General features: G+C 65.1%; 171 protein-coding genes, 2 tRNA genes, 3 pseudogenes and 3 riboswitches. Of the genes and pseudogenes, 81 read left to right on the top strand and 95 right to left on the bottom strand.

The window, feature by feature from the left end; translation table 11 throughout:
- A pseudogene (locus AC1DGP_RS19365) lies at nt 1-535 on the bottom strand (DNA translocase FtsK); the annotation flags it as partial.
- A gap of 1,330 nt (nt 536-1,865) precedes the next feature.
- Here AC1DGP_RS19365 and AC1DGP_RS19360 point away from each other — a divergent pair.
- Nucleotides 1,866-2,936, top strand: a complete 1,071-nt coding sequence (locus AC1DGP_RS19360) for a DUF2778 domain-containing protein (protein WP_476832428.1) — start codon at nt 1,866-1,868, stop codon at nt 2,934-2,936.
- Nucleotides 2,937-3,179: 243 nt separating this feature from the next.
- Here AC1DGP_RS19360 and topA read toward each other — a convergent pair whose 3' ends face one another.
- Nucleotides 3,180-5,864 carry a type I DNA topoisomerase gene (topA, locus tag AC1DGP_RS19355; protein WP_441507623.1) on the bottom strand — a complete coding sequence of 895 codons (2,685 nt, stop codon included), beginning with the start codon at nt 5,862-5,864 and terminating at the stop codon, nt 3,180-3,182.
- A gap of 294 nt (nt 5,865-6,158) precedes the next feature.
- On the opposite strand from topA, the gene AC1DGP_RS19350 reads away from it, so the two are divergent.
- The 4 genes from AC1DGP_RS19350 (at nt 6,159) to dprA (ending at nt 10,373) form a co-directional block, all read left to right on the top strand.
- A complete protein-coding gene (locus tag AC1DGP_RS19350; RefSeq protein ID WP_069880943.1) occupies nt 6,159-7,103 on the top strand; it encodes an aspartate carbamoyltransferase catalytic subunit in 945 nt (314 codons plus the stop codon).
- A gap of 72 nt (nt 7,104-7,175) precedes the next feature.
- The gene (pyrC, locus tag AC1DGP_RS19345; RefSeq protein ID WP_441507668.1) at nt 7,176-8,468 is read left to right on the top strand and encodes a dihydroorotase; all 1,293 of its coding nucleotides are present in this window, start codon (nt 7,176-7,178) and stop codon (nt 8,466-8,468) included.
- Nucleotides 8,469-8,516: 48 nt separating this feature from the next.
- Nucleotides 8,517-9,128: a glycerol-3-phosphate 1-O-acyltransferase PlsY gene (plsY, locus tag AC1DGP_RS19340; protein WP_441507669.1), complete on the top strand. Its 612-nt coding sequence runs from the start codon at nt 8,517-8,519 to the stop codon at nt 9,126-9,128.
- A gap of 15 nt (nt 9,129-9,143) precedes the next feature.
- Nucleotides 9,144-10,373, top strand: coding sequence for a DNA-processing protein DprA (dprA, locus tag AC1DGP_RS19335; protein WP_441507670.1), 1,230 nt, complete (start codon nt 9,144-9,146; stop codon nt 10,371-10,373).
- An 83-nt stretch (nt 10,374-10,456) separates the two neighbouring features.
- Here the strand turns inward: dprA and AC1DGP_RS19330 are convergent, their stop codons facing one another.
- Nucleotides 10,457-10,645 (bottom strand): hypothetical protein, encoded by a 189-nt coding sequence (locus tag AC1DGP_RS19330; protein ID WP_441507624.1) that lies wholly within the window; start codon nt 10,643-10,645, stop codon nt 10,457-10,459.
- Between the two features lie 218 nt (nt 10,646-10,863).
- Entirely contained in the window at nt 10,864-11,787 is a 924-nt protein-coding gene (locus AC1DGP_RS19325; RefSeq protein ID WP_441507625.1) for an AEC family transporter, read from the bottom strand.
- Nucleotides 11,788-12,058: 271 nt separating this feature from the next.
- On the opposite strand from AC1DGP_RS19325, the gene AC1DGP_RS19320 reads away from it, so the two are divergent.
- Both AC1DGP_RS19320 and AC1DGP_RS19315 read left to right on the top strand, forming a co-directional pair.
- Nucleotides 12,059-12,550: a hypothetical protein gene (locus AC1DGP_RS19320; RefSeq protein WP_441507626.1), complete on the top strand. Its 492-nt coding sequence runs from the start codon at nt 12,059-12,061 to the stop codon at nt 12,548-12,550.
- Nucleotides 12,551-12,613: 63 nt separating this feature from the next.
- Nucleotides 12,614-12,985, top strand: coding sequence for a hypothetical protein (locus AC1DGP_RS19315; RefSeq protein ID WP_441491574.1), 372 nt, complete (start codon nt 12,614-12,616; stop codon nt 12,983-12,985).
- A gap of 63 nt (nt 12,986-13,048) precedes the next feature.
- Here AC1DGP_RS19315 and ruvX read toward each other — a convergent pair whose 3' ends face one another.
- From ruvX to AC1DGP_RS19300, 3 genes are all read right to left on the bottom strand, one after another.
- Nucleotides 13,049-13,540, bottom strand: coding sequence for a Holliday junction resolvase RuvX (gene ruvX, locus AC1DGP_RS19310; RefSeq protein ID WP_441491575.1), 492 nt, complete (start codon nt 13,538-13,540; stop codon nt 13,049-13,051).
- A 56-nt stretch (nt 13,541-13,596) separates the two neighbouring features.
- The gene (locus AC1DGP_RS19305) at nt 13,597-14,586 is read right to left on the bottom strand and encodes a tripartite tricarboxylate transporter substrate-binding protein (RefSeq protein WP_476832427.1); all 990 of its coding nucleotides are present in this window, start codon (nt 14,584-14,586) and stop codon (nt 13,597-13,599) included.
- Nucleotides 14,587-14,654: 68 nt separating this feature from the next.
- The gene (locus AC1DGP_RS19300) at nt 14,655-15,419 is read right to left on the bottom strand and encodes a GntR family transcriptional regulator (protein ID WP_476769745.1); all 765 of its coding nucleotides are present in this window, start codon (nt 15,417-15,419) and stop codon (nt 14,655-14,657) included.
- Nucleotides 15,420-15,509: 90 nt separating this feature from the next.
- Between AC1DGP_RS19300 and AC1DGP_RS19295 the strand changes: the two genes are divergently transcribed.
- The 5 genes from AC1DGP_RS19295 (at nt 15,510) to AC1DGP_RS19275 (ending at nt 20,217) form a co-directional block, all read left to right on the top strand.
- Nucleotides 15,510-15,797: a UxaA family hydrolase gene (locus tag AC1DGP_RS19295; RefSeq protein ID WP_043234293.1), complete on the top strand. Its 288-nt coding sequence runs from the start codon at nt 15,510-15,512 to the stop codon at nt 15,795-15,797.
- A gap of 165 nt (nt 15,798-15,962) precedes the next feature.
- A complete protein-coding gene (locus AC1DGP_RS19290; protein WP_441507671.1) occupies nt 15,963-17,153 on the top strand; it encodes a UxaA family hydrolase in 1,191 nt (396 codons plus the stop codon).
- 83 nt (nt 17,154-17,236) lie between these two features.
- Nucleotides 17,237-18,286 (top strand): YeiH family protein, encoded by a 1,050-nt coding sequence (locus tag AC1DGP_RS19285; RefSeq protein ID WP_441491578.1) that lies wholly within the window; start codon nt 17,237-17,239, stop codon nt 18,284-18,286.
- Between the two features lie 24 nt (nt 18,287-18,310).
- Nucleotides 18,311-19,240: a hydroxyacid dehydrogenase gene (locus AC1DGP_RS19280; protein WP_441491579.1), complete on the top strand. Its 930-nt coding sequence runs from the start codon at nt 18,311-18,313 to the stop codon at nt 19,238-19,240.
- On the top strand, nt 19,237-20,217 hold the full coding sequence (locus AC1DGP_RS19275) for an Ldh family oxidoreductase (RefSeq protein ID WP_441507629.1): 981 nt from the start codon (nt 19,237-19,239) through the stop codon (nt 20,215-20,217). Before AC1DGP_RS19280 ends, AC1DGP_RS19275 begins: the two co-directional genes overlap by 4 nt.
- Before the next feature lie 166 nt (nt 20,218-20,383).
- On the opposite strand, the gene ade is transcribed toward AC1DGP_RS19275, so the two are convergent.
- Nucleotides 20,384-22,084 (bottom strand): adenine deaminase, encoded by a 1,701-nt coding sequence (gene ade / locus AC1DGP_RS19270; RefSeq protein ID WP_441507630.1) that lies wholly within the window; start codon nt 22,082-22,084, stop codon nt 20,384-20,386.
- Nucleotides 22,085-22,207: 123 nt separating this feature from the next.
- Between ade and AC1DGP_RS19265 the strand changes: the two genes are divergently transcribed.
- The 4 genes from AC1DGP_RS19265 (at nt 22,208) to AC1DGP_RS19250 (ending at nt 25,371) form a co-directional block, all read left to right on the top strand.
- The gene (locus AC1DGP_RS19265) at nt 22,208-22,906 is read left to right on the top strand and encodes a metal-dependent hydrolase (RefSeq protein ID WP_441507631.1); all 699 of its coding nucleotides are present in this window, start codon (nt 22,208-22,210) and stop codon (nt 22,904-22,906) included.
- A 200-nt stretch (nt 22,907-23,106) separates the two neighbouring features.
- Nucleotides 23,107-23,394, top strand: a complete 288-nt coding sequence (gene gatC, locus AC1DGP_RS19260; protein ID WP_113512524.1) for an Asp-tRNA(Asn)/Glu-tRNA(Gln) amidotransferase subunit GatC — start codon at nt 23,107-23,109, stop codon at nt 23,392-23,394.
- 86 nt (nt 23,395-23,480) lie between these two features.
- On the top strand, nt 23,481-24,995 hold the full coding sequence (gatA, locus tag AC1DGP_RS19255) for an Asp-tRNA(Asn)/Glu-tRNA(Gln) amidotransferase subunit GatA (protein WP_441507632.1): 1,515 nt from the start codon (nt 23,481-23,483) through the stop codon (nt 24,993-24,995).
- Between the two features lie 169 nt (nt 24,996-25,164).
- Nucleotides 25,165-25,371: a hypothetical protein gene (locus AC1DGP_RS19250; protein ID WP_441507633.1), complete on the top strand. Its 207-nt coding sequence runs from the start codon at nt 25,165-25,167 to the stop codon at nt 25,369-25,371.
- Nucleotides 25,372-25,427: 56 nt separating this feature from the next.
- On the opposite strand, the gene AC1DGP_RS19245 is transcribed toward AC1DGP_RS19250, so the two are convergent.
- Nucleotides 25,428-28,622, bottom strand: coding sequence for an efflux RND transporter permease subunit (locus AC1DGP_RS19245; RefSeq protein ID WP_441507634.1), 3,195 nt, complete (start codon nt 28,620-28,622; stop codon nt 25,428-25,430).
- A gap of 72 nt (nt 28,623-28,694) precedes the next feature.
- On the bottom strand, nt 28,695-29,852 hold the full coding sequence (locus AC1DGP_RS19240; RefSeq protein ID WP_441507635.1) for an efflux RND transporter periplasmic adaptor subunit: 1,158 nt from the start codon (nt 29,850-29,852) through the stop codon (nt 28,695-28,697).
- A 228-nt stretch (nt 29,853-30,080) separates the two neighbouring features.
- Here AC1DGP_RS19240 and gatB point away from each other — a divergent pair, with 228 nt between their 5' ends.
- The 4 genes from gatB (at nt 30,081) to AC1DGP_RS19220 (ending at nt 33,529) form a co-directional block, all read left to right on the top strand.
- A complete protein-coding gene (gatB, locus tag AC1DGP_RS19235) occupies nt 30,081-31,562 on the top strand; it encodes an Asp-tRNA(Asn)/Glu-tRNA(Gln) amidotransferase subunit GatB (RefSeq protein WP_441491731.1) in 1,482 nt (493 codons plus the stop codon).
- A complete protein-coding gene (locus AC1DGP_RS19230; RefSeq protein WP_441491730.1) occupies nt 31,559-32,065 on the top strand; it encodes a GNAT family N-acetyltransferase in 507 nt (168 codons plus the stop codon). The genes gatB and AC1DGP_RS19230 overlap by 4 nt, the downstream gene beginning before the upstream one ends.
- A gap of 120 nt (nt 32,066-32,185) precedes the next feature.
- Nucleotides 32,186-32,674 (top strand): GNAT family N-acetyltransferase, encoded by a 489-nt coding sequence (locus tag AC1DGP_RS19225; RefSeq protein WP_441491729.1) that lies wholly within the window; start codon nt 32,186-32,188, stop codon nt 32,672-32,674.
- A 147-nt stretch (nt 32,675-32,821) separates the two neighbouring features.
- Entirely contained in the window at nt 32,822-33,529 is a 708-nt protein-coding gene (locus AC1DGP_RS19220; RefSeq protein ID WP_441507636.1) for a glutathione S-transferase N-terminal domain-containing protein, read from the top strand.
- A gap of 133 nt (nt 33,530-33,662) precedes the next feature.
- Here the strand turns inward: AC1DGP_RS19220 and AC1DGP_RS19215 are convergent, their stop codons facing one another.
- Nucleotides 33,663-34,055, bottom strand: coding sequence for a DUF2147 domain-containing protein (locus AC1DGP_RS19215; RefSeq protein ID WP_441507637.1), 393 nt, complete (start codon nt 34,053-34,055; stop codon nt 33,663-33,665).
- A 224-nt stretch (nt 34,056-34,279) separates the two neighbouring features.
- Here AC1DGP_RS19215 and ndk point away from each other — a divergent pair, with 224 nt between their 5' ends.
- Nucleotides 34,280-34,702: a nucleoside-diphosphate kinase gene (ndk, locus tag AC1DGP_RS19210; RefSeq protein ID WP_441491726.1), complete on the top strand. Its 423-nt coding sequence runs from the start codon at nt 34,280-34,282 to the stop codon at nt 34,700-34,702.
- A gap of 66 nt (nt 34,703-34,768) precedes the next feature.
- Here the strand turns inward: ndk and AC1DGP_RS19205 are convergent, their stop codons facing one another.
- A complete protein-coding gene (locus AC1DGP_RS19205) occupies nt 34,769-35,587 on the bottom strand; it encodes a MipA/OmpV family protein (RefSeq protein ID WP_441507638.1) in 819 nt (272 codons plus the stop codon).
- Between the two features lie 139 nt (nt 35,588-35,726).
- Between AC1DGP_RS19205 and AC1DGP_RS19200 the strand changes: the two genes are divergently transcribed.
- Together AC1DGP_RS19200 and AC1DGP_RS19195 are read left to right on the top strand one after the other, a co-directional pair.
- Entirely contained in the window at nt 35,727-37,814 is a 2,088-nt protein-coding gene (locus AC1DGP_RS19200; RefSeq protein WP_476832426.1) for a molybdopterin-containing oxidoreductase family protein, read from the top strand.
- A gap of 111 nt (nt 37,815-37,925) precedes the next feature.
- Nucleotides 37,926-38,288 carry a hypothetical protein gene (locus tag AC1DGP_RS19195; RefSeq protein ID WP_441507640.1) on the top strand — a complete coding sequence of 121 codons (363 nt, stop codon included), beginning with the start codon at nt 37,926-37,928 and terminating at the stop codon, nt 38,286-38,288.
- On the opposite strand, the gene AC1DGP_RS19190 is transcribed toward AC1DGP_RS19195, so the two are convergent.
- Nucleotides 38,272-38,994: a glutathione S-transferase family protein gene (locus AC1DGP_RS19190; protein ID WP_441507641.1), complete on the bottom strand. Its 723-nt coding sequence runs from the start codon at nt 38,992-38,994 to the stop codon at nt 38,272-38,274. The genes AC1DGP_RS19195 and AC1DGP_RS19190 overlap by 17 nt on opposite strands.
- A gap of 120 nt (nt 38,995-39,114) precedes the next feature.
- Here AC1DGP_RS19190 and AC1DGP_RS19185 point away from each other — a divergent pair, with 120 nt between their 5' ends.
- Nucleotides 39,115-39,894, top strand: a complete 780-nt coding sequence (locus AC1DGP_RS19185) for a helix-turn-helix transcriptional regulator (RefSeq protein ID WP_476832425.1) — start codon at nt 39,115-39,117, stop codon at nt 39,892-39,894.
- Here the strand turns inward: AC1DGP_RS19185 and purN are convergent.
- Together purN and purM are read right to left on the bottom strand one after the other, a co-directional pair.
- Entirely contained in the window at nt 39,825-40,388 is a 564-nt protein-coding gene (gene purN / locus AC1DGP_RS19180; RefSeq protein ID WP_441507672.1) for a phosphoribosylglycinamide formyltransferase, read from the bottom strand. The two genes, AC1DGP_RS19185 and purN, sit on opposite strands and share 70 nt — an antisense overlap.
- A gap of 53 nt (nt 40,389-40,441) precedes the next feature.
- Nucleotides 40,442-41,515: a phosphoribosylformylglycinamidine cyclo-ligase gene (gene purM / locus AC1DGP_RS19175; RefSeq protein WP_441507643.1), complete on the bottom strand. Its 1,074-nt coding sequence runs from the start codon at nt 41,513-41,515 to the stop codon at nt 40,442-40,444.
- A 141-nt stretch (nt 41,516-41,656) separates the two neighbouring features.
- On the opposite strand from purM, the gene AC1DGP_RS19170 reads away from it, so the two are divergent.
- From AC1DGP_RS19170 to AC1DGP_RS19155, 4 genes are all read left to right on the top strand, one after another.
- A complete protein-coding gene (locus tag AC1DGP_RS19170) occupies nt 41,657-42,187 on the top strand; it encodes a CDP-alcohol phosphatidyltransferase family protein (protein ID WP_441507644.1) in 531 nt (176 codons plus the stop codon).
- A 127-nt stretch (nt 42,188-42,314) separates the two neighbouring features.
- Nucleotides 42,315-43,424: an AI-2E family transporter gene (locus AC1DGP_RS19165; RefSeq protein WP_441491719.1), complete on the top strand. Its 1,110-nt coding sequence runs from the start codon at nt 42,315-42,317 to the stop codon at nt 43,422-43,424.
- A complete protein-coding gene (locus tag AC1DGP_RS19160; protein WP_476832424.1) occupies nt 43,417-44,115 on the top strand; it encodes a P-loop NTPase family protein in 699 nt (232 codons plus the stop codon). Before AC1DGP_RS19165 ends, AC1DGP_RS19160 begins: the two co-directional genes overlap by 8 nt.
- A gap of 38 nt (nt 44,116-44,153) precedes the next feature.
- Nucleotides 44,154-44,441: a gamma-glutamylcyclotransferase family protein gene (locus tag AC1DGP_RS19155; RefSeq protein ID WP_476768665.1), complete on the top strand. Its 288-nt coding sequence runs from the start codon at nt 44,154-44,156 to the stop codon at nt 44,439-44,441.
- A gap of 81 nt (nt 44,442-44,522) precedes the next feature.
- Here the strand turns inward: AC1DGP_RS19155 and AC1DGP_RS19150 are convergent, their stop codons facing one another.
- Nucleotides 44,523-45,764: an acyl-CoA desaturase gene (locus AC1DGP_RS19150; RefSeq protein ID WP_476776609.1), complete on the bottom strand. Its 1,242-nt coding sequence runs from the start codon at nt 45,762-45,764 to the stop codon at nt 44,523-44,525.
- 264 nt (nt 45,765-46,028) lie between these two features.
- Here AC1DGP_RS19150 and AC1DGP_RS19145 point away from each other — a divergent pair, with 264 nt between their 5' ends.
- Entirely contained in the window at nt 46,029-48,224 is a 2,196-nt protein-coding gene (locus AC1DGP_RS19145; protein WP_441507649.1) for an RNA degradosome polyphosphate kinase, read from the top strand.
- Nucleotides 48,225-48,231: 7 nt separating this feature from the next.
- Nucleotides 48,232-49,734 carry an exopolyphosphatase gene (gene ppx, locus AC1DGP_RS19140; RefSeq protein WP_441491714.1) on the top strand — a complete coding sequence of 501 codons (1,503 nt, stop codon included), beginning with the start codon at nt 48,232-48,234 and terminating at the stop codon, nt 49,732-49,734.
- A gap of 59 nt (nt 49,735-49,793) precedes the next feature.
- Here ppx and AC1DGP_RS19135 read toward each other — a convergent pair whose 3' ends face one another.
- A complete protein-coding gene (locus AC1DGP_RS19135) occupies nt 49,794-50,810 on the bottom strand; it encodes an AMP-binding protein (protein ID WP_441507650.1) in 1,017 nt (338 codons plus the stop codon).
- A 10-nt stretch (nt 50,811-50,820) separates the two neighbouring features.
- The gene (locus AC1DGP_RS19130) at nt 50,821-52,674 is read right to left on the bottom strand and encodes an extracellular solute-binding protein (RefSeq protein WP_441507651.1); all 1,854 of its coding nucleotides are present in this window, start codon (nt 52,672-52,674) and stop codon (nt 50,821-50,823) included.
- Between the two features lie 243 nt (nt 52,675-52,917).
- Between AC1DGP_RS19130 and AC1DGP_RS19125 the strand changes: the two genes are divergently transcribed.
- Complete coding sequence (locus AC1DGP_RS19125) at nt 52,918-53,715, top strand: invasion associated locus B family protein (protein WP_441491711.1); 798 nt, start codon at nt 52,918-52,920, stop codon at nt 53,713-53,715.
- A gap of 141 nt (nt 53,716-53,856) precedes the next feature.
- On the opposite strand, the gene hspQ is transcribed toward AC1DGP_RS19125, so the two are convergent.
- Nucleotides 53,857-54,186: a heat shock protein HspQ gene (hspQ, locus tag AC1DGP_RS19120; RefSeq protein ID WP_043242591.1), complete on the bottom strand. Its 330-nt coding sequence runs from the start codon at nt 54,184-54,186 to the stop codon at nt 53,857-53,859.
- Nucleotides 54,187-54,303: 117 nt separating this feature from the next.
- Nucleotides 54,304-55,362, bottom strand: a complete 1,059-nt coding sequence (locus AC1DGP_RS19115) for an HpcH/HpaI aldolase/citrate lyase family protein (protein ID WP_476832423.1) — start codon at nt 55,360-55,362, stop codon at nt 54,304-54,306.
- Between the two features lie 276 nt (nt 55,363-55,638).
- Between AC1DGP_RS19115 and AC1DGP_RS19110 the strand changes: the two genes are divergently transcribed.
- Together AC1DGP_RS19110 and AC1DGP_RS19105 are read left to right on the top strand one after the other, a co-directional pair.
- The gene (locus AC1DGP_RS19110; RefSeq protein ID WP_441491709.1) at nt 55,639-56,610 is read left to right on the top strand and encodes an AEC family transporter; all 972 of its coding nucleotides are present in this window, start codon (nt 55,639-55,641) and stop codon (nt 56,608-56,610) included.
- 36 nt (nt 56,611-56,646) lie between these two features.
- Complete coding sequence (locus tag AC1DGP_RS19105) at nt 56,647-57,780, top strand: CaiB/BaiF CoA transferase family protein (RefSeq protein ID WP_441507653.1); 1,134 nt, start codon at nt 56,647-56,649, stop codon at nt 57,778-57,780.
- Nucleotides 57,781-57,791: 11 nt separating this feature from the next.
- Here the strand turns inward: AC1DGP_RS19105 and AC1DGP_RS19100 are convergent, their stop codons facing one another.
- Nucleotides 57,792-58,979: a UbiH/UbiF family hydroxylase gene (locus AC1DGP_RS19100; RefSeq protein ID WP_441507654.1), complete on the bottom strand. Its 1,188-nt coding sequence runs from the start codon at nt 58,977-58,979 to the stop codon at nt 57,792-57,794.
- A 235-nt stretch (nt 58,980-59,214) separates the two neighbouring features.
- On the opposite strand from AC1DGP_RS19100, the gene AC1DGP_RS19095 reads away from it, so the two are divergent.
- Complete coding sequence (locus tag AC1DGP_RS19095) at nt 59,215-60,189, top strand: quinone oxidoreductase family protein (protein WP_441491706.1); 975 nt, start codon at nt 59,215-59,217, stop codon at nt 60,187-60,189.
- An 87-nt stretch (nt 60,190-60,276) separates the two neighbouring features.
- A complete protein-coding gene (locus AC1DGP_RS19090) occupies nt 60,277-61,338 on the top strand; it encodes a hypothetical protein (protein WP_441507655.1) in 1,062 nt (353 codons plus the stop codon).
- A 474-nt stretch (nt 61,339-61,812) separates the two neighbouring features.
- On the opposite strand, the gene rimO is transcribed toward AC1DGP_RS19090, so the two are convergent.
- The 4 genes from rimO to AC1DGP_RS19070 all read right to left on the bottom strand — a co-directional run bounded on the left by rimO (nt 61,813) and on the right by AC1DGP_RS19070 (nt 65,754).
- Nucleotides 61,813-63,132, bottom strand: coding sequence for a 30S ribosomal protein S12 methylthiotransferase RimO (rimO, locus tag AC1DGP_RS19085; RefSeq protein ID WP_441491704.1), 1,320 nt, complete (start codon nt 63,130-63,132; stop codon nt 61,813-61,815).
- 148 nt (nt 63,133-63,280) lie between these two features.
- A complete protein-coding gene (locus AC1DGP_RS19080) occupies nt 63,281-63,610 on the bottom strand; it encodes a hypothetical protein (RefSeq protein ID WP_441507656.1) in 330 nt (109 codons plus the stop codon).
- Nucleotides 63,611-63,718: 108 nt separating this feature from the next.
- Entirely contained in the window at nt 63,719-65,077 is a 1,359-nt protein-coding gene (locus AC1DGP_RS19075; RefSeq protein ID WP_441491747.1) for a sensor histidine kinase, read from the bottom strand.
- A complete protein-coding gene (locus AC1DGP_RS19070; RefSeq protein ID WP_441491702.1) occupies nt 65,074-65,754 on the bottom strand; it encodes a response regulator transcription factor in 681 nt (226 codons plus the stop codon). The genes AC1DGP_RS19075 and AC1DGP_RS19070 overlap by 4 nt, the downstream gene beginning before the upstream one ends.
- A gap of 341 nt (nt 65,755-66,095) precedes the next feature.
- Here AC1DGP_RS19070 and AC1DGP_RS19065 point away from each other — a divergent pair, with 341 nt between their 5' ends.
- Complete coding sequence (locus AC1DGP_RS19065; protein WP_441507657.1) at nt 66,096-66,686, top strand: class I SAM-dependent methyltransferase; 591 nt, start codon at nt 66,096-66,098, stop codon at nt 66,684-66,686.
- Between the two features lie 76 nt (nt 66,687-66,762).
- On the opposite strand, the gene AC1DGP_RS19060 is transcribed toward AC1DGP_RS19065, so the two are convergent.
- The 18 genes from AC1DGP_RS19060 to kdpF form a co-directional block, all read right to left on the bottom strand.
- Nucleotides 66,763-67,635 (bottom strand): sulfurtransferase, encoded by an 873-nt coding sequence (locus AC1DGP_RS19060; protein WP_441507658.1) that lies wholly within the window; start codon nt 67,633-67,635, stop codon nt 66,763-66,765.
- Nucleotides 67,632-68,069, bottom strand: a complete 438-nt coding sequence (locus AC1DGP_RS19055; protein ID WP_441491699.1) for an OsmC family protein — start codon at nt 68,067-68,069, stop codon at nt 67,632-67,634. Before AC1DGP_RS19055 ends, AC1DGP_RS19060 begins: the two co-directional genes overlap by 4 nt.
- Nucleotides 68,070-68,139: 70 nt before the next feature.
- A complete protein-coding gene (locus AC1DGP_RS19050; protein ID WP_441491698.1) occupies nt 68,140-69,186 on the bottom strand; it encodes a sulfate/molybdate ABC transporter ATP-binding protein in 1,047 nt (348 codons plus the stop codon).
- A 12-nt stretch (nt 69,187-69,198) separates the two neighbouring features.
- Nucleotides 69,199-70,074 (bottom strand): sulfate ABC transporter permease subunit CysW, encoded by an 876-nt coding sequence (gene cysW, locus AC1DGP_RS19045; RefSeq protein WP_441507659.1) that lies wholly within the window; start codon nt 70,072-70,074, stop codon nt 69,199-69,201.
- The gene (gene cysT, locus AC1DGP_RS19040; protein WP_441507660.1) at nt 70,067-70,957 is read right to left on the bottom strand and encodes a sulfate ABC transporter permease subunit CysT; all 891 of its coding nucleotides are present in this window, start codon (nt 70,955-70,957) and stop codon (nt 70,067-70,069) included. Before cysT ends, cysW begins: the two co-directional genes overlap by 8 nt.
- Nucleotides 70,917-71,951 carry a sulfate ABC transporter substrate-binding protein gene (locus AC1DGP_RS19035; protein WP_476832422.1) on the bottom strand — a complete coding sequence of 345 codons (1,035 nt, stop codon included), beginning with the start codon at nt 71,949-71,951 and terminating at the stop codon, nt 70,917-70,919. Before AC1DGP_RS19035 ends, cysT begins: the two co-directional genes overlap by 41 nt.
- A gap of 251 nt (nt 71,952-72,202) precedes the next feature.
- Nucleotides 72,203-73,663: a siroheme synthase CysG gene (cysG, locus tag AC1DGP_RS19030; protein ID WP_476776607.1), complete on the bottom strand. Its 1,461-nt coding sequence runs from the start codon at nt 73,661-73,663 to the stop codon at nt 72,203-72,205.
- The gene (locus tag AC1DGP_RS19025; protein ID WP_176733396.1) at nt 73,660-73,827 is read right to left on the bottom strand and encodes a hypothetical protein; all 168 of its coding nucleotides are present in this window, start codon (nt 73,825-73,827) and stop codon (nt 73,660-73,662) included. The genes cysG and AC1DGP_RS19025 overlap by 4 nt, the downstream gene beginning before the upstream one ends.
- 75 nt (nt 73,828-73,902) lie before the next feature.
- A complete protein-coding gene (locus AC1DGP_RS19020) occupies nt 73,903-74,412 on the bottom strand; it encodes a DUF934 domain-containing protein (protein WP_476776606.1) in 510 nt (169 codons plus the stop codon).
- Nucleotides 74,399-76,069: a nitrite/sulfite reductase gene (locus AC1DGP_RS19015; RefSeq protein WP_476832421.1), complete on the bottom strand. Its 1,671-nt coding sequence runs from the start codon at nt 76,067-76,069 to the stop codon at nt 74,399-74,401. Before AC1DGP_RS19015 ends, AC1DGP_RS19020 begins: the two co-directional genes overlap by 14 nt.
- A 3-nt stretch (nt 76,070-76,072) precedes the next feature.
- Nucleotides 76,073-76,426 (bottom strand): DUF2849 domain-containing protein, encoded by a 354-nt coding sequence (locus tag AC1DGP_RS19010; protein WP_476832420.1) that lies wholly within the window; start codon nt 76,424-76,426, stop codon nt 76,073-76,075.
- A complete protein-coding gene (locus tag AC1DGP_RS19005; protein WP_441491690.1) occupies nt 76,426-76,740 on the bottom strand; it encodes a 2Fe-2S iron-sulfur cluster-binding protein in 315 nt (104 codons plus the stop codon). The genes AC1DGP_RS19010 and AC1DGP_RS19005 overlap by 1 nt, the downstream gene beginning before the upstream one ends.
- Nucleotides 76,741-76,918: 178 nt before the next feature.
- Nucleotides 76,919-77,614 (bottom strand): response regulator, encoded by a 696-nt coding sequence (locus AC1DGP_RS19000; protein ID WP_441491689.1) that lies wholly within the window; start codon nt 77,612-77,614, stop codon nt 76,919-76,921.
- On the bottom strand, nt 77,611-80,325 hold the full coding sequence (locus tag AC1DGP_RS18995) for a DUF4118 domain-containing protein (protein ID WP_476832419.1): 2,715 nt from the start codon (nt 80,323-80,325) through the stop codon (nt 77,611-77,613). The genes AC1DGP_RS19000 and AC1DGP_RS18995 overlap by 4 nt, the downstream gene beginning before the upstream one ends.
- 10 nt (nt 80,326-80,335) lie before the next feature.
- Complete coding sequence (kdpC, locus tag AC1DGP_RS18990; RefSeq protein WP_441507663.1) at nt 80,336-80,929, bottom strand: potassium-transporting ATPase subunit KdpC; 594 nt, start codon at nt 80,927-80,929, stop codon at nt 80,336-80,338.
- A gap of 24 nt (nt 80,930-80,953) precedes the next feature.
- Nucleotides 80,954-82,990, bottom strand: coding sequence for a potassium-transporting ATPase subunit KdpB (gene kdpB, locus AC1DGP_RS18985; protein ID WP_441507664.1), 2,037 nt, complete (start codon nt 82,988-82,990; stop codon nt 80,954-80,956).
- A 20-nt stretch (nt 82,991-83,010) separates the two neighbouring features.
- Nucleotides 83,011-84,720, bottom strand: a complete 1,710-nt coding sequence (gene kdpA, locus AC1DGP_RS18980; protein ID WP_476832418.1) for a potassium-transporting ATPase subunit KdpA — start codon at nt 84,718-84,720, stop codon at nt 83,011-83,013.
- 26 nt (nt 84,721-84,746) lie between these two features.
- Nucleotides 84,747-84,833 (bottom strand): K(+)-transporting ATPase subunit F, encoded by an 87-nt coding sequence (gene kdpF, locus AC1DGP_RS18975; protein ID WP_069880828.1) that lies wholly within the window; start codon nt 84,831-84,833, stop codon nt 84,747-84,749.
- 261 nt (nt 84,834-85,094) lie between these two features.
- Between kdpF and AC1DGP_RS18970 the strand changes: the two genes are divergently transcribed.
- The gene (locus AC1DGP_RS18970) at nt 85,095-85,646 is read left to right on the top strand and encodes a flavin reductase family protein (RefSeq protein ID WP_476832429.1); all 552 of its coding nucleotides are present in this window, start codon (nt 85,095-85,097) and stop codon (nt 85,644-85,646) included.
- Between the two features lie 46 nt (nt 85,647-85,692).
- Here AC1DGP_RS18970 and AC1DGP_RS18965 read toward each other — a convergent pair whose 3' ends face one another.
- From AC1DGP_RS18965 to AC1DGP_RS18910, 12 genes and pseudogenes are all read right to left on the bottom strand, one after another.
- A complete protein-coding gene (locus AC1DGP_RS18965) occupies nt 85,693-85,953 on the bottom strand; it encodes a hypothetical protein (RefSeq protein ID WP_441507666.1) in 261 nt (86 codons plus the stop codon).
- A gap of 115 nt (nt 85,954-86,068) precedes the next feature.
- A pseudogene (locus tag AC1DGP_RS18960) lies at nt 86,069-86,257 on the bottom strand (helix-turn-helix domain-containing protein); the annotation flags it as partial.
- A 304-nt stretch (nt 86,258-86,561) separates the two neighbouring features.
- A complete protein-coding gene (locus AC1DGP_RS18955) occupies nt 86,562-87,041 on the bottom strand; it encodes a hypothetical protein (RefSeq protein ID WP_476832417.1) in 480 nt (159 codons plus the stop codon).
- A 174-nt stretch (nt 87,042-87,215) separates the two neighbouring features.
- A complete protein-coding gene (locus AC1DGP_RS18950; protein ID WP_476832416.1) occupies nt 87,216-88,049 on the bottom strand; it encodes a GNAT family N-acetyltransferase in 834 nt (277 codons plus the stop codon).
- 110 nt (nt 88,050-88,159) lie between these two features.
- The gene (locus AC1DGP_RS18945; RefSeq protein ID WP_441508760.1) at nt 88,160-88,804 is read right to left on the bottom strand and encodes an amino acid ABC transporter permease; all 645 of its coding nucleotides are present in this window, start codon (nt 88,802-88,804) and stop codon (nt 88,160-88,162) included.
- Nucleotides 88,801-89,469 carry an amino acid ABC transporter permease gene (locus AC1DGP_RS18940; protein WP_441508756.1) on the bottom strand — a complete coding sequence of 223 codons (669 nt, stop codon included), beginning with the start codon at nt 89,467-89,469 and terminating at the stop codon, nt 88,801-88,803. Before AC1DGP_RS18940 ends, AC1DGP_RS18945 begins: the two co-directional genes overlap by 4 nt.
- A gap of 3 nt (nt 89,470-89,472) precedes the next feature.
- Nucleotides 89,473-90,270, bottom strand: coding sequence for a transporter substrate-binding domain-containing protein (locus tag AC1DGP_RS18935; protein WP_441508755.1), 798 nt, complete (start codon nt 90,268-90,270; stop codon nt 89,473-89,475).
- Between the two features lie 24 nt (nt 90,271-90,294).
- Entirely contained in the window at nt 90,295-91,398 is a 1,104-nt protein-coding gene (locus tag AC1DGP_RS18930; RefSeq protein ID WP_441479061.1) for an ABC transporter ATP-binding protein, read from the bottom strand.
- A 10-nt stretch (nt 91,399-91,408) separates the two neighbouring features.
- Nucleotides 91,409-92,242, bottom strand: a complete 834-nt coding sequence (locus tag AC1DGP_RS18925; RefSeq protein WP_441508754.1) for an ABC transporter permease — start codon at nt 92,240-92,242, stop codon at nt 91,409-91,411.
- The gene (locus AC1DGP_RS18920; protein ID WP_441508753.1) at nt 92,239-93,129 is read right to left on the bottom strand and encodes an ABC transporter permease; all 891 of its coding nucleotides are present in this window, start codon (nt 93,127-93,129) and stop codon (nt 92,239-92,241) included. The genes AC1DGP_RS18925 and AC1DGP_RS18920 overlap by 4 nt, the downstream gene beginning before the upstream one ends.
- A gap of 5 nt (nt 93,130-93,134) precedes the next feature.
- Nucleotides 93,135-94,202 carry an ABC transporter substrate-binding protein gene (locus AC1DGP_RS18915; RefSeq protein WP_441508752.1) on the bottom strand — a complete coding sequence of 356 codons (1,068 nt, stop codon included), beginning with the start codon at nt 94,200-94,202 and terminating at the stop codon, nt 93,135-93,137.
- 170 nt (nt 94,203-94,372) lie between these two features.
- The gene (locus AC1DGP_RS18910) at nt 94,373-95,230 is read right to left on the bottom strand and encodes a LysR substrate-binding domain-containing protein (RefSeq protein WP_441491675.1); all 858 of its coding nucleotides are present in this window, start codon (nt 95,228-95,230) and stop codon (nt 94,373-94,375) included.
- Nucleotides 95,231-95,442: 212 nt separating this feature from the next.
- Here AC1DGP_RS18910 and speB point away from each other — a divergent pair, with 212 nt between their 5' ends.
- The 4 genes from speB (at nt 95,443) to AC1DGP_RS18890 (ending at nt 101,484) form a co-directional block, all read left to right on the top strand.
- On the top strand, nt 95,443-96,483 hold the full coding sequence (gene speB, locus AC1DGP_RS18905; RefSeq protein ID WP_441491674.1) for an agmatinase: 1,041 nt from the start codon (nt 95,443-95,445) through the stop codon (nt 96,481-96,483).
- A 338-nt stretch (nt 96,484-96,821) separates the two neighbouring features.
- A complete protein-coding gene (gene acnA / locus AC1DGP_RS18900; protein ID WP_441508751.1) occupies nt 96,822-99,497 on the top strand; it encodes an aconitate hydratase AcnA in 2,676 nt (891 codons plus the stop codon).
- 44 nt (nt 99,498-99,541) lie between these two features.
- Nucleotides 99,542-100,510: a Bug family tripartite tricarboxylate transporter substrate binding protein gene (locus AC1DGP_RS18895; protein ID WP_476832415.1), complete on the top strand. Its 969-nt coding sequence runs from the start codon at nt 99,542-99,544 to the stop codon at nt 100,508-100,510.
- A 71-nt stretch (nt 100,511-100,581) separates the two neighbouring features.
- On the top strand, nt 100,582-101,484 hold the full coding sequence (locus tag AC1DGP_RS18890) for a GntR family transcriptional regulator (protein WP_476770146.1): 903 nt from the start codon (nt 100,582-100,584) through the stop codon (nt 101,482-101,484).
- A 50-nt stretch (nt 101,485-101,534) separates the two neighbouring features.
- Here the strand turns inward: AC1DGP_RS18890 and AC1DGP_RS18885 are convergent, their stop codons facing one another.
- From AC1DGP_RS18885 to AC1DGP_RS18845, 9 genes are all read right to left on the bottom strand, one after another.
- Entirely contained in the window at nt 101,535-102,548 is a 1,014-nt protein-coding gene (locus AC1DGP_RS18885) for a Gfo/Idh/MocA family protein (RefSeq protein WP_441508748.1), read from the bottom strand.
- On the bottom strand, nt 102,545-103,432 hold the full coding sequence (locus tag AC1DGP_RS18880; protein ID WP_441508747.1) for a sugar phosphate isomerase/epimerase family protein: 888 nt from the start codon (nt 103,430-103,432) through the stop codon (nt 102,545-102,547). The genes AC1DGP_RS18885 and AC1DGP_RS18880 overlap by 4 nt, the downstream gene beginning before the upstream one ends.
- Nucleotides 103,429-104,265 carry a carbohydrate ABC transporter permease gene (locus AC1DGP_RS18875; RefSeq protein WP_441508746.1) on the bottom strand — a complete coding sequence of 279 codons (837 nt, stop codon included), beginning with the start codon at nt 104,263-104,265 and terminating at the stop codon, nt 103,429-103,431. Before AC1DGP_RS18875 ends, AC1DGP_RS18880 begins: the two co-directional genes overlap by 4 nt.
- The gene (locus AC1DGP_RS18870) at nt 104,262-105,167 is read right to left on the bottom strand and encodes a carbohydrate ABC transporter permease (RefSeq protein ID WP_441508745.1); all 906 of its coding nucleotides are present in this window, start codon (nt 105,165-105,167) and stop codon (nt 104,262-104,264) included. Before AC1DGP_RS18870 ends, AC1DGP_RS18875 begins: the two co-directional genes overlap by 4 nt.
- A 64-nt stretch (nt 105,168-105,231) precedes the next feature.
- Entirely contained in the window at nt 105,232-106,452 is a 1,221-nt protein-coding gene (locus tag AC1DGP_RS18865) for an ABC transporter substrate-binding protein (protein ID WP_441508744.1), read from the bottom strand.
- Nucleotides 106,425-107,411, bottom strand: a complete 987-nt coding sequence (locus AC1DGP_RS18860) for an alpha/beta hydrolase (protein WP_441508743.1) — start codon at nt 107,409-107,411, stop codon at nt 106,425-106,427. The genes AC1DGP_RS18865 and AC1DGP_RS18860 overlap by 28 nt, the downstream gene beginning before the upstream one ends.
- Nucleotides 107,412-107,425: 14 nt before the next feature.
- A complete protein-coding gene (locus tag AC1DGP_RS18855) occupies nt 107,426-108,076 on the bottom strand; it encodes a GntR family transcriptional regulator (RefSeq protein WP_441508742.1) in 651 nt (216 codons plus the stop codon).
- A 268-nt stretch (nt 108,077-108,344) separates the two neighbouring features.
- The gene (locus tag AC1DGP_RS18850) at nt 108,345-109,001 is read right to left on the bottom strand and encodes an NUDIX hydrolase (protein ID WP_441508741.1); all 657 of its coding nucleotides are present in this window, start codon (nt 108,999-109,001) and stop codon (nt 108,345-108,347) included.
- 252 nt (nt 109,002-109,253) lie between these two features.
- Nucleotides 109,254-109,328 (bottom strand) — tRNA-Lys (locus AC1DGP_RS18845).
- A gap of 110 nt (nt 109,329-109,438) precedes the next feature.
- Here AC1DGP_RS18845 and AC1DGP_RS18840 point away from each other — a divergent pair.
- From AC1DGP_RS18840 to AC1DGP_RS18775, 14 genes are all read left to right on the top strand, one after another.
- Nucleotides 109,439-110,419: a threonine dehydratase gene (locus tag AC1DGP_RS18840; protein ID WP_441491643.1), complete on the top strand. Its 981-nt coding sequence runs from the start codon at nt 109,439-109,441 to the stop codon at nt 110,417-110,419.
- Complete coding sequence (locus tag AC1DGP_RS18835) at nt 110,412-111,494, top strand: hypothetical protein (RefSeq protein ID WP_441491642.1); 1,083 nt, start codon at nt 110,412-110,414, stop codon at nt 111,492-111,494. The genes AC1DGP_RS18840 and AC1DGP_RS18835 overlap by 8 nt, the downstream gene beginning before the upstream one ends.
- 41 nt (nt 111,495-111,535) lie before the next feature.
- Nucleotides 111,536-111,847, top strand: coding sequence for an FtsB family cell division protein (locus AC1DGP_RS18830; protein ID WP_113512615.1), 312 nt, complete (start codon nt 111,536-111,538; stop codon nt 111,845-111,847).
- A 298-nt stretch (nt 111,848-112,145) separates the two neighbouring features.
- A complete protein-coding gene (gene pdhA / locus AC1DGP_RS18825; protein ID WP_244523678.1) occupies nt 112,146-113,126 on the top strand; it encodes a pyruvate dehydrogenase (acetyl-transferring) E1 component subunit alpha in 981 nt (326 codons plus the stop codon).
- A 79-nt stretch (nt 113,127-113,205) separates the two neighbouring features.
- Complete coding sequence (locus tag AC1DGP_RS18820; RefSeq protein ID WP_441491641.1) at nt 113,206-114,615, top strand: pyruvate dehydrogenase complex E1 component subunit beta; 1,410 nt, start codon at nt 113,206-113,208, stop codon at nt 114,613-114,615.
- Nucleotides 114,616-114,619: 4 nt separating this feature from the next.
- Nucleotides 114,620-115,003 carry a hypothetical protein gene (locus AC1DGP_RS18815; RefSeq protein WP_113512609.1) on the top strand — a complete coding sequence of 128 codons (384 nt, stop codon included), beginning with the start codon at nt 114,620-114,622 and terminating at the stop codon, nt 115,001-115,003.
- The gene (locus tag AC1DGP_RS18810; protein WP_441491640.1) at nt 114,994-116,325 is read left to right on the top strand and encodes a pyruvate dehydrogenase complex dihydrolipoamide acetyltransferase; all 1,332 of its coding nucleotides are present in this window, start codon (nt 114,994-114,996) and stop codon (nt 116,323-116,325) included. The genes AC1DGP_RS18815 and AC1DGP_RS18810 overlap by 10 nt, the downstream gene beginning before the upstream one ends.
- Before the next feature lie 60 nt (nt 116,326-116,385).
- The gene (locus tag AC1DGP_RS18805) at nt 116,386-117,129 is read left to right on the top strand and encodes a YqhG/Tai3 family protein (RefSeq protein ID WP_476832414.1); all 744 of its coding nucleotides are present in this window, start codon (nt 116,386-116,388) and stop codon (nt 117,127-117,129) included.
- Nucleotides 117,130-117,198: 69 nt separating this feature from the next.
- A complete protein-coding gene (gene lpdA, locus AC1DGP_RS18800) occupies nt 117,199-118,638 on the top strand; it encodes a dihydrolipoyl dehydrogenase (protein ID WP_476825574.1) in 1,440 nt (479 codons plus the stop codon).
- A gap of 72 nt (nt 118,639-118,710) precedes the next feature.
- Complete coding sequence (locus AC1DGP_RS18795; RefSeq protein WP_441491637.1) at nt 118,711-118,959, top strand: GlsB/YeaQ/YmgE family stress response membrane protein; 249 nt, start codon at nt 118,711-118,713, stop codon at nt 118,957-118,959.
- Between the two features lie 47 nt (nt 118,960-119,006).
- Nucleotides 119,007-119,351, top strand: a complete 345-nt coding sequence (locus AC1DGP_RS18790) for a GlsB/YeaQ/YmgE family stress response membrane protein (RefSeq protein ID WP_476832413.1) — start codon at nt 119,007-119,009, stop codon at nt 119,349-119,351.
- Nucleotides 119,352-119,422: 71 nt separating this feature from the next.
- On the top strand, nt 119,423-119,707 hold the full coding sequence (locus tag AC1DGP_RS18785) for a GlsB/YeaQ/YmgE family stress response membrane protein (RefSeq protein ID WP_069880860.1): 285 nt from the start codon (nt 119,423-119,425) through the stop codon (nt 119,705-119,707).
- A gap of 91 nt (nt 119,708-119,798) precedes the next feature.
- A complete protein-coding gene (lipA, locus tag AC1DGP_RS18780) occupies nt 119,799-120,803 on the top strand; it encodes a lipoyl synthase (protein WP_441491635.1) in 1,005 nt (334 codons plus the stop codon).
- A gap of 14 nt (nt 120,804-120,817) precedes the next feature.
- Entirely contained in the window at nt 120,818-121,306 is a 489-nt protein-coding gene (locus AC1DGP_RS18775) for a type II toxin-antitoxin system RatA family toxin (RefSeq protein WP_441491634.1), read from the top strand.
- On the opposite strand, the gene AC1DGP_RS18770 is transcribed toward AC1DGP_RS18775, so the two are convergent.
- Nucleotides 121,278-121,775, bottom strand: a complete 498-nt coding sequence (locus tag AC1DGP_RS18770; protein WP_441491633.1) for a CinA family protein — start codon at nt 121,773-121,775, stop codon at nt 121,278-121,280. The two genes, AC1DGP_RS18775 and AC1DGP_RS18770, sit on opposite strands and share 29 nt — an antisense overlap.
- A gap of 11 nt (nt 121,776-121,786) precedes the next feature.
- Nucleotides 121,787-122,992 carry a bifunctional 2-C-methyl-D-erythritol 4-phosphate cytidylyltransferase/2-C-methyl-D-erythritol 2,4-cyclodiphosphate synthase gene (locus tag AC1DGP_RS18765; protein WP_476823481.1) on the bottom strand — a complete coding sequence of 402 codons (1,206 nt, stop codon included), beginning with the start codon at nt 122,990-122,992 and terminating at the stop codon, nt 121,787-121,789.
- 163 nt (nt 122,993-123,155) lie between these two features.
- Here AC1DGP_RS18765 and dusB point away from each other — a divergent pair, with 163 nt between their 5' ends.
- The 7 genes from dusB (at nt 123,156) to hflX (ending at nt 132,435) form a co-directional block, all read left to right on the top strand.
- The gene (gene dusB / locus AC1DGP_RS18760) at nt 123,156-124,178 is read left to right on the top strand and encodes a tRNA dihydrouridine synthase DusB (RefSeq protein WP_476832412.1); all 1,023 of its coding nucleotides are present in this window, start codon (nt 123,156-123,158) and stop codon (nt 124,176-124,178) included.
- Nucleotides 124,179-124,251: 73 nt separating this feature from the next.
- Nucleotides 124,252-125,337: a two-component system sensor histidine kinase NtrB gene (locus AC1DGP_RS18755; protein ID WP_069882745.1), complete on the top strand. Its 1,086-nt coding sequence runs from the start codon at nt 124,252-124,254 to the stop codon at nt 125,335-125,337.
- 18 nt (nt 125,338-125,355) lie between these two features.
- Complete coding sequence (gene ntrC, locus AC1DGP_RS18750) at nt 125,356-126,807, top strand: nitrogen regulation protein NR(I) (protein ID WP_441491630.1); 1,452 nt, start codon at nt 125,356-125,358, stop codon at nt 126,805-126,807.
- A 130-nt stretch (nt 126,808-126,937) separates the two neighbouring features.
- Nucleotides 126,938-129,220 (top strand): sensor histidine kinase NtrY-like, encoded by a 2,283-nt coding sequence (locus AC1DGP_RS18745; protein WP_441507822.1) that lies wholly within the window; start codon nt 126,938-126,940, stop codon nt 129,218-129,220.
- Nucleotides 129,217-130,584 (top strand): nitrogen assimilation response regulator NtrX, encoded by a 1,368-nt coding sequence (gene ntrX / locus AC1DGP_RS18740; protein ID WP_441491628.1) that lies wholly within the window; start codon nt 129,217-129,219, stop codon nt 130,582-130,584. Before AC1DGP_RS18745 ends, ntrX begins: the two co-directional genes overlap by 4 nt.
- A 212-nt stretch (nt 130,585-130,796) precedes the next feature.
- On the top strand, nt 130,797-131,045 hold the full coding sequence (hfq, locus tag AC1DGP_RS18735) for an RNA chaperone Hfq (RefSeq protein WP_069880868.1): 249 nt from the start codon (nt 130,797-130,799) through the stop codon (nt 131,043-131,045).
- A gap of 4 nt (nt 131,046-131,049) precedes the next feature.
- A complete protein-coding gene (hflX, locus tag AC1DGP_RS18730; RefSeq protein ID WP_476832411.1) occupies nt 131,050-132,435 on the top strand; it encodes a GTPase HflX in 1,386 nt (461 codons plus the stop codon).
- A gap of 97 nt (nt 132,436-132,532) precedes the next feature.
- Here hflX and mazG read toward each other — a convergent pair whose 3' ends face one another.
- A complete protein-coding gene (gene mazG / locus AC1DGP_RS18725) occupies nt 132,533-133,378 on the bottom strand; it encodes a nucleoside triphosphate pyrophosphohydrolase (protein WP_476776543.1) in 846 nt (281 codons plus the stop codon).
- Between the two features lie 37 nt (nt 133,379-133,415).
- On the opposite strand from mazG, the gene arfB reads away from it, so the two are divergent.
- On the top strand, nt 133,416-133,835 hold the full coding sequence (gene arfB, locus AC1DGP_RS18720) for an alternative ribosome rescue aminoacyl-tRNA hydrolase ArfB (RefSeq protein ID WP_043234302.1): 420 nt from the start codon (nt 133,416-133,418) through the stop codon (nt 133,833-133,835).
- 1 nt (nt 133,836) lies between these two features.
- On the top strand, nt 133,837-134,394 hold the full coding sequence (locus tag AC1DGP_RS18715) for a regulatory protein RecX (RefSeq protein WP_476776542.1): 558 nt from the start codon (nt 133,837-133,839) through the stop codon (nt 134,392-134,394).
- Between the two features lie 23 nt (nt 134,395-134,417).
- On the opposite strand, the gene AC1DGP_RS18710 is transcribed toward AC1DGP_RS18715, so the two are convergent.
- Nucleotides 134,418-135,404 (bottom strand): Bug family tripartite tricarboxylate transporter substrate binding protein, encoded by a 987-nt coding sequence (locus AC1DGP_RS18710; protein ID WP_476832410.1) that lies wholly within the window; start codon nt 135,402-135,404, stop codon nt 134,418-134,420.
- Between the two features lie 182 nt (nt 135,405-135,586).
- Here AC1DGP_RS18710 and AC1DGP_RS18705 point away from each other — a divergent pair, with 182 nt between their 5' ends.
- The 4 genes from AC1DGP_RS18705 to AC1DGP_RS18690 all read left to right on the top strand — a co-directional run bounded on the left by AC1DGP_RS18705 (nt 135,587) and on the right by AC1DGP_RS18690 (nt 141,400).
- The gene (locus AC1DGP_RS18705) at nt 135,587-136,081 is read left to right on the top strand and encodes a class I SAM-dependent methyltransferase (protein ID WP_476832409.1); all 495 of its coding nucleotides are present in this window, start codon (nt 135,587-135,589) and stop codon (nt 136,079-136,081) included.
- Between the two features lie 63 nt (nt 136,082-136,144).
- Complete coding sequence (locus AC1DGP_RS18700; RefSeq protein WP_476832408.1) at nt 136,145-137,689, top strand: VOC family protein; 1,545 nt, start codon at nt 136,145-136,147, stop codon at nt 137,687-137,689.
- Nucleotides 137,690-137,792: 103 nt separating this feature from the next.
- Nucleotides 137,793-139,415, top strand: coding sequence for an ABC-F family ATP-binding cassette domain-containing protein (locus AC1DGP_RS18695; RefSeq protein ID WP_441507815.1), 1,623 nt, complete (start codon nt 137,793-137,795; stop codon nt 139,413-139,415).
- Between the two features lie 179 nt (nt 139,416-139,594).
- A complete protein-coding gene (locus tag AC1DGP_RS18690; RefSeq protein WP_476768917.1) occupies nt 139,595-141,400 on the top strand; it encodes an aminodeoxychorismate synthase component I in 1,806 nt (601 codons plus the stop codon).
- An 11-nt stretch (nt 141,401-141,411) separates the two neighbouring features.
- Here the strand turns inward: AC1DGP_RS18690 and AC1DGP_RS18685 are convergent, their stop codons facing one another.
- The 6 genes from AC1DGP_RS18685 to AC1DGP_RS18660 all read right to left on the bottom strand — a co-directional run bounded on the left by AC1DGP_RS18685 (nt 141,412) and on the right by AC1DGP_RS18660 (nt 149,655).
- Complete coding sequence (locus tag AC1DGP_RS18685) at nt 141,412-142,077, bottom strand: class I SAM-dependent methyltransferase (protein ID WP_441507813.1); 666 nt, start codon at nt 142,075-142,077, stop codon at nt 141,412-141,414.
- Between the two features lie 12 nt (nt 142,078-142,089).
- A complete protein-coding gene (locus AC1DGP_RS18680) occupies nt 142,090-142,857 on the bottom strand; it encodes an ABC transporter ATP-binding protein (protein ID WP_441491620.1) in 768 nt (255 codons plus the stop codon).
- Nucleotides 142,854-143,879 carry a FecCD family ABC transporter permease gene (locus AC1DGP_RS18675; protein ID WP_476832407.1) on the bottom strand — a complete coding sequence of 342 codons (1,026 nt, stop codon included), beginning with the start codon at nt 143,877-143,879 and terminating at the stop codon, nt 142,854-142,856. The genes AC1DGP_RS18680 and AC1DGP_RS18675 overlap by 4 nt, the downstream gene beginning before the upstream one ends.
- Nucleotides 143,880-143,887: 8 nt before the next feature.
- A complete protein-coding gene (locus tag AC1DGP_RS18670; RefSeq protein WP_441491741.1) occupies nt 143,888-144,916 on the bottom strand; it encodes an ABC transporter substrate-binding protein in 1,029 nt (342 codons plus the stop codon).
- Between the two features lie 276 nt (nt 144,917-145,192).
- Nucleotides 145,193-145,402, bottom strand: a riboswitch (cobalamin riboswitch).
- Between the two features lie 90 nt (nt 145,403-145,492).
- On the bottom strand, nt 145,493-146,620 hold the full coding sequence (locus AC1DGP_RS18665; RefSeq protein WP_441491619.1) for a ribonucleotide-diphosphate reductase subunit beta: 1,128 nt from the start codon (nt 146,618-146,620) through the stop codon (nt 145,493-145,495).
- 125 nt (nt 146,621-146,745) lie between these two features.
- The gene (locus AC1DGP_RS18660) at nt 146,746-149,655 is read right to left on the bottom strand and encodes a ribonucleoside-diphosphate reductase subunit alpha (protein WP_476832406.1); all 2,910 of its coding nucleotides are present in this window, start codon (nt 149,653-149,655) and stop codon (nt 146,746-146,748) included.
- Between the two features lie 118 nt (nt 149,656-149,773).
- A riboswitch (cobalamin riboswitch) is annotated at nt 149,774-149,975 on the bottom strand.
- A 183-nt stretch (nt 149,976-150,158) separates the two neighbouring features.
- Here AC1DGP_RS18660 and cobF point away from each other — a divergent pair.
- From cobF to AC1DGP_RS18640, 4 genes are all read left to right on the top strand, one after another.
- Nucleotides 150,159-150,920 (top strand): precorrin-6A synthase (deacetylating), encoded by a 762-nt coding sequence (gene cobF, locus AC1DGP_RS18655; protein WP_476776536.1) that lies wholly within the window; start codon nt 150,159-150,161, stop codon nt 150,918-150,920.
- Between the two features lie 429 nt (nt 150,921-151,349).
- On the top strand, nt 151,350-152,849 hold the full coding sequence (locus tag AC1DGP_RS18650; RefSeq protein ID WP_476776535.1) for an efflux transporter outer membrane subunit: 1,500 nt from the start codon (nt 151,350-151,352) through the stop codon (nt 152,847-152,849).
- On the top strand, nt 152,846-154,042 hold the full coding sequence (locus tag AC1DGP_RS18645) for an efflux RND transporter periplasmic adaptor subunit (protein WP_476832405.1): 1,197 nt from the start codon (nt 152,846-152,848) through the stop codon (nt 154,040-154,042). The genes AC1DGP_RS18650 and AC1DGP_RS18645 overlap by 4 nt, the downstream gene beginning before the upstream one ends.
- A 4-nt stretch (nt 154,043-154,046) precedes the next feature.
- Nucleotides 154,047-156,002: a MacB family efflux pump subunit gene (locus AC1DGP_RS18640; protein WP_441507806.1), complete on the top strand. Its 1,956-nt coding sequence runs from the start codon at nt 154,047-154,049 to the stop codon at nt 156,000-156,002.
- A 5-nt stretch (nt 156,003-156,007) separates the two neighbouring features.
- Here AC1DGP_RS18640 and AC1DGP_RS18635 read toward each other — a convergent pair whose 3' ends face one another.
- The 5 genes from AC1DGP_RS18635 to AC1DGP_RS18615 all read right to left on the bottom strand — a co-directional run bounded on the left by AC1DGP_RS18635 (nt 156,008) and on the right by AC1DGP_RS18615 (nt 163,669).
- Entirely contained in the window at nt 156,008-157,864 is a 1,857-nt protein-coding gene (locus AC1DGP_RS18635; protein WP_476832404.1) for an ABC transporter ATP-binding protein, read from the bottom strand.
- A 66-nt stretch (nt 157,865-157,930) separates the two neighbouring features.
- Nucleotides 157,931-159,667, bottom strand: coding sequence for an ABC transporter ATP-binding protein/permease (locus AC1DGP_RS18630; protein WP_476832403.1), 1,737 nt, complete (start codon nt 159,665-159,667; stop codon nt 157,931-157,933).
- Nucleotides 159,664-160,557, bottom strand: a complete 894-nt coding sequence (locus AC1DGP_RS18625; protein ID WP_476832402.1) for a ChaN family lipoprotein — start codon at nt 160,555-160,557, stop codon at nt 159,664-159,666. Before AC1DGP_RS18625 ends, AC1DGP_RS18630 begins: the two co-directional genes overlap by 4 nt.
- Entirely contained in the window at nt 160,550-161,299 is a 750-nt protein-coding gene (locus AC1DGP_RS18620; protein ID WP_441507802.1) for a hypothetical protein, read from the bottom strand. The genes AC1DGP_RS18625 and AC1DGP_RS18620 overlap by 8 nt, the downstream gene beginning before the upstream one ends.
- 117 nt (nt 161,300-161,416) lie before the next feature.
- Complete coding sequence (locus tag AC1DGP_RS18615; RefSeq protein WP_476832401.1) at nt 161,417-163,669, bottom strand: TonB-dependent hemoglobin/transferrin/lactoferrin family receptor; 2,253 nt, start codon at nt 163,667-163,669, stop codon at nt 161,417-161,419.
- A gap of 295 nt (nt 163,670-163,964) precedes the next feature.
- Nucleotides 163,965-164,189: riboswitch (cobalamin riboswitch) on the top strand.
- Nucleotides 164,190-164,298: 109 nt separating this feature from the next.
- Here AC1DGP_RS18615 and metE point away from each other — a divergent pair.
- The 5 genes from metE (at nt 164,299) to AC1DGP_RS18590 (ending at nt 170,574) form a co-directional block, all read left to right on the top strand.
- Nucleotides 164,299-166,647: a 5-methyltetrahydropteroyltriglutamate--homocysteine S-methyltransferase gene (gene metE / locus AC1DGP_RS18610; protein WP_476832400.1), complete on the top strand. Its 2,349-nt coding sequence runs from the start codon at nt 164,299-164,301 to the stop codon at nt 166,645-166,647.
- A 123-nt stretch (nt 166,648-166,770) separates the two neighbouring features.
- Nucleotides 166,771-167,271 carry a hypothetical protein gene (locus AC1DGP_RS18605; protein ID WP_441507799.1) on the top strand — a complete coding sequence of 167 codons (501 nt, stop codon included), beginning with the start codon at nt 166,771-166,773 and terminating at the stop codon, nt 167,269-167,271.
- 352 nt (nt 167,272-167,623) lie between these two features.
- Nucleotides 167,624-168,142: a YcnI family copper-binding membrane protein gene (locus tag AC1DGP_RS18600; RefSeq protein WP_441507798.1), complete on the top strand. Its 519-nt coding sequence runs from the start codon at nt 167,624-167,626 to the stop codon at nt 168,140-168,142.
- Nucleotides 168,143-168,187: 45 nt separating this feature from the next.
- Complete coding sequence (locus AC1DGP_RS18595) at nt 168,188-169,777, top strand: copper resistance CopC/CopD family protein (protein WP_441507797.1); 1,590 nt, start codon at nt 168,188-168,190, stop codon at nt 169,775-169,777.
- Nucleotides 169,774-170,574, top strand: a complete 801-nt coding sequence (locus tag AC1DGP_RS18590) for a DJ-1/PfpI family protein (protein WP_441507796.1) — start codon at nt 169,774-169,776, stop codon at nt 170,572-170,574. Before AC1DGP_RS18595 ends, AC1DGP_RS18590 begins: the two co-directional genes overlap by 4 nt.
- Nucleotides 170,575-170,738: 164 nt before the next feature.
- On the opposite strand, the gene fdhD is transcribed toward AC1DGP_RS18590, so the two are convergent.
- On the bottom strand, nt 170,739-171,536 hold the full coding sequence (gene fdhD, locus AC1DGP_RS18585) for a formate dehydrogenase accessory sulfurtransferase FdhD (protein WP_476832399.1): 798 nt from the start codon (nt 171,534-171,536) through the stop codon (nt 170,739-170,741).
- 304 nt (nt 171,537-171,840) lie between these two features.
- Here fdhD and AC1DGP_RS18580 point away from each other — a divergent pair, with 304 nt between their 5' ends.
- From AC1DGP_RS18580 to selD, 3 genes are read left to right on the top strand one after another with little or no spacing between them, the layout of a single operon-like run.
- Nucleotides 171,841-172,461 carry a TlpA family protein disulfide reductase gene (locus AC1DGP_RS18580; RefSeq protein WP_476832398.1) on the top strand — a complete coding sequence of 207 codons (621 nt, stop codon included), beginning with the start codon at nt 171,841-171,843 and terminating at the stop codon, nt 172,459-172,461.
- On the top strand, nt 172,458-173,558 hold the full coding sequence (locus AC1DGP_RS18575; RefSeq protein WP_476832397.1) for a transglutaminase-like domain-containing protein: 1,101 nt from the start codon (nt 172,458-172,460) through the stop codon (nt 173,556-173,558). The genes AC1DGP_RS18580 and AC1DGP_RS18575 overlap by 4 nt, the downstream gene beginning before the upstream one ends.
- Before the next feature lie 42 nt (nt 173,559-173,600).
- A complete protein-coding gene (selD, locus tag AC1DGP_RS18570; protein WP_441491601.1) occupies nt 173,601-174,668 on the top strand; it encodes a selenide, water dikinase SelD in 1,068 nt (355 codons plus the stop codon).
- A 90-nt stretch (nt 174,669-174,758) separates the two neighbouring features.
- Here selD and AC1DGP_RS18565 read toward each other — a convergent pair whose 3' ends face one another.
- From AC1DGP_RS18565 to AC1DGP_RS18495, 15 genes and pseudogenes are all read right to left on the bottom strand, one after another.
- Entirely contained in the window at nt 174,759-175,139 is a 381-nt protein-coding gene (locus AC1DGP_RS18565) for a hypothetical protein (RefSeq protein WP_441491600.1), read from the bottom strand.
- Entirely contained in the window at nt 175,126-175,596 is a 471-nt protein-coding gene (locus AC1DGP_RS18560) for a hypothetical protein (RefSeq protein WP_476832396.1), read from the bottom strand. The genes AC1DGP_RS18565 and AC1DGP_RS18560 overlap by 14 nt, the downstream gene beginning before the upstream one ends.
- Nucleotides 175,597-175,611: 15 nt before the next feature.
- Nucleotides 175,612-175,707, bottom strand: a tRNA-Sec gene (locus AC1DGP_RS18555).
- A 111-nt stretch (nt 175,708-175,818) separates the two neighbouring features.
- A pseudogene (gene selB, locus AC1DGP_RS18550) lies at nt 175,819-177,633 on the bottom strand (selenocysteine-specific translation elongation factor); the annotation flags it as partial.
- Complete coding sequence (locus tag AC1DGP_RS18545; protein WP_441507790.1) at nt 177,630-178,379, bottom strand: tetratricopeptide repeat protein; 750 nt, start codon at nt 178,377-178,379, stop codon at nt 177,630-177,632. The pseudogene selB and the gene AC1DGP_RS18545, both read right to left, overlap by 4 nt.
- Nucleotides 178,366-179,772, bottom strand: coding sequence for an L-seryl-tRNA(Sec) selenium transferase (gene selA, locus AC1DGP_RS18540; RefSeq protein WP_441507789.1), 1,407 nt, complete (start codon nt 179,770-179,772; stop codon nt 178,366-178,368). The genes AC1DGP_RS18545 and selA overlap by 14 nt, the downstream gene beginning before the upstream one ends.
- Nucleotides 179,773-179,797: 25 nt before the next feature.
- On the bottom strand, nt 179,798-180,718 hold the full coding sequence (gene fdhE, locus AC1DGP_RS18535) for a formate dehydrogenase accessory protein FdhE (RefSeq protein ID WP_441507788.1): 921 nt from the start codon (nt 180,716-180,718) through the stop codon (nt 179,798-179,800).
- Nucleotides 180,719-180,786: 68 nt separating this feature from the next.
- A complete protein-coding gene (locus AC1DGP_RS18530) occupies nt 180,787-181,482 on the bottom strand; it encodes a formate dehydrogenase subunit gamma (RefSeq protein WP_476832395.1) in 696 nt (231 codons plus the stop codon).
- Nucleotides 181,466-182,386, bottom strand: a complete 921-nt coding sequence (gene fdxH / locus AC1DGP_RS18525) for a formate dehydrogenase subunit beta (RefSeq protein WP_441491594.1) — start codon at nt 182,384-182,386, stop codon at nt 181,466-181,468. Before fdxH ends, AC1DGP_RS18530 begins: the two co-directional genes overlap by 17 nt.
- Before the next feature lie 10 nt (nt 182,387-182,396).
- A complete protein-coding gene (fdnG, locus tag AC1DGP_RS18520) occupies nt 182,397-185,480 on the bottom strand; it encodes a formate dehydrogenase-N subunit alpha (protein WP_476832394.1) in 3,084 nt (1,027 codons plus the stop codon).
- Between the two features lie 611 nt (nt 185,481-186,091).
- A complete protein-coding gene (locus AC1DGP_RS18515; RefSeq protein WP_441507786.1) occupies nt 186,092-186,913 on the bottom strand; it encodes a hypothetical protein in 822 nt (273 codons plus the stop codon).
- A gap of 51 nt (nt 186,914-186,964) precedes the next feature.
- Nucleotides 186,965-187,810, bottom strand: a complete 846-nt coding sequence (locus AC1DGP_RS18510) for a hypothetical protein (RefSeq protein ID WP_441507785.1) — start codon at nt 187,808-187,810, stop codon at nt 186,965-186,967.
- 139 nt (nt 187,811-187,949) lie between these two features.
- Nucleotides 187,950-190,361, bottom strand: coding sequence for an endopeptidase La (lon, locus tag AC1DGP_RS18505; RefSeq protein ID WP_476832393.1), 2,412 nt, complete (start codon nt 190,359-190,361; stop codon nt 187,950-187,952).
- 40 nt (nt 190,362-190,401) lie between these two features.
- Nucleotides 190,402-190,806: an Hsp20/alpha crystallin family protein gene (locus AC1DGP_RS18500; RefSeq protein WP_441507783.1), complete on the bottom strand. Its 405-nt coding sequence runs from the start codon at nt 190,804-190,806 to the stop codon at nt 190,402-190,404.
- Between the two features lie 277 nt (nt 190,807-191,083).
- A complete protein-coding gene (locus tag AC1DGP_RS18495; RefSeq protein ID WP_441507782.1) occupies nt 191,084-191,518 on the bottom strand; it encodes a hypothetical protein in 435 nt (144 codons plus the stop codon).
- Nucleotides 191,519-191,942: 424 nt separating this feature from the next.
- On the opposite strand from AC1DGP_RS18495, the gene AC1DGP_RS18490 reads away from it, so the two are divergent.
- Entirely contained in the window at nt 191,943-193,289 is a 1,347-nt protein-coding gene (locus AC1DGP_RS18490; protein WP_441507781.1) for an amidase, read from the top strand.
- Nucleotides 193,290-193,493: the final 204 nt, after the last annotated feature.

Genomic DNA, 193,493 nt, shown 5'->3' with positions numbered 1-193,493 from the left:
GTGCGGGGGTCAGCCGGTAGAGGATCGACAGGATCATGGTGTTGATCGCGACCGACTTGCCCGAGCCGGTGGTGCCGGCGACGAGCAGATGCGGCATGCGGGCAAGATCGGCGATCACCGGCTCGCCGCCGATGGTCTTGCCGAGGCAAAGCGCCAGCTTGTGCTTGGTCGATTCGAAATCCTGGCTGGCGAGCAGCTCGCGCAGGAAGACGGTCTCGCGCTTGGCATTGGGCAGTTCGATGCCGATCGCGTTCTTGCCCTGGACGACGGCGACACGCGCCGAGATCGCGCTCATCGAGCGGGCGATGTCGTCGGCCAGCGAGATCACCCGCGACGACTTGATGCCCGGCGCCGGCTCAAGCTCGTACAGCGTCACGACCGGGCCGGGACAGGCCTGGACGATCTCGCCGCGTATGTTGAAATCCTCGAGCACCCCTTCGAGCAATCCCGCATTCTGCTGCAGGGTCTCGGTCGAGACCGCCGCCTCGGGCTGCGTCTTCGGCTCGGCAAGATAGCTCAGCGGCGGCAGCTCGAAGACGCCCGTCTGCATGAGGGGTGCGGGCGCAGGCAGCGCCTTGCGTCGTCTTGCCTGACGATCGACACCGGCAGGTTCGTCGGCCTCGCCATTCCGGGTTGGCTCAGGCTCGCTTTCCAGCTTGGCTGCAGGCAGAACGGCTTGCGCCACGCGGGGCTCGGCATGCGAGCGGCTTTCGCCGGACGCCTGCACACCGGGCGCGATGTCGCTCTTGGACCATGCAGCGCCTCCGAGTTGGAGGTTGACCGTATAGGTTTGCGACCAGCTCAAGGCCGGAGCGGAACTGGGAATGACGTTCAGTGCTAGGTCGCTAACCGGAAGAGCAAGGACCGCATCAGCGTCCCCGCTCTCGACTGAGGATGGAGCGTCTTCGGCATAGTCCCGGTGCAGAGGCGTCGCTGGCTCCTCCCACGGCGCCTCAGGCGCGGGGCTGGACATGCCTTCGGCAGAGATCGACCCAAGATCCCAGAACGCATGGTCCGAGATATTCGCGTAGAGCTCGAGTGCGCCATCCGCCTCGCTCTCAGCGGGAACGATCTCCATGACTTCCCGTGCGGCTACTTCCGGCGTGGCTTCTTCGAAACTCACATGGTCTTCGTCCGCAGGCGGGATCGCATCGCATGGATCGATCTCGACCTTGGCCTCAACGACCGCGTCGACGTCCACCATGGGTGTCGTCGTAGCCTCCAGCCCACCCCACACCTTCCGCAGGAGATGGTCCGGCGTCCTTGTGTAGCGCACACGACTGGGCGCCGCGTCAAGGTCCGGCGCTCGGTGCACGGGAGTGATGACCGCGGAAACGGGCAGCTGAGCGCGCAGACCGTGAGGGACCTGCCTCGCGGCCCTCTCGTCAGAGCTGCCGGGCATGGATGTCGGGCAATGATCGTCGTTTCCGTCGATACGTTGCGGATAGAGTTTCAACTTACGCATCGACAGTTACGGCTACTATTTTGGAAGGGACGGTGGTGCTGAATGCGTATCGGGGCAGGGTTAACGCCTCGTGAAACTCAAGCCGGACGGAGCGAGCCACGCAACGCCACAGCTTCCCTCACCGTCGTTAGATACGGGGCCTGCCGCAGTGCTTGCCGAGGGGGCTGAGCGTCGGACGCGCCAAAGGGTCGCACTTTGAAAAACATGATTCAGCTTCATTCATGATTAACCAAGCGCGCGCTTAATCAAGATCGAACACAGTTAGGGTTTCCCAGCACTGAAGATCGGGACAGCAAGCCGACCCGCTTGCGGCTCATCGTGATGAGTCTGCGTGAGCGGGGTGGGTGTTGGCGCGCGTCGGAGGCGGGAAGAGTACCAGAGTATCCCGAGAGTACGACGCATGAGTTTTTCGTCCGGTCCGACTGCTGGCCTCGCCCCTCGTGCGCGCAATCGCCGACACAGGATCCGTTTCTCCCGAATTGCCTTCGTCGTCGCGACCCTGGGTCTGAGCGCGGCAGCCGGCTTCTGGGCACAGAAGGACGGTCAGCCGATCGTCTCTGCCGTGCGTGAGCTTGCCCCCATGCTGGAACCGATCTTGGTCGCTTCCAGCCGACGCTACGATCCGCTCCTTGATCCCRACTATTCGCTGGGGCCGGCTCCTCTCACCCTTGGCGAAAGCTCTCCCCTGGCCGCCGGCTTCCAATCCGCCGCGGCGCCCCCTGCCGACCCCGTCGAGCTGCCGGCTCCGGCCGTCGAACCGGAGATCGTTGCGCCGGTGCCGCAGCCGCAGGACGCGCCCAAGCTCGCTCAGATTACGCCGCTTCCGGTGCCGCGCCCGTCCGAGCTTCGCCTTCCCGCCGATCCGGAGGCTCCGCGCGTAGTCGAGCGCCAGACCACCCGGCGGACACGGACCGCCGCCGTCCCGCCCGCGCCGACGGCAGCAGATAACCGCTCGTTCTTCGAGAAGATCTTTGGGGTGCAGCGCTCGTCGGGGCCGGCTCTCGCCTATGCAGCGCCGGAGGACGACGTCGTCGACAGGAGCCGCGGCAGAAAGCTCAGCCCGACCTTGCCGGCTTCGGCGGGCGTCTCGGCCCAGGCGACGGCCATCTACGATATCTCGGCGCGCATGGTGTACATGCCAAATGGCGACCGGCTCGAGGCGCATTCTGGGCTCGGCGACAAGATGGACGACCCACGCTTCGCGCATGTGAGGATGCAGGGTGTCACGCCGCCGCATGTCTACGATCTGAAGGAGCGCGAGGCTCTTTTCCACGGTGTGCGGGCCATACGGCTCCACCCGGTCGGCGGCAGCGGCGCCATCCACGGACGCGCCGGCCTGTTGGCGCATACCTACCTCCTCGGACCGCGAGGGGATTCGAACGGATGCGTTTCGTTCAGGGACTACGACAAGTTCCTGCAGGCCTATCTCAGGGGTGAGGTCAAACGCCTGGTCGTCGTAGCCAGCATGTAGGCCGGACTTCGCGGCCCGCGTCCGAGGCCGCTTTTCCTCCACTGCGCAACGAATCCAATCGGTCGCTGCATTGCGCCGACCCAGGCTGGCCGCTTTTCCTGGAGCAGGGGGAAGCCTATCGGCATCAAGAACAGCGCTGGCCCTATGGGAGCATGTCCATAGGGCGCGAAGATTGAGCCGGGCTGAAGCCTCGCCGCGATAAGCTTGGCCAGCCTCTTCCCTGAAGCGAGAGCACGCCGAGGGTCAGCCCTCGGCGTCGGCCTTGGTCTTGGCCTTCGACTTCGGCGCAGCCTTGGCGGCCGTCTTGCCGGCAGCCTTCTTTGCCGGCGCTTTGGCTGGCGCCTTCGCCGCGCTTGGACGCTTCGTCTTGGCGGCTGCCTTCGCTCCGCCCTTCGCGCCTCCGGCTTCGGCCTTGGCGTTGACGAGTTCGACCGCCTGTTCGAGCGTCAGGCTCTCCTGCGTCATCGCCTTGGGCAGGGTCGCGTTGACCTTGCCCCAGTTGACATAGGGGCCGTATTTGCCGGCGCGCACGACGAGCTTGCCGCCAGCAGGATGCTCGCCGACCTCCCGTCCTGGCACCGCCGCTCCACGACCGAACCGTCCTCCGCCCGCGCCGCTCTCCTTGGCGACGATAAGGTCGATGGCGCGGTTGCCGCCGAGCGCGAGGACATCGTCGTCCTTGTCGATATTGGCGTAGGTCTTGCCGTGCTGGACGTAGGGGCCGTAGCGACCGATGCCGACCAGGATCGGCTCGCCGCTCTCCGGATGCTTCGCGACCTCCTTGGGCAGCGCAAGCAATGCCAGCGCCTTGTCGAGATCGACGGCAGCCGCGCTCATGCCCTTGGGCAAGCTCTGGCGCTTCGGTTTCTCGCCCTCGCCGAGCTGGACATAGGGGCCGAAACGACCGTCACGCAGCGTCACATCCTGATCCGTGACCGGATCCTTGCCAAGGACCCGCACGCCGGGCGCGCCCTGGCCACCCTCGGCCGTGGCCTCGCCGTCATTGGCCGGAACGGTCAGCGGCCGGGTGTAGCGGCATTCCGGGTAGTTCGAGCAGCCGACGAAAGCGCCGAACTTGCCAAGCTTCAGCGAGAGCTGACCGGTGCCGCAGGTCGGGCAGGTGCGCGGATCGCCGCCATCGCCGCGCGCTGGGAAGATATGTTCTCCCAGCACACCGTTCAGCGCTTCCAGCACCTCGGTGACGCGCAGGTCCTTGGTGCCGGCGATGGCCTGGGTAAACTCTTCCCAGAACTCGCGCAGCAGCGCCTTCCAGTCGATCTCGGCATTTGAGACACGGTCGAGCTTCTCTTCCAGGCTCGCCGTGAAGTCGAACTCGACATAGCGTCCGAAGAAGCTCTCGAGGAAAGCGGTGACCAGCATGCCCTTGTCCTCGGGCACCAGCCGCTTCTTCTCGATGCGGACATATTCGCGGTCGCGCAGCGTGGCCAGCGTCGCGGCATAGGTCGAGGGCCGGCCGATGCCGAGCTCTTCCATGCGCTTGACCAGGCTCGCCTCGGAGAAGCGCGGCGGCGGCTCGGTGAAGTGCTGATCGGCGGCGATGGCGCGCTTTTCCAGCCCGTCACCCGCCTTCATCGGCGGCAGCTTCTTGCTGTCCTCATCCTCTTCGTCGTCGCGGCTCTCCTGATAGAGCGTCAGGAAGCCGTCGAAGAGCACGACCTGACCGGTGGCACGCAGCTCCAGATGACGCGAACCGACCTTGGCGGCGACGTCCACCGTCGTGCGCTCCAGCGAGGCCGATTCCATCTGGCTCGCGATGGTGCGCTTCCAGATCAACTCGTAGAGTTTGGCCTGTTCGGGCTCGAGATGGCGCACGACCATCGCTGGCAGCCGGCCGAGATCGGTCGGGCGGATGGCCTCGTGGGCTTCCTGCGCGTTCTTGGCCTTGACCGTGTATTTGCGGGGCGCGCTCGGCACATAGGCCGCACCGAACTCCTTGCCGATGACGCTGCGGGCAGCCGTGATGGCACTGCCGTCCATGTCGACGCCATCGGTTCGCATATAGGTGATGAGACCGACGGTCTCGCCGCCGATGTCGACGCCTTCATAGAGCCGCTGCGCAACCTGCATGGTGCGGGCGGGTGCCATGCCAAGCTTGCGCGAGGCTTCCTGCTGCAGCGTCGAAGTCTGGAAGGGCGGGTAGGGGTGGCGCTTGACCGGCTTGGCCTCGACCTGCGCCACGTTGAAGAGAGCTGTCTCCAGCGCCGCCTTGAATGCTTCGGCCTCCGCCCCGGTGCCGATGTCGAGCCGGGTGATCTTCTTGCCGTCGGCTCCGACCAGGCGAGCCTCGAAGGTCGCGCCGGTATCTGTCGCGAGCGTCGCAACCAGCGACCAGTATTCCCGGGCCCTGAAGGCTTCGATTTCGCGTTCGCGCTCGCAGACGAGGCGCAGGGCCACCGACTGGACGCGCCCGGCCGAGCGGGCACCGGGCAGCTTGCGCCAGAGCACCGGAGACAGGGTGAAGCCGACAAGATAGTCCAGCGCGCGGCGCGCCAGATAGGCGTCGACCAAGGCCTGATCGATCTGGCGCGGGTTGGCGAGGGCCTTCTGCACCGCATCCTTGGTCACGGCGTTGAAGGTGACGCGCTCGACCGGAATGCCCTTGATGGCGCGCTTCTGGTTCAGCGCTTCCAGCACGTGCCAGGAAATCGCCTCGCCCTCGCGATCCGGGTCGGTTGCGAGAATGATCTTCTCGGCACCCTTGGCCGCCTTGGCGATCTCCGCGACCTGCTTGGCGCCGCGCCCCTCGATTTCCCAGAGCATCTTGAAGTCGTCTTCGGGATCAACCGAGCCGTCCTTCGCGGGCAAGTCGCGAATATGCCCGAACGAGGCGATGACCTCGTAATCGGAGCCCAGGTACTTGTTGATCGTCTTGGCCTTGGCCGGCGACTCGACGACGAGGAGCTTCATGGCAGCTAAAGTCTCATGACAAAGGGGCAGGGCCAGCACGCATCGTGCCGGTCCGGCCTGGCTTGGCGCTGGGCGCCCGGGGTCAGGTTCGGAATTGCGCGCGAAAGTGGTTCAGCACGACAGCGCTGTCAAATAGGGATTGCTGCGCGAATGCAACAGTGGCGCGGCGATCAACTGTCGCTTTCCGGCCGTTCCCCGCGCGGTCGCTCCGGCCCGCCCTTGGACGAAGCGCTGGACAATGGCCATCTCGCCGCTTGCGCCGTCTTGAGTCTGTGCCTAAACAACCACCTTCAAATGACATCGCCAGCCCCGACCTATCCGCACCGCCACCTCCTCGGCATCGAGGGCCTGTCGCATCTGGATATCGAGGCTCTCCTCGATCGCGCCGAGGACTATGTCGCGCTTTCGCGACAGGTCGAGAAGAAGACGGCGACCCTGCGCGGCCGCACCCAGATCAATCTCTTCTTCGAGCCATCGACGCGCACGCAGGCCTCCTTCGAGCTTGCCGGCAAGCGCCTCGGCGCCGACGTGATGAACATGTCGGTAGCATCCTCTTCGGTGAAGAAGGGCGAGACGCTGATCGACACGGCCGCCACCCTGAACGCGATGCGCCCCGATATTCTGGTGGTGCGCCATCACGCCGCCGGTGCGGTCAACCTGCTCGCCCGCAAGGTCGACTGCTCTGTCGTCAATGCCGGCGACGGTGCGCATGAACACCCGACCCAGGCCCTGCTCGATGCGCTGACGATCCGCCGCAACAAGGGCCGGATCGCCGGGCTGACCGTCGCGATCTGCGGCGACATCGTGCATTCGCGGGTCGCCCGCTCCAACATCATCCTGCTCAATGCGCTTGGCGCAAAGGTCCGCCTGATCGCCCCCTCGACCCTGCTTCCGGTTGGCATCGAGCGTATGGGCGTCTCCGTCTTCACCGACATGAAGAAGGGACTGGAAGGGGCTGATATCGTGATGATGCTGCGTCTCCAGCTCGAGCGCATGCACGGCGCCTTCGTGCCGTCGCCGAAGGAGTATTTCCGCTATTTCGGCCTTGACCGCGACAAGCTCGCGCTGGCCAGCCCGGACGCGCTCGTAATGCATCCCGGCCCGATGAATCGCGGCGTCGAGATTTCCTCGGAAGTCGCTGACGGCGCTCAGTCCTTGATTCGCGAGCAGGTCGAGATGGGGGTCGCCGTCCGCATGGCGGTTCTGGATGCGCTGGCCCAGCATCTGCCCAATGGCTGAGCGCGGCCGAGCCATTCCCCGGCCGGTTGGAACACAACACTGAAGGCGAGACCGAGCGAGATCATGTCCGAAATGCGCGAGCTTGCGATCGTCAACGCCCAACTGGTCGATCCTGCATCGGGCCGGCAGGGGCCGGGTGCGCTTCTGCTGCGCGATGGTGCGATTGCGGAGATCGCCTGGGGCGCCGCTCCGGCGACGGGCGAGGGCGTGCAGCGGGTCGATGCGGGCGGCCTAATCCTCGCGCCAGGGCTGGTCGATCTGCGCGCCTTTCTCGGTGAACCGGGAGCGGAGTTCCGCGAAACGCTCGGCACGGGCTCGCAGGCCGCCGCGGCCGGCGGGGTCACCACGGTCGTCTGCAGGCCGGATACCGATCCGCCGATCGACGATCCCGCCATTATCGATTTCATCAAGCGCCGTGCCCGCGACAAGGCGGTCGTCAACGTGCTGCCGGCTGCTGCCCTGACCAAGGGGATCGAGGGCCGGGAGATCACCGAGTTCGGCCTGCTGCTCGAAGCAGGCGCAGTCGCCTTCACCGATGGCTCCCGGGCCGTGCGCAATCCGCAGGTCATGCGCCGCGCCATGATCTACGGCCGCGATTTCGATGCGCTGCTGATGAACCATCTCGAGGATCCGGACCTGCGCGGCGCCGGCGTGATGAACGAGGGTGAGTTCGCCAGCCGCAAGGGCCTGCCGGGCATTCCGATCGAAGCCGAGACCGTCATGCTGGAGCGGGATATCCGCCTGGCGCGGGCGACCGGCGCGCGCTACCACGCCGCGATGATCTCCTGCGCCGAATCCGTCGAACTCGTGCGCCGGGCCAAGGCCGATGGCGTGCGGATCACCTGCGGCGTCTCGATCAACAATCTGACGCTGAACGAGAACGACGTCGGCGACTACCGCACCTTCTGCAAGGTCTCGCCGCCACTGCGCCATGAGGACGAGCGGCTCGCCATGGTGGCCGCGCTGGCCGAGGGCGTGATCGATGTCGTCGTCTCCGACCATGACCCGCAGGATGTCGAGACCAAGCGCCAGCCCTTCGCCGAGGCCGCCAATGGCGCGCTCGGCATCGAGACGATGCTGTCGGCAGCGCTGCGCATGGTCCATGCAGGGCAGACCGATCTGCCGACACTGCTGGCGGCGCTTTCGACGCGCCCGGCCGCTCTGCTTGGATTGTCGTGCGGGCGCCTCTCGGTCGGAGCTCCGGCCGATCTGATCCTGCTCGATCCCGACGCGCCCTATGTCGTCGACAAGCGCAAGCTGAAATCGCGGGCCAAGAATTCGCCCTTCGACGAGGCGCGGCTCGATGGGTTGGTACGCACAACCTTCGTTGCCGGACGAGTGGTCTACGAGGCGGACGCAGTCTAAGCTCTTGCGGCGATGGCCTGGGGAAGCGGGGGCGGAATGCCTGAGATGATGAGTTTGGGCCTGCCCGGGTCTTCGGCACTGGCTGCCGTGGCCATCGGTTATCTGCTGGGCTCGATCCCTTTCGGTGTCGTTTTGACGCGCCTCAGCGGCGGACCTGATCTTCGCAGCATCGGCTCGGGCAATATCGGCGCCACCAATGTCCTGCGCACCGGCAACAAGAAGCTGGCGGCGCTGACCCTGGTGGGCGACATGCTCAAGGGCACGGCGGCCGTGCTCGTCGGGCTCTATCTGATCGGCGGCCGGGATGCTGCGCTCCTCGCCGGGCTCGGTGCCTTCCTCGGGCATCTCTTCCCGGTCTGGCTGCGCTTCAAGGGCGGCAAGGGCGTCGCCACCTATCTCGGCATTCTGATCGGGTTGAAATGGCCGATCGCGGTGACCTTCGCGGCAATCTGGCTTAGCGTCGCCTATCTCAGCCGCTATTCATCGCTTGCTGCGCTGCTCGCCAGCCTGCTGACGCCGCTGCTGCTCTGGTTCTGGGCGAACGAGCCGCGCATGGCCGTGCTGATGGCCGTTCTGACTGTGCTGCTCTGGTTCATGCATCGCGAGAACATTGCCAGGCTGCTGGACCGCAGCGAGGGCAAGATCGGCCAGAAGGGCTGATCAGGGATGGCTGGCATCGCACTCACCGATCGCCAGCGTCTCGACTGGCTCCGGCTCATCCGCAGCGAAAGCATCGGCCCACGCACCTTCCGCGCTCTGATGAATCGGTTTGGCGGTGCCGCGGCTGCGCTCGATGCGCTGCCAGAACTGGCACGGACCTCGGGCCGCAGCATCCGGATTTGCTCCGTTGCCGAGGCCGAACGCGAGATCGAAGCGCTGCGCCGGTGTGGCGGCCGACTGATCGCCCTCGGAGAGCCCGACTATCCGCGGCCGCTGCAGGCGATCGATTCCGCGCCGCCGCTCTTGCTCGTGCTTGGTCGCGGCGAGGTCCTGCTGCGCCCCTGCGTCGCGTTGGTCGGCTCGCGTAACGCCTCGGCGGCCGGCCTCAAATTCACCGCCAGGCTGGCGCAGGATCTCGGCGAGGCCGGTTTCGTCGTGGTGTCGGGGTTGGCGCGCGGCATCGATACCGCTGCCCATGGCGCGAGCCTGGGCACCGGCACGGTCGCCGTACTGGCAGGTGGGCTCGACGAAATCTATCCGCCCCAGAACGCTCAATTGTTCGAGCGACTGATCATGTCGGGAGCGGCGATCAGCGAAATGCCGATGGGGTGGGCCCCGCGCGGACGCGACTTTCCGCAGCGCAACCGCCTAGTTTCCGGGCTTGCGCTCGGCACTGTCGTCGTCGAGGCGGCACGCAAGTCTGGGTCGTTGATCACCGCCCGCTTCGCCAATGAACAGGGGCGCCAGGTCTTTGCCGTACCGGGCTCGCCGCTCGATCCGCGCGCCGAGGGCGGCAATCACCTGATCCGTGAAGGCGCGACGCTATGCGCAGAGGCCGCGCATGTCATCGAGGCGCTCGCACCGTTGCTGGGCCATGGCGGCGCCCTGCCGACAGGCCTCGCACAACCACGCGCGGGCTATGATCCGGAATCAGAATACCTCTGGGACGAACTCGATCTGCCGGAAATCTCCCCGGCGCCGAGGACGGTTCTGCCCCCTGCCATCGCCGGCTCCGATCTCGAACCACCGTCGGAAGCGGTAGGCGAAGCGGAAGGAGAAGGGGGAGGCGATGAGATCCGCGCGCGCGTCCTGGCCCTGCTTGGAGCAGCTCCCGTTTCCCTGGACGACCTGATCCGGGCCAGCGGCCGCTCCGCCCGCGATGTCGGCCGGCTGCTGATCGAGCTGGAACTCGACGGCACGATTCTGCGCCATCCCGGCGGCGCGCTTTCGCGCGTCATGCCCTGAGCGCGTCGGGACGGCCCGCCCGGCCATCAAACCTCGCGGAATCGGCMGTCAGTCGGAGGGCTTCCTTCCGTCGGAGAACGTCTTCAGTCGGATGGCTTGCCGAGCGTTCCGTGGCTCTCGATCTGGATCGTGGCCTCGATCCGGGCCATGTCGAGGAAGTAGACCAGCGTTTCGAGCTTGGCCGCCCGGGCCATCATGCGCAATTCCACACAAATGCTCTCGATGTACTCGGCAACTCCGAGTTGCTGGGTGGCGGAGCTCTCCAGGCTCACGGGAGTGGTCGAGAACGAAGCGGCCTCGAATGGCGTATGGGGAGGATTTCTGGTCTTGCGGCCTGGCCTCGGCCCTCGCGCAGTCATGGCAGCTTGCCCTTGAACGATGCGGCGCTGCGGTCGTGCAGCGACGCGATCTCAATGCGTAGAATGACCTAACGGAATAACGAATTCAATTTCTGCGTGCATCGGCAGGCGGGTCTGACGCGCGTCTGGAATCATCCCAGAAGCAGGACCGCCACCGGCAATGTCACGAGCGCCAGAAGGGTCTGCATCGTGGTGATCTCGGCCATCAACGGGGCGTCGCCACCCATGTCGCGCGCGAGGAAATAGGCCGCGGTAGCCGTCGGCACCGCAGCCGCGACCACCGTGATCGTCAGTGCGGTGCCGGTGACGCCGAACTGCCGCGCCAATATCCAGGCGACGAGCGGCATCACGACGAGCTTGAGCCCGATGGCAAGGCCATGGGCTAGTCGCGGTTGCTTCAAGCGATGGATCTCGAGCCCGGCGCCGACCACGAGCAGCCCGACACCCAGCGCCGCCCGGCCGAGGATATCGACATAGGTCGTGAGGGCCGCGGGCAGCATCCATTGCATCTGGTTGAGCAGAAGTCCGACGGCAGACGACCAGATGAAGGGATTCACTGCGATCGAGCGCGCCGTCTCTGCCGCGCTCATCGGGCGCCCGACGGCAAAGCGCGCCAAGACGAGGACGCAGAGCACGTTCAGCAGCGGGATCATCGAGGCCACCGCGATCGCCATCAACGTTGCCCCCTCACGGCCGTGCAGCCCGGCCGCCAGGGCCAGCGCGACGAAGGTGTTCCAGCGCACCGAGCCCTGCAGGACCGAGGTGAAGGCCGGGCCGTTGATTCCGACACGCGAAAGCAGGGGGCGAACGATCAGGAGGACGGTCGATACGCCGAGAATCGCGGTGACCAGGGTCAGCCCCATCGCCAGCACCGGCAACTGGCTCAGATCCGCGACGGCCAGGGTGTGAATGACGACTGCCGGGAACAGCACCTGATAGGTCAGCCGTTCGACCCCGGCCCAGTGGCTGGGGGAGACGAAACCGCGAGCCTTCAGGGCCCAGCCGGTCGCGAGCACCAGGAAGATCGCCACCAGGCTGTTGATGATCGGATTCATATCGGGACCTGGCTGCGACGGCCTTTGGCGCCGGCAGCGCGAATCCGAGCGCCGGAACAATCTGCCAAAGCTGACGTTGATGGAGGGGAAACTGTCATCGGAGGCGTTTCGTAACCCCTCTCACGACAGCCGGCCCCGAACAAGCGCGCGTCCCGCGCAGTCCGAGTTGCATCCGCCGCAATCCCGCCGTGATTGGTTCAGGCCGCATTCAAGCATGATGCCTGATCATGCGATCCAGGTTCAGGCGCGTGAATCGCAGGAGATATGACCCGTGTCTTCTCTCAGGAAATCCGCCATCGTGGCTTTGGCCACCGTCTCGGTCTCGGCCGCTGGATTCGTCCTGCCGGCGGCGGCCAGCGAGCCCCGCGCCGGCGTTGACGCAAGCCGCCTCGACAAGGCCGGCGCCGGATACAGCTACTATCGTGGACGGGGCTGGGGCTGTTGCAACCGTAACGTTGCCATCGCAGGCGCCGTTGGTGTTGGTCTTCTCGGCGCGGCTGCCATCGCAGCCAACCGGCCGGCCTATTCCGGGACCTACTACTACGATGATGGCTACGCCTACGGGGGATACGGCTACCAGCCGAGCTACTATCAGCCGAGTTACGGCTACCAGCCCGCCTATGTCTATGAGGAGCCCGTGGTTGTCTATCAGCGCCCGCGCTACCATGGCGGGTACTACGGCCCCGGTAACTATTATTCAGAGCGTGGCCCCTATGGTGGTTCCCGTAACGGAACCACCGATCCGGCGCGCGGCGGCAACTGATCGTCGGCCCGGGATTTGAGTTTTGAGGCGGACCGGCTTTGTGCGCGGTCATGGAGGACGAGAATGAGCGTTTACAGCAAGGCCCTGCTGGTCGGCCTTGGACTTGCGGCGTCGGCAGTGCTGTGGGCGGCTCCCGCCTCGGCGCAGTACTATGGCGGCAGTAACCGCGATCCTTATTACGAGCCCGGCCCGCGTTACGGGCGCGGCCCTGATCGCGGGTATGACCGCGGCTACGATCGCGGCCCACGCTATGACGACCGGCGCGGCCCACGCTACGACGACCGGCGCGGCTCCTATGATGGCGGCGGCTATGATCGCGGGCCGCGCAACAACAATCCGATGGCAGGCATGAGCCTCGAGGATCAGAAGCGCGCGATCAAGAACCACCGAGAGGCGCAAAAGAAGGCGATCAAGCGCGGCTACGTCATTCCGTAACCCGCCGCCCGGCAATGTCAGGATAGAGGCGCCGTCGCGGGAAACCGTGGCGGCGTTCGCATGTCAGGCCTCGTCGGTGTCCGGGGGCTCCATGCGCATCAGGCGATCGAGCGCACCCTGCAGGATGTAGGCCGCAGCCATCTTGTCGACCACCTCGGCGCGCTTGGCTCTCGAGGCGTCCGCCGAGAGCAAGGTGCGCGTCACGGCCAGCGTCGACATGCGCTCATCCCAGAATGCGATCGGCAAGGCGGTGAGGGGGGCGAGGTTGCGGACGAAGGCCCGTGTCGACTGGACGCGCGGCCCTTCCGTGCCATCCATGTTGAGCGGCAGGCCGATGACCAGCCCTGCGACGTCGAATTTCGCGGCGATCTTCAGCAGGGCTGCTGCGTCGAGCCCGAATTTGACCCGCTTGATCGTCTCCAGCGGCGTTGCGATCTGGCGCTCCACATCGGACAGCGCGAGGCCGATCGTCTTGGTGCCGAGGTCGAGGCCGAGCAGCCGCGCGTGATCGGGCAGATTCAGGAAGGTTTCGAGAGGAACCAGATTGGCTGACATCAGGGCCGGGTAGCACGCGCCGCCCGTACTGGCGAGCGGCGCGTGGGGGATGGCGTCTAGTTCACGTTCTGCGGGGTCACGCCGGCGGYCTTGAGTGAGGTCGCCCATTTGCTGATCTCGCTGCCAAAGCGCTTGGCATGGGCGTCGCGGCTCCATTCAGCTTCCGGAAAGGCGCTGGTGCCGACCGATTTGAAGCGCTCCAGGACGACGGGGTCCTTGAGAGCGGCCTTCAGCGCGCCGTTCAGCTTGTCGAGCGCCGCTGCCGGAGTTGCCTTCGGCGCGTAGAGCCCGTGCCAGATCGTCATCTCCAGATCGGTGCCGGCCTCGCGCGCGGTCGGCGTGTTCGGCAGCACGCCGAGGCGCTCGGTCGAGGTCACCGCATAGGCACGGACCTTGTCGCCCTGGACCTGCGGCACCGCGGTGGTCGACTGGTCGCAGAGCACGTCGACCTGCCCGGCGACGAGATCGTTCATCGCAGGACCTGTGCCGCGATAGGCAACCTGTGTGAACTTCGCGCCGAGCGCCTGCGAGAGCAGGACCGCGCAGAGATGGGCGTTCGAGCCGATCCCGGCATGGGCGATGGTCAGCTTGTCGGCCTGCAGCTTGGCGAAGGGGAAGAACGCCTTGGCGTCCACCGGCGGCAATGCGAGCTTGCCGGCCACGACCATGGGCCCGGTATTCACCAGCCCGACGGGCGCGAAAGCGGTCTGCGTGTCGTATCCGAGATTGTTGTAGAGCGAAGGCGCGGCCGCGAGCGCGAGATGGTGGATCAGCAGAGTGTGGCCGTCGGCGTCGGATGCGGCGAGGCGCTTGGCGCCGGCCGTGCCGCCGGCACCGGCGATGTTCTCGACCACCACCTGCTGGCCGAGCGTGCGACCCATATGGTCGGCAAGCAACCGCGCGATCACGTCGCTCGGTCCGCCCGCCGCAAAGGGCACGATCAATGTCAGTGGCTTGGTTGGAAATCCCTGCGCCGCCGCGGGCGAGGCAAGTCCTAGCGCCAGCAACCCCGCGAGTGCGAGGCGTCTCGTCGTCTTGGCAATCATTCATTTCCTCCGGTCGTGACGAACCGCTCTCCGGCGGCTTGGTATGGAACGGGTATGCCGCCCGCGCCTCAGCGCAGGTCGGAAAGGTAATGAGCCTCCTCGGTCAGACAGAGGCTGAGGCGTCGTTCGACGGGCATGCCGTCAAGCGCCAGAGCCACGCGGTCGATCTGCAAGGCGGGCCGGCCGGCTTCGACACCGAGCGCAGCTGCATCCACCGGGGACAGGGCGACGGCCTTCAGCTTCTCCCGCGCATGCGCGATCGTCACGCCGTAGCGCGCCGCGAACAGGCTGTAGAGATTGTTGGGCACCGGTCCATGCTCCAGCCCCGGGAACAGATGTTGCGGCAGGGTCAGCGTCTCGACGATCAGCGGCGCCGCATCGAGCGAGCGCATCCGGCGGATGCGAATGACCGGCGCCTTGTCGTCGAGATCCAGCGCAGCTTGCTCGGCTGCGTCAGCCAGTCCGGTCGCGATGCTCAGCACGGCGCTGTCGGGAAAGCGCCGCTCGCCATGGTCGGGCACCAGCTTGAAGAACTGGAACAGGATGCGGCGCTCGTCGTGCTCGGCCACGAAGGTGCCGCGCCCCTGTCGGCGAACGACGAGATTTTCGGAAGCCAGTTCGTCCAGCGCCTTGCGCACCGTGCCCTGGCTGACGCCGATCTCGGCAGCGAGTTGCCCTTCGCTCGGCAGACCTTCGCCCGGCGCCCAGACGCCATCGACGAGCCGGCGAACGAGGATCGCCTTCACCTGGCGATAGAGCGGCCGAAAGCCCAGCGGCTCAGCCGTGTCGACCGCGCCGCGCCGCTCTGCATTTTCGAGCTTGTGCACACTCATATGTCTTATATAAGACTTCACCGAGCGCAGGTCGAGCCCGATTTTCGCACGGGCCAGAGCGAACCTTCGCAAGCTTGAAGGAGGCGTTACATGAGCAAGCCCCATCTCCTGGTGCATGAGCAGAAGGACACCGTCGGTGTCGTCGTCGTCGAGGGCCTGAAGGCCGGGACGGACATGCTCTGCGTCGTCACCCACGACAATTCGGATTTTCGCCTGGCCGCGAAGATGGACATCCCGATCGGCCACAAGGTCGCGCTCAAGGACATCAAGAAGGGCGACACGATCTGGAAATACGGCCAGGACATCGGCAAGGCCGTCGCCGATATCGGCAAGGGCGAGCATCTCCACGTGCACAACGCCAAGACCAAGCGCTGGTGATCGGCACGTTCGCCGCCTGACCTGTTCCGGGGCTCCCGCCAGGGTCGAGCCCGTCAAGAAAACGAAGGAAACGCCATGTCGATCGTCGCCAATTTCGACCTCGTGAAGGGCAAGCTCGGACGCATCAAGGGCCGCAAGATCGAAGCGCCCGAGTTCAAGGCGCCGATGGTGAAGCGCCCGACCGGCCGCAGTCTCGATTCGTTCCATGGCTGGCGCCGGGAGAATGGCCGCGTCGGCGTGCGCAACCACGTCCTGCTGCTGCCGCTCGACGACCTCTCCAATGCCGCCTGCGAGGCGGTCGCCAATAATATCAAGGGCACGCTCGCGATTCCGCATGCCTATGGCCGCCTGCAGTTCGGCGAGGATCTCGAGGTCCATTTCCGCACCCTGATCGGCACGGGATCCAACCCCAATGTAGCCGCCGTCATCGTCATCGGCATCGAGGATGGCTGGACCAAGCGGGTCGTTGACGGCATCGCCAAGACCGGCAAGCCGGTCGTCGGCTTCGGCATCGAGGGCCATGGCGACATCGCCACGATCGCCAAGGCGTCCTATGTCGCCAAGGAGTTCGTGCAGTGGGCGACCGAGCTGCAGCGCGAGAAATGCGGCATCGAGGAGCTCTGGGTCTCGACCAAATGCGGTGAATCCGACACCACGACCGGGCTCTCCTCCTGCCCGACCGTCGGCAACATGTACGACAAATGGATTCCGCGCGGCGTCTATGGCGTCTTCGGCGAGACCTCCGAGATCACCGGTGCGGAGCATCTCTGCAAGGCCCGCGCCGCGACACCGGAGGTCGGCGAGCGCTGGTACAAGATGTGGAAGGCCTACCAGGACGACGTGATCGAGGCCCACAAGACCGACGACCTCTCCGACAGCCAGCCGACCAAGGGCAACATCGCCGGCGGCCTGACCACGATCGAGGAAAAGGCGCTCGGCAATCTCGAGAAGATCGGCCGGGAGTGCAAGTTCATCGACATCCTCGAGCCGGCGGAAGCGCCGGCCAAGGGCCCCGGCCTCTACTACATGGACACCTCCTCGGCCGCGGCGGAATGCGTGACCCTGATGGCGGCCGGCGGCTATGTCGTGCACACATTCCCGACGGGGCAGGGCAACGTCATCGGCAATCCGATCGTCCCGGTCATCAAGATCACCGGCAATCCCAAGACGATGCGCACCATGCCGGAGCATATCGATGTCGACGTCTCCGGCATCCTGCGCCGCGACCTGACGATTTCGCAGGCCGGCGATGCGCTCATCCAGAATATCGTGCGCACCGCCAATGGGCGTATGACCGCGGCCGAAGCACTGGGGCATCGCGAGTTTTCGATGACCAAGCTCTATCGCTCGGCCTGACCGGACACTAAACCGGCGGGCGGGCGCTATGCCGCCCGCCCTCCACCTGCCGAAGACCGGCAGAGCAAGCCGGAGCAGAGTTCTTGTCCGTCGCCTCATCCTCTCCGCTGAGCGCCTGGCGCCCCCTTCTCGACGGGATCGTGCTCTCGACCGCTGTTGCCATTGCGTCGGTCCTGGCTGAGCCGGTCCTGAAGACCTGGCTCGGCGGCAAGATCGGCATCCCTGCAGTTGTCATCGCCCTGCTGATCGGCATGGCCTTGCATCCGCTGGCGAATACCGTTCGGTTCCAGGCTGGCATGGTCTTCTGCGTCAAGAAGATGCTGCGCTGGGCTATAGCGCTGCTCGGCCTGCGCATCGCGCTCGGCGACATCATCGCGCTCGGCCTGTCGACCGCTTTGCTGGTCGTGTTCTCGATGATCGTGACAGTCATCTCCGGCTTCTGGCTGGCCCGCCTGCTCGGGCGCGAACACGGTTTTGGCGCGCTTGCCGGGGTTGCGACCGCGGTTTGCGGCGCCTCTGCGGCGCTGGCGACGGCGAGCGTGCTTCCGGATTATCGCGGCAAGGCCGCCGATGTCGCCTTCACGGTCATCGCCATGAATGCGCTCGCGACGATCGCGATGCTGGCCTACCCGCTGATCTGCGTCTGGCTCGGCCTGAGCCCGACCCAAACCGGCGTCATGCTGGGGGCCTCGATTCACGACGTCGCGCAGGTCGTCGGCGCCGGCCAGTCTGTTTCCGACGATGCGGCCAATGCTGCCGTCATCGTCAAGCTGTTCCGCGTCTTCCTGCTGCTGCCCGCGGTGCTGCTCGTCGGCTGGTGGATGGCGCGCGAAGGCGGCCATCCCAGTGATGCCAAGGTGCCGGTCCCGGTTTTCGCCTTCGTCTTCCTGGCGCTTTGCCTGGTCAACAGCGCGTTTGCGACGCAGCCCACGCTGGCCGGATTCTATGAGCCGGTGCGCGCGGCCTTGCTGGAGGCCTCGCGCTGGGGGCTTCTGATCGCGATCGCCGCGCTCGGGCTCGGCACCTCGATCGGCTCGATGGTGCGGCTGGGCTGGCGGCATCTTGTCGTCGTCACCGGGACCAGCCTCGTCATTCTCGGGCTCGTCCTCGGCGGCCTGACAGCATTGGGTTGAGCAGCCACGCAAGGCGGGAGAGCCATGACCGATATCGTCATCACCGAATTCATGGATGAGGCGGCGGTCGCAAGCCTCAGCGCCCGCTACGCGGTTCATCACGACCCTGAACTCTTCGGCAAGCCGGACGAACTCGCCCGGCTGGTCGCCGACATCCCGGCCCTCATCGTCCGCAACCAGACGCAGGTGAGAGGGGCGTTGCTGGCAGGCGCGAAGAATTTGACGGTCATCGGCCGGCTTGGCGTCGGCCTCGACAATATCGACATGGAAGCCTGCGCCGGCCGCGGCATCAAGGTTTTCCCGGCGACCGGGGCGAACAGCCTCTCGGTCGTCGAATATGTCATCGGCACGGCGATGACCCTGTTGCGCGGCGCCTATTTCGCCAATGCAGCCATGCTGGCTGGCGAATTTCCAAAGACAAAGCTGATCGGCCGCGAGATCGCCGGCAAGCGCATGGGGCTCGTCGGCTTTGGCGCCATCGCGCGTGACGCTGCGGCGCATGCCCGCTTGCTCGGGATGAGCATCGCCGCCTACGACCCCTATGTTCCAGCCGGTGATCCGGTCTGGAGCAATGTCGAGCGGCTGGAGCTCGATGCCCTGCTTGCGACCTCGGATGTAATCAGCCTGCATCTGCCGCTGACCTCGGAGACCAAGGGGCTAATCGGAAGCGCGTCCTTCGCGCGCATGAAGCCGGACGCGATCCTGATCAACGCCTCGCGTGGCGGAGTCATGGACGAGGCCGCGCTGGTCGAGGCCCTGAAGAGCGGCAGGCTCGCCGGTGCGGCGCTCGACGTCTTCGAGGAGGAGCCGCTGCGCGGCGGCGCCAAGCTCTTCGCCGGCACGCCGAACCTGATCCTGACGCCGCATATCGCCGGCAATACCGTCGAATCGAACGGGCGCGTTTCCGGCCTCGTCGCGGAGCGCGTCATCGCCGCGCTGGAGGGGCGGACATGACCCGCCTTTCTCTGGAGGAGGCCGAAGCCAGAATTGCGGCGCTGTTCGCCGCTGCGGGGACTTCAGCGGCCAATGCCGCCTCCGTTGCCTGGGCCTTGGTGATGGCCGAGGCCGACGGCTTGAAGGGCCACGGCCTTTCGCGTGTGCCGACCTATCTGGCCATGCTGAAATCGGGAAAGATCGATGGCCAGGCCGTGCCGATCGCCCGGCGACCGAAGCCCGGCGTGCTCGCCATCGACGCCGCCCATGGCTTTGCCTATCCCGCGATCGATCTTGCGGTCAGCGAGCTGCCCGAACTCGCACGCGCCCAGGGCGTCGTCGCGGCACCGATCAGGCGCTCGAACCATTGCGGCGCTGCGGGACTGCATGTCGAGCGCCTGGCCGAGCAGGGGCTCGTCGCCTTGCTCTTCGCCAATACGCCGGGCGCGATGGCGCCCTGGGGCGGCTCGAAGCCGGTCTTCGGCACCAATCCCATTGCCTTTGCCGCACCGCTCGCCGGGCGCGAGCCGGTCGTCATCGACATGGCGCTGAGCAAGGTCGCGCGCGGGCCGATCGTCGCCGCCAGACAGAAGGGCGAGCCCATCCCCGAAGGCTGGGCGCTCGATGCGGATGGCAAGCCGACAACCGACCCGGCCGCCGCGATTGCCGGCACCATGGTGCCGCTCGGCGACGCCAAGGGCGCGACCTTGGCGATGATGGTGGAGATCCTCGCCGCGGCACTGGTCGGCACGCATTTCGCCTTCCAGGCGTCCTCCTTCATCGACGACAAGGGCGGTCCACCCGATACCGGCCAGCTCATCCTCGCGATCGATCCCGCCAGCATGGGCGGCAATTGGTTCGCCGAACGCATGAAGCTGCTGGCCCACGCGATAGAGGACCAGCCAGGCACGCGCCTGCCGGGGACGAGGCGCTTGAATCTGCGTGCGAAGGCCCGCGCTGAAGGGATTCTGATCCCTGAGGAAATCCTCTCCGCCTAAAGCATCGGCCCGCAGAGTGGATTGCGGTTTTCGGGAAAGCCGATGCAAAGACAAAAGTCTATATCAACGAACCGGCTCGCATCCGGTCCGATGATCCGACTTTCTGTGTCGGCATCGGCCTGAAGTCCGCAATCCACTCTGCGGGCCGATGCCGTGAAGCTAGATCTCAGACGAAGTCGAACCGGTCGACATCGACCAGCCCCTTGTCGGTGATCTTCAGATGCGGGATCACCGGCAAGGTCAGGAAGGCGACCTGCAGGAACGGCTCGGCCAGCACGACGCCGAGCGCCCTCGCTTCCGTTCGCAAGCCCTCCAGGCCGTGCCGCACGACCTCGAAAGGCTGGTCGCTCATCAGGCCGGCAACCGGCAGCGCCAGCTCCGCCTTGACCACGCCACCATCCGCGACGGCGAACCCGCCGCCGATCTCGATCAGCCGGTTGGCGGCAGCCGCCATCGAGGCTTCGTCGACGCCGACGACGCAGAGATTATGGCTGTCATGGCCGACGGAAGAGGCGATGGCGCCGTGTTTCATGCCAAAGCCGTGGACGAAGCCGGTCGCGATGCCGTTCGTCTTGCCATGCCGTTCGATCACCGTGACCTTGACCGCGTCCTGCGTGAGATCGGGCAGGGCCTCTCCATCCCGGGCGGGCAGGGACATCGCCAGCCGCTCGGTGATGATGCGGCCCGGCACGACGCCGATGACGGGGGTGTCGCCGGACCGGGCCGCGACCTTGAAATCTCCCGGCTCCAGTCTGCGGCACCGGACACTGCCGAGGCCAACCGGCGGAATGGGCTTGCGATCCGCGAAGAGGGCCCCCTCGACGAGCCGGCCTCCCGCAAAGACAGACTTCACCTGGCAGGTCGCGAGATCATCCACGAGCACGATGTCGGCGCGCTTGCCGGGCCCGATGAAGCCGCGATCGAACAGGCCGAAATTCCGTGCAGCCGCGAGCGTCGCGACGCGATAGGTCGCAAGCACATCCGCCCCGGCGGCGATCGCAGTGCGGATCATGTAGTCGAGATGGCCTTCCTCGGCGATGTCGAGCGGGTTGCGATCATCAGTGCAGAACGCGAGGAAGGGCGAGGCGTCGCGGGTGATCAGCGGGATCAGGGCATGCAGGTCCTTCGACACCGAGCCCTCGCGGATCAGGATCGCCATGCCCTTGGCGAGTTTTTCGCGCGCCTCCTCGGCCGTGGTCGTTTCATGATCGGTGCGGATGCCGGCCGAGAGGTAGCCGTTCAGGTCCATTCCACGGACCAGCGGGGCGTGGCCATCGATATGCCGGTGAGAGAAGGCTTCGAGCTTGGCGAGGCAGCCGGGATCGCGGTGAAGCACGCCCGGGAAGTTCATGAACTCGGCGAGCCCGATCACCTTGGGATGGTCCATCAGCGGCGTCAGGTCGCCCGCCTCCAGTCGGGCCCCTGCTGTTTCCAGATGCGTCGCCGGCACACAGCTCGAGAGCTGCACGCGCAAATCCATGCGCATCGCCTCGGCGCAGCGCAGGAAATAGCTGATACCCTCGACGCCAAGGACATTGGCGATCTCGTGCGGGTCGCAGATCGCGGTCGTGACCCCGTGCGGCAGCACGCAGCGCTCGAACTCGAACGGCGTCACCAGCGACGATTCGACATGAAGATGCGTGTCGATGAAGCCGGGCACCGCGATCAGCCCCCGGGCATCAAAGCTCGCGATGCCCTCATAACGGCCATAGGTGCCGACGATCGTTCCACCGCAGAGCGCGATATCGGTCTCGACCAGGGCGCCGGTGACGAGATCGAACAGCCTGGCGCCGCGAATGACGAGATCGGCCGGCTCGTCGCCACGGCCCTGGGCAATGCGGCGGGAAAGGGTTGCGGCGTCGGTCATGGCGAGGGTTCCATTTGGTCCAGGCGTGGCAGCGTGCACGTCGCCCGATGCAAAGTCGACTTGGACGGCGCGCGTTGCCGGCCTAGATAGGCTGTCTTGCCCGTCAGCCTAAGGGGTTCCGCCATGAAGCTCACCTGGTTCGGCCATTCGGCCTTCCGCCTCGATCTCCCCGGCGCTTCGCTGTTGATCGATCCGTTCTTCACCGGCAATCCGGCCTTCGAGGGTAATGCCGCCGAGGCATCGAAGGGCGTCAGCCATATCGTGATCACCCATGGCCATGGCGACCATATCGGCGACACGCTTGCCATCGCCGAGGCCAATCACGCGACCGTCGTCACCAATTTCGACCTGTGCATGTACCTTGCCTCGAAGAGCCTGAAGAAGTTCGAGCCGATGAATACCGGCGGCACGGTCGATCTCGGCTCCTTCCAGACCACCCTGGTCAGGGCAGATCACTCGGCCGGCCTGGTCGAGGCCGGTGTCGCTTTCCCGCTCGGCAGCGCCAATGGCGTGGTCATCAAGGCCCCGGGCGAGAAGACGCTCTGGCATATGGGCGACACCGACATCTTCCCGGGCATGGCGCTGATCAGCGAACTGAATGCCGTCGACATCTGCATCTGTCCGATCGGCGACCGCTTCACCATGGGCGCGAAGACCGCGGCGCTGGCCATGACCCGCTTCGTCAAGCCGAAGGTCGCGATCCCCTGCCATTACGGCTCCTTCCCGATCATCGCCCAGAATGCCGACGAGTTCGTCGCGGCGTTGAAGGGCAGCGATGTTCGGGCCCTCGTGCCCGGGAAGGGCGAGGCGGTCGAGATCTGACGCAAGGCCGCGTCATCCGGGATCGGCAACGAAGCGCGCTATTCCCGTCTCCATCCAGCTTCGGTCCATGACGATGGATCCCGGCGTTCTGGCCGGGATTCCGACGACCCGTCAGTATTGACTTATCCTTTTGCCGCCGACGCGCTATAGCGCGGGCAAATCAGTTTCGGCTTGTTCAGCCACAGTTTCAGGAGCCTGCCATGTCGGTCGATCTCGCCACCGTGAAGCGCGTCGCGCATCTGGCGCGCATTGCCGTGCCCGAGGCCGATCTGCCCAAGCTGCAAGGCGAGCTCAACGCCATTCTCGGCTTCGTCGAGCAGTTGGACGAGGTCGATGTCAGCGGCGTCGAGCCGATGACATCGGTCACGCCGATGGCGATGACGCAGCGCCAGGATGTCGTCACGGATGGCGAGATCGCCGATCGGATCGTCGCCAATGCGCCGGTCTCCGAGGACAATTTCTTCATGGTGCCGAAGGTGGTCGAATAGGCGCTGATCCGCCCGTTCTATCTCCCCGGAAGCGCCAGGCGCGCTCCGCGGGCTCCTCCCAGTTCAATTTGCCGGAAACCACTGACGTGACCGACCTGACCCGCCTGACGCTGACCGAGGCCCGCGACGGCCTCAAGGCAAAGACCTTTTCCGCGACTGACCTCGCCAAGGCGCATATCGCCGCCATCGAGAAGGCCCGCGCGCTCAACGCCTTCGTGCTGGAGACGCCGGACCACGCGCTGAAGCAGGCCGCGGCCTCCGATGCCAGGCTGGCGAAGGGCGAGGGCGGCCCGCTCGAAGGCCTGCCGCTCGGCATCAAGGACCTCTTCGCCACCGAGGGCGTGCGCACCACCGCCTGCTCGAAGATCCTTGGCGAGTTCGTGCCAGCCTATGAATCGACCGTGACGAGCCAGCTCTGGCGCGACGGCGCGGTGATGCTCGGCAAGCTCAACAATGACGAGTTCGCCATGGGCTCGTCGAACGAGACCAGCGCCTTCGGCAATGTCGTCAATCCCTGGCGCCGCAGCGGCTCGAATGTCGGAGCAGGTGGCTCCGGCGCAATCGAGGGCAACCATCTGGTTCCGGGCGGCTCGTCGGGCGGCTCGGCCGCCGCCGTCGCCGCCGACCTCTGCCTGGCCGCCACCGCGACGGATACCGGCGGCTCGATCCGCCAGCCGGCGGCCTTCACCGGGACAGTCGGCATCAAGCCGACCTATGGCCGCTGCTCACGCTGGGGCACGGTCGCTTTCGCTTCCTCGCTCGACCAGGCCGGTCCGATCGGCAAGACGGTGCGCGACAGCGCCGTGATGCTGCGCTCGATGGCCGGGTACGATGCCAAGGACACGACCTCCGCGAACCTCGCCGTGCCGGACTACGAGGCCGCGGTCGGCCGCTCGGTGAAGGGCATGAAGATCGGCATTCCCAAGGAATACCGGCTCGACGGCATGTCGCCCGAGATCGAGGCTCTCTGGCAGCAGGGCATCGCCTGGCTGAAGGCAGCCGGTGCCGAGATCGTCAACATCTCGCTGCCCCACACGAAATACGCTCTGCCCGCCTATTACATCGTCGCGCCGGCGGAAGCCTCCTCCAACCTCGCCCGCTATGACGGCGTGCGCTACGGCCTGCGCGTGCCGGGCCGCGACATCGTCGAGATGTACGAGAAGACCCGCGCCGAAGGCTTTGGCGCCGAGGTCAAGCGCCGCATCATGATCGGCACCTATGTGCTCTCGGCCGGCTATTACGACGCCTATTATCTCAAGGCCCAGAAGGTCCGCACGCTGATCAAGCGCGATTTCGAGTTGGCCTATGCCGACGGAATCGACGCCGTGCTGACGCCGGCGACGCCCTCGGCGGCCTTCGGCATCGGCGAGAAGGGCTCGTCTGATCCGGTCGAGATGTATCTCAACGACGTCTTCACGGTCACGGTGAACATGGCCGGCCTGCCGGGCATCGCGGTGCCCGCCGGACAGGATGCGCAGGGCCTGCCGCTTGGCCTGCAGCTGATCGGCCGCCCCTTCGACGAGGAGACGCTGTTCTCGCTCGGCCAGGTCATCGAGGACGCGGCTGGCCGCTTCACGGTTGGCGAGAAGTGGTGGGCGTAAGCGCCTGAGCGCGGCGCCAATCCCGGGAGCCTCCAGGCAGGAGCCCGGGATTCGTCACCTGGATCTTCGAAGTTTCCGGATCGTTTCCGGCTCTGCATCACCTTGCGGTTTGTCCGGCATGGCGCGGACAGATTTCCGCTGGACCATGCTTTGGGTCTAGGCTGGCGGCATGATCTTCAGCCGCGCCATCGCCTGGGCCTGTCTCACTTTCCTGCAAGGGGCGCTGGCCTTCGTCGCCGCGCTCCTGCTTCTCCTGATCATCGTGCAGCAGGTGAGGGGCGATGCCGGTGCGCAGCCCCTCGCGAACCTGATCGCGGCTGCGGTGGCGGCTGGCGTCGCCTTCGCGTGCCGGCTCCTGGCTCGAAAGTTCGCCTAAAAGAGAAACCCCGCCTTGCCGGATCGGCAAGGCGGGGTTTCGTTGTTCAGCAGGCTTCAGTGGGCTGCCGGATGGGCATCCTTGCCGGCGGTCGGCTCGCCCTTCTTCTTCCGGCTCAGCACAGAAGCGAGCCAGCGCACCACCACATAGAAGACCGGGGTGAACAGCAGGCCGAACAGCGTCACGCCGATCATGCCGGAGAACACCGCGACGCCGAGAACCTGGCGCATTTCGGCACCGGCACCGACGGAGATCGTCAGGGGCAGCACGCCAAGGATGAAGGCGAGCGACGTCATCAGGATCGGTCGCAACCGGGTCCTGGCCGCTGCGATCGCAGCCTCGCGCCGGCTCATACCCTCGTCCTCGGCCTGCTTGGCGAATTCGACGATCAGGATCGCGTTCTTCGCAGCAAGGCCGACGAGCACGACGAGACCGATATCGACGAGCACGTTGCGATCGAAGTCCTTGTAACCGACGCCGACCATCGCCGCGAGAATACACATCGGCACGATCAGGATGACGGCGAGCGGCAAGGTCCAGCTCTCGTACAGTGCCGCCAGCAGCAGGAAGACGAAGACGACGGCGAGGCCGAAGGCGATGATCGCAGTGTTGCCGGCAAGCTTCTCCTGCAATGCGATCTCGGTCCATTCGAAACCGAACCCGGCCGGCAGAACCTGCTGCGCGATCTTCTCCACCTCCGCGATGCCCTGGCCGGTCGAATAACCGCGCGCCATCGAAAGCTGGACCTCGGCCGCCGGATAGAGGTTGTAGCGCGGCACGCGATAGGCGCCGGTCGTGTCGGAGAAGGTCGCGACCGAGCCGATCGGCACCATCTCGCCGTCGACATTGCGCGTCTTCAACGCCGCGACGTCGCGGATGTCGAGCCGGTAGGGATTGTCGGCCTGCGCCGTCACCCGGAAGGTGCGGCCCAGGATATTGAAATCGTTGACATAGGCCGACCCCATATAGACCGACAGGGTCTCGAACACCCGGGTCACGGGCACACCGAGCATTTCAGCCTTGGTCCGGTCGATATCGGCGTAGATCTGTGGCGTCCTGGTCGAGAACAGCGTGAACGGCTGCTGGATTCCCGGAGCCTGGCCCGCGGTTCCAGCCACTGCCCAGGTCGCGCCCTCAAGCGCCGGCAGGCCGCGCCCGCCGCGATCCTGGACATAGCCCTTGAGACCACCGCCGTTGCCGATTCCGGGAACGGCAGGAGGCTCGATCACCAGGGCGAAGGCCTCGCCGATCTGGCCCAGCTGGCTGCGCAGATCGTTGAGGATGCCCTGGGTCGTGAGGCCCGCCTTGGCCCTTTCCCTGAAGTCGGTGAGGGTGACGAAGGCGACGCCGGCATTGGGCGCCAGGGTGAAGGTTGCGCCATCAAGGCCGGCGAAGGCGACGATATGGGCGACGCCAGGCCGCGACAGCAGCATGTCGGTCGCCTTGCGGATGACCTCGTCGGTCCGCGGCAGCGACGAGCCCGGAGGCAGCTGCACGACGGCGATGAAGTAGCCGCGGTCGAGCTGCGGGACGAGGCCCGTCGGAATCGCCGCCAGGCGCTGGCCGGCGACCGCGATCAGGGCGGCATAGACCAGCAGCATCAGGACGCCGACGCGGATCAGGCGCGAGGTCGCCGCGCCGTATGCGCGCGAGAGCCAGTCGAAGGCCATGTTGAAATATTTGAAGAACCAACGCAGCGGCGCACCGATTGCCGCGAAGAAACCCTTCGGCTCCTCATGGCTGTGCGGCTTCAGCAGGATAGCCGACAGCGCCGGTGACAAGGTCAGCGAAACGAAGCACGAGATCGCCGTTGAGGCTGCGATCGTGACTGCGAACTGCTGGTAGAACGTGCCCTGCAGACCAGTGATGAAGGCGGTCGGGATGAACACGGCGCACAGCACGAGCGCAATCGCGAGCAGGGCGCCGCCGACCTCGTCCATGGTCTTGTGCGCTGCGTCCTTGGCGCTCATGCCTTGCGCCAGATAGCGCTCGACATTCTCGACCACGACGATCGCGTCGTCGACGACGATACCGATGGCCAGCACCAGCGCCAGCAGCGAGATCGTGTTGAAGGAGATACCGACCGCGCTCATCACCAGGAAGGTGCCGACCAGCGAAACCGGGATCGCGATGATCGGGATGATCGCCGCACGCCAGGTCTGCAGGAACAGGATCACGACGAAGACGACGAGCACGATCGCCTCGAGCAGCGTCGTCACCACGGCGGAGACGGATTCAGCGATGAACTCCGTCGGGTTGTAGACGATCTTGTACTCGACCCCGGCCGGGAAGTTCTTCGACAACCCGTCCATTGTCTTGATGAGCGCTTCGGATGCCGACAACGCATTCGAGCCCGGACGCTGGAACACGCCGATCGCGACGGCTTCCTTGTTGTCGAGATAGGAGTTCGACAGATAGTCCTGCGCGCCGAGCTCGACGCGGGCCACGTCGCGGACGCGGATCGTGCCGCCATCCGCGTCCGAGCGGACGACGATGTTGTAGAACTCGTCGATGCTGGTGAGGCGTCCCTGCGTATTGACCGAAAGCTGGAAGGCGCCATCCGACTTCGCCGGCGGCTGGTTGATTGCTCCGGCGGCGACCTGGATGTTGGCGGCGCGGATCGCGGCGATGACATCCCCGGCCGTCAGATTGCGCGCCGCGACCTTGGCGGGATCGAGCCAGACACGCATCGAGTAGTCGCGCGCGCCGAAGACCTGCACGTCGCCGACGCCTTCGACGCGGGTCAGCACGTCCTTCACGTTCAGCGTCGTGTAATTCGAGACGTATTGCTGGTCGCGCGAGCCGTCGGGCGACAGCATGTGGATGACCATCAGGAAGTCGGGCGAGGCCTTGCGGACCTGCAGGCCGAGCGTACGGACGTCCTGCGGCAGGCGCGGTTCGGCCGCCGAGACCCGGTTCTGCACCAGCACCTGCGCCTGGTCGACATCCGTGCCGGCCTTGAAGACGACGCTGATCGTAACACGCCCGTCACCGGTCGATTGCGACGAGATATAGAGCATATCGTCGACGCCGTTGACCTCCTGCTCGATCGGCGCTGCGACGGTCGAGGCGACGACCTCGGCCGATGCGCCCGGATAGGTCGCGGTGATCGTGACGGTCGGCGGCGCGATCTCGGGATATTCCGCGATCGGCAGGCTGCGCTGCGCGATGGCGCCGGCGATCGTCAGCAGGATCGAGAGAACGGTCGCGAAGATCGGCCGGTCGATGAAGAAATGCGCAAAGCGGAACATGCTGGGGTCCTGGCCGGGAGGGCAGGGCGGGCGGCCGATGCCGTCCGCTTCCGGTGATGGCGGCGTAAGCCGTCAGTTGGTTGCGGCGACCTTGATCTCGCCGGCCTGCGGTGTGACGGTCGCGCCCGGCCGCACCATCGGGCTGGCGAGCCCGTTGATGATGACCTTGTCGTCCTTCTCCAGGCCCTTGGTGATCACGCGCAACCCGTCCGCGATCTGACCGAGCACCACCGGCTTGGGCACGACCTTGTTGTCGGCGCCGACCGTCAGCACGATCTTGCTGGCCTGGTCCGAGACGATGACGGCGTCGGGAACGAGCAATGCGTCGACCTGGCCGGCATAGATGCGCACGCGCCCAAAGGTGCCGGGCGTCAGGAACTGATCCTTGTTCTCGAATACGGCGCGGCTGCGAATCGTACCTGAGCGGGCATTGAAGGCGTTGTCGACGAAGTCGATCTTGCCCTGGCGCTTCCAGCTCGTCTCGTCGGCGAGCCTGACCTGTGCGGTCGGAGCGCTTTCACGGTTCGTCAGCCCGCGCTGTTCGCCGGCGAGCCTGGAATAGCGGAGGTAGTCGGCTTCCGACGTATCGAACACGAAATTGATCGGATCGGTAGCGACGATCGTCGTCAGCAGCGTCGCACCCGACTGGCCGCCCGCGACGAGGTTGCCCGCATCGACGCGCTTGTTCGAGATCCGGCCGGACAGGGGGGCGCGAACCTGCGTCCATTCCAGATTGAGCTCGGCGGTCTTGAGATTGGCCTCGGCCGCCTGCTGGGACGCGACGGCACCGTTCAAGTTGGCGCGGCGCTGGTCAATGTCGCGAACCGTGATCGTCCGGTTCTGCGTCAGAGCCTCGGCGCGCTCGACCTCGTTCTGGGCGAGCTCGACCTGGGCCTTGGCGCGCGCGACTTCAGCGCGTGCCGCATCGACGGCAAGCTGATACGGGCGCTGGTCGATTGTGAAGAGCAGATCGCCCTTGTTCACCCGATCGCCGTCGCGGAAATGGATGCTGTCGAGGAACCCGGAGACGCGGGCCCTGATCTCGACCTGCTCGCGCGCTTCGAAGCGGCCTGTGTACTCGTCCCAGTTGGTCACGCGCTTGGCGAGCGGCGCTGCAGTCTGGACCGGCGGAGCCGGTGGGGCGCCCTGGGCGAGGGCCGTGGCGGCGGACGTCGCGAGCAGCACCGCGAAGGTGGCAAGAGTCCGACCCGTTGAGCGGCGGATTCGCATGGAAAAACTCCGGATAGCGGGGCCGGCGCAACCACTCTCGGTTTCCGGGCCGCGCGCAAGAAAGGTTGCGTGCTGACGATTGTCAAGTTCCGTCACTCGACAGCACCGTCGAATGACGACAGATTAGCAACATTCCGGCCAGGGGGTGACAGGATGGCAACAGACGCTTGCCGCCCGGGCGCCAAGGTTCTACCGAAGACGCGACCTGACCAGAGTTGGAAGACCGATATGAACGCGCATGCCCGCCCTGCCGACCCGAAGAAGCTGATCAAGGGTGCAACCGGCGATTGGGAAATCATCATCGGCATGGAAATCCATGCCCAGGTCACCTCCAACGCGAAACTTTTCTCAGGCGCCTCCACCGCCTTCGGGGGCGAGCCGAACGAGCATGTCAGCCTAGTCGACGCGGCCATGCCCGGCATGCTGCCGGTGATCAATGCCGAATGCGTGCGTCAGGCAGTTCGTACCGGCCTAGGGTTGAACGCGCGCATCAACAACCGGTCCGTGTTCGATCGCAAGAACTATTTTTATCCCGACCTGCCGCAGGGCTACCAGATCAGCCAGTACAAGAGCCCGATCGTCGGCGAAGGTGAGATCGTCGTCGATCTCTCGCCGACCGAGCAGATCAGCGTCGGCATCGAGCGCCTCCATCTGGAGCAGGATGCCGGCAAGTCGATCCATGATCAGCATCCGACGATGAGCTTCGTCGATCTCAACCGCTCCGGCGTCGCGCTGATGGAGATCGTCTCGCGCCCCGACCTGCGCTCGGCCGACGAGGCCAAGGCCTTTGTCACCAAGCTGCGCACCATCCTGCGCTATCTCGGCACCTGCGATGGTGACATGGAGAAGGGCAACCTGCGCGCTGACGTCAACGTCTCGGTGCGCCGCCCCGGCGAGCCCCTCGGCACGCGCTGCGAGATCAAGAACGTCAACTCGATCCGCTTCATCGGCCAGGCGGTCGATGTCGAGGCGCGCCGCCAGGTCGGCATCCTCGAGGATGGCGGCAAGATCGACCAGGAAACGCGGCTCTATGATCCCGGCAAGGGCGAGACCCGTTCGATGCGTTCCAAGGAGGAGGCGCATGATTATCGCTATTTCCCGGACCCGGACCTGCTGCCGCTCGAATTCGACGATGCCTTCGTCGAACATCTGAAGGCAGCGCTGCCGGAACTGCCCGACGCCAAGAAGGCGCGCTTCATCGCCGAATACGGCCTGACGCCCTATGATGCCTCCGTGCTCGTCGCCGAGCGCGAGCAGGCGGATTACTTCGAGGCTGTCGCCAAGGGCCGCGACGGCAAGGCCGCCGCCAACTGGGTGATCAACGAGTTGTTCGGCCGCCTGAACAAGGAAGGCAAGGATGTGACCGCCTCGCCGGTCTCTGCCGCCCAGCTCGGCGGCCTCGTCGATCTGCTTGGCGAGAGCGTCATTTCGGGCAAGATCGCCAAGGATCTGTTCGAGATACTCTGGTCCGAAGGGGGCGATCCGCGCGAGATCGTAGAGACGCGCGGCATGAAGCAGGTGACCGACACTGGAGCGATCGAGAAGGCGGTCGACGAGATCATCGCCGGCAATCCCGACAAGGTCGAGCAGGTCAAGCTGAAGCCGACCATGCTTGGCTGGTTCGTCGGCCAGGCCATGAAGGCGTCGGGCGGAAAGGCCAATCCGCAGGCGCTGAACGAGATCCTGAAGAAGAAGCTGGGTATCGAGTGACGCCAGACAGGCTCATCATCCGCGACGCGGTTGCGGCCGATCTCCCGGCCGTCCGCTCGCTGTTGGTCGAGACCTGGCATGCGACCTATGACGGCATTTATGGCTGGCAGCGTGTCGCCGAGATCACCAATGCCTGGCATTCGCTGGAGAATCTGAGCGCCCAGCTCGGTCGCGACGGCGAAGCCTTTCTCGTTGCTCTGGTCGATGACCAGATCGTTGCGACCTCGTCCGCCCGCCGCGAGCGCGACCGGGCGGCGCTGCTGACGCGGCTCTATGTCCTGCCGACCTATCAGGGCGTCGGGATCGGCCGCACCCTGCTGCACGTCACGCTCGCCCATTTCCCCCTGGCGCCGGTTGCGCGCCTGGAAGTCGAGCTGCAGAACGAGCCCGCGATCGCATTCTACGAGCGGATGGGCTTCTTCCTGCAGCGCTCGGCCCGCTTCGACGGCCGCGATGACACGCCCAACACCTTGCTGATGGCAAAGCGCCTGTTTGCCGAGTGACGGCAGCCGGCGGAGCCCGTCAGCGTGCCGCATGGGCCGGCATGCCGAGTTCCGTTTCAGAAAGGGCTTTGCTAACACCGCGCCAACCGCGGGGCTGTCCAGCGGTCCGGAGGCCTGGCCATGAGCAAGAGCAAGATCGATCCGTCCGAGATTTCCATTCGCCAGGCCCGGCGCGACGATGTCCAGCGTGTCGCCAGCCTGATTGTGCTTGGCTCCGCGACACAGGAAGTGACGGAACAGGACGCCGCAGCTGAAGCCGCGCACCCGGACTATGAGCGGGCCTTCGACGAGGTTCTGGCGAGTCCCGACACCACACTTTTCGTCGCCGAGCGCGCCGGAGAGGTCGTCGGCACCTTCCAGGTCACGCTCATTCCGGGTTTCGCCGCACGAGGGCGCAAGCGTGCGAAGTTCGAGAGTGTCCACGTTGCGCCGGAAACGCGGGGAATGGGGATCGGCGCAGTGATGATGACCCACGGGCTCGCCTTCGCAAAGGAGAAGGGAGCGGGGCTGGTCGAGCTGACCTCGCACAAGGCTCGCACCGACGCCCATCGCTTCTATCGCAATCTTGGCTTCGACCAGAGCCACGAAGGCTTCAAGAAGCCGGTCTGAAGGCCGCAGAGCCGTCCAGGCCGATCGCGGGCGGCTTACCATGCCCGGACATGACCAACCTGCTTGCCAAGCAGGTCGGCAACCCTACCGACGGCCTGCCGGGCAGCCTACATCAGATCCCGGCTCAATCGCGACAGGAAAGCTGTGATGCTCGCACGTTCGTCAAAGCCGATCGATCTCTACTACTGGCCGACGCCCAACGGCTGGAAAATCACCATCATGCTCGAGGAGTGCGGGCTCCCTTACAACCTCATCCCCGTGAATATCGGCAAGGGCGATCAGTTCAAGCCCGACTTCCTGGAGATCTCGCCGAATAATCGCATGCCGGCGATCGTCGATCATGATGGGCCCGGCGGAGAGCCGATCTCGGTCTTCGAGTCCGGTGCGATCCTGCAATATCTCGGCCGCAAGACCGGACAATACTACCCTGCCGATGAGCGTGGCCGCGTCGCGGTCGATGAATGGCTGTTCTGGCAGATGGGCGGCTTTGGGCCGATGCTCGGCCAGACCCATCATTTCCGCATCTACGCGCCCGAGAAGCTGCCTTACGCCATCGATCGCTACACCAACGAGGCCAACCGGCTCTATGGCGTGCTCAATCGCCGTCTCGAGGGCCGCGACTATATCTGCGGCGCTTACTCGATTGCCGACATGGCCTGCATCGGCTGGGCCAGAGGCTGGGAGAAGCAAGGGCAGGACATCAGGCAGTTCCCGAATGTCGGGCGCTGGCTGGAAACGATGCAGGCCCGCCCGGCCGTGCAGCGCGGCCTCGCGATCGGCGCTGAACTGCGCAATCCGGCCGGCATCAGCACGCCGGAAGAGAAGGCCGTTCTGTTCGGGCAGCGGGCCCGCTGAGCTGATCCATTGGCGATGGTCGACCTTGGGTTGACCGTCACCCTCCCGCCACGCTCGGCGCGCGCCGGGCTGGCGGCCCAGATGCCGGTTGCTGACGGCGCAGTTGACCGGACAGCGCCCTAAGCTCGTCGCGTCAGTTCGCCCGAGTCCATTTCACCGAGCGGCAGATGATACCGCCGAGCACGCAGCCCGAGGTGGTCAGCGCATCTCCGGACAAGGACATCGTGCCGGAATAGGTCTTGCCATCCTCCGGATTGAAGGCGCTGCCGCTCCATTTGCCGGCGCCGGTCGGCTTCATGTCGTAGAAGATGCGCTGGCCGACCTTGGCGGGGCCGTTCGTGTCCTTCAGCCAGGCCAGTGTGCCGCACATCGCCTCGCCGCATTTGGCAAAGCGCACCCGCGAGGCCCCGCTATCGCGCAGCCAGGTGCCGCTGACATCCTGTGCCAGGGCGGAGCCGGTGCCGGCGAGTGCCAGCGTCGCGAATCCGAGCAGAGCGGCCCTGGCCGAGGTCTTGTGAAAGCGCATGCGATCCTCCCGTTTCGACCAGCTATGGCTGCATGGTTCAGATATGAACTATATCCGAGCCGGCTTTCGCTTCAAGCTGGAGACGCGTCGGGCTTGATGGACGGCTCCCGCCGGACCGACACGGAGCAGGACAGGCAAACGAAGCCGGCCGGGCAGCCTTGTAGGGCGGGGAGGCGGCAGCTATAAGCCGCCGCATTCTCCAGATTGTCCCTAAGGAACCAACGATGGCTGTCCAGCGTACCTTTTCCATTCTCAAGCCCGACGCGACGCGGCGCAACCTGACCGGCGCGGTCAACGCGGTGATCGAGAAGGCTGGCCTGCGCATCGTCGCGCAGAAGCGCATTCAGATGACCAAGGGCCAGGCCGAGACCTTCTATGCCGTCCACAAGGAACGGCCCTTCTTCGGCGAGCTGGTCGAGTTCATGACGTCCGGCCCGGTCGTCGTTCAGGTCCTGGAAGGCGAGAACGCCATCGCCACCTATCGCGACGTGATGGGCGCCACCAACCCGGCGAATGCCGCCGAGGGCACGATCCGCAAGCTCTTCGCCGAGTCGGTTGGTGAGAACACCGCTCACGGTTCGGATGCGCCGGAGACCGCCGCCATCGAGATCGCGCAGTTCTTCGCCGGCAACGAGATCGTCGGCTGACGCGGCGCGACTGCTGATCGTCTTCGAACGGCGGAGCCAGTGGCTCCGCCGTTTTCGTTCGGGGAACTATTTGAAGCCGAGATCGAAGGCGTAGCTGGCGGAGACGCCGACAGTCAGCGAATCCCGTGAGCCGAACGGCTTGACGATCGGCGATCTGGTCGCATCGCCGACGAGGTGCTTGTATTCGAGATAGGCAGTCGTCTGCAGCTTCTCGGACCAGTTATAGGTCACCTGCGCGATCGCGCCGATCGAGTTGATCCCAGCATTGTAACGCTGCAGCAGGCCGCCTCTGCCCGCGTAATTGCCGCCGAAATAGGTCCGGACATAGTCGGCCCCGACGACGCTCATGCGCGGGCCGGCGCCGATCGTCCAGGCCCCGATCTTCTGGAAGGCGTCGATCTTGAATTCGGCGACAAGCGCGTCATGCGTGATCACGCCGCGGCGCAGGTCGACGCGGCCGCGCAGCCAGGAGGTCGGGTAGAATTCGACAAAACCGCCGAGCTCGGCGCCGAACTTGACGTCCGGCATGCCGATCAGCGCAGGGTTGGTGCTCGCCTTGCGCTCCCAGAGCAGGTTGCCGGAGAAGCCGACGCGCCAGGCCTTGCCGGAGAAGAATCCGATGCTGATCGCATCGTCTTCCGATGACCACCAGGTGCTCTTGGTGCCACGCGCCAGGTTCACGATCGCCCGCGGCCGGAAGACATAGTCGTTCGAACCGGAATAGTCCGGCGTGTAGCGCAGGCCGCCTCCCAGGGTCAGGTGCCAGTTCTGGACGGATTCGGGGGAGGTGAGGGTGGTGTAATCGCTGGACTGGGCTTGAGCTGAGCCGGCAGGCGACAGGCAGAGACTGGCCGCAAGGCCGGTCAGAAACGCAACGCAACGCATTATCGAACTCCGGCGCAACGGCGCCTTGGCAAGCGGAAGTTCCGACAATCTGAAGCGTTATCGTTAATCCCGGGTTGACGCCGCCGGCATTGACCGCAAAAGCCCGGCGCGTCACCAGTAGCGGGCTGAAGGATCATCCATGACCGAACTGCCCCGCATCACGCATCTGCCGTCAGTCTGCCCGCATGACTGCCCATCGGCCTGTTCGCTGGAAGTCGAGGTGATCGACGGGCGCAGCATCGGGCGGGTGCGCGGCAGCAAGCGCCAGAGCTACACCGACGGCGTGATCTGCGCGAAGGTGGCGCGGTATTCCGAGCGCATCCATCATCCGGACCGGCTGCTGCACCCCTTGCGCCGCACCGGACCGAAGGGCTCCGGGCAGTTCGAGCGTATCTCCTGGGATGAGGCGCTGGACGAAACCGCACGCCGCTTCCTCGCGATCGAGGCCGAGCACGGCGCCGACGCCGTCTGGCCCTATTACTATGCCGGCACGATGGGGCTGGTGATGCGTGACGGCATCAACCGGCTGCGCAACGTCAAGCGCTACTCCGGCCAGTATTCGACGATCTGCACCACGATGGCCTGGACCGGGTTCATCGCCGGCACGGGCCGGCTCGCCGGTCCCGATCCGCGCGAGATGGCGAAATCGGACTGCGTAGTGATCTGGGGCACGAACGCCGTGCACACCCAGGTCAATGTCATGCATCACGCGATCAAGGCGCGGAAGGAGCGCGGCGCCAAGATCGTCGCCATCGACATCTACCACAACCCGACGCTGGCCCAGGCCGATCTCGCGTTGGTGCTGCGCCCGGGTACCGATGGCGCGCTCGCCTGCGCCGTCATGCATGTCCTCTTCCGCGACGGCCATGCCGACCGCGACTATCTCGCGCGCTACACTGATGCGCCCGCCGAACTCGAGGAGCATCTCGCCAGCCGCACGCCGGAATGGGCGGCTGCGATCACCGGACTCGACGTCGCCGCGATCGAGGAATTCGCGACCCTGGTCGGCACCCGCAAACGCAGCTTCTTTCGCCTCGGCTATGGCTTCGCACGCCAGCGCAACGGTGCGGTGAACATGCATGCGGCGCTCTGCGTCCCGACGGTGACAGGCGCCTGGCAGTACGAAGGCGGCGGCGCCTTTCATTCGAACAGCGGCATCTACCAGTGGCGCAAGAGCCTGATCGAAGGGCTGGATGTCCGGGATCCCCGCATCCGCCAGCTCGACCAGTCGCAGATCGGCAGGGTTTTGACTGGCGACGCCGAGGCCTTGCGCCAGGGCGGGCCCGTGAAGGCGCTCTTCATCCAGAACACCAATCCCGTCTCGGTTGCGCCCGAGCAGGAACTGGTCAAGCAGGGCTTTGCCCGCGACGACCTGTTCACGGTCGTGCACGAGCAGTTCATGACCGAGACCGCAGCCATGGCCGACATCGTGCTGCCGGCGACGCAGTTCATGGAGCATGACGACCTCTACCAGGGCGGCGGGCATCAGCACATCATGTGGGGCGGCAAGCTCGTCGAGCCGCCTGGCGAGTGCCGCTCGAACCACGAGGTGATCTGTGCGCTTGCCGAGCGCCTGGGCGCCGAACATCGCGGGTTCGCGATGACGCCGCGCGAGATCGTCGACTGGACGCTGCGCGAGACCGGCCGCGGCACGCTGGACGAGCTGATCGCGGCTGATTTCCACGACATCCAGCCGGGGTTCGATCGCGCGCATTACGTCGACGGTTTCGGCTATCGCGACGGCAAGTTCCGCTTCAAGCCGRACTGGCCGAAGGTGCCCAACGCCAATGACGGCCCGGTCGGCCCCTACAGCCAGATGCCGGGTCTTCCCGATCATTGGGGCGTAATCGAGAACACGGACGAGACGCATCCCTTCCGCCTCGCGACCAGCCCCGCCCGCAGCTTCCTCAACTCGACCTTCACCGAGACACCAAGCTCGCAGAAGAAGGAGGGCGGACCGAGCTTGATGATGCATCCGCAGGACGCGGAAGGGCTCGGCATTTCCGATGGCGGCGAAGTCGTTATCGGCAACCGGCGCGGCAGCGTGCATCTGACGGCGAAGTTCTTCTCCGGCGTGGTGCGCGGCGTCGTCATTGCCGAATCGATCTGGCCGAATGCGGCGCACAAGCATGGGCGCGGCATCAACACCATCACCGGCGCCGATGCGGTCGCTCCCTTCGGCGGGGCCGCCTTCCACGACAACAAAGTGTGGATCAAGAAGGCGTGACTGATCGGCCACTTGACCTTTACGGAGGGCTGTGACCATTCCGCCGCGCGCGGGCGAGGCATGGATGATGCTTGCCCCGGCATGGGCATGTCTCGAAGGAACTGCGGAATCATGAAGATGCGGCGGATAGGTGCGGTCGTTCTGGCCGGTGGGTTCCTGATGATGGCTGCGGTTTCGGCCCAGGCCGCGAGCGGCACGAGCGCCTTGCCGCCGCCCGATCCGACCGCCAAGAACCTGACGCCCTACATGATCCAGCTTCGGGCCTTCGATGCCTGCCTGGTCACCCAGTCGCAGCTGATCGGCACGACGCGTGAAGCCGTCCACACGCCTTGCAGCTGCTATGCCAAGGGCACCGTCAACGCGATGACCAAGGACGAGATCCAGGCCTTCCGCGAAACCGGCTATTTCAACGACAGCGCCCGCGCCAAGGGCTACGATTTCATCGATCGCTGCAAGCTCAGGCGGCCGAGCTGATCAGCTTCCGGTCGGCGAAATAGCGCGCCCCGATCCGCGCCGCATAGGCGACGAGATTGGGGTGGCTTTCGATCAGGCCGCGTATCGGCGACTCGAAGAGCGTGCACAGCCCCGAGGCCAGGAAGGCGCCAAGCGTGGCGTCCGCGCCGCAAGGCTCGCTGCCCATCAGATAGGGCCGCTCGCCCAGAATCGCGGCGGCGGCTCCCAGCGCATGCCGGGCGAGTTCCGCCTGTTCAACCGGGCTGTGGCGCCCGGTGCCCTGGCCCTTGAGCGTGCGCTGCACCTGGCGTTTGACCATCGCGGCAACCAGCGGTCGCAACGGCGCCGGCACGACTCTGAAGAACTGAAGCGGCCCCCGGTTGAAATTGCTGTCATTGGCCCAGCGCTCGCTGACCACGAACCAGTAGAGATGATCCTCCAGCATCTTCTCGACGGCCCAGGCGATGCCGCGCTGTTCCGGCGTCAGGCCCTTGTCGAAGTCGATGCCGTATTTCCGCTCCAGATGCAGTCTGATGAAGGTGCTGTCGGCGACGATCTCGCCAGCGTCGATGATCAGCGGCAGCTTGCCCTTGGGCGCCCGCCTCATATTGCCGATCTTGCGCTCATGCGGGAGGCCGGACATCTGCAGGAGGATGTCCGCCTTCATGCAGAAAGGGCTCGGGTCCGGCAGGCCGAACCCGGGTCCGAAGACCTGTAGCGTGATCATGCGAAATCCTCCCATTGGCAGAGGCAAGGCGTTGGTTTTCTGCTGACAGACTGCTGACAACTCTTGTCAGCAGAGCTAGAGCATTCTCCTGCCCAACCTGATGCTTGGGAATTCCTCGTCATGCAACGTGCCGAACGTCTGCTCGATCTGATCCAGGGCCTGCGCCGACGTCGCAGGCCGGTGACGGCCGATACCCTCGCCGCCGAACTCGATGTCTCGGTGCGGACGATCTACCGCGATATCGGAGCATTGATGCGCCAGGGCGTGCCGGTGCGCGGCGAGGCCGGCATCGGCTATGTGCTTGACGCTGGCTTCGATCTGCCGCCGCTGATGCTCTCGCCGGACGAGATCGAGGCGGTTCTCGTCGGCATGCGCTGGCTTGGTGAGCGTGCCGACCCGGTGCTGGCACGCGCGGCGGAAGACGTCGTCAGCAAGGTCGCAGCCGTCCTGCCGCCGCATCTACKACCGATCCTGCTCGATGGCGCCCTGTTCGCGCCGGCCTATCGCTGCGACCAGCCGGTCGATCAGATCGATGCCGCCGGCATCAGGGCTGCGATCCGCCAGGGCCGCAAGCTCGCGATCCGGTATCGCGACGAGGCCGGTCAGGAGACCGACCGGATGATCTGGCCGATCGGCATGACATTCTACGAGCGGGTGCGGATCGTCATCGCCTGGTGCGAGCTGCGGCAGGCCTTCCGGCATTTTCGCACGGACCGCATCACCGATCTCGTCCCGCGCGAAGAGCGCTATCCGGCAAGACGGGCCGATCTGTTCCGTCGCTGGGAGAAGGAAGAGGAACAGGCGGCACAGGCCCGATCCTGCCCGATCGATCAGCCGCGCACGACCTCGCCCCCCGCCAGCGTGGCCCTGCCGGAGGCAACCTCCGCCAGCGCCCGCTGATAGAGCGCGTGTTCGACGCCGAGCACGCGGTGCGCCAGGGCATCCTCATCGTCGCCGGCGAGCACGGGAACCCGGGTCTGTGCGATCACCGGCCCGGCATCGAGCTCCGGCACGACGAAATGCACGCTGCAGCCATGCTCCCTGACCCCGGCTTCGAGAGCCTGGCGATGAGTATGCGTGCCCTTGAACAGGGGAAGCAGCGAGGGGTGGATATTGAGCAGCCGTCCTTCCCAGCGCCTGACGAACCAGGGCGTCAGGATGCGCATGAAGCCGGCGAGCGCGATGAGCTCGATCTGATTGACGCGCAGGACATCGTCCATGGCGCGCTCGAAAGCCTCACGATCCCGACCGAAGGAGCGGTGATCGACGGTTGCGACGGGCACCCCGGCAGCCGCAGCCCGGGCCAGGCCACCGGCCTCGGGCACGTTCGAGAGCACGAGAGCGATCTCGGCCGGATAGTCGCCGGCCTGCGCCGCCTCGATCAGCGCGGCCATGTTGGAACCGCGCCCCGAGATCAGGATCGCGGTGCGACGACGCGCCGGCTGAATCACAGGCTGAGCGTCCCGCGATAGCTCACCGGCTCTTCGCCGGCCGCGACCGGGACGATTTCGCCAAGCCGCACCGGCGCTTCGCCGGCGTCCCTCAGGGCGGCCTCGACCTCACCGGCCTTGCCGGCTTCAGCGGTGACGATCATGCCGATGCCGCAATTGAAGGTGCGAAGCATCTCGCGCTCGGCAACACCGCCGACCTTGGCAAGCCAGCCGAAGACCGGCGGAACCGGAATGGCCGCAAGATCGAGCGCAACGCCGAGCCCTTCGGGCAGCACGCGCGGAATATTGTCGGGGAAGCCGCCCCCGGTGATGTGGGCAAGCGCCTTGATGCCCGCCGTCGCCTTCAGCGCGGCCAGCAGCGGCTTTACATAGATGCGTGTCGGCACGAGCAGCGCTTCGGCGAGGCTGGTCTCAGGTGCGAAGGGGGCGGGAGCCTCCCAGCTCTGTCCCGACAGAGCGACAATGCGCCGGACCAGCGAGTAGCCGTTGGAATGGACGCCGGAGGAGGGCAGGCCGAAGACCACGTCGCCGGGCACGAGATCCGCACGCGGCAGCAGTGCCCCGCGCTCGGCGGCGCCGACCGCGAAGCCCGCGAGGTCATAATCCTTCTCGGCATACATGCCGGGCATCTCGGCAGTTTCGCCGCCGATCAGCGCGCAGCCGGCTTGCCGGCAGCCATCGGCGATGCCGCGCACGATCTCGACGCCGACCTGCGGATCGAGCTTGCCGGTAGCGTAATAGTCGAGGAAAAGCAGCGGCTCGGCGCCCTGCACGATCAGGTCGTTGACGCACATCGCGACGAGGTCGATGCCGATCGTCGAATGCCGCCCGCTTTCGATCGCGATCTTGACCTTCGTGCCGACGCCGTCATTGGCGGCGACCAGGATCGGGTCATTGAAGCCCGCAGCCTTCAGATCGAAGAGGCCGCCGAAGCCTCCGATCTCCGCATCGGCACCGGGGCGGCGCGTGGCACGCACCAGCGGCTTGATGGCATCGACCATCGCGTTGCCGGCATCGATGTCGACGCCCGCCTGCGCATAGGTCAGTCCGTTCGCTCCTGGCTTGCTCATGGTCCTCGGCTTCCATTCCGTTCGCGCGAGCGATAGGCAAGCCAGCCGCGCCTTGCAAGCCGCTATGACGGATTCGGCCTTGCCGGTGCACCGTTTCGGGCTCTAGCGTCGCACAGGACAGCGCTGCGAATCCGGAAGAGCATGACCCTTCCCAACCTCATCACCATCGGCCGGCTGTTTCTGGTGCCGCTCGTCGTGGTGATGATCACCAATGGACGCTGGGAGACGGCCTTCATCCTCTTCGTGGCGGCCGGCGTCTCGGACGCGGTCGATGGATTCATCGCCAAGCGCTTCGGCATGACCAGCGAGCTCGGCGCCTATCTCGACCCCGTCGCGGACAAGGCGTTGATCGTCTCGATCTACATCACGCTTGCGCTGGTCGGGGCTATCCCGGTCTGGCTGGTCGTCCTGGTGGTCTCGCGCGACCTGATGATCGTCTCCGCCGTGATCCTGTCCTGGGTGATGGAAAAACCCGTCGAGATCGCTCCTTTCGTGGTCAGCAAGCTCAACACGGCCGCACAGCTCATTTTCGCCGCGCTGATGCTCGGGAGCAAGGCCTTCGGGGTCGATCCCGGGCCGGCGATCGATGTCGGCCAGCTCCTGGTCGCCGTATTGACGCTGGGATCAATGGCGGCCTATCTCGCGTTCTGGCTGCGCCATATGGCGGCCTGACCTGCGGCGAGCGGGCGCGATTGCGTCCGTTTCAGTGCTGCGGCTTGGAACTTGCTTCGTGTTCACCCATCTTCGTGGACGCGGTCGATGATCTCGCATCGCGGAATCCGCCGGGGACTGCCTGTTCATGTCGTTGCAACGCCAAATCGGTTTCTGGCTGATCTCGCTCGCAGTCTTCGTGCTGTGCCTGGTCTTGCTGCGCGACGTGCTGCTGCCATTCATCGCGGCGCTGGCGCTGGCCTATCTGCTCGACCCCCTTGCGGATCGGCTCGAGCGGCTCGGAATGAGCCGTCTGGCCGCGACGATTGTCATCCTGATCGTCTTCCTTCTGATCTTCGTGCTGTCGCTCGTGCTGCTCATGCCCTTGCTCGGCCAGCAGCTCGCCGGCTTCGTTGCGCGGATGCCCGAGGTCGCTGCCAAGCTGCAAACGCTGATCCTGGAGCGGGGGGCGCCGCTCCTCGAGAAGCTGGGTGGTGGCAAGCTTGCCCAGGATGCCCAGAATTCACTCGGAAATCTCGTCGGCGAAGCAACCAAATGGGTCGGCAGTGTCCTGCAATCGCTCTGGTCCGGGGGGACCGCGATCATCGGCGTGTTCTCGCTGCTGGTTCTGACCCCCGTCATCGCCTTCTATCTGCTGGTCGACTGGGACCGCATGTGCGCGACCGTCGACAGCTGGTTGCCGCTCGACCATCGCGACACCATCCGCGGCCTGCTGAGCGAGATGGATAAGGCGATCGCCGGCTTCCTGCGCGGCCAGGCGCTGCTCTGCATCCTGCTCGGGACCTTCTATGCCGTCGGATTGAGCATCGTCGGCGTCAACTTCGGCGCGCTCATCGGCATCATCAGCGGCTTCCTCTCCTTCATCCCCTATGTCGGCTCGCTGACGGGCCTCGTGCTGTCGGTCGGCGTCGCGATCGTGCAGTTCTGGCCGGAGTGGACTTGGCCGTTGGTGACGCTCGGCGTCTTTGCCGCCGGTCAGTTCATCGAAGGCAACATCCTGCAGCCGAAGCTCGTCGGCGACTCGATCGGCGTGCATCCGGTCTGGCTGATGTTCGCGCTGCTTGCCTTCGGCTCTCTCTTCGGCTTCGTCGGGCTCCTGCTTGCGGTTCCCTTGGCGGCAGTCATCGGGGTCTTGAGCCGTTTCGCGCTTCGGCAGTATCTGGCGAGCAACATCTATCATGGCGGCGATGTTTCGAAGTCCGCCGAAGCCCGCAAGCGTCTCGGAGCCGATGTCTGACCATACAAGCCGCCCGCGTCAGCTCGCCTTCGACCTGCCCGTCGACAGCCGCCACGGCGTCGAGGATTTCCTGATCGGCCCGTCCAACGAAGCCGCCTATGGGATGATCGAGGCCTGGCCGCACTGGCCCGAGGCCTGGCTGCGCCTGGTTGGCCCGGAAGGGGCGGGAAAGACCCATCTCGCGGCGATCTGGGCCAAGGCGGCCCATGCCTGGGTCATGCCCGTCTCCGAGGTGACCGAGGAGAACGTGCCGCACCTGATCTCCGGAGGGGCGCTCGTCGTCGAGGATTGCGACAGAGGGCCTCGCGACGAAGCCGCCCTGTTCCACCTCTTGAACGCGATCAAGGCGAAGCGCGGCTCGCTGCTGCTGACCGCACGCGCAGCTCCCGATCAATGGGGCGTACGTATTCCCGACCTGTTGTCGCGCCTGCGGCTGGCGCCCCATGCGACGATCGCGCCGCCGGACGATGCGCTGCTGCGGGCGCTGCTGGTCAAGCTCTTCATCGACCGGCAGCTCATCGTCGATGCCGGCATCATCGAAGCGCTGACGCTGCGGATGGAGCGCTCGTTTGCCGCGGCGCGTGCACTGGTCGACGCGCTCGACAGGCTTTCGCTGGAACGCGGGCGGCGCGTCACGCGCGCCCTGGCCGGCGAGGTCCTGACGGACCTCTTTCCGGATGATGCGAACTGAACAGGCAGCGCAGCCAGGCAGGTTGGAAGGAGAGCGGTATGGCCGACGGACGTGAGATCCGGCTGTTTTCCTACGGCACATTGCGCCAGAGGAACGTCCAGCTCGCCACATTCGGCCGAGAGCTCGAAGGCCGTGACGACGCCCTTGTCGGCTTCGCCCGCACAATGGTCGAGATCACCGATCCGGAGGTGATCGCCACCAGCCGCGAGACGCATCATCCGATCGTGACCCGGTCCGGCAATCCTGCCGACGAAGTGGCCGGAACCGTCTTCAACATCACAGCCGCGGAGCTCGCCGCGGCCGATTCCTACGAGGTCTCGGATTAGCGCCGGATTGCGGTGTGGCTCAGATCCGGGACCGAGGCGTTCGTCTATGTCCGGGCTGCGGACGCGTCCTGAATCGAACGTTCAGGCCGCGCCTTCCGAAGCCGACTTGGCCGACGGCCCAACGAGGCGTGCATGCATGGCCTCGATCAGAAGTTCATGCGCACGGGCTGCGATCGCGTCGAGCGAGGGCGTCCGCACGAACATCGCGGCCGCCTTCTCGCTGAGCTCCTCGCGGCTCGGCAGGACCGGCAGATGCCATTGCGCAACGGCGTCCTGGGCCTGCTGCTGCATTTCGGCCAGCCGGTCACCCGCACGTTGCTGCAGTTCGGCGAGCGCTTCGCGCAAATCGGCGAGCGTCATCGTCGGCAGATGCAGCTCCGACAGGGCAGGGCTCGCCGCATAGGCTTCCCGGAAGGCGCTGACGACGCGGTCCAGCGGCACCGAAGCCGCAAGCCGCTCGGCAGAGCGTTCGATGACGCGCGGCGGCAGGGCCTGCGAACGATCGACGACGGCCTGCGGCGGCGCCTTCAGGTCCCAGACCGCGCCGATCTTCGAGAGACCGAGGATCACGTAATAGGTCGGGTCCCACTGCCACCAGCGGAAGCCCTGACGCACGCTGTACTGATAGGCGTGGTGGTTGTTGTGCCAGCCTTCGCCCATGGTGATGATCGCCAGCCACCAGTTGTTGCGGCTCTCGTCGCCGGTCACATAGTCCTTGTCGCCATGCACATGCGCGAGCGAGTTGATGCAGAATGTCGCGTGATAGACCGCAACCGTCGACCAGAAGAAGCCAACGATCAGGCCGGCCCAGCCGCCGATCGCGAAGCAGAGGCCGGCAAGCAGGATCGCGGGCGCCAGCTCGAAACGGTGCAAAAGGCGCAATTCGGGGAACTTCGTCAGGTCCTGAATCGTTGAATCGTCGAAGGTGCTGTGATCGCGGCTGAAGATCCAGCCGACATGCGAATAGGCGAAGGATGTCATGACCGGCGAATGCACGTCATGCTCGGTATCGGCATAGCGATGATGGTGACGGTGCTTGGAGGCCCACCAGAGCACGCTCTTCTGCGCCGTCGATTGGGCCAGCAGCGCGAGCAGGAACTGCCCGAAGCGGCTGGTCTTGTAGGAGCGATGTGAGAAATAGCGGTGATAGCCACCGGTGACCGCGAACATCCGCAACCAGTACAGCCCGATCGCGAGCCAGACCGAGGTCCAGGTCACACCGCTCCAGAGCGCCCCGAAACAGGCGAGATGCGCCAGCACGAAGGGAACGGCGGATGGGTAGACGATGTCGCCATCATCATGAGGGGCAGTGCTGTCGCTCAAGAATGCTCTCTGTGGGGTTCGCGCGGATTCGCCGCTTCGGTGCGACACGGGCCGCATGTCCAGCGGCACCAAACAGGACGAGCCGGCGCCGCGCAAGTAGGCCACTCGCCGCAGCATGGCAAGGAAACCACGTGGGAAGGCAATTGGTTCGAGGCAACGCAGGAATAGCACTCGCCCGTCATCGAAGCGTCACGCTAGGATGGCTTCAAGTTTGACAGGCGGGCGATCTCGGCCCGGCTTGCGTTCGAGACGAGGGCGAAACTCATGAATATCGAACCGACAAACGTGAAGGCCGCGGACATCGCGCCTCAGGTCGGTCCCATCGGTCTGCGCCATTCGCCGGCCCGCTTCGTCAATCGCGAGCTGTCCTGGCTGCAGTTCAACCGTCGGGTGATGGAGGAGGCGTCGAACCGCAACCATCCTCTGCTGGAGCAGCTCCGCTTCCTCTCGATCTCTGCCAATAATCTCGACGAGTTCTTCATGGTCCGCGTCTCGGGCCTGCGCGAGCAGCTCAAGGCGGGTGTCGTCACGCCCAGCCAGGATGGATTGACCCCGGCCGAGCAGCTGATCGAAATCGCCAAGGCGACGGCCGATCTTACCGCCGACCAGCAGGCGCGCTGGGTCGAACTCAAGCGCGAGCTGGACGATAATCGGATCGTGCTGCTGGGGCCGAAGGACATCGGTGCGCAGCACCGCACCTGGCTCGAGGACCACTTCCTCCATCTCGTCTTCCCCGTGCTGACGCCATTGGCGATCGACCCGGCGCATCCCTTTCCCTTCATCCCCAACCTTGGCTTCACGCTGGCGCTGGCGCTGGAGCGGATCAGCGATGGCCGGCAGCTCGACGCGCTGATCCGGGTTCCCGGGAAGATCGACCGCTTCATCGAGCTGCCCGATCTGGCACGCGACGGCGTGCACCGCTTCATCACGCTGGAAGACACCGTCTCGCTCTTCATCGGCAAGCTCTTCCCTGGCTACGACGTCAAGGGAACCGGCTCGTTTCGCGTCATTCGCGACTCCGACCTCGATATCGAGGAGGAGGCCGAGGATCTGGTCCGCGTCTTCGAGACGATGCTGAAGCAGCGCCGCCGTGGCGTCGTCATCCGTCTCGAGGTCAGCGACGGCATGCCGCCGCATCTGCACCGGCTGATCGTGCGCGAACTGAAGGTCGATCCCGACGAGATCGTCCAGGTCGATGGTATGATCGGGCTGAACGAGCTCTCGCAGCTGGTCGGCGTCGACCGGCCGGACCTCAAGTTCAAGCCGTACAACGCCCGCTTCCCCGAGCGCATTCGCGAGCATGGCGGCGATTGCTTCGCCGCGATCCGCCAGAAGGACCTGCTCGTCCACCACCCCTATGAAAGCTTCGACGTCGTCGTGCAGTTCCTGCAGCAGGCGGCGCATGACCCCAACGTCGTCGCCATCAAGCAGACGCTCTACCGCACCTCATCGAACTCGCCGATCGTCAGGGCGCTGGCCGAGGCTGCCGAGGCGGGCAAGTCGGTGACGGCCCTGGTCGAGCTCAAGGCGCGCTTCGACGAGGAGGCGAATATTCGCTGGGCCAAGGATCTGGAGCGCGCGGGCGTGCAGGTCGTCTATGGCTTCATCGAGCTGAAGACCCACGCCAAGCTCTCGATGGTGGTGCGGCGCGAGGCCGGCCAACTCGTCAGCTACTGCCATATCGCGACCGGCAATTATCACCCGATCACGGCGCGCATCTACACCGACGTCTCCTTCTTCACCGCCGATCCGGTGATGGGGCAGGACGTCGCGCGCGTCTTCAACTTCATCACCGGCTATGCGGAGCCGGCCGAGCTGGAGCAGATGTCCGTCTCACCGGTGGGGCTGAAACAGCGCCTGCTGTCCGACATCGCCGAGGAGATTGCCCATGTGAAGGCAGGCCGCAAGGGTGCGATCTGGGGCAAGTGCAACTCGCTGGTCGACCCCGAGATCATCGACGCGCTCTATGATGCGAGCCAGGCCGGTGTGGAGATCGACTTCGTCGTGCGCGGCATCTGCTGCCTGAGACCCGGAATTCCGGGGCTGTCGGAGAACATCCGGGTCAAGTCGATTGTCGGACGCTTCCTCGAGCACACCCGGATCTATGCCTTCGGCGCCGGCTTCGGCCTGCCCTCGGCCAAGGCCAAGCTCTATATTTCCTCGGCCGATCTGATGCCGCGGAATCTCGATCGGCGCGTCGAGGCATTAACCCCGATCCAGAATCCGACGGTGCACCAGCAATTGCTGGAGCAGATCATGCTGGCGAATTTCCTCGACAACGAGCAAAGCTGGACCATCTTGCCCGATGGTGGCTCAAGACGCATTGTCCCGCCGCCGAGCGACGAGTCGTTCAACGCCCACAAATATTTCATGACCAATCCGAGTTTGTCCGGACGTGGAAAATCGCTCTCCAATTCAAGCCCCCGCAGCCTTGCGCGCCGGACCGGCAGAAAGGCTTGACCCGGCGTTGATCCCGGGGCGGCTGAGCCTCGGCGAGACGCTCGCCATCGTCGATATCGGCTCGAACTCGGTGCGTCTCGTCGTCTACGAGATGCTGTCGCGTTCGCCGGCGCAGGTCTTCAACGAGAAGGAGATGGCCGGCCTCGGCCGTCAGGTCGCGACAACCGGGCGGCTTGCCGATGACGCCATCGAGAAGGCGCTTGGCGCGCTCGTGCGCTTCCGCATTCTCTGCGAGGCGATGCATGTCCGCGATATCCGGGTCATCGCGACGGCTGCGGCACGCGACGCCGCCAATGGACCTGCGTTCATTGCGCTTGCCGAGCGGGCGATCGGCCAGCCGATCGAGCTGATCTCCGGGGGGCGTGAAGCCTATTTGTCGGCTCTCGGCGTGATCTCGGGCTTTGACGCACCGCGTGGCGTCGTCGGCGACCTTGGCGGCGGCTCGCTTGAGCTTGCCGCCGTCGACAACGACCGGGTGGGCGAGGGGGCCAGCCTGCCGATTGGCGTGCTGGCGCTGCTCGACCGCTCGAAAGGCTCGGTCAAGCTCGCCGAGAAGATCGTCCGCGAGGCACTCGACAACCTGCCGCAGCTCGCCGCGATGCGCGGACGCGATTTCTACGCCGTCGGTGGCACCTGGCGTGCGCTCGCAACGTTGCATCAGCGCCAGTCGGTCTATCCGCTGAGCGTGATGCACGCCTACACCGTGCCGGCGCGGGACGTGACGGAATTCGCCAAGCTGGTCGAGCGGGCCGACAGCGCCGTGCTGGAATCGATCGAAGCAGTGTCCTCGGCGCGCCGGCCGCTCCTGGCCTATGGCGCACTGGTGCTCGACCAGTTGATCAAGCGCGGCCGTCCCAGGTCTGTTGTGATTTCGGCCAACGGTGTCCGCGAGGGACTGTTGCACGAACAGCTCCCCGACGAGGAGCGCAGGATCGATCCGCTGCTTCAGGGGGCACAGGACTACAACCAGCTCAGGGCCCGCGACCCGCGGCATGCGATCGACCTGATTGCCTGGGTCGCAAAGCTCTTCGCCAGCGCTGGCATGCATGAGGATGCGGCAAGCCGCCGCTTGCAGGACGTCGCCTGCCTGCTCTCGGATATCGGCTGGCGCGCCCATCCGGACTATCGCGGCGAGCAGAGCCTCAATGTCATTGCCCATGCCGCCTTCAACGGCGTGGATCACCCCGGCCGCGCCTTCCTGGCGCTCGCCGTGTTCCATCGCTATGCCGGCGCCAAGAGCGACACGCCGGTGGCATCCGAGCTGCGGCGCCTCCTGACACCCCGGCAGCTCGAACGCGCGCTGCTGCTCGCGGCGACGTTCCGCGTGGCCTATCTGCTTTCGGCGGGCATGCCCGATATCCTGACCCGCATTTCGCTGACCTGCGTCGACCGCCGGCTCGTGCTGCGCTTCCCGGCAGACCTTAAGGCGCTGTCGAGCGAACGGGTCACCGGGCGGCTGAAGCAGCTCGCCCGCCTGCTCGGCCGCGAGCACGAGGTCGCGGCGGGCTAAGGCATCGGCCGGAAAGAGGGTTCGATCATCGGGCCCGATGCGATACCGGGTCCGGGGACCTAACGCCTGCTGACATCGACCTCGGTCGCCGAGCGTACATCGACATCGACAATCGCGAGGTCGGGGCGATCGATGGCCGGATAGGCGCGCGTCTCGCCTGGCCGTTGCACGAAGACCAGGCTGGCGAGGGCAGGGTGGCTCGCCAGTTTCGAACGTGCCAAGGCTGGCTCCATGGCGCCGGGAAGCACCAGATGTGCCTTTCTGCCTCCTTCGAGGCAGGCATGCAGGTCGCCGAGGCTGAACAGGCCAAGCGGCAGCAGCTCGACACCTGTCAGGATCGCCATACCGGGCCCGGAGGCGAGCGCGGCGAGGTCCCCGCCGACCAGCGTGGTGATGATCCGTGACGAGGCCAGCGGTTTCAGCAGGCGCGAAATCTCCAGCGCCTTGCTCAGCAATGCGCGTTCCGAGATGGCCTGCGGTCCCGCAAAGCTCCTGCTGTCGACGACCTGGAGGGCCGGGCGTTCCGTCGATTCCGGCAGGGGGTGGCGCACGCCATTCGCAATCAGGGTATCGAGCGGAGCGACGCCGTCGGGAATGTCACGGCCGAAACCGCCGACGAAGCGCGTTCCGAAGGCACGCATGGCAAGTGTCCGCAGCATCAGCAATGGGCGAACGTGCCCGATGCGGCCGGCGCCGAGGGCCATCACCGCCCCCGATGCCTCGATCAACCGGAGCAGATCCAGCTCATTGGCGTGCAGCGGCAACATCAGCGGCGAGAGGCCGGAGCGCAAGGCGGCCAGAATGGAAACCAGTGCCTCGGGCCCCAGCGGTGCAAGGATCGCGACGCTCGCGCCGGGCTGGGCATGATTGGTGCTCAGAAGCCCGGCGAGGCGCGAAACCCGGTCGTCCAGGTCCACGAAACTGAGGGAGCGCGGCTGCTCGTCGCTCCAGCTGCGGCGTCCGGGGGGATCGCGCAGCGCCGCCTCGTAGCCGCGGCTGCGCACCAGGGCCTTCAGCAAAGTATCGAGATCGAGGCCGTCTAGCAGGGCAGCAGCGTCGTCGTAGTCAGCCCGCATCGACGATCCTTCAGTTCGCCGGAGCGGGCGGCGCCGGGACGCGGGCCAGAACTTCGGTGGACAGGAAATAGGCCGGCCTGCGGGCCGGCAGCACGACATCGCGTGAACGAGCGAGCCAGGTCTCGGGCAAATAATAGAGCGGCACGACATAGAACCCGGAGATCAGCAGCCGGTCGAGCGTGCGCACCGAGGCAACGAAATCGGCGCGTTCGCGGGCGGAGAGCAGCGTTTTCAATACCGCGTCGACGGCCGGCGATTTCACGCCTGCATAGTTCAACGAGCCCTTGCGCTCGGCATTGCTCGAATCCCAGCGCCCGACCTGCTCGTTGCCGGGAGAGGCCGAGGCCGGCCATGTCCACTGGATCATGTCGAAATCGAAGGTGGAAAGGCGGCGCCAATACTGCACGTCGTCGATCAACCTGACCGTGACGGCGATGCCGAGCCTGGTCAGCGACTTCGCATAGTTCAGCGCAAGCCGCTCCTGCGGCCGGCTGGTGACGGTGATCTCGAAGCTCAGCGCCTCGCCGTTCTTGCTCTGGCGCAGCACGCCGTCCTGAAGTGCGTAACCAGCGCTCTGCAGCAGATCGAGCGCCTTGCGCGCCTGATCGCGGTCACGGCCGGAACCGTCGGTCGCCGAGGGCATCCAGGTTCCCGCGAGAACGTCCTCCCGGACGGCCCCGGGGAAGCCTGCGAGCAGTGCCTTCTCGCGCGCATCCGCCGCCACTCCGAGCGCGGAGAGCTCCGAATCCGCGAAGAAGCTGCCGGCCCGTCGATAGACGCCATGGAACAGATTGCGGTTGGCCCATTCGAAGTCGAACAGGATGCCGAGCGCCTCGCGCACCCTGACATCGGCGAAGACCGTGCGGCGCGTGTTGAAGACGAAGCCCGTCATGCCCTTCGGCGCCTCGAAGCGCAGCGCCTCCCGGACGATGCGGCCATCGCGCACGGCGGGAACATCATAGCCCGTCATCCAGCGTGTCGGGTCCCCTTCGAGACGGATATCGTAGAGGCCGGCCTTGAACGCTTCGAAGAGCGTATTGGCGTCTCGATAGAAATCGTAGCGGATCTCGTCGGCATTGAAGAGACCGCGGGTCAGCGGATGATCCTCGGCCCAGAAGCCGCTGCGGCGCTTCAAGGTCAGTGCCTCGCCCGGCTTCACGTCACTCACGAGATAGGGACCGGAGCCGAGAGCGGGCTTGAAGCTGGTCTCTGCGAAGGTTTCCGCATTGGTCGCGTGCTTGGCGAAGATCGGCATGGCGCCGATCACCAGCGGCAATTCGCGATTGGAGCCGTCGCCGAGCTCGAACTCGATCCGGCGCAGCGTGGGCACTGCGACCTTGGTCACGCGCCCGAGACTGGAGCGGTGGAACGGCTTGCCCTTGGTCCTCAGCATGTCGAAGGTGAAGCGCACATCTTCGGCAGTGACTGGCTGGCCATCCGAAAAGGTGGCCCGCGGATCGATCTCGAAGGCGAGCCGCGTGCGGTCGTCATTGAGCTCGATCTTGCTCGCCAGCAGGCCATAGGACGTGAAGGGCTCGTCAGCCGAGCGGAAGAGCAAGCTCTGCTGCACATAGCGGGGCACGGCGTCCGGGGCGACGCCGAGCACCACGAGCGGATTCAGGCTGTCGAAGGTGCCCTGCAGGCCAAAAATGATTCGCCCCCCCTTGGGAGCGGCCGGATCGGCATAGGGCAAATGCGCAAAGCCCTTCGCCAGGGCGGGCTCGCCATGCATGGCGATGGCATGATCGACCGATGGCGATTCGGCGCGCGCAACCGCGCCCGCCGCCAGAACGGCGGCAAGAATTGCGAAGATATGCCGTACCGCAACGCCAATCGCTGCAGCCGGCGCAAGATATGAACCCATTGCCTGACCTGATTCCCAGCGGCAAGAATAACACGGCTTGCCGGCCGTCACGTAAGCTGTTCAGACTGGAAACCTGCAGCAGAACTCGCTAAACGCAGCGCGAGGTGTCATTCAAACGCCGCAATCGCAACCGATGTGCACGGCCTTCCAGGGGCTGGCGCGCGTAAGCGATTGAGCCCGTCGACAATGATGCGCGCGGCTTGCGAAGTCGTGTTTCGAGATTCGCCTGGTAAGGAAAACCATATGACCGCTTCGTTCAGCCCGTCTCAGCGCCTGTCCGCCCGAGCGTTCGGCCTGGCCATGAGCGCCGTGATCGGCCTCAGCCCGGTCGCCGCCTTCGCTCAGCAGCAGCGTCCCGCCCAGCGCCCGGCCCAGCCACCGGCTCAGCAGCAGCCCGCGCAGCCGCCGGCCGGACAAGCTCAGCAGGGTGGTCCCACCGTCGTTCAGGTCAAGCCGGAGCCGTCTCAGACCAGCTGGACCAAGGTTTGCGGCAAGGATCAGGCCGCCAACAAGGAAATCTGCTACACGACGCGCGATTTCGTCTCGGATCAGGGCCAGCCGGTGCTTGCGGTTGCCGTCTATGACGTCAAGGGCGACGCGACCCGGATTGTGCGCTTCCTGATGCCGCTCGGCCTGATGCTGCAGCCTGGTGTCCGCTTCGGCGTAGACGCGGCGCAGCCGGTGCCCGGCCGTTACGCCATCTGCTTCCCGAACGGCTGCTTCGCCGAGGCGCAGGTGAAGGACGATGTCATCAACGCGATGAAGAAGGGCAATACGCTCAATATCAGCGTGCAGAATCAGACCGGCCGCGAGGTGACCTTCTCGATTCCGCTTGCCGATTTCGGCAAGGGCTTCGATGGCGCCCCGATCGACCCGAAGGTGCTGGAAGAACAGCAGAAGCAACTGCAGGACGAATTGTCCAAGCGCCAGGAAGAGCTGCGCCAGCGTCTTGGCGGCGGCGGAGCCAATGCGGCTCCGGGCGCTCCGGCGGCTCCCGGCGCGGCTCCCGCTCCCGGCGCTCCGGCTGCTCCCAAGCCCTGATCGGGTTGCCGTTCGCACAAACAGAAAAGGCCGGCCCCTCGGGGCCGGCCTTTTTGATGGGCCTTCTGCGTTTGCATCAGCTTTCCCGAGAGCCGGAACCCACTTTTCGGGCGGGCACTCCAATGGCGTCGGGCGGCGGGATCAGTTCAGGTCGGCCTTGTCGATGAGATAGCGGCCCTTGCGGTCGCGCCTGAAGAACTCCTTGGCCTGCGGATGGCGGATCGGCCGGCCGGATTCGTCGATCACGAGATTTTGCTCGGAAACATAGGCGACATATTCCGTCTCCTCGTTCTCCGCGAAGAGATGGTAGAATGGTTGGTCCTTCGACGGGCGCAGGTTCTCCGGGATCGCCAGCCACCATTCCTCCGTATTGGAGAAGGTGGGGTCGACGTCGAAAATCACCCCTCGGAACGGATAGACACGGTGTTTCACCACCTGCCCGATCCGGAATTTCGCTGAACGCGCTTCCATGTCTCGCCTTGATCCGTCCTCAAGCCGGCAGGCTCTCATACTGCCGGCTAACGTCGCCATCTCGCGCATGCGGTAGGATTGCGTCGCAAATAGGTCAAGATCAACGGCTGAAAGTCGCTAGTTCGGCGGCAATCCATAGCGCTCGGCGAGAGCCGGATCGCGAGCGGCAACCTGGTGGGCCAGATCGACGACGACCTTGGCCTGTTTCCAGGTGGCGTCGTCCTGCATCTTGCCGTCGATCATGACCGCGCCCGAGCCGTCGGGCATGGCTTCCAGGATGCGTCGGGCGAACGCGACCTCTCCGGGATCCGGGCTGAAGACGCGCTTGGCGATCTCGATCTGCGAGGGATGCAAGGTCCAGGCGCCGGCGCAACCGAGCAGGAAGGCGTTGCGGAACTGGGCTTCGCAGGCGGCTGCATCCGAGAAGTCGCCGAAAGGGCCGTAAAAGGGCTTCAACCCGGCCGACGCGCAGGCGTCGACCATCTTCGCCAGCGTATAATGCCAGAGATCCTGCTGAGCGACGGCGCGAGCGCCGCCTTCGGGGGAGGGGTCGGCGATCACCTTGTACTCGGGGTGCCCGCCGCCGACGCGCGTCGTCTTCATGGCGCGCGAAGCGGCCAGATCGGCTGGGCCAAGGCTCATGCCGTGCATGCGGGGGGAGGCCGTGGCGATGGCCTCGACATTCTTCACGCCTTCGGCTGTTTCAAGAATGGCATGGATCAGGATCGGCTTGCGGAGCTGATGCCGCGCTTCGAACTGGGCGAGCAGCTGATCGACATAATGGATGTCCCAGGGCCCCTCGACCTTTGGCACCATTACGACATCGAGCTTGCCGCCGACCTCGGACATGATCGTGCTGATATCATCGAGAAACCAGGGCGAGTTCAGGGCGTTGACCCGCGTCCATAGGCCGGTCGCGCCGAAATCGACGGACTTGGCCATCATGATGAATCCGTCGCGCGCAGCCGTCTTGGCGTCGACCGGGATCGCATCCTCGAGATTGCCGAGCACGATATCGACCTGACCGGCGAGTTCCCCGACCTTGGCGCGGATCTTTTCAAGATGTGGCGGCACGAAATGGATCATGCGCTCCAGTTTCAGCGGCAGCTCCCGCAAGGGCTCCGGCGCGCCGATGGCGAGCGGGCGGAAGAACTGGCGCGGCGTCTTGGTTGGCATGGTGGGCTCCATGGTGCGTTGCAGCGAATGTGCCGGACCATGCAGCGCCCGTCCATTGGGCTTTCGCAGCGCGCCGGGCGTCGAACTGAGAATGATAGCCTAGGATGAAATTCCAGCGCGCGCGTCAGACAATATTCCTAGGCATTCATGCCTGTTGCATTGCCGGGCTGCGAGCGATGCGCTGCGCGGCTTTGCCGTTGGCCCTCGACCCGCTACACCGCCGCGATGCGCCTGCCTGTTACCCGGGAGGTGCACCCGCCCGAGGTTCCAGCGCGTATGGCCGAACTTGCCAGCCTGTTCAATCTGGTCGCGCCGTTCTTCGGCCTGATCGTCCTTGGCTTCGCTGTCGGGCGCTACAAGCGGCTCCCGGAAGAGGGGCTGGCGTGGATGCAGTACTTCCTGATCTACATCGCCCTCCCGGCGCTGTTCTACCGCCTGATTGCCGACAAGCCGCTGAGCGAGCTCTCGAACTGGGGCTTTGTCGGCGCCACGACGCTCGCCACCTTCTGCGTCTTCTCGCTCTCCTTCCTCATCGGCTTGAAATCCACGCACGGGCATATGCCCCAGGCGGTGATGCAGGCGGTCGCCGGCTCCTACTCGAATATCGGCTATATGGGCCCACCGTTGATCCTGGCCGCGCTCGGGCCGGTCGCGAGCGCGCCGGTGGCGCTGATCTTTGTCTTCGACAATATTCTGCTGTTCTCGCTGGTGCCCTTCCTGATGGCCCTGGCCGGCGTCGAGAAGAAGGGCTTTCTCGCGACAGCCGGCGAGGTGCTCTGGAAGGTGGTGACGCACCCCTTCAATCTCGCGACCCTGGCCGGCGTGATCGCGAGCTACACCAAGCTCGAATTGCCGACTGCGCTCGACAAGATGACGCTCTGGCTGTCGCAGGCGGCGGCTCCCTGCGCGCTGTTCCTGCTCGGCGTCACGGTGGCGCTGCGGCCGATGAGGTCGATGCCCGCGGAAGTGCCGGCCCTGGTCGCGGTCAAGCTCGTCCTCCACCCGCTGCTGGTCTGGGTGCTGCTCTCGGCGCTCGGAAATTTCGCCGACCCCTGGGTCTATGCGGCGGTGATCATGGCGGCGCTGCCGCCGGCCCTGAACATCTTCGTGATCTCGACGCAGTACAAGGTCGGCGTCGAGCGCGCCTCGGCCTGCATCCTCGTCGGCACCATCGTCTCGATGGTGACGCTGACGGGCTTCCTGTGGCTGGTGAAGACGGGCAGGATGGCGGCAGACCTGTTTCCCTGACGGCTGCCCTGCGCCCGTCCAATCCCCGGGATCGCGATGCTGCCGCTCGACGACCTTCTGGTTCTGGATTTCTCGACTTTGCTGCCGGGCCCGCTCGCGAGCCTGTTTCTGGCCGAGGCGGGTGCCGAGATCATCCGGATCGAGCGGCCGGGTGGTGAGGACCTCCGCCGCTTCCCACCGCGCTTCGGCGAGACCTCGGCTCCATTCGCTGCGCTCAACCGCGGCAAGAAGAGCATCGAGATCGACCTGAAATCCTCCGATTCCGCCGAATTGCTGCGCCCTCTGGTCGAGCGCGCCGACATCCTGATCGAACAGTTCCGCCCTGGCGTGATGGAGCGGCTCGGTCTCGGTTTCGAAGCCCTCCACATGATCAATCCCCGGCTGATCTATTGCTCGATCAGCGGCTATGGCCAGACCGGGCCGCGCTCCCAGGATGCCGGGCACGATATCAATTACCAGGCGATCGGCGGGCTGCTCGGGCAATCGCTGAAGCGTGGCGAGCCTCCGCCGCTGCCGCCGACGCTCGTTGCCGATATCGCAGGCGGGGCGATGCCGGCGGCGCTCAACATTCTGCTGGCGCTGCGCCAGCGCGAGCGCACCGGTCGAGGCTGCCATCTCGACATCGCGATGAGCGACGCTATGCCGACCTTCACCTGGTACAGCCTTGCCCAAGGGCAGGTGACGGGAAACTGGCCGGAAGGCGGCGAGGGGCTCCTGACCGGGGGAAGCCCGCGCTACGGGCTCTATGCCACCGGCGATGGCTGGTTTCTCGCGGTTGGAGCCCTGGAGCAGAAATTCTGGGAGGTCTTTTGCGAGGCGATCTCGCTCGATCCCGGCTTGAGCGATGATCGGATGAATCCGGAGGCGACGCGCTCCGCGATCGCCTCCATCATCGCATCGGAACCGGCGTCGTACTGGCGGAGCTATCTCGAGCCGCGCGATTGCTGCTGCACGGTCGTGCGCAGCCTCGAGGAGGCGCTGGCCGACCCGCACCTGACTGCGCGCGGCCAGCTCGACAACCAGGCGGAGGAGCCGGGAGGCAGGCGCCTTGTCTCGACCCCCTTGCCACTGGCCCCGGTTTTCCGGGAGCACGCGCCCGCACTGCTGCGCGTGCCGTCGAGCGGTGGTGATCAGGAGTTGCTGCAGACAGAACCCGACAGGGGCGACTGATCGCGGGCCGCTCAGTTGGCCATGCCGCCAGCCAGGCCCTGGCGCATGACGATCCGGCGCAACGGCCCGATCTGCGAGAGCGCGAGCAGGCCGGCGCCACGCATTAGGTCGGCGGGGAGCAGGTCGGTCAGCAAGGTCCGGTTCAGCGCATCGACCGCACCGGTACGCAGCCGTACATCCGTCTGCCGCGCCGAATCATAGGCGGCAATCACCGCGTCGCTGCCCGGGTCTTCGGCGTCATGCAGGACGCGACGCAGGGCTGCGACGTCGCGCAAACCGAGATTGAGCCCCTGAGCGCCGATCGGCGGGAAGACATGGGCCGCTTCCCCGATCAATGCCATCCGGTTCGCCCCGAAACGTGTTACCGAGAGGCCGCCCATGGGAACGCGCCCACGCGCCCCCTCGACGGTCATGGCCCCGAGCAGGGAATGCGTCTGCCTCTCGACGCTGCGGGCGAACGTGGCATCGTCCAGCGCGGCGATCCGCTCGGCCTCTCTCGGCTCGAGCATCCAGACCAGCGAAGAGCGGTGGCCGGGCAGGGGAACTAGCGTGCAGGGGCCGCTGCGCGTGTGGAATTCCGTCGAGGTCTCGCGATGGTCGCGGCGATGGCCGAGGATCGCCGTCAAGGCGATCTGCGGATAGCGCCAGTCCCTGGTGGTGATACCGGCAGCGTCCCGCACGCGGGATTGGCGACCATCGGCGCCGATCACCAGCCGGGCGCAGAAGGGCTCGAACTCGGCTCCGGAGATCCTGACCGCATCATCTTGGGCTTCGATCGCCGAAACCATATGGGGCACGCTCCGGATGTTCGGGTTGGCCTGGACATGCTCGGCCAGCGCCGCAACGAGATCGGCATTCTCGACATTCCAGCCGAAAGCGTCGAGCCCGAGTTCGGACGCGTAGAACTCGACCGGTGGCTGCCGGAACAGGCTGCCGGTGTCATCGACAAGGCGCATCACCGCGAGCGGAGCAGCCTTGCCGTCGAGGGCCGGGAGCAGGCCGAGCTCGGCGAGCATCCGCCAGGAGCCGTCGAGCAGCGCCACGGTGCGACCGTCTCGCGGGGCGACCGGGCGGCCGAATACGGTGACCTGCCAGCCATCTGCCGCACAAGCGAGCGCGGCGGCCAGCCCAACGGCGCCGGCGCCAATGATGGCGATCTCGGCCTGATCAGAATGCGGGAGCGTAGCACGCGAAGTCATGGCACTTGGCTAGCCGACCCGAAGGCGTCTGGCCAGTCCGCGCTGCGTCGCAGCCCCGCACAGAGACTGCGTGAAATGGGCCCTGACGAAGGACGGAAGCGTTCATGCCGCGCCCCGATCCCGCACCATCATCTGCCGACCCGGCGTTGGGCGCCGACCCGCCCAGCAGTCCGGCCGTTGCGTTGATGCGATGCAAGTCCCTATGGTCCGGCCTTCACGTGATGGAGCAATGTCAATGGTCAAGGCGATACGCGTTCACCAGACCGGCGGACCCGAGGTTCTGAAATACGAGGACGTTGCGTTGCCGGCGCCCGGGCCAGGCGAGCTGCTGGTGAGGAACCGCGCGATCGGCCTCAACTTCATCGATACCTATTTTCGATCGGGCCTTTACGCGGCCCCCAAGCTGCCCTTCGTGCTGGGCAACGAGTCGGCCGGTGACGTCCTTGCCGTCGGCCCCGATGTCACCGAGTTCAAGCCGGGCGACCGCGTCGCCTGCGTTGCGACGCTCGGAGCCTATGCCGAGGAGCGCATCGTGGCGGCGGCATCGACGGTGGCTCTGCCGGCTGCGATCTCCTTTGAGGCTGCGGCCAGCATGATGCTGAAGGGCCTGACCGCCGAATATCTGCTGCACCGGACCTACAAGGTGAAGCCGGGCGACACGATCCTTGTGCATGCTGCCGCTGGCGGCACCGGCCTGATTCTGTGCCAGTGGGGCAAGGCGCTCGGCGCGACCGTGATCGGCACCGCAGGCTCCAGGGACAAGGCCGAGCTCGCCAAGGCGCATGGTGCCGACGAGGTCATTCTCTACCGTGACGAGAATGTCGCGGCGCGGGTCAAGGACATCACCGGCGGAAAGCTCTGCGACGTGGTCTATGACGGCGTCGGCAAGGACACGTTCATGGCCTCGCTCGACTCGCTCAAGCCCTTTGGCGTGCTTGCGAGCTTCGGCAATGCGTCGGGCGCGGTCGAAGCGTTCAATCTCGGCATCCTGGCTGCAAAGGGCTCGCTCTACGTCACCCGTCCGACACTGAACTCCCACACCGCAAAGCGCGAAACGATGGTCGAGATGGCGAAGAACCTGTTCGGCGCCGTCACCTCGGGCAAGGTCACGATACCGGTGAACGCGACCTTCCCGATGAAGGATGCAGCCGAGGCACATCGCACGCTGGAGAGCCGCGGCACGACGGGCTCGACGGTCCTCATTCCGTAGCGTTCGCCGCCTCGTCGCAGCAATCTCGCCCAGATTGTTGCCTAGATCTCCTGCCGCCGGGGGCGGCAGGATGGGTGGCTGGGCAAGATGAAGAACGCGATTCGGGCACTATGTGTCGTGCCGGCGCTGATCGGCGCGGGCATATTGGTGCTGCCGCGCGGATGGAATGGCCTGCAGTTGCAGGTGGCGGCCAGTGACCCCGTCGCCCTGTCGGACCTGCGCCTGCAGGGCGTGCTTGCGTCCGGGCGCATCGCAGACGAGATCGATGCCGCGATTGCCGCTGGCGACACCGACCTTGCCGGCAGCTTTGTCGATCTGGCCGCCGAGCATCGCCTCGTTGTCACGGAGGATCAGCGCGAGCGCCTCGCGCGCTTGAAGGACGAGGCGTCGACGCGCGCACTCAGGGATTTCGGCTCCGGTTTCCTGTCGGGCGAACGCGCGAGCAATGCCGGCTTCGCCGGCGCGGTGGTCAGCGACGTTGTCGGCGTCGGCGACCTGCGGGACCTCGCCGGTGAAGGCCAGAAGCTGCTCCGCGGCGAGGCAACAGATCATGTCGTCCTGGTACTGGCCGCTGGCGGGCTCGCTCTGAGCGTTGCGACATGGGCGAGCCTCGGCAGCGGCCTGCCGGCACGCGGTGGTCTCAGCGTCGTCAAGGCAACGGCGAAGGCAGGCATGCTGTCGCCAAAGCTGACGGCCAATCTCACGCGCATGGCCGCGGGAGCCGTCGATCGTCCGGCTCTGACAGCCAGTCTCTCCGCTGCTGCGCGCTTCGACCTGGCAGCAGCCCGCGCATCCTCGGCTGCGATCGTGCGGCCGGCGGCAATGACGCGCCTGGCAACGCTTGGGCAGGATGCCGGCGCAGTCTATGCCCGGACCGGCCAGGCCGGTCTGCGCCAGGTTCTCGCGGTTGCAGACGAGGCCGGCGATATTGGGCGCGCGGCACGGCTGAGCGCCGCCAAGGGGTCCACCACCCGTGCGGTCCTGAAGGTGCTCGGACGTTCGGCGCTGGTGCTGGGCGCGCTCAGTCTCACGACCATGAGCTGGATCTTCGCCCTGATCGGCTATGCGGTGGCGCTGGCCATGCTCGCGCAGAGATTTGGCTGGTGGCTCGGGCGCCTCGGTTCAGCCCGGCGAAAGCCGGCTATCTGAGAGCAGGGCCGATCATCGTTCCGACGCCTGTGAACCTGCTGCGGAGACGACGCGACCAATGAGGGCCAGCGGACGCTGATCCTCATTCGGGAGCATGTCATGAACCGGACACTTCGTTTCACTGGTCTGTTCTTGGCCTCTCTCACCATCTCGACGGTCGCAATGTCGCAGCAGAACGGCAGCGGGCATGGCGGCGACGATGGCGGTCGGAGCGGCAAGGGCGCAGCAGGCGGAAGCGCTCGGTCCGTGTTTCAGCTGCTGCGCGAATTCCCTGGGGGGAAGGCACGCCTCACCCGCGCAGTCGCGCTCCGTGGCGGGGGCGCCAACCGGATCGATCATGTCTGCAGCGAGCCGCCTCCGTCACGGCGCCTGCCGTCGCGTTCCAACAGACCTGCCTTGGGGTAGCGAGGTCTTCCTCTATCGCGGGCGCGGCGACCAGATCATGCGCGCCCTTGCGAAAGTGGACAGGCCCGATCAGACCGCGATTCCGTGCAGATCGTAGGCGTCGGCCCGCTCGATCTTCACCGTCACGATCTCGCCGGCCCGGAGCGGCCGGCGGCTCGCAACATAGACATTGCCGTCGATCTCGGGCGCATCCCATTTGGAGCGGCCCTTGGCGACCGTCGGGCCCGCCTCGTCGATGATCACCTGAATGCGCTTGCCGACCCGGCTCTTGACGATCCGGGTACTGATTTCGGCCTGCGCCTTCATGAAACGATGCCAGCGCGCTTCCTTCTCGTCCTCCGGGATCAGCGGCAGGCCGAGATCATTGGCAGGCGCACCCTTGACCGGCTCGTATTTGAAGCAGCCGACGCGCTCGAGCTTTGCTTCCCTCAGCCAGTCGAGCAGGAACTGGACATCCTCTTCCGTCTCGCCGGGGAAGCCGACGATGAAGGTTGAGCGGATGGCGAGATCGGGACAGATCTCGCGCCATTTGCGCAGGCGGTCGAGCGTGCGGTCCTGATGAGCCGGGCGCTTCATCGCCTTGAGAACGCTGGGAGATGCGTGCTGAAAGGGAATATCGAGATAGGGCAGAATCAGCCCTTCCTGCATCAGCGGGATGACCTCGTCGACATGCGGATAGGGATAGACATAGTGCATCCGCACCCAGACCCCCATCTGGCCGAGTTCCCGCGCCAGCTCGAAGAAGCGCGTGCGGACCTCGCGATCCTTCCAGAGCGAGGGGGCGTATTTGACATCGAGGCCATAGGCACTGGTGTCCTGGGAGATGACCAGCAGTTCCTTGACGCCAGCCTTGACCAGTTTCTCGGCCTCGCGCAGCACATCGCCGATCGGTCGCGAGACCAGGTCCCCGCGCAGCTTCGGGATAATGCAGAAGCTGCAGCGATTGTTGCAACCCTCTGAAATCTTGAGATAGGCGTAGTGCCTCGGCGTGAGCTTGATGCCCTGGTCCGGCACCAGGTCGACAAAAGGATCGTGCCTGGGCGGCACCGCCTGATGCACGGCCGAGACGACGCTCTCATAGGCCTGGGGACCGGTGATCGCCAGCACGTTCGGGAAGGCGTCGCGGATCTGCTCGGGCTCGGCGCCCATGCAGCCGGTGACGATGACCTTGCCGTTCTCGGCCATGGCTGAGCCGATCGCCTCCAGCGACTCCGCCTTGGCGCTGTCGAGGAAGCCGCAGGTATTGACGATGACGAGGTCAGCGCCCGCATGGCTCTTGCTGAGCTCATAGCCTTCCGAGCGCAGCGAGGTGATGATGCGTTCGGAATCGACGAGGGCCTTGGGACAGCCCAGGGAGACGAAAGAAATCTTCGGCGCGACGGCGTTCATCGGCGACAAGCTCGGACACTGGATCAGGAAGGGGCGCGGCGGGGCCGGCGCATATGGCGCTTCCTTTGACGTGTTTTTAGAGGTTTTGCAAATTGCAGCCGAGATCGCAGGCAAAGCCGCCGGATTCCCTATCCCTTGCAATGTTCATTCAATCGAGCCCCGGGACGATGCCGGCGGGCGAGGCAGCCGTTGCGTCGTCGCGGATGGAGATCACGATGAACAGGGCCCGCACCAGCATCGCCAGGGGCGTCGCGACCATGCTGGCGCTTTCAGGTGCCGCCGCTTCGGCACAGGCGCATCCAAAGGCCGGCTTGGCGCCGCCATTGCCCGCCAGTGCGCCGCGCGTGCGGCCGGTCCAGGACGAAGGAGCGCCCCATTCGCCCTGCAGGGATGGGCGCTTCAGCTTCGGCCGACCGGTCGATTGCGAGGCGGAACTGCGACGCTGGCACGCAGGCCGCGCGCCCTCCGACCCCTGCACGGACGGGCGCTACAGTTCAGGCGAGGCGTATGACTGCCATGCGGAGTACCAGCCCTGGAGGTGGCGGGAACGGGCGAAGGACAACGGCTTCTGGAAATAGCTGCGTGCTCAGGCGGCCAGGCCTGGCTGGGGGAAGACCATCCTGAGACAGGCACCGCCCGATGCTGAATCGAGCGCGAGCACCTCGCCTCCGTGACGATGCATGATCTCGCGAACAAGGTTGAGACCGAGGCCCGAGCCGCGGCTTTGCGCATGAAGCCTTTGAAAGGGCTCGAAGACACGTTCGCGTTGCTCGCGCGGAATGCCGCATCCGTCGTCCTGGATGTCGATGATCGCGGAGTGACCGACGCGGACGGCAATCGTTCCAGCCCGGCCGCCATGCTCGATCGCGTTCTGGACCAGATTGGTCAGGGCCCGCTCGACCGATAGCGGATCTCCAATGACCGTGACCGGATCTCCCTCGGGCTTGAACTCCATCTGATAGCCGGCGGCGAAGGCCAGGGGCGCAAGGTCGACCACGACCCGCTTCGCAATCGCGTTGAGGTCCATGGGCGTGAACGTGTCCGTCTGCTGATCGAGCCGCTCAAGGTCAAGAAGCTGCTCCATCATGGTCGCCAGCCGCGCAACATCCTGGAGGAGGCGCGTCTTCTCTTCGCCCGCCGGCAGGGATGCCAGCCTCGTATTGAGAATGGCGACGGGCGTCCGCAGTTCATGCGCGGCGGCCGCCAGGAAGCGCTTGTGTTGCTCGTAGCCCCTGTCGAGACGTCCAAGGGCGGCATTCACCGCCGTGACTAGCGGCGTGATCTCGACCGGCACGTCATCGAGGGGCAAACGAACACCCCGCCGGTCGATCTCGATGCGCCCGGCCTGCGCCGCTGCCCGGCCCAATCCGGCCAAGGCTCCTCGGACCACCAGCGGAGTGACGAGCAGGGCCGCGACCGCCATCACGGCGAGAACGGGCAGAACCTCCTTGAGGAACACGAGGCTCATCCCCAGGGCCACAAGATAGAGCGATGCCCGGGTCTCGGTGCCCGTCACGACCTGGACCTCGCCAGCTGCGCTGTTCACCCATCTGACCCGTGCCGTGGCGCGGGGAGGATCGCCGATATTCCAGCCCAGCCGGGCCTGGCCGATATGGTCGAGGCTGTCGCCGAGCTGGCTGAAATCCGCAGGAACGGCTCCTTCGGACACGCGGTGGCCCGTGCGGTCCCGGATGACGAACCAGAGATTTGGATTAGAAGCCCGCATCCGGGTCAATTGGCGCGTTGGCCGCAGCACCAGCTTGCCAGTCGGCCCGCGCGCCACCGCGCCTCGCAGGGTCTCAATGGTGCTCTCGACCGATGAGAAGTCGAACAACGCCCCTGTGGCGAACAAGCCAGCGACGATCAGCATGATGGCGGCAGCCTGGAACGCCATGAGCCGCCCGATCAGCCGGCGCTTGAGGGAATACCCGCCATCCATCGTCAGGCGGTTTCGCGGATGAGGTAACCGACTCCGCGAATCCCATCGATCGTCGCGCCGGCATCAGCTTCCGCAAGCTTGCGGCGCAGGCGAGAGACATGGGTATCGAGCGCGTTGGACTGGATCTCGTCATCCAGACCGAACACGGCCTCCATCAGGAAGGTTCGCAAGACCATTCGCCCCATCCGGCGCATCAGGGCTTCCAGCACCAGCAATTCGCGCCGCGGCATGGCGAGCATCTGGCCTGCCACACGGGTCTCGCGGTGCACGAAATCGAAGGAAAGGCGACCGATCCGCACCGTATCGGAGCGCATGCCGGCAGGCCGGCGCAGGAGTGCGCGCAGGCGCGCCAGAAGTTCCTCGAAGGCGAAAGGCTTGCCGAGATAGTCATCGGCTCCATGGTCAAGACCCGCGACCCGGTCGTTCAAGTCCCCACGCGCCGTCAGCATGAGGACCGGCACCGTGTCGCCCTTTGCCCGCAGCCTTCGGACCAGGTCCAGGCCGTCGCCATCGGGCAACTGGCGGTCAAGCAGCACTGCATCATAGATGCCGCAGCTTTCGCTCAGCATTGCCTCTGCATCCGCTCTGGTTGGCAGATGGTCCACGACCATGTCCTGACGGGTCAGCGCAGTGCGCAGCGCTGAAGCCATTGCCGGCTCATCCTCGACCAACAAGATGCGCAAGGCGGAATCTCCCGCTCCTCGGGGGTAACCGCCTATCGAGTGCGGATTGCGCCAACCTTGCATGGAAGCTCGGTCCCGACCTCGCCGGCGAGAGCTCATTCCGGCCTCATCGAGTCCGGCACGCCCCTGCGCCTCCGCATGACAGGCTGGCTCAACCCCGTCGTGGCATCGATGCCGACGGCGCCGCGAAACAGAGCGGTGCACTCATGGAAGCTCCGGGCCCGCTCAACCATTGCGGTGGCCGCCACTGGGATGGACTGCACATGTCATCGAGAATGCTACCCGGCGCCGGGCGAAGCCTCCGCGTTGCGCCTGAAGACGCCTTGGGACGGAGGACCGGCATGCTGGCCTCCGACAACTGGTCTTTCTTCCGCGCCTGGATCGGTGCGCCGTTGCGTGTCGCTTCGGTGACGCCGTCGGGCACCGCCCTGGCGGATCTGATGACACAGGAGGTCACGCCGGAAACCGGGCCTGTCATTGAACTTGGACCTGGAACCGGCGCATTTACCCAGGCGCTCATCAGGCGAGGCGTGCCCGAGCACAACCTGACCCTCGTCGAGTTCGGGCCCGATTTTGCGCGGCTGCTCGAAATGCGCTTTCCCGAGGCCCGTGTGCGCTGGATGGACGCTTCACGCCTTCGCGAAGTCGCTCTTTACGAAGCAGGAGGGGTTGGCGCCGTGATCAGCGGCCTTCCCGTGCTTTCGATGCCGCCACGAAAGGTCATCGCCATTCTCAGGGGCGCGTTTGGCTATTTGCGGCCGGGCGGCGCCTTCTATCAGGTCACCTATACGACGCGCTGCCCCATCCCGAAGCCAATCCTGGATCGCCTCGGCCTTCGCGCAACACGGATCGGCTCGACATTGCGCAACATCCCGCCGGCGGCAGTTTACCGGATTGCCCGGCATCGCCCCTCGCGGTCGAGTCTGGTCTGAAAAGGTCGAACGACAGCTGGATTCAGGCAGGGCGCGAGCGGAGGCGCGCGTTAACGCGCGCCTCCGCTCTGCGTCATCAGGCCGCCTGACTATCCCTCGTTGCAACCGGGCGTTCGAGATCCTGCGTCCAGTCGGTCATCGAGCCGTCATAGAGCGACACCTCGTCGTTCCCCAGAAGTTCGGAAAGCACGAACCAGTTCAGCGCTGCAGTGTGGCCGGTGTTGCAATAGGAAATCGCAGGTCCGTTCGGCACGCTGGAAAACAGGGCCGACAGGTCGCCTGCAGGTTTCAGGCGACCGGTCGAGAGATCGAAGGCCTCTGCGTAGTCACGCGAAATCGCGCCTGGAATATGCCCGGCGCGCGTCGCTTCCGCAGCCTTCTCGCGGCCCTCGAAATAGCTCGCCGAACGGGCGTCGACCAGGGTCGCGAGCCTGCTCTTCGAGGCGACGAGGGCGGCATCGGCAGTGCTGCGCAGCCGCTGCTGCACGACGACGGGATAAGGCTCGGCCGGTTTTGGCGCGGATGGACCGGCTTCGATCGGTCGCGACGGGTCGGCGCTCCACGCCCGGAATCCGCCATCGAGAATGGCCTGCTGGCCATGGCCGATCAGCTTCAAGGTCCAGTAGACCCGCGCAGCTGCGGCGAAGTCGGTCGCGCTGACGCCTGCCGGTACGATGACGACATCGTCATGCGGCTTGATGCCGAGGCTGCCGACCAGCCCGGCCAGATGATCGAGCGGCGGCAGCATGCCCGGTGCATTGCCGACCTTGGCGCGCCAGCCGTCGGCGACGTAATTGGTGTGCACGGCGCCTGGGATATGTCCCGCCTCATAGGCCGCCTTTCCGCCACCATCGACCGATGAGCGGATGTCGAGAACGACGAGGTTGCTGTCGGCCAGGCGCCGGGCCAGGGCCTCAGGCGTGGTCAGTCCGGAGAAGGTATCGCTCATTCCGCCGCCACCTGCTGCAGTTCATCGACAACTTCGAGCGCGTAGCTCATCTCGGCCGTCGCCCCGAGCATGATCGAGGCGGAGCAGTATTTTTCCTTCGACAATGTGACGGCGCGCTCGACCTTGGCTTGCGCCAGCCCGCGGCCGGTCACGCGATAGGAGAGATGGATCTTGGTGAAGACCTTCGGGTCTTCAGTCGCGCGCTCGGCCTCGACTTCGACCTCGCACCCCGTGACGGCTTCGCGGCCCTTCTTGAGGATCGAGACGACATCGAAGCCGGTGCAGCCCGCGAGACCGATCAGCAGCATCTCCATCGGCCGGATGCCGATATTGCGCCCGCCATATTCCGGAGCGCCATCCATGATGATGGCGTGGCCGCTGCCGGCCTCACCCATGAAGGCCATGCCCTCGACCCAGCTTGCCCGTGCTTTCATCGTCGTGTCCTCTCAAAGCCTGACTCGGCGAAAGACTTAAACGGTCGGCGGCGATGAGGCGAGGGTGGTGTCACGCCGCGGCAAACAGGCTGCCATGGGTGATCCGCAAGCGCACCCGTTCGCCGATGGCCGGTGCGACCTGGCTTGCGAGATCGACATCGATCCGCCGGATCAAGCCTTCAACGGCAATCTCGGCGCGCCGCAGCGGCCCGTTGCGGCGCAAATCCTCGACCACGCCGGGGAGGGCGAGCGGGGTATCGTCAACGATGCGCATATGCTGCGGCCGGACATAGAGCGAGGCGGCCCCGCCCTGGTTCTGCTGCAGGCCGCCAAGGACCGGCCGATTGCCGAAGAAGGCCTGCCCGCCGACGACCTCGACAGGGAGCTTGTTCGCCTCGCCCAGGAATTCGCAGACGAAGGGCGTCGCTGGATGGTCATAGACGTCATCGGGCGAACCGACCTGCTCCAGCCGCCCGTCGTTCAGGATCGCGACGCGGTCGGCCAGCTCGAGGGCCTCTTCCTGGTCATGGGTGACGAAGAGGGTGGTGTGGCCGGTGCGCCTGTGAAGGTCGCGCAGCCAGCCGCGCAAATCCTTGCGGACCTTGGCATCGAGCGCTCCAAAGGGTTCGTCGAGCAGCAGCACGCGCGGCTCGATGGCGAGCGCGCGGGCAAGGGCGACGCGCTGGCGCTGGCCACCGGATAGTTGCGTCGGGAAGCGCCGCTCAAGCCCGCCGAGCTGGACGAGTTCGAGCAGTTCGCTGACGCGCCTGGAGATTTCGCTCGCGCTCGGCCTCTCGCTCCGCGGCCGGGCCTTGAGGCCGAAGGCAATGTTGGACGCGACATCCATATGCCTGAACAGCGCGTAGTGCTGGAAGACAAAGCCGATCCGCCGCTCGCGCAGGCTGAGTCGGCGCGTATCGGTTTCGTCGAACAGCACGCGGCCATCATCGGCCTGTTCGAGCCCTGCGATCAGCCGCAGCAGCGTGGTCTTGCCCGAGCCCGATGGGCCGAGCAGCGCGACGAGTTCGCCGGGCTGCACGTCGAGCGAAACGCCGCGGAGGGCGGCAAAATTCGAGAAGCTCTTCTGGACGCTCTCGATGGTTACGGCAACGGACATTGGTAGCCTCCGTCAATGGCGCGACTTGGCGGAGATCGCATCCGCGAAGTGCCATTCGAGATAGGTCTTGAGGGCGAGCGTCACCAGTGCAAGCCCGGCCAGCAACGAGGCGACGGCAAAGGCAGCGACGCTGTTGTATTCATTGTAGAGAATCTCGACATGCAGCGGCATCGTCGTGGTCAGCCCCCTGATCCGGCCGGACACGACCGTGACGGCGCCGAACTCGCCCATGGCGCGTGCGTTGCAGAGCAGCACGCCATAGAACAGGCTCCACTTCACATTCGGCAGCGTGATGGTGAGGAAGGTGCGCCAGGGCGAGGCGCCCAGCGTCAGGGCCGCCTCTTCGTCGCTCGAGCCGAGCGCCTGCATGTGCGGAATCAACTCGCGCGCAACGAAGGGGAACGTGACGAAGATCGTCGCCAGCACCAGCCCGGGCAGCGCGAAGATGATCTCGATATCATGGGCCTTGAGCCAGGGCCCGAGAAAGCCCTGCGCGCCGAAGAGCAGAACATAGACCAGGCCCGAGATCACCGGAGAGACCGAGAAGGGCAGGTCGATGAAGCTGATCAGCAGGCTCTTTCCCCGGAACTCGAACTTGGCGATGGCCCAGGCGGCGGCGACGCCGACGACTAGATTGAAGGGCACCGCGATGGCGGCGACCAGCAGGGTCAGGCGAACGGCGCTCAGGGCATCCGGCTCCGTAATGCTCTCCAGGAAGAGCCCATATCCCTTCGCAAAGGCTTCGATGAAGACCGCGATCAGCGGCAGGAAGAGGAACAGCAGCAGAAAGCCCAGTGCCAGGCTCAACAGCAGGGCGCGGATCCAGAAGCCGTCGCGCAGCGCGCGGTCGGTCTTGTAGATGGCGGCCGGCAGCGGCGTGTCAGACATGACCCAGTCTCCCGCGGCTCCAGGACTGGATTCCATTGATCGCCAGGATCAGCGCGAAGGAGACGATCAACATGATCGTCGCGACGACGGAAGCCCCCGCATAGTCGAACTGTTCCAGCCGGATCACGATCAGGAGCGGGGCGATCTCGGAGAACATCGGCACGTTGCCCGCGATGAAGATCACCGAGCCGTATTCGCCGACGGCACGGGCGAAGGCGAGGACGAAGCCGGTCAGCAACGCTGGCACGATACCGGGAAGGATGACCCTGAAAATGGTGCGCAACCGGCTGGCGCCAAGCAGTGCGGCGGCCTCCTCGATATCCGCATCGGCTTCCTCCAGCACTGGCTGCACGGTCCGCACCACGAAGGGCAGGCCGATGAAGACGAGCGCCACCATGACGCCGAGCGGGGTATAGGCGACCTTGATGTTGTAGGGAGCCAGCAGGGCACCGATCCAGCCGTTCGGCGCGTAGATCGAGGCGAGGGCGATGCCTGCGACAGCGGTCGGCAGCGCGAAGGGCAGGTCGACCGCGGCATCGAGCAGCCGCCGGCCGGGGAAGCGGTAGCGCACCAGAACCCAGGCGATGATCAGCCCGAAGATGGCGTTGAGGATCGCGGAAAACAGGGCAGCGCCAAAGGACAGCTTCAAGGCAGCCTGGGTGCGGGCCGAGGTGATGATCGCCCAGATATCAGCGGGGCCAGCGCTTGCCGCCTTGAGGAAGAGTGCCGCGAGCGGGATGAGCACGATCAGCGACAAGGCGCTGATCGTGATGCCGAGCGACAACCCGAAACCGGGAAGGATGCTAGGCTGCCGCCAGGAGCTGGCCGTTACCGCCACGCGGTCACCGCGCCGGCTTGTAAAGCTGATCGAAGGTCCCGCCATCGGCGAAATGATCCTTCTGTGCCTTGGTCCAGCCACCGAAAACGGTGTCGATGGTGATCAGCTCAAGCTTGGGGAAACGCGCGAGGTCCTCAGCTGCCGCGGCCTCCGTATTGCGCGGCCGGTAGAAGTTCTTCGCGATGATGGCCTGTGCAGCCGGCGTATAGAGGAATTCGAGATAGGCCTGGGCTGCGGCACGCGTTCCCTTGGCATCGACATTGCCGTCGACGATCGTCACCGGCGGCTCTGCCAGGATCGAAAGCGAGGGCACGACGATGTCGAACTTGTCGGCGCCGAATTCCTGCAGCACGAGGAAGGCCTCGTTTTCCCATGACAGGAAGACGTCACCCTGGCCGCGCTGGGCGAAGGTCGTGGTCGAGCCGCGCGCGCCCGTGTCGAGCACCGGCACGTTCTTCAGCACGGCGGCGATATAGTCCCGCACCTTCGCCTCGTCCTTGCCATAGGCCTTCTCGGCCCAGGCCCAGGCCGCGAGATAGTTCCAGCGTGCGCCACCCGAAGTCTTGGGATTCGGGGTGATGACGCTGATGCCAGGCTTGGCGAGGTCGCCCCAGTCCTTGACGGCCTTGGGGTTGCCCTTGCGGGTCAGGAACACGATCGTCGAGGTGTAGGGAGAGGAGTTCTGCGGCAAGCGCTTTTGCCAGTCGAACGGGATCTTCTTCGAGCGCTCGGCAACGGCGTCGATATCGCCCGCCAGCGCCAATGTCAGCACGTCGGCATTGAGCCCGTCGATCACGGTGCGGGCCTGGGCGCCCGAACCACCATGCGACTGGCGGATCGTCAGCTTCTGCCCCGTCTTCTTCTGCCACTCGGCGGTGAAGGCGGTGTTGATGGCGCGGTAGAGTTCGCGGGTCGGATCATAGGAGACGTTGAGCAACTCGCTCTGGGCGCGAGCGCCGCTGACGATACCGAAGCAGATGGAAAAGGCGCCGACGATCAGGGCTGCCTGGATTATCCGGCGAATGCGCTCTTGCGTCATGTCAGTGCTCCGTCGAAATCAATGCCGTCAGCTCATATGAGCGGGCAACCGTTCTGAATAACAAACAAAGCGTACTGAATTGGCGGTATTTCCTCAACCTACCGGTGCAGGTAGCCCCTTCCAAACTTTGCCCCGTCCGGAGAAAACGTCTCTCCTTTCAAGGCGTTCCAAGGCAGATGCGGCAATCGCGTCGTTCAGGCGGGGCCGGACACAAACCCGCATATCGGGCGTCCGCCGATTCGATCGGCCGGTCAGGCGCTGCGCAGAGTCTGCAGATCGAGCGCCTCGGCTGCAACACCTTCGAGCGCGCGTCCGATCAGCACAAGCAGCGGCCCTTTGGGCGGCAGCTCGCCAAGCCGCTCCGGCAGGGTGGCGATCGTTGCGCGCAAACGCGCTTCGCCGGGCTGCGTCGCGGCGACCACTGCGATCGCCGGCGTCTCGGGGGCGAGACCAGCGGCAATCGCCTGCTCGCGGAAGGCGGCCAGGGTGTTCCGCGCCATATAGATCACGGTCGTCGCATGAGGATCGGCAAGAGCTCGCCAGTCGAGATCCTCKGGCAGCGTCCCCGTGCGGGCATGGCCGGTCACGAACTGCAACCGCCTGGCATGGTCGCGATGGGTCAGGGAGAGGCCGAGTGATGCCGCCGCCCCCTGAGCCGCCGAGATGCCGGGCACCATGACGACGGGAATACCGGCCCGGGCGCAGGCTTCGATCTCCTCGCCGGCGCGGCCGAAAATGCCGGGATCGCCGCCCTTCAGCCGCACGACATGCTTGCCGTGGCTCGCGAGCGAAACGATCAGCGCGTTGATGTCGTCCTGCTTGACGGAGGGACCATAGCCGGTCTTGCCGACCAGCATGCGCTTGGCCTCGCGGCGGGCGAATTCCAGCACGCCCGCGGAGACGAGGTCGTCATAGAGGATGATGTCGGCGCTCTGCAGCGCGCGGATCGCCTTCAGGGTCAGCAATTCCGGATCGCCGGGGCCAGCGCCGACGAGCGTGACCCTGCCGATGCCCTGATGGCCGCTCTCGAGACGGTCGAGTGCGGCAAAGAGCTCCGCTTCGTCGTGGGATTGCGGCGCGCGTTCCGGTTCTGCCATGGCGCGGCGGGTGAATTTCTCCCAGAAGGCACGACGCAGCGCGAAGGGCAGGTCGCGGGCCTGAACTGCAGGCCGCCACTCCTTGGCGGCCTGCGCCCAGTCCTTGAGACCGGCGGGAAGGAGGGCTTCGATCTTGGTACGGATGGTCTGGCCAAAAACGGGCGAAGCGCCGTCGGTCGAGATCGCGACGACCAGCGGGGACCGATTCACGACCGACCCGAAGGCGAAGTCGCAGAATTCCGGCTTGTCGACGACGTTGACCGGCACGCCGGCCTGCCGTGCGGCGGACGCGAAGGCGTGTGCCTCCTCGTCCTCTTCGATCTCGCCGATGGCCAGCGCCGCGCCATCGAAGTCGCCCGGCTGCCAGTGGCGGCTGTACAGGGTGATCCCGGCGGCAGCCGGGTCAGCGACGAGACTGTCGAACAGCTCCGTCTCCACCCCGGCAAGAATGAGGAGATCGGCTCCAGACGCCGCGAGCAACTCGGCCTTCCAGAGCGCACCTTCGCCCGTACCCGCCAGCAAGACCTTGCGCCCGTCCAGCTTGTGGAACAGCGGCAACGTCGCCAGCCGCTCGATGCGGCGCGCAGTCGTCGGTTCGGGCGCTCTTTGCGTCATCGCGTGGTTTCTGCCGCCTTCAGGTCGACCGGCCGATCCGGTGCGCCAGCCGGCGGCATCAACAACCAGAATCCGGCAAGCGCAAGGATGATAAGCCGAAAGCAAATATCGAACCAGCGTTCATAGGGGCGAGGCGGAATCGCGCGCAACAGGTCGCCGTCCATGCAGTCCTCCCTCAAATCCTCACCCTCGCGGGCGCGCTGGCAGCCTGCCTCGCTCTGCGAGAACCTGGCCATGAATCAACCTGCTGCAGCGCGGGCCGCGCGCCGCTGGTCGAGAATGTTGCGGCTGTCACCGTAGCCGCGCTGATAGCCATGGCTGATCCGGCTGGCCGCGCTCAGCCATTGCTCGACCGGCTGGCGCGCCGCACTGGTCTCCGGCAGTTCGATCTCGTCGAAGCCGCATGAGAGCGCATAGGCGAACTGGTCGGCGATCAAGGGGCCGCTGGCGCGCAGGGTTCCGGTGAAGCCGTGGTTGCGAATGAGCTTGGCCAGGCTGAAGCCGCGCCCGTCCGAGAAGGCCGGGAAGGCAACGCTCACCAGCGAGAGCTGCCGGAGGACAAGCTTGAGTTCGGCGATCCGAATATGATTGGGCACGCTCACGCCGATGCGCTGGTCACGGGCTTTCTGCCGCAGCGCGTCCGGCAAAGCCTCCCAGTCGACGAGGGCGTGCGAGAGGTTGTCGATGGCCGCCCCTTCGCTGCGCGTCCAGACATCCGTCTTGGTGCCGGAGCGATCAAGCAACAGCATGCGCGGTCTCCTGGAATGCGGCTTTGAAAGGTCCAAGGCCGAGCCGGCGGACGGCATCGATAAAGCTCTCGTTCGCCTGGCGCGTCCCGACATAGACATTGACGATGCGTTCGATCGCATCGGGCACGTCCTCGGCGGCAAGGCCAGGGCCCAGAATCTCGCCGATGGCCGCGTTCTCGGTCGCGTCGCCACCGAGCGTGATCTGGTAGGATTCGATGCCGCGCTTCTCCAGGCCGAGAATGCCGATATGGCCGACATGGTGGTGGCCGCAGGCATTGATGCAGCCGGAGATCTTGATGTTCAGCTCTCCGATCTGGCGCTGACGCTCGGCATCCGCGAAGCGATGCTGGATGGCCTGGGCGATCGGGATCGAGCGCGCTGTCGCCAGCGCGCAATAATCGAGCCCGGGGCAGGAGATGATGTCGGTGATCATCCCGACATTGGCGGAGGCCAGGCCCGCTTCGCCGAGCTTCTGCCAGATCGCAAAGAGATCGCGTTGGCGCACATGCGGCAGGACGAGGTTCTGCGCATGGGTGACGCGCAGTTCGTCATGCGAATACTGCTCGGCCAGGTCGGCGACGAGCCGCATCTGCTCAGAGGTCGCGTCGCCCGGCGCCTGGCCTATCGGCTTCAGCGAAATGGTCAGCGCTGCATAGCCAGGGGCCTTATGCGGAGCTGTGTTGACCTCCACCCAGCGCGCGAAGGCGGGATTTGTGGCCTTGGTCGCTTCCAGCACGCGGCTGACGGCGGGCAGGGCCTCGTAGGTTGGCGGAGCGAAATAGGCGGCGATGCGTGCGACTTCCGCAGGGTCGGCATTGACGGAGGGACCGTCGAGCCGTGCGAACTCCTCCTCGACGCGCCGCGTGAATTCCTCGGCGCCAATCTCGTGGACCAGGATTTTGACCCGAGCCTTGTACTTGTTGTCGCGGCGGCCTTCGAGATTATAGACCCGCATGATCGCCTCGAGATAGGCGAGGAGGTCGGCCTTGGGCAGATAGTCGCGCACCACCTTGCCGATCATCGGCGTGCGGCCGAGACCGCCGCCGACACTGACCTCATAGGAGATGGCATTGGTGTCCGGTTGCCGCCGCAGGCGCAGGCCGATGTCATGCGCCTTGATCACGGCCCGGTCATGCTCGGCCCCTGTCACCGCGATCTTGAACTTGCGCGGCAGGTAGCTGAACTCGGGATGCAGGCTCGACCATTGCCGGATCAGTTCGGCGGTCGGGCGCGGGTCCTCGATCTCGTCCTGCGCGACACCGGCGAAATGATCGGCCGTGACATTGCGGATGCAGTTGCCCGAGGTCTGGATGCAATGCATCTCGACCTCGGCAAGGAGATCCAGGATCTCCGGGATGTCACGCAGTTTCGGCCAGTTGAACTGCAGGTTCTGGCGCGTGGTGAAATGGCCATAGCCGCGGTCATAGCGTTCGCCGATCAGGGCGAGCTGGCGCAATTGGCGCGAAGACAGCGTGCCGTAGGGCACCGCAATGCGCAGCATATAGGCGTGGAGCTGCAGGTAGACACCGTTCTTCAGCCGCAGCGGCTTGAACTCGTCCTCGGTCAGCGAACCATTGAGCCGGCGGCCGACCTGATCCCGGAACTGGGCGACCCGCTCGCGGACGAAGCGCGCATCGAATTCATCGTAGCGATACATGTCTCAGGCCCTCCGCTCGGCTGCGATACCCCCGGCCTGCTTGCCGAGATCGGGACGGTTGCTCGGTCCGAGCGTCTTCATGCGTTCGCGATAATGCCGTGGCACCGGCCCGCCGGCCTCGATCGCGACATCGACGAGGTAGGCATCGACGACATGCTGGGCTGCGAATTCGCTGACGGCATAGGCCTCCAGCCGCGCCGCTGCCGCATCGTCGGCTGCGACCAGCGCAAGCGCGGGATCGCGCGTCCAGGCGAGCGCACCGGCGGCAGCAACCGAAGCGAAAACGACATCGCCATCAAGCAGATCATTGGCGAGAAGGATTGCCGGAAGAGGCGGGCGCTTGGGGGCAGCGGCCATCACGCAGCCTCCGCCAGGGTCAGCGTCAGGCCGTCGAGATCATCGGACCAGATGATCTGGCACGAGAGCCGGGAGGTCCGTTCAATCAGCGGCAGCGTATCGAGTGCGTCGATCTCGTCCTCGCGCGGCTCGGGCAGGCGCTCGGCCCATTCCGGCGAGACGATGACATGGCAGGTGGCGCAATCGCAGGAACCGCCGCAGACGCCTTCGATCCCGACGCGATAGTCGCGCAGGATTTCCATGACCCGCCAGCCTTCGACAGCCTCGAGTTCATGCGGCTGACCCTGCCGGTCGATGACGTTGAGAATGGCCACCTTCAGCGCTCACCTTGTTCGCTATTCCGAACATCTCAAATACGGCAGCGCAGCGGTGGGTTCAATTCACGTCTGGTAGCGTGTTTTTTCTTATTCCCGTTGAAAAGGAGGATATTTGTCTTTGCCGCAGCTGCAGAAGGGGCGGGGGCGAAATAATCCTCTCACCGCCAAGATCACGCTAGACCAGTCCGCCGAGCCGGTAACCGACGCCGGGTTCGGTCTCGATCAGCTTCGGGCTCGTCGGGTCCTGCTCGAGCTTCTGGCGGAGCTGACCGACGAAGACGCGGAGATACTGCACATCGTGCTCATGTGCCGGCCCCCAGACGGCAGTGAGGATCTGGCGATGGGTCAGTACCCGGCCATTGCCGCCGGCGAGCGAGGCGAGCAGGTCATATTCCTTTGGTGACAGCTTCACATGCGTACCGTCGCGGCTGACGCGTCGATTGACGAGATCGATCTCGACGGCGCCCGAGCGGATCACCGCGTCCGCACCCTGACGCTCGATGCGGTGACGCAGCGCCACGCGCAGCCGTGCCAGCAATTCGCCGACCCCGAACGGCTTTTCGACATAGTCATCGGCACCGGCATCGAGCGCATCGATCTTCTCGGTCTCGCGATCCCGCGCCGAGAGGATGATCACCGGGCCGTCATAAAAGGCCCGCGCCTTGGCCAGCGCCTCCTTGCCGTCCATGTCGGGCAGACCGAGATCGAGCACGACCGCATCCGGCGGCTTTCGTGCAAGCTCGCGCAGGCCGGCTGCGGCGTCATCGGCGCGAACCGGCTCGTAACCGGCGGCATCGAGCGCCGGAGCCAGGAAGCGATGGATCTGAGGTTCATCGTCGATGACGAGGATACGAGGGCGAAAGGCTGTCATGTCGTGACTCCGGGCGCGCTGTCCTTGCGCAAGCTGATCAGGATGCGGGTGCCGCCGGGTGTTCCGTCCGGACGGTCCTGGATCKGGCTCGCGGCTGCGATCCGCCCGCCCATCGCCTCGACGAAGCCCTTTGAGATGGCGAGGCCGAGGCCGGCGCCCTTGCCGCGTTCCCCGCCACGGTCGGTCGATTCCTCGAGCCTGCGGAACTTCTCGAAGACGCGTTCCAGCTCGGCAGTGGGGATACCGCGACCTTCATCCTCGATCGAGATCACGACATTGCCCCTGTCTTCATAGGCCGCCGTCTCGATCAACGAACCGTCCTCGCTATAGGTGATGGCATTTTCCAGGATGTTGACCAGAGCCTGCTCGAGCAGGCCAGGGTCGGCCCGTACGGCCGAAAGCGCAGCGGGAAAATCGCGCTGGACGCGGCGGTGATCGAGGCGGCGCGAGACGCGCTCGATCGCTGCGGCAATCACGTCGCGCACATCGGTCCAGTCGCGGCGCGTCACCAGCGCTCCGCCTTCCAGCCGCGACATGTCGAGCAGATCGCCGACATAACGATTGAGCCTTTCGGCCTCCTCGCGGATCGAGAGCAGCAGGTCGTCGCGCACCGCGGGCTCGACCGTCTTGCCGAAGTCGATCAGCGTCGTCGCCGATCCGAGCACCGTCGCCAGCGGCGTGCGCAGATCATGGCTGACGGAGTTGAGCAGCGCCGAGCGCAGCCGATCACTGCGGCGGAGCGCCTCGGCATCGACGGCCGCGGCGGCCAGTTCGGCCCGCTCCAGCGCGATCGCCCCCTGATCGAGCAGCGCCAGCGCGAAGCGTTCGTTCTCGGCATCGAGCAGCGCTTGCGGTTCGAATCCGACGACGCCCGAGCGCGAGCGCACGCCCTGCAGCGCGCGGAATGTCCAGGCAGCATTGGGCAAGGTGCCGGTGCCGGCGCCGGCAGGCTCGCCGCGCGTCCAGGTCCAGCGCGCCGCGGTCATGTCTGCTGTGCTGAGCGCCTCGAGCGCAGGCGCTCCGGCCGCCGCGGCGATTTCCTCGCCATGCGGTAGGAAGACGACGATTTTGCCGGACGTCGCGGCCGAAAGCTGCTCGGCCAGGATCGTGGCTGCATCCTCCTTGCGCGCGGCTCCCGACAGCCGCCGGCTCGCGGCGAGCAATGCGGTGATCGCCGAGGCTCGTCGCGCCGTCGCCCTGGCCTGATCCCGGACCCGCCCCGTCAGGCCACCCGTCGTCATCGCCACCGCGAAGAAGACGAGGAATGTCAGGACATCCGCTGGATGGCCGATCCAGAAGCTCAGCAGCGGCTCGAGGAAGAAGAAATTATAGGCAACCGCGGCGAAGGCTGCGGCCGTGACGGCTGGCCAGAGACCGAATGCGAGTCCCGATATCAGCACGCTGACCATGAACAGCATGGCGAGATTGGCATTCTCGACACGGTTCTGGATCATCTCCCCGATAAGGATCGTGCCACCGACCAGCGCAGCGGAGGCGAGGTGGCCGCCCCATTGCAACGCGCGCTTCKGAACTGGGGACGACGGGACGGCAGGCCCGGACGCGCTCTCGGTGATGATGTGCAGCGCCGCGCCGTTCTGTGCCTCGAGCAGGGCTGGCGCCAGCGACCGGTGGAACCAGGCGCGCCAGCCCCGGCGGTGCGACTTGCCGACGACGATCTGGGTGACGTTGTTGCGCCTGGCATAGTCCAGTACGGTGGCGACGAGATCGTCGCCTGTCAGCACGACATTGGCTGCGCCGAGCTGTTCGGCGAGCTTGAGCGCTTCCGACAGGCTGCGGCCGCGAGCAGAATCCGGCTCGACGCGGTTCGGCCGCTCGACATGCGCCACCGTCCAGGGCGCGTCCATCATCATGTCGGAGAGGCGCCGTCCCGCGCGCACCAGCGAACTCGCCATGGCGTCCGGCCCGATCAGGACCAGGATGCGCTCGCCGGCCGCCCAGGGGCCTTCGACGCCGGCACGCTTCATCGCCTGGCTGAGCTGGTCGTCGACGGTCTGGGCAGCGCGGCGCAAGGCCAGTTCGCGCAGCGCCGTCAGGTTCTCGGGCTTGAAGAAATTGTCGGCGGCGAGCCGCGCCGTCTCGGGCAGATAGACTTTGCCCTCTGCCATGCGCTGGCGCAGTTCGGTCGGGGTGATATCGATCAGCTCGATCTCGTCCGCCCGGCTGAGGACGCTGTCCGGCACCGTTTCACGCTGACGCACGCCGGTGATCTTCCAGACCACGTCGACGAGGCTCTCCAGATGCTGGACGTTCAGCGTCGTCCAGATGTCGATACCGGATTCGAGCAGTTCCTCGACATCCTGCCAGCGTTTCGGGTGGCGGCTGCCGGGAGCGTTGGAATGGGCATATTCGTCGACGAGCAGGAGGCGCGGCTTGACGGCCAGCGCCGCATCGAGGTCGAACTCCAGCAAGGTCCGGCCGCGATGCTCGATCGGTCGGCGCGCCATGACCTCGAGACCGTCKAGCAGGGCCTCGGTCTCCCGCCTCCCATGGGTCTCGACCACGCCGACAAGGACCTCGCCATGCTCGGCCTGGGCGCGGCGGCCCTGGGACAGCATCTCGTAGGTCTTGCCGACGCCTGGAGCCATGCCCAGAAAAATCTTGAGCCGGCCGCGTTTGCGGCCGGCCTGCGCCAGAAGGGCATCGGGATCGGGGCGTCCCTGCTCCCGGAATCTGGTCTCGTCTGCAGTCATAACGCTGGGCTCATGGCGCCTTAGCTTGCGGCTTCGGATAACGCGCGTCGAGGGCGAGATTCGCGGTCAGCACGTTTACACGCGAACGACCGAGAAAGCCGAAGGTCGGCCCCTGCGTGTTCGCTGCGATGATCGCCGCAACCTGGTCCGGGGCGATGCCGCGGGTTTTGGCGATGCGAGCGACCTGGCGGTCCGCGTTCTCCGGCGAGATATGGGGATCCAGACCCGAAGCGGAAGCGGTAACCGCATCGGCCGGCAAGGACCCTTTCCCGTCGGCCTCCCGCAGCGCCTCGGCATCCGCCTTGATCCGTGCAGCGAGGTCCTCGTTCATGGGGCCCAGATTCGAGCCCGATGAGCCCGCTGCATCATAGCCGTCCTTGCCGGCGGCGGAGGGGCGGGGACGCAGATAGGCGTCGCCCTTGAAGTTCTGGCCGATCCACTGCGAACCGACGATCTCGCCTTGGGTATTGCGGATCAGAGAACCGCCGGCCTGGGACGGGAAGGCCGCGCCGGCGATACCGGTCACGCCGAGCGGGTAGGCAAGGCCGAGGACGAGGGTGAAGAACACCATCGAGGCGATGGCAGGACGAAGATGGGACAACATGGTTGGTGCTCCTTGTCCGCGGCGTCAGGCGAGCTTCAGGGCTGTGACGATCATGTCGATCAGCTTGATGCCGACGAAGGGCGCGATCAGCCCGCCGATGCCATAGAGGGTGAGGTTGCGCGAGAGCAGCTTGGCGGCGCCGATGGCGCGATAGCGCACGCCGCGCAGGGCCAGCGGGATCAGCGCGATGATGACCAGCGCGTTGAAGATCACGGCCGAGAGGATGGCGCTATGCGGGCTCGTGAGCCCCATGACGTTGAGGGCGCCCAAGGCCGGCAGCGCGGCCACGAACAGGGCCGGGATGATCGCGAAATATTTGGCGACGTCGTTGGCGATCGAGAAAGTGGTCAGTGCTCCGCGCGTGATCAGGAGCTGCTTGCCGACCTCGACGATCTCCAGGACCTTGGTCGGATCGCTGTCGAGATCGACCATGTTGCCCGCCTCGCGGGCGGCCTGCGCCCCGGTCTGCATGGCCACGCCGACATCGGCCTGCGCGAGCGCCGGGGCATCATTGGCGCCGTCGCCGCACATCGCGACGAGACGGCCCTTGGCCTGCTCGGTGCGGATCATGCGCAGCTTGTCCTCCGGGGTCGCCTCGGCGAGAAAATCGTCGACGCCGGCTTCGGAGGCGATGGCCGCAGCGGTGACGGGATTGTCGCCGGTGATCATCACGGTGCGCACACCCATGCGGCGAAGATCGGCGAAGCGATCCTTGACGCCGGGCTTCACCACATCCTTGAGGTGGATGACGCCGACCAGCGCACCGTTCTCGCTGACCGCGAGCGGCGTGCCGCCCGAGCGGGCGATGCGGTCGACCGCGTGGCGCATCTCGGCCGGGACCTGGCCGTCGCGCAGATCGAGCATGGTCAGCACGGCATCGACCGCGCCCTTGCGCCAGGACTGGCCGTTATCGTCGAGGCCCGACTGACGCGTCGTCGCGCTGAAGGCGATCGCGGTCGCATGGTCCGGGATGCTGGCAGTAATGCCTTGCTCCCGCGCCAATTCGACGATCGAGCGACCCTCGGGGGTCTCGTCGGCGAGAGAGGCCATGAGCGCGGCGCGCAGCGCATTGTCCGGGCGAACGCCCGGCGCCGGGATGACCTCGACGGCCATGCGGTTGCCGAAGGTGATCGTGCCGGTCTTGTCGAGCAGCAGCGTGTCGATGTCGCCCGCGGCTTCGACTGCGCGCCCGGAGGTCGCGAGCACGTTGACCTTGAGCAGCCGGTCCATGCCTGCGATGCCGACCGCGCTGAGCAATCCGCCGATCGTGGTCGGGATCAGCGTGACGAAGAGCGCACCGAGCACCATGGGATCGAGCGAGATGCCGGAGAAGGCACCAAGGCCGGTCAGGGTGACGACGGCTACCAGGAAGACCAGCGTCAGGCCGGCGAGCAGCACGGCAAGCGCAAGCTCGTTCGGGGTCTTGCGCCTGTCGGCGCCTTCCACCATCGCGATCATGCGATCGAGGAAGGAGGAGCCCGGCTGCGACGTGACCTTCATCTTGATCCAGTCGGAGACCACCGTGGTGCCGCCGGTGACGGCCGAGCGGTCGCCACCGCTCTCCCGGATCACCGGAGCGGATTCGCCGGTGATCGCGGCCTCGTTGACCGAGGCGACACCCTCGACGATCTCGCCATCGGCCGGGATCACGTCGCCGGCCTCGACCAGCACGAGATCGCCCGGAACGAGCTTGTGGGCCGCGGTCGGGATCATCGCATTCCGCTCAGGGTCGATGATCAGCTTGGCCTTGGTGGTGACGCGGGCGGCACGGAGCGAATCTGCCGCCGCCTTGCCGCGCCCTTCGGCAATGCTCTCGGCAAAATTGGCGAAGAGCACGGTGAGCCAGAGCCAGGCCGCGATCTGGATCGGAAACCCGGCAGGTGCGCCGGCGGAAAGGGCGACCGCGGCGGAAACCGTCGCGAGCGCCGCGACGACCTCCGTGGCCAGGATCACGGGATTTCCGGTGAGCTTGCGCGGGTCGAGCTTGACGAAGGCGCTCTTCAGCGCCGTCAGCACGACGCCCTGGTCGAAGCTGGAGGATTTGACGAAGGACATACTCATGGAAGCTTTCCTTTGTCGGCTCAACGAGCCGCCGCAAGCACCTGGAAGTGCTCGACGATTGGTCCGAGCGCGAGCGCCGGGAAGAATTGCAGGCCACCCAGGATCAGGATGATGCCGATCAGCAGGCCGACGAAGAGCGGGCTGTCAGAAGGCAGAGTGCCGGCGGTGGGCTGGAGTTTCGGCTTGGCCGCGATAGCGCCCGCGATGGCGAGCACCGGAATGGCATAGGCGAAGCGGCCGAGCAGCATCGCGATGCCGAGCGTGGTGTTCCACCAGGGCGCATTGGCGGTCAGGCCGGCATAGGCCGAGCCGTTGTTTCCCGTCGCCGAGGAGTATGCGTAGAGGATTTCGGTCAGACCGCGCGGCCCCTTGTTGAGCAGTCCCTCGAGCGCGACCGGCAGCACCGCAGCGATCGCGGAGAAGCCGAGGATCGAGAGAGGCAGGATGAGCACCGCCAGCATCGCGAACTTGATCTCACGTGCCTCCACCTTCTTGCCGAGATATTCCGGTGTACGCCCGACCATCAGGCCGGCGACGAAGACCGCGAGCAGCGCCATCACCACCATGCCGTAAAGGCCGGAACCGACGCCGCCGGGCAGAATCTCGCCGAGCTGCATCAGGAACATCGCAACGCCGCCTCCGAGCGGCATGTAGCTGCCATGCATGGAATTGACCGAGCCGTTCGAGGCACCCGTGGTCTGGGCGGCCCACATGGCCGACGTGGCGGCGCCGAAGCGGACTTCCTTGCCTTCCATGTTGGCCGAGGCATCGGGGATGCCAGCGGCGATCATTGCCGGCTGCGGCGTCAGCGTCTCGGACGCGTAGATGGCCGAGGCCGCGACGCCGACGAGGATCGCCATGACCGCGATCAGCGCGCGCGCCTCGCGGCGTGCACCGGCGACACGGCCAAAGGCGATGACCGTGCCGAAGGCGAGCGCGTTCAGTGAAACCACCTCGATCAGGTTGGTCAACGGCGTCGGATTCTCGAGCGGGTGCGCCGAGTTGACGTTGAAGATGCCGCCGCCATTGGTGCCCCATTGCTTGATGGCTTCCTGGCTCGCGGTCGGGAACAGCGAGATCACCTGCTTCGCGCCTTCGACGGTCGAAGCCTCGACATTGGCGAGCAGCGTCTGCGGCACACCGGCCGCGACCAGCGCAAGGGCTGTGACGATGGACAGCGGAAGCAGGACGTAGAGGACCGAACGGGTCAGATCGACCCAGAAATTGCCGAGGCCCTCGCACCGATCCGCAGCGAAGGCGCGCGACAATGCAGCGGCGACCGCGAGGCCAGCGCCGGCCGAGACGAAATTCTGCACGGTGAGCCCAGCCATCTGGCTGAGATTGCTCATCGTTGTCTCGCCGCCATAGGACTGCCAGTTCGTGTTGGTGACGAAGCTGACGGCGGTGTTGAAGGCGAGGTGCGGCGACAGCCCGTCAAAGCCTTGCGGATTGAGCGGCAGCACGCCCTGCAGGCGCAGCATCCCGTAGAGCAGCGCAAACCCGGCGGCGCTGAAGGCAATCAGCGCGCCGGCATAGCCGAACCACCCTTGCTGCCGGTTGCGGTCGACGCCGAAGGCTGCATAGGCCACGGCTTCGACCGGTTTCAGCACCGGATCGAGCCAGGTTCGTTCGCCCGCCCAGACGCGAGCCATGAAGATTCCAAGTGGCCAACCCACGGCCACAGTCAGCGCGATCGTGAAAACGATCTCGGCCCAGCCCCGCCAGTCCATGCGAGGTCTCCTTTATGAAAGCTGTGTCAGAAGCGGTCGGGGCGCAGCAGCGCAGCGACCATGTAGACCGCGAGCCCAAGCGCCGCGGCCCCGTAAAGCCAGGTGAGCGCCATGGTCGTCAGACCTTGCGCAACTGCGCAGCATAGGCCGCGAAGAGCCCGAAGGCTCCGAGCCCGAGCGCGATGAAGACGATGTCGGCCATGGCCAATCTCCAGTCAGGTTAGACCGGAGATGTGGTGCCTGGGGCAGTAAGGGGTCGAGGGGAAAGGCAGGGGGGAGGCATAAGGGTTCCATAAAGGTCGCCTGCAGCAACGATCTTTCGCTGGTCACTGGCGTTGGGCCTTGCAGGGGCCAGCGGAGCGATGGTCATGACCATTCAGGAGATGCCGGCATCAAAGGCCTATCGCCTGCTTGAGGCCGGACCGATCGTTCTCGTCACGACATCGGACGAGGGGCGGCCGAACGTCATGACCATGGGTTTCCACATGGTGATGCAGCATGCGCCGCCGTTGATCGGCTGCATCATCGGCCCGTGGGATCACAGCTACAAGGCGTTGCGGGCGAGCGGCGAGTGCGTGATAGCGATCCCGACAGTCGACCTCGCCCGAAAGGTGGTCGATATCGGCAATTGCTCGGGCGGTGAGATCGACAAGTTCAAGCGCTTCCGGCTCACTGCCAAGCCGGCGAAGGACGTCACGGCGCCGTTGATCGGCCAATGCCTCGCCAATATCGAGTGCCGCGTTGCCGATCGGAGCCTGATCGAGCGCTACAATCTGTTCATTCTGGAAGCCGTGCGGATCTGGGTTGACCCGGAACGGAAGGAACGCCGGACCCTGCATCATCGCGGCGACGGTACCTTTGCGGTCGATGGCAAGATCATCGACCTGCGCGAGCGCATGGTGCTGTGGACGCAGATCCAGGGCTAGGCCCAACGCACGCCGCGCCGCGTGTGCAGGGGGCTCGAAGCTGCACTCACCAGAACAAGGGGCGTCCCCCATAGGGGTAATAGCCCCACCCGGGCCCTCCTGCTTGTTCGAAGCGATAGAGGCGTGCAGCCGAGCGTGCCAAATCGACGTCGAGCAGGCATTTGGCAAATGCGTCAGTGCCTGGCCGGAAGCCATAGGATCGGCAACGCACTTCGTCGGCGCTACGCTGTTCTGCCGCAGTGATGGTTTGACAGGCAGCGAGGCCGCCGGAGATCAACACCATGGCGAGTAACGAGGCTCTCTTCATGATGCGGCTCCTATCCAGGCAACGGCTTGATAACTTTTGCCGCATTGATGGCCAAGATATGGCTAGATGGGCTGCCGCGCCAATGCGAGCAGCCCATTTATCGCCGCAAAATCCCTCAATGCGCGGATTGGCCGGCCTCTGGAATCTCGTAGCCGTCAGAGGCATAGGCGCCCAGCTTATTGCGGAGCGTTCTGATCGATATGCAAAGCATGGCGGCTGCATGGGTGCGATTGCCGCCGGTTTCCTTCAAGGTGGCGAGGATCAGATCGCGCTCGACATCTGCGACAGGTCGTCCGACGAGATGTTCGGCACCGTTCTCAGGGTCGAAAGCCTGCATGTCATCTTCCCTTTGTGAGCCCCCAGCTCCAACTCAGAAGACGATCCAAAAGGGGGCGAAAAGGGTTAATGAGAGGTAAATGACCATCGCAATCACTCAATCTTCTGCAAGGATACTGCCGTGGACCGGTCACCAATCCGGGGAAGCTGGCGGCGCCGGGGCGGCCTGGTTGCGATGAACTCCAGAGTTCATGTTCTGATCGCGCAAAAGCGCGCTTCTACATGGAAACAGTTGGCAAAATGGCGGCGGCCTGGGCCGCCGCCACATCGGGTCAGCTCTTGAGCTTGGCGTTGCACTGGCTCCAGTAGCCGCCGCCCTTCTCGATCCATTTCAGGGTGCCGTTGGCGTTGGCGGATTTGTTGGCATTGTATTGATCCGCGCAGGTCTTCAGCCGAGCCTTGCCGGGCGACTCATCCGAGTATTTCTGCGCGACGGTCTTGGGGAACACCGCCGCCTTTGCCCGCGCAGGAGCGGCGGCCGGACTGGCTCCGGGCGTTGCCGGCGCGGCAGCCGGAGCCGGAGCTACGGGAGCATCCTGGACAGCTGCGGCCGCATCGCTCTCCGCGGCATCGTCATCACCGCACTGAGCCTTGCGGAAATCGTTCCACTTCTGGCCCTTCAGAGTATTCGCCTTCTTGGCGTCCTGATATTTCGTACTGCATTCCTTCATCGTCAGTGCCTGGGACGGTGAGGAAAAGACGGTCGCGAGCACGAATGCCGACGCGGCTGCCAGGATCACTTGTCTAGCCATGGTCTGGTCTCCCAATGCCCGGCCACTGCCGGCGTGGAGATGGCACTCTATTTTCGCGGTTCAGGCAAGCGTCGAGGGTAAGATCCTGCGACCGCGCAGCCGCAGGCCCTTTGCCTGGCGCAAGGTCGAGACCGGTTTCGCCGATATCGCCGCCGCGCTCGCAGTGCGGTGCGCCTATCCGAGCTCCAGGGTGGTCACGCCGAACAGCTCGGGCGCCAGAGGAAACGGTGTGCCCAGATACATTCGCGTCGTCTCGAAACCAGGCCGAAGGCCGGCACCGACCAGCATGTCGATGAACCGCTGCCGCGCGGCTGGAACGTCGATATGGAGATCGCCTTCGGCAGAAGAACCTAGATTCTGCACCAGCGCGGTGGCCGTCGCGTCGTCTACTGCTGTGAGCGAACCGATCTTCCAGCCCGAGCGGCACTTGCGCACCACGCCGTACCCGGTGACCGCGCCATCCGAGATTGCGACGCGCGCATGATGCGGGGGCATGAGCCAGTGCGTCAGGAAGGTTTCCCGCGTCTCCGGAAAGCTCCTGCGATCAAAGGCCATGATCTCGCGCAGGAGATCCGGGGTGACGCCGTCCACCGTCCGGCTATCAGCCAGGCCGCGCGCAAAAGTGCCTCCGAAACGGATCGTTCGGTAAGAGGGCGCAAAGCCCTTTCGCCGGTAATCCTCGAATTGCTCGTCGACCCCATCGAGCCCGATTATGCGCCCATCGAGCCGCGCCATGCCTGCGTTCCAGACGGCCTTGCCATGACCTTGGCCGCGCATGTCCGCGCGGCAGATGTAGAGGCCGATGAACCCGTAGGTCGTTCCATAGGCAACCGCCGAGATGCCGGCGACCATCTCGCCATCGACGAAGGCGCCAATGAAACCCTCAGGGTCGGTCGCACGGAATACCGCCGCGTCATTGAGGCCGGGATTCCAGCCCTCCGCGGCAGCCCAGTCCATGAGTTGCTCGACTTCGAGCATCTCGAGCTTGCGAATGATGCGCTCGCTCATCTCGCTGTAAGCCTTTGCGGCGGAGGGATCCACATGGGTCAGATCTAACGCGTCGCGCTCGGCATTGCATAGATACCGCGCTCCGAGGGCGTCAGCCGGGCTGTCGTTGTTCAGGCCGGGGCGTGAGCCTTGAGATGGCGGGCGTAGCGGGTGAGCGGCAGGCAGATGACGAAATAGATCAATGCAACCAGGCCATAGACGGTGAGAGGCTCAAAGGTCGCATTAGAGATGGCATTGGAGGTTCGCATCAACTCGTCGAAACCGATGATCGAGGTCAGCGCCGTGCTTTTGACAAGCTGCACGAGATAGCCGACCACCGGCGCCCGTGTGATCGCAAAGGCCTGTGGCAAGATCACCAGCCGCATCTGATTGGGATAGTGCAGGCCGAGGCTCTTGGCAGCATCCCATTGCCCCTTCGGCAGGGCCTCGACCCCGCCGCGCCAGATTTCCGCGAGATAGGCGCTGGCGCAAAGGGTCAAGGCGACGACCGCCGCGGACCAGGGTTCAATGCGGAAGCCGATCAGCGGAAGCCCGAAGAAGACCAGGAACAGCTGCATCAGCAGGGGCGTGCCCTGGAAGAGCCCGATATAGAGATCGGCGACATGACGCAGCCAGTGACGGGATGAGACCCGCGCCAGCAGGATTGCCATCCCCACCACGCCACCGCCGATGAAAGCGACAATCGAGAGCAGGACCGTCCAGCGTGTCGCGAGCAGCAGGTTGCGCAGGATGTCCCAGAAGGTGAAGTCCATCAGGACGGCCCCCCGATCAGGAATTTCCGTCCGGAGAGGCCGAGGATGCGGCGCAACCCAATGCTCAACGCCAGATAGACCATGGTGACGACGAAATAGGTCTCGAAGGCGCGGAAGCTGCGCGCCTGCAGCATGTCCGCCTCATAGGTCAGTTCGCGCACCGAGATCTGCGACACCGCCGCGGATTCGAGCATCATGATGATGACCTGGCTCTGCAACGCCGGGAAAATCACCTTCAGCGCCTGCGGGAGGACAATCTTGACGAAGACCAGCGCGGGTCGCAGCCCAAGTGCGCGGCCGGCCTCCCTCTGACCATTGGGCACGGCATCCAGCCCCGCGGCGACGATCTCGGTGCCATAGGCCGAGAGGTTGATCGTCATCGCGAGGATTGCTGCGACGGCAGGATCAAGCCGCAAGCCAAGACTGGGCAGGCCGAAGAAGATGAAGAACAGCTGGACCAGAAACGGCGTGTTCCGGATCAGCTCGACATAGCTGCCGACCATGCCGCGCAGCCAGGGAGAGCGGCTGCGCACCGCCGCTGCCCCCAACACGCTGCAGACTGTACCGAGCACGGTCGTGACGGCGATCAACCCCACCGTCGCCATCGCGCCGCGCGCGATGGGTTCGGAGGCCTGGCTCAGCCAGTCGAAGTTGAGGCTGTAGGCCAAGCTTCAGAGATCCTTGGGATCAAGTGGCTTGCCGAGCCACTTGAGCGAGGCCTTGTTCAGCGTGCCGTCGGCGAGCAGTTTGGCGACAATCTCGTTGAGTGCCTGCTTGAGACGCGGCTCGTCCTTGTTCAGCGCGATATGGTCCGGCGACGTCATCAGCTGGAATTTCTGCTCGGGCTTCAACGTGGTCTGGCGCGAGAGCACCTGGGCGCCGACATCGTTGCCGACGACCATCAGCTGCGCCTGGCCCGAGATGAAGGCCTGGATGACGGAGTTGTAGCTGTCGAAGCGCTTGATGTCGGCGGAAGGCGGCGCAGCCTCGGTGAGCGAGGTGTCTTCCAGCGTGCCGCGGCTCACCGCGATCGACTTGCCGGCGAGGTCTGCCTTGCCTTCGACCTTTACGGCCTGCGGCCCGATGACGGCGATGTAGTAAGGGGCGTAGGCAGCGGTAAAATCGATGACCTTCTCGCGTTCGGCGCTGTGGCCGACGCTGAGCAGGATGTCGACGCGACGCTCGGTCAGATACGGAATGCGGTTCTGGCCGGTTACGTTGACCAGGTTGAGCTTCACCTTCAACGCGTTGGCTATGGTCTCGGCGATGTCGATGTCATAGCCCTTGAGGCTCATATCGGCGCTGGCCGATGAGAAGGGCGGAAAATCCGCGAAGACACCGACCTTCAGGGTGCCCGCCTTCGTGATGTCGTCGAGAGCGTCGGCACGAACCGGGGCCGTCGCAAGGCCGATGCCCGCCAGCAGGCTGAGTGCCAGCAGCGATGTCTTGATCGAGGAGGTCGTGGTCATATCGTTCATCCTTCCCTGAGAACGCTAGAGTGCGGCGGCAAGCCCGGTCGCGTTGCCGGACGGCATGGTGATGCAGGCATCGACCGGAAAGCCGATCGTCACGGCCTGACCTGGGCCGAGACCGTCGCCGACACGGTTGGCTTGCATCACGAGAATCTGCTCGCCGCCGGCCGTCTCGACCAGGATCTGGCGGGTAGAGCCGAGCAGGGCGACATTGAGGATCCGACCCTTCGCACTGTTGGCCATTCCAGCCGGATCAGCGTCGGCGGCGGTGGACAGGATGATGTTCTCGGGGCGGACACAGATGTCGATTGCGTCCGATGGGCAGTCCGGCACGGTGAGCGACAGGCCCGATCGGCTCAGGGCCCGGGCGAGGCCGGTTTCGCGCCGCGTCACCTGGGCTTCGATCCAGTTGGTGCGCCCCATAAAATCGGCGGCGAAGCGCGAGCCGGGGCGACCATAGACGTCTGACGGGGCGCCGACCTGGACGATGCGGCCCGCCTGCATCAGGAAGACGCGTTCACCCAGGCTCATCGCCTCTTCCTGGTCGTGGGTGACGACCATCGCCGTCGAATTGACGGCGGCCAGGACCTGCTTGAGTTCGGCGCGCAGGTCCTGCCGCAGCTTGGCGTCGAGCGCCGAAAGCGGTTCGTCGAGCAGGATGAGGCCTGGCCGCGTGGCCAGGGCGCGGGCGAGGGCGACGCGCTGCTGCTGGCCTCCGCTGAGCTGATGCGGCCGGCGGCTGCCGAAACCCTGCAACCTCACGAGCGCCAGCATCGCCTCGACACGATCGGGAATCTCGCGCCTGTCAGTGCCGCGGTGGCGCAGTCCGTAGGCAATGTTCTCCGCAACGGTCATGTGCGGGAACAGGGCATAATGCTGAAACAGCAGCCCGACATTGCGCTCATAGGGCTTGAGCGCAGTGACGTCGCGCCCCCCGATGCTGACCGTGCCGTGGTCGGGCCGTTCGAAGCCGGCAATGACCCGCAGGATGCTGGTCTTGCCGCAACCGCTCGGCCCGAGCAGGGCAACGGTTTCGCCGGCGGCGATCGAGAAGGAAACGTCATCGACGGCCGTAACGGCACCGAAGCGACGGCTGACTCTGTGAAATTCGACGGCGTTGCTCACGGTTTGACCCCTATGAACGAAACAGCCCCTGGCCCAACAGGCGGTCGAAACCGACGAAGCGCTCCAGAACGATGATGAGGACGGCGCTGATCGCCATCAGGAGAACGGCAGCGGCTGCGATCGTGAGATCGAAGGACGCGCGCATGTTGCTGACGAGGGCGACCGGCAAGGTGTAGGTCGACGGGTCCGTCAGGAACATGCTGACTGCAACGTCGTCCAACGATACGGCGAAGGCGAAGACTGCGCCTGTGATCATACCGCTCCGGATCAGGGGCAGGGTGATGTTCCAGAAGGCCTGGCGTTCCGTCGCGCCAAGGACCAGCGCCGCTTCTGTCAGGCGCCTGTCCCGACCGGTCAGGCTGGCGAGCACGGTGCGCACGACATAGGGCAGGGTGATCACGATGTGGCCGCAGAGCAGTCGGGTGAAGCCGTCGACGATGCCGATGCGCGACAGAAACAGCAGCAAGGCAAAGCCGATCACCACCGCCGGCACGATGAGTGGCGAAAGGAACGCGGCCATCAGCAGCGAGCGACCGTGAAAATTACTGCGATCGAGCGCGACCGCGGCGGCCGTGCCGACCAGCACATCGACCGCTGTCGTGAGGACGGCGATCTTGAGGCTGGTCGCCAGGCCGGTGGTGACGTAGTCGAGCGAAACCAGCTTCTCGAACCAGCGCATGGACAGCGCCGGCGGCGGCAACGGGCCAAGAAAGCTGCGGGCGTCGAAGGCGAGCAGGCAGGTGACCAGAAGCGGCGTCACCAGGAAGGCGAGCACCAGAACCAGCATCGCGATCATCGCGCCACCGAGGAGCCGGTCGCCAAGGCGCTTTGTGGTACCGGTCATGTGCGCGAGCCCCTACGACGCTGCACCAGCGAAACCAGAGACAGCACGAACAGCGTGATGACGAGCATCACGATCGAGACCGCGGCGCCGCTGGGATAGTTCGCGACATCGCTGAAGCGCGTGTAGATCGTGTTCGAGAGAAACAATACGCGCCCCTTTCCGAGCACCATCGGAATGACGAAGGCGCTGATCGAAAAGGTCATGGCGATCAGGAATGCCGATACCAGCCCGGGCAGGGCCAGCGGAACGGTGATGCCGAGATGCGCCTTCCAGGCCGGAGCGCCCAGCGATTGCGCCGCATCGCAGAAGCGAGGATCGATATTCTGGATCGTTCCCAGAAGGGTCAGCGTGCACATCGGCACGACCGCATGGAGTAGGCCGGCCGCGACCAGGGTTTCAGTGTACCAGCGGCTTGTCGGCGAAATCCCGAGCGCCAGAAGCAGTGGGCGCGCAACCCCGACCGAGCCGAAGGCCAGTTCCAGCGCGTAGGTGCGCACCAGCATGCTGAGCAGGACCAGCATCACCAGAAAGCCGATGCAGGCGGCGCGCTTGCGCGGCGAAAACCGCCGCACGATGCAATAGGCCAGTGGAAACGCCGCCAGCAGTCCAACAAACGATGCCGCTGCGCTCAGCTTGAAGGTTTCGTAGAGAACGCCGGCGAATGACGGCGTCACGAGCTCGCGATAATTCTCCAACGTCAGAGGCGCATCGACGGCCGAGCCGACCCGGCCCGGCACATATTGCTTGAGGCTTTCCAGCACGAGCCCGAACAGGGGGAGTGCAAAGATGACGAACAGCAGCAGCAAGCCCGGTGCGAGCAAGAAGAGCGTCGTGCGGGGCGGCGCAGGGATCGCGAGCGGCGCGTATTGGGCTGGGATAGCGGTCATGACACTCACAGCAGTGGCGCGATGTCGGACTCCCAACGCTTGGCCCAGGCATCCTGCTGGCCGAGCACGACCTTGTAGTCCGGCACATGCACGAAACTCTCGAACTCCTTCGGCGTGAAGGAGAGATGAGCCAGCTCCGGCGGGATGGCTGCCTTGCTGTTAAGCGGCGCTTCGCCAGCCACTTTTGCGTAAAGCGTGCTCATTTCGGGGCTGATCGCAAAATTGATGAAATCGCAGGTCGCCTTGCGGTTCGACCGATTCTTCATGACGGCAAAGCCGCTCTGGTAGAGGAAGGTCGCCATGCCGGCCTGTTTGGTAAGGCGGGTGATCTTGAAGTTCTTGGCGACGGCAGCCCAGCTCGGTTCGGCGAAGAAGCCGACTGAGGTCTCGCCGGAGGTGAAAGAGTTGGTGAAATCGACGTCGGTCACGGCAATGCGGCCGATATTGCCGGACTTCGCCAGGTCCTTCATCAGCTTCCAGCCCGGCTCCATATTGGACTCGTTGCCGCCGCCCTGCAGGGCCAGGGCGACGATCTGCAGCATCATGCTCTGGGTCGGTCCGGGCCAGCAGATCGCGCCCTTGAGGCGCTTGTCGAAGAGATCGTCCACCTTGCTGATGGCGAAGGGGGCAGTGTCGGTCCGGTAGCCGAAATACATGCCGCCGATGGCGCGAGGCACCGCTTTCACATTGCCTTTGGCGTCCCTCATCATGATCTTTTCCGGGATATCGGCCAGATTGGGGACGTCGGCCGCCGTGATGGTCTCGACCCAGTCCTCGGTGATCATGCTGTTGAAGGAGCCCTCCCAGCCGGCGATGTAGTCGTAGTCGACCCTGGGCCAACCCGCCTTGATCTTGGGGAGGATCGCTCCGGCTCCGCCCTGATGCAGGACCCAGTTGAACTGGGCGGCGGTTTGCCTGGCGGCGACCTGCTTCATCGCCTCGACGACGTCGCCGCCCCATTCGACAGCCGTGAGGCCGCTCGCAGTCTGGGCCCCGGCCACATGGGGCCAGGCGAGCCCTGCGGCGCCGCTCGCGCCTATCAGGGACAAAAGATGTCGGCGTGTCATCGTCATGGTGTCAGGTCCTTCGCGCCAGAGGGTCGAGGGGCCACAGGCTGTGCCGATCGTGCGGGACGATCAGGCTCCCGAGCCGTTCAGAGGCACGATTGCACTCGCAAGCAGGGCGCGGCGGTACGGCGAAAATGCTTGTCCGGCTATAAGCGGGCGTGAATGCCGGAACCGATTCAGGGGCGGCGCAGGTCGCTCTGCTGTGCGATGAAGTCCGAGAGGTAGCGCGCTTCGCCTGGCGCGCCGGTCCGGGAATAGAGCCCGATGCTGACCTCGACCGGCTCAGGCAGCCCGGCGGCATGGTCGAGCACCCGGCAATCCTCCGGGATCGTCGCCGCGATCATCGGGCCGATGCCGATGCCGACGCGCACGGCGGTCGCCATGGCAACCAGCGTCGAGGCTTCGCAGACGATCTTCCACTGCAGGTCATGCCCCGACAGCGCGGCCAGCGCAGGTGTGCGCCACGGGCAGGATTCCTCGAACATGATGATCGGCAAGGGCGAACTCGTCGAGATCACCATGTCCGAGCGCACGACCCAGAGCAGCCGGTCCGACCAGACCAGGGTTGGCTTGCGGTTGAGCCGTGTCGTGTCACAGACTGCGATGTCGAGCTTCTCGTTCTCGAACATAGCGGCAAGGCGCTTGTTGGGCTCGACGATGATATCGATGTCGACCTTGGGGTTCTGGTCGCGAAAGGCTTTCAGGATTTCAATCAGGCGCGTCGCGGCGAAATCCTCGACGACCCCGAGCCGGACCCGCCCTTCGATCATCTTGCCGTTGAGGCGTTTTCCGATCTCGCTGTTGAGCCTCAGGATTTCGCGGGCATAGGGCGTGAGCAGGACTCCATTATTGGTCAGCTCAAGCCCCTTCGACGAGCGCTCGAACAGGTCGCTGCCCAGCAGTTCTTCAAGCTTGCGAATCTGCATGCTGACCGCCGCCTGTGTGCGGTTCAGCGACAAGGCGGCACCATTGACCGTTCCGACTTCAGCGACGGTCAGGAAGGCGCGCAGCAGATAAGGGTCCAGTTCCAGCATCGCACCCGCACCATATCATCGAAGCTGGTTCTACGCAGCCATACCGGCTGGCCTGCAGCCGCCTGACCCGAGCGTCGTCCGCCCGCCGCCGGGAGGAGGCAAAGGGGGCGCTATTCAGTTTCGCTTATAGGGCCGCGTGCCTTTTCGCCGTTCCGGCAGCCTCGTTCTTTTGCCAGCCTTCCGGGCTTCCGCATCATTCCCTGCAGGTTGCCATGCCCTTCGACAATGCCGCCCTCGACCGCTTGCGCCAGCGCTACGCTTCGGCCGGCGGTGGCGAGATGTACGATCCTCATTTCAAGGCCGTCGCGGACACTATTTTTCAGGGCGCGGACCGGCGCAAATGGCCGTTTGCCGATCCGGCAACTTTCCTCGACGCTCCCTTTCTGGCGGACGGGCTCTCGGCTGAAAAACTGGCCGGGCTCGACGTAGCATTGATCGGCGTGCCGATGGATCTGGGCGTGACCAACCGTGCCGGCGCCCGGCTTGGGCCCCGCGCTGTCCGCGCCGTCGAGCGCATCGGACCGTATGAGCATGTGCTGCGCGTTGCGCCGCTCGGCAGATTACGCGTCGCCGATGTCGGAGATATCGCGCTCAGCAGTCGCTACAGTCTGGCTGATTGCCATGCAGACATCGAAGCCTGCTATCGCATGATCGGCGAAACCGCGACGATTCCGCTCTCGGTTGGCGGCGATCATTCGATCACCGGCTCGATCCTGAAGGGACTGGGCGCCAAGCGCCCGGTCGGCATGATCCACATCGACGCGCATTGCGACACCGCCGGGCCCTATGAAGGCTCGAAATTCCATCACGGTGGCCCGTTCCGGGAGGCGGTCCTGGCCGGCGTGCTCGATCCCACACGGACGATCCAGATCGGTATTCGGGGCGGCGGCGAATATCTCTGGGAGTTCTCCTTCGATTCCGGAATGACCGTGATCCATGCCGAGGAGGTCGGGACCATGGGGCTGCAGGCGGTAATCGAGAAGGCCAAGGCCGTCGTCGGTTCCGGACCCGTCTATGTCTCCTTCGACGTCGACAGCCTGGACCCGGGCTTCGCCCCTGGTACTGGCACCCCCGAAGTTGGAGGGCTCTTGCCGCGCGAAGTGCTGGAGATCCTGCGTGGCGTCGCAGGCGTCGACATCATCGGCGGCGATGTCGTCGAAGTCGCTCCACAATACGATCCAACCACCAATACCGCGCAAGTGGCGGCGCAGGTTCTGTTCCAGTTGCTCTGCCTCGTGGCCTGCAAGAAGTGATCCTGCCCGAGCGGGATCCCAGCACAGATCAATTCTCCGGCTGTCGCCTTCCGCCTTTCAGCGATCCCGGACCCTTGGTTCAGCTTGCCTGATCTGTCCGGGACCGATGTCCGAGCGCCCCGTGAGGAAGCGATGGCTTCACGGGGCGCCTGATGCGTCCGGCACGGAAACGGTGGCGGCGATTGCCGCTGTACCCGCAAGGCCGTCACCGCCAGCGACCCGGCGATAATCTATGGCTGTTGCGTCCGTAGCAGCGCCCGCAATGCCAGGGCGTTCAGGGAAGGTCGAGGCACCATCGGTGACATTGCATTTATAGTCGTTAATATGCATCATGAGGTATGATTCCAAACCCATCCTCGATTTCCAGGACAAGCCGCCTTGCCGGCCGTGACTATGTAGTTGCGGACTTGCAGGCGACGCTGGGGACCGACCTCCTGCGCCTGCCGCATGTCCTGCGCATTCTCGCCGAGAACGTCGTTCGCCAGCCCATGGGAGCGGACGAGCGCAATGCCGCATTGCAGGGCATTCGCGGCTGGCTCGCGGGCGGACGCTCGGATGGCGAGATCGCCTTTCAGCCAGGTCGTGTTCTCATGCATGACACGACATGCACGCCTGCGCTGGTCGATGTCGCCGCCATGCGCGACTCGATCGCCGAAGGCGGCGGTGATCCCAAGCGGCTCAGCCCGGTCCTGTCGCTCGACGTCTCGGTCGACCATTCGCTGGGCGTCGATCTTTCGGCGTCGCCGGACGCGATGCGCGTCAATCTCGAACGGGAATACAAGCGAAACGGCGAGCGCTATCGCTTTCTCAAATGGTCCACGCTGGCCCTTGACGGCGTCCGGGTGCATCCGCCCGGCACCGGCATCATGCACACGATCAATCTGGAGCAACTCGCGACGGTCGTGACCACCCAAACCGTCGACGGTCGGGTCTGGGCCGTCCCGGACACACTGATCGGCACCGATAGCCACACTCCGATGATCAATGGCATCGGTGTCCTCGGCTGGGGCGTTGGCGGGCTCGAGGCCGAGAGCGTGATGTTCGGCATGCCGGTGATGATGCGCATCCCCGAGGTGATCGGCGTGCGCCTGATCAACCGCCTGCGTGAAGGCGTCAGTGCCACGGATCTTGCGCTGACCGTGACGCAACGGCTGCGTGCGCAGGGCGTCGCCGGCGCATTCGTCGAGTTCTTCGGGCCAGGAGCCGCGACGCTGTCGGGAGGTGAGCGCGCTGTCATCGCCAATATGGCGCCGGAATTCGGTGCCTCGACCGGATATTTTCCGATCGATGAAGCGACGCTGGCCTATCTCGCTCAGACGGGGCGCAAACCCGATCATATCGCGTTCGTCTCTGATTACGCTCGGTCTCAGGCGCTGTGGTTCGACCCGCAGGCGCAACCACGCTTTACTGAGATCGTCGAGATCGATCTGGCGGCGATCTCGATCAGCCTCGCCGGCCCCCGACGGCCGCAGGATCTGGTCGCGCCGGATGAGGTGGTTCCCGCGCTCGAGGCGATGCCGCAGGCGAAGACGCCCGCGCCCGCGGCCGGATTGCCCCGCTTTCCCGTCGCGATTGCCGCGATCACAAGCTGCACCAATACGTCAGATCCGCGGTTGCTGGTGGCCGCTGGCCTGGTGGCGCGCAAGGCACGCCAGCTCGGCCTCACCCCCCCCGCCTGGGTCAAGACATCACTCGCCCCCGGTTCACCCTCGGCCGAGCGCTATCTTCGGCGTGCCGGCCTGCTCGAGGATCTCGAAGCGCTTGGCTTCGGAATCGTTGGTTATGGCTGCACAACCTGCATCGGGAATTCCGGCCCACTTCGTCCTGCAATGGATGAAGCCGCGCGCGCGGGCACGGTCCTTCCTGTTGCTGTCCTGTCCGGCAACCGCAACTTTCCCGGCCGCGTCCATGGCCAGATCGATGCCGGCTTCCTGGCCTCTCCAGCGCTGGTCGTCGCCTATGCGCTGGCGGGAGATGCCGATCGCGACATCACCAAGGGCACTCTCGCGACCACGGCCGACGGAACCCCTGTCGACCTGGCAGCACTCTGGCCGAGCGGGGCCGAGATCGATTCCGCCTTTGCGCGAGCGCTTGATCCCGTCGATTTCGCTGAAGCCTTTGCGCAGGCCTCTGCGAGCAGGAGCTGGAAGGAACTCGATGCTCCGGCGAGTGCGGGTTTCCCCTGGGATCCGTCATCGACCTATCTGCGCCCGCCACCCTTTGCCCGCGCAGATCAGCCAGCCCGGCTCGGCCATTACAGCGCCCACCCCCTGATTGTGCTCGGTGACGACATCACGACCGATCATATTTCGCCCGCAGGCCAGATCCCGTCCGAGAGCGAGGCCGCGCAATGGCTGATCGCACAGGGCGAAGATGCCCAGGACCTCAACGTCTATGCCTCGCGGCGCGGCAATTGGGAGGTCATGCTGCGTGGCCTCTTTACCAATCGCACGGTGGTCAACCGTCTCGCGCCGCGCATCGCGCCCGGCTCGACCATCCATGTTCCGAGTGGCGAGACCCTGCCGCTCTGGCGGGTGGCCGAGCGCTATCGCCAGTCAGGAAAGGCGATGGTCGTCGTCGCGGGTGAGCGGTACGGCACCGGTTCATCGCGCGACTGGGCGGCCAAGGGTCTCGGCCTGCTCGGTGTCGCGGCCGTTCTGGCCGAGAGTTTCGAGCGCATCCACCGGTCCAACCTGATCGGGATGGGCATTCTGCCGCTGTCGCTCGCGGCCGGGGAGGGCGTGGAAGCGCTGGCGCTTGCGCCAGGCGACATGATCGAGATCGAAGCCATGCCGCACGCCATCCTTCCGCGCTGCAAGGTTCCGGCAAGGCTCCATCGCAAGGCCGGGCGTACCCAACCACTCTTCCTGCGCGCCGCAGTCGAGACCGCGCTCGAATGCGCGACGCTGCGCGCCGGCGGCATCATTCCGTTGATCCTCGGGCGCCACCTGACGGCACCCGCCACGTCCTTCACCGTCAGCGGCGAAGAGTTGCCCGGCCAAGCGCGGGCGTAACCGGCGCAAACGCGCCCAATCCAACACGATCGGGGAGGATCGAGATGACCATCGGCAGAATTTTCGCAGCGGGCCTGCTTGCCGCGATGGCGATGACGCCAGAACTGGCGACGGCCCAGACGCCGCCGCAGGAACTCAAGATCATCGCACCCGCCGGGCCAGGCGGTGGTTGGGATGGCGCCGCCCGCTCGATCCAGCAGGTGCTGACCGAAACGAAGGCGGTCCGCGGCGTCCAGGTCACGAATGTCACCGGGGCCGGCGGCACGATCGGGCTTGCCCAGTTCATCAACGGTGCCAAGGGCGATCCGAACCAGCTCCTGGTCAACGGCATCACCATGGTCGGGGCGATCCTGACCAACAAGTCGCCGGTCACGCTGGACCAGGTGACGCCGCTTGCGCGTCTCACCGGCGATCCGCTGGTCATCGTCGTTCCCGAGACCTCTCCACACAAGACGATGAAGGACTTCCTCGCCGCGATCACAGCCGACGTCGCCCGGGTGACCTGGGCCGGCGGATCGGCGGGAGGCGCCGACCATATCCTTGCTGCGCTCGTGACGAAGGTGGCCGGCGCTGATGCCGGCAAGGTCAACTATGTCGCATTCTCCGGTGGCGGGGAGGCGCTCGCGGCCATGCTCGGAGCCCGTGTCACGGCCGGCGTTTCCGGCTATGGCGAACTCGAGGGCCAGATCAAGGCCGGCAAGCTGCGCGCGCTGGCCATTTCCTCGGGCAAGCGGCTTGACGGCGTCGATGTGCCGACGCTGAAGGAGCTCGGCTACGATGTCGAGGTGGTCAACTGGCGGGCGGTCATGGCCGCGCCGGGCATCAGCGCCGAACAGAGGGCTCAGTTGACCAAGCTCTTCGATACGATGGTTGCGAGCGGCGAGTGGAAAGCGCTGCTGAAGGCGCGCGGCTGGGACGACTATTATCTTGCGGGGGAGGCGTTCGCAGCCTTCCTCAGGGAAGAGCAGATTCGGGTCGGCGACATCCTGCGCACGATTGGTCTGGTGAAATAGGCACCTTGCCTGCGAGCCGTGTCATCACCTAGAGCCACTGTCGGCGCGCTCGCGCCGGCAGGGCTGGGACGATGGCAGGCAGTGGGAGACGAGACCTGGCGATCCCGCTCGCAGCTCGGATTCTCGATCAGATCCGAGAGGGGCATCTGGGTGCCGGGACACATCTACGCTCACAGGATATCGCGACGCGTTTCGGCGTGTCGCGCTTTCCCGTCGGTCAGGCCTTGCAACTGCTTGCCGACAAGGGCGTCCTGAGCCACGAGCACAATCGCGGCTATTTCGTCGCTCAGGGGACGCCTCCCTCCGGCGAAGCCCTTGGCCTCGCCGAGCCGGACGGCGTGACGAAGGCCTATTTCCGCATCGCCGATGACCATCTGCGCGGCCGGTTGTCCGAACACGTCACCGAGTCCGATCTCAGGGACAGCTACGGACTGACCCGTGCCGAACTCAATGCAGTCCTGACGCGGATCAGCCAGGAGGGCTGGGCCGAGCGCCGCGCCGGCTATGGCTGGAGCTTCACGCCGGTTCTCACCACCCCGGAGAGCCTCGAGCAGACCTACCGTCTGCGGCTGGCGCTGGAGCCTGCCGCCTTGCTCGAACCCGGCTATCATCTTGCGCCCGAGAGCATTGCTGCTTGCAGGGCTGCCGAGCGGAGGCTCCTCGACGGGGCGATCGAGACAGACAGCGCGGACGCGCTCCACGAACGCGGTGTCCGCTTCCACGAGACGATCGTCGCCGGCTCCGGAAATCCGTTCTTTCTGGAGACGATCCGACGGATCAACCGCATCCGCCGGCTGCTGTCCTATCGTTCGATGCTCGACCGCAAACGCTATCGGAGGCAATGCGAAGAGCATCTCGCCATTCTCGATAGCCTGGCCGCCGGCCGCCAGGAGGAGGCGGCCGAGAGGCTGCGGCAGCATCTCGGCCATACGATCGAGAACCTATCCAGCATCCGGCCGCTCCTCGCCCCCTAGCAGGCTCCCAGGCGCAGAGGCGCAGCGTCCCGAAGGGGGCGCAAGCAGACTCAACGCTCGGCGACTACCTGTTCGAGCAGCGCCATGGCGGCAGCGCCATCGGCCGCGTTCGGTGCGGTCGTCGGCTCGCCGCGTGCCGCTCGAACGAAGTCGCCGAGAAGCGCGTGATAGCCCTTGTGGTCCTCGTTGGCGGCGGCCGTCAGATTCGGCTCCCAGACCAAGGTGTCTTCGCCATCGATCAGGCTGGCCTCGGCCCGTGAGACCTTGAAGGGGGGCGCTCTGAAATAGCGCACTTCATGGACATTGCGGACCTCGACGCGGGTATGGTCGCCCATCACCTGCCACCATTCCATCGGCGTTCCGCGCGACTGATGCGTGCCCAAGACCAGGGTGCCGATGCCGCCATTGGCAAAGCGGAAATCGACATGGAGCAGCAGCTTGCCCGGCGCCAGTTCGTGCCGCCTCGCGCTCACGCTCGCGACTTCGCCCATCAGGTGCGGCACGAGGTCGAAATAATGCACGCAATGATGCAGGTAAAAGCCGGAATAATCCGGATCCCCGGCGAAATAGGTCGGCGCGGTCATGTACTCGCCGAGAAAACTCGCCGTTGCGCCGAACTCCGTCGCGCGGATGACGTTGGCGGCAATGCGGTTGGCCGTCGAATAGCGCTTCATGAAGCCGAGCACGACCGGCACCTTGCGGCTCGCAGCGGCTTCGGCCAGTTCGGCCGCTTGTCGCGCCGTCGGCGCCGGCGGCTTCTCGATGAAGAGCGGCAAGCCGCGCGCGATCGCTGCCAATCCAATCTCGTGATGCAGGGCAGGACCGACCGCGAGACCGACCGCGTCGAGATCGCCACGGGACAAGAAGCTGCGCCAGTCGCGCAGGCGACCAGTTTCGGGGACGCCGTAGCGCCGGGCGGTCGTATTCAGCCGCGCCTCATCCGTGTCGCAGAGCGCAGTGATCTCGACATCATGCCGCGTCAGCTGCGGCAGCAGCATCTCGTTGGCATGGACGCCGCAGCCGATCCAGCCGACCCGAAGCGCGCCTGTCCTTGAACCGGTCATGCCGTCCTCCCGGCGAATGCGAGTGCAGCCTTCAGGAAGGCGATGCTGGCGGCCAGCGGTTCGTCCTCGTTCTCCGTGGGCGCACGCCACTGGGCCAGGGGAGTGCCGGCTCGCTCGTCGCGGCGTCGGAACGGTTCGAGCACGATCGGCCCGCGATAGGCGACGTCGCGGAGTGCACGGGCGATCGCCGGCCAGTCGATATGGCCGGAGCCGACGAAGCCGCGATTGTTCTCGTTGGCCTGGAAATGCAGGAGTTTCGATCCTGCCTGCCGGATGGCATCGGTCAGATCGAACTCCTCCATGTTCATGTGGAAGGTATCGAGCATCACGCCGACGGTGGGATTGTTCACGCGCTCGACGATTTCGAGCGCGTGACGGGTCGTGTTGCAGATATCGGTCTCGAAGCGGTTGAGCGGCTCGACGCCGAACTGGATGCCGGCGTCGGCGGCGCGCTTCCCAGCCTGCGAGAGGCCGACGACGATCGCATCGATGCGGCGCTTGCGCTCTTCGTCGTCGACGGGGGAGGGAGCTCGGCCTGCGAAGACGAGAGGGGCGCCATAGAGCGGCCCCCCGACGATGGCTGCGCCGAGGGCTGCGGCCACATCGACGCATGTTTCGAGATAGGTGACGCCCGCGTGGTGGGCGCCGGCATCGGCGCTGGCGAGGTCGCGGTTGAGGTTGACCCGGGCAGCGAGCACGCAGGAGAGGCCGGCATCGGCGATGGCGGCGCGGGTCTCGCCCAGATCGAGTTCACCCGGCTCCGGTACCAGCAACTCGACGACATCGGCTCCGGCCCGTTTCATCCGCTGGAAGCAGCCGAAATGCTCGCGCGTGAACGGCCGCGCATAGAACATCGAGATGACCCCGATCGGATTTGTCGTCATGATTTCACCGCACCGGCTGTGAGCCCGCCCACGAGCCGCCTTTGCACCAGAAGGAAGAGGAAGGTGACCGGCAGCGCGATCAGCGTGCCGCCGGCCGTGAGAAGGCCCCACTGGATGGTGAACTCGCCGATGAAGAGCTGGAGCGCGACCGTGACGGTGCGCACCGCCTGGCCCGAGAGCATCATCGCGAAGAGGTATTCGTTCCAGGAGGTGATGAAGATGTAGATGCCGGCCGTGACGACGCCGGGCATCAACAGGGGCAGGATGATGAGGCGGATGGTCTGCAGGCGGCTGGCGCCGTCGATCATCGCCGCTTCGTCGAGATCCTTGGGGATCGCATTGAAATAGCTCGTCAGCATCCAGATCGCGAAGGGAATCGAGAAGGTCGAATGACCGAGAATGACGCCGAGATAGGTGTCGATCAGCCCGAGCCGGCGCATCATCAGGAAGAGCGGGATGATGAGCAGCACGACCGGGAACATGTTGATGACGAGGAAGCCGGTCAGAAGGCCCCTGCGTCCGGAGAAGCGGAAGCGCGAGAAGGCATAGGCCGCGGGGATGCTGACGCCGAGGCCAAGTACGCTGGCGCCGACTGCAATGATCAGGCTGTTGCCCAGGCTGCCGGCAAAGCTCGTGCGGGCGATCAGATCGCGGTAATGCTCGAGTGTCGCCTCTCGTGGCCAGTAGTGGAGCGGCCAGGCGGAAAGCTCCGCCTGCGGCTTCAGCGAGGTCAGGATCATCCAGACATAGGGGCCGAGCGCGAACAGGACGATGAGGAGGACGGGAAGCTCCACCTCCAGAATCCGCCGGATTCGGGTGCGTCGTTCGATCATGTCTCGATGCCCCGGGCCGCCCGCCTGACATAGAGATAGACCACACCCAGCAGCATCGCCGTGAGGATCAATGCCAGCGCCGCGCCATAGCCGAATTCCATGCTGCTCGACGCGCGCAGGAAGGCGTAGAGCGGCAGGGTATGGGTGGCGTAGCCTGGTCCGCCGCCGGTCATGACCAGGATGACGTCGAGCGAATTCGCCACCCAGATCGTGCGCAGCAGAAGTGCGGTTGCGATGACATCGGCGATCGAGGGCAGGGTGACGTAGAAGAGCTGCTGTCGGGCGGTGGCGCCGTCGATCTCGGCTGCCTCATAGAGTTCGGCCGGCACTGTCTGCAGGCCGGCCAGAATGGTGACGGCGAAGAAGGGGAAGCCCTGCCAGATCAGCGCCAGCATGATGGCGTAGAGTGCGGTATCGGGCCGGGCCAGCCAGGCGATCGGCGCTGCGATCAGGCCGAGCCGCATCGCGATGTCGTTGATGACGCCGAGATTGAAGTCGTACATCCAGGTCCACATCAACCCGATGATGACGCTTGGCAGCGCCCAGGGAATGATGACGAGCGCGCGCGCCAGTCCGCGCCACCAGAAGCTCTGGTTGAGCAGCAGGGCGGCCGCGAGCCCGAGCAGGAATTGCAGTCCGACAACGCCAGTGATCCAGATGAAGGATTGGCCCAGCGAGATCCAGAAAACCTCGTCTCGCGCGATCCTGGAGAAATTGCCCAGTCCGACGAAGCGGGCGTTGTCGGGATCGTAGAGCAGGTAGTCCTGCAGGCTGAGCCAGGCCGTCTGCGCGACGGGAATCAGGACGACGCCCGCCGTGACCAGGATCGCCGGCAGCAGGAACCAGAAGGGCGTCAGGCTGCGGCCGAGAGGCTGCCTGTGCGCGAGGGTGAGCGACGTCACGTTTCAAACCTGTCGAAGCGAGGGCTGGAGGCGGCAGCCGGATGCCCGTCTGCCGCCAATCCCGTCAGCCGTGAAAATGCTGCTCGATCGCACGCATCATCTCGTCAGGCTGGATCTGGCCGAGCAGCGCCCTTTGCATGTTGGCCGGCCAGATCCGGGCGATGAAATCCGGTGTCTTGGGCGAATCCGGCAACGAGGCCGCAAACGGCAGCGAGGCCGCGCTCGCATCGACGAAGCGCTTGGGATGCAGCGTCCAGTCCTTCGCCGCCGACGTCGCGATCGGCAACTGCCCGGTGAACTTGTTCAGCACGACGTTGTTCTCGGCCGTGGAGAGGAAGGCGCACCATTTGAAGGCCGCCTCCCTGGCCTTGCTGGCAGCGAAGACGGCGTTGGACTCGTCGCCGAAATAGGTCCAGCCCTTGCCGTCCGGGCCTCGCGGGACCGGCACAGCCGAAACCTTGTCGCCGAGCACGCCGACGATCTCGTTGGCCGAGCCGACATGATGGATGGTCATGGCGGTCCGGCCAGCCTTGAAGGTATCGACGATCTGCCGGAAGCTGTCGGTCGGTGCCGAGGCCGGCACCACCTTGTCCTTGACGGTGAGATCCACGAACCAGCGGTTGGCTGCGAGCGCCTTGTCGCTGACCATTCCGCCCTTCTCGAAACTGGCGCCGCCGCCGAGCACGAACGGCCCCCAGTGGTCGAAGCCACCAGCGCCGCCACGCAAGCCGAAGCCCGAGACATCGCCCTTCGTGAGAGCCTTGGCCGCCGCACGGAATTCATCGAAGGTTGCCGGCGGTTTCAGCCCCGCCTGCTCGAACAGGTCCTGCCGATAATAGAGATAGAGCACGACATATTGCAGAGGCAGGTAATATTGCTTGCCGTCGGCGCCCCTGTTGATCTTCCAGATGTTGTCCGCAATGTCGCTGCGCCCGGCCCAGCCGGCGATCAGGTCATCGATCGGGGAGAGCGCCTTCATCTGCTGGAAGCGCGCAGCCCAGGACAACCGCACCATCGCGCAGTCGGGTCCGTTGCCGGCGACGAGGGCGGCGAAGAGCCGGGTCTGGTAGTCGTTACCACCGCCCCAGGGGATGCTCTCGGCCTGGACCTTGATGCCGGGATTCGCTGCCTCGAACTTGGCGATGAGTTCAGCCGGCGAATGCTGCGGGTTGTCGAAATGGTACCACCAGCGCACCGTTGTGGTGGCTTGGGCGATGGCGGGGCGGGCGAGGGGGCTGGCGAGAGCGCCGGCGCCCGCTAATTTGATGAAAGTCCTGCGTTCCATGGTTGGCTTCCTCCGGTTTTTTTATCGTTGAGGTGGTTGGCAATGTGGCGGCCGCCAGCGGTGATCATGTCGGCAGCGGCAGCGAGTTCCCTGCTCATGCGCAGGCAGCCATGCACGACGCCGGGAACGTGATCGAAACGGAAGGGCACGCCGGCCTCGCCCAGGCGCTGGGCCAGCCGGATGGTGTCGTCGCGCAGCGGATCGAGCCCCGCGGCGGAGAGATAGAGCGGCGGCAGGCCGGCAAGCGCAGCCCGGCCAGGCGCCGCGAGACTCAGCGTCTCGTCCGGCTCGGCACCGAGGAAATTGTTCCAGTACCAGCGCATGTTCGCGCTGGTGAGCAGGTAGTCGCCGCCACCGAAGGCCGCATGGCTCGCCGTCGAGAAGTCGGGTTCGTAGCAGCCGTAGAACAGCGCGGCAGCCGATAGCGGCGGCAAGCCCTCATCGCGCCGGCGCAGCAGTGCTGCCAGCGCCAGATTGGCGCCGGCGGAATCGCCCGCGATCGCGATCCGCTCCGCCGGTATGGGCGTGCCCAGGCCGCCACGCTCGACGAAGGCGACGCTGGCCAGGAGATCGTCGAGCGGCGCCGGGAACGGGTGTTCCGGAGCGAGCCTGTAATCGACGCCCAGCACGGCGCAGCCCCCTGCCACCGCGAGATTGCGCATCGTTCCGTCATGGGTCTCGATCGAACCGAAGGTCCAGCCGCCGCCATGCGCATAGACGATGACGGACTCTGCCTGCGCGCCTTCAGGTCGGTAAAGCCGCGCACGCATCGCGCCGGCATCCGTGGGAATGACCAGATCGCTCGCCGGGATGGCCGGAGCGCCATCGCTCCACGGCAATGTTGCGGCATCGACCGTTGCACGTGCTTCGGCAATGGGTGCGGAGCGGAAATCGAAGGCGGGGCCGGCGCGGAGCAGTTCCAGAAGCACCTGCATCTGCGGATCGATCCAGGTCGTCATTCGCGGGCTCTTCATTAGGCGGTTCCGTCACGCAGGACGATCGTGTCGATATGCTCCGCCATGGCCGATGACAGGCCTTCCCCATCGCGGGCCTCGAGCAAGGCGAGCAGCAAGCGGTGGCGTGTCGCGGTCTCGGTCAGCGGGCGGCGATGCCCCGGTGCCCAGAGCTTCGAGCGGTGCGAATGCAGGGTGCAGCGGGTCAGGATCTGCTCGAGCGCGTCCAGTCCCGACAGGCGGAAGATCGTCAGGTGGAAAGCCATGTCGAGGATGATCAGGGCATATTCGTCGCCGGCTGCGGCGACGGCATCCATGTCGGCCTGTATGGCGTATAGCCGCTCCAGGCTGTCGCGCTCGACATGATGCACCGCCCGCAAGGCGCCACGGATCTCGACCCGGCGGCGCAGAGCCAGAATTTCCTCCGCCTCCTCCGGATCAAGCCTGGTCACCATCGTGCCGCGATGCCCGGAGCGGGTCACGAGCCCGTCCTCCTGCAGGCGCAGGAGCGCCTCGCGGATCGTGCCCTGGCTGCAACCATGCTCGCGCGCCATGCCGAGCTCGGTGAGAGCGCTCTCGGGACGCAACTCATTCAGCATGATCTGCCGCTTCAGTGACTCGTAGACGACGTCACGGGGCCTTCGAATCTGGTTCGGAATAAGCACATTCATCAATATCGATAATGATATCGATATTCGACATGTCAAGTCAGTTTGCGAGGGCTTGCTCGGACCTCGATCCCACGGCGCACTGTTGCAGCGGCGGTCAGGGGATGTATCGGCCTCGACGAAAACGACTCAGACCAGCGCTGKACAGCCGCAGGTAGTCCAATCGTCGGTGGCGGTGGACAAAGCGGCGCGTCCAGGCGCTCATTCTCGACGCTTGCCAATAATGAATTCCGCCTGCTTCGGCGCCAGCATTGCTAGCGGATACTCAAACTCAGAGGGCTGACTTGGGAGAACCAAGCGCGAGATGCCCAGAGACAGAAAGGGCGAGCAGCAGGGAGGATATGTGTTGCGAATGCTTGAGAATTCCATCGTGTAGCCGATCCAAGATCTCCCGCACGGGCATAAGATGAACGCTCATCCCCTCTTCGCTGGCGTCCAGTTTCCGGCTCCCCGTCAACTCTGCCCCCATAGCAAGATAGACGTGGACCCTGTTCGGTTGGGTGGCTGGGTTGGCGAAGAGCGAAGAAACGAGGCGCAACTCCGTCGCGCGATAGCCGGTCTCCTCCTCGAGTTCACGTGCAGCTGATCGCCCCGGGTCGAGATCACCTTCGTCCATCGTCCCTCCTGGCAGCTCCAGGAAAGTATCCGCCGCGCCGTGCCTGTACTGGCGGACCAAAACAATCTCGTCGCAGGGCGTGATCGCGACCGTTTGAACCCAATCGGGATAAGTAAGTACGTAGTAGGGCGAGACCCTGTGCCCTGTCGGCGTCAGGCACTCATCCGCCCTGACGTCAATCCAGCGATCTTTCAGCAATGTCCTGGAAGAGAGGGTACGCCATTTCATGTCCATAGTTTTAGCTATACCCAGCACGCCATGGCGCGCCAAGGCGGCGGTGTCGCCCGCAGTGACCCTCAATGCGATCGTCACATTAGAATCGAGGCGGCGAGAGCTAGCCGCTCAATCGCGGCCTCAACACCGCGCCGAAATCTTGTCCGGAACCACCCGCGTGCCTGGCAGCGGGATCTGAACCTGATACGGGCGTGATCTCGCCATTGCCTGAGTGAATGGACCTGCAGAGCCCACGGCAGCGGCAAATCGACACCACCATATGCTTGGCCCCCGCCGAGGCGGAACGAAATGCGGTCAATCCGCTTTATCTATCTGATATAGTGGAGTTTTTGGTGAGCGGGGAGGGGATCGAACCCTCGACCACATGATTAAAAGTCACGTGCTCTACCACTGAGCTACCCGCCCTCACAGGGCGCTGACATACGGACGCCCCGCCCGCCGGTCAACATCGTTCGCACACTCCCGTCATTGTTCGATGGCTTTGAGATGTGGCAGAAGCGCTCCGGAGGATCCGCATGACCGATTTGCCCACCCTGTCCGAGATCAAGGCCGCCAAGGCTCTTGTGGACACTGTCTTCCCGGGAACGCCGCAATATGCCTGGCCGCTGCTGCAGCAGCGTCACGGCTTCGAAATCGTGGTGAAGCACGAAAATCACACGCCGATCGGGGCTTTCAAGCTGCGCGGCGGCATCGTCTATCTCGACCGACTGAAGCGCGAGCGCCCGCATGTGAAGGGCGTCGTCTCGGCGACACGCGGCAATCACGGCCAGAGCATCGCGATGGCGGCAAGCGGAGTCGGGCTGCCTTCGGTGATCGTCGTGCCGCTCGGCAATGCTGTGGAAAAGAACGCCGCCATGAAGGCGCTCGGAGCCGAGCTGATCGAAACCGGCCGGGATTTCGACGAGGCCCGGGCCGCGGCTCAGCAAATCGCCCGCGAGCGCAGCTATGAGATGGTGCCGTCCTTCCATCGCGATCTCGTCTGCGGTGTCGCAACCTATGCGCTCGAGCTTTTCACTGCGCGGCCGAATCTGACGCGCGTCTATGTCGGGATCGGACTTGGCTCCGGCATCTGCGGCCTGATTGCCGCGCGCGATGCGCTCGGCCTCAAGACCGAGATCATCGGCGTCGTCTCGGAGATCGCCGATTCCTACGCCCGCTCGGTCGAGGCGAAACAGGTGGTCGCGGTCGAGGATGCTCCGAGCTTTGCTGACGGCATTGCGGTCCGGGTGCCCGATGCCGGTGCGCTCACGATCATCCTGAAGGGCGCGGCGCGGATCGTGCGCGTCAGCGAAGATGCGATCGCCGAGGCGATCCGGAGCTATTATCTCGACACCCATAATCTCGCGGAAGGGGCCGGGGCTGCGCCGCTGGCGGCAGCAGCAGCCGAGTTCGAACTCAACCAGGGCGCCTCGGTTGGCGTCGTCCTTGGGGGCGGCAATATCGACATGCCGGTCTTCCGCAAGGTTCTTGCCGGGGAAACCCCTCGCATTGGCTAGTTCGAAAGCTGCCGACGCAGCGGGTTGGAAGTGCTGGTCGCTGGCATTTCTCAGCGCGGCGCTCGCCCTGGTCCTGCTTGTCTTCGGCTTCATCGCGGTGATGGATCCGTTCGGTTCGCGCCTTGCCACCGGACAGGCGGCGCGCCCGCTGATGGATCTCAACCAGCGCTACATGTACCCGCAGCTCGTCCGCTCGGGCGCGTTCGATTCTGCCATCTTCGGGACATCGACGATGCGGCTGCTCGACCCTGCGGTCCTGTCGCAAGGCCTCGATGTCCGCATGGCCAATCTCGCCATGAACGCTGCCACCCCTTGGGAGCAGGTCCAGATGGCGGAGTTGTTCGCGCGCAAAACGGCTACGCCCAAGGCTGTAATCTGGGGCATCGACACGACATGGTGCGATCCCGATGCGACCGAACCAGGTAAACGCCTGACGCCGCGCCCATTTCCGCCCTGGCTCTATGACGACGCCCGCTGGAATGACTGGCCGAAGCTGATCAACCTGACCACGCTGGAAATCGCGGGCCGCCTTCTGGCGCATAGGCTCGGATATCTGCCTGAGCGGATCCGCCGCGACGGCTACGAAGTGTTCACGCCACCAGAACAGACGTATGATCTGGCGCGGGCTCGCTCTCACTTGTTCCACGACTTTGGCGGCGTTGCTCCAGACCTGGCTCCGATCGTGCCGGCGACGAAGGTGGACGCGACGGAACGGGAAAGCTGGCGCTTTCCCGCGCTGGGCTGGCTCGACACGGCCCTGGCAGCACTTCCGGGGCAGACGAAAAAGCTGATCGTTCTTCCGCCGGCTCATCTCACGGCACTGCCGCGTGAGGGCTCGGCAGGCTGGCAGCGCTACGCCGCCTGCAAGGAGGCGCTCCGAACCCTCGCCGCGCGGCGCGGCGCCGTCATCGCCGATTTCGCTCATCGCTCGATGGTCACGCAGCAGGATAGCAATTACTGGGATCCGCTGCATTTCCGGCTGCCGATCGCGCGGCGTGTCGAGGCTGACCTGACTGCGATCGCGCGCGACGCCCAGGTGAGTTCGGACGGCTTCGTGCAGGTCTCCCGGCCCTGATCGTTAACCCGGCATAAACCACGCAAGGCTAGCCTGCCGGCATGGTCGTCCGCCGTGGTCTCAGATCCTTTTTCATCACGCTCGCGCTCTATCTCGTATCGAGTGGAGCGGTCGGCTACTTCATGTTCCATGCCCAGCATGGCTCGCGCGGGCTCGAGGCCCGCGGCGGCCTGCAGGAATCGCTGCGGGTCATGGAGGATGAGCTCAAGGAGCTCACCACCGAGCGCAAGAGCTGGGAGCAACGCCTCGCCCTGATGCGCGACGAAGCCGTCGATCGCGATCTGCTGGAAGAGCGTGCGCGCGCGTCGCTCGGCCGGATCCATCGGAACGATGTCATCATCATGGGGCGCTGAGGAGCGGGAAAAGCCGCAGAATAGTTCCGGTTACATCGATTAACTGAATTCCAGTTAATACATGAAATCTTAGAAATATCAGCGACATAACTCATGCTGCATTGCGAGATACCTCCCTCGCCAAGGGGTATGTGATCCTCTACAACCAAGGTCGAATGATCTTGGAGGATCGCCGATGGCCGTTGCCGCGCGCAAGACGAAAGCTCCCGCTCAAGCCAAAACCGCGACCAAGGGCGCGGCAAAGGCCAGTTCAGCCAAGACAACTGCGGAGAAGGGGGCGGCCAAAGCGTTGAGCAACATGCCCGCCTTCACAAGGGAAGAAGACCTTCACGCCTATTACGAGATGCTGCTGATCCGCCGCTTCGAGGAGAAGGCCGGGCAGATGTACGGCATGGGCCTGATCGGTGGCTTCTGCCACCTCTATATCGGCCAGGAAGCCGTCGTCATCGGCATGCAGATGGCCTCGAAGGACGGCGATCAGGTCATCACCGGCTATCGCGATCACGGTCACATGCTTGCGACCGGAATGGAATCACGCGGCGTGATGGCCGAGCTGACCGGGCGCCGCGGAGGCTACTCCAAGGGCAAGGGCGGCTCGATGCACATGTTCTCCCGCGAGAAGAACTTCTACGGCGGGCACGGCATCGTCGGCGCGCAGGTATCGCTCGGTGCAGGCCTCGGTTTCGCCAACTGGTACCGGGAGGACGGCCGGGTCTCGATGACCTATTTCGGCGACGGCGCGGCCAATCAGGGCCAGGTCTATGAAAGCTTCAACATGGCCCAGCTCTGGAAGCTGCCGGTCGTGTTCGTGATCGAGAACAACCGCTACGCCATGGGCACTTCGGTCAACCGCGCTTCGGCGCAGACCGATTTCTCCAAGCGCGGCCTGTCCTTCTCCATTCCCGGCGAGCAGGTCGACGGCATGGATGTCCGCGCCGTGCGCGCTGCCGGCGAGCGTGCCATCGCGCATGCCCGCTCGGGCAAGGGTCCCTACATTCTCGAGATGCAGACCTATCGCTATCGCGGTCACTCGATGTCTGATCCGGCAAAGTACCGCTCCAAGGACGAAGTCCAGCGGATGCGCGAGGAGCATGATCCGATCGAGCAGGTGAGGGGGCGCCTCACCCGCGATTTCAAGATCGCCGAAGACGAGCTCAAGGCGATCGACGCCAAGATCCGCGAGATCGTCAACGACGCGGCCGAATTCGCAACGCATGATCCGGAGCCCGATGTCTCGGAGCTCTTCACCGATATTACGCTGGAGCACGCCCGGGCCTGAGGCCCGGACCGCGCCTAAGTCTCTGCCGGCCTTGCCGGCATCTCCTGATCCCGCGTCCTTTCAAATTCCGGGTGTGTTCATGCCGATTGATATCCTTATGCCCGCGCTTTCGCCCACCATGGAGGAGGGCAAGCTCGCCAAATGGCTCAAGGCCGAGGGGGATGCCATCAAGGCAGGCGACATCCTGGCCGAGATCGAAACCGACAAGGCGACCATGGAAGTCGAAGCGGTCGACGAAGGCATCCTTGCCAAGATCCTGGTTGCCGACGGCACCGAGAACGTCGCGGTCAATACGCCGATCGGCGTGATCGCAGCCGATGGTGAGGATGTGAAGGCGGCAGCCTCAGGCGGCGCCAAGCCGGCGGCGGTTGCCGAGAAGCCGGCCGAGCCCGAGGCCAAGGCGGAGAAGGCCTCGGCCGAAGCGCCTGCGGCCGCCGCCACGCCGAGCGTACCTGCTCAGGCGAAGTCCTATGACGCGTCGAGCGAGTTCCCCGCGGGTGCGGAGGTCGTCACCATGACGGTCCGCGAGGCGCTGCGCGATGCCATGGCTGAGGAGATGCGTCGGGATGGCGATGTCTTCGTCATGGGCGAAGAGGTCGCCGAGTATCAGGGCGCCTACAAGGTCACGCAGGGCCTGCTCCAGGAATTCGGCCCCAAGCGCGTCATCGACACCCCGATCACCGAGCACGGCTTCGCCGGTATCGGCGTTGGTGCGGCGCTGACCGGCCTGAGGCCGATCGTCGAGTTCATGACCTTCAATTTCGCCATGCAGGCGATCGACCAGATCATCAACTCGGCGGCCAAGACGCTCTACATGTCCGGCGGCCAGATGGGCTGCCCGATCGTCTTCCGCGGACCCAACGGTGCTGCCGCCCGCGTCGCCGCCCAGCACAGCCATGACTACGCCGCCTGGTACTCGAATGTGCCCGGCCTCAAGGTGGTGATGCCTTACAGCGCCTCGGACGCGAAGGGCTTGCTGAAGAGCGCGATCCGCGATCCGAACCCGATCATCTTCCTTGAGAACGAGATTCTCTACGGGCGTACCTTCGAGGTTCCGAAGGGCGACGACTTCCTGATCCCGATCGGCAAGGCCAAGGTCGTGCGTCCGGGCACGGATGTCACCATCGTCTCCTTCGGCATCGGCATGACCTATGCGCTCGGCGCCGCCGAAGCCCTGGCCAAGGAAGGCATCGAGGCCGAAGTCATCGACCTGCGCACCATCCGGCCGATGGATATCGAGACGGTCATTGCCTCCGTGCAGAAGACCAACCGCTGCGTCGCAGTCGAGGAAGGCTTCCCGCAGTCCGGCGTCACCGCCGAAATCGGCATGCGCATCATGGAAGCGGCCTTCGATTATCTCGACGCGCCGGTCGCCCGCGTCACCGGCAAGGACGTGCCGATGCCGTATGCGCATAATCTCGAGAAGCTCGCCCTGCCGAATGTCGGCGAGGTCATCGCGGCGGCGAAGGCCGTCTGCTACAGGGCCTGATGCCGTGGCGCTGACCGTCCCTGCCATGATCGCAGCGGTCGGCCTCGCAGCTGCCGGGGCCTCTGGAGCGGTCGCGTATTTCAAACCTCGGGAGCGGCTTCGGCCGCGCCCGCTGGCTCCGCCGCATCTAGCGGGCGCCCGCCTGCGCCTGCACCGCCTCGATCTCTGCGCCTACCTGCTGGCGGCGGGCGGCGTGCTGACGCTGATCCCGGAGGCAGTCCAGACCTTCGCTCCCGAGCTGATGTTCGGGAGGACGCTGGCCGGCACCGCCCTGGAACATCTCGACTATATCGCCTTCGTTTTCGTGTCCCTCAGCTTCGGCATGGGCCTGACACGCCGCCTGCTGCTCATCCAATTGGAAAAAGCGAGCCTCCAGCCATGCCCGTAAACATCCTGATGCCCGCTCTCTCGCCGACCATGGAGAAGGGCAATCTCGCCAAGTGGCTCAAGAAGGAAGGAGACGCCATCAAGTCCGGCGACATCCTTGCCGAGATCGAGACCGACAAGGCGACGATGGAGGTCGAAGCCGTCGACGAGGGCATCCTGGCCAAGATCGTGGTGCCGGAAGGCACGGCCGATGTCGCGGTCAACGAAATCATCGGCGTGATCGCCGGCGAGGGCGAGGACGCCAAGAGCGTATCGGCCCCCAGCACCGCGCCCGCCAAGAGCGAGACTGCGCCGAAGGTCGAGGCCAAGGCAGCAGCGGCAGCTCCCGCAGCTGCCCCGGTTGTGGCTGGGCAGCCCGCTGCGCATGCTGCCGACGGCAGCCGCCCCTTCGCCTCTCCGCTGGCGCGTCGCCTCGCCAGGGATGCCGGGCTCGATCTTGCAAAGGTCCAGGGCTCGGGCCCGCACGGACGGATCGTCGAGCGCGATATCGAGACGGCGAAGGCCGGCGGCGCCGCCAAGGCCGCGCCGGCAGCCGCTCCTGCGGCAGCCACGCCCAAGCCGGCGGCTGCCCCGCTCGCGGCCGGCCCCTCCGACGAGGCGGTCAAGAAGCTGTTCGAGCCAGGCTCCTATGAGGAGATTCCGCATGACGGCATGCGCAAGACCATCGCGCGCCGCCTGACCGAAGCGAAGCAGACGATCCCGCATTTCTACGTGACGGTCGATTGTGAGCTCGACGCGCTGCTGAAGCTGCGCGCAGAACTCAATGCTGCGGCACCCGAGAAGGACGGCAAGCCGGCTTACAAGCTTTCGGTCAACGACATGGTGATCAAGGCTCTCGCCCTGGCGCTGCGCGCCGTGCCGGATGCCAATGTCAGCTGGACCGACGGTGCCATGCTCAAGCACAAGCATGCCGATGTCGGCGTCGCGGTATCGATCCCGGGCGGCCTGATTACGCCGATCATCCGCGACGCCTGCCACAAGCCGCTGAGCCAGATCTCGAACGAGATGAAGGACATGGCGGCGCGTGCCAAGACCCGCAAGCTCAAGCCCGAGGAATACCAGGGCGGCACGTCGGCGGTCTCCAATCTCGGCATGTTCGGCGTCAAGGATTTCGCCGCGGTGATCAACCCGCCGCATGCGACGATCCTTGCGGTCGGCGCCGGTGAGCAGCGCGCCGTGGTCAAGAACGGTGCGCTGGCGATTGCGACCATCATGTCGGTGACGCTCTCGACCGACCACCGCGCGGTCGATGGCGCGCTCGGGGCGGAACTGCTGCAGGCCTTCAAAGGCTATGTGGAGAAGCCGATGGCGATGCTGGTGTGATGGGCGTTTAGACGTCGCAAGAGTCGGATTGGCCTGCACGACGATCGGTTGAGGGGACAAATGGGCGCAAGCCACAGAGACAGGCGGTTGGGAAGGTATTCGCTGATCGCCTCAGTTCTTCCCCTGTTGCTTACTGCCTGTCAGACCCCTCATTCGGCAGCGACCTCGCCAGCGAAAGAGGTCAACGCGAGCCATCCGCCTGTGGTTGAGTTCGGACCAGCGGTCGCGCGCGAATATCGCAGGCCGAGGGCACTGTTCGCGGCGCGGCCCGTGCTGACCCAAGCGGACTACACCTCGCGCAACACGCAACCCAAGGCAGCCTCGGGAACGGCAGCGTTCCCCCGAGCCTATGCCGCCCCGGAGGTGATCGCGTCGTTCTTCGCCGACAGAACGATCGTTAGCCATAGCCCTCAGCACGGCACTCAGGTCGAGTATATCGCACCAAACGGCACGACCTTTCTTTGGTATCCCGGAAACGATGTGATCCTGCGCGGGACCTTCAACGTGCTTTGGGAAAACGCCTCGGCTGAGATCGACGATCCTCAGGAAGGGCGTTACCGCGGCCAGATCAACCTCAACTATGTCTGCTTCCGCTATGCTGCGAATTCCTACAATCCCGTGACGGGGCATCGCGGTAGCGGGTTTGAATGCGGCAGCTACGCGAAACAGCGTGAAGCATTGAGGGAGACCCGCAAGGGCGACGTCTTTGGCCTCGCCGCGCGCACCAAGGCCCCATTCCCGCTTGGGCGGGAGCCACAATCCATCGCTGCCTTGCAGAAGCTGGGGGCAGCGAAACAGCAATGATAGCCGATCGAGCTTGGCGTCTGCACCGCGCGGCGCGACGGGTTTCGATTTAGAACAAGGGTTAGGGACATGTCCGACTACGACGTCATCATCATCGGCTCCGGCCCCGGCGGTTACATCGCAGCGATCCGCTCGGCGCAGCTTGGCTTCAAGACGGCGATCGTCGAGCGCGAACACCTTGCCGGCATCTGCTCGAACTGGGGCTGCATCCCGACCAAGGCCTTGCTGCGCTCGGCCGAGATTCTGCATTACGGCCAGCATGCCAAGGACTATGGGCTGACGCTCGAGGGCTCCTTCAAGGCCGATCTTGCCGCCATCGTTCAACGCTCGCGCGGCATCGCCGCCCGCATGAACAATGGCGTCCAGTTCCTGATGAAGAAGAACAAGGTCGACGTCATCTGGGGCGAGGCCAAGCTGACCAAGCCCGGCACGATCGTGGTCGGCAAGACGGCGAAGCCTGCGATGCAGCCGCAGGTTCCACCGCCGAAGAATGCCAAGGGCGAGGGCAGCTACACGGCCGACCACATCATTGTCGCGACGGGCGCACGCCCGCGTGCTCTTCCCGGTCTCGAGCCGGATGGCAAGCTGATCTGGACCTATTTCGAGGCGATGGTCCCGCAGAAGATGCCGAAATCGCTGCTGGTGATGGGCTCGGGCGCGATCGGTATCGAGTTCGCCTCATTCTACCGCACCATGGGCGTCGAGGTGACGGTGGTCGAGGTGCTGCCGCAGGTCGTGCCGGTCGAGGATGCCGAGATCGGCGCCTTCGCCCGCAAGGCCTTCGAGAAGCAGGGCATGAAGATCATCACCAGCGCCAAGGTGACCAAGGTCGAGAAATCGGCGGATTCGATCACGGCCCATATCGAGGACGACAAGGGCGCCAAGCAGACGATTCAAGCCGATCGCATGATCTCCGCCGTCGGCGTCGTTGCCAATGTCGAGAATCTCGGTCTGGAAGCGCTCGGGGTGAAGACCGATCGCGGCTTCATCGCCATCGACGAGTTCTGCCGGACCAATGTGAAGGGCATCTACGCGATCGGCGACGTCGCGGGGCCGCCGATGCTGGCGCATAAGGCCGAGCACGAGGCAGTGATCTGCGTCGAGGCGATCAAGGGCCTTCATCCGCACCCGATGGACAAGAACATGATCCCGGGCTGCACCTATTGCCACCCGCAGATCGCCAGCGTCGGCCTGACCGAGGCCAAGGCCAAGGCGGCAGGGCACGAGCTCAAGGTCGGCCGGTTCAACTTCGTTGCCAACGGCAAGGCGGTCGCGCTCGGCGAGGATAGCGGCCTGGTCAAGACGATCTTCGATGCCAAGACCGGCAAGCTGCTCGGCGCGCATATGGTCGGGGCGGAAGTGACCGAGCTGATCCAGGGCTTCGTCGTCGCCATGAACCTCGAGACGACCGAGGAAGAGCTGATGCACACCATCTTCCCGCACCCGACGCTGTCGGAGACGATGAAGGAAAGCGTGCTCGACGCCTATGGGAAGGTGCTGAACGCGTAGAGATGCTGAACCGGGCGCCCTCCGCGCCAAGTTCCGTGATGGCAGACTGACACACGAGAGCTGGAGACCACCATGGATCTGCGTTCGATTATCGTCGCCATCATCATCGGTCTCGTCGCCGGCTGGCTCGCCAGTATCGTCGTCGGTGGTGGTGGGCTTGTCCGCTACATCATCACCGGCCTGATCGGCGCCTTCGTCGGCAGCTTTCTGCTCTCGGCGATTGGCGTGAATCTCGGCATCGGCAACCCGCTGGTCTCGCAGATCATCACGGCGACGATCGGCGCCATCGTCGTGGTGCTGCTGGCGCGTCTGATCGCCTGACATTTCCCGGTCTGGAAACTCGCGCTGTGCGAGGGCATATCCCAGCGATGACGACACGCCCGCGCACGCGCAAATCCCGTGGTCACGACCGCGTCATCCCCGATGACAAGGTCGAGGTCCTGCCTCCTGGTCGCGGCCTGCCATTGGATTGGCGGGCGCTCGCGCCGACGATCCTGCTCGGGACCGTGACGGGCTTCGTCGCCAGCCTCGTGGTGGGCGGTGGCGGGCTGATCCGTCACGCCGTTGTCGGAGTGCTCGGCATGCTGGTCGGGCAGGGGCTGGTGCGGATCACCGGCTGGCGGGTGCGGACCGGACACGCCTTTTTCGACGAGGCGGCAATGGCGGTGCTCGGCGCGATCCTCGTGGTGCTGCTGGCCAGGTTCATCGCATGACGACCGGTGCAGGCCGTCCCCGGCCTGTCCGACGGATTCATCCTGCAGGCTGACGAAAGGGACGACGGATCATGGATAGCCCCATCTACGCCGCACTCGGCACGCCCGGCTACGGCTTCTTCGCGACACTGCTGATCGGCCTGCTCGCCGGCTGGATCGCGGAGCGCATCACGTCGTCCGATCACGGCCTCTTCACCAACATGCTGGTGGGCGTGGCAGGCTCCTTCGTCGGCAGCCGCCTGGCCGAGCTGCTCGACATCCCGATCCACGGCTTCCCTCGCACCCTGGTCGCGGCCATCGCGGGCGCCTGCGTGGTGATCGTGATCTGGAACGCGTTGCGGAAACCTGCAGCCTGACGCGACCTCCGGTCAGGTTGCCGCCGGGCCTGATGCAGATTAGCTAGAGCAAATTGGCGCCTCTTGCAGGCGCCGGGTGACTGGAAACGACATGGCTCTCGTTCTCGATCTTCTGAACCGCGACCCGCGGCCCAATGTCGGCAATCCCAAGGCGGATGCCAAACCTGCGGCCGAGTTGCGCCATCCCGAGAAGCAGAAGCGCCCGGAGAATCCCGTCCTTCGCAAGCCGGACTGGATCAGGGTGAAGGCGCCCGGCTCACCGAAATGGGCAGAAACGCAGAAGATCGTGAAGGAGAACAAGCTCGTCACGGTCTGCGAAGAAGCGGGCTGCCCGAATATCGGCGAGTGCTGGGAAAAGAAGCACGCCACCTTCATGATCATGGGTGACACCTGCACGCGGGCCTGCGCCTTCTGCAACGTCAAGACAGGCGTGCCCCAGCCGCTCGACCAGGAGGAGCCGCGCAAGGTCGCCGAAGCCGTGGCCAAGCTCGGCCTCGAGCATGTCGTCATCACCTCGGTCGACCGCGATGATCTCGATGACGGTGGTGCGGAGCATTTCGCCCGCGTGATCCGCGCGATCCGCGAGGCTTCGCCCGGCACGACGATCGAAATCCTGACGCCGGATTTCCTGCGCAAGCCCGGCGCGCTCGAAGTGGTGGTCGCGGCCAAGCCGGACGTGTTCAACCACAATCTCGAAACGGTGCCCGGCAAGTACCTGAAGGTGCGCCCCGGCGCGCGCTACTTCCATTCGCTGCGCCTGCTGCAGCGTGTGAAGGAACTCGACCCCACCATCTTCACCAAGTCCGGCATCATGGTCGGTCTCGGCGAGGAGCGGAACGAGATCCTTCAGCTGATGGACGACCTGCGCTCGGCCGACGTCGATTTCATGACCATCGGCCAATACCTCGCGCCCTCGCGCAAACATCACGCGGTGATCCGCTTCGTCACGCCCGACGAATTCAAGGGTTTCGAGGCGATCGCCTATGTGAAGGGCTTCCTGATGGTGTCCTCGACGCCGCTGACGCGGTCCTCGCATCACGCGGGTGAGGATTTCGCGCGGTTGAGGGACGCCCGCGCAGCCAAGCTCGGCGGTTGAGCGCGTAGCATCTCATGCCGATGTTCAACAGCACCCGCCGGGTGAAGCACTCGCCGGAGCGGATGTTCGCGCTCGTGGCGGATGTCGAGAAATACCCCCAGTTCCTGCCGCTTTGCGAAGGCTTGGTGGTACGACGCCGGACGCCGCGCGAAGGCGGCGGCGAGGTGCTGATGGCCGACATGACGGTCGGCTACAAGGCGATCCGCGAGACCTTCACCAGTCGTGTCACGCTTGATCCTGCCAACCTGAAGATCCTTGTCGAGTATGTCGACGGCCCGTTCCGACATCTCGAGAACCGCTGGAGCTTCAAGGCGATGGACGGAGGCTGCGAGATCGCCTTCTTCATCTCCTATGAGTTCGCCAGCCGCATGCTCGGCCTGCTGATGGGTACGATGTTCGACAAGGCCTTTCGCAAGTTCGCCGAGGCTTTCGAGAGGCGGGCCGACCTGGTCTATGGCCGTGCCCGGACCACGGTCACCGATGGCTCAGCGCCGCCTGCTTGAGCATCTCGAGCGCCTCGATGACCGAGAGGCGGCGGATTTCGTCTCTCCCCTGATCGCCGAAGCGCTTTTCCCGATGCGTGGTCAACGCGGTTGACGCGCAGCCGAAATGGACGAGCCCGACGGGTTTGGCGGCGCTGCCTCCGCCCGGCCCGGCAACGCCGGTGACCGCGACGGAGAGATCGGCCTTGAGCACCGCGCGGCCGCCCTCCGCCATGGCGCGGGCAACCGGCTCGCTGACCGCACCGTAGCTGTCGATCAGCGTCGCACTCACGCCTGCCAATGCAGTCTTGGCGGCGTTCGAATAGGTCACCAGCCCGCCATTGACGACGTCCGACGAGCCCGGGATTGCGGTCAGTGCGCCCGAGACGAGCCCACCTGTGCAGGACTCGACCGTCGCGACGCTCAGTCCACGATCACGGCAGATCGTCAGAACGTCGATGGCCAGTGCGGTGATCTCGGAATCGAACATGGTGGTTGCCCCTACTCGTCGTTGGGCAGGCGCAGCGTGGCTGTTGCCAAGGCCGCCAGCCCTTCGCCGCGACCGGTAAAGCCCATGCGTTCCGATGTCGTCGCCTTGAGCCCAACCTGGTCAAGCCGCACACCCGTGACTTCGGCGATCCGCGCCCGAATCTGCTCGCGATAGGGGCCGACCTTCGGTGCCTCGCAAACGATGCTGAGATCGAGATGGTCGATCACGCCGCCGCGCCCGCTGACGCGCTCGGCGGCAAATGCGAGAAAGCGGTCGGATGAGGCCCCGCGCCATTGCGGATCGCTCGGCGGGAAATGCGTGCCGATATCGCCATCCGCCAGCGCCCCGAGAATGGCATCGGTCAAGGCGTGCAACGCAACGTCGCCGTCGGAATGGGCTCGCACACCGCGCGAGTGCGGAATGCGGACACCACCGAGCCAGACATGATCGCCATCGGTGAAGGCGTGGACATCATAGCCGGTACCGACCCGGGTGGTCAGCTGCCTGCGGAGCCTCTCTTCCGCCAGCACAAAATCCTCGGGATGCGTCAGCTTCACGTTCATGGCCTCTCCAGGGAAGGTCGTGACCGCATGGCCCGCCCATTCGATCAGGGCGGCATCGTCGGTGAGACCGGTGACAGCTGCGGCGGCTGCCGCCTCATGGGCTGCCAGCAACGAGCGGAAGGCAAAGGCCTGGGGCGTCTGCACGCTGACGAGCTGGTCGCGCGGCGGTGTCTCGATGATCTGTCCCTTGCCGTCCACACGCTTGATCGTGTCGGTGACCGGCAGGGCAGGGATAGAAGCCGAACCGCTCTGCGCGGCTTCGATTGCGCGCTCGATCAAGTTTCGGGACGCGAACGGTCTGGCTGCATCATGGACCAGCACGGTTCCCTCGAATCCTGATGCTGCCAATGCCCGCAGGCCAAGTCGCACCGAGTCCTGCCGGGTCGCGCCCCCCGTGACCGGGCCGAGCAGCTTGCCGGACGAGAAGCCTGCGACAGCATCGGCATAGCAGGCCTCATCACCGGTCCCGATGACGACCACGACATGGGATATTGCCCGCTCAGCCAGCAATGGAAGCAGGGTTCGCCGCAGGACTGGCAGGCCGGCGAGAAGGCGATATTGCTTTGGCAAGTCTCCGCCGGCACGCAGGCCGCGCCCCGCCGCAACGACGAGGGCCGCCACCGACGGAAGACTTGTCACTGTTTCGGACGACACGGCAAGGCTCCAGCTAGAGCCCGGTTGATAGTCGCCGGTTATGCAATCGCCAAGTGCGGCGCGAAGCGCTGCGACCATCCGTTCCGGGCTGCGTCGATATTGCATTGCAGCATTGGTTCGAAATCCCTTGCGCTGATGCAGCAATGTCCAATAAATAGCCACAATGGATATTGCCTCAAAATCGGGCGACGAACTCTCCGGCATTGCCGGGGTTGCGATCGCCTCCCGAGCCTTTCTGGCGCCGATGTCGGGCGTCACCGACGTCGTGATGCGTCGCATCGCTGCGCGATTCGGTGCGGGGCTCGTCGTCTCAGAAATGGTCGCATCCGACGAATTCGTGCGCGGCAGCGAAGAGGCCCGGTTGCGCGCCGAGGGGGCAGCGGTCTTCCCGCATGTCGTCCAGCTTGCCGGCTGCGATCCGCACTGGCTCGGAGAGGCTGCCCGGCTGGCCGAAGCAACCGGGGCGCAGATCGTCGACATCAATATGGGCTGCCCCGCCAAGCGCGTGACGGGCGGCTGGGCCGGTTCGGCGCTGATGCGCGATCTCGACCATGCGCTTTCGCTTGTCGAGGCGGCGGTCAGTTCCGTGAACATTCCGGTGACGGTGAAAATGCGGCTCGGCTGGGATGACGCGTCCCGCAACGCGCCCGAGCTGGCGCACCGCGCCATATCCGCCGGCGCCGCGATGATCACGGTCCATGGCCGCACGCGGCAGCAATTCTACAAGGGTGTCGCCGACTGGCGCGCGATTCAGGCCGTGCGCGAAACCGGTGATTTCCCGCTCGTTGCCAATGGCGACATTCATGGCGTCGCCGATGCCGAGGCATGCCTTGAGCGCTCGGGCGCGAATTTCGTCATGGTCGGACGCGCGGCTCTGGGGCGGCCCTGGCTTGTCGGCGCGGTGGGCGACGCACTTGCCGGACGCCAGGTGACGGAGTTGAGCGCAGCACAGAAGCATGCGGTCGCGCAGGAACACTACGAGGGCCTGCTGGCCCTGCTCGGCCGCGAGCAGGGCGTGCGTCATGCCCGTAAGCATCTGGCCGCCTATGCCGATGAGGCGGTCGCAACCGGCTGCGCCCCCGACCCCGAACAACGTCGCGCGCTCTTGACCACGGATGATCCTCATCAGGCCCTGCGCGCGCTGGCTGCCTTGTTTTCCACTGAATGCAGCCGCGAGGCAGCCTGAGCGAGGACGATTGCGTATGGCGATGGCGTTTGCCGACGAGGTTGGCGATGAGCGGGATCTGACCTTGCTCGATATGGTGGAAATGCAGGCGCTGAATGTCCTGCCCATGCCGGTGCTCGTCATCGGCGAAGGGCACGGCATTCTTTACGCCAACACGGCGGCTGAAGACTTCTTCCAGTCGAGCGTGGTCGTGCTCAAGCGCCAGCGTCTCGACGATGTGATCGCCTTTGGCTCCCCCGTGCTGTCCCTGGTGGAGGATGTGCAGCGGCGCGGCGCCAGCGTCACCGAGTACCGGCTGGATCTGGGCTCGCCCCGGATCGGCATCGAGCGCATCGTCGATGTTTTTGCCTCGCCCTTGCCCAATCAGAGCGAAGCCGTCGTGCTGATGCTGCAAGAACGAACAATTGCCGAAAAAATGGACAGACAGCTGACGCATCGAGGAGCAGCCCGCTCCATCACCGCGCTCGGCGCGATGCTCGCACACGAGATCAAGAACCCGCTCTCCGGCATTCGTGGTGCGGCGCAGCTTCTTGAAGCCTCGGTGCCTGACAGCGATCGGATGCTGACCCAGCTGATCTGCGACGAGGCCGACCGGATCGTGAAGCTTGTCGAGCGTGTCGAGCTGTTTGGCGATGAACGCCCGAGTGAGCGCGGGCCGGTCAATGTCCATGACGTGCTGGACCATGTGAAACGGCTGGCCCAATCGGGCTTTGCCAGGCACATCCGCTTCAACGAGGTTTACGACCCTTCACTGCCGCCGGTCGCCGGCAACCGAGATCAGCTGGTCCAGGTTCTGCTGAACCTGATGAAGAATGCGGCGGAAGCCATTGGTGAACATGCGATTGATGGCGAGATCACACTGACCACGGCCTATCGCCCCGGCATCCGCATGCAGCATGCCGGCTCGGCAAGCCGGATCGCACTACCGCTGGAGATCGGCATCCGCGACAACGGCCCCGGCGTGCCTCACGACCTGCTGCCGCATCTGTTCGATCCCTTCGTCACCACCAAGGCTCAGGGCAGTGGCCTTGGACTTGCACTCGTAGCGAAGGTGATCGGCGACCACGGCGGAATCGTCGAATGCGAGTCTGTGCCGCGGCGCACGACATTCCGGATTCTTCTGCCCCTGCATGAAGCGCGTCCCACACGGAGCGCTTGAGGTTCACAGGATAATTGAATGCCCACCGGTAACATTCTTATCGCCGACGACGACGCCGCGATCCGCACGGTGCTCAACCAGGCCCTCGCGCGGGCCGGGTACGAGGTCCGGACGACAGGACAGGCGGCGACACTCTGGACCTGGGCAGCGCAAGGGCTGGGCGATCTCATCATCACCGACGTGGTGATGCCCGACGGGAACGCCTTCGATCTGCTGCCGCGCATCAAGCGGGTGAGACCCGACCTGCCGATCATCGTGATGAGCGCGCAGAACACCTTCATGACCGCGATCAAGGCGTCCGAGCGCGGCGCTTATGAATATCTGCCGAAGCCCTTCGATCTGAAGGAACTCGTCGCGATCGTCGGGAGAGCCCTCTCGCGGCCGCGCGGCGATGGCGGACGTGCCAATGCCGCGGCCGAACCCGATGACATTCCGCTGATCGGCCGTTCGCCCGCCATGCAGGACGTCTACCGGGCGCTCGCGAGGCTGATGCCGATCGATCTCACCGTGATGATCAACGGCGAGTCCGGCACAGGCAAGGAGTTGGTTGCCCGCGCGCTCCACGATTACGGCAAGCGCCGCAACGGTCCCTTCGTCGCCATCAACATGGCCGCCATTCCGAAGGACCTGATCGAATCCGAACTGTTCGGCCATGAGAAGGGCGCCTTCACCGGCGCACTCACCCGCTCTTCCGGCCGCTTCGAGCAAGCCGAGGGCGGCACGCTCTTCCTCGACGAAATCGGTGACATGCCGATGGAGGCCCAGACGCGGCTCCTGCGAGTGCTGCAGCAGGGCGAATACACGACGGTCGGTGGACGCACGCCGATCAGGACGAATGTCCGGATCGTGGCGGCGACCAACAAGGATTTGCGTATCTCGATCGCGCAGGGACTGTTCCGCGAGGATCTGTTCTTCCGGCTCAACGTCGTGCCGATCAGGCTGCCGCCGCTGCGCGAGCGGGTCGAAGACATTCCGGATCTCGTTCGGCACTTCTTCTCGCTGGTCGAGAAGGAAGGGTTGCCGCGCAAGCAGATCGATTCGGAAGCGATGGACGTGATGCGGCGCTATCGCTGGCCGGGCAATGTCCGCGAACTGGAAAATCTCGTCCGGCGCCTCGCTGCCCTCTATCCACAGGAGACGATCACCGCACCGATCGTCGAGGCCGAACTGCAGCCGGCCTCCGCAACCTCGAGCTTCGCCCATAGCTCGGGGCCGGAGCGGGCGGAGACCTTGTCCGGTTCGGTCGAGCGTCATCTCGGTCAGTATTTCGGCGGGTTCGGCGACAATATCCCGCCACCCGGCCTCTATCACCGTATCTTGCGCGAGGTCGAACCGCCATTGATCGCCGCTGCGCTTGCCGCAACCCGCGGCAACCAGATCCGCGCAGCCGAGCTGCTCGGGCTCAATCGCAACACCCTGCGCAAGAAGATTCGGGAACTCGACATGCAGGTGGTCCGCTCGCCACGCTGAGCCTTTGTAAGGCGGGGCAGCGGTTTCCTGCCTTTCATATGTCATATTTTGACAACACCGTTGCGGCGGCGCATCAGTGCGCCGAGCCGGGCACCCTTGCGTCCGGCTTTCGCGGAGTTGTTGAGACAGAGTGACCGCCTCCATCAGCGATATCAGGATCACGCCGCGTGGCGAGGATACGCCGCGACGCGTCTCGGGCTGGCTCGGGGCCCTCGTCGTCGTGTTCGCGCTCGTCTCGGCACTGGTGACGTTCCTCGTCCTGTCCGGCGCGACTCCCATCGTGCCGGTGCACGAGGTCGTCATCGGCGTCTTCGTGCTCAACGGCTTCCTGATCCTGCTGCTGCTGATCATCGTCGCATTCGAGACGGCGGTGCTGATCCGGGCAAGGCGTGCCGGGGCTGCGGCCGCCGGGTTGCATGTCCGCATCGTCGGCCTGTTCAGCATCATTGCCGCCTTGCCGGCGGTGCTCGTGGCGGTGATCGCGACCGTTACCATCGAACGCGGCCTCGAGCCCTGGTTCTCGGATCGGATGCGCGATGCCATCTTCAAATCGGTCGAGGTCGCCGACGCCTATGCGGCGGGCCAGTGCCAGTCGCTCGGCCGCGAAATCCGTGTGCTGGCGGACGATCTGACGCGGGCGAAACCTGCCTTCGATGCCGACCGCAAATGGTTCGAGAACTTCCTGACAGCCCGTGCCACGGCGCTTGGCGTGCCGGTCGCCACGATCATGCGCCCGCCGGCGACGGTCCTCGTCAGGGCGAATATCGATGTGCTGCGCGATGCGCCAAAACCCGATGAAGCCGCGTTCGAGGATGCGCAATCCTCGCCCGAGCCGATCTGCGTGCTGCCCTCGACCGGGCGCATCTTCGGCGCGCTGGTCAAGCTGCCGACCTACGACAACGCTTTCCTCTATGTCGCCCGTGAGGTGAACCCGCTCGCCGTCGAGTTTCCGGCCGTCGCCCGTGGCGCCGCCGTCGAGTATCTCTCGATCGATGCACGCCGGAAGGGCGTGCAGATCGCCTTTGCCTCGATGTATGCCCTGATCGCCGTCATCCTGCTGCTTTCGGCGATCTGGATCGGACTCAGTTTCGCCAACGGGCTCGTGGCGCCGATCCGACGCATGATCCACGCGACCGACCAGGTCTCCAGCGGCAATTTCTATGTCCAGGTCCCGATACGACGATCGGAGGGCGACCTTGCCCATCTCGGTGAAACCTTCAACAAGATGACGGCGGAGCTGCGCCGGCAGCGCGACGGGCTGGTCACGGCCAGCGAAGTTATCGATCGACGACGGCGCTTCACCGAAACGGTCCTGTCGGGTGTATCCTCCGGCGTGCTCGGCCTCGATGCCGACGGCCACATCACCATCATGAACCGCTCGGCGGAGATACTGCTTGGCGCTGGCGGCCGCTTGCTGGGCGAGCCGATCGGTCAGGTCGCCCCCGAAATCGCAGGATTCGTTGCCGAAGCGCTGCATAATCGGCAGAGACAAAGCTCCGGTCAGATTGCGATCACGCGTGCCGGCCATGACCGCATGGTCAATGTCCGCGCCGTGCGTGAAGGCGAGGGAGCTGGCGCAGGTCTTGTCGTGACGCTGGATGACATAACCGATCTGGTCTCGGCGCAGCGCACGGCGGCTTGGGCCGACGTCGCACGGCGCATTGCCCATGAAATCAAGAATCCGCTGACACCAATCCAGCTCTCGGCCGAGCGCATCCGGCGCAAGTTCGGGCGCGTGATCGTCGACGACAAGGAGATCTTCGAGCAATGCACGGCGACGATCGTGCGCCAGGTCGAGGATATCCGGCGCATGGTCGACGAGTTCTCCTCCTTTGCGCGCATGCCGAAGCCCTCGTTGGAGCGTGAGGACATCGTCGAGACGGTGCGCCAGATCGTCTTCCTGATGCGTGTCGGCAATCCGGAGCTGACGCTGTCGGAGGATCTGCCGGCGGAGCCTGTTCTGGCGCAGTTCGACCGCCGGCTGATGTCCCAGGCGCTCACGAATGTCATCAAGAACGCCACCGAAGCGATCGAAGCCTTGCCGATGGACCAACGCGGCCCCGGCAGGATCGATGTCTCTTTCCAGCGTCGCGACGATGGCTTGATCATCGTCGACGTCATCGATAACGGCAAAGGCCTGCCCATCGATCAGCGCCAGAAGCTGCTAGAACCCTATATGACGACACGCGAGGGCGGCACCGGGCTCGGTCTCGCGATCGTCGGCAAGATCCTCGAGGACCATGGGGGGGGCATCGAACTGCTCGACCGACCGGACGTCCATGAAGGCGGACGCGGCGCGCGCGTCAGGCTCTGGTTCCCCGAAGCCGGGCCGGAGCAGCAACCCGATGATGCCGAAGCCGGTGGCAAGCCCGCCGATATCGCCATGAACAAGCAGAACGGAACTCAGGAATGAGCGCTGACATTCTGGTCGTAGACGACGAAGTCGACATCCGGGAACTGGTTTCCGGCCTGCTCGAGGACGAGGGCTACCGCACGCGCAAGGCGGGATCGGCGGACGAGGCTCTGGCGGCGATCGCGGCCCGCCGGCCGAACCTGGTCTTTCTCGACATCTGGCTGCAGGGCAGCCGGCTCGACGGCTTGCAGGTGCTCGACCTGATCAAGGAGAGTCATCCGGACCTTGCGGTGGTGATGATCTCCGGTCACGGCAACATCGAAACCGCGGTGTCCGCCATCAAGAGCGGTGCCTATGACTTCATCGAGAAGCCGTTCAAGGCCGACCGGCTGATCCTGGTCGCCGAGCGCGCGCTCGAAGCGTCGCGACTGCGGCGCGAAGTGCGCGAACTGAAGACGCGCTCGGTGCAGGCAAGCCGGATCGTCGGCAAGTCGACCGTCGTCAACCAGTTGCGCCAGACCATCGACCGCGTCGCGCCCACCAATGCGCGCGTGTTGATCACCGGCGAGCCCGGATGCGGCAAGGAGCTGGCCGCCCGGACCCTGCACGAGGCCTCCAGCCGGTCGACCGGCCCCTTCATCGTCATCAACGCAGCGACGATCACGCCGGAAACGATGGAGGAGGAGCTCTTTGGCGTCGAGGGCGGGGAGGGCCGCTCCCGCCGGGTCGGGGCGCTCGAGGAAGCTCATGGCGGTTCGCTCTATATCGACGAAATCGGCGACATGCCGCGAGAGACGCAGAACCGTATCCTGCGCGTTCTCGTCGATCAGAATTTTCAGCGCGTCGGCGGCGCGACGCGCGTCCATGTCGACGTCCGCATCATTTCATCGACCAGCCGCGATCTCGCCCAGTTGATCGCCGACGGGCGCTTCCGCGAGGATCTCTATCATCGGCTGAGCGTGGTGCCGGTGCGCGTGCCGTCACTCTCCGAGCGGCGCGAGGACGTGCCAGAACTGATCGAGTTCTTCATGGACCAGATCTCGGTCGCGACCGGCCTGCCGAAGCGCAGAATCGGCGGCGACGCGATGGCGGTTCTGCAGTCGCATGAATGGCCTGGTAACGTCCGCGAACTGCGCAACAATGTCGAACGGCTGATGATTCTGACCAAGGGGGATCCGAGCGCCGACATCACCATCGAGATGCTGCCCGCCGAGGTGGGCGCCATGGTGCCGACGACGCCGTCGGGGTCTGGCGGCGAACGCTTGATGAGCCTGCCACTGCGCGATGCGCGCGAGATTTTCGAGCGCGAGTATCTGATCGCACAGATCGCTCGCTTCTCCGGAAATATCTCACGCACGGCCGAATTTATCGGCATGGAGCGCTCAGCCCTGCACCGCAAGCTGAAGTCGCTCGGGGTCGGCTGACGGAGAGGCAGGCGCGATCTGCATGTGCGCCTGCGTCGAACGCAGGACTTTCTGCTGCGCACGCCTGTCGAACCACTTGCATTGCAGCATATGCACGCGGTCTAATGACCTATCGGTGTTCCGAAATGCCCCGGCGCTCGGCCGGACGCTGAACGGAACGAATTGGATCGCCAACGCAACCCGAAGCGCGATCCCAACAACAGGGGCTGAACATGGCCGCAGAGCGGGCTCAAAACCTTCAGGACACCTTCCTCAACCACGTCCGCAAGCAGAAAATTCCGCTGACGATTTTCCTCGTCAACGGCGTGAAGCTGCAGGGCGTCGTCACCTGGTTCGACAATTTCTGCGTGCTGCTCCGTCGCGACGGACATTCGCAGCTCGTCTACAAGCATGCCATCTCGACGATTATGCCCGGCCATCCGGTTCAGCTCTTCGAGCCTGAGGAAACGGACAAGGCCTGAGGCCGTGGCAGGGCGCTCGGGCACGGACGACGTACCGGCCGGGGTGAAGCCACTCGACGAGATCGAGCGCGACATCGCGGCCAATACCCGTGCCTTCGTCATCGGCCCTTACCTGCAGCGCCGCGGCGCGGCGGCGGATGCAAATCAACGCTCCTTCGCCGCGCGGCTGGACGAGGCGGTGGGACTTGCGGCTGCGATCGATCTTTTCGTGGTGGAGCCCATCTCTGCGCTGCTGACGGCGCTGAGACCGGCGACTTATCTGGGCAAGGGCAAGGTCGAAGAGATCGCCGAGCGCATCACCAACGAGGAGATCGGCCTCGTCGTGATGGATTGCGCGCTGTCGCCGGTGCAACAGCGCAATCTTGAAAAGGCCTGGGGCTGCAAGGTCATCGACCGAACCGGCCTGATCCTTGAGATCTTCGGACGGCGCGCCCGCACCAAGGAGGGCGCGCTGCAGGTCGAACTCGCCCACCTCAATTACCAGAAGAGCCGCCTGGTGCGGTCCTGGACCCACCTGGAACGCCAGCGTGGCGGCTTCGGCTTCCTTGGCGGTCCCGGCGAGACGCAGATCGAGGCCGACCGGCGCGTCATCCAGGAGCGGATGACCAAGATCGAGCGCGATCTCGATACAGTGAAACGTACTCGCTCACTGCATCGTGCCAGCCGGAAACGTGTGCCTTACCCGGTTGTTGCGCTGGTTGGCTACACCAACGCTGGAAAGTCGACGCTGTTCAATCGACTGACCTCGGCCGACGTCCTGGCCCAGGACATGCTGTTTGCGACGCTCGACCCGACCGCGCGCGCAATCAAGCTGCCGCATGGTGCCCGCATCATGCTATCAGACACCGTCGGCTTCATCTCGGACCTGCCGACCCAGCTCATCGCGGCTTTCCGGGCCACGCTTGAGGATGCGATCGAAGCCGATGTGCTGCTGCATGTGCGCGACCTCGCTCATGACGATACGCAGGCGCAGGCTGCCGATGTGCAGGCCATCCTGAGGGACCTCGGCATCGATCCCGATGATGGACAGCGGGTCGTCGAGGTCTGGAACAAGGCCGACCTGCTCGTCGGAGACGAGCACGACCGGCAGCTTGCGCTGGCAGAGCTCAGGCCGGTTGCGTCACGTCCCGTCCTGGTTTCAGCTTTGACGGGCGAAGGCGTTGACCGCCTGACCGACGCGATCGAAACCCGCATCGCGCGCAGCCGGCCGGTCTACCGGCTCACGCTCGAGCCCGGCGACGGCAAGTCGCTTGCCTGGCTGCACAGCAATGGCGAGGTCCTCAGCCGCGAGGATGCGGAGGACGGCGCCCTCGCCTTAACCGTGCGGCTCCCGCCGGAGCGGGAAGGGGCGTTTGGGGCGCGTTTTCCCCAGGCAGAACGCCAAGGTTAGACTACCGGACCGGATATCACATCGGGTCCGGTGATCTGACCTTCCGTGTTTGCATCGGCTTTCCCGAAAACCGCAATCCACCTTTCGGGCCGACGCTCTAGCCAGCGCCGGCCTTCGCCTTTTCCATGCGCTTTACCGCCTGCCAGAGCGCTTCCAGCTCGTCGAGCGTCGCATCCTTCGCGTCCCGGCCCTCGGCGGCAAGGGCGTCTTCGATCCCCCGGAATCGGCGTTCGAACTTGATGTTGGCCGCGTTGAGGCACCCTTCGGGGTCGGCATCGACATGACGCGCCAGGTTGGCAACGACGAAGAGCAGGTCTCCGATCTCCTCCCGGATGGCCTCCTTGCTGCCACCGGCAAGGGCCTCCTCGATCTCCGCCGTTTCCTCGCGGATCTTGTCCAGAACGAGCCTGGCATCGTTCCAGTCGAATCCGACGGTCGAGGCCTTGGCCTGGAGCTTCCAGGCACGGGTGAGAGCGGGCAATGTATGGGGAACGCCGGCGAGAACACCCCTGTCCTCGCTGGCCTCGGGCAGCCCGGCAGCGCGGTGGGCTGCGGCCTTGTCGGCCTTCTCCTGTGCCTTGATGCGGTGCCAGAGCGCCTTGACCTCGGCCGGCGAGAGGTCTCGCGCATCGCCGAAGACATGCGGGTGGCGGCGGATCAGCTTGCTGGTGATCGCCTCGACCACATCGGGAAAGGAGAAGGAGCCCTCTTCCTCGGCCATGCGCGAATGGAAGACCACCTGCAGCAGCAAATCCCCGAGTTCGTCCTTGAGATCGATCTTGTCGCCGCGCGCGATCGCGTCGGCGACCTCATAGGCCTCCTCGACCGTATAAGGGGCGATCGAAGCAAAGTCCTGCTCCAGATCCCAGGGGCAGCCGGTGCCGGGCGTCCTTAGCGCCGCCATGATCTCGATCAGCCGGGCAATATCGCGAGAGGGCTTCAACGCTGCAATTCTCCGGAGGTTGAGCTACCGTCCTCCCATGATTCAAGTCACCCCGTCCATTACCCTCGACGAGAGCGAGCTCGAGGAGAGTTTCGTGCGCTCCTCCGGGCCAGGAGGACAGCACGTCAACAAGGTATCGAGCGCAGTCCAGTTGAAGTTCGATGCGCGCCGATCTCCGTCCCTGCCGAATGATGTGGCGATCCGGCTGATGAAAATCGCGGGCAGCAGGCTGACGCAGGACGGCGTCATCGTCATCGTCGCCCAGGCGCAGAGGAGCCAGAAGCGCAATCGCGAGGAGGCGTTGGAGCGCCTGCTGGACATGATCCGCGAGGCCGCGGTCCGCCCCGAAACACGCCGGCCGACCAAGCCGACAAAGGCATCGAAGGAGCGCCGCCTGCAAAGCAAGGACCGGCGTTCATCGATCAAGTCGGCACGATCGAAACCTGGTCTGGACTAGAATGAGCGCTACCAATGGGGCCGGCGCCCCGCACAGCGCCAGTCCGCGCAAACCGCCACGGCGGATCAGCGCCGATTATCTGCAGCGAGCGGCGATGCATTATCTTGAGCGCTACTCGGCCCCTGCCGGGCAGTTGCAGCGCGTCCTTCAACGCAAGGTGATGATGAGCTGCCGCCACCATGGCGACGAACCCCGATCCTTCGCCGCACTCATCGATGAAACGGTGGCGCGCTGCGTTGCGGCAGGGCTGGTCGATGACAAGCGCTTTGCGGAAGGAAGGGCGGCAACCTTGCGCCGAAAGGGGCAGTCCGCCCGCGCCGTTGCCGCGCGACTTGCGGCCAAGGGCGTCGGACGCGAGCTGGTCGCGGAGGTGAGCCGCGCCACCGAGGATGAGGAACTGGCTGCGGCGCGGATCGCCGCCCGACGCAAGCGGCTTGGGCCCTGGAGCCGCAGGGACCGTGCCGAGAACCGCCAGAAGGATCTCGCGGCGCTCGCCCGGGCTGGCTTTACGATGACAATCGCCCGCGCCGTGATCGACGGCGCGGGCGACGAAAGCTGATCGCCACTTCCGGGAAGGGCGCTTCAGTCGAGCTTGATCTTGGCGTCGTCGACGACCTTGCCCCAGCGCGCCACTTCCGCTGTGACGAACTTGCCGAAATCGGCTCCGTAGATCGCAGGAATCGTGGAGCCGTTCTTCTTCCAGGCCTCGGTGATCATCGGAGCCTTCAGCGCCTTCTCGATCTCGCCGCGCATGCGCGTCACGATGTCGTCCGGCGTGTTCTTCGGCGCCCAGATGGCGTACCAGGTCGCGACCTCGTAGCCGTCAAGGCCGGCCTGCTTGGCGGTCGGCACGTCCGGAATGGCATCCGAGCGCGCCGGGGCGGCGACCGCCAGGGCACGCAGCGCACCGCTTTGCACCTGTGCGGCCGAGGAGCCAAGCCCATCGAACATCACATCGACCTGGCCAGCGACCAGATCCTGCATCGCGGGTCCGGCGCCGCGGTAGGGAACATGGGTCAGGTTGGTCTTGGTGACGAGCTTGAAGAGTTCACCTGCAAGATGGTGCGTCGTGCCGTTTCCGGCTGATGCGTAGTTGAGTTTGTCCGGATTTTTCCTGGCGTAGTCGATCAGCTCGGCCAGCGTCTTGGCCTGGACCTTGCCCGGATGGACGACGACGACCTGGGGCGGCTGGGCGATGACCCCAACCGGAACAAAATCGGTCTGGATATTGTAGTCGAGCTTCGGATAGAGCGCAGGCGCAATCGCATGATGCGCGGCCCCAACGAAGAAGGTGTAGCCATCCGGAGCCATCCGCGCCGCTGCCGAAGCGCCCACGGTGCCGCCGGCGCCACCACGATTGTCGATGATGATGCGCTGCCCGAGCTGCTGCTCGAGCTGGGCGGCGATCGGCCTGGCAAAGGCATCGGTGCCGCCGCCGGCCGGGAATGGCACGATGAAGGTGATGGGTTTCTGCGGCCAGGCCTGGGCCTGGGCCTGCGCCGGAGCAGTGGCCGCCACGCCGAAACCCGCGGATACCGCAAGCGCGATGAGCCAGCTAGACTTGTTCATGAATGCTCGTCCTCCCTGAAACGAAACCAGGCTCTTGATGGCCATTGACGCGATGCCATTGCGGCATTCTGTATGCATCTAAATGGATTAGGGCATCGGCCGCAGCAAATGACAAGCAAGCCATTTGGCCGATGCGAAGCCCGCAATTGCGATTGCGCCGATGCCGGAGACAGATGCTTTTCATGAGCCGCCTCGACAGTTTTATCCGCCGCCTCGAAGCCCAGCGCCGCATCCTCGACTGGGCGGCAGACTCCGTCACCAACCGCAATGGGCTCGTGCTCGAGCTTGGCCTCGGCAATGGCCGCACATACGATCATCTGCGCGAAATCCTGCCGAAGCGGGAGATCTATGCCTTCGACCGTGAGGCCACGGCCAATCCGCGTTCGATGCCTCCGGAGAGCGCGCTGGTGCTCGGCGACATGGCAAAGACGCTACCGGACTTCGTGGAGCGGCATGGCCGCAATGCCGCGCTGATCCATGTCGACGCCACAACAGGTGTGTCGGAACGCGACCGTATCCATCTGGCCTGGTTGCCGGAGCATGTTGCCGCACTCGCGCAGGACGATGCACTCATCATCAGCGGCTCCGATCTCGAGCATCCTGCACTGGTTGCCGTTTCGCTCCCCGATGGTATCCCGGAAGGGCGCTACTTCGCCTATCGCCGCGCGGCTCCGTAAAGCGCGCGCTTGCAAGCCTGAGCTTATCTTATGGCCGAGGCGGGACCTGTCTGAGGAGACGACATGACCGGAGGCATCCACCACCTCACGCTGATCACCCGCGATGCGCAGGCCAATGTCGATTTCTATGTCGGCTTCCTCGGCCTGCGCCTCGTCAAGCAGACCGGTGGCTACGAGGATGCGGAGCAACTCCACCTGTTCTACGGCGACCGCCTGGGTTCGCCTGGCTCGCTGGTCACCTTTCTCGTCTGGCAGGACGGCTCGCCAGGTCGGGTCGGACATGGGCAGGTGAGCGAGATCGCGCTGGCCGTGCCACCGGCGAGCATCGGCTTCTGGCTGACGCGGGCACTGACGCAGCGTGTGCCCACTGAGGGACCGAAGCAGGAATTCGGCGAGCCCGTCTTGCGTTTGCGCGACCCCGACGGGGTGATCGTGAAGCTCGTGGGTACGGATATGGCGGCCGCGGCGCCATGGCAGGCGCCCGGGATCGCACCCGAGGATGCGATCCGCCGGGTTCGCGGCGCAACCATCCTGTCTGAAACGCGGGAGGAAACGGCCGCCTTCGTCGCACGCTTCGGCTACCGGCCAGCCGCGGCCACGACCGCTGTTCAGCGCATGGTGTCCGATAGTGGCGATGTCCTCGATATCCGCGATGCCGGCGGGTTCTGGCCCGGAGCTCCAGGCACGGGCATCGCGGACCATGTCGCCTTCCGGGCGAGGGACGAGGCCGCAGTGAAGGCCATCGAAAGTTCTCTGGCACGCCTCAATTCCTCGGTCACCACGCTTCACGACAGAAAATACTTCACCTCTCTCTATGTCCGCGAACCCGGCGGCACCCTGATAGAACTGGCGAGCGACGGCCCGGGATTTACGGTCGACGAGCCCGAGGACAGGCTTGGAACCAGCCTGATGGTTCCTCCATCCGATGGCAGCCGGGCTTCCGAGATCCGTGTCGTGCTGCCGCAATTCTCCCTGCCGGGAGAACCGCGCATGACCTATCGCGATCTGCCCTTCGTGCACCGTTTCCATGTGCCCGCAACGACGGACGGCAGCACTCTCGTGCTGCTCCATGGCACCGGCGGCAACGAGGCGGATCTGATGCCGCTGGCGCACCGGATCGCGCCGGAAGCGACCTTGCTCGGCGTGCGTGGACGCAGCACTGAGGAGGGCACAGCACGCTGGTTTCGCCGATCGTCGCCGACCGAATTCGACCAGGCCGATATTCGTGCCGAGGCCGCCGCCTTCGCGGCCTTCGTCGAGAGTGCGACAAAGGGTTACGCGCTGGATCCGGCACGCACGACCTATCTCGGCTATTCCAACGGCGCGAACTTCCTTGCCGCGATGATGCAGATCCATCCCGGCCTGATCCRCCGGGCCATCCTGCTGCGCGCGATGAATGTGCTCGAACTGCCGCAGGAGACCGATCTTGCGGGGGCGGATATCCTGATCCTGGCCGGGGCTTCCGATCCCTTTGGTGTGCATGCAGCGGAGCTGGAAGCGCGGCTGAGGCAAGCCGGCGCCCAGGTCGAGGCGCAAGTGATCGCAGCGGGACATGAGCTATCGGAGGCCGATGCGGCCGCCACCAAGGTCTGGCTGGCGGCACACTGAAGATCCTCGGCAAGAGCTGAATGAATTGCAGGCAAACCCTTCCGTGGGCGCGGCCCATGGCTTAAAGGCGCGGGACCTCCCTGAAATTTGGTCCCGTAGAAGCATGATTCGTCTCGAGAACATCGGCAAGCAGAACGGCAAGCAGATTGTCTTCATCGAGGCATCCGCAGCGCTCCAGAAGGGCGAGAAGGTCGGCCTTGTCGGCCCCAACGGCGCCGGCAAGACAACGCTCTTCCGCATGATCACGGGGCAGGAGGCGCCCGACGAGGGTCTCGTGGCCGTCGATCGCGGCGTGACCATCGGCTATTTCAGCCAGGACGTCGGCGACATGTCCGGCCGCAGCGCCGTCTCCGAGGTCATGGACGGGGCGGGCCCGGTCAGCGCCGTTGCGACCGAGCTGAAGGAGCTCGAGACCGCCATGGCCGATCCCGCCCGCGCGGACGAGATGGACGAGATCATCACGCGCTATGGCGAGGTCCAGGGGCGGTTCGAGGAGCTCGACGGCTACGCCATGGATGGGCGGGCGCGCGAGGTGCTCGCCGGCCTCGGATTCAGCCAGGAGATGATGGACGGCGATGTCGGTGCTCTCTCCGGAGGCTGGAAGATGCGCGTCGCGCTGGCCAGGATCCTGCTCATGCGCCCTGACGCCATGCTGCTCGACGAGCCGAGCAACCATCTCGACCTCGAGAGCCTGATCTGGCTCGAGGCCTTCCTGAAGGGCTATGATGGCGCACTGCTCATGACTTCGCATGACCGCGAGTTCATGAACCGGATCGTCGACAAGATCGTCGAGATCGATGGCGGGGCGCTGACGACCTATTCGGGCGATTACGAGTTCTACCAGCAGCAGCGCGCGCTCAGCGAGAAGCAGCAGCAGGCCCAGTTCGAGCGCCAGCAGGCGATGCTCGCCAAGGAGATCAACTTCATCGAGCGCTTCAAGGCACGCGCCTCGCATGCCGCGCAGGTGCAAAGCCGCGTGAAGAAACTGGAGAAGATCGACAGGGTCGAGCCCCCCAAGCGCCGCCAGACAGTCCAGTTCGAATTCCTGCCAGCACCGCGCTCCGGCGAGGACGTGGTCACCCTGAAGAACGTGCACAAGCGCTACGGCAGCCGCAGCATCTATGACGGGCTCGATTTCCAGGTGCGCCGCAAGGAGCGCTGGTGCGTGATGGGCATCAACGGCGCCGGCAAATCGACGCTGTTGAAGCTGGTGACAGGGGCCACCGAGCCGGACGACGGCACGGTCGCGCTGGGCGGCACCATCAAGCTGGGTTACTTCGCCCAGCACGCCATGGAGGTGCTGAACGGTGACGCCACCGTGTTCCAGTCGCTCGAAGACTCGTTTCCCCAGGCGGGGCAGGGCTCGCTGCGAGCACTGGCCGGCTGTTTCGGCTTTTCCGGCGACGATGTCGAGAAGCGGTGCAGGGTGTTGTCCGGTGGCGAGAAGGCCCGGCTGGTGATGGCGAAGATGCTCTACGATCCGCCGAACTTCCTGGTGCTGGACGAGCCCACCAACCACCTGGATATCGCGACGAAGGAGATGCTCATCACGGCCTTGGCGCAATACGAGGGGACCATGCTGTTCGTCTCGCACGACCGCCATTTCCTCGCCGCACTGTCCAACCGCGTTCTCGAACTGACCCCCGAGGGCGTTCACACCTATGGTGGCGGCTATACGGAATACGTCGCGAGCACGGGCCAGGAGGCTCCCGGCCTGCGGAGCTGAGCTGGCAGCGGAGCTCCCTGGCCATCGCTCGCCGAGCATTCGGCTCGGCTCTCGTCGGGCTCACGGCGGGGCGCGATCGGGCCTACAATTCCAGGCTGCCATCGGAGCGAGGCATCGCCACGATCCACGAAGCCGCTTCGAGCGCAGCCTCTATACTCCAATCAGAAACCACGCCGCCGATGCCGCCTACCATCGACACCATGCTCACGACGCGGCGCCCGTTCGTACTGCTGGAGGACCGGCTCGCGGCAGCCGCGTCGGCCCAGCTCTACTGTGAGCCGGTCGAGGTCGTTCGATGCGACCATACCGAGGAGATCTCGTCTGCGCTCGGTAGAATCGAAGACGGCCTGTCCCGGGGGCTGCATGCCGCCGGCTTCCTGAGCTACGAGCTGGGATACGCCTTCGAGCCACGCCTCGTCGCGTCGATGCCGCAGGCGAGGGCGCTTCCCCTGCTGTGGTTCGGGCTGTTTCGGGCGCCGCTGCAGCTCCCTGCCGCGCAGCTGGACCAAGCCTTTGGAGCACTGGGACCTCCGCCGCCGCTCGGCACTGTTCGTCCGCAGCTCGATGCACCAGCGCACGCGGCCAAGATCCAGCGTGTCCTGGACTATCTTCACGCCGGCGACGCCTACCAGATCAACCTGACCTTTCCGATCGCCTTTCGCTACGACGGCGATCCCCTCGCGCTCTATGCCGCCTTGCGGTCGAGCCAGCCCGTGGCGCATGGCGGTATCGTTACCATCGACGATGCGAGCATCCTGTCGGTTTCGCCGGAGCTCTTTCTTGAGGTCGAATCGGGCCGTGCGACGACGCGCCCGATGAAGGGAACAGCACCGCGACGCGACGGACCGGCAGCGGAGCACGCCGCTATGGAAGAGTTGCAGGCCGACCCCAAGCAACGCGCCGAGAACCTGATGATCGTCGACCTGCTGCGCAACGATCTCGGACGGATCAGCGCCATGGGGTCGGTCGAAGTGCCAAGCCTCTTCCAGGTCGAGACCTATCCGACATTTCACACGCTGACGTCGACGGTGACATCCAGGTTGCGTCCCGGCCTCTCGCTCGAAGACCTGCTGCGGGCTGTCTTCCCCTGCGGCTCGATCACCGGTGCGCCGAAGCTGCGTGCGATGGAGATCATCCGCGAACTCGAGGACGGCGCGCGCGATCTCTATACCGGTTCGATCGGGCAAATCTCGCCCGATGGCGATCTTCGCTTCAATGTCGCAATCCGCACGGCAACGATCTTTCCGGGCGGTGCCGGCCGCTATGGCGTTGGCGGCGGCATCGTCACGGATTCGCGTGCTGCGGACGAGTATTCCGAATGCCTGCTCAAGGCCCGTGTCCTGACCGACCTGGCCGAGGAATACGGACTGATCGAAACGCTGGGCTGGTCGCAAGAAACCGGTTTTGCACGGCTGCCCCTGCATCTCGACCGCCTCGACCGTTCGGCAAGGGCGCTCGGCTTCCGCTTCGACCGCGACGAGGCGGAAACGCGTCTTGCTGCGCTGGTCGAGACCTTTGCGCCGCAAGGGCTGCGCCGTATCCGCCTCGAACTCCGTCGCAACGGCGTGCTCGGTATCGCCGCACCAGTGCTCGCTGCCGAGCCGGACCGGCCTCTCGAGGTCGTCCTCGCCGCCGCAAGGGCCGATGCAGGCGACCCATTCCTGCGGTACAAAACAACGCGCCGTCGTATCTACGAGACCGCATTTGCGGCAGCCGTCGATTGCGGGGCCGATGAAGCCGTCTTCCAGAACCGCGCAGGCTTTGTTACCGAAGCAACGCGCAGCAACATCTTCGTCGAGCGGGACGGAATCCTGCTCACACCGCCCCTGTCCGATGGTGTCTTGCCGGGCGTGCTGCGCCAGACCCTGATCGAGAGCGGACGGGCCGTTGAGCGGCAACTGCGCCCGGGAGATCTCGCTCGGGCCGGGCACTGGTTCCTGGGCAATAGCCTGCGCGGCTTGAGGCCCGCTCGATTGATGAGCTGAAGCCTGCGCGGCTAGCCAGCGAGTGAGCGGGCAGTCAGGACGAATACGGGGACATTTCCCGGGTAGGGAGAAGCGGGGAACAGGTGCTGCCAGCATCTGACCCCGGAGAACCCAGCTTGCGCGAGCAGGTCCTGTGCTGCGGCTTCCGTCAAGCCATCATGCAGGGGTAGGCGTGCGGCAAGCTCCTCTGGATAGGTGGAACGATATTCAGGAGCCACCGACCACAACCCGTCGGACACGAGCACGAGACCGCCCGGCCGCAGAATGCGGTGGGCCTGCAGCAACCCTTCAATGGGGCGCTCGAGCGTCCAGAGGACATTGCGGAGCGTGACGATATCGGCCGACGCATCGGTAATCTCGGCCGCTTCGATCGTGGCGTCCTGAAACGCAATGCCGAGGCCGGCTTGCCGAGCCGCCGCACGGGCGACCGCCAGCATGTTCGCAGACCCGTCGCAGGCGCGGACGCGATGCCCCAGCGACGCGGCGAGGAGGGCGCAAGCGCCCGTCCCGGTCCCGAGATCGACAACGTCCTTGGGGCCATCCGCCTGGAAGGCGGCCTCAAGCACGGCCCGCCAGAGCTCGCTCTGGGCGACATGGGAGGCAGCACCATCAAATTTGGGGGCACGGGCGTTCCAGTAGTCGGTGACGCCGGCCCCAACGCTTCGCTGCATCGTCATGACTTTCCCGCCTCAAAAGGGTTCGATCAGATACTCGATATGCCTTCGGCCCGATGCGGCGCGGCGGATGGAGACCGCGACACCGAAGACATGCTGGATCAGCGCTTCGGTCATCACGGTTTCCGGCGTCCCGGCATCGACCAGCTTGCCCTCATGCAGCACGGCGATCTCGTCGCAGAAAAGCGATGCCAGGTTGAGATCATGCAAGGCCATGATGCAGGTGATACCCAGGCGCCTGATCAGGGTCAGGATCGAGAGCTGGTGCTGGATATCGAGATGGTTGGTCGGCTCGTCGAGGATAAGTTCACTCGGCATTTGCGCGAGTGCGCGCGCGATGTGGACGCGCTGGCGCTCTCCGCCCGATAGCGTATGCCAGAACTGGTCATGTCGATCGGCCATATCGACGCGTGCCAGCGCGGCCTCGACCGCGTCTTCGTCGGCCGCTGTCCAGGACGCGAGTGCGCCGCGATGCGGGGTCCGTCCGAGTCTGACGACGTCGCACACAGAGAGCTGGATTTCAGTCGTCGCCTGCTGCTCGACAAAGGCCAGGCGCCGGGCGAGGTCGTGCCGCGACAAGGTGCCGATCTCGCGGTCGTCCAGCGTCACCACGCCGCTTGCGACCTTGCGCAGGCGGCACAGCAGCCTCAACAGGCTCGACTTTCCCGAACCGTTGGGGCCGATGAGACCGAGGATCTTTCCCGGTTCGGCGTGCAGCGTCACGCCGTCCACGATCACGCGCCCTCCGGCGCTCCAACGGACGTCGCGCGCGGCCAGCGTCATGCCGGTCGCCTCGCGCGATAGAGTATGAAGGCGAAGGCCGGGGCGCCGAACAGCGCCGTCACGACGCCGATCGGCAGAATCTGCTGCGGCACCAGCGTCCGCGACAGGATGTCGGCAAGAATCATGAAGATTGCACCGATGATCAGGCATGCCGGGAGCAGCCGGGCATGGGCTGGGCCCGTCAGGAAGCGCGCGGCGTGGGGTATGACGAGACCGACGAACCCGATCGTGCCGACGATACTGACCATGGTCGCTGTCATGACGGCCGTCGTCACGAACAGCACGATGCGCACGCGGGTCACCGCCACGCCCAACGCGGCCGCGGCATCCGCGCCGAAGGCGAACGCATCGAGCGCCTTCGTATGAAAGATGCAGACAGCGAAGCCCGCGAAGGCCACTGGCGTAGCGAGCCAGACATCGGGCCAGCGCACCCCCCCGAAATTACCGAGAAGCCAGAACATCACGCCGCGGGCCTGTTCGGCACTGGCCAGCGTGGTGACGATCGTCGCGGTCGCCGCATTGAACAGCTGCGATCCGGCGACGCCTGCGAGGATCACGCGGTCGGTCGCGCCACCGGCCCCTGCGGCGAGCAAGGCAACGATGGCGAGCGCAGCAATGGCGCCGAGGAAGGCACCGCCAGATATGCTGAGCGCAGCACCGCCGAAGCCCAGGATCATCACCGCGACCGCACCCGTCGAGGCTCCGGCCGAGATACCGAGGATATAGGGCTCTGCGAGCGGATTGCGCAGCAGCGCCTGCAGGATTGCCCCCGAAAGCGCGAGCGCTCCTCCGCAGAGGGCCGCCACCACAGCCCGGCTCAACCGGTAGTCGAAGATGACGCCCTGCTGGATCGCGCTCACGGGGTAGTCGAGATCGAACAACCCGTTGCCCAGGGCCCTGAAGACCGTGGCAAGCGGGATCGACATTTCGCCGATCGTCACGGCGAGCGCGATCGCGAGTATCAGCAGGACGAAGGCGAGGATCGCTACTGCGCCCCTCGCCAACCAGTTGGGCCGAACCACTCCATGGCTCACTTGGTGAGGCCGAAGCTCTTGATGCCGTTGGCCAGCGCCTCGATGCCGTCGATCGTATCAAGCCCGGCCCTGGTCGCGCCGACATCCATGATCACGATCCGCTGCTGCCGACTGGCGTCGAGCTTGCTCGCAACCGCGTCGGTCTTGAGGAAGTCGAGCTTGAGATTGATGTCATCTGCTGGGAAACGCCGGCGATCCATCTTGACCACGACGATGACGGCAGGGTTGGCGGAAGCGACGGTCTCCCAACCGACCAGCGGCCATTCCTCGTTGGTGGTGATGACGTTCCGGGCGCCGAGCTTCGACAGGATATAGGCAGGCACGCCATTCTTGCCGGCCAGGAAGGCGTCGCCCTTGATGTCCTTGCTGGAGAACCAGACCACGACGGGGACATCCTGCGGCTTGATACCGGCCACAGAAGCGACCGCCTTGTCCTCGCGGGCCTTCAATTCGGCGACCAGCGCCTCGGCGCGATCGGAGACGTCGAAGATCTGCCCGAACTCGCGAATATTGCGGTAGACGAGATCCATCGTGAACATCTGCGTGCGGACGCCGTCGCCCGGCCCGGAATTGTCCTTTCCGACGCAGTCGGTGGGCGAGACATAGGTCGGCACCTTCAGCTTCGCAAACTGGTCGCGCTTGCCGACGATGCCGTTGGGGCCGATATGCCATTCGAACATCGCAGTCACGAGGTCGGGTTCCTGGGCGACGACGGCCTCGAAACTCGGATCGTTGTCGGCAAGCCGCTTCACCTTGGCGTTGACCGCCTCATAGGGCTTCGCGACAGGGCTGAACCACACGGCTGTGCCCACGACCTTGTCGCCGAGCCCGAGCGCGTAGAGGATCTCGGTCTGCGTCTGTCCGACCGCCACGACGCGCTTTGGCGCCTGGTTGAACGTTATCGTCTCCCGGCAATTCTCCAGCGTCAGCGGATACTGCGTCGGCGCGGCCAAGGCCGCTCCGGACATCGACATGCCGATGGCTGCGACGAACGAAAGGCAAGAAAGGCGTGCGGCGCTGCGCATTGAAGTCTCCGATAGCGTCGAGCGACGGCATGCGTCGCGAGGCTCGAGGGCCTCGCACGGCCGATCCTGTAATGCAACAATATTACAATTTTGATAGACTGCTCGACGAGTCTGCGTCAAGCGCTCTGCCGCGGCTGCGACCGCGTGGTTCGGCATCATGGACATGGAATTCATCGCTCCCCGAGATGACGAGCCGGGAGCTTGAGCGGATCGGTTCGGGGGTGCGGGTCTACGACCTGCCGCCGACGCAAATCCCCCCGGACACCCCGCCCGAAAGACGCTTCTGCGATCAGGGCAGGTCTCCTGGCTCGCGGGTCAGCGCTGGCTTCGCCCGGCCTTCCCGGCGTGAGAGCGCCAGTGGACGTTGGGAGAAGAGCTCGCCGCTTACAGTTGCGGGGGCAGCCTCGGATTCGGCGCAGGGCGCCTCACCGAATTCCCTCTTAGCTTCGGGCCTGGACCCGAGGAACCTTGATCGCGGCCGACCATAGAGGGGCCCAAGGCGGCGTCAAGCCGCAGGCACCGACCACACCGCCTGCTGATGGAGCCCTGCAGCGAGACGGCTCCATCCTTCTCAGCTCACTCCCAGCTCAGAGCGCCGCCGTTCTGGTATTCGATGACGCGGGTCTCGAAGAAGTTCTTCTCCTTCTTCAGGTCCATCGCCTCGCTCATCCAGGGGAACGGGTTTTCCGTTTCCGCGAAGACCGGCGCGAGGCCGAGCTGCGCGCAACGGCGGTTGGCGATGAAATGCATGTACTGCTCGCAGAGCGCAGCATTCAGGCCGAGGAAGCCGCGCGGCATGGTGTCCCGGCCATAGGCGGCCTCGAGTTCGGCAGCGTCGCGGATCATGCCGCGCAGCTCGTCCTGGAAGGCCTTGGTCCAGAGATGCGGGTTTTCGATCTTGATCTGGTTGATCACGTCGATGCCAAAATTCAGGTGAATGCTCTCGTCGCGCAGGATGTACTGGTACTGCTCGGCGATGCCGACCATCTTGTTGCGTCGGCCGAGCGACAGGATCTGGGCGAAGCCGGTATAGAACCACATGCCCTCGAAGATCACGTAGAAGGCGACGAGGTCGCGCAGGAAGGCCTGATCGGCCTCGGGCGTGCCGGTCTCGAAATCGGGATCGTCGAGATGCTGGGTGTGCTTCAGGGCCCAGGCCGCTTTGTCGGTGATCGAAGGCACCTCGCGATACATGTTGAAGAGTTCGCCCTCGTCGAGGCCGAGACTCTCGACGATGTACTGGAAGGTGTGGGTGTGCACCGCCTCCTCGAAAGCCTGGCGCAGCAGGTACTGCCGGCATTCCGGATTGGTGAGATGACGGTAGATCGCGAGCACGATGTTGTTGGCGACGAGGCTTTCCGAGGCCGCGAAGAAGCCGAGATTGCGCTTGATCGTGCGGCGCTCGTCCTCGGTCAGCCCGTCCTTCGACTTCCACAGAGCGATATCGGCCTGCATCGAGACCTCTGTCGGCATCCAGTGATTGTTGCAGCCGGCGAGGTATTTCTCCCAGGCCCATTTGTACTTGAGCGGCAGGAGCTGGTTCACATCGGCGCGGCAGTTGATCATCCGCTTCTCGTCGACGCTGACGCGGCCGCCGGAGCGATCGATCTCGCCGAGGCCGGTGGCATCGGCAGAGGTTCCGCCGGGCGCGGCCGGATTGAGATCGAGGGCGGTGGCAGGCTTGCTGTCTGACCAGTCGAGCATGATGAATATCCAATCGGGTCTGAATGTCATGGCCGGGTCTGCCCCGGCCGTCCGTATCGTTCGCTATCGGGCAGGGCCGGGCATCCATGCGCGCCGCGAAGGCGAGCGTGGATGCCGCCGCTGCCTCACTGGCAGGCTTCGCAGGTCGGATCGTCGATCGAGCAGGCGTTCGGCACGGCCATGCCATTGTCGAGCGGGATGTCGACGAGGATCAGCTTGGACGCGACGGGGACCGTTGCCGACACCGCGTTGAGCTTGCCGTCAGTGCCCTTCAGCGTCGACTTCTCGACATGGGTCGCCGAGAGCGCGCGCAGGTAATAGGTCGTCTTCAGGCCGAGCCGCCAGGCGAGGCGATAGGCCTCGTCGAGCTTCCTGCCGGAAGGCTGCGCCATGTAGAGATTGAGCGACTGGCCCTGGTCGATCCATTTCTGACGGCGTGCGGCGGCGCGGATCAGCCAGCTTGTCTCGATCTCGAAGGAGGTTGCGTAGAGCGCCTTGAGATCGTCGGGGACGCGGTCGATCTGACTGACCTTTCCGTCGTAGTATTTCAGGTCCGAGACCATGACCTCGTCCCAGAGATCGCGCGCCTTGAGATCGCGGACGAGGTCGGCATTCACGACCGTGAAGTCGCCCGACATGTTCGCCTTGACGTAGAGCTGGCTATAGGACGGCTCGATCGACTGCGAGACACCGACGATGTTGGAGATCGTTGCGGTAGGGGCGATCGCCATGCAGTTCGAGTTGCGCATGCCGGTGGTCTTCACCCGCTCGCGCAGGCTGTCCCAGTCCAGCGTCGTCGAACGATCGAGTGTTTCGACATCGCCGTCGCGGGCCTCCGAGAGGATGTAGAGCGAGTCGATCGGCAGGATGCCCTTCGACCAGAGCGAGCCTTCGAAGCTCGGGTAGCGACCGCGCTCGGCGGCAAGATCGACCGAGGCCGAGATCGCAAACCAGCTGATCGCCTCCATCGAGGTGTCGGCGAAGGCTACGGCACCCTCGGACGCCGCGGGCAGGCGCAAGGTCTGCAGCGCATCCTGGAAGCCCATGATGCCGAGGCCGACCGGGCGGTGGCGCAGGTTCGAGCGGCGTGCCTCGGGGATCGTGTAGAAATTGATGTCGATGACGTTGTCGAGCATCCGCATCGCGGTCGCGACCGTCTTGCCGAGCCTGGCCCGGTCGAGCCCGCCCGCCGTCACATGGGCTGCGAGGTTGATCGAGCCCAGATTGCAGACGGCGACCTCGTCGGCCGAGGTGTTCAGCGTGATCTCGGTGCACAGGTTCGAGGAATGCACCACGCCGGCATGCTGCTGCGGCGAGCGCAGGTTGCAGGCATCCTTGAAGGTCATCCAGGGATGGCCGGTTTCGAACAGCATGGTCAGCATCTTGCGCCAGAGATCGAGCGCGTTGAGGCGCTTGAACACCTTGATCTCGCCGCGCTCGGCCTTGGCTTCATAGGCCTCATAGGCCGCCTTGAACGGCTTGCCGTAGAGATCGTGAAGGTCGGGCGTCTCGTCGGGCGAGAACAGCGTCCACTGGCCTCCGGCGGCGACGCGCTGCATGAACAGGTCGGGGATCCAGTTCGCCGTGTTCATATCATGGGTACGGCGGCGGTCGTCGCCGGTGTTCTTGCGCAGATCGAGGAACTCCTCGATGTCGACATGCCAGGTTTCGAGATAGGCGCAGACCGCGCCCTTGCGCTTGCCACCCTGGTTGACGGCGATCGCGGTGTCGTTGGCGACCTTGAGGAACGGCACGATGCCCTGGCTCTCGCCATTGGTGCCCTTGATATGAGCGCCAAGGCCACGCACAGGCGTCCAGTCATTGCCCAGCCCGCCGGAATATTTGGCCAGCAGGGCGTTGTCCTTCACCGCTTTGAAGATGCCGTCGAGATCGTCCGGCACCGTGGTCAGGAAGCAGGAGGAGAGCTGCGGCCTGAGGGTTCCTGCGTTGAACAGGGTCGGCGTCGAGGCCATGAAGTCGAAGGAGGAGAGCAGGTCGTAGAAGGCGATCGCCCGGGCCTCGCGGTCGATCTCGCGGATCGCCAAACCCATCGCGACACGCATGAAGAAGGCCTGCGGCAGCTCGAAGCGATTGCCTCGGACATGCAGGAAATAGCGGTCATAGAGCGTCTGGAAGCCGAGATAATCGAACTGGAGGTCGCGCTCCGGCTTGAGCGCAGCCGCAAGGCGGGCGAGATCGAAGCGTCCAAGCTCGGGATCGAGCAGCTCGTTGGCGATGCCGGTCTTCACATAGGCGTGGAGATAGTCGCCGTAACGTACTGACATTTCTGCCTGAGTCGCCTGTTCCGGACGACCGGAGACGAAGCTCAGCGCCTCGCGGCGGAGCTTGTCGAGCAGGAGGCGAGCCGAGACCTTGGAATAGTTCGGTTCGGTCTCGACCAGGGTGCGCGCAGCCAGGATCGGCGCCTGCGCCAGCTCATCCTGACTGATGCCGTCATAGAGGTTGCGCTGCGCTTCGCTCAGCACGGCTTCAGCCGAGACGCCGTCGAGCCCGGCGCAGGCTTCGCGAATGACCGTGGCGAGGCGAGCCCCATCGAGCGGCACGAGCGCGCCGTCGGCTGCCTTCATGCGCAGCACCGGCGCGGAGGCGACCACAGGCTTCGCTTCCGCCTTGGCGCGGGCCCGTTCCTGGGCTCGTTCCTCGCGGTAGAGCACATAGGCGCGGGCGACCTTGTGGTGTTCGCTGCGCATCAGCGCGAGTTCGACCTGATCCTGCACATCCTCGATATGGAAGGTACGGCCGGCATCGGCGCGCCGCGTCAGCCCGGCGACGATCTGCTGGGTCAACTCCGCGACGATGTCGTGGATTCGGCGCGAGGCAGCGGCGCTGCTGCCCTCGACCGCCAGAAAGGCCTTGGTCAGAGCGACGCTGATCTTGGAGGCGTCGAACGGGGTGACGCTGCCGTTGCGGCGGATCACCTGGTAGCCCGGTTCCGCGGTCGATCGCGCATCGCTGCCTTGCGACGCGATCGGGCTGAACGTCTCAGGGCGGATGGTATCGGTCGCGAGGGACATCGGCTTTCAAACCCCAATCTGTAGGGGGCAAAGGCCAGGCGGAGTCGCAACGGAGAATGTCGCAGCGACGAGCGCCCGCAGACATGACCAAGCGATCCACCGGGACACCCCGCCCGAGGACGATTCTGCTGTCGCGGCAGGTCTCCTGGCTCGCGGGTCATCGCTCTTGTCCCGTCTTCCCAAGGCCTGGCGGCCTCAGTGACTGATAGTCTGGACAAGTACTCGCCGCTGACAGTTGCGGGGGCAGCGCCGGTTTCGCACCGGCTTCCCTCTTAGCTCTCGATCTTGCGACTCGAGAGACCGTGACCACCATATCTAGTGGCTATCGCGACAATTCTGTCAACAGCTTGCCACGGCCTATTCGTTGGCCTGTGAAGAGCGGGGAGTGGTCGAACTATGCGGCGATCGGCCTCGAGGGCGTCATGGCGCAGCTGCTCGCGCTGTCGCCCCACGTGCTATGGCTGCCGAACGGTGGGCCATCTGAGCCCCGACTTGGAGGCCGAATGCGCAAGATCCTGATCATCGGAATTGGTGCCGGCAATCCCGACTATGTCACGGTCCAGGCGATCAACGCCCTCAACCAGGCCGACGTCTTCTTCATTCCCGACAAGGGGACAGAAAAGGCCGCGCTCGGACGGCTGCGGAAGGACATCTGCGAGCGCTTCATCGAACGATCGGATTATCGCCTGGTTCCGGTGCCGATCCCGGAGCGTGCCCCCGCCGGAACGAATTACCGTGGCAGCGTCGACGAGTGGCATGCGCGTATTGCCCATGACTACGAGGGCCTGTTCACGGAAGAACTCGGGGACGGTGAATGCGGAGCCTTCCTCGTCTGGGGTGATCCGACGCTCTATGACAGCACGCTGCGGATCGTCGAGCATATTCGCGCCAGGGGCTTCGCTCTCGAATACGATGTGATCCCGGGCATCAGCAGCGTGCAGGCCCTTGCGGCGCGACACCGGGTCGCCCTCAACCGGATTGGCGAGCCCGTGCTGATCACCACGGGACGCAAACTGGCGGAAGGCTTTCCCAATAACCTCGATAGTGTGGTCGTCATGCTCGACGGGGACCAGGCCTTCAAGAGTGTCGCGGGTGAAGATCTCGATATCTATTGGGGCGCCTATCTCGGCACCAAGGACGAGATTCTGATCGCCGGAAAGCTCTCGGAGGTGATGGGCGATATCGAGCGCATCCGGCGCGAAGCGCGAGAGGAAAAGGGCTGGATCATGGATACCTATCTGCTTCGGAGACGCGACGAGGACTGAACGGCGCAATCCGCGCATGACGACAAAAGGGTCCTTATGTCTTCGATTGGCCCCGTCGGGTGGATTGCTCCATCGTGTCACTGTCGCGGTTCGCCGGGTTGTTTGCCCGGAGCGAAGAAGGAGAGCCATTGCGCCGGACCACCCGATGGCCGATCTCAGCCGCCGAGAGCGCGGCGGATGGTATCGCGGTCGCGCTGGCTGCCGGATCAGCCCGAGTTGGTCCTGGCTCAGACGTCGATGAACCGCTTTCGCGGGGCTGGCGCCTTGCAATTCGCGAGGCCGCTTTGTAGGCGTTCAAGATAGCCAGAGATCGGCACTCCGCGGGGTCTTCGTCTTTGGAATCATTCTGAAATACGGCGCCTATGACCGCCGATCTGCGCTCTTTCCGCCTGGAATGGAAAGGTCGCCAATGCGGCGGACATGGACGGGATGCACTCTCGCGACAGGCTGATATCGGATTGGACGAGGCTGCTCGCGCTGCCTGTTCTGCTCTGCCTTGGCGCCTGCTCGGTCGGCCCCGACTACGTCGCGCCGACGCAGGATCTGCCCACCCAATGGAATGGCGCCGCTTCGGCTGCGCGGCCTCCCGCTCGGTCGGAGTGGTGGCGGCAATTCAAGGATCCTGTGCTGGATGGGCTCGTGACCGAAGCGGTTGCAGGCAATCTCGATGTCGCCCAGGCGAAGGCGCGGATTCGCGAAGCGCGAGCGAGCCGGGTCCAGGCGATCGCGCCGCTGTTTCCTCAGGTCAATGGTTCAGCATCGGCAACGCGTTCGCGTTACGCCACAAGCTCCGATTCAGGGGGCGGCAGCGGCATGAGCAACAGCTTGCGCGCGGGCTTCGACACCTCCTGGGAGCTCGACATCTTCGGCGGGCGCGACCGCGCCGTCGAAGCCGCGACCTATGGCGTCGATGCCGCCGACGATGATCTCGACGGAGTACTGCTGACGCTCATTGGGGATGTCGCTTCGGCTGTCATCGAGGCGCGCGGCTACCAGGCGCGCATTGTGCTTGCCAAGCGGACGGTCGAAACCCAGCGGGTGACCGAGGCACTGACGCGGGTCCGCTTCCAGGCCGGCGATGTCTCGGCGGTCGATACGGCGAGGGCGGTGGCGCAGGTCGCGAGCACCGAGGCGCAGATTCCGGCCCTTGAAACCGCGCTGTCGCAGACCCAGCACCGTATCGCGGTGCTGGTTGGCCGCCCGCCATCCGCTATGGGCTCGCGCTTGACCGGCGCTGCGAAGGTGCCGGCGACGCCCGCGCCACCGCAAGCCGGCGTCCCGGCGGACGTGCTGCGCAACCGGCCGGATGTCCGGCGGGCCGAGCGCAGTCTCGCCCAGGCAACGGCACGGATCGGCCAGGCCGAGGCGGTTCGCTACCCTTCCGTGAGCCTGACCGGCAATATCTCGACCTCGGCGCTGAAGCTCGGCGACCTCGCGAAGAACAGCGCGATCGGCTGGTCGATCGGCCCATCGCTGAGCGTGCCGATCTTCAATGGGGGCGAACTCGCGGCCGCGGTCGATGTGGCGCGCGCCCGGCGCGACCAGTCGGATGCGGCGCTTCGGCTCGCTGTGCTGAGCGCCCTGCAGGATGTCGAGGACGCACTGGTTGGATTGCGGCAGGAGCGACTGCGGCTGGCCAGCCTGTCGACGGCGGCTGCGGCTTCCGGTCAGGCGGCGCAGCTGTCCCAGGCGCTCTACCAGTCGGGCGGCGCCAGCTTCCTCGACGTGCTCGATGCGCAGCGCTCGCAGTATAGCTCCGAGGATTCGCGGATTCAGAGCCAGATCGCGCTGGCGACCCGGTTCATCGCCCTCAACAAGGCGCTTGGCGGTGGCTGGCTCCGGCCGGTCGAGGTCTCCCGCCCGCGCGTCGAGGATCCGCCGCAGGGGCCCCGCCTGCGTGCTGTCTCCCTGGAGGTCCCGAGCCCATGACGTCGCGCCGTGCCTTCATGCTGCTGCTTGTCCTGGGCATGCTGGGGGCGGGTGGCTATGCCCTGCGCTCGCAGCAGGCGCCGCAGCCGGCCGCGATTCAACTGCCGACGGTCGCCGCCACGATGGGCGATGTCGAAGAGGTCGTGCTGGCCAGCGGCGCGCTGGAGCCGATCCGGCAGGTGAGCGTCGGCGCGCAGGTCTCCGGCCGGCTGATCTCGCTTAAGGTGGCCCTGGGCCAGAACGTGAGCGAGGGCGACCTGATCGCCGAGATCGATGGCGTCACCCAGCAGAATGAACTGCGCTCGGCCGAGGCCGAGCTCGCCGTGCTGCAGGCGCAGCGCGAGGAGCGCCTGGCCAGCCTCGCCTATGCCGAATCCGTGCTTGCCCGTCAGAAGCAGATGCTCGGCCAGAACGCGGTCTCCCGCGACAATTACGAATCGGCCGAGATGACGGTGCGCACGACCCGCGCCCAGATCGCGGCGCTCGACGCCCAGATCATTTCCGGCGGCGTCAAGGTCGAGACTGCCCGCGCCAAGCTCGGCTATACCCGCATCACAGCTCCGGCGGCGGGCACCGCACTGGCCATCGTGACGCAGGAAGGCCAGACGGTGAACGCGGCGCAATCCGCGCCGACCATCATCGTGCTTGGCGACGTTTCGACCATGACGGTCAAGGCCAAGATCTCGGAAGCAGACGTGCTCAGGGTCAAGGCCGGCCAAGAGGCCCTGTTCAGCGTTCTCGGCGCGCCCGATCGGCGCTTCCCTGGCAGGATCGCCTTTGTCGAACCGGCGCCTGATACGCTGAAGACGCAGAATACGAGCAGCGCCTCGGCCTCTTCGAGCACGAACGCCTCCTCGACTTCCTCGGCGATCTACTACAACGCGCTGTTCGAGGTGCCCAACTCCGACGGAAGGCTGCTGACCTCGATGACGGTCCAGGTAACGGTGGTCGTCGGGCGGATGCGGGGCGTCGTCACCGTGCCGTCCACGGTGATCAGGCGCCGGGGCGGAGAGCCCTGGCTCGATGTCGTCGGGGACGATGGCAAGCCCGCGCCGCGCAAGGTCACGGTTGGGCTAGACAACAAGATCGTCGCGGAAATCTCTTCCGGGCTGAGGGCGGGCGAGCGTGTCGTCATCGCACACACGGGCTCCCCCGCAGCGGCCCGCCGCATGCGTGGCCCGCTCGGGTTCTGACCGCATGGGCGTGCCGCTGATCAGGCTGAGTGGGGTCCGGCGCGATTTTGGCGCAGGCGAAGCGGCGATTGCGGCGCTTGACGGGGCCGAGTTGACCATCGAGGCCGGCGAGATGGTTGCGATCGTCGGACCGTCGGGCTCGGGCAAATCCACCCTGATGAATATCATCGGCTGCCTCGACCGGCCGACCGGCGGTGTCTACGCGATTGACGGCCGCCCGACGCGCGATCTCGGGCCGGACGAGCTGGCACGGCTGCGGCGTGAATATTTCGGCTTCGTCTTTCAGCGCTATCATCTGCTGTCGGAACTGACCGCGCTCGCCAATGTCGAGGTGCCGGCGATCTACGCAGGGGTTGCCGCCGAGCCGCGGCGCAATCGGGCAGCCGCCTTGCTCGACCGGCTCGGCCTCGGGGCCCGGAAGACGCATCGCCCGGCCGAGATGTCGGGCGGCCAGCAGCAGCGGGTTTCGATCGCGCGGGCCCTGATGAACGGGGCCCGGGTCATCCTTGCAGACGAGCCGACCGGCGCACTCGACCGCAAGAGCGGCGAGGAGATGCTGACCCTGCTCGAGGAACTCGGCCGCGAGGGCCACACGATCATTCTTGTCACTCATGACATGAACGTCGCGGCCCGAGCCGACCGCATTATCGAGCTTAGCGACGGCCGGATCATCTCCGATCGGAGGACCCGCCCGACGCTCGTTTCCAAGGCGAACCCGGTGCTGGACGTGCCGCGGGGTGGCTCGTGGCGGGCCGCGTTCGGCCGGCTGCGCGAGGCCTTCGGCATGGCCCTCCTGTCGATGCGCGCCCATAAGCTGCGCTCCGCGCTGACCATGCTCGGCATCGTCATCGGCATCGCCTCTGTCGTCAGCGTGGTGGCGCTGGGGGAGGGCTCGCGCCAGCAGGTTCTCGCCAATATCGCCGGGCTCGGCACCAACACTCTCGAGATCTACCCCGGAGCCACGATCGGCGACCGCCGCTCGGGCCAGATCAAGACCCTGACAGTCGCCGATGCCCATATCCTCGCAAGTCAGCCCTATGCCGAAGGCGTCACACCGACCGTGTCGACGAATGCCACGCTGCGTTTCGGCTCCGCCGAGGCATCGGGATTGGTCATGGGCGTCGGCGAGCAGTATTTCGCGGTCACGGGCGGCGTCCTGGCCCAGGGCCGGCTCTTCGACGCGGACGACGTCCGGCGGCTCTCGCAGGATGTGGTCATCGACGAGAACACTGTCAGTGCCCTGTTCGCGCGGACCGGCCAGGACCCGATCGGCAGCGTCATCCTGATCGGCTCGGTCCCTGCCCGCGTGATCGGAGTGATGCGGCCCCAGCAGAGCGGCTTCGGCGCCAGCCTGAACCCGCAGGTCTACCTGCCTTACACCACCGTCCAGGGCCGTTTCCTCGGGGATCTTTCGCTGCGCAGCATCATCCTGCGCGTCAATGACGACACACCGATGGAGTCGGCGCAGAGCGCCGTCACCGAGTTGTTGACGCATCGCCACCGCGCCGAGGATTTCTTTATCCGGAACAATGACGCAATCCGTCAGGCGATCACCAGCAACAACGCGACCTTCGCGCTGCTGATCGCCTCGATCGCCGTGATCTCCCTGCTCGTCGGCGGTATCGGCGTGATGAATATCATGCTGGTCTCGGTGATCGAGCGCACCGGCGAGATCGGCCTGCGGATGGCCGTGGGCGCGCGCCGCGGCGACATCCTCCAGCAGTTCCTGATCGAGGCCTCTCTGGTCTGCTTCATCGGGGGCGTGCTCGGTATCGCTCTGGCGCTCTCCATCGGCTGGGGATTCGCGCTCTCCGGCTCGCCGGTTCGCTTCATCTACTCGGCCGAGGCCTTCGCGGCAGCGATTGCCTGCTCGACGCTGATCGGTGTCGGCTTCGGATTCCTGCCGGCGCGCAATGCCGCGGGTCTCGACCCGGTCGAGGCCCTGGCCCGAGGCGCCTGAGGCTCTTACTGGAAGCCTGCGGCCTGCAACGCGAACAGCTCGGCGTAGCGCCCGTGCAGCGCGATGAGCTCCTCATGGCTGCCGCTTTCGAGGATGGCGCCGTTCTCCAGCACCAGGATGCGGTCGGCCATCCGGACGGTCGCGAAGCGGTGCGAGATCAGCAATGCGGTCTTCGCCTCGCTCAGATTGCGGAAGCGTTCGAAGATCTCCGCTTCAGCGCGGGCATCCAGCGCTGCGGTCGGCTCGTCGAGAACCAGGATCGCTGCGTCGCGGAAATAGGCTCTGGCAATCGCGATCTTCTGCCATTCGCCCCCCGAGAGATCGAGCCCCCGCGCAAAGACGCGGCCCAGCATCTGCTCGTAGCCCTCCGGCAGCGTCTCGATCAGCGGATGGGCGAGGCTCTTCTGCGCGGCGTCGATGACCCGCGGACGATCGCTGAGGCAGCCGACCCGCCCAATGCCGATATTCTCTGCGGCGGTCATGTGATAGCGCACGAAATCCTGGAAGATGGCGCCGATCTGGTGCTGCAGGTCGGCGATGCCGATATCGCGGATGTCGATGCCGTCGACGAGGATGCGGCCCTCGTCCGGCTCGTAGAGCCTGGTCAGCAGCTTGACGATCGTGGTCTTACCGGCCCCGTTTTCACCGACGAGAGCAAGTGTCTCGCCGACGGTAATGGAGAAACTGAGATCGCGCAGCGCCCAGGCATCCTTGCCGGGATAACGGAATCCGACCTTGTCGAAGACGATACCCTGCCGCATCGGCACCGGAAATGGTCTTGGATTCGGCGGGGCGACCATCGTCGAGCGGAGATCCATGAACGAGAAGAAATCATCGAGATACTGGGTCAGCGACGTGATCTGGGTCAGGCCGAGGATCAGCCGCTCGAACAGGCCGTTCAGCCGCAGCAACGAGCCGGCGAGAAAGGTGAGATCGCCGATGCCGAGTTCACCCTTCAGGGCGCGCCAGGCGATGACGGCATAGGCAGCGTAATAGGCCAACGAGGCGATTGCCCCAAACAGACTGCCCCAGAGCGTACGCCGAGCCGCGAGATCGCGATTGCCACGATGGACCTTGTCGGCGAGTTCGGCAAAGCGGCCCGCCAGGTAGGCGCCGAGCCCGAACAGCTTCATCTCCTTGGCGGATTCGGCCGCTGAACCGACGATCTGGATGTAATCCATTTGCCGGCGCTCGGACGTGACCGAGACGTTCAGCCCATAACCCTTTGCATTGAAATGCGCTTCACCGGCGAGCGTTGGCAGGAGTGCGAGCAACAGCAGAATGATCAGCAGGGGCGCATAGGAGAACAGGCCGATGACAAACAGGATGAGCGAGACGAAATCCTGAGCCTGGCTCAGCAGGGAGGTCAGCAGCTGGTTACCCATGAAGCGCTGGGTGCGGGCCCGCTGCAGCCTGTCCTGCGCAGAGCTGGCCTCGATGTCGCGCAGATCCAGGCTCGCCACCTGCCTGATGAGCGCGACACCGAGCGCATTATCATGGCGCTCGGTCAGGACCCTTTCCACGAAGGCTCCGATGCGCGCGAGCGCATTTGCCGCCGCGACGAGCAGAAACTCGAGCAAGAGCCAGCCGGCGACCGCGCTCAGGCGCCCGCTGTCCACCCAGTCCGCCAGCGTCGGTCCAGGAGCTGGTGAGGCGGTCTGGAGGATGATCTCGTCGACGATCAGCTTGCCGATGAAGAGCACGAGCGGCGGCTGAGCGGCGCGCAACAGGCGCAAGACGATGATCGTGGCCGACAGCGCGGGACTCGTCTGCCAGAACGAGTGCAGCAGCCGGGGCAGCAGGGCCAAGGTCCGGAAACGCTGGCGTAGCGCTGGCCCAGCGGAGAACGAGGCGGCGGTCATCTGACGAACTCTGATGGAGCCGCAACGATCGGACCGCAGCAGCAAGGATGGCAGCTTCGGGACATTCTAAGCCTCTGCAAGCTCGCCACGGCGCTCGTCAGAGGCTCCGGCACAAGAGTCGTCGCGTCTCGACAGGTGGATTGCGCGATGGTCTTCCAGGCCCAAGGGCGGCCGGTGCGCGATCAGGATGAAAGTCGCCAGCGGCAAGTGCTGGCGCAAGGTCGCGAACAGATCGCGTTCGGCCGCCGGGTCGAGCGCACTGGTCGCCTCGTCGAGCACGATCCAGTCCGGCCTTTGGAGATGGATGCGGGCGAGCGCCAGCCGCTGGCGCTCGCCGCCGGACAGGCCGCGGCGCGCGTCGTTCCAGGCCGGCTCGTCGATTTCCCACAACTGGGCCATGCCGACGGCCCCTAGTGCTCGCTCATAGTCCTCGGCCCGATAGGTCTCAGGGGAGGCGGGATAGGCCAATGCTCCCCGCAGCCCGCCGAGGGGCAGGTAGGGCTGCTGCGGCAGGAAGACCATTTTGGCATCCGGCCGTTCGATTTGCCCCGTGCCATGCCGCCACAACCCGGCAAGGGCCTTCACCAGGGCACTCTTGCCATGCCCGGAGGGCGCTGAAATCCAATACGTCCCGCCTGCTTCAAGCCTGATCTCGGGGAGGGGCTCGAGAGCACGGCCGTCGGGGACGCGAAGGGCGACATCCTGCAGCAGGATCCGGTTCTCCTGTCCCGTGACGAGCGCTGGCCGCGGCGCGTCCACGTTGTCCTCGGCTGCTCCGAGGAAATAACTCAGGCGGCTGGCCGATGCCGCGAGCTCGGCAAGATCGCGATAGGAGAAGATGAACCAGGAAAGCGTGGTCACGACGTTCTGGAAGGCCGAGCCGATCTGCATCAAACCGCCGAAGGTGACGCGCCCGGCCAGGAAGGCCGGCAACGCCAGGAAGAGCGGGATGCGCAGGACCGTCTGCATATAGGGCCTGGTGAAGCAGCCGAGGATCAACTCGCGATTGGCGAGGACGCGCCAGTTCTGGATGATCGCGCCGAAGCGCTCCGAGAGCAGGCGCCGTTCGGCCGCCTCGCCATTCGCCAGAGCGACGGCCTCGACATGCTCGCGCAGCCGCGTCAATGCGAAGCGGAAATCGGCCTCGCGGCGCTGCTGCTCGAAGGCGAGGGATTTCAACGGCTTGCCGAGCCAATGCGTCAGGCCGCTCGAGATCGCGACGTAGAGCGGCGCAGCCCAGACCATGTAGCGCGGGATCTCGATCGCGATGCCTCCAACCGTGAAGGCGAGGGCAAAGGTCGAGAGCGACCACAGGATCGCGAAGAAGGAGACCAGCGCGACGATGTTGGTGATGAGCTCGATCGCCTCTCCGGTGAGCTTGTCGACAAAGATGCGGCAGTCTTCGGCGATGCGCTGGTCCGGGTTGTCGAGGCCGTTATCCGTGCGGTCGCGCAGATGCCAATAGGCCTTGTTGGAGAGCCAGCGGTCGAGCGCGGCTTCGGTCAGCGAGCGGCGCCAGCGGATCTGCAGCATCTTGCGCAGGTAGCTGCCACTCAGGAACAGGCTCACGCTGATGGCGATCAGCCCGAAGAACACCGCGATCTGGCGCAGTGTCGCATCGACATCGAGCTTCTGCAGCGCGTTGTAGAAATCCGCCGTCCAGGCGATCAGGCGGACAGAAACCTGAACCCCGGCCAAGCCGAGCCCGAGCACGAGCGCGAAATAGACCAATCCGGCCCGCCCGCCCGGCCCGCTGATGCAGAGCCGGGTCAACAGCGTGATCTGCGAGATGATCCTGGTCACGAAGAGGCCCTGGGCGAACTGCGTCGCGGCGAGGGCGGTTCCGGCGTGTCGAGCCTGAAGATCGCGTCGCCAATGCCTTTCAGGCTTTCCTGGTCATGGCTGGCACAGTCGGTCGGCAACAGCACAGCCAGATCATCGATGCCGAGATCGCGGAGCTGATAGGGCGTGCCATGGCCGTATTCGAGATGGCCGCGCCCGATGATACCGATGACGAGCGGGTTGTCTTGTGCCTTTGCCAGATGATCGGCGATGCCGCAGGCGAAGGCGCGATCCCAGGTCTGCTGGGCTCGAATGAAGCGATCGAAGCGGTCCGGCTCCATGGCGCGTGGGCGATCTGGCCCGGCGAAACCGCTCATGATTCCGGCGAGATAGCGCCGGTACCCCTCCGTCGCGGGGGCAGGCGGCGTCACGCCATCGCGCTCTTCGATGGGAATCGCATCCCAACCGACCTGGCCGACACGCGTGACCAGCGGCCGATGGCAGTTGAGTGCGAGCATCGGCACGCGCTGCTGTCGGCAGAAATGGAAGAGCGGCAGGTAGAGCTCGGGATCGAAACCCCAGACCTGTGCCCATTCCGACCGCTCCAGGAAGGTCGCGGTGTCCATCTCGCCCTCGACCCAGGCGTCGAGCACCGGCTGGAGCCGACGTGGGAACATCTCGAAACCGACCGCCATCTGCGGCCGCAGCGTATGCAGGAACGCCGTGACATGGAGCTGCCAGCGATGGATCTCGGCGATGTCATGGCTCTCGCCGAGCAGCACGACGCGCTTCTGCGCCATCGTCCGCATCAGGTCGTACTGGGCAATGGCCTCGCCGGTCTCGGGCAAGAGCCAGGTCGCGCGCCGATGAGCCAGGGTCACGGATCCGGCGGTGAGGGAGGGTTCAGCCATGGGGATTGCCGAGCGGAACGCCGTCGAAGGCCGCGGCCGGGCCGCGCAGCACGAGGCCGAACGGCTGGCCGTCGGAATCATGCGCTGCAAGCTCGACCTCCGATCCGGCGACCTGCCGCAGCCAGCTTGCGACCGCACCAGCGCGCAAGTGAAGGTGGAAGTCGCCCTGCATGATGTTGACGAAGCCCATGGCCGGCTTCGGCTCTGGCAGCGCACCTCCCCAATGCTGGGCCAGGCCCGGTTTCGTGAAATCGATCGAGATCGGCACGCCATTGCGCAGGATCGCGGCGAAGGTCGCGGCACCGAGATCATCCTCGGGCACATCAGGCGATCCGCCGCCGGCAGCGCTCTCGCGCTCGACCGGCTCCAGGGCCTCACCGGCGCCGAATGGGGCAAGCGCCTTGTCGAAGAGCTCCAACCCGTCGAGCCCGATCAGGCTGAACAACACCTCGCCGGCGGCGTCCTGGCACTCGAGCCTGGGCAGCACCCGGTCGCGCATCTTGCTGGTGCGGTCCGCGACCAGCCGGGTCACGACCGCAAGATCGAGCGTGCTGTCGTGGAACTCGCCTGCGAGGCGCGCCCTGGTCCCGTCGATCGAGACGGTGCCGACCACGCCCATGCGCTCATGCGTCGCGCCGCCGGAGCGTGCGCTCAGCATGACGCGGCCCATGGCGGGCAGGCTTGCCAGGATTTCGGCCGAGGGTTGCTTCAGCAGTTCGCGGGGATGTGTGGTGCTTGTCATAAGGGGGCTCCAAGGAAAGGATGCGACGCTCCGGGGTCTCGCTCGGAGCGTCGCGTGACCAACCGCGCTTGTCACAGCGGCGGCCCGTCAATCGGGTGGCGCTAGGTCCGCTGCGTCTCAGAACTCAACCGAGGCTGCGAGCTTGAAGGTACGGCCCGCCGCGGTCTGCAGTTCGAGCGGGTTGGTCGCGGCGACTGCGGCCGAAGCCGGAACCTTGTCGAAATTATAGACGTTCGAGAAATAGCGGCGGTCGAAGATGTTCTGCACGCCGCCGCGGACCGTGATGTACGAGGTCGGCTTCCAGTTCAGGAAGGCATCGAACACGGTGTAGCCCGCCGGCTTGAAGATGGTCGGCGCGCTGGCGCGGGTGACGCCCGCCCCGAAGGTTCCGATGACCTCGGCCTCCAGCCCATATTCGGGCATCAGGTATTTCAGCCCGGCGACAGCGGTAAACGGGGTGATCGAGTTATACGGCGTGGTCAATGCGCCAGCATCCGCTTTTTGCGTGCCGTATTGGTAGCTCAACGCGACATTGGCGAGCCAGCGCTCGTGGAATTTCCACTCGGCCGATGCCTCGATACCGGAAATCTTGACGCTCGAGAGGTTGCGATAGGTCAGATCGGTCGAACCGAGGATCGGCGCGAAGTTCTGAATGAAGTCCTTGTAATCGGCATGGAAGACGCCGACCGAGAACCAGCCATTGTCGAAGCGGCCGCGGATGCCGGCTTCGTAGGACGTGACGCTCTCGGGCTTGAGATCCGGGTTCGGGATCAGGTTCTGGGTGCCCATCGGCAGCGACGTATAGAGCTGCTGCGCGGTCGGCATCTTGAAGCCCTGGGCGTAGCGGGCATAGAGTGAATAGGTCTCGTCGAGCTTGAAGATCGTGCCGACCTGCGGGATCAGCTTATGCGAGTCGATCTCGCGCGGAGCCTTGCCCGGCACGATGACGTAGCCTGGCCCAATGCTCGGGTCGATCTTGTAATTGGCGTAACGGACGCCCGGCGTGATCGTCCAGCGACCGTTTAGCAATTCGATTTCGTCCTGCAGATAGAAATCGTAGCGCGTCGTCGTCGCGTTGGCGAAGTTGAAGCCGCCTGCAATCGTCGTGGTGGTGACGCCGGTCGACATGTTCCGGACGTCGTCGCGACGCTCATAATCGGTCTTGGTGACGTCGCCCTGGAACCCGTAGGTCAGCCTGTGGAAGCTCGAGCCGAGCGCGAAGCTCGACTTGGCCTGGATGTCGAGCTGGGAGAATTGTTCGGAATAGTCGAGGAAGCCGCGGGTGAAACGCTGCTGGTTGTTGGTCTGCGTCTGGTAGCGATTATTGGTGACCTCACGCTTCTGTGGCGAGAACGATGCCTGCCAGCGGATCGAGTCGAGGAAGCTCGTGCCGACATCCCATTGATGCTCGAAGGCGATGCGCTGGCGTGACTTCACTTCATCTCGGATATAGGGTCCGTTGCGGAGACCAGACGCCAAGACATTGTAGTCCCAGAGCTGATTTACCTTTGAGCTGTTGTCGAAATACTCTCCGGTCAGCTTGAACGTATGGTCTGTCGTCGGCGAGAAGACGATCTTGCCGAAGGCGTTCCAAACCGTGCTGTCGAGCGGGTTCAGCGTGTCGCAGCCGAGATAGCGCAGGCTCGGCACGGGGCAGCCCCAGCGGCCGCCATCGGCCCGGGCACGGCTGAGTTTGGCCTCCTCCGCCGTCTTCTGGCTCAGGCCGACAATGGCCTCGAGGGCAGGGGTGAGCCTGAAGGCCGCAATGCCGGTCTTGGTGAAGGAGCGGTCGAAACTGTCATACCCGGCATCGAGACGTACGGCATACGGCTTGTCCTTGCCTTTCAGCAGGTCCTGGGGATCGAGCGTACGATAGGCGACGATGCCGCCCAGAGCATCGGCGCCCCAGAGCACGGAGCCCGGGCCACGCACGATCTCGACGCTCTTCAGGAAGGGCATCTCGACAAAGTTGCGATTGCCATCAGTGATGCGCTCGATCACACGCGATCCATCGACCTGCATCTGGACGCGGTTGCCGCCGACCCCCCGGATCGTGAAGCCATCGAGGTTGCCGAACGGGTCGGTGCCGCTGGTGAGGCGGTTGACGCTGACACCCGGCTGGTAGCGGACGAGGTCCTGCATGTCGCGCGTCATGCGCTCGTCGAGTTCCTGCCGTGAGATAACGTTCACGACGCCGGGAACATCGAGAACCTGCTTTTCACCGCGTGTCGCCGTGACCGTAATCTGGTCGAGCGTGAACGCCGGTGACGCACTGCCGCCATCTGCGATCGCTTGAGAGTAACAAATCGTGCTTTGAAGGATTGTAAAAAGGAAAGTGGCTGAAAAATATAGTTTTGATTTGTTCTTCATTGGAAGACCCCAGTCCATTTGCGGGTGGATGTAGTCCGCTGGTACTAGGATTCGCAATTGTAAATTTGACACAGTGTTTTCTGATGTATTTTTGTAGTGAAGTACATGCAATCTATAATAGATATAGATTCTAATTATTCTACTTTAGCAATTGCGCGGGGAACTGCTTGCCCCGCATCGCCTGCGCGCGACCAGGGTACACCCCGCCGTCGGGGGCAGCGTCAGTCGGCGCAGATAGCGACATGGAGACATAAAGATGTCTTTATATTCCCATTGACTGCGGCGAGCATTTGGACCTAGGTTGGGGTGTCGTGGTTCTCTGGGTCTGTTTGCCCGGAGCTAAGAGGGAAGCCGGTGCGTCGAGGTCGCTATTGACCTGGGCAAGGCCGGCGCTGCCCCCGCAACTGTAAGCGGTGAGCCGCTGTCCAAGATGTGTCACTGAGGCCGGCAAGGTCTCGGGAAGGCCGGACAGCAGCGATGACCCGTGAGCCAGGAGACCTGCCTCGACGAACTGAACGTCCTCGGGCGGGGTGTCCCGGTGGAGCGCTTTGCGATTGCGCAGGCTCTTCGCCGGCGGAATCCTGGACGCGTCCGCTTTGGCCTTTGCTCCCAACTTCTGGGGTAAGCCTATGTCATCTTCACTTCCTGTCGCGACCCTTGGGACGCCGCGCATTGGTCCGCGCCGCGAACTCAAACTCGCTCTCGAAAGCTATTGGTCGGGCAAGTCGACCGAAAGGGACCTGCTCGACACCGCCGCCGCATTGCGCGCCGCCGACTGGGCGCGCCAGAAGGCACGCGGCGTCACCGTCATCCCGTCGAACGACTTTTCGTTCTACGATCAGGTGCTGGACATCAGCGTGATGGTCGGCGCGATTCCCGAGATCTATGGCTGGAAGGGTGGTCCGGTCGGGCTGGCGACCTATTTCGCCATGGCGCGAGGTGCGCAAAGCGAGACCGAGCCGCACACCTCCTGCGGCCATGCCCACCACGACCACGAGCATTCCCACGGCGCCCCGGCGCAGGAAATGACCAAGTGGTTCGACACCAACTACCACTACATGGTGCCCGAATTCGCGACCGGACAGCGCTTCGCACTGTCCTCGCTCAAGGCGGTCGACGAGTATCGTGAGGCCAAGTCACTCGGCTACGACACCCGCCCCGTTCTGCTTGGGCCGGTCACCTATCTGAAACTCGGCAAGAGCAAGGACGCCAGCCTCGATCCGCTCTCGCTGCTCGGCGAGTTGCTGCCGGTCTATATCGATGTGCTGCGCCGCCTTTCCGCCAATGGTGCCGAATGGGTCCAGATCGACGAGCCTTGTCTGGTGCTCGATCTCGACGAGGCCGCCCGCGACGCCCTGCGCCGGACCTATGCCACCATCGCCCATGCCTTGCCGCAGCTGAAGGTCATGCTGACGACCTATTTCGGTGGTCTCGGCGACAATCTCGACACGGCGGTCACGCTGCCTGTCGCAGGCCTTCATCTCGACCTCGTGCGCGCTCCCGCGCAGCTCGAGGAGGTGCTGGCCAAGGCACCGCGCGGGCTCGTGCTGTCGCTCGGCATGATCGATGGCCGCAACATCTGGCGGGCCAACCTGCCGGCGCTGCTCGGCCGGCTCGAGCCGGTGGTCGCCAGGCGCGGCACCGACCATGTCCAGATCGCGCCCTCCTGCTCGCTGCTGCACACGCCGATCGATCTCGATCTCGAAACCGATCTCGACTCCGACCTGAAGAGCTGGCTCGCCTTCTCCGTACAGAAGATGGGCGAACTCTCGGTGCTGGGCAAAGCCCTCGCGGGTGGCCGCGACAGCGTCAGGGATGCCCTGGACGCTTCGGCGGCCGCAGCGGCGGCCCGAAAGGCTTCGCCGAAAGTCCACGATGCCGCAGTCGCCGCTCGTGTCGCGGCGGTGACGCCCAGCATGACGGACCGCAAGAGCCCCTTCGCAGCCCGAGCGAAATTGCAGCGCGAACGCTTCAACCTGCCAGCCTTCCCGACGACAACGATCGGCTCCTTTCCGCAGACCGCCGAGGTCCGCAAGGCCCGCTCGGCTCATGCCAAGGGCCTGATCAGCGATGCCGACTATGAGCAATTCCTGCGTGAGGAGACGGAGCGCACGGTGCGCTGGCAGGAGGAGATTGGCCTCGACGTGCTCGTCCATGGCGAGTTCGAGCGCAACGACATGGTGCAGTATTTTGGCGAGCAGCTCGCCGGCTTCGCCTTCACCAAACATGGCTGGGTCCAGAGCTACGGCTCGCGCTGTGTGCGGCCGCCAATCCTGTTCGGCGACGTCTCGCGGCCGCAGCCGATGACGGTCGGCTGGTGGACCTATTCGCAGTCGCTGACGGTGAGGCCGATGAAGGGCATGCTGACCGGGCCCGTGACGATCCTGAACTGGTCTTTCGTCCGCGACGACATCCCGCGCAGTGCCTCCTGCCGCCAGATCGCGCTGGCGATCCGCGACGAGGTCATCGATTTGGAGAAGGCCGGTGCCGCGATGATCCAAATCGACGAGGCGGCGCTGCGCGAGGGGCTGCCGCTGCGCAAGAGCGAGTGGAAGGGCTATCTGGACTGGGCGGTGGGCAGCTTCAGGCTCTGTGCCTCGGGCGTCACCGACGCAACCCAGGTGCACACCCATATGTGCTACTCGGAGTTCAACGACATCATCGACGCGATCGCCGCGATGGACGCCGATGTGATCTCGATCGAGACCTCGCGGTCGAAGATGGAATTGCTCGACGCCTTCAAGACCTATCGCTACCCCAACGAGATCGGTCCCGGCGTCTATGACATCCACTCGCCGCGGGTGCCCGAGGTGGGCGAGATGACGAGCCTGATGAAGCTCGCTCGCCTCCAGCTCGCAGACGAACAGCTCTGGATCAACCCCGATTGCGGCCTGAAGACCCGCAAATGGGAGGAGGTCAGGCCTGCTCTCGTCAATATGGTTGAAGCCGCGCGGCACGTCCGGGCAGCCGCTCGCTGAGCGCCTGAGGCTCGTCGCGGCGGCGCAGGACACCGCCGCGACGTCGCCGTCAAGCCGGCATCGCCTCTCGAAGCTTCTTGGCGGGTCGGGGATCTCTGCACGGGGGGACCGAGGGGACTGCGCATGCAGCTCCATGCCGTACTGTCTTGCGTGAGGTGCCCGACGCTCGTTTGCGCCTTGGCAATTGACGCGGCCAACAGCGGTGCTATCCAAACGTCAGGAGGGCAGCCCTTGTCCGCGTGGCGCCAGAGAGCAGAATCGAGCCGTTGGGTCGCGGTCGCCGTGGCCTATCTGCTCGTGCTCCAGGTGGTTCTGACAGGGCTCGCGTCGGGTGCCAATGCTGCGAGTATCGCTCTCGATCGCACTCTGGCCATAACGCTTTGCTCGCCGGGGGCTTCTTCACCGGGTGACACGACCGACCGCGGCACGGCGCAGCATGATCTGATGAGCGGCTGCGCGCTCGGTTGCTCTCATCCAGCCCAAGCGAATGTGCCGTCAGCAATCGGCTTTCTGCCAGTTGTCTATCGGATCGTCGACCTGAACGCCTTGATCCGGCATCTCGACGCGCCTCATGGCTTTGTCGCCGGCCGATCGCCCGCCAATCCCCGCGCACCGCCGGTCTGAGCCCTGAGCAAGCCGCCATGCGTTCGCGCATGGATGGCCGCTCTCTTGCGCGACCTCGGCTTCAAGGCCGATTTGCCCGCCATCCCCAGCAGATGCGCACCAAATTCGCTGATCCGAGCATTCGGCGCGATGTCTGCCCGGCACGCAAATGAAGCGCGGGGCTCGCGCCTGCGATGCCTCGGCTCACCATGCCAACGGTTCCTTTGCCGATCGCAATCTGACCGGGGCCACATGTCGGGATCGCCATCATTGGCCGGCACTCACCGTCCGATGACCACACTCAACGGCATCGAGCGTCATGGGCTCTCACGGGCCCGTCGCAGAACTGCCCTCACAGACCAAGGATTACGCCATGAAGACCCATCTCCTTGCAGCGATGTTCGTCACTCTGGGAACAACCGGTGCGCTCGCTCATATTACCCTCGAAACGCAGCAGGCTCCGGTCGGCTCGACCTACAAGGCCGTGTTGCGCGTGCCCCATGGTTGCAAGGGCGCGGCAACAACGAAGGTCCGCGTCCGGATTCCCGAGGGCGTGATCGCGATCAAGCCGATGCCCAAGCCCGGCTGGACACTGGAAACGGTGAAGGGCCCCTATGGCAAGGCTTTCGACTACTACGGCACACCGACTTCGGAAGGCGTGAAGGAGGTGGTCTGGAGCGGCGGCAGGCTGCTTGACGAGCACTATGACGAGTTCGTGCTGCGCGGTTATCTGACCTCCGACCTCAAGGCCGACACCGTCCTCTACGTACCGGTCGTCCAGGAGTGCGAGGGCGGCGCAGTCGAACGCTGGATCGAGATCCCGACTGAGGACAAGAGCGCGGACGACTACAAGTATCCGGCTCCCGGTCTGAAGCTCACCCCGAAAAAGTAAACCGAGCAAGTGGCCGGGCTTCGCGCCCGGCTGCTGGGAGTTGCCATGCGCTGGCCCCTTCGCCTCGCCTTCGTCCTGACCTGCGCCTTGGCTGTCGCCACGGCAATAACCGGACGCGCCTTCGCTCATGCCGCGCTGATCGCCGCCTCGCCGGCGGACGGCGCGGTCGTGACCAACGCCCCTGCGGTGTTGACACTGAGCTTCAGTGAACCGGTGTCGCCGCTCATCCTGAAGCTGATCGGACCAGACAGCACGTCCCGCACACTCGATCGGTTCGTGCTGAAGGACAGGACGCTGATGATCGAAGCGCCCGCCGAACTGTCAGCCGGAACGCATGTTCTGAGCTGGCGCGTCATTTCCGAGGATGGGCACCCGGTTGGTGGGGCAGTGGTCTTCTCAGTCGGTGCGCCCAGCGGCCAGTCGCCAACTCCTGAGACACGGACTGATCCTGCTGTGCGGGCTACCCTTTGGCTGGGAAAGGTAGGGCTCTATCTGGGCTTGCTCATGGGGCTCGGCGGGGCAGCCTTTGCGACCTGGGTTGGTCCCTTGCCTCGCGATGCCCGGCGACCGCTCGGATTGTTCATCCTGCTCGGATCTGCCGCCTTGCCGCTGGCACTCGCCGCGCAAGGGCTCGATATCCTGGATCGCTCCCTCGGCAGCCTGGGCGAAGCGGACGTCTGGAGCGCCGCGGCCGCCAGCAGCTTTGGCCGCACGGCGCTGGCTGCAGCCGTCGCATTTCTGCTCGGAATGGCCTCCCTGGCGGTACGCGGCCGCATGGGGCCGGTCTTCGCTGGAGCAGCCCTCCTGACTGTAGGGGTGGCGCTCGCCGCGAGCGGCCATGCCAGCGCGGCCAGCCCGCAGTGGTTGATGCGGAGTGCAGTCTTTGTTCACGCCGTCAGCGTCTCCGCCTGGGCAGGAGCCTTGGTGCCGCTGTTCTTCGCTCTGCGGGAGGCCGACGCAATTACCGTGCTGCGCCAGTTCTCGCGTTGGATACCTGTCGTTGTTGGCTTGACCCTGCTCAGCGGTGGCATCCTGGCGGTGGTTCAGCTCGAACAGCCAGGCGCACTGATCTCGACCGGCTATGGCTGGGTTCTGCTGATCAAGCTCGCCTGGGTTGCAATCCTGCTGGGCCTGGCCGCCATCAACCGCTACCGCCTCACGCCCCTTGTCCTGTCTCGAACGGGCATCGCCGCCAAGACGATGCGGCGCATGATCGCGGCCGAAACCTTGCTGGTGTTCCTTGTCCTTGGCACCGTTGCGACCTGGCGCTTCACGCCGCCGCCGCGGGCACTTCTCGATGCGGCCGCGCCGCCTGCATCGGTCCACATTCACACGGCCAAGGCGATGGCGGACATCCGCATCTCGCCTGGACGTGCGGGGCCAGCCTCCATTTCGATTTCACTGCTCGACGGGGAGTTTGGACCGCTCACGGTCAAGGAAGTTCGCTGCGTGATGTCGAACCCGTCGGCCGGGGTCGAACCGATCGAGCGTCAGGCCGTCCGGTCGAGCGACGGCGCCTGGCATGTCGACAGCCTCGTCATTCCCATCGGTGGTCGGTGGACCATCGAACTCGAAATCCTGGTCTCCGATTTCGAGATGATCCGCCTCGGTGAGACCGTGGAGATCAAGCCATGACGACTGACATGACGCGCCGGGACCTGACAGCACTGGCCGCGACAGGGGCGCTCTCGGGCTTGTTCGGACATGTGCGCGCGGCCGAGGCACAACCTGCGGCAACGGGTTCCGCGCCGATGCGCGTCGCGATGCTTGTCCACCCGGATATGGTCCTGCTCGATCTCGTCGGTCCGCTGACGGTGTTCTCGCTTCTGCAGGCTGAAACTCATCTGGTCTGGAAGGGCAGGGCAGCCGTCACCAGCGATGTGAAACTGCCGGTCACGCCAACAACGACATTCTCCGAATGCCCCCGCGATCTCGACGCCCTGTTCGTCCCCGGCGGGTTGAAGGGCAGTGTCACCCTGATGGGGGATAGCGAGGTGCTGGGTTTCCTCGCCGAACGCGGCGCGCAAGCTCGTTATGTCACAAGCGTCTGCACCGGCTCTCTGCTGCTCGGAGCCGCGGGACTGTTGAAGGGCTATCGAGCGACCTCGCACTGGTATGTCCGGGATCTACTGCCTTTGATGGGCGCAAAGCTCCAGACTGATCGCGTCGTGATCGATCGCAACCGGATGACTGGCGGAGGTGTGACGGCCGGACTGGATTTCGGATTGACGCTCGCTGCTGCGCTCGTGGGTGAGGAAACCGCACGCCACATCCAGCTCGTCCTTGAATACGACCCGCAACCGCCCTTCGATTCAGGCGCGCCTGAGCGTGCGGACAAGACGAATGTCCAAGATGTCCTCGCGCGCCGGTCACCGCTGATTGCAATGGCGAAGGCACAGGCCGAACAGGCGAGGTCACGCCTCGCGCTCTGAAGCACCGGCGCGAATTCCATGATCGAGGACGAACCGCTTGCGTCACGTCCCCGGCAACAAGCGCACCACATCATCGGACCGGACATCATGTCTGGTCCGATGATCTAACCTTGTGTTTGCATCGCCTTTCCCGAAAGCCGCAATCTACATTTCGGGCCAATGCTTTAGGTCCACGATATGCGAGCGGGATGGGTGAATATCTCGAAGCCGTCGCCGCGTGCGATCCCGATCAGCGTCATTCCGGCATCGGCTGCCGTCCGTATGGCCAGCGCCGAGGGAGCGGAGACGGCAGCGAGAATTGGTAGTCGAGCGATGGCAGCTTTCTGAACCATCTCGACCGAGATGCGGCTGGTGAGGACACCGATGCCGGTATCGGCCTCGCGCTTCTGGCGGGCGAGTGCCCCGACCAGCTTGTCGAGGGCATTGTGCCTGCCCACGTCTTCGCGCAGGACAGCAAGGCCTTGGTGGCGCTCCCAGAGAGCGGCAGCATGCACTGCGTGCGTCTGACGATTCAGCGTTTGCTGGCCCGAGATCGATTGAACCGCCATCATGATCTCCTCAKGAGAGAAATTCAGGCCGAGCGGAACCGAATGCAGAGGCCGTATCGCCTCGGAGAGCTGCTCGATGCCGCACAAGCCGCAGCCGGTCGGTCCTGCCAGATAGCGACGGCGATGCTGGAGCTTCTCCGCAGGCGCATCAGCGAGCCAGATTTGCAACTCGATGCCGATCTCCTGCTCGATGATCGCAAGCGAGTGGATTTCATCCAGCGAGGTGATGATACCTTCGGTCAGGCTGAACCCGATCGCGAAATCCTCGAGATCATCGGGTGTCGCCATCATCACGGCGTAAGATGATCCGTTATAGGTGATCGCGATCGCAGATTCTTCCGGCACGGCGCGGCTGCTCGGAGCAAGGCCGCCATTTCGCCAGACCGTCGATTCTACCCGGAGGTGGCTCTCCATATCGATCGTCCTGCTGCGCCGACCGGAGATCGGACCGTCGCCTGCGAAAAATGGCACAGACCCACTGCCGTTGCGAGCGCCGCTGAGGAGGCATGGCGCGCTTCGTCCGAACAAGACGGAGAAGCGCGGGTGGGCTCGGCGCCCCAATGAAGCGCAGCGAGCGCTGGTCTGTATGTGACAGCGAAGCCGGAGCTCTCGTGGCACGGGCGCCTTCCAATCCGGACAGACCCTGGGTGCGCACTCATCATGTGCCGCGGCGAAAGTCGAAATTGACCTTGCTGGAGCATCTGGGACAAGATGAGGCGTGGTTACGGTCACGGCTCCCGAGTTTCGGGGCGCTCATCGACTGAATGCCGGACAAGGGCGCTCCTGGCGGGTGCTGTTGATCGCCTCGTCGCTGGTGCTCGCCAGCACGTCGAGCTTGGCCGAAGAGCTCAAGCCTTGGTTTGCCGAAACCACCCCAACACTCGTTCTCGACCGCCTCGACGGCGCTCGTATCGATCTGGCGGAGCTGCCCGGCGGTCCCGTGATCGTCCATTTCTTCGCGACATGGTGCGCCCCCTGCATCGAGGAGATGGCCTCGCTGAACGCACTCGCGGCTCAGCAGCCGGTCCAGCTCACGATCCTCGCCGTCGATGTCGGCGAGGTCGACGCCCGGGTCAGGACCTTCTTCCGCGAGCGCCCGGTTTCATTCCCCATCCTGCTGGACCGCGACCGCAGCGCGATGAAGGCCTGGCATGTTGAGGGATTGCCGACGAGCTTCGTGCTCGATCGCGACCTGAGCCCGGCCTTCAAGGCCGAAGAGCCGCTCGATTGGACGGGCCCGGCCGTCATCCCCGCGCTGACGCGACTGTCGCAGCGCAAGAACGGGACGCCGGCGGAACAGACGATCGATGGAAGCCAGAGCAGGGAGGAGATCCGATGATTACGCGTCGTGACATGCTGAAAACCGGTGCCGTGGTCGCAGCTGCGGGGTTTGTGGCTCCGCACCACGTCCTCGCCCAGGACGCCGTCTTTGCGCCTTCGCCCGGTGCCTGGCGCAATTTCGAGGTGCTGACCCGGCTCGAATTGCCGGCGAAGGGCAGGGCACAGGCCTGGATTCCGCTGCCATCAGTGCAGGAGGGCGAATGGATCAGGTTGGGTAAAAACGCCTGGCAGAGTAACGCTGCCTCGGCGGAGGTCGTCAGTGATCCCAAATATGGCGCGCAGTTGCTGCATGTTGTCTTCAAGGACGGTGAGGCAGCGCCGGCTATCGAGGTTCGCAGCAGTTTTTCGCTGCGCGACCGGGCCGAAGATCTCGGCGCAAGATCCCAGGCGCCAATTCTGAGCGCGGCCGAGCGCAGGCTTTATCTCGAGGCGACCGAGCTGATGCCCACCGACGGCATCGTCAAGGAGACTGCCGATAAGGCGATTGCCGGTAAGGCGAGCGACCTCGACAAGGCGCGAGCGATCTACGAATGGGTTGTCGTGAACACTTTCCGTGACGCCAGGACACGCGGTTGCGGTACCGGCGACGTCGCCTCGATGCTGCGCAGCGGCAATCTTGGCGGCAAATGCGCCGATCTGAACGCACTCTATGTCGCGCTGGTACGTGCCGCGGGCATCCCGGCCCGCGACATCTACGGTATTCGCGTCGCGCCTTCGAAGTTCGGCTATGCCAGCCTCGGTGCCGGTTCCGCGACCATCACCAAGGCGCAGCATTGCCGAGCCGAGGTCTGGCTCGATGGCTATGGTTGGGTCGCAACCGATCCCGCCGATGTGCGCAAGGTCGTCCTGGAGGAGCCGCCAGGGAACAATGCAATCGACACGCCCAAGGTGGTGGCCGCGCGAAAGACGCTGTTCGGCGCCTGGGAGGGCAACTGGCTCGGCTACAACATGGCTCATGACCTGGAATTGCCGGGCTCGCGCCACAAGGTGGCATTCCTGATGTATCCGCAGGCTGAAATCGCTGGCGCGTTGCTCGACTGTCTCGATGCCGACACGTTCAAGTACACGATCAGGTCGGCCGAGATCACGGCTTAGTCGGCGAGGCGGATGGGGCGCTGCTCTTCTGGAGACTGGACCATGAGCGACACGATCGACCTTGACACTCCCGCTCCCCCCCGCCTGACCAGCCTGGCACATGGCGGCGGCTGTGGCTGCAAGCTGGCGCCGTCGGTCCTGCAGCAACTGCTTGCGGACCACCCTGCGGCAGGGCCTTACCGTCAGCTTCTCGTCGGCACGGAGACCGGCGACGATGCGGCGGTCTGGCAGATCGACGATGAGACCTGCGTCGTCGCGACGACGGATTTCTTCATGCCGATGGTCGACGATCCGCATGATTTCGGCCGGATCGCGGCGACCAATGCGATCTCGGATGTCTATGCCATGGGCGGCAAGCCGATCATGGCCTTGGCAATCCTCGGCATGCCCCTCGACAAGCTGCCGATCGAGACGACGCGCGAGATCCTGAAGGGCGGCGCCTCGATCTGCGCCCAGGCCGGCATTCCGGTCGCGGGCGGGCACTCCATCGATGCACCCGAGCCGATCTACGGACTTGCAGTGATCGGCCTGTTGAAGCTGCCGAACCTGCGCAGGAACAGCGGTGCGCGGCCGGGCGATGCGCTGATCCTGACCAAGGCATTGGGCGTGGGGATCTATTCGGCGGCCTTCAAGAAGGAGTTGCTGCCAAAGGCCGCCTATGACGAGATGATCGCCTCGACCACCCTGCTCAACCGCGTCGGCGCCGAACTAGCAGGGGATGGCGACGTCCATGCGATCACCGACGTCACCGGCTTCGGCATTCTCGGGCACGGGCTGGAGATGGCGCGCGGCTCGGGCGCGACCTTGCGGCTCCGCTTGGCTGAATTGCCCTTCCTCTCGCAGGCCGAGCAACTGGCACGCGACGGGCGCGTGACCGGTGCTTCGCACCGCAACTGGGCGAGCTATGGCGAGGGCGTCGCGCTACCGGCCGGACTGCCGGACTGGCAGCGCCATTTGCTCACCGATCCGCAGACCTCGGGCGGCCTCCTGGTCTCCTGTGCAGCAGGGAGGGCAGACGAGATTCTGTCCATGGTGAAGGCGGCTGGATATCCCTCCGCCCGCATCGTCGGAACAGTCGAGGCCGGCCCTGCGCGGGTGATCGTCAGCTAGATCATCGGACCGGATCTCGCATCCGCTCCGATGATCTGACCTTCCGCGTTTGCATCGGCCTTCCCGCAAACCGCAATTCGGGCCGTTTCCCTAGGTTTCATCGACCCGCATCCGGCGCCCCCAGACGTCGAAAAGCTCGCCGTGGTTCAGGACCAGCCGGTCGCGCTCCAATCCGTCTTCCAGCGAGCGCAAACGCGTGCGGGCGAGCGCGTCGTCGAGTGGGCCGCCCTTCTCTGCGCGGGTCGGAAAAAACGCGACGGCATCCCAGCTCACGCCGGCGCTGCGAAACATCAGGATGATGTCGCCCCAGTCGATCTCGTCGCCGATGACATGGACATAGGTGGAGCGCAGAGGCTCGACCTTCGGCTCGGCAATGCGGACCAGCACGATCAGCGCCGTGAACGGACCCTTTCGGAACGCTTTGGCGAGCCAGGCGTCGAAATCGGTACCCAGCCCTTTAGAAGTCGACACGCGGGGTCTCCGGCATATAGCGCTCGAACAGAGCGTAGAACTCCGTGCCGGTCTCCTCCCGGTACCAGTCCTCGAAGGCGAGCAGGGCGGCCTGCGAACCCCGACCGGGCGGCCCCTCGCTTGCGCTGATCTCGTCCTGTATCGCCTCGAAGACCGGCATCAGCCTGTCGAGGACGAGCGCCTGCCGCGGACCGATCTCGTCCCAGCCGAGCGCACTGGCGACGATGAACCTGGCGCGCGCAGTCGCCTTGTCGGGATCCTCTGCCTCGACGATGGCTTTGGTCGAGCTGCGCATCAGGTTGAGCCTGCGGAAGGCGTTGGCGCGTTCCCGGGCGAGCACCTCGATCCGCGTGGCCGCCTCGCGACGATACGCGTCCTCGGCCCGCCGGGCAGCTTCAGCCGCTTCCTCGAAGACCGCGATCAGGTTGAGGTCCGGCGCGTCTGTGTCTTCGGTCATGGCGCCTCAGTGAGCTGGCGGAAGAGAATGGGAGTCGAACCCACCAGAGACCGTCTGACGGCCCCTCCCGGATTTGAAGTCCGGACGCCCCACCGGGGACGCTTCTCCTCCATTCGACGCATCAACCGTCAGCGGACCGAACAGGTCGAGCCGCTGACGGTTGATGCGCCTGAGATCGCCGCGGCGGATTGTGACGCCATGGCGATCGAAGAATTCAAGGATCTGGATCGCGACCTTGCGGCCGTTATCGAGCCTGTCGCGAAACTGCGCGGCGTTGAACCCGGCCGGGTCGCGTGCCGCGAGGTCTGCCGCGACGCCGACCATTTCGGAGACCGTATCGCGCAGGAAGAAGTGGTCAAGTGCGAGCTCGTGGACATCGCCGCGACGCCCGGCAAGGCGGAACAGGCGGCGGATATCCTCCTCGCGGCAACCCAGGATCTGGGCGACGTCGCGTACGCGGGGCGGGCGGAAGCGCTCGCCGCTGCCGATCAACGGCGCGACGCGTGCCCAGAGCGCCTCATCCTGCGGCGTCAGCCTGACTTCGTGCTCGGGCCGCCTGATCCAGGAACCGATGACGACGAGTTCACCGGCATGCGCCAGCCGGGTCAGCGCCGTGCGGAAGACGGCGGCAGGCAAGCGCGGCGTCACGGCCAATCGCAGCCTTTCCAGCCCCATTCCCGGCTGGTCGGGGTGGTCGGCGTGATAGGCTTTCAATATCTCGATCACCGAGCCGGAGAGGTTCTTCCAGCTCTGCGGGAGCATGACCGAAGCACCGATTGGCACAAGGCCGAGCCTGACCGCCAGTGCCTCGGACTGCCCGGGCCCGAGCGCGCGGTCACGCGCGAAGGCCTCCAGCTCGGCATGATAGGGTGGCTCGTCGAGCAGCCTTGCCAGCGCCTCCGCATCGTCGGTCTCGGCTAGGGCGAACAGCTGGGCCTGCCTCTCCGGGCTTCGGCGCCGACGCTCCGGCGCGCGCAAGTCGAGGAAGCGGCCACCGCCGATCGTCCGTGAGGCGCTGGTGTCGCGCAGCACGAAGCGATCAAGCGTGGCGGCCGCAATCGGGCTGTCGAGCACGAGCTGTACCAGCGCCGTCGCGCCGGGCGCGATCTCGCCGCCAAGCAGGACGATGCGGGCGCCCACCTCGGTCGCCGCATGGTGCAGCCGCACCGGTTGCCACATCGCCAGCGGCTTCTTCTCGGATGCGACGATTGTGAGTTCGGCGTCGATCCGCGTGGCCGGAGCATGCAGATGCGAAGCGACAATCATATCGCCACGATGGATCGCGTCCTTTGATATCTCCGACCCCGCGAGATTGAGAGCACAGCGATCGCCGGCCGTACCTCGCTCAGTGGGGAGGTTCTGGGCGTGGATCGAGCGCACGCGTGCCGGGATGCCTGAAGGGGAGACAATGATGCTGTCGCCGACCGCGACTGCTCCCGAGAGGACCGTACCGGTAACGACCGTGCCGGCGCCGGAGAGTGTGAAGCAGCGATCCACGGCCAGGCGGAAGGCGCCATCGCCACGGCGCATATGCGAGGATTGGGCTCGTTCGCTCAGCCGCGCGGCAAGCTCGGCGATACCCGACCCGGTCACGGTCGAGACCGGCAGGATCGGTGCGTCAGGGAATGGCGTATCAGCAAGCAGCATACCGATCTCGCTGTGCAACGCGGCGAGGCGCGCCGCTTCGACGAGGTCGGATTTGGTGATCGCGACGACGGCTTGGCCAATGCCGAGCAAGCGGGCGATGTCGACATGCTCGCGCGTCTGCGGCATCACCCCGTCATCGGCCGCCACGACGAGCAGCAGCAGATCGATGCCGGAGGCGCCGGCCAGCATCGTGTGCACGAATTTCTCGTGACCAGGCACATCGATGAACCCGACGATCCGGCCATCCCGCTGCGGCCAAAAGGCAAAGCCGAGCGTGATGGTGATGCCACGCTCCTTCTCCTCCTTGAGACGATCGGTATCGACGCCGGTGAGGCGTTTCACCAGCGAGGTCTTGCCATGATCGATATGGCCCGCCGTGCCGATGATCATGGCGCGGCCTCTTCGGGCGCGACGGCCGCGCGCGCTGCCTTGATGAAGGGGGCGGCGAGCAGGCTGCCGCAGCGCTCGGCGTCCAGCAGGAGGCAGAGAGCGCGGGCAGCATCTTTCGTGACGCCTTGGCCGAGCAGTGTCGCGGCGCCGAGCATGGCCTTCGCGTCGGCGTCGCCGGCTTCGGCGCCGCGCTGCCACCACTGCGCCGCCAGCACCGGATTCCGCTCTACGCCGAGCGCCTCGTGATGCATCATCCCGAGCCGGGTCATGCTGGCAGCGATCCCGGCCCCGGCCGCGGCTTCCGCCCAGCGCAGGGCGTCGGGCAGGTCGGCCGCACTGCCGCTCTCAAGGAGCATCCAGGAGAGCATGTCCTGCGCCGGCGCATCACCCTGTTCGGCCGCGAGCCGGTAGAGCCGGGACGCCTCGGCGTCGCTTTGCGCGACGCCGTCACCCTTGAAATGCAGAGCAGCGAGATTGCGCTGGCCGACCGCATCGCCGCTTTCGGCCGAGAGCGAGAGCCAGCGCAGCGCGAGCGCCGGATCGGGCTCGACGCCCAGTCCCTCGGCGAAGCAGGCGCCGATATTGTTCTGGGCGCGCGCCAGGCCGGCATGAGCGAGCGGACCCCAGATGGCCAGCGCCGCACCGTAATCTCCACGCTCGACCGCCGCCGCGGCGGCAGCCATCGCCGTAGTGGTGTCGGCCGGCGGCGACCGGTCGCGACGGAGGAGGCGGTCAAGCAAGGGCATCGCCGGCCTCGGGATTCAACAAGCGCAATTGGCCGATGAAGGCGTCCTCGTCCTCCAGGCAGCGCAGGTCGAAGACCAGCGCGCCTTGAGCGATGCGCCCGATCACGGGCAGGGGTAGGGCGCGAAAGGCGGCGGCGAGTTTGTCCAGCGCCGCGCCGGAGGCCTTGCCGGATGGCTTCATCGTGATCCCGGCGCTCGGCAGCGTTTCGAGCGGCAGCGCGCCTGAGCCGATCTGGCTGGAGCAATCGGCGATTTCGACGATCCAGCCGGAGCCAAGAACGTCGGCGACGTGCGGCTGCACGCGCTCGGCCAGGATGCGCAGTGCGGCTACAGGGCGCGTGAACAAGCGCAGCGTCGGCAGCCTGTCGGCCAACCGGTCGGGGTTGCGGTAGAGCTTCAACGTGGCTTCAAGCGCAGCAAGGCGCAGCTTGTCGAGGCGCAGGGCGCGCTTGAGCGGGTTCTTCGCGAGCTGGGCCACCAGTTCCTTGCGACCAGCGATGAAGCCGGCCTGCGGCCCGCCGAGCAGCTTGTCGCCCGAGAAGGTGACGAGGTCCGCGCCGCCCTTCAGTGCATCCTGCACCGTCTTCTCATGGCGCAGCCCCCAGCGCGCGAGGTCGATCAGGGTGCCGGAGCCGAGATCATCGACGAAGGGGAGGTCATGCTGATGCGCCAGCGCCGCAAGCTCTGCGGGCTCAACGGCAGCGGTGAAACCCTGCACCATGTAATTCGATGTATGGACCTTCATGATCAGCCCCGTCGCGGAGCCGATTGCCTCGGCATAATCGCGCAGATGCGTCCGGTTGGTCGTGCCGACCTCGCGCAGGATCGCGCCGGCACGCGCCATGATGTCGGGCATGCGGAAGGCGCCGCCGATCTCGATCAGCTCGCCGCGCGAGACGATGGCCTCGCGGTCCCGGGCGAAGGTGTTGAGCACGAGCAGCACGGCCGAGGCGTTGTTGTTGACGAGCAGCGCGTCCTCGGCCCCCGTCAGTTCGCGGACGAGGTCGCGGACATGCGCGTCGCGCTCGCCGCGCTTGCCGGCCTCGATGTCGTATTCGAGGTTGGTCGGGGAGCGCATCGCCGTGATGACGGCGTCGATCGCCTCCTCCGCCAGCAGGGCGCGGCCGAGATTGGTGTGCAGCACCGTGCCGGTGAGGTTGATGACCGGTCGTTGCGACGGCCGCTCCTGATCCTCCAGGCAAGCCAACGCGCGCTCGGCGATCGCCTTGACGGGGGCAGGGTGGGGCGGTTCAGTTTGCCGCATCCGCTCCAGAACCTGACGGACAGCCCGTGTGGTCGCCGGTCGGCCGTGGCGTGCAAGGGCGAGCTCGCAATGCGGACTGCGTAGCACCTCATCCACCGATGGCGGGCGGAAGCGTTCGGGTCGGTTCATCAGGCTCCCTCCGGGAGACGCATGATCAGTAGCCGAGCAGGAAAGGGTTTACGCCAGCACGGCGCCATCCTGCTTCCGAGACCAGAAGGTCGAGGCCGAGGCTCGCGACATCGTCGGCCACTGGCTCCAACTCCGCATCCTTCCGTTGGTTCAGGATCTTCAGGTAGGTCCGGCACTCGTCGCAGGTCTCTGCCTTGATCGTGTCAGCGATCCCTTCGATGGCCTGATAGGCGATGCCCTTGGTCGAGCCGCAGGAGACGCATTTCACCCGGACATGGTTCCACTGCGTTGCGCAAAGCGAGCACTGGACATAGCGAACACCTTCGATGTTCGCCGTGGCCATGACCGCGCTGGCGACAGGCGGGCCGCCGCAGCACGGGCAGACGCCGTCGGCGACGGGCTGGGGCAGGGTGGCGTCGAGCAGCGCAGCGCGTAGAGCCCCAACGACTTGCAGGGCCGCAGCCGCGAAGATGTGTTCGGCGGCAGTCTCTGCAGGCACGGCGTCGTCGAGCACGGCTGCGAACATGGTACCGCGGGCGGCGCTGTCCGCTTCCTTCGCCCGGTTCAACGCGGCGCGAGCAAGCTCCGGCATGATGACGTCTTCGAGCAGAACGAGAAGCCCTCCGAAACAAGTGGACGTCGCCTCGTCCAAGGCCAACTCCGTACGCGGCAGCAGAGGCATCGCGTTGGCCGCTCGGCTCCGTTGTTCGGCGAGGGAGGGCATCGAGGGCGGAGCGATCACGCCCGCCAACTGCTCCTGGGCGGTTGAGAGCGCCGCAAGGAAGGTCAGATAGGGCTGGAGCTGGTGCCCCGGTGCCAGGGCTGCGAAGCGCATGGCGCGCAGCCCGAACATCAAGCGTGGGTCTGGAAGCCGGACGAAGGGGGGCTTGTCGCGTTCGGCGATGCCGACATCTTCAAAGGTCGCAAAATCCTGGCTGTCACTCATCAAGTATCAACCTCACGAACCCCACGGGCCACGTCGAGGCGGAGCAGCCGAAGCTGCCCCGCGAAATTCTATTCCGCCGGACCTATGCCATGACGGCGCGGGGGCACCTGCCGCTCGTCGATGACGCCCTTGCGGGCCTCGCGCCGGAGCCAGAGCCGATGATGCCGGAAGGCCCAGCCACCCGTCACCTTGCCCTCCGTCATCGCGTTGATCGTGCCGCGCACATAGAAGCCGGCATAGATATGGACGATGACGACCAGCAGCATCGCGATTGCCGCGAGCGCATGCACGATATGGGCGAAGCGCTGCTGTTCGATGGTGAAGCTGGTTCCGAAATACTCGTACCAGATCATCAGACCTGTCCCGAACAGGACGAGGATCATCAGCGTCATCAGCCAGAAGACGAGCTTTTGCGCTCCGTTATACTTGCCGATTTCGGGGAGATTCTCCTCGCGACCGGCCATCACATCGCCGATATGGCGCATCCATTCTGTATCGACACGGGTCCAGAAATTGTAGCGGACCATCTGGACGAACAGTACGGCAAAGCTCAGCAGCAGCACCACGCCGATCCAGGGATGCAGCATCCGTGTATTCGAGCCTCCACCGAAGAAGCTCGACAGGAAGAACAGCGACGGGTGAAACAGGGCGGCCCCGCTGAGCGCAAGCAGGATCAGGGAGATCGCCGTCACCCAGTGATTGACGCGCACGCGGCCGGGGTAGCGGTCGACGGTCGTGCGCTCTTCCTCACGCCTCACGGCCACGGGCTGCCTCCTCGTCGATCAGATGCTCGGCCTCGCGATCTTCCGCACGGCTGACATCGTTACGTCTTGCGACGGTCGCATGGACGAAGGCGAACATGGCGGCGAAACCCACGACAGCCATGCCGGTATATTTGGTCAGTCCCTTCCAGAGCTCAACGACCTGGCTGATCCTGGGGTTCTGCGGAAGGTTGGCATAGAGCTGCGGCCTGTCGGCATGGTGCAGCACGTACATCACATGCGTGCCGCCGACGCCCGGCGGATCGTAGATGCCGGCATTCTTGAAGCCGCGGGACTTCAGGTCGGTGATCCGGCCCTCCGCATAGTTCAGCATCGCGGCCTTGGTGCCGAAGACGATCGCGCCGGTGGGGCAGGCCTTGGCGCAGGCCGGCGCCTGGCCAACCGAGACCCGGTCGGAACAGAGCGTGCACTTATAGGCCTTGTGATCGGTCTGGCTGATGCGCGGGATGTTGAAGGGGCAACCCTTCACGCAATAGCCGCAGCCAATGCAGTTCTCCGAGACGAAGTCGACGATACCGTTATTGTACTGAACGATGGCGCCGGGGGCGGGGCAGGCCTTGAGGCAGCCCGGATCGGCGCAATGCATGCAACCATCCTTGCGGATCAGCCATTCCAGATTGCCGCTCTCCGCATTTTCCCATTCCGTGAAACGCATCAGCGTCCAGGTATTCGGCGTCAGATCGTGCGGGTTGTCATAGACGCCGATGTTGAAGCCGACCTCCTCGCGCAGGTTGTTCCATTCAAGGCATGCCGCCTGGCATGCCTTGCAGCCGATGCATTTCGAGACGTCGATAAGCTTCGCGACCTCGAAATCATGCCGAACATCCGGCGGCCTGAAGGTCGTGGCCGAGATGCGGGCGAAGTCCTGACTCTGCAATCCTGCCATCGCCGCCTCCTCAGCTCGTGACCGGCCCGTTGCTCGGCTCGACATTCACCAGGAACGCCTTGAACTCGGGCGTCTCGATGTTGGCGTCGCCGACGAACGGAGTGAGGCTGTTGGGGCCGAAACCCTTCCTTGCCGCACCGGTGAAGCCCCAATGGAGCGGGATGCCGACGATATGGACCGTCTTGCCGTCGCAAATCATCGGCTTGATGCGCTTGGTCACAACGGCCTTCGCATGCACGGAACCACGGTTGGACGAGACCTTCACCCAGCTGCCAGGCTGGATGTTCTTCTCCGCGGCCAGTTGTTCGCTGATCTCGACGAAGAACTMCGGCTGCAGCACCGCATTGACCCAGACATGCTTGGTCCAGAAGTGGAAGTGCTCGGTCAGGCGGTAGGATGTTGCCGCATAAGGGAACTTGTCCGAAGTGCCGAGCGCCGCCAGATCGTCCTTGAAGATGCGAGCGGCGGGGTTGCCGCGGATCTTGGGCGCCATGACATTGGTGACCGGGCTTTCGAACGGCTCGTAATGGGCCGGGAAGGGGCCGTCTTTCATCATGCCCCGCGAGAACAGCCGCGCGGTGCCCTCAGGGTTCATGATGAAGGGGCCGACATCCCGCGGCTTGGCGGCCGGCGCGATGTCCGGCACGTCGAACCCGGTCCAAGTGCTGCCATTCCACTCGATCAGCCTGCGCTTGGGATCCCACGGCTTTCCGTCGATATCGGCGGAGGCGCGGTTGTAGAGGATGCGCCTGTTGGCCGGCCAGGCGAACGCCCAGTTGGCATAGGCGCCGGTATTGCCGGGGTCGCTCGTATCCCGGCGGGCCATCATGTTGCCCCGCTCGGTCCAGGAGCCCGAATAGATCCAGCAGCCGCAGGCCGTCGATCCGTCATCGCGCAGCTGCCCGAACGTATCGACCAACTTGCCCTTCTCCAGCACGATCTTGCTCGGATCGACCGGGTCGGTGACGGTCGAGACGACGTAGCCGTTCATCTCCTTCGCCAGCTCGTCCGGCATCGGATCGTCCGGTATCCGATAGGGCCAGTGCAGGTTGAGGATCGGATCAGGGAAGGCGCCGCCTTCCTTCTGGTAGAGCGCCCGCAAGCGGAGATGGAGCTGCCCCATGATCCAGGTGTCGCTCTTGGCCTCGCCGGGAGGTTCGGCTCCCGGCCAGTGCCATTGCAGCCAGCGGCCGGAGTTGACGAGCGAGCCCTCATCTTCTGCGAAGCAGGTCGTCGGCAGCTCGAACACCTCGGTCTGGATGGCCTCGGGCTTGACGTCGTTGAAGACGCCCTCGTCCTTCCAGAAACGCGATGTCTCCGTCTGCAACGGGTCCATCACGACGAGGAATTTCAGCTTGGAGAGCGAAGCCGTGACCTTGCCCCGATTAGGGAAGGACAGCAGCGGATTGAAGCCCTGGCAGAAATAACCGTTCACCTTCCCCTGGTTCATCAGTTCGAAGGTGCGCAGCACGTCGTAGCCCGGCACGTCGAGCTTCGGCAGCCATTGATAGGCGAAATCGTTCTCCGGCGTCGCCGCATTGCCCCACATCGACTTCAGGAAGCTCACCATGAACTTCTTGTAGTTCTGCCAGTAGCTCATCTGGTTGGGGCGCAGCGGCTTGAAGCCGCGCGTGCTCATATAGGTCGTGAAATCGACCTCCTTGTCCGTCGGCAGGGTCAGATAGCCGGGGATCAGGTTCGACATCAGGCCGATATCGGTCAGGCCCTGGATGTTGGAATGGCCGCGCAGCGCATTCATGCCGCCGCCACGCATGCCGATATTGCCGAGCAGCAGCTGCAGCATCGCCATCGAGCGGATGTTCTGCGAGCCCTTGGAGTGCTGGGTCCAGCCGAGCGCATACATCGACGTCATGACCTTGTCGCGCGCCGACGTCTCCGAGATCATCTTGCAGATCGTCAGGAACTTGTCCTTCGGCGTGCCGCAGATGCGTTCAACCATCTCCGGCGTGTAGGCCGCGATGTGGGTCTTCAGGAGCTGGTAGACGCTTCGCGGATGCTGCAGCGTCTCGTCGATCTGCACGTAGCCGTCCGGACCGAGCTCGTATTCCCAGCTTGAGCGGTCGTAATCGCGCTTGGCTTCGTCGTAACCGGTGAACAGACCCTCCTGATAACCAAAGCCTTCCTTCACGAGGTACGGCGCGTTGGTGAAGGCGCGCACATAGTCGTGCTGGATCTTGTCGTTATCGATGCAGTACTTCATCACCCCCAGGAGGAAGGCGATATCCGTGCCCTGCCGGATCGGCGCATAGAAATCAGCGACGGACGCCGAGCGCGTGAAACGTGGATCGACGACGATCAGCTTCGCACCCCGCTGGGCTTTCGCTTCAGTGACCCATTTGAAGCCGCAAGGATGCGCCTCGGCGGCATTGCCGCCCATGATGACGACGAGATCGGTATTCTTGATGTCCGTCCAGGAGTTCGTCATCGCACCGCGACCGAATGTTGGGGCCAGACTGGCCACCGTCGGTCCGTGTCAAACGCGCGCCTGGTTGTCGAACGCCAGCATCCCGGTGCTTCGCACCACCTTGTAGGTCATGAAGGCGGTTTCGTTGGTCGTCGCCGAGGCCGCCAGGAACCCGGTGGACAGCCAGCGATTGACCGTCACACCATCCTGATTGGTGGCGATGAAATTCTTGTCGCGGTCGTCCTTCATCAGCCGCGCTATGCGGTCGAGCGCCTCCGCCCAGCTGATGCGCTTGAAGTCACGTTGGCCGGGGCCGCGATATTGCGGGAATTTCGTGCGCGTCTCGGCATGGACGAAATCGAGCAGGGCCGAGCCCTTGGGACAGAGGGTACCGCGGTTCGTCGGATGATCCGGATCGCCCTCGATATGGATGATCGCCGAATGGGCATTTTTCGATCTATCGCCCAGGCCGTACATGATGACGCCGCAGGCGACAGAGCAATAGGGACAGGTATTTCGCGTCTCGGTGGTTTGCGCCAGCTTGAAGGGGCGCACGGCCTGAGCCAGCGCCTGCTCCGACTCCCCGAACCCCAGCGCAGCTATGGCTGTTCCAGCCAGTCCCGTTCCTGCGCCTCTCAAAAACTGGCGGCGCGATAGCTCTTGAAGCATCCGGACCTCCCAGAAGGCGACATATTCGCCCTTGTTCTCTTTGGAATAGTGAAACTCTGGACCGACGGCGTCAAGATGACTTTCCGGAAACTGGCGGCCGGGCGCGTATGCCGCCGCGGCACCATTTCGTCGTCTTGTAGATTATATCCATCGCATATTTGGAGTATCGACCGATATTTTGCACCGACCCCGATCGAATGATATCAACCATATGCAGATATATTAACAAATCGATTGATGACGCTACGTATGACAGCGAGTAACGACTGATAATATCTACAACCTGGAGCACTAAGAACGAAGTCCTGCCTAAATATTGGTCGCATTGCTCGATTATCGTCCGATTCCTACAAATGTTCGGATAGCCTCGCGGTCGCGTTGTCGGGCGACTGCGTCAATCTGCCGGTCCGGGAACCGCGCCTCCATTTGCGACACGGATCGTCGGCTGTCCTACGTAAGGGACCGGGTTGCCGCAAAACGAATCATGTCGAGGAGAAATCTGCCGCGTGGAAGCATGGCGTCGGGGCCTGGGACATCGCTGCGGTGCTCCAACCAGCCTGCAAGAGCGTTGCCATCGCCCTGAGATGTCGCGCCGTGCCTGCGGGTTCGGGCTACCCGCAAGGCGCTCTGCCGTCGGATTGGAGATAGGATTTCAATTCAGCCGGGGTGGAGTTGAACAGGCCAGTGAAATCCTTCTGAGTGACGAACCCGGCTCGCGACAAGAGGCGGATCTGTTCGGCGAGCGGCTCCGGCACGAAGGCAGACGGTTGATAGCCCGAGGTAACGTCATTGCCGCGGCCTCTGTCGGCACTATCGACAGCGACGATCATTCGACCCATCTCGCTTTCGCGGACATTCTTTACCATGGAAATGTGTTCCCGCCGCGCGCGAACGAATTCGCTTAGCCGTGCGACCAAGCGGTTGCGGTATTGGTCGTCGCAAAATCGGTTCTTGTAGATGCGCATCGTGCACGCCAGGAACTCCGCTCCTTTCTCTGGTCCCAGGAATGTCTGCCCGCGTTTTTCCGCGTAGGCTGCGGCATCTCTGCTCGTGGGCTTCATGCAGCGTTCGTGCAGTTCGCTGTCGATCGCACTGAAGCCATCGGCAGTTTGCTGCATCTCAAACGTCATCATCCAGGACTGGCCGACGATGAACGGCACCGGTCCTTGCTTGTTGTAGGACCGCGCAACCGCAACGGGATCGGAACCGAAGCCCGCAACAACGGCCGGAGCAGTCGGGGGTGGGGGGCTGGAGCTGCGCCCCAGCAAGAAATAGGCGCCAGAAAAGCTCACGAGAATGGCGACCACGCCGATTGCAATGTCGGCCACGCCTATGCCAGGACCGCCGCTCCCGCCCTGGGGACCGCGAGAACTTGCCTCAGCGCCACCGCCTTTTGCATCGGTGGTCGGAGGCTTCCTCTTACCGAACGACATGGTCTCGATCCCGCTACACTCGTGTTGTCTTATCGGGCAGATGCCGGCGTCCTATCGTGGGCAGACGCTGGTTGCGCCGTACCCGTCCGGATCAATGCGAGTATCCGCCTTCACGCTTCGTTGGCCGATCTCGATCCGGCGTGCGTTCGTGGTCGACCAGACGCGCAAATTCTCTCTGGGGATGCCGAAATAGCGCTGCCATCTGTCCAGCGCCGCGCAGACCAGTCGCTGCCGGGGTCTATCCGTTGGGAAACGGGAATAGTCTCCCGGGCTTGCCACGTCCCCGGCCCCAAAGGCACCGACGCGAAACCCTGCGAGCAGTCCATCCCTGGCTCCGGCGAGATCAAACGCAAACGGTCCTTCGACGCCAATCTTCGCCCGCTGGCTCGGGAGTGCCCCGCTGATCTGCAATAGAGCCGGCCTGTCGGCGATGAGGACGACGGCAGACGCGCCAATGTTGGACAGGTCCAGGGCAATGGCCTGCGGGTCCGATTTGCCGGGGAGCTTGGCCTGCGCCTCAGAGGTCACTGCGGTCGTTTCGGCCGCACTGACGGCGTGGAAGAGGACATGCACCATGTCCGTATTCCTGGCCTCGGCAGATTGCGCGGTCATGCCCTCGAGGCGCTGGAAGAGCCGTTTCAGCGCCTCGGCATCGTCACCGGAGACGACGCCGCTCGCGCGTTGCGCCGATTCGATTTTTGTCAGCAGGGGATCGAATGACGGGGTCGCGCGCCAGAGATGAAAATTCACGGATACGAAGATGCTCGCTGCGGTCACAATCGGCAGCACCAGGACAAGAATGAGCAAGGCATTGGCGACGCGCCCAGCCCGCGTCGCAACCGCGCTGCCGGCCTCCTGCACAGCGGGGTCTTGTTGCTGCTTCCTTCCGAATGACATCGTCCGTGCCTCAGCCGTCCAATCGGGCGGGAGGATACTGCCTGCCGCGATCCTTACGCTGGGTTAAGCGACCCAGGGTAGAACAGGAAATGGCGCCACGAAATTGAGGGGAGGGCCGTGGCGTGGCCCGATGACGTCCTCACTCAGCCGCAGCAGCCTGATCCGCCGGCTTGTCCTCGAGCGCGGCCGTCATCGCGTCATCGACCTTTTCCAGCCAGATGAATTCGAGCCTCTTGCGGGCATCCTCCGGGATGTCCTCGAAATCGCGGCGGTTGCGGGCTGGCAGCATGACGCGGGTGAGCCCGGCTGCTGCTGCCGCGACGACCTTCTCCTTGATGCCGCCAACCGGCAGAACCAGCCCGCGCAAGCTKATCTCTCCCGTCATGGCAGTGTCGCTTCGCACAGTACGGCGGGTCAGGAGCGAAACCAGCGCGGTGAACATGGCAACCCCGGCGCTTGGCCCATCCTTGGGCGTAGCGCCGGCGGGGACGTGAATATGGATATCGCTCTCGGCGAACATGGCGGGGTCGATGCCTAGTGATGAAGCACGGTTCTTGACCACACTGAGGGCGGCCTGGGCGCTTTCGCGCATCACGTCGCCAAGCTGGCCGGTCAGGATCAGGTTGCCCCTTCCGGGAATGCGGGTCGCCTCGATGAAGAGGATGTCGCCACCAACCGGCGTCCAGGCCAGCCCGGTGGCAACGCCGGGTACGCTTGTGCGCATGGCGACCTCGTTCTCGAAACGGGGCGGACCGAGGATCATCGCCAGATCATCGGCCCCGATGCGAACCTGCGTGGCGCTGCCCTCGGCGATCTGTACCGCCGCGTGGCGCAGTGCGCGGCCGATCTCGCGTTCGAGGCCGCGCACTCCGGCTTCGCGGGTATAGTCATGGATGATCCGCCGCAGCGATACGTCGTCGATCTCGACCTGCCCAGGCGCGAGACCGTTGGCCTCGAACTGTCGGCGCAGAAGATAACGCCGCGCGATCTGAAGCTTTTCGCTTTCGGTGTATCCGGAGAGGCTGATGATCTCCATGCGATCGAGCAGCGGCCCGGGGATCGTGTCGAGCATGTTGGCGGTGGTGAGGAACACGACGCGGGAGAGATCGAACGGGACGCCGAGATAGTTATCACGGAAGGTCGCGTTCTGCTCCGGGTCCAGCACTTCCAGCATGGCGGCGGAGGGATCGCCCTGGATGCCCCGGCCCATCTTGTCGATCTCGTCGAGCATCATCACGCAATTGCGCGCCTTGGCCTTGCGGATCGCCTGGATGATGTTGCCGGGCAGGGCGCCGATATAGGTTCGGCGATGGCCCCGGATTTCGGCCTCGTCATGGACGCCGCCCAGGCTCACACGCGAAAAGGGGGGCCCCATGGCTCGCGCGATCGACTGACCGAGCGAGGTCTTGCCGACACCGGGCGGGCCGACGAAACACAGGATCGGCGCCTTGCCTCCCGGCGCGAGCTTCCGCACTGCGAGGTATTCGATGATGCGGCGCTTGATCTTGTCKAGCCCGAAATGATCCTCGTCGAGAATCTGGCGGGCGGCAGCCAGGTCGATCGGTTTCTCCTCGGGGAGGGCCCAGGGCAGCTCGATCAGCCAGTCGAGATAGGTGCGAACCATGCCCGCCTCGGCCGCGGCCTCCGGCATGCGCTCGTAGCGGCGCAATTCCTTGCGCGCGACCTCTTCCGCTTCCGGCGTCATCCCGCCCCTCGCGATCGCTTCGGTGAGCTCGGCGACCTCCGGCCCTCTGCCGTCCGTCTCACCCAGTTGGCGCTGGATCGCTGCCATCTGCTCGCGCAGGATCGCTTCGCGTTGGCGCGCATCGAGCGATTCCTTGGTCTGGCGGCCGATTTCCTGGGTCAGCCGCAAAACTTCGATCCGCCGGGCCAGGAAATGCGAGATCCTGTCCATGCGCTTGGTGATGTCGATGGTCTCGAGGAGCTCCTGCTTCTCGTCGACCGTGATATCCAGATAGGCGGCGACGAGATCGGCCAGGGCCGTGGGCGAAACGGCCGATTGAACGGCCGCAAGCAGTTCCTGCGGCACCTGCGGGAGGAGTTGCAGCGCCTCGAGCGCCTGTTGACGCAGATGGAGTGTATGAGCCTCGATCTTCGGTGTGAGGAGATCGGGCTGCTCGATCCGCAACACACGCGCCGCGAAGAAGGGGTTCTCGACCACAAACTCGACCAGGCTGAAGCGTTGCTCCCCTTGCAGGACAAGGTGATGGCTGCCGTCCGGCGCGTTGATATAGCGAAGGACATTGGCGACCGTTCCCACCCGGTGCAGGTCCGCAGGCGCCGGATTCTCGATCTCGGAGGCGCGCTGCATCAGAATGCCGACCGGTCGCTCTTCGCGAAGCGCCTGCTGGGCCGCAAGGACCGAACGCTCTCGTCCGATCGTGATCGGGAATACCGTTCCGGGGAAGAGAACCATGTCGCGGACCGGAACGATGATCAGGGCATCGGAAGGCACGGTCGAAGGCGCCGCGGGATGAGCGACCGATGCCGCCGGCTGTTCGGTTTCCTGCTCTCGATCCTCGCTCGGCATGAATCCCTCCCAGGCACCTGTTCGCGAACGGCTCTCGACCTCAAATCGATTTCTGCAGGCTGAGCACCAGGCAGCCATTCGCGTCGCTGCGCGTCACGGCCGCGTAGCGTCCTTGGGGCAGGCGGACGCGGCGCTCGAAATGGCCCTGGGGAATCTCAAGCCGATGGATAGTCGCGGTGCGGAGTTCCGAGGGCAGGGTGCGGCGCCCCACCACGACGAGTTCGCCGTCTTCGATGGCGATTTCGACCTGGTCGGTGCACACTCCCGGCAAGGCGACCAGGATCAGGACCTCAGTCTCGAGCTCGAGTACGTCGACCGGTGGGACCCAGGACACCTGTTGGGCCGCCTGGCGTGGCTGGAAGAACTGTCGGTGCAGATGCTCGGCCCGCGTCAGCATCGCGATCGCTTCCGACCACATCCAGCTCTGATGATCGTCACGCCTCATGTCCGCAGCTCCACTTAAGGTGCTTCCAGCATTCTAGAGCCTAGCCACGCATCATGGCCAGATTGGGCATGAGCTTGCGTCCTGAGCAACAGATAGGGCGCGGCAGAACAGGGCGCCACGGCGTGACGGAATATAGCGCGCAGGCTGAACCTTGCGACCGCAGGAGCGATCCTCGCTGCAAGAATCCTTCGGTCACTCGTATGAAATCGAAAGAGCGCTCGCCCAAGCTCACCCGACACAGCCGAGCGCGCTTCGCTAAGATAAAAAGCAAACCAAACTAGGTCTTTACGGGAATAATCTCACCACTGACTTTCAAGTTGTGAGCGGCTGCATCTCGCGCAGTCACGGCATCGCGGTCCTGCCTTCGAGCCACTAGAACGCGCAGCCCGCGCGCAATGAGTTCGCCCGCCTGTCGAAGTTCCAGGCGTTTCTCGAGGCGCTGCAAACCTGGAAATACCATCCGAGGCGCGGCCTTCGCTGAAGCAGCCCACAATGATGGTTCAGGGAGACCGATCGGGCTTTCGGATTCCCGAGCATCCATGCGCATGAGGCGGATGGTGGCCGGATCCACCACTCGTTCCTGCACCACACTGGTGCTGTCAGGACCGGCCGGGCCACGAGAACATCTCTCGGCAGCGCATCGGGGTTGCAGCGGCCAATCGTCCGTCCATGCCAGCAGCAGGGCAGTGTACACCGCGATGTGACGGCTCAAGCGTTTGTCGCCGTCAGCATGAGCTCCGTCAGTCTCGGATCCGAAGGAGGGCTCGATCGGTGCTCCAAAGAGCGCCGCCTTGATTCGCATAAGACATATTATGGAACCAAACTATATGATCCTCGATCCCCTGATCCGGGCGCGGCCTTGCTTGCCGAATGGCCAGCCGATCAGGAAATCAGTCGATCGATAAATCAAATAGGTCATTCACGACAGCCTCTTATGGCAACGTGCCAAAGTAGATAGCGACCTCTCCGCTTGCCGATATTCCAACCGTTCGGGACACTGGCTCATTGTCTTGGAGCAGGCTTGATTGATGCGGGACCGCGCGCCTCGAAATGCATGGCAGAGCCATGGTCGCCAGGAATGGATTTCGACCGTCAGCCCGGATACAGCCTGACATGATGGCTGCTTCGGGGAATCGATGACCATGCGCACGTTGCAGGATTGTGCTGAAGCTCTGGCCGGTGGAACGATCACCGCCCGTGCGCTGGTGGAGGAATGCCTCGAACGGATTTCAGATCCGGCGGGCGAAGGTCGACGCGCCTTCATCTCGGTCTCGGCAGTCAGCGCCCGGGCGTCGGCTGATGCCCATGACGGCTTGCGGCGGGTCGGCCGTGCGGCCGGCCCATTCGCCGGCATTCCCTTCGCCGTGAAGGACCTCTTCGACGTTGCCGGCGAACGGAGCATGGCTGGCTCACGTGCACTGGCCGATTGCGCGCCGGCGAAGGCTCATGCGCCGACGATCGCACGCATGATTTCGGCCGGGTTCATCCCGATCGGCCGGACCAACATGACCGAATTCGCCTATTCGGGAATCGGTGCCAATCCACATTATGGAACGCCGCTCAGTCCCTGGGATCGCGCCTCACGCCGCATTCCGGGTGGCAGCTCGTCGGGCTCCGGCGTGGCGGTTGCCGATGGCATGGCACCGGTTGCACTCGGCAGTGACACGGGCGGCTCATGCCGGATTCCGGCCGCGCTCTGCGGCATTGTCGGCTACAAGCCGACAGCGCGACGGGTGCCGCTCGATGGCGTCGTCCCGTTGTCGAGCAGCCTTGATTCATTGGGGCCGCTCGGCGCCAGCGTGGCCTGTTGCGCCATTGTTGACGGCGTCCTGGCGGCCGACTCTCTTGCGCCGCCGCTGCCACGCCCTATTGCGGGTCTGCGCCTTGCCATCCCGACCCAGATCGTCAGGGATGGCATGGATGCAACCGTGTCCGCCGCTTTCGACCGCGCAGTCAGCCGCCTGAGCGCGCTTGGCGCGCTGATCAGCGATGTTGATTTCGCGCCGCTCGGGGCAATTGGCAAGGCCAACAGCAAGTTCGGCTTCGCGGCGCCCGAGGCTTTCGCCTGGCACCGCGCGCTGCTCGAAACGAAGGGCGAGCTTTACGACCCCCGCGTCAGCAGCCGGATCGCGACCGGCGCACAGGCGCTGGCCGCCGATTATCTCGATCTCGTCCTGGCCCGGCGCGAGATCATCGCGGCAATGGATGCGCTTACCGCAGGCTACGACGCGCTGCTGATGCCGACCTGCCCGATCATGGCGCCGCGCCTGGACGATCTGACGGAGGATCCCGAGTATTTCCGGCTGAACGGGCTGCTGTTGCGCAACCCGAGCCTCGGCAACTTCCTTGATCGCTGCGCGATCAGCCTGCCCTGCCATAAGCTTGGCGAGGCTCCGGTCGGATTGATGCTGACCGGCGAGACCGGCGGCGATCGCACCCTGTTTGCCATTGCCGCCGGGATCGAGGCGGCCTTGCGGCAATGAGTGCTCCAAGAGGGGCGGGCACAGCCCCTCCCCCCGTAGGGCTCTGTTTCAGCGTTCCTTGAAGATCCTGTTGGCGTGGTCTGCGAAGGGTTTCGTCAGGAACGAGAGCGCGGTGCGTTCCTCGGTGGTGATGAAGACCTCGACCGGCATTCCGGGCTGGAGCTTGCGGTCGCCGAGGGCGGCGACGAGATCGCCGTCGATCTG

This window comes from Allobosea sp. 05T433 (assembly GCF_056396065.1).
This window is presented reverse-complemented; position numbering and strand designations above follow the sequence as displayed.

Excerpts from the sequence above, each read along its gene's own strand:
- topA (WP_441507623.1), bottom strand. The coding sequence starts at position 5,864 with ATGAAGCTCCTCGTCGTCGAGTCGCCGGCCAAGGCCAAGACGATCAAC.
- AC1DGP_RS19350 (WP_069880943.1), top strand. The coding sequence starts at position 6,159 with ATGACATCGCCAGCCCCGACCTATCCGCACCGCCACCTCCTCGGCATC.
- pyrC (WP_441507668.1), top strand. The coding sequence starts at position 7,176 with ATGCGCGAGCTTGCGATCGTCAACGCCCAACTGGTCGATCCTGCATCG.
- plsY (WP_441507669.1), top strand. The coding sequence starts at position 8,517 with ATGAGTTTGGGCCTGCCCGGGTCTTCGGCACTGGCTGCCGTGGCCATC.
- AC1DGP_RS19325 (WP_441507625.1), bottom strand. The coding sequence starts at position 11,787 with ATGAATCCGATCATCAACAGCCTGGTGGCGATCTTCCTGGTGCTCGCG.
- AC1DGP_RS19315 (WP_441491574.1), top strand. The coding sequence starts at position 12,614 with ATGAGCGTTTACAGCAAGGCCCTGCTGGTCGGCCTTGGACTTGCGGCG.
- ruvX (WP_441491575.1), bottom strand. The coding sequence starts at position 13,540 with ATGTCAGCCAATCTGGTTCCTCTCGAAACCTTCCTGAATCTGCCCGAT.
- AC1DGP_RS19300 (WP_476769745.1), bottom strand. The coding sequence starts at position 15,419 with ATGAGTGTGCACAAGCTCGAAAATGCAGAGCGGCGCGGCGCGGTCGAC.
- AC1DGP_RS19295 (WP_043234293.1), top strand. The coding sequence starts at position 15,510 with ATGAGCAAGCCCCATCTCCTGGTGCATGAGCAGAAGGACACCGTCGGT.
- AC1DGP_RS19290 (WP_441507671.1), top strand. The coding sequence starts at position 15,963 with ATGGTGAAGCGCCCGACCGGCCGCAGTCTCGATTCGTTCCATGGCTGG.
- AC1DGP_RS19280 (WP_441491579.1), top strand. The coding sequence starts at position 18,311 with ATGACCGATATCGTCATCACCGAATTCATGGATGAGGCGGCGGTCGCA.
- AC1DGP_RS19275 (WP_441507629.1), top strand. The coding sequence starts at position 19,237 with ATGACCCGCCTTTCTCTGGAGGAGGCCGAAGCCAGAATTGCGGCGCTG.
- ade (WP_441507630.1), bottom strand. The coding sequence starts at position 22,084 with ATGACCGACGCCGCAACCCTTTCCCGCCGCATTGCCCAGGGCCGTGGC.
- AC1DGP_RS19265 (WP_441507631.1), top strand. The coding sequence starts at position 22,208 with ATGAAGCTCACCTGGTTCGGCCATTCGGCCTTCCGCCTCGATCTCCCC.
- gatC (WP_113512524.1), top strand. The coding sequence starts at position 23,107 with ATGTCGGTCGATCTCGCCACCGTGAAGCGCGTCGCGCATCTGGCGCGC.
- AC1DGP_RS19250 (WP_441507633.1), top strand. The coding sequence starts at position 25,165 with ATGATCTTCAGCCGCGCCATCGCCTGGGCCTGTCTCACTTTCCTGCAA.
- AC1DGP_RS19245 (WP_441507634.1), bottom strand. The coding sequence starts at position 28,622 with ATGTTCCGCTTTGCGCATTTCTTCATCGACCGGCCGATCTTCGCGACC.
- AC1DGP_RS19240 (WP_441507635.1), bottom strand. The coding sequence starts at position 29,852 with ATGCGAATCCGCCGCTCAACGGGTCGGACTCTTGCCACCTTCGCGGTG.
- gatB (WP_441491731.1), top strand. The coding sequence starts at position 30,081 with ATGAACGCGCATGCCCGCCCTGCCGACCCGAAGAAGCTGATCAAGGGT.
- AC1DGP_RS19225 (WP_441491729.1), top strand. The coding sequence starts at position 32,186 with ATGAGCAAGAGCAAGATCGATCCGTCCGAGATTTCCATTCGCCAGGCC.
- AC1DGP_RS19220 (WP_441507636.1), top strand. The coding sequence starts at position 32,822 with ATGCTCGCACGTTCGTCAAAGCCGATCGATCTCTACTACTGGCCGACG.
- AC1DGP_RS19215 (WP_441507637.1), bottom strand. The coding sequence starts at position 34,055 with ATGCGCTTTCACAAGACCTCGGCCAGGGCCGCTCTGCTCGGATTCGCG.
- ndk (WP_441491726.1), top strand. The coding sequence starts at position 34,280 with ATGGCTGTCCAGCGTACCTTTTCCATTCTCAAGCCCGACGCGACGCGG.
- AC1DGP_RS19205 (WP_441507638.1), bottom strand. The coding sequence starts at position 35,587 with ATGCGTTGCGTTGCGTTTCTGACCGGCCTTGCGGCCAGTCTCTGCCTG.
- AC1DGP_RS19195 (WP_441507640.1), top strand. The coding sequence starts at position 37,926 with ATGAAGATGCGGCGGATAGGTGCGGTCGTTCTGGCCGGTGGGTTCCTG.
- AC1DGP_RS19190 (WP_441507641.1), bottom strand. The coding sequence starts at position 38,994 with ATGATCACGCTACAGGTCTTCGGACCCGGGTTCGGCCTGCCGGACCCG.
- purN (WP_441507672.1), bottom strand. The coding sequence starts at position 40,388 with ATGGCCGCGCTGATCGAGGCGGCGCAGGCCGGCGACTATCCGGCCGAG.
- purM (WP_441507643.1), bottom strand. The coding sequence starts at position 41,515 with ATGAGCAAGCCAGGAGCGAACGGACTGACCTATGCGCAGGCGGGCGTC.
- AC1DGP_RS19170 (WP_441507644.1), top strand. The coding sequence starts at position 41,657 with ATGACCCTTCCCAACCTCATCACCATCGGCCGGCTGTTTCTGGTGCCG.
- AC1DGP_RS19165 (WP_441491719.1), top strand. The coding sequence starts at position 42,315 with ATGTCGTTGCAACGCCAAATCGGTTTCTGGCTGATCTCGCTCGCAGTC.
- AC1DGP_RS19160 (WP_476832424.1), top strand. The coding sequence starts at position 43,417 with ATGTCTGACCATACAAGCCGCCCGCGTCAGCTCGCCTTCGACCTGCCC.
- AC1DGP_RS19155 (WP_476768665.1), top strand. The coding sequence starts at position 44,154 with ATGGCCGACGGACGTGAGATCCGGCTGTTTTCCTACGGCACATTGCGC.
- AC1DGP_RS19145 (WP_441507649.1), top strand. The coding sequence starts at position 46,029 with ATGAATATCGAACCGACAAACGTGAAGGCCGCGGACATCGCGCCTCAG.
- AC1DGP_RS19135 (WP_441507650.1), bottom strand. The coding sequence starts at position 50,810 with ATGCGGGCTGACTACGACGACGCTGCTGCCCTGCTAGACGGCCTCGAT.
- AC1DGP_RS19130 (WP_441507651.1), bottom strand. The coding sequence starts at position 52,674 with ATGGGTTCATATCTTGCGCCGGCTGCAGCGATTGGCGTTGCGGTACGG.
- AC1DGP_RS19125 (WP_441491711.1), top strand. The coding sequence starts at position 52,918 with ATGACCGCTTCGTTCAGCCCGTCTCAGCGCCTGTCCGCCCGAGCGTTC.
- hspQ (WP_043242591.1), bottom strand. The coding sequence starts at position 54,186 with ATGGAAGCGCGTTCAGCGAAATTCCGGATCGGGCAGGTGGTGAAACAC.
- AC1DGP_RS19115 (WP_476832423.1), bottom strand. The coding sequence starts at position 55,362 with ATGCCAACCAAGACGCCGCGCCAGTTCTTCCGCCCGCTCGCCATCGGC.
- AC1DGP_RS19110 (WP_441491709.1), top strand. The coding sequence starts at position 55,639 with ATGGCCGAACTTGCCAGCCTGTTCAATCTGGTCGCGCCGTTCTTCGGC.
- AC1DGP_RS19105 (WP_441507653.1), top strand. The coding sequence starts at position 56,647 with ATGCTGCCGCTCGACGACCTTCTGGTTCTGGATTTCTCGACTTTGCTG.
- AC1DGP_RS19100 (WP_441507654.1), bottom strand. The coding sequence starts at position 58,979 with ATGACTTCGCGTGCTACGCTCCCGCATTCTGATCAGGCCGAGATCGCC.
- AC1DGP_RS19095 (WP_441491706.1), top strand. The coding sequence starts at position 59,215 with ATGGTCAAGGCGATACGCGTTCACCAGACCGGCGGACCCGAGGTTCTG.
- AC1DGP_RS19090 (WP_441507655.1), top strand. The coding sequence starts at position 60,277 with ATGAAGAACGCGATTCGGGCACTATGTGTCGTGCCGGCGCTGATCGGC.
- rimO (WP_441491704.1), bottom strand. The coding sequence starts at position 63,132 with ATGAACGCCGTCGCGCCGAAGATTTCTTTCGTCTCCCTGGGCTGTCCC.
- AC1DGP_RS19065 (WP_441507657.1), top strand. The coding sequence starts at position 66,096 with ATGCTGGCCTCCGACAACTGGTCTTTCTTCCGCGCCTGGATCGGTGCG.
- AC1DGP_RS19060 (WP_441507658.1), bottom strand. The coding sequence starts at position 67,635 with ATGAGCGATACCTTCTCCGGACTGACCACGCCTGAGGCCCTGGCCCGG.
- AC1DGP_RS19055 (WP_441491699.1), bottom strand. The coding sequence starts at position 68,069 with ATGAAAGCACGGGCAAGCTGGGTCGAGGGCATGGCCTTCATGGGTGAG.
- AC1DGP_RS19050 (WP_441491698.1), bottom strand. The coding sequence starts at position 69,186 with ATGTCCGTTGCCGTAACCATCGAGAGCGTCCAGAAGAGCTTCTCGAAT.
- cysW (WP_441507659.1), bottom strand. The coding sequence starts at position 70,074 with ATGTCTGACACGCCGCTGCCGGCCGCCATCTACAAGACCGACCGCGCG.
- cysT (WP_441507660.1), bottom strand. The coding sequence starts at position 70,957 with ATGGCGGGACCTTCGATCAGCTTTACAAGCCGGCGCGGTGACCGCGTG.
- AC1DGP_RS19035 (WP_476832422.1), bottom strand. The coding sequence starts at position 71,951 with ATGACGCAAGAGCGCATTCGCCGGATAATCCAGGCAGCCCTGATCGTC.
- AC1DGP_RS19025 (WP_176733396.1), bottom strand. The coding sequence starts at position 73,827 with ATGGACGGCGACCTGTTGCGCGCGATTCCGCCTCGCCCCTATGAACGC.
- AC1DGP_RS19020 (WP_476776606.1), bottom strand. The coding sequence starts at position 74,412 with ATGCTGTTGCTTGATCGCTCCGGCACCAAGACGGATGTCTGGACGCGC.
- AC1DGP_RS19015 (WP_476832421.1), bottom strand. The coding sequence starts at position 76,069 with ATGTATCGCTACGATGAATTCGATGCGCGCTTCGTCCGCGAGCGGGTC.
- AC1DGP_RS19010 (WP_476832420.1), bottom strand. The coding sequence starts at position 76,426 with ATGGCCGCTGCCCCCAAGCGCCCGCCTCTTCCGGCAATCCTTCTCGCC.
- AC1DGP_RS19000 (WP_441491689.1), bottom strand. The coding sequence starts at position 77,614 with ATGACAGCCTTTCGCCCTCGTATCCTCGTCATCGACGATGAACCTCAG.
- kdpC (WP_441507663.1), bottom strand. The coding sequence starts at position 80,929 with ATGTTGTCCCATCTTCGTCCTGCCATCGCCTCGATGGTGTTCTTCACC.
- kdpB (WP_441507664.1), bottom strand. The coding sequence starts at position 82,990 with ATGAGTATGTCCTTCGTCAAATCCTCCAGCTTCGACCAGGGCGTCGTG.
- kdpA (WP_476832418.1), bottom strand. The coding sequence starts at position 84,720 with ATGGACTGGCGGGGCTGGGCCGAGATCGTTTTCACGATCGCGCTGACT.
- kdpF (WP_069880828.1), bottom strand. The coding sequence starts at position 84,833 with ATGGCGCTCACCTGGCTTTACGGGGCCGCGGCGCTTGGGCTCGCGGTC.
- AC1DGP_RS18965 (WP_441507666.1), bottom strand. The coding sequence starts at position 85,953 with ATGAAGAGAGCCTCGTTACTCGCCATGGTGTTGATCTCCGGCGGCCTC.
- AC1DGP_RS18955 (WP_476832417.1), bottom strand. The coding sequence starts at position 87,041 with ATGGCTAGACAAGTGATCCTGGCAGCCGCGTCGGCATTCGTGCTCGCG.
- AC1DGP_RS18950 (WP_476832416.1), bottom strand. The coding sequence starts at position 88,049 with ATGAGCGAGCGCATCATTCGCAAGCTCGAGATGCTCGAAGTCGAGCAA.
- AC1DGP_RS18935 (WP_441508755.1), bottom strand. The coding sequence starts at position 90,270 with ATGACCACGACCTCCTCGATCAAGACATCGCTGCTGGCACTCAGCCTG.
- AC1DGP_RS18925 (WP_441508754.1), bottom strand. The coding sequence starts at position 92,242 with ATGACCGGTACCACAAAGCGCCTTGGCGACCGGCTCCTCGGTGGCGCG.
- AC1DGP_RS18920 (WP_441508753.1), bottom strand. The coding sequence starts at position 93,129 with ATGACCGCTATCCCAGCCCAATACGCGCCGCTCGCGATCCCTGCGCCG.
- AC1DGP_RS18915 (WP_441508752.1), bottom strand. The coding sequence starts at position 94,202 with ATGACGATGACACGCCGACATCTTTTGTCCCTGATAGGCGCGAGCGGC.
- AC1DGP_RS18910 (WP_441491675.1), bottom strand. The coding sequence starts at position 95,230 with ATGCTGGAACTGGACCCTTATCTGCTGCGCGCCTTCCTGACCGTCGCT.
- speB (WP_441491674.1), top strand. The coding sequence starts at position 95,443 with ATGCCCTTCGACAATGCCGCCCTCGACCGCTTGCGCCAGCGCTACGCT.
- acnA (WP_441508751.1), top strand. The coding sequence starts at position 96,822 with ATGATTCCAAACCCATCCTCGATTTCCAGGACAAGCCGCCTTGCCGGC.
- AC1DGP_RS18895 (WP_476832415.1), top strand. The coding sequence starts at position 99,542 with ATGACCATCGGCAGAATTTTCGCAGCGGGCCTGCTTGCCGCGATGGCG.
- AC1DGP_RS18890 (WP_476770146.1), top strand. The coding sequence starts at position 100,582 with ATGGCAGGCAGTGGGAGACGAGACCTGGCGATCCCGCTCGCAGCTCGG.
- AC1DGP_RS18885 (WP_441508748.1), bottom strand. The coding sequence starts at position 102,548 with ATGACCGGTTCAAGGACAGGCGCGCTTCGGGTCGGCTGGATCGGCTGC.
- AC1DGP_RS18880 (WP_441508747.1), bottom strand. The coding sequence starts at position 103,432 with ATGACGACAAATCCGATCGGGGTCATCTCGATGTTCTATGCGCGGCCG.
- AC1DGP_RS18875 (WP_441508746.1), bottom strand. The coding sequence starts at position 104,265 with ATGATCGAACGACGCACCCGAATCCGGCGGATTCTGGAGGTGGAGCTT.
- AC1DGP_RS18865 (WP_441508744.1), bottom strand. The coding sequence starts at position 106,452 with ATGGAACGCAGGACTTTCATCAAATTAGCGGGCGCCGGCGCTCTCGCC.
- AC1DGP_RS18860 (WP_441508743.1), bottom strand. The coding sequence starts at position 107,411 with ATGACGACCTGGATCGATCCGCAGATGCAGGTGCTTCTGGAACTGCTC.
- AC1DGP_RS18855 (WP_441508742.1), bottom strand. The coding sequence starts at position 108,076 with ATGAATGTGCTTATTCCGAACCAGATTCGAAGGCCCCGTGACGTCGTC.
- AC1DGP_RS18840 (WP_441491643.1), top strand. The coding sequence starts at position 109,439 with ATGACCGATTTGCCCACCCTGTCCGAGATCAAGGCCGCCAAGGCTCTT.
- AC1DGP_RS18830 (WP_113512615.1), top strand. The coding sequence starts at position 111,536 with ATGGTCGTCCGCCGTGGTCTCAGATCCTTTTTCATCACGCTCGCGCTC.
- pdhA (WP_244523678.1), top strand. The coding sequence starts at position 112,146 with ATGCCCGCCTTCACAAGGGAAGAAGACCTTCACGCCTATTACGAGATG.
- AC1DGP_RS18820 (WP_441491641.1), top strand. The coding sequence starts at position 113,206 with ATGCCGATTGATATCCTTATGCCCGCGCTTTCGCCCACCATGGAGGAG.
- AC1DGP_RS18810 (WP_441491640.1), top strand. The coding sequence starts at position 114,994 with ATGCCCGTAAACATCCTGATGCCCGCTCTCTCGCCGACCATGGAGAAG.
- AC1DGP_RS18805 (WP_476832414.1), top strand. The coding sequence starts at position 116,386 with ATGGGCGCAAGCCACAGAGACAGGCGGTTGGGAAGGTATTCGCTGATC.
- lpdA (WP_476825574.1), top strand. The coding sequence starts at position 117,199 with ATGTCCGACTACGACGTCATCATCATCGGCTCCGGCCCCGGCGGTTAC.
- AC1DGP_RS18795 (WP_441491637.1), top strand. The coding sequence starts at position 118,711 with ATGGATCTGCGTTCGATTATCGTCGCCATCATCATCGGTCTCGTCGCC.
- AC1DGP_RS18790 (WP_476832413.1), top strand. The coding sequence starts at position 119,007 with ATGACGACACGCCCGCGCACGCGCAAATCCCGTGGTCACGACCGCGTC.
- AC1DGP_RS18785 (WP_069880860.1), top strand. The coding sequence starts at position 119,423 with ATGGATAGCCCCATCTACGCCGCACTCGGCACGCCCGGCTACGGCTTC.
- lipA (WP_441491635.1), top strand. The coding sequence starts at position 119,799 with ATGGCTCTCGTTCTCGATCTTCTGAACCGCGACCCGCGGCCCAATGTC.
- AC1DGP_RS18775 (WP_441491634.1), top strand. The coding sequence starts at position 120,818 with ATGCCGATGTTCAACAGCACCCGCCGGGTGAAGCACTCGCCGGAGCGG.
- AC1DGP_RS18770 (WP_441491633.1), bottom strand. The coding sequence starts at position 121,775 with ATGTTCGATTCCGAGATCACCGCACTGGCCATCGACGTTCTGACGATC.
- dusB (WP_476832412.1), top strand. The coding sequence starts at position 123,156 with ATGGATATTGCCTCAAAATCGGGCGACGAACTCTCCGGCATTGCCGGG.
- AC1DGP_RS18755 (WP_069882745.1), top strand. The coding sequence starts at position 124,252 with ATGGTGGAAATGCAGGCGCTGAATGTCCTGCCCATGCCGGTGCTCGTC.
- ntrC (WP_441491630.1), top strand. The coding sequence starts at position 125,356 with ATGCCCACCGGTAACATTCTTATCGCCGACGACGACGCCGCGATCCGC.
- ntrX (WP_441491628.1), top strand. The coding sequence starts at position 129,217 with ATGAGCGCTGACATTCTGGTCGTAGACGACGAAGTCGACATCCGGGAA.
- hfq (WP_069880868.1), top strand. The coding sequence starts at position 130,797 with ATGGCCGCAGAGCGGGCTCAAAACCTTCAGGACACCTTCCTCAACCAC.
- arfB (WP_043234302.1), top strand. The coding sequence starts at position 133,416 with ATGATTCAAGTCACCCCGTCCATTACCCTCGACGAGAGCGAGCTCGAG.
- AC1DGP_RS18715 (WP_476776542.1), top strand. The coding sequence starts at position 133,837 with ATGAGCGCTACCAATGGGGCCGGCGCCCCGCACAGCGCCAGTCCGCGC.
- AC1DGP_RS18710 (WP_476832410.1), bottom strand. The coding sequence starts at position 135,404 with ATGAACAAGTCTAGCTGGCTCATCGCGCTTGCGGTATCCGCGGGTTTC.
- AC1DGP_RS18705 (WP_476832409.1), top strand. The coding sequence starts at position 135,587 with ATGAGCCGCCTCGACAGTTTTATCCGCCGCCTCGAAGCCCAGCGCCGC.
- AC1DGP_RS18695 (WP_441507815.1), top strand. The coding sequence starts at position 137,793 with ATGATTCGTCTCGAGAACATCGGCAAGCAGAACGGCAAGCAGATTGTC.
- AC1DGP_RS18690 (WP_476768917.1), top strand. The coding sequence starts at position 139,595 with ATGCCGCCTACCATCGACACCATGCTCACGACGCGGCGCCCGTTCGTA.
- AC1DGP_RS18685 (WP_441507813.1), bottom strand. The coding sequence starts at position 142,077 with ATGACGATGCAGCGAAGCGTTGGGGCCGGCGTCACCGACTACTGGAAC.
- AC1DGP_RS18680 (WP_441491620.1), bottom strand. The coding sequence starts at position 142,857 with ATGACGCTGGCCGCGCGCGACGTCCGTTGGAGCGCCGGAGGGCGCGTG.
- AC1DGP_RS18670 (WP_441491741.1), bottom strand. The coding sequence starts at position 144,916 with ATGCGCAGCGCCGCACGCCTTTCTTGCCTTTCGTTCGTCGCAGCCATC.
- AC1DGP_RS18665 (WP_441491619.1), bottom strand. The coding sequence starts at position 146,620 with ATGCTCGACTGGTCAGACAGCAAGCCTGCCACCGCCCTCGATCTCAAT.
- AC1DGP_RS18660 (WP_476832406.1), bottom strand. The coding sequence starts at position 149,655 with ATGTCCCTCGCGACCGATACCATCCGCCCTGAGACGTTCAGCCCGATC.
- cobF (WP_476776536.1), top strand. The coding sequence starts at position 150,159 with ATGCGCAAGATCCTGATCATCGGAATTGGTGCCGGCAATCCCGACTAT.
- AC1DGP_RS18650 (WP_476776535.1), top strand. The coding sequence starts at position 151,350 with ATGCACTCTCGCGACAGGCTGATATCGGATTGGACGAGGCTGCTCGCG.
- AC1DGP_RS18645 (WP_476832405.1), top strand. The coding sequence starts at position 152,846 with ATGACGTCGCGCCGTGCCTTCATGCTGCTGCTTGTCCTGGGCATGCTG.
- AC1DGP_RS18640 (WP_441507806.1), top strand. The coding sequence starts at position 154,047 with ATGGGCGTGCCGCTGATCAGGCTGAGTGGGGTCCGGCGCGATTTTGGC.
- AC1DGP_RS18635 (WP_476832404.1), bottom strand. The coding sequence starts at position 157,864 with ATGACCGCCGCCTCGTTCTCCGCTGGGCCAGCGCTACGCCAGCGTTTC.
- AC1DGP_RS18625 (WP_476832402.1), bottom strand. The coding sequence starts at position 160,557 with ATGGCTGAACCCTCCCTCACCGCCGGATCCGTGACCCTGGCTCATCGG.
- AC1DGP_RS18620 (WP_441507802.1), bottom strand. The coding sequence starts at position 161,299 with ATGACAAGCACCACACATCCCCGCGAACTGCTGAAGCAACCCTCGGCC.
- AC1DGP_RS18615 (WP_476832401.1), bottom strand. The coding sequence starts at position 163,669 with ATGAAGAACAAATCAAAACTATATTTTTCAGCCACTTTCCTTTTTACA.
- metE (WP_476832400.1), top strand. The coding sequence starts at position 164,299 with ATGTCATCTTCACTTCCTGTCGCGACCCTTGGGACGCCGCGCATTGGT.
- AC1DGP_RS18605 (WP_441507799.1), top strand. The coding sequence starts at position 166,771 with ATGCAGCTCCATGCCGTACTGTCTTGCGTGAGGTGCCCGACGCTCGTT.
- AC1DGP_RS18600 (WP_441507798.1), top strand. The coding sequence starts at position 167,624 with ATGAAGACCCATCTCCTTGCAGCGATGTTCGTCACTCTGGGAACAACC.
- AC1DGP_RS18595 (WP_441507797.1), top strand. The coding sequence starts at position 168,188 with ATGCGCTGGCCCCTTCGCCTCGCCTTCGTCCTGACCTGCGCCTTGGCT.
- AC1DGP_RS18590 (WP_441507796.1), top strand. The coding sequence starts at position 169,774 with ATGACGACTGACATGACGCGCCGGGACCTGACAGCACTGGCCGCGACA.
- AC1DGP_RS18575 (WP_476832397.1), top strand. The coding sequence starts at position 172,458 with ATGATTACGCGTCGTGACATGCTGAAAACCGGTGCCGTGGTCGCAGCT.
- selD (WP_441491601.1), top strand. The coding sequence starts at position 173,601 with ATGAGCGACACGATCGACCTTGACACTCCCGCTCCCCCCCGCCTGACC.
- AC1DGP_RS18560 (WP_476832396.1), bottom strand. The coding sequence starts at position 175,596 with ATGACCGAAGACACAGACGCGCCGGACCTCAACCTGATCGCGGTCTTC.
- AC1DGP_RS18545 (WP_441507790.1), bottom strand. The coding sequence starts at position 178,379 with ATGCCCTTGCTTGACCGCCTCCTCCGTCGCGACCGGTCGCCGCCGGCC.
- selA (WP_441507789.1), bottom strand. The coding sequence starts at position 179,772 with ATGAACCGACCCGAACGCTTCCGCCCGCCATCGGTGGATGAGGTGCTA.
- fdhE (WP_441507788.1), bottom strand. The coding sequence starts at position 180,718 with ATGAGTGACAGCCAGGATTTTGCGACCTTTGAAGATGTCGGCATCGCC.
- fdxH (WP_441491594.1), bottom strand. The coding sequence starts at position 182,386 with ATGGCAGGATTGCAGAGTCAGGACTTCGCCCGCATCTCGGCCACGACC.
- AC1DGP_RS18515 (WP_441507786.1), bottom strand. The coding sequence starts at position 186,913 with ATGTCGTTCGGTAAGAGGAAGCCTCCGACCACCGATGCAAAAGGCGGT.
- AC1DGP_RS18510 (WP_441507785.1), bottom strand. The coding sequence starts at position 187,810 with ATGTCATTCGGAAGGAAGCAGCAACAAGACCCCGCTGTGCAGGAGGCC.
- AC1DGP_RS18500 (WP_441507783.1), bottom strand. The coding sequence starts at position 190,806 with ATGAGGCGTGACGATCATCAGAGCTGGATGTGGTCGGAAGCGATCGCG.
- AC1DGP_RS18490 (WP_441507781.1), top strand. The coding sequence starts at position 191,943 with ATGACCATGCGCACGTTGCAGGATTGTGCTGAAGCTCTGGCCGGTGGA.